This is a genomic window from Streptomyces sp. NPDC001599 (assembly GCF_042893535.1).
GTDB lineage: Bacteria > Actinomycetota > Actinomycetes > Streptomycetales > Streptomycetaceae > Streptomyces.
The window spans coordinates 56,765-284,673 of sequence record NZ_JBIAVA010000011.1 but is presented as its reverse complement, the minus strand read 5'-3'; the positions used below and the strand labels follow the sequence as shown (position 1 = coordinate 284,673).

205 protein-coding genes, 1 tRNA gene, 1 pseudogene and 1 riboswitch (2 of these 208 running past the window's edge) are annotated in these 227,909 nt (G+C 71.7%); of the genes and pseudogenes, 100 read left to right on the top strand and 107 right to left on the bottom strand.

Annotation, left to right across the window (positions count from 1 at the left end; genetic code table 11):
- Both ACFYZ3_RS27295 and glgB read left to right on the top strand, forming a co-directional pair.
- Positions 1-1,013, top strand: partial view of a maltokinase gene (locus ACFYZ3_RS27295; RefSeq protein WP_388522780.1) — the 3' portion only. The gene continues 382 nt to the left of window position 1, outside the view; the window shows 1,013 of its 1,395 coding nt (coding positions 383-1,395); its start codon lies beyond the left edge, outside the window; it ends in the stop codon at positions 1,011-1,013.
- Between the two features lie 40 nt (positions 1,014-1,053).
- Positions 1,054-3,387 carry a 1,4-alpha-glucan branching enzyme gene (gene glgB, locus ACFYZ3_RS27290; RefSeq protein ID WP_388522778.1) on the top strand — a complete coding sequence of 778 codons (2,334 nt, stop codon included), beginning with the start codon at positions 1,054-1,056 and terminating at the stop codon, positions 3,385-3,387.
- 16 nt (positions 3,388-3,403) lie between these two features.
- Here glgB and ACFYZ3_RS27285 read toward each other — a convergent pair whose 3' ends face one another.
- The 4 genes from ACFYZ3_RS27285 to ACFYZ3_RS27270 form a co-directional block, all read right to left on the bottom strand.
- A complete protein-coding gene (locus ACFYZ3_RS27285) occupies positions 3,404-5,671 on the bottom strand; it encodes a HelD family protein (RefSeq protein ID WP_388522775.1) in 2,268 nt (755 codons plus the stop codon).
- A gap of 135 nt (positions 5,672-5,806) precedes the next feature.
- Positions 5,807-6,121 (bottom strand): thioredoxin, encoded by a 315-nt coding sequence (locus ACFYZ3_RS27280; protein WP_388522808.1) that lies wholly within the window; start codon positions 6,119-6,121, stop codon positions 5,807-5,809.
- 11 nt (positions 6,122-6,132) lie between these two features.
- Positions 6,133-6,531: a MerR family transcriptional regulator gene (locus tag ACFYZ3_RS27275; protein ID WP_059301518.1), complete on the bottom strand. Its 399-nt coding sequence runs from the start codon at positions 6,529-6,531 to the stop codon at positions 6,133-6,135.
- Positions 6,532-6,698: 167 nt separating this feature from the next.
- Positions 6,699-8,099: a cation:dicarboxylate symporter family transporter gene (locus tag ACFYZ3_RS27270; protein WP_388522772.1), complete on the bottom strand. Its 1,401-nt coding sequence runs from the start codon at positions 8,097-8,099 to the stop codon at positions 6,699-6,701.
- Positions 8,100-8,254: 155 nt separating this feature from the next.
- Between ACFYZ3_RS27270 and ACFYZ3_RS27265 the strand changes: the two genes are divergently transcribed.
- Both ACFYZ3_RS27265 and ACFYZ3_RS27260 read left to right on the top strand, forming a co-directional pair.
- Positions 8,255-9,928 (top strand): ATP-binding protein, encoded by a 1,674-nt coding sequence (locus ACFYZ3_RS27265; protein WP_388522769.1) that lies wholly within the window; start codon positions 8,255-8,257, stop codon positions 9,926-9,928.
- The gene (locus ACFYZ3_RS27260; protein ID WP_388522767.1) at positions 9,925-10,614 is read left to right on the top strand and encodes a response regulator; all 690 of its coding nucleotides are present in this window, start codon (positions 9,925-9,927) and stop codon (positions 10,612-10,614) included. The genes ACFYZ3_RS27265 and ACFYZ3_RS27260 overlap by 4 nt, the downstream gene beginning before the upstream one ends.
- Before the next feature lie 20 nt (positions 10,615-10,634).
- On the opposite strand, the gene ACFYZ3_RS27255 is transcribed toward ACFYZ3_RS27260, so the two are convergent.
- Both ACFYZ3_RS27255 and ACFYZ3_RS27250 read right to left on the bottom strand, forming a co-directional pair.
- A complete protein-coding gene (locus tag ACFYZ3_RS27255; protein ID WP_388522764.1) occupies positions 10,635-11,174 on the bottom strand; it encodes a hypothetical protein in 540 nt (179 codons plus the stop codon).
- Between the two features lie 31 nt (positions 11,175-11,205).
- Positions 11,206-11,715 carry an ATP-binding protein gene (locus ACFYZ3_RS27250; RefSeq protein ID WP_388522761.1) on the bottom strand — a complete coding sequence of 170 codons (510 nt, stop codon included), beginning with the start codon at positions 11,713-11,715 and terminating at the stop codon, positions 11,206-11,208.
- Positions 11,716-11,998: 283 nt separating this feature from the next.
- Here ACFYZ3_RS27250 and ACFYZ3_RS27245 point away from each other — a divergent pair, with 283 nt between their 5' ends.
- The 6 genes from ACFYZ3_RS27245 (at position 11,999) to ACFYZ3_RS27220 (ending at position 17,178) form a co-directional block, all read left to right on the top strand.
- Positions 11,999-12,850: a helix-turn-helix transcriptional regulator gene (locus tag ACFYZ3_RS27245; protein ID WP_388522758.1), complete on the top strand. Its 852-nt coding sequence runs from the start codon at positions 11,999-12,001 to the stop codon at positions 12,848-12,850.
- Positions 12,851-12,866: 16 nt separating this feature from the next.
- Entirely contained in the window at positions 12,867-13,064 is a 198-nt protein-coding gene (locus tag ACFYZ3_RS27240; RefSeq protein WP_388522755.1) for a hypothetical protein, read from the top strand.
- A gap of 92 nt (positions 13,065-13,156) precedes the next feature.
- On the top strand, positions 13,157-14,533 hold the full coding sequence (locus tag ACFYZ3_RS27235; protein ID WP_388522752.1) for an extracellular solute-binding protein: 1,377 nt from the start codon (positions 13,157-13,159) through the stop codon (positions 14,531-14,533).
- A complete protein-coding gene (locus ACFYZ3_RS27230; RefSeq protein ID WP_388522749.1) occupies positions 14,530-15,471 on the top strand; it encodes a carbohydrate ABC transporter permease in 942 nt (313 codons plus the stop codon). The genes ACFYZ3_RS27235 and ACFYZ3_RS27230 overlap by 4 nt, the downstream gene beginning before the upstream one ends.
- 1 nt (position 15,472) lies before the next feature.
- Complete coding sequence (locus ACFYZ3_RS27225) at positions 15,473-16,354, top strand: carbohydrate ABC transporter permease (RefSeq protein WP_388522747.1); 882 nt, start codon at positions 15,473-15,475, stop codon at positions 16,352-16,354.
- A gap of 110 nt (positions 16,355-16,464) precedes the next feature.
- A complete protein-coding gene (locus tag ACFYZ3_RS27220; RefSeq protein WP_388522744.1) occupies positions 16,465-17,178 on the top strand; it encodes a helix-turn-helix domain-containing protein in 714 nt (237 codons plus the stop codon).
- Between the two features lie 27 nt (positions 17,179-17,205).
- Here ACFYZ3_RS27220 and ACFYZ3_RS27215 read toward each other — a convergent pair whose 3' ends face one another.
- Positions 17,206-18,231, bottom strand: a complete 1,026-nt coding sequence (locus tag ACFYZ3_RS27215) for an ATP-dependent 6-phosphofructokinase (protein ID WP_373902351.1) — start codon at positions 18,229-18,231, stop codon at positions 17,206-17,208.
- A 150-nt stretch (positions 18,232-18,381) separates the two neighbouring features.
- Between ACFYZ3_RS27215 and pta the strand changes: the two genes are divergently transcribed.
- The 3 genes from pta to pyk all read left to right on the top strand — a co-directional run bounded on the left by pta (position 18,382) and on the right by pyk (position 23,200).
- The gene (gene pta, locus ACFYZ3_RS27210) at positions 18,382-20,475 is read left to right on the top strand and encodes a phosphate acetyltransferase (protein WP_388522741.1); all 2,094 of its coding nucleotides are present in this window, start codon (positions 18,382-18,384) and stop codon (positions 20,473-20,475) included.
- Complete coding sequence (locus ACFYZ3_RS27205; protein WP_388522739.1) at positions 20,472-21,695, top strand: acetate kinase; 1,224 nt, start codon at positions 20,472-20,474, stop codon at positions 21,693-21,695. Before pta ends, ACFYZ3_RS27205 begins: the two co-directional genes overlap by 4 nt.
- A 74-nt stretch (positions 21,696-21,769) precedes the next feature.
- Entirely contained in the window at positions 21,770-23,200 is a 1,431-nt protein-coding gene (pyk, locus tag ACFYZ3_RS27200) for a pyruvate kinase (RefSeq protein ID WP_109033482.1), read from the top strand.
- A gap of 83 nt (positions 23,201-23,283) precedes the next feature.
- Here the strand turns inward: pyk and ACFYZ3_RS27195 are convergent, their stop codons facing one another.
- From ACFYZ3_RS27195 to ACFYZ3_RS27180, 4 genes are all read right to left on the bottom strand, one after another.
- Complete coding sequence (locus tag ACFYZ3_RS27195; protein WP_388522736.1) at positions 23,284-24,687, bottom strand: hypothetical protein; 1,404 nt, start codon at positions 24,685-24,687, stop codon at positions 23,284-23,286.
- Positions 24,677-25,330 (bottom strand): DUF6114 domain-containing protein, encoded by a 654-nt coding sequence (locus ACFYZ3_RS27190; protein WP_388522733.1) that lies wholly within the window; start codon positions 25,328-25,330, stop codon positions 24,677-24,679. The genes ACFYZ3_RS27195 and ACFYZ3_RS27190 overlap by 11 nt, the downstream gene beginning before the upstream one ends.
- A 117-nt stretch (positions 25,331-25,447) precedes the next feature.
- Positions 25,448-26,089, bottom strand: coding sequence for a DUF6230 family protein (locus ACFYZ3_RS27185; RefSeq protein WP_388522731.1), 642 nt, complete (start codon positions 26,087-26,089; stop codon positions 25,448-25,450).
- A 653-nt stretch (positions 26,090-26,742) separates the two neighbouring features.
- Complete coding sequence (locus ACFYZ3_RS27180) at positions 26,743-27,720, bottom strand: tetratricopeptide repeat protein (RefSeq protein WP_388522728.1); 978 nt, start codon at positions 27,718-27,720, stop codon at positions 26,743-26,745.
- A gap of 282 nt (positions 27,721-28,002) precedes the next feature.
- Between ACFYZ3_RS27180 and ACFYZ3_RS27175 the strand changes: the two genes are divergently transcribed.
- Positions 28,003-28,689: a TetR/AcrR family transcriptional regulator gene (locus ACFYZ3_RS27175; RefSeq protein WP_388522726.1), complete on the top strand. Its 687-nt coding sequence runs from the start codon at positions 28,003-28,005 to the stop codon at positions 28,687-28,689.
- Here the strand turns inward: ACFYZ3_RS27175 and ACFYZ3_RS27170 are convergent.
- Complete coding sequence (locus ACFYZ3_RS27170; protein ID WP_388522723.1) at positions 28,676-29,659, bottom strand: NADP-dependent oxidoreductase; 984 nt, start codon at positions 29,657-29,659, stop codon at positions 28,676-28,678. The genes ACFYZ3_RS27175 and ACFYZ3_RS27170 overlap by 14 nt on opposite strands.
- 69 nt (positions 29,660-29,728) lie before the next feature.
- Here ACFYZ3_RS27170 and ACFYZ3_RS27165 point away from each other — a divergent pair, with 69 nt between their 5' ends.
- A complete protein-coding gene (locus ACFYZ3_RS27165; protein WP_388522720.1) occupies positions 29,729-30,742 on the top strand; it encodes a GlxA family transcriptional regulator in 1,014 nt (337 codons plus the stop codon).
- Between the two features lie 27 nt (positions 30,743-30,769).
- Here ACFYZ3_RS27165 and ACFYZ3_RS27160 read toward each other — a convergent pair whose 3' ends face one another.
- From ACFYZ3_RS27160 to ACFYZ3_RS27140, 5 genes are all read right to left on the bottom strand, one after another.
- Positions 30,770-32,470 (bottom strand): methylmalonyl-CoA mutase, encoded by a 1,701-nt coding sequence (locus tag ACFYZ3_RS27160; protein WP_388522717.1) that lies wholly within the window; start codon positions 32,468-32,470, stop codon positions 30,770-30,772.
- A gap of 93 nt (positions 32,471-32,563) precedes the next feature.
- A complete protein-coding gene (locus ACFYZ3_RS27155; protein ID WP_387058690.1) occupies positions 32,564-32,905 on the bottom strand; it encodes a DUF3817 domain-containing protein in 342 nt (113 codons plus the stop codon).
- Between the two features lie 78 nt (positions 32,906-32,983).
- Entirely contained in the window at positions 32,984-33,493 is a 510-nt protein-coding gene (locus ACFYZ3_RS27150) for a MarR family winged helix-turn-helix transcriptional regulator (RefSeq protein WP_003973586.1), read from the bottom strand.
- Between the two features lie 78 nt (positions 33,494-33,571).
- Entirely contained in the window at positions 33,572-33,865 is a 294-nt protein-coding gene (locus ACFYZ3_RS27145) for an MTH1187 family thiamine-binding protein (RefSeq protein WP_388522713.1), read from the bottom strand.
- The gene (locus tag ACFYZ3_RS27140) at positions 33,862-34,206 is read right to left on the bottom strand and encodes a DUF3817 domain-containing protein (RefSeq protein WP_104631658.1); all 345 of its coding nucleotides are present in this window, start codon (positions 34,204-34,206) and stop codon (positions 33,862-33,864) included. Before ACFYZ3_RS27140 ends, ACFYZ3_RS27145 begins: the two co-directional genes overlap by 4 nt.
- 185 nt (positions 34,207-34,391) lie before the next feature.
- Here ACFYZ3_RS27140 and ACFYZ3_RS27135 point away from each other — a divergent pair, with 185 nt between their 5' ends.
- The 4 genes from ACFYZ3_RS27135 to ACFYZ3_RS27120 all read left to right on the top strand — a co-directional run bounded on the left by ACFYZ3_RS27135 (position 34,392) and on the right by ACFYZ3_RS27120 (position 37,027).
- Positions 34,392-35,024 carry an AIM24 family protein gene (locus ACFYZ3_RS27135; protein WP_388522805.1) on the top strand — a complete coding sequence of 211 codons (633 nt, stop codon included), beginning with the start codon at positions 34,392-34,394 and terminating at the stop codon, positions 35,022-35,024.
- 1 nt (position 35,025) lies between these two features.
- A complete protein-coding gene (locus ACFYZ3_RS27130) occupies positions 35,026-35,676 on the top strand; it encodes an AIM24 family protein (RefSeq protein ID WP_388522711.1) in 651 nt (216 codons plus the stop codon).
- Positions 35,673-36,449 (top strand): AIM24 family protein, encoded by a 777-nt coding sequence (locus tag ACFYZ3_RS27125; protein WP_361004573.1) that lies wholly within the window; start codon positions 35,673-35,675, stop codon positions 36,447-36,449. Before ACFYZ3_RS27130 ends, ACFYZ3_RS27125 begins: the two co-directional genes overlap by 4 nt.
- Positions 36,450-36,550: 101 nt before the next feature.
- Complete coding sequence (locus tag ACFYZ3_RS27120) at positions 36,551-37,027, top strand: MarR family winged helix-turn-helix transcriptional regulator (protein WP_087807185.1); 477 nt, start codon at positions 36,551-36,553, stop codon at positions 37,025-37,027.
- 8 nt (positions 37,028-37,035) lie between these two features.
- Here the strand turns inward: ACFYZ3_RS27120 and ACFYZ3_RS27115 are convergent, their stop codons facing one another.
- Both ACFYZ3_RS27115 and ACFYZ3_RS27110 read right to left on the bottom strand, forming a co-directional pair.
- Positions 37,036-38,478 (bottom strand): sensor histidine kinase, encoded by a 1,443-nt coding sequence (locus ACFYZ3_RS27115; RefSeq protein ID WP_388522706.1) that lies wholly within the window; start codon positions 38,476-38,478, stop codon positions 37,036-37,038.
- A complete protein-coding gene (locus ACFYZ3_RS27110) occupies positions 38,475-39,143 on the bottom strand; it encodes a response regulator transcription factor (protein ID WP_102932268.1) in 669 nt (222 codons plus the stop codon). Before ACFYZ3_RS27110 ends, ACFYZ3_RS27115 begins: the two co-directional genes overlap by 4 nt.
- A gap of 124 nt (positions 39,144-39,267) precedes the next feature.
- Between ACFYZ3_RS27110 and ACFYZ3_RS27105 the strand changes: the two genes are divergently transcribed.
- Complete coding sequence (locus ACFYZ3_RS27105; protein WP_388522703.1) at positions 39,268-39,993, top strand: PepSY domain-containing protein; 726 nt, start codon at positions 39,268-39,270, stop codon at positions 39,991-39,993.
- A 235-nt stretch (positions 39,994-40,228) separates the two neighbouring features.
- Positions 40,229-41,449: an RNA-guided endonuclease InsQ/TnpB family protein gene (locus ACFYZ3_RS27100; protein ID WP_388522701.1), complete on the top strand. Its 1,221-nt coding sequence runs from the start codon at positions 40,229-40,231 to the stop codon at positions 41,447-41,449.
- A 77-nt stretch (positions 41,450-41,526) separates the two neighbouring features.
- Here ACFYZ3_RS27100 and meaB read toward each other — a convergent pair whose 3' ends face one another.
- Together meaB and ACFYZ3_RS27090 are read right to left on the bottom strand one after the other, a co-directional pair.
- Positions 41,527-42,483, bottom strand: a complete 957-nt coding sequence (gene meaB, locus ACFYZ3_RS27095) for a methylmalonyl Co-A mutase-associated GTPase MeaB (RefSeq protein ID WP_388522698.1) — start codon at positions 42,481-42,483, stop codon at positions 41,527-41,529.
- 37 nt (positions 42,484-42,520) lie between these two features.
- Positions 42,521-43,753: an acetyl-CoA C-acetyltransferase gene (locus ACFYZ3_RS27090; RefSeq protein ID WP_388522695.1), complete on the bottom strand. Its 1,233-nt coding sequence runs from the start codon at positions 43,751-43,753 to the stop codon at positions 42,521-42,523.
- Between the two features lie 149 nt (positions 43,754-43,902).
- Here ACFYZ3_RS27090 and mce point away from each other — a divergent pair, with 149 nt between their 5' ends.
- The 7 genes from mce to ACFYZ3_RS27055 all read left to right on the top strand — a co-directional run bounded on the left by mce (position 43,903) and on the right by ACFYZ3_RS27055 (position 53,872).
- Positions 43,903-44,343, top strand: coding sequence for a methylmalonyl-CoA epimerase (gene mce / locus ACFYZ3_RS27085; RefSeq protein ID WP_115744253.1), 441 nt, complete (start codon positions 43,903-43,905; stop codon positions 44,341-44,343).
- A gap of 233 nt (positions 44,344-44,576) precedes the next feature.
- On the top strand, positions 44,577-48,557 hold the full coding sequence (gene scy / locus ACFYZ3_RS27080; RefSeq protein WP_388522692.1) for a polarized growth protein Scy: 3,981 nt from the start codon (positions 44,577-44,579) through the stop codon (positions 48,555-48,557).
- A 207-nt stretch (positions 48,558-48,764) separates the two neighbouring features.
- Positions 48,765-49,697, top strand: a complete 933-nt coding sequence (locus ACFYZ3_RS27075) for a cellulose-binding protein (protein WP_003973600.1) — start codon at positions 48,765-48,767, stop codon at positions 49,695-49,697.
- 123 nt (positions 49,698-49,820) lie between these two features.
- Positions 49,821-50,813: an ABC transporter ATP-binding protein gene (locus ACFYZ3_RS27070; RefSeq protein WP_388522687.1), complete on the top strand. Its 993-nt coding sequence runs from the start codon at positions 49,821-49,823 to the stop codon at positions 50,811-50,813.
- A complete protein-coding gene (locus tag ACFYZ3_RS27065) occupies positions 50,810-51,586 on the top strand; it encodes an ABC transporter permease (RefSeq protein WP_361004548.1) in 777 nt (258 codons plus the stop codon). The genes ACFYZ3_RS27070 and ACFYZ3_RS27065 overlap by 4 nt, the downstream gene beginning before the upstream one ends.
- Positions 51,587-51,734: 148 nt before the next feature.
- Positions 51,735-53,006, top strand: a complete 1,272-nt coding sequence (locus tag ACFYZ3_RS27060) for an ABC transporter ATP-binding protein (RefSeq protein WP_388522682.1) — start codon at positions 51,735-51,737, stop codon at positions 53,004-53,006.
- A complete protein-coding gene (locus ACFYZ3_RS27055) occupies positions 53,003-53,872 on the top strand; it encodes an ABC transporter permease (protein WP_361004542.1) in 870 nt (289 codons plus the stop codon). Before ACFYZ3_RS27060 ends, ACFYZ3_RS27055 begins: the two co-directional genes overlap by 4 nt.
- A gap of 8 nt (positions 53,873-53,880) precedes the next feature.
- Here the strand turns inward: ACFYZ3_RS27055 and ACFYZ3_RS27050 are convergent, their stop codons facing one another.
- Positions 53,881-54,213: an ATP/GTP-binding protein gene (locus ACFYZ3_RS27050; RefSeq protein WP_388522679.1), complete on the bottom strand. Its 333-nt coding sequence runs from the start codon at positions 54,211-54,213 to the stop codon at positions 53,881-53,883.
- Positions 54,214-54,468: 255 nt separating this feature from the next.
- Between ACFYZ3_RS27050 and ACFYZ3_RS27045 the strand changes: the two genes are divergently transcribed.
- Positions 54,469-55,497, top strand: coding sequence for an LLM class flavin-dependent oxidoreductase (locus ACFYZ3_RS27045; RefSeq protein ID WP_388522676.1), 1,029 nt, complete (start codon positions 54,469-54,471; stop codon positions 55,495-55,497).
- A gap of 82 nt (positions 55,498-55,579) precedes the next feature.
- Here ACFYZ3_RS27045 and ACFYZ3_RS27040 read toward each other — a convergent pair whose 3' ends face one another.
- Positions 55,580-55,972, bottom strand: a complete 393-nt coding sequence (locus tag ACFYZ3_RS27040) for an SCO5389 family protein (RefSeq protein WP_003973607.1) — start codon at positions 55,970-55,972, stop codon at positions 55,580-55,582.
- A gap of 279 nt (positions 55,973-56,251) precedes the next feature.
- On the opposite strand from ACFYZ3_RS27040, the gene nucS reads away from it, so the two are divergent.
- A complete protein-coding gene (nucS, locus tag ACFYZ3_RS27035) occupies positions 56,252-56,923 on the top strand; it encodes an endonuclease NucS (RefSeq protein WP_388522673.1) in 672 nt (223 codons plus the stop codon).
- Positions 56,924-57,005: 82 nt separating this feature from the next.
- Here the strand turns inward: nucS and ACFYZ3_RS27030 are convergent, their stop codons facing one another.
- The 4 genes from ACFYZ3_RS27030 to ACFYZ3_RS27015 all read right to left on the bottom strand — a co-directional run bounded on the left by ACFYZ3_RS27030 (position 57,006) and on the right by ACFYZ3_RS27015 (position 61,998).
- A complete protein-coding gene (locus ACFYZ3_RS27030) occupies positions 57,006-59,624 on the bottom strand; it encodes an ATP-binding protein (RefSeq protein ID WP_388522670.1) in 2,619 nt (872 codons plus the stop codon).
- Positions 59,625-59,857: 233 nt separating this feature from the next.
- Positions 59,858-60,181, bottom strand: coding sequence for an STAS domain-containing protein (locus tag ACFYZ3_RS27025; protein WP_003973611.1), 324 nt, complete (start codon positions 60,179-60,181; stop codon positions 59,858-59,860).
- A gap of 190 nt (positions 60,182-60,371) precedes the next feature.
- Positions 60,372-61,220, bottom strand: coding sequence for a 3-hydroxyacyl-CoA dehydrogenase family protein (locus ACFYZ3_RS27020; RefSeq protein WP_388522666.1), 849 nt, complete (start codon positions 61,218-61,220; stop codon positions 60,372-60,374).
- 136 nt (positions 61,221-61,356) lie between these two features.
- The gene (locus tag ACFYZ3_RS27015; protein WP_388522663.1) at positions 61,357-61,998 is read right to left on the bottom strand and encodes a TetR/AcrR family transcriptional regulator; all 642 of its coding nucleotides are present in this window, start codon (positions 61,996-61,998) and stop codon (positions 61,357-61,359) included.
- Between the two features lie 93 nt (positions 61,999-62,091).
- Here ACFYZ3_RS27015 and ACFYZ3_RS27010 point away from each other — a divergent pair, with 93 nt between their 5' ends.
- The 3 genes from ACFYZ3_RS27010 to ACFYZ3_RS27000 are packed head-to-tail and all read left to right on the top strand — an operon-like array spanning position 62,092 to position 64,227.
- Positions 62,092-62,874, top strand: a complete 783-nt coding sequence (locus ACFYZ3_RS27010) for an ABC transporter ATP-binding protein (RefSeq protein ID WP_388522660.1) — start codon at positions 62,092-62,094, stop codon at positions 62,872-62,874.
- Between the two features lie 17 nt (positions 62,875-62,891).
- Complete coding sequence (locus ACFYZ3_RS27005) at positions 62,892-63,641, top strand: ABC transporter permease (protein ID WP_361004521.1); 750 nt, start codon at positions 62,892-62,894, stop codon at positions 63,639-63,641.
- Between the two features lie 13 nt (positions 63,642-63,654).
- A complete protein-coding gene (locus ACFYZ3_RS27000; protein WP_388522657.1) occupies positions 63,655-64,227 on the top strand; it encodes a cob(I)yrinic acid a,c-diamide adenosyltransferase in 573 nt (190 codons plus the stop codon).
- Between the two features lie 40 nt (positions 64,228-64,267).
- Here the strand turns inward: ACFYZ3_RS27000 and ACFYZ3_RS26995 are convergent, their stop codons facing one another.
- The gene (locus ACFYZ3_RS26995; RefSeq protein WP_388522654.1) at positions 64,268-64,453 is read right to left on the bottom strand and encodes a hypothetical protein; all 186 of its coding nucleotides are present in this window, start codon (positions 64,451-64,453) and stop codon (positions 64,268-64,270) included.
- Positions 64,454-64,682: 229 nt separating this feature from the next.
- On the opposite strand from ACFYZ3_RS26995, the gene ACFYZ3_RS26990 reads away from it, so the two are divergent.
- Together ACFYZ3_RS26990 and ACFYZ3_RS26985 are read left to right on the top strand one after the other, a co-directional pair.
- Positions 64,683-68,402 (top strand): LamG domain-containing protein, encoded by a 3,720-nt coding sequence (locus ACFYZ3_RS26990; RefSeq protein ID WP_388522651.1) that lies wholly within the window; start codon positions 64,683-64,685, stop codon positions 68,400-68,402.
- Positions 68,403-68,492: 90 nt separating this feature from the next.
- The gene (locus ACFYZ3_RS26985) at positions 68,493-74,966 is read left to right on the top strand and encodes an RHS repeat domain-containing protein (RefSeq protein WP_388522648.1); all 6,474 of its coding nucleotides are present in this window, start codon (positions 68,493-68,495) and stop codon (positions 74,964-74,966) included.
- An 82-nt stretch (positions 74,967-75,048) separates the two neighbouring features.
- Here ACFYZ3_RS26985 and ACFYZ3_RS26980 read toward each other — a convergent pair whose 3' ends face one another.
- Together ACFYZ3_RS26980 and ACFYZ3_RS26975 are read right to left on the bottom strand one after the other, a co-directional pair.
- Positions 75,049-75,240 (bottom strand): DUF5708 family protein, encoded by a 192-nt coding sequence (locus ACFYZ3_RS26980; RefSeq protein ID WP_388522645.1) that lies wholly within the window; start codon positions 75,238-75,240, stop codon positions 75,049-75,051.
- Positions 75,237-75,827, bottom strand: a complete 591-nt coding sequence (locus ACFYZ3_RS26975; RefSeq protein ID WP_388522642.1) for a hypothetical protein — start codon at positions 75,825-75,827, stop codon at positions 75,237-75,239. Before ACFYZ3_RS26975 ends, ACFYZ3_RS26980 begins: the two co-directional genes overlap by 4 nt.
- Before the next feature lie 152 nt (positions 75,828-75,979).
- Here ACFYZ3_RS26975 and ACFYZ3_RS26970 point away from each other — a divergent pair, with 152 nt between their 5' ends.
- The 3 genes from ACFYZ3_RS26970 to ACFYZ3_RS26960 all read left to right on the top strand — a co-directional run bounded on the left by ACFYZ3_RS26970 (position 75,980) and on the right by ACFYZ3_RS26960 (position 79,791).
- Positions 75,980-77,176 carry a sensor histidine kinase gene (locus ACFYZ3_RS26970; protein WP_388522639.1) on the top strand — a complete coding sequence of 399 codons (1,197 nt, stop codon included), beginning with the start codon at positions 75,980-75,982 and terminating at the stop codon, positions 77,174-77,176.
- Positions 77,173-77,814, top strand: coding sequence for a response regulator (locus ACFYZ3_RS26965; protein WP_388522636.1), 642 nt, complete (start codon positions 77,173-77,175; stop codon positions 77,812-77,814). Before ACFYZ3_RS26970 ends, ACFYZ3_RS26965 begins: the two co-directional genes overlap by 4 nt.
- A 147-nt stretch (positions 77,815-77,961) precedes the next feature.
- Entirely contained in the window at positions 77,962-79,791 is a 1,830-nt protein-coding gene (locus ACFYZ3_RS26960; protein ID WP_388522633.1) for a glycosyl hydrolase family 18 protein, read from the top strand.
- A gap of 63 nt (positions 79,792-79,854) precedes the next feature.
- Here the strand turns inward: ACFYZ3_RS26960 and ACFYZ3_RS26955 are convergent, their stop codons facing one another.
- The 25 genes from ACFYZ3_RS26955 to ACFYZ3_RS26835 form a co-directional block, all read right to left on the bottom strand.
- Positions 79,855-80,304, bottom strand: coding sequence for a DUF2550 domain-containing protein (locus tag ACFYZ3_RS26955; RefSeq protein WP_003973622.1), 450 nt, complete (start codon positions 80,302-80,304; stop codon positions 79,855-79,857).
- A gap of 142 nt (positions 80,305-80,446) precedes the next feature.
- Positions 80,447-80,821 (bottom strand): F0F1 ATP synthase subunit epsilon, encoded by a 375-nt coding sequence (locus tag ACFYZ3_RS26950; RefSeq protein ID WP_115744235.1) that lies wholly within the window; start codon positions 80,819-80,821, stop codon positions 80,447-80,449.
- Positions 80,822-80,952: 131 nt separating this feature from the next.
- Positions 80,953-82,389 carry a F0F1 ATP synthase subunit beta gene (gene atpD / locus ACFYZ3_RS26945; protein ID WP_388522630.1) on the bottom strand — a complete coding sequence of 479 codons (1,437 nt, stop codon included), beginning with the start codon at positions 82,387-82,389 and terminating at the stop codon, positions 80,953-80,955.
- Positions 82,389-83,306, bottom strand: a complete 918-nt coding sequence (locus tag ACFYZ3_RS26940; RefSeq protein ID WP_361004494.1) for a F0F1 ATP synthase subunit gamma — start codon at positions 83,304-83,306, stop codon at positions 82,389-82,391. Before ACFYZ3_RS26940 ends, atpD begins: the two co-directional genes overlap by 1 nt.
- 21 nt (positions 83,307-83,327) lie before the next feature.
- Entirely contained in the window at positions 83,328-84,917 is a 1,590-nt protein-coding gene (atpA, locus tag ACFYZ3_RS26935) for a F0F1 ATP synthase subunit alpha (protein WP_003973626.1), read from the bottom strand.
- 185 nt (positions 84,918-85,102) lie between these two features.
- A complete protein-coding gene (locus ACFYZ3_RS26930) occupies positions 85,103-85,918 on the bottom strand; it encodes a F0F1 ATP synthase subunit delta (RefSeq protein ID WP_388522802.1) in 816 nt (271 codons plus the stop codon).
- A 5-nt stretch (positions 85,919-85,923) separates the two neighbouring features.
- Positions 85,924-86,478 carry a F0F1 ATP synthase subunit B gene (locus ACFYZ3_RS26925; protein ID WP_385458272.1) on the bottom strand — a complete coding sequence of 185 codons (555 nt, stop codon included), beginning with the start codon at positions 86,476-86,478 and terminating at the stop codon, positions 85,924-85,926.
- Positions 86,479-86,519: 41 nt separating this feature from the next.
- Complete coding sequence (gene atpE / locus ACFYZ3_RS26920) at positions 86,520-86,750, bottom strand: ATP synthase F0 subunit C (RefSeq protein ID WP_009321656.1); 231 nt, start codon at positions 86,748-86,750, stop codon at positions 86,520-86,522.
- Between the two features lie 75 nt (positions 86,751-86,825).
- Positions 86,826-87,647: a F0F1 ATP synthase subunit A gene (atpB, locus tag ACFYZ3_RS26915; protein ID WP_263547487.1), complete on the bottom strand. Its 822-nt coding sequence runs from the start codon at positions 87,645-87,647 to the stop codon at positions 86,826-86,828.
- Positions 87,648-87,872: 225 nt separating this feature from the next.
- Positions 87,873-88,307 (bottom strand): hypothetical protein, encoded by a 435-nt coding sequence (locus tag ACFYZ3_RS26910; protein WP_388522625.1) that lies wholly within the window; start codon positions 88,305-88,307, stop codon positions 87,873-87,875.
- Between the two features lie 261 nt (positions 88,308-88,568).
- Positions 88,569-89,873, bottom strand: a complete 1,305-nt coding sequence (locus ACFYZ3_RS26905; RefSeq protein WP_388522622.1) for an MraY family glycosyltransferase — start codon at positions 89,871-89,873, stop codon at positions 88,569-88,571.
- A gap of 143 nt (positions 89,874-90,016) precedes the next feature.
- On the bottom strand, positions 90,017-91,273 hold the full coding sequence (gene glyA, locus ACFYZ3_RS26900) for a serine hydroxymethyltransferase (protein WP_388522620.1): 1,257 nt from the start codon (positions 91,271-91,273) through the stop codon (positions 90,017-90,019).
- A 207-nt stretch (positions 91,274-91,480) separates the two neighbouring features.
- Entirely contained in the window at positions 91,481-92,161 is a 681-nt protein-coding gene (locus ACFYZ3_RS26895; protein WP_361004482.1) for a protein-tyrosine-phosphatase, read from the bottom strand.
- Positions 92,158-92,805, bottom strand: a complete 648-nt coding sequence (locus tag ACFYZ3_RS26890) for an L-threonylcarbamoyladenylate synthase (RefSeq protein WP_030187245.1) — start codon at positions 92,803-92,805, stop codon at positions 92,158-92,160. Before ACFYZ3_RS26890 ends, ACFYZ3_RS26895 begins: the two co-directional genes overlap by 4 nt.
- 50 nt (positions 92,806-92,855) lie before the next feature.
- Positions 92,856-93,701 carry a peptide chain release factor N(5)-glutamine methyltransferase gene (gene prmC / locus ACFYZ3_RS26885; RefSeq protein WP_356862829.1) on the bottom strand — a complete coding sequence of 282 codons (846 nt, stop codon included), beginning with the start codon at positions 93,699-93,701 and terminating at the stop codon, positions 92,856-92,858.
- Positions 93,702-93,784: 83 nt separating this feature from the next.
- Positions 93,785-94,861 carry a peptide chain release factor 1 gene (gene prfA / locus ACFYZ3_RS26880; RefSeq protein WP_282084365.1) on the bottom strand — a complete coding sequence of 359 codons (1,077 nt, stop codon included), beginning with the start codon at positions 94,859-94,861 and terminating at the stop codon, positions 93,785-93,787.
- A gap of 108 nt (positions 94,862-94,969) precedes the next feature.
- Complete coding sequence (rpmE, locus tag ACFYZ3_RS26875) at positions 94,970-95,194, bottom strand: 50S ribosomal protein L31 (RefSeq protein WP_003973638.1); 225 nt, start codon at positions 95,192-95,194, stop codon at positions 94,970-94,972.
- A 124-nt stretch (positions 95,195-95,318) separates the two neighbouring features.
- Entirely contained in the window at positions 95,319-96,467 is a 1,149-nt protein-coding gene (locus tag ACFYZ3_RS26870) for an LCP family protein (RefSeq protein WP_388522616.1), read from the bottom strand.
- A 406-nt stretch (positions 96,468-96,873) separates the two neighbouring features.
- Positions 96,874-99,018 (bottom strand): transcription termination factor Rho, encoded by a 2,145-nt coding sequence (gene rho, locus ACFYZ3_RS26865; protein ID WP_388522614.1) that lies wholly within the window; start codon positions 99,016-99,018, stop codon positions 96,874-96,876.
- Between the two features lie 429 nt (positions 99,019-99,447).
- Entirely contained in the window at positions 99,448-100,377 is a 930-nt protein-coding gene (gene thrB / locus ACFYZ3_RS26860) for a homoserine kinase (protein ID WP_011030204.1), read from the bottom strand.
- Positions 100,378-100,662: 285 nt separating this feature from the next.
- Positions 100,663-101,721 carry a threonine synthase gene (gene thrC / locus ACFYZ3_RS26855; RefSeq protein ID WP_319707402.1) on the bottom strand — a complete coding sequence of 353 codons (1,059 nt, stop codon included), beginning with the start codon at positions 101,719-101,721 and terminating at the stop codon, positions 100,663-100,665.
- 6 nt (positions 101,722-101,727) lie between these two features.
- Positions 101,728-103,020, bottom strand: coding sequence for a homoserine dehydrogenase (locus ACFYZ3_RS26850; RefSeq protein ID WP_189283905.1), 1,293 nt, complete (start codon positions 103,018-103,020; stop codon positions 101,728-101,730).
- A 158-nt stretch (positions 103,021-103,178) separates the two neighbouring features.
- Positions 103,179-104,570, bottom strand: a complete 1,392-nt coding sequence (lysA, locus tag ACFYZ3_RS26845) for a diaminopimelate decarboxylase (protein ID WP_388522610.1) — start codon at positions 104,568-104,570, stop codon at positions 103,179-103,181.
- 18 nt (positions 104,571-104,588) lie between these two features.
- Complete coding sequence (gene nrtL, locus ACFYZ3_RS26840) at positions 104,589-105,638, bottom strand: ArgS-related anticodon-binding protein NrtL (protein ID WP_388522607.1); 1,050 nt, start codon at positions 105,636-105,638, stop codon at positions 104,589-104,591.
- Positions 105,639-105,758: 120 nt separating this feature from the next.
- Positions 105,759-106,262 (bottom strand): response regulator, encoded by a 504-nt coding sequence (locus ACFYZ3_RS26835; RefSeq protein ID WP_388522605.1) that lies wholly within the window; start codon positions 106,260-106,262, stop codon positions 105,759-105,761.
- A gap of 179 nt (positions 106,263-106,441) precedes the next feature.
- On the opposite strand from ACFYZ3_RS26835, the gene ACFYZ3_RS26830 reads away from it, so the two are divergent.
- From ACFYZ3_RS26830 to ACFYZ3_RS26820, 3 genes are all read left to right on the top strand, one after another.
- Positions 106,442-106,513: transfer RNA gene (locus tag ACFYZ3_RS26830), tRNA-Arg, on the top strand.
- Between the two features lie 153 nt (positions 106,514-106,666).
- A complete protein-coding gene (locus ACFYZ3_RS26825) occupies positions 106,667-106,930 on the top strand; it encodes a CopG family transcriptional regulator (protein ID WP_387062283.1) in 264 nt (87 codons plus the stop codon).
- Positions 106,927-107,340 (top strand): DNA-binding protein, encoded by a 414-nt coding sequence (locus ACFYZ3_RS26820; RefSeq protein ID WP_388522602.1) that lies wholly within the window; start codon positions 106,927-106,929, stop codon positions 107,338-107,340. The genes ACFYZ3_RS26825 and ACFYZ3_RS26820 overlap by 4 nt, the downstream gene beginning before the upstream one ends.
- Here ACFYZ3_RS26820 and ACFYZ3_RS26815 read toward each other — a convergent pair.
- Complete coding sequence (locus ACFYZ3_RS26815) at positions 107,330-107,755, bottom strand: winged helix-turn-helix transcriptional regulator (RefSeq protein ID WP_388522599.1); 426 nt, start codon at positions 107,753-107,755, stop codon at positions 107,330-107,332. The two genes, ACFYZ3_RS26820 and ACFYZ3_RS26815, sit on opposite strands and share 11 nt — an antisense overlap.
- A gap of 84 nt (positions 107,756-107,839) precedes the next feature.
- Here ACFYZ3_RS26815 and ACFYZ3_RS26810 point away from each other — a divergent pair, with 84 nt between their 5' ends.
- Positions 107,840-108,259: a YybH family protein gene (locus tag ACFYZ3_RS26810; RefSeq protein WP_388522596.1), complete on the top strand. Its 420-nt coding sequence runs from the start codon at positions 107,840-107,842 to the stop codon at positions 108,257-108,259.
- A 9-nt stretch (positions 108,260-108,268) separates the two neighbouring features.
- Positions 108,269-108,775, top strand: coding sequence for a DUF523 domain-containing protein (locus ACFYZ3_RS26805; protein ID WP_388522594.1), 507 nt, complete (start codon positions 108,269-108,271; stop codon positions 108,773-108,775).
- Between the two features lie 442 nt (positions 108,776-109,217).
- On the opposite strand, the gene ACFYZ3_RS26800 is transcribed toward ACFYZ3_RS26805, so the two are convergent.
- Complete coding sequence (locus ACFYZ3_RS26800; RefSeq protein WP_388522591.1) at positions 109,218-109,898, bottom strand: nitroreductase family protein; 681 nt, start codon at positions 109,896-109,898, stop codon at positions 109,218-109,220.
- Positions 109,899-110,037: 139 nt separating this feature from the next.
- Between ACFYZ3_RS26800 and ACFYZ3_RS26795 the strand changes: the two genes are divergently transcribed.
- Positions 110,038-110,532: an Lrp/AsnC family transcriptional regulator gene (locus tag ACFYZ3_RS26795; protein WP_388522588.1), complete on the top strand. Its 495-nt coding sequence runs from the start codon at positions 110,038-110,040 to the stop codon at positions 110,530-110,532.
- A gap of 60 nt (positions 110,533-110,592) precedes the next feature.
- Here ACFYZ3_RS26795 and ACFYZ3_RS26790 read toward each other — a convergent pair whose 3' ends face one another.
- Positions 110,593-111,432 (bottom strand): patatin-like phospholipase family protein, encoded by an 840-nt coding sequence (locus tag ACFYZ3_RS26790; protein WP_388522585.1) that lies wholly within the window; start codon positions 111,430-111,432, stop codon positions 110,593-110,595.
- Between the two features lie 121 nt (positions 111,433-111,553).
- Positions 111,554-113,443, bottom strand: coding sequence for an FAD-dependent oxidoreductase (locus ACFYZ3_RS26785; protein WP_388522582.1), 1,890 nt, complete (start codon positions 113,441-113,443; stop codon positions 111,554-111,556).
- A 307-nt stretch (positions 113,444-113,750) separates the two neighbouring features.
- On the opposite strand from ACFYZ3_RS26785, the gene ACFYZ3_RS26780 reads away from it, so the two are divergent.
- The 14 genes from ACFYZ3_RS26780 (at position 113,751) to ACFYZ3_RS26715 (ending at position 124,888) form a co-directional block, all read left to right on the top strand.
- Positions 113,751-114,944 carry a SchA/CurD-like domain-containing protein gene (locus ACFYZ3_RS26780; protein WP_388522579.1) on the top strand — a complete coding sequence of 398 codons (1,194 nt, stop codon included), beginning with the start codon at positions 113,751-113,753 and terminating at the stop codon, positions 114,942-114,944.
- Positions 114,945-115,144: 200 nt separating this feature from the next.
- Positions 115,145-115,624, top strand: coding sequence for a cupin domain-containing protein (locus ACFYZ3_RS26775; RefSeq protein ID WP_388522576.1), 480 nt, complete (start codon positions 115,145-115,147; stop codon positions 115,622-115,624).
- Positions 115,621-116,892: a beta-ketoacyl-[acyl-carrier-protein] synthase family protein gene (locus ACFYZ3_RS26770; RefSeq protein WP_388522574.1), complete on the top strand. Its 1,272-nt coding sequence runs from the start codon at positions 115,621-115,623 to the stop codon at positions 116,890-116,892. The genes ACFYZ3_RS26775 and ACFYZ3_RS26770 overlap by 4 nt, the downstream gene beginning before the upstream one ends.
- Positions 116,889-118,163 (top strand): ketosynthase chain-length factor, encoded by a 1,275-nt coding sequence (locus tag ACFYZ3_RS26765; protein ID WP_388522571.1) that lies wholly within the window; start codon positions 116,889-116,891, stop codon positions 118,161-118,163. Before ACFYZ3_RS26770 ends, ACFYZ3_RS26765 begins: the two co-directional genes overlap by 4 nt.
- 69 nt (positions 118,164-118,232) lie before the next feature.
- Positions 118,233-118,505: an acyl carrier protein gene (locus ACFYZ3_RS26760; protein ID WP_361004350.1), complete on the top strand. Its 273-nt coding sequence runs from the start codon at positions 118,233-118,235 to the stop codon at positions 118,503-118,505.
- 1 nt (position 118,506) lies between these two features.
- On the top strand, positions 118,507-118,986 hold the full coding sequence (locus tag ACFYZ3_RS26755) for an SRPBCC family protein (RefSeq protein WP_003973657.1): 480 nt from the start codon (positions 118,507-118,509) through the stop codon (positions 118,984-118,986).
- A 31-nt stretch (positions 118,987-119,017) separates the two neighbouring features.
- On the top strand, positions 119,018-119,353 hold the full coding sequence (locus ACFYZ3_RS26750) for a TcmI family type II polyketide cyclase (protein WP_011030169.1): 336 nt from the start codon (positions 119,018-119,020) through the stop codon (positions 119,351-119,353).
- A gap of 261 nt (positions 119,354-119,614) precedes the next feature.
- Positions 119,615-120,529 (top strand): DUF3152 domain-containing protein, encoded by a 915-nt coding sequence (locus ACFYZ3_RS26745; RefSeq protein ID WP_388522567.1) that lies wholly within the window; start codon positions 119,615-119,617, stop codon positions 120,527-120,529.
- Between the two features lie 26 nt (positions 120,530-120,555).
- A complete protein-coding gene (locus ACFYZ3_RS26740) occupies positions 120,556-120,990 on the top strand; it encodes a PPOX class F420-dependent oxidoreductase (protein ID WP_388522564.1) in 435 nt (144 codons plus the stop codon).
- 163 nt (positions 120,991-121,153) lie between these two features.
- The gene (locus tag ACFYZ3_RS26735) at positions 121,154-121,900 is read left to right on the top strand and encodes a DUF4142 domain-containing protein (protein ID WP_385964050.1); all 747 of its coding nucleotides are present in this window, start codon (positions 121,154-121,156) and stop codon (positions 121,898-121,900) included.
- 227 nt (positions 121,901-122,127) lie between these two features.
- The gene (locus tag ACFYZ3_RS26730; protein ID WP_388522561.1) at positions 122,128-122,667 is read left to right on the top strand and encodes a hypothetical protein; all 540 of its coding nucleotides are present in this window, start codon (positions 122,128-122,130) and stop codon (positions 122,665-122,667) included.
- A gap of 22 nt (positions 122,668-122,689) precedes the next feature.
- Entirely contained in the window at positions 122,690-123,340 is a 651-nt protein-coding gene (locus ACFYZ3_RS26725) for a TetR/AcrR family transcriptional regulator (RefSeq protein ID WP_388522558.1), read from the top strand.
- A 77-nt stretch (positions 123,341-123,417) separates the two neighbouring features.
- On the top strand, positions 123,418-124,107 hold the full coding sequence (locus ACFYZ3_RS26720) for an ABC transporter ATP-binding protein (protein ID WP_388522555.1): 690 nt from the start codon (positions 123,418-123,420) through the stop codon (positions 124,105-124,107).
- Positions 124,094-124,888 (top strand): ABC transporter permease, encoded by a 795-nt coding sequence (locus ACFYZ3_RS26715; protein ID WP_388522553.1) that lies wholly within the window; start codon positions 124,094-124,096, stop codon positions 124,886-124,888. Before ACFYZ3_RS26720 ends, ACFYZ3_RS26715 begins: the two co-directional genes overlap by 14 nt.
- Before the next feature lie 24 nt (positions 124,889-124,912).
- Here ACFYZ3_RS26715 and ACFYZ3_RS26710 read toward each other — a convergent pair whose 3' ends face one another.
- The gene (locus ACFYZ3_RS26710; RefSeq protein WP_388522550.1) at positions 124,913-125,977 is read right to left on the bottom strand and encodes a Ku protein; all 1,065 of its coding nucleotides are present in this window, start codon (positions 125,975-125,977) and stop codon (positions 124,913-124,915) included.
- 55 nt (positions 125,978-126,032) lie between these two features.
- Between ACFYZ3_RS26710 and ligD the strand changes: the two genes are divergently transcribed.
- Positions 126,033-126,914 (top strand): non-homologous end-joining DNA ligase, encoded by an 882-nt coding sequence (ligD, locus tag ACFYZ3_RS26705; RefSeq protein WP_361004320.1) that lies wholly within the window; start codon positions 126,033-126,035, stop codon positions 126,912-126,914.
- 9 nt (positions 126,915-126,923) lie between these two features.
- Here ligD and ACFYZ3_RS26700 read toward each other — a convergent pair whose 3' ends face one another.
- On the bottom strand, positions 126,924-127,727 hold the full coding sequence (locus ACFYZ3_RS26700; protein WP_388522799.1) for an NERD domain-containing protein: 804 nt from the start codon (positions 127,725-127,727) through the stop codon (positions 126,924-126,926).
- 135 nt (positions 127,728-127,862) lie between these two features.
- On the opposite strand from ACFYZ3_RS26700, the gene ACFYZ3_RS26695 reads away from it, so the two are divergent.
- The 11 genes from ACFYZ3_RS26695 (at position 127,863) to ACFYZ3_RS26645 (ending at position 138,071) form a co-directional block, all read left to right on the top strand.
- Complete coding sequence (locus tag ACFYZ3_RS26695; RefSeq protein ID WP_388522547.1) at positions 127,863-128,342, top strand: dual specificity protein phosphatase family protein; 480 nt, start codon at positions 127,863-127,865, stop codon at positions 128,340-128,342.
- A gap of 126 nt (positions 128,343-128,468) precedes the next feature.
- A complete protein-coding gene (locus tag ACFYZ3_RS26690) occupies positions 128,469-129,227 on the top strand; it encodes a hypothetical protein (protein ID WP_388522544.1) in 759 nt (252 codons plus the stop codon).
- Positions 129,224-130,465 carry an ATP-binding protein gene (locus ACFYZ3_RS26685; protein WP_388522541.1) on the top strand — a complete coding sequence of 414 codons (1,242 nt, stop codon included), beginning with the start codon at positions 129,224-129,226 and terminating at the stop codon, positions 130,463-130,465. Before ACFYZ3_RS26690 ends, ACFYZ3_RS26685 begins: the two co-directional genes overlap by 4 nt.
- Before the next feature lie 107 nt (positions 130,466-130,572).
- The gene (locus ACFYZ3_RS26680; RefSeq protein ID WP_388522538.1) at positions 130,573-131,049 is read left to right on the top strand and encodes an SH3 domain-containing protein; all 477 of its coding nucleotides are present in this window, start codon (positions 130,573-130,575) and stop codon (positions 131,047-131,049) included.
- A 43-nt stretch (positions 131,050-131,092) separates the two neighbouring features.
- Positions 131,093-132,466, top strand: a complete 1,374-nt coding sequence (locus ACFYZ3_RS26675; RefSeq protein ID WP_388522535.1) for an FtsW/RodA/SpoVE family cell cycle protein — start codon at positions 131,093-131,095, stop codon at positions 132,464-132,466.
- A gap of 16 nt (positions 132,467-132,482) precedes the next feature.
- On the top strand, positions 132,483-133,940 hold the full coding sequence (locus ACFYZ3_RS26670; protein ID WP_388522532.1) for a penicillin-binding transpeptidase domain-containing protein: 1,458 nt from the start codon (positions 132,483-132,485) through the stop codon (positions 133,938-133,940).
- Between the two features lie 45 nt (positions 133,941-133,985).
- A complete protein-coding gene (locus ACFYZ3_RS26665; protein ID WP_388522529.1) occupies positions 133,986-134,492 on the top strand; it encodes a DUF3291 domain-containing protein in 507 nt (168 codons plus the stop codon).
- Between the two features lie 147 nt (positions 134,493-134,639).
- Positions 134,640-135,578 (top strand): diiron oxygenase, encoded by a 939-nt coding sequence (locus tag ACFYZ3_RS26660; RefSeq protein ID WP_388522527.1) that lies wholly within the window; start codon positions 134,640-134,642, stop codon positions 135,576-135,578.
- Positions 135,579-135,771: 193 nt separating this feature from the next.
- Entirely contained in the window at positions 135,772-136,425 is a 654-nt protein-coding gene (locus ACFYZ3_RS26655; RefSeq protein ID WP_388522524.1) for a TetR/AcrR family transcriptional regulator, read from the top strand.
- 49 nt (positions 136,426-136,474) lie between these two features.
- The gene (locus tag ACFYZ3_RS26650) at positions 136,475-136,798 is read left to right on the top strand and encodes a hypothetical protein (protein ID WP_388522522.1); all 324 of its coding nucleotides are present in this window, start codon (positions 136,475-136,477) and stop codon (positions 136,796-136,798) included.
- 103 nt (positions 136,799-136,901) lie between these two features.
- A complete protein-coding gene (locus ACFYZ3_RS26645) occupies positions 136,902-138,071 on the top strand; it encodes an NlpC/P60 family protein (protein ID WP_388522519.1) in 1,170 nt (389 codons plus the stop codon).
- Here ACFYZ3_RS26645 and ACFYZ3_RS26640 read toward each other — a convergent pair.
- From ACFYZ3_RS26640 to ACFYZ3_RS26620, 5 genes are read right to left on the bottom strand one after another with little or no spacing between them, the layout of a single operon-like run.
- Positions 138,035-139,297 carry a styrene monooxygenase/indole monooxygenase family protein gene (locus ACFYZ3_RS26640; protein ID WP_388522516.1) on the bottom strand — a complete coding sequence of 421 codons (1,263 nt, stop codon included), beginning with the start codon at positions 139,295-139,297 and terminating at the stop codon, positions 138,035-138,037. The two genes, ACFYZ3_RS26645 and ACFYZ3_RS26640, sit on opposite strands and share 37 nt — an antisense overlap.
- 45 nt (positions 139,298-139,342) lie before the next feature.
- Positions 139,343-139,984 (bottom strand): ATP/GTP-binding protein, encoded by a 642-nt coding sequence (locus ACFYZ3_RS26635; protein ID WP_003973677.1) that lies wholly within the window; start codon positions 139,982-139,984, stop codon positions 139,343-139,345.
- The gene (locus tag ACFYZ3_RS26630; RefSeq protein ID WP_388522513.1) at positions 139,965-140,408 is read right to left on the bottom strand and encodes a DUF742 domain-containing protein; all 444 of its coding nucleotides are present in this window, start codon (positions 140,406-140,408) and stop codon (positions 139,965-139,967) included. Before ACFYZ3_RS26630 ends, ACFYZ3_RS26635 begins: the two co-directional genes overlap by 20 nt.
- Positions 140,405-140,908, bottom strand: coding sequence for a roadblock/LC7 domain-containing protein (locus ACFYZ3_RS26625; RefSeq protein ID WP_388522510.1), 504 nt, complete (start codon positions 140,906-140,908; stop codon positions 140,405-140,407). The genes ACFYZ3_RS26630 and ACFYZ3_RS26625 overlap by 4 nt, the downstream gene beginning before the upstream one ends.
- Complete coding sequence (locus ACFYZ3_RS26620; RefSeq protein WP_388522507.1) at positions 140,905-143,823, bottom strand: nitrate- and nitrite sensing domain-containing protein; 2,919 nt, start codon at positions 143,821-143,823, stop codon at positions 140,905-140,907. The genes ACFYZ3_RS26625 and ACFYZ3_RS26620 overlap by 4 nt, the downstream gene beginning before the upstream one ends.
- Before the next feature lie 453 nt (positions 143,824-144,276).
- Between ACFYZ3_RS26620 and ACFYZ3_RS26615 the strand changes: the two genes are divergently transcribed.
- Complete coding sequence (locus tag ACFYZ3_RS26615) at positions 144,277-145,068, top strand: hypothetical protein (RefSeq protein WP_388522504.1); 792 nt, start codon at positions 144,277-144,279, stop codon at positions 145,066-145,068.
- A 33-nt stretch (positions 145,069-145,101) separates the two neighbouring features.
- Here the strand turns inward: ACFYZ3_RS26615 and ACFYZ3_RS26610 are convergent, their stop codons facing one another.
- Positions 145,102-145,596: a MarR family transcriptional regulator gene (locus tag ACFYZ3_RS26610; RefSeq protein WP_356856768.1), complete on the bottom strand. Its 495-nt coding sequence runs from the start codon at positions 145,594-145,596 to the stop codon at positions 145,102-145,104.
- 248 nt (positions 145,597-145,844) lie between these two features.
- Here ACFYZ3_RS26610 and ACFYZ3_RS26605 point away from each other — a divergent pair, with 248 nt between their 5' ends.
- Positions 145,845-146,672: a lysozyme gene (locus tag ACFYZ3_RS26605; RefSeq protein WP_388522500.1), complete on the top strand. Its 828-nt coding sequence runs from the start codon at positions 145,845-145,847 to the stop codon at positions 146,670-146,672.
- A gap of 59 nt (positions 146,673-146,731) precedes the next feature.
- Here ACFYZ3_RS26605 and lon read toward each other — a convergent pair whose 3' ends face one another.
- Positions 146,732-149,203, bottom strand: coding sequence for an endopeptidase La (lon, locus tag ACFYZ3_RS26600; protein ID WP_388522497.1), 2,472 nt, complete (start codon positions 149,201-149,203; stop codon positions 146,732-146,734).
- A 178-nt stretch (positions 149,204-149,381) separates the two neighbouring features.
- On the opposite strand from lon, the gene ACFYZ3_RS26595 reads away from it, so the two are divergent.
- The 4 genes from ACFYZ3_RS26595 to ACFYZ3_RS26580 all read left to right on the top strand — a co-directional run bounded on the left by ACFYZ3_RS26595 (position 149,382) and on the right by ACFYZ3_RS26580 (position 156,161).
- A complete protein-coding gene (locus ACFYZ3_RS26595) occupies positions 149,382-150,080 on the top strand; it encodes a spermidine synthase (RefSeq protein WP_388522494.1) in 699 nt (232 codons plus the stop codon).
- Positions 150,081-150,193: 113 nt separating this feature from the next.
- Positions 150,194-150,928, top strand: a complete 735-nt coding sequence (locus tag ACFYZ3_RS26590; protein WP_003973686.1) for a response regulator transcription factor — start codon at positions 150,194-150,196, stop codon at positions 150,926-150,928.
- Complete coding sequence (locus ACFYZ3_RS26585; RefSeq protein ID WP_388522490.1) at positions 150,925-152,052, top strand: sensor histidine kinase; 1,128 nt, start codon at positions 150,925-150,927, stop codon at positions 152,050-152,052. The genes ACFYZ3_RS26590 and ACFYZ3_RS26585 overlap by 4 nt, the downstream gene beginning before the upstream one ends.
- Positions 152,053-152,336: 284 nt before the next feature.
- Positions 152,337-156,161 carry a multifunctional oxoglutarate decarboxylase/oxoglutarate dehydrogenase thiamine pyrophosphate-binding subunit/dihydrolipoyllysine-residue succinyltransferase subunit gene (locus ACFYZ3_RS26580; protein WP_388522487.1) on the top strand — a complete coding sequence of 1,275 codons (3,825 nt, stop codon included), beginning with the start codon at positions 152,337-152,339 and terminating at the stop codon, positions 156,159-156,161.
- 98 nt (positions 156,162-156,259) lie between these two features.
- On the opposite strand, the gene fxsT (ACFYZ3_RS26575) is transcribed toward ACFYZ3_RS26580, so the two are convergent.
- From fxsT (ACFYZ3_RS26575) to ACFYZ3_RS26515, 13 genes and pseudogenes are all read right to left on the bottom strand, one after another.
- Positions 156,260-159,709, bottom strand: coding sequence for an FxSxx-COOH system tetratricopeptide repeat protein (gene fxsT / locus ACFYZ3_RS26575; protein WP_388522484.1), 3,450 nt, complete (start codon positions 159,707-159,709; stop codon positions 156,260-156,262).
- A complete protein-coding gene (locus tag ACFYZ3_RS26570) occupies positions 159,706-161,028 on the bottom strand; it encodes a CHAT domain-containing protein (protein ID WP_361004259.1) in 1,323 nt (440 codons plus the stop codon). The genes fxsT (ACFYZ3_RS26575) and ACFYZ3_RS26570 overlap by 4 nt, the downstream gene beginning before the upstream one ends.
- Positions 161,021-162,928, bottom strand: a complete 1,908-nt coding sequence (locus tag ACFYZ3_RS26565; protein WP_388522481.1) for a magnesium chelatase — start codon at positions 162,926-162,928, stop codon at positions 161,021-161,023. Before ACFYZ3_RS26565 ends, ACFYZ3_RS26570 begins: the two co-directional genes overlap by 8 nt.
- A 5-nt stretch (positions 162,929-162,933) precedes the next feature.
- Positions 162,934-163,875, bottom strand: coding sequence for an AAA family ATPase (locus ACFYZ3_RS26560; protein WP_388522478.1), 942 nt, complete (start codon positions 163,873-163,875; stop codon positions 162,934-162,936).
- Positions 163,872-164,297 (bottom strand): CU044_2847 family protein, encoded by a 426-nt coding sequence (locus ACFYZ3_RS26555; RefSeq protein WP_388522796.1) that lies wholly within the window; start codon positions 164,295-164,297, stop codon positions 163,872-163,874. The genes ACFYZ3_RS26560 and ACFYZ3_RS26555 overlap by 4 nt, the downstream gene beginning before the upstream one ends.
- 131 nt (positions 164,298-164,428) lie before the next feature.
- The gene (fxsT, locus tag ACFYZ3_RS26550) at positions 164,429-167,452 is read right to left on the bottom strand and encodes an FxSxx-COOH system tetratricopeptide repeat protein (protein ID WP_388522475.1); all 3,024 of its coding nucleotides are present in this window, start codon (positions 167,450-167,452) and stop codon (positions 164,429-164,431) included.
- A 128-nt stretch (positions 167,453-167,580) separates the two neighbouring features.
- Positions 167,581-169,203 carry an aKG-HExxH-type peptide beta-hydroxylase gene (locus tag ACFYZ3_RS26545; protein WP_388522472.1) on the bottom strand — a complete coding sequence of 541 codons (1,623 nt, stop codon included), beginning with the start codon at positions 169,201-169,203 and terminating at the stop codon, positions 167,581-167,583.
- A gap of 383 nt (positions 169,204-169,586) precedes the next feature.
- Positions 169,587-170,756, bottom strand: a pseudogene (locus tag ACFYZ3_RS26540) (FxsB family cyclophane-forming radical SAM/SPASM peptide maturase); the annotation flags it as partial.
- Positions 170,757-170,939: 183 nt separating this feature from the next.
- Positions 170,940-171,134: an FxSxx-COOH cyclophane-containing RiPP peptide gene (fxsA, locus tag ACFYZ3_RS26535; RefSeq protein WP_388522469.1), complete on the bottom strand. Its 195-nt coding sequence runs from the start codon at positions 171,132-171,134 to the stop codon at positions 170,940-170,942.
- Between the two features lie 88 nt (positions 171,135-171,222).
- Positions 171,223-174,606, bottom strand: coding sequence for an SAV_2336 N-terminal domain-related protein (locus tag ACFYZ3_RS26530; protein ID WP_388522466.1), 3,384 nt, complete (start codon positions 174,604-174,606; stop codon positions 171,223-171,225).
- 4 nt (positions 174,607-174,610) lie between these two features.
- Entirely contained in the window at positions 174,611-175,633 is a 1,023-nt protein-coding gene (locus tag ACFYZ3_RS26525) for an AAA family ATPase (protein ID WP_388522463.1), read from the bottom strand.
- A gap of 170 nt (positions 175,634-175,803) precedes the next feature.
- Positions 175,804-178,041 (bottom strand): trypsin-like peptidase domain-containing protein, encoded by a 2,238-nt coding sequence (locus tag ACFYZ3_RS26520; protein ID WP_388522459.1) that lies wholly within the window; start codon positions 178,039-178,041, stop codon positions 175,804-175,806.
- Positions 178,038-178,508, bottom strand: coding sequence for a CU044_2847 family protein (locus tag ACFYZ3_RS26515; protein WP_388522456.1), 471 nt, complete (start codon positions 178,506-178,508; stop codon positions 178,038-178,040). Before ACFYZ3_RS26515 ends, ACFYZ3_RS26520 begins: the two co-directional genes overlap by 4 nt.
- Positions 178,509-178,686: 178 nt before the next feature.
- Here ACFYZ3_RS26515 and ACFYZ3_RS26510 point away from each other — a divergent pair, with 178 nt between their 5' ends.
- On the top strand, positions 178,687-178,872 hold the full coding sequence (locus ACFYZ3_RS26510; RefSeq protein ID WP_011030139.1) for a DUF6104 family protein: 186 nt from the start codon (positions 178,687-178,689) through the stop codon (positions 178,870-178,872).
- Between the two features lie 262 nt (positions 178,873-179,134).
- On the opposite strand, the gene ACFYZ3_RS26505 is transcribed toward ACFYZ3_RS26510, so the two are convergent.
- The gene (locus ACFYZ3_RS26505) at positions 179,135-179,968 is read right to left on the bottom strand and encodes a hypothetical protein (RefSeq protein WP_388522453.1); all 834 of its coding nucleotides are present in this window, start codon (positions 179,966-179,968) and stop codon (positions 179,135-179,137) included.
- Between the two features lie 137 nt (positions 179,969-180,105).
- On the opposite strand from ACFYZ3_RS26505, the gene ACFYZ3_RS26500 reads away from it, so the two are divergent.
- Together ACFYZ3_RS26500 and ACFYZ3_RS26495 are read left to right on the top strand one after the other, a co-directional pair.
- Positions 180,106-181,056 (top strand): DUF4097 domain-containing protein, encoded by a 951-nt coding sequence (locus tag ACFYZ3_RS26500; RefSeq protein WP_388522793.1) that lies wholly within the window; start codon positions 180,106-180,108, stop codon positions 181,054-181,056.
- A gap of 1 nt (position 181,057) precedes the next feature.
- Positions 181,058-182,140, top strand: coding sequence for a helix-turn-helix transcriptional regulator (locus ACFYZ3_RS26495; protein ID WP_388522450.1), 1,083 nt, complete (start codon positions 181,058-181,060; stop codon positions 182,138-182,140).
- Positions 182,141-182,203: 63 nt separating this feature from the next.
- On the opposite strand, the gene ACFYZ3_RS26490 is transcribed toward ACFYZ3_RS26495, so the two are convergent.
- The 4 genes from ACFYZ3_RS26490 to ACFYZ3_RS26475 form a co-directional block, all read right to left on the bottom strand.
- Entirely contained in the window at positions 182,204-182,770 is a 567-nt protein-coding gene (locus tag ACFYZ3_RS26490) for a Clp protease N-terminal domain-containing protein (RefSeq protein WP_356856738.1), read from the bottom strand.
- Positions 182,770-182,979 carry an HTH domain-containing protein gene (locus ACFYZ3_RS26485; protein WP_087807277.1) on the bottom strand — a complete coding sequence of 70 codons (210 nt, stop codon included), beginning with the start codon at positions 182,977-182,979 and terminating at the stop codon, positions 182,770-182,772. Before ACFYZ3_RS26485 ends, ACFYZ3_RS26490 begins: the two co-directional genes overlap by 1 nt.
- A gap of 128 nt (positions 182,980-183,107) precedes the next feature.
- A complete protein-coding gene (locus tag ACFYZ3_RS26480) occupies positions 183,108-184,073 on the bottom strand; it encodes a zinc-binding dehydrogenase (protein ID WP_356856736.1) in 966 nt (321 codons plus the stop codon).
- A gap of 357 nt (positions 184,074-184,430) precedes the next feature.
- Positions 184,431-185,660 (bottom strand): NADP-dependent malic enzyme, encoded by a 1,230-nt coding sequence (locus tag ACFYZ3_RS26475; protein WP_388522445.1) that lies wholly within the window; start codon positions 185,658-185,660, stop codon positions 184,431-184,433.
- Between the two features lie 640 nt (positions 185,661-186,300).
- Between ACFYZ3_RS26475 and ACFYZ3_RS26470 the strand changes: the two genes are divergently transcribed.
- Genes ACFYZ3_RS26470 through ACFYZ3_RS26460 form a run of 3 tightly spaced genes read left to right on the top strand, consistent with a single transcriptional unit; the run spans position 186,301 to position 189,002 of the window.
- A complete protein-coding gene (locus ACFYZ3_RS26470) occupies positions 186,301-187,263 on the top strand; it encodes an ABC transporter substrate-binding protein (RefSeq protein ID WP_361004218.1) in 963 nt (320 codons plus the stop codon).
- 30 nt (positions 187,264-187,293) lie between these two features.
- Complete coding sequence (locus tag ACFYZ3_RS26465) at positions 187,294-188,244, top strand: amino acid ABC transporter permease (RefSeq protein WP_356856730.1); 951 nt, start codon at positions 187,294-187,296, stop codon at positions 188,242-188,244.
- Positions 188,241-189,002: an amino acid ABC transporter ATP-binding protein gene (locus ACFYZ3_RS26460; protein ID WP_388522441.1), complete on the top strand. Its 762-nt coding sequence runs from the start codon at positions 188,241-188,243 to the stop codon at positions 189,000-189,002. Before ACFYZ3_RS26465 ends, ACFYZ3_RS26460 begins: the two co-directional genes overlap by 4 nt.
- A 62-nt stretch (positions 189,003-189,064) precedes the next feature.
- Here the strand turns inward: ACFYZ3_RS26460 and ACFYZ3_RS26455 are convergent, their stop codons facing one another.
- The gene (locus ACFYZ3_RS26455; protein ID WP_388522439.1) at positions 189,065-189,883 is read right to left on the bottom strand and encodes a class I SAM-dependent methyltransferase; all 819 of its coding nucleotides are present in this window, start codon (positions 189,881-189,883) and stop codon (positions 189,065-189,067) included.
- Between the two features lie 98 nt (positions 189,884-189,981).
- On the opposite strand from ACFYZ3_RS26455, the gene ACFYZ3_RS26450 reads away from it, so the two are divergent.
- The gene (locus tag ACFYZ3_RS26450; protein ID WP_361004209.1) at positions 189,982-190,611 is read left to right on the top strand and encodes a CGNR zinc finger domain-containing protein; all 630 of its coding nucleotides are present in this window, start codon (positions 189,982-189,984) and stop codon (positions 190,609-190,611) included.
- Here ACFYZ3_RS26450 and sodX read toward each other — a convergent pair.
- Entirely contained in the window at positions 190,515-190,952 is a 438-nt protein-coding gene (sodX, locus tag ACFYZ3_RS26445; protein ID WP_162833310.1) for a nickel-type superoxide dismutase maturation protease, read from the bottom strand. The two genes, ACFYZ3_RS26450 and sodX, sit on opposite strands and share 97 nt — an antisense overlap.
- Before the next feature lie 145 nt (positions 190,953-191,097).
- Here sodX and sodN point away from each other — a divergent pair, with 145 nt between their 5' ends.
- A complete protein-coding gene (sodN, locus tag ACFYZ3_RS26440) occupies positions 191,098-191,493 on the top strand; it encodes a superoxide dismutase, Ni (RefSeq protein ID WP_003973716.1) in 396 nt (131 codons plus the stop codon).
- 107 nt (positions 191,494-191,600) lie between these two features.
- On the opposite strand, the gene ACFYZ3_RS26435 is transcribed toward sodN, so the two are convergent.
- The 5 genes from ACFYZ3_RS26435 to ACFYZ3_RS26415 all read right to left on the bottom strand — a co-directional run bounded on the left by ACFYZ3_RS26435 (position 191,601) and on the right by ACFYZ3_RS26415 (position 196,029).
- A complete protein-coding gene (locus ACFYZ3_RS26435) occupies positions 191,601-191,822 on the bottom strand; it encodes a hypothetical protein (protein WP_388522434.1) in 222 nt (73 codons plus the stop codon).
- 26 nt (positions 191,823-191,848) lie between these two features.
- A complete protein-coding gene (locus tag ACFYZ3_RS26430) occupies positions 191,849-192,433 on the bottom strand; it encodes a dihydrofolate reductase family protein (protein WP_388522431.1) in 585 nt (194 codons plus the stop codon).
- Positions 192,434-192,524: 91 nt separating this feature from the next.
- A complete protein-coding gene (locus tag ACFYZ3_RS26425) occupies positions 192,525-193,121 on the bottom strand; it encodes a GNAT family N-acetyltransferase (protein ID WP_388522428.1) in 597 nt (198 codons plus the stop codon).
- A 255-nt stretch (positions 193,122-193,376) separates the two neighbouring features.
- The gene (locus ACFYZ3_RS26420) at positions 193,377-194,537 is read right to left on the bottom strand and encodes a family 2 encapsulin nanocompartment cargo protein polyprenyl transferase (RefSeq protein WP_388522425.1); all 1,161 of its coding nucleotides are present in this window, start codon (positions 194,535-194,537) and stop codon (positions 193,377-193,379) included.
- A gap of 85 nt (positions 194,538-194,622) precedes the next feature.
- Positions 194,623-196,029, bottom strand: a complete 1,407-nt coding sequence (locus ACFYZ3_RS26415; protein ID WP_388522422.1) for a family 2B encapsulin nanocompartment shell protein — start codon at positions 196,027-196,029, stop codon at positions 194,623-194,625.
- 306 nt (positions 196,030-196,335) lie between these two features.
- Here ACFYZ3_RS26415 and ACFYZ3_RS26410 point away from each other — a divergent pair, with 306 nt between their 5' ends.
- Together ACFYZ3_RS26410 and ACFYZ3_RS26405 are read left to right on the top strand one after the other, a co-directional pair.
- The gene (locus tag ACFYZ3_RS26410; RefSeq protein ID WP_361004723.1) at positions 196,336-196,914 is read left to right on the top strand and encodes an N-acetylmuramoyl-L-alanine amidase; all 579 of its coding nucleotides are present in this window, start codon (positions 196,336-196,338) and stop codon (positions 196,912-196,914) included.
- A gap of 297 nt (positions 196,915-197,211) precedes the next feature.
- Positions 197,212-198,120, top strand: a complete 909-nt coding sequence (locus ACFYZ3_RS26405; protein WP_388522419.1) for a 1-aminocyclopropane-1-carboxylate deaminase/D-cysteine desulfhydrase — start codon at positions 197,212-197,214, stop codon at positions 198,118-198,120.
- A gap of 49 nt (positions 198,121-198,169) precedes the next feature.
- Here the strand turns inward: ACFYZ3_RS26405 and ACFYZ3_RS26400 are convergent, their stop codons facing one another.
- Positions 198,170-199,762, bottom strand: coding sequence for a Na+/H+ antiporter (locus ACFYZ3_RS26400; RefSeq protein WP_388522416.1), 1,593 nt, complete (start codon positions 199,760-199,762; stop codon positions 198,170-198,172).
- 62 nt (positions 199,763-199,824) lie between these two features.
- On the opposite strand from ACFYZ3_RS26400, the gene ACFYZ3_RS26395 reads away from it, so the two are divergent.
- From ACFYZ3_RS26395 to ACFYZ3_RS26385, 3 genes are all read left to right on the top strand, one after another.
- Entirely contained in the window at positions 199,825-200,085 is a 261-nt protein-coding gene (locus ACFYZ3_RS26395) for a UBP-type zinc finger domain-containing protein (RefSeq protein WP_356856709.1), read from the top strand.
- A 250-nt stretch (positions 200,086-200,335) separates the two neighbouring features.
- Complete coding sequence (locus ACFYZ3_RS26390) at positions 200,336-200,749, top strand: anti-sigma regulatory factor (protein WP_003973726.1); 414 nt, start codon at positions 200,336-200,338, stop codon at positions 200,747-200,749.
- A gap of 17 nt (positions 200,750-200,766) precedes the next feature.
- Positions 200,767-201,831, top strand: coding sequence for an RNA polymerase sigma factor SigF (locus ACFYZ3_RS26385; protein ID WP_388522413.1), 1,065 nt, complete (start codon positions 200,767-200,769; stop codon positions 201,829-201,831).
- Between the two features lie 18 nt (positions 201,832-201,849).
- On the opposite strand, the gene ACFYZ3_RS26380 is transcribed toward ACFYZ3_RS26385, so the two are convergent.
- Entirely contained in the window at positions 201,850-202,308 is a 459-nt protein-coding gene (locus tag ACFYZ3_RS26380) for a hypothetical protein (RefSeq protein ID WP_388522410.1), read from the bottom strand.
- A 127-nt stretch (positions 202,309-202,435) separates the two neighbouring features.
- Between ACFYZ3_RS26380 and ACFYZ3_RS26375 the strand changes: the two genes are divergently transcribed.
- Both ACFYZ3_RS26375 and ACFYZ3_RS26370 read left to right on the top strand, forming a co-directional pair.
- Positions 202,436-203,404, top strand: a complete 969-nt coding sequence (locus ACFYZ3_RS26375; RefSeq protein WP_361004180.1) for a diacylglycerol kinase family protein — start codon at positions 202,436-202,438, stop codon at positions 203,402-203,404.
- Between the two features lie 320 nt (positions 203,405-203,724).
- Positions 203,725-203,982, top strand: a complete 258-nt coding sequence (locus ACFYZ3_RS26370) for a WhiB family transcriptional regulator (protein WP_003973730.1) — start codon at positions 203,725-203,727, stop codon at positions 203,980-203,982.
- Positions 203,983-204,193: 211 nt separating this feature from the next.
- On the opposite strand, the gene ACFYZ3_RS26365 is transcribed toward ACFYZ3_RS26370, so the two are convergent.
- Both ACFYZ3_RS26365 and ACFYZ3_RS26360 read right to left on the bottom strand, forming a co-directional pair.
- Positions 204,194-205,669, bottom strand: coding sequence for a PAS domain-containing sensor histidine kinase (locus ACFYZ3_RS26365; RefSeq protein ID WP_361004177.1), 1,476 nt, complete (start codon positions 205,667-205,669; stop codon positions 204,194-204,196).
- A gap of 427 nt (positions 205,670-206,096) precedes the next feature.
- Positions 206,097-206,741 carry a TetR/AcrR family transcriptional regulator gene (locus ACFYZ3_RS26360; RefSeq protein ID WP_388522407.1) on the bottom strand — a complete coding sequence of 215 codons (645 nt, stop codon included), beginning with the start codon at positions 206,739-206,741 and terminating at the stop codon, positions 206,097-206,099.
- 96 nt (positions 206,742-206,837) lie between these two features.
- Here ACFYZ3_RS26360 and ACFYZ3_RS26355 point away from each other — a divergent pair, with 96 nt between their 5' ends.
- Entirely contained in the window at positions 206,838-207,590 is a 753-nt protein-coding gene (locus tag ACFYZ3_RS26355) for an SDR family oxidoreductase (protein WP_388522404.1), read from the top strand.
- 134 nt (positions 207,591-207,724) lie between these two features.
- Positions 207,725-208,510, top strand: a complete 786-nt coding sequence (gene nagB / locus ACFYZ3_RS26350; protein WP_388522402.1) for a glucosamine-6-phosphate deaminase — start codon at positions 207,725-207,727, stop codon at positions 208,508-208,510.
- Positions 208,511-208,743: 233 nt separating this feature from the next.
- Here the strand turns inward: nagB and ACFYZ3_RS26345 are convergent, their stop codons facing one another.
- From ACFYZ3_RS26345 to dasA, 4 genes are all read right to left on the bottom strand, one after another.
- Positions 208,744-210,234: a glycoside hydrolase family 3 protein gene (locus tag ACFYZ3_RS26345; protein ID WP_388522399.1), complete on the bottom strand. Its 1,491-nt coding sequence runs from the start codon at positions 210,232-210,234 to the stop codon at positions 208,744-208,746.
- An 8-nt stretch (positions 210,235-210,242) separates the two neighbouring features.
- Complete coding sequence (locus ACFYZ3_RS26340; protein ID WP_388522396.1) at positions 210,243-211,073, bottom strand: carbohydrate ABC transporter permease; 831 nt, start codon at positions 211,071-211,073, stop codon at positions 210,243-210,245.
- Positions 211,070-212,056, bottom strand: coding sequence for a carbohydrate ABC transporter permease (locus ACFYZ3_RS26335; protein ID WP_385967852.1), 987 nt, complete (start codon positions 212,054-212,056; stop codon positions 211,070-211,072). Before ACFYZ3_RS26335 ends, ACFYZ3_RS26340 begins: the two co-directional genes overlap by 4 nt.
- A gap of 88 nt (positions 212,057-212,144) precedes the next feature.
- On the bottom strand, positions 212,145-213,422 hold the full coding sequence (gene dasA / locus ACFYZ3_RS26330) for a N,N'-diacetylchitobiose ABC transporter substrate-binding protein DasA (RefSeq protein ID WP_388522392.1): 1,278 nt from the start codon (positions 213,420-213,422) through the stop codon (positions 212,145-212,147).
- Between the two features lie 455 nt (positions 213,423-213,877).
- Between dasA and ACFYZ3_RS26325 the strand changes: the two genes are divergently transcribed.
- The 6 genes from ACFYZ3_RS26325 (at position 213,878) to ACFYZ3_RS26300 (ending at position 221,023) form a co-directional block, all read left to right on the top strand.
- Positions 213,878-214,642 carry a GntR family transcriptional regulator gene (locus ACFYZ3_RS26325; RefSeq protein ID WP_003973740.1) on the top strand — a complete coding sequence of 255 codons (765 nt, stop codon included), beginning with the start codon at positions 213,878-213,880 and terminating at the stop codon, positions 214,640-214,642.
- 145 nt (positions 214,643-214,787) lie between these two features.
- Positions 214,788-215,081: a DUF3311 domain-containing protein gene (locus ACFYZ3_RS26320; RefSeq protein WP_388522389.1), complete on the top strand. Its 294-nt coding sequence runs from the start codon at positions 214,788-214,790 to the stop codon at positions 215,079-215,081.
- Positions 215,078-216,688: a monocarboxylate uptake permease MctP gene (gene mctP / locus ACFYZ3_RS26315; RefSeq protein WP_361004158.1), complete on the top strand. Its 1,611-nt coding sequence runs from the start codon at positions 215,078-215,080 to the stop codon at positions 216,686-216,688. Before ACFYZ3_RS26320 ends, mctP begins: the two co-directional genes overlap by 4 nt.
- Before the next feature lie 71 nt (positions 216,689-216,759).
- Positions 216,760-217,266, top strand: a complete 507-nt coding sequence (locus ACFYZ3_RS26310; RefSeq protein ID WP_388522386.1) for a GNAT family N-acetyltransferase — start codon at positions 216,760-216,762, stop codon at positions 217,264-217,266.
- A gap of 61 nt (positions 217,267-217,327) precedes the next feature.
- Positions 217,328-217,489, top strand: a riboswitch (cobalamin riboswitch).
- Positions 217,490-217,616: 127 nt separating this feature from the next.
- Positions 217,617-219,992 carry a ribonucleoside-diphosphate reductase subunit alpha gene (locus ACFYZ3_RS26305; RefSeq protein ID WP_388522383.1) on the top strand — a complete coding sequence of 792 codons (2,376 nt, stop codon included), beginning with the start codon at positions 217,617-217,619 and terminating at the stop codon, positions 219,990-219,992.
- Positions 219,992-221,023 (top strand): ribonucleotide-diphosphate reductase subunit beta, encoded by a 1,032-nt coding sequence (locus ACFYZ3_RS26300; RefSeq protein ID WP_388522380.1) that lies wholly within the window; start codon positions 219,992-219,994, stop codon positions 221,021-221,023. Before ACFYZ3_RS26305 ends, ACFYZ3_RS26300 begins: the two co-directional genes overlap by 1 nt.
- Here the strand turns inward: ACFYZ3_RS26300 and ACFYZ3_RS26295 are convergent.
- Positions 220,936-221,202: a hypothetical protein gene (locus tag ACFYZ3_RS26295; RefSeq protein WP_388522377.1), complete on the bottom strand. Its 267-nt coding sequence runs from the start codon at positions 221,200-221,202 to the stop codon at positions 220,936-220,938. The two genes, ACFYZ3_RS26300 and ACFYZ3_RS26295, sit on opposite strands and share 88 nt — an antisense overlap.
- Positions 221,203-221,294: 92 nt before the next feature.
- On the opposite strand from ACFYZ3_RS26295, the gene ACFYZ3_RS26290 reads away from it, so the two are divergent.
- The gene (locus tag ACFYZ3_RS26290) at positions 221,295-222,263 is read left to right on the top strand and encodes a GlxA family transcriptional regulator (protein WP_388522375.1); all 969 of its coding nucleotides are present in this window, start codon (positions 221,295-221,297) and stop codon (positions 222,261-222,263) included.
- A 13-nt stretch (positions 222,264-222,276) separates the two neighbouring features.
- Here ACFYZ3_RS26290 and ACFYZ3_RS26285 read toward each other — a convergent pair whose 3' ends face one another.
- The 5 genes from ACFYZ3_RS26285 to ACFYZ3_RS26265 form a co-directional block, all read right to left on the bottom strand.
- Complete coding sequence (locus ACFYZ3_RS26285) at positions 222,277-223,662, bottom strand: cytochrome P450 (protein WP_388522372.1); 1,386 nt, start codon at positions 223,660-223,662, stop codon at positions 222,277-222,279.
- The gene (gene cyc1 / locus ACFYZ3_RS26280; protein WP_388522789.1) at positions 223,659-224,744 is read right to left on the bottom strand and encodes an epi-isozizaene synthase; all 1,086 of its coding nucleotides are present in this window, start codon (positions 224,742-224,744) and stop codon (positions 223,659-223,661) included. The genes ACFYZ3_RS26285 and cyc1 overlap by 4 nt, the downstream gene beginning before the upstream one ends.
- 270 nt (positions 224,745-225,014) lie before the next feature.
- Positions 225,015-225,665, bottom strand: coding sequence for a peptide deformylase (gene def / locus ACFYZ3_RS26275; RefSeq protein WP_388522370.1), 651 nt, complete (start codon positions 225,663-225,665; stop codon positions 225,015-225,017).
- Between the two features lie 152 nt (positions 225,666-225,817).
- On the bottom strand, positions 225,818-226,798 hold the full coding sequence (locus ACFYZ3_RS26270; protein ID WP_388522368.1) for a tetratricopeptide repeat protein: 981 nt from the start codon (positions 226,796-226,798) through the stop codon (positions 225,818-225,820).
- 114 nt (positions 226,799-226,912) lie between these two features.
- Positions 226,913-227,909: the 3' portion of an HD-GYP domain-containing protein gene (locus tag ACFYZ3_RS26265; protein WP_388522366.1), read on the bottom strand. 269 nt of this gene lie beyond the right edge of the window; 997 of the gene's 1,266 nt are visible here — the last part of the coding sequence; its start codon lies off the right edge, out of view; its stop codon occupies positions 226,913-226,915.

The window sequence follows — 227,909 nt, the reverse complement described above, 5'->3', positions numbered from 1 at the left end:
AGGTGCTCCTCGAGGCGCTGCGCACGCGGGCCCGCATCGGCGGGCTGCGCTTCGAGCGGGCACCGGGCGACGGCATACGCACGGGGCTGGTGCCGCGGCTGACGACCGCCGAGCAGTCGAACTCGTCGGTCGTGTACGGAGATACGTTCATCCTCAAGGTGCTGCGGCGGATCGTGCCCGGCGTCAACCCCGACCTGGAACTGCCGCTGGCCCTGGCCCGCGAGGGCTGCCCCCGGGTACCCGCACCGGCGGGGTGGATGGTGGCGGACCTGGCCGGCCGGACCTGGGTGCTGGGCGTGCTCCAGCCCTACCTGAAGGGCGCGACCGACGGCTGGGAGCTGGCGCTGCGCGAGCTGGCCAAGGGCGAGGACTTCACCGCCGAGGCCAGGGCGCTCGGGCGGGCCACCGCCGAGGTGCACACCGCGCTGGCCCGCGCGCTGCCGACCGTCACCCTCGGCCACGCCCAGGCCCGGCAGCTCGCCGACGGCATGGTCGAACGGCTGGAGGAGGCGGCGCGGGCCGTGCCCCTGCTCCGCTCGTACGCGCCCGGGCTGCGGACGGCGTTCACGGCGTTGGCGGACCTGGCCTCCGAGGGCCGTACCTGGTCGGCGCAGCGCGTCCACGGCGACCTGCACCTCGGCCAGTGTCTGCGCTCCCCCGACGGGGAGTGGTCCCTGATCGACTTCGAAGGGGAACCGGCGAAGCCCCTGGCCGAGCGTCGGCTGCCGCAGCCGGCGGTGCGGGACGTCGCGGGCATGCTGCGCTCCTTCGACTACGCCGCGCACTCGGCCGACGTACGTGTCCCGGGCTGGGCCGAGTCCTGCCGGGCCGCGTACTGCACCGGGTACGCGGAGGCGGGCGGCCACGACCCGCGCACCGACCCGGTGCTGCTGCGCGCCTACGAGACGGACAAAGCGGTCTACGAGGTCCTGTACGAGGCCCGGCACCGTCCCGACTGGCTCGAGGTGCCCCTGGCGGCGGTGCGCCGCCTGTCCGTGCCCGAGCCGGCATGACGTCCCCGTCCGCTCCCACCGTCCCCAGGAGGCCCCACCCGTGACCCCCCGCCCCTCGTCCAGCGGCCCCGACCCGAAGAAGACGACCGGGAAGAAGACGACCGGGAAGAAGACGGCCAAGGCCGCCAAGAAGAAGGCGCCGCGGAAGACCACCGCCACCGCCACCGCCTGCGGGGCAGAGGTCGCCGTCTCCCCCGCCCCGGACGCCGCCGACCGTGAGCGGCTGCTCGCCGGCACGCACCACGATCCGCACGCGGTGCTCGGCGCCCACCGGGTGCCCGGCGGGGTCGCGTTCCGGGTGTTCCGGCCGTACGCCCTGGCGGTGACCGTGCTGTCCGGGGAGCTGCGGGTCGGGCTGCACGACGACGGGGACGGCTTCTTCTCCGGCCTGGTGCCGCTGAAGGACGTCCCGCGCCACCGGCTCCTCGTGGCGTACGAGGGGACGGAACTGGAGGCCGAGGACCCGTACCGCTTCCTGCCCACCCTGGGCGAGCTGGACCTGCACCTGCTCGGCGAGGGGCGGCACGAGCAGCTGTGGCGGGTGCTCGGGGCGCACCCGACGACGCACGACGGGGTGGCCGGCACCCGGTTCGCGGTGTGGGCGCCGAACGCGCGCGGGGTCCGGGTGGCCGGGGGCTTCAACTTCTGGGACGGCACCGGCCACCCGATGCGGTCGCTCGGTTCGACCGGGGTGTGGGAGCTTTTCCTGCCGGGCGTCGGCGCGGGCGAGCTGTACAAGTTCGAGATCACCCGGCCCGACGGCTCGCGCACCTTCCGCGCCGACCCGCTGGCCCGCCGTACGGAGGTGCCCCCGGCCACCTCCTCCGTCGTGCACGCCTCGGACTACACGTGGGGCGACGGGGAGTGGCTGGCCCACCGCGCGGACGCGCCCGCGCACGAGGCGCCGATGTCGGTGTACGAGGTCCACCTGCCGTCCTGGCGGCCGGGCCTGACCTACCGGCAACTGGCCGAGCAGCTCCCCGCCTACGTCGCGGACCTCGGCTTCACCCACGTCGAGCTGATGCCGGTCGCCGAGCACCCCTTCGGCGGCTCCTGGGGCTACCAGGTCACCGGCTTCTACGCGCCCACGGCCCGGCTCGGCGACCCCGACGACTTCAAGTACCTGGTCGACCGGCTGCACCGGGCCGGGATCGGCGTGCTGATGGACTGGGTGCCGGCGCACTTCCCGCGCGACGACTGGGCGCTGGCGGAGTTCGACGGGCGCCCGCTGTACGAGCACTCCGATCCGCTGCGGGCCGCGCATCCGGACTGGGGGACGCTGGAGTTCGACTTCGGGCGCCGGGAGGTGCGCAACTTCCTGGTGGCCAACGCCGTGTACTGGTGCGAGGAGTTCCACATCGACGGCCTGCGCGTGGACGCCGTCGCCTCGATGCTGTACCTGGACTACTCCCGCGAGCCGGGCCAGTGGACGCCGAACGAGCACGGCGGCCGGGAGAACCTGGACGCGGTGGCGTTCCTCCAGGAGATGAACGCGACGCTGTACCGGCGGGTGCCCGGTGTCGTGACGGTGGCGGAGGAGTCGACGGCCTGGGACGGGGTCACGCGGGCCACGCACCACGAGGGGCCGAGCGGCTTCGGCGGGCTCGGTTTCGGGCTGAAGTGGAACATGGGCTGGATGCACGACTCGCTCGACTACATGAGCCACGACCCGGTGCACCGCAAGCACCACCACGGCGAGCTGACCTTCTCCATGGTGTACGCGTACAGCGAGAACTACGTGCTGCCGATATCCCACGACGAGGTGGTGCACGGCAAGAGGTCCCTGGTGTCGAAGATGCCCGGCGACTGGTGGCAGCAGCGCGCCAACGAGCGGGCGTACCTGGGCTTCATGTGGGCGCATCCCGGCAAGCAGCTGCTGTTCATGGGGCAGGAGTTCGCGCAGGGCGCGGAGTGGTCGGAGGCGCACGGCCCCGACTGGTGGCTGCTCGACCCGGAGTACGGGGCGTCGGCGGACCACCGGGGCGTGCGCGACCTGGTGCGGGACCTGAACACCGTCTACCGGGCGACGCCCGCGCTGTGGCGGCGCGACACCCACCCTTCCGGCTTCTCGTGGGTGGTCGGCGACGCGGCCGAGGACAACGTCCTGGCGTTCCTGCGGCTGGACGCCGACGGCACCCCGCTGCTCGCGGTGTCGAACTTCGCCCCGGTGGTCCGCTCCGGCTACCGCGTCGGCGTGCCCGACGAGGTCCCGGCCTGGCACGAGGTGCTCAACACCGACGCGGCGCGGTACGGCGGCGGCGACGTGGTCAACCCGGACCCGGTCAAGCCGGAGGCCCAGGGGTGGCACGGCCGGCCGGCGAGCATCCGGCTGGCCCTGCCGCCCCTGGCGACGGTGTGGCTGCGTCCGGCCTGACCGGCCGGTCCGTCCGTCAGCCCGCGTCCTCCAGGCCCTTGGGCAGCGGCTCGCTGTGCAGGACACCGAGGTGCTGGGTGGCGCGGGTGAGGGCGACGTACAGGTCGCTGGTGCCGTAGCGGCCGGGCTCGACGACCAGGACGGAGTCGAACTCCAGGCCCTTGGACTGGCGCGGGTCGAGCAGGACGACGCGGTGAGTGAGGTCGGGCTCGGCGTCCGCCGTCACGCCGTCCAGGCGGGCCGCGAGGACCCGGTGCAGTTCGCGCGGGGCGATGACGGCGAGGCGGCCCTCCTCGGGGGTCAGCTCCCGGACCGCCTCGGCCACGGCGGCCGGGAGGTCGCCGGTCGCGCGGACCCAGGGGCGTACGCCGGTCGAGCGCACCGAACTCGGCGGCGTGAACTCCGGGTCGCCGGCCCGGACGACGGCCGCGGCCAGGTCCATGACCTCGGCCGGGGTGCGGTAGTTGACGCCGAGGCGGGTGTGCTCCCAGCGGTCCTCGACGTACGGGGCGAGGATCTTCGACCAGGAGCCGACACCGGCCGCCTCGGCGGTCTGCGCCGGGTCGCCGACCAGGGTCATGGAGCGGGTGGGGCAGCGGCGCATCAGCAGCCGCCAGGCCATCGGGGACAGCTCCTGCGCCTCGTCCACGATGATGTGCCCGAACGCCCAGGTGCGGTCGGCCGCGGCACGTTCGGCGGCGCTGCGGTGGTCGTCCTCCTCCTGGCGTTCGGCGAAGCGCTCGGCATCGATGATGTCGTGCGCGGACAGGACCTCGGCGTCCTCCTCGTCCTTGTCCTCGAACTCGTAGGTCCGGGACGCGTACGACACGTCGAGGACGCCCTGCGCGTAGGCGATCTGCTCCTCCCGCTCGCGTTCGGCGCGGGAGCGGGCCACCCGGTCGTCGACGCCGAGCAGTTCGGCGGCCTCGTCCAGCAGGGGCACGTCGGCGACGGTCCAGCGCCGGGTGACCGGGCGGCGGACGGCGGCGGCGTCCTCGGCGGGCAGGAACGCCTCGGGGGCTGCGAGCAGGTCGGCGACCAGGCGGTGCGGGGTGAGCCGGGGCCACAGCTGGTCGACGGCGGCCCAGACCTCGGGGTTCTCGGCGAGTTCGTCGCGGATCTGGGTGATGTCGCTGGGGTCGAGGAGGTTGCTGCCGTCGTAGGGGTCGGTGCCGATGCGCTCGGCGACCATGTCGGTGAGGGTGTTGAGGATGTGGCCCTCGAAGTGCTCGCGGGCCGCGTTGTGCGGCAGCTTGGCGGCGCGGGTGCGCTCCCGGGCGACGTTGACCAGGTCGTCGTCGAGCATGAGGATCTCGCGGTCGTGCTCGATCGCGATCACCGGGTCGGGCAGCGCCTGCCGGTCGCGGACCGCCTCGGCGAGCACGTCGGCCATCTCGGCCCGGCCCTTCACGGCCGCCGCCTCGGGGGTGTCCGTCGCGGTGGCCTTCACGCCGGGGAACAGCTCGCCGACGGTGGCGAGGAGCACGCCGGTCTCGCCCAGCGAGGGCAGCACCTCGCCGATGTAGCCGAGGAAGGCCGGGTTGGGGCCGACGATGAGGACGGCGCGCTTGGCGAGCAGTTCGCGGTGCTCGTAGAGGAGGTAGGCGGCGCGGTGCAGGGCGACGGCGGTCTTGCCGGTGCCGGGTCCGCCCTCGACGACCAGGACGCCGCGGTGCGGGGCGCGGATGATGCGGTCCTGGTCGGCCTGGATGGTCTGGACGATGTCGCCCATGCGGCCGGTGCGCGCGGAGTTCAGCGCGGCGAGCAGCACGGCGTCGCCGGAGGGGTCCTCGTGGCCGGTGCGCCTCTCGTCGCCGAGGTCGAGGATCTCGTCGTGCAGGGCGGTGACCGTGCGGCCCTCGCTGGTGATGTGCCGGCGGCGGCGCAGCCCCATCGGGGTGTGACCGGTGGCCAGGTAGAAGGGGCGGGCGACACCGGCCCGCCAGTCGATGAGGACGGGGGTGCGTTCGGCGTCGTCGGCGCGCAGGCCGATGCGGCCGATGTGGTGGCCCTGCCCGGAGGCGAGGTCGATCCGGCCGAAGCAGAGGGAGCCGTCCACGGCGTTGAGCGCGGCGAGCAGCCCGGAGCGCTCGGCGACCAGGATGTCCCGCTCCAGGCGGGCCTGCTGGGGGGTGTTGCCCTGCGCGAGCGCGTCGGTCACGGAGTCCTCGGCGTCGCCGCGCAGCGCGTCCACGCGCGCGTACAGTCCGTCGATGAATTCCTGCTCGTGCAGCAATTCATCGTCCGGAAATTCGGTGTTTGACAATTCCACTCCCGGCCGCATATACTGTGCCTACTGAACTTCTTCGCGACCTCATTCTCCTGAAGTCACGAATCAACGAATATACGCAAAGAAATCCCCCGAGCGCAATTGCTCGGGGGATTTTTTCTGCACCGGCCAGTGCGTGTGCCGGGCCGGTCAGACCACGTCGGCCAGTTCCTCCAGCAGCCGCCGCTTGGGCCGCGAGCCGACCATCGACTTCACCGGCTCACCGCCGCGGAACACCATGAACGTCGGCATCGACAGCACCTTGTACGCGTTCGTGGTCGCCGGGTTCCGGTCGACGTTCAGCTGCACCACGCGGAGCCGGTCGCCCTCCTCATCGGCGAGGGCGCTGAGCACCGGCGCCATCTGCCGGCACGGCGGGCACCAGTCGGCGGTGAACTCCACCAGCACGGGCAGCTCGGAGCCGATCACCTCCGCCGCGAAGTCCGCGTCCGTCACCTCGGGCACCCCGCTGGTCTTCATCCGTGTCCTCCCAGTTCGCACTTGGGCTCCGGACCCCCCGGAGCCGCCGCCTCGGCCCGCGTCAGCTGCGCGGCGACCTGCGCGCGCACCGACGTGAGCTGCTCGATCAGCGTGTCCAGCTCGGCCAGCTTGCGCCGGTAGACCACCAGGGACGCCGGGCAGGAGTCGCCCTCGGGGTGCCCGGCGCGCAGGCACTCCACGAAGGGGCGGGTCTCCTCCAGGTCGAACCCGAAGTCCTGGAGGGTCCTGATCTGCCGCAGCAGCCTCAGGTCGTCCTCGTCGTAGGTGCGGTAGCCGTTGCCGCCCCGCCGTGCGGGCAGCAGGCCCCGCGACTCGTAGTACCGCAGCGTCCGCGTGGTGGTCCCGGCCCGTGCGGCCAGCTCGCCGATTCGCATGGGAACGAACGTAAGCCTTGACGCGGACGTCAAGGCAAGAAGCCCCGCGCCGGGGGGAGGCGCGGGGCTTCTTCGGGGGACCGGGCGGCTGAGCAACGGGGGGAGCACCTCAGCCGCCCGGCGTGTGCGGGAGCCGCCCCGGAAGGCGGGGGGGCGACGTACGGCCGTCAGGCCTTCGCCAGCTCCTTCTCGCCGCCCTGCCCGGGCAGGTCCGGCGCGCTGTCGCCGTCGTCGGCGGCGGCGCCGTGGCCGTCGTCCAGGAGGGTCTTCTCGTCGAACGGGGCCCGGCCGGCCAGCACCTCGTTGACCCGGTCCTTGTCGATCTCCTTGGTCCAGGTGCCGATGAGGACGGTGGCGACGGCGTTGCCGCCGAAGTTGGTCAGGGCGCGGGCCTCGCTCATGAAGCGGTCGATGCCGACGATCAGACCGATGCCGTCCACCAGGGCGGGCTTGTGCGACTGGAGGCCGCCGGCCAGCGTGGCGAGTCCGGCGCCGGAGACACCGGCGGCGCCCTTGGAGGCCACCAGCAGGAAGAGCAGCAGCGGGATCTGCTCGCCGATCGACATCGGCGTGCCCATGGCGTCCGAGATGAACAGCGAGGCCATGGTCATGTAGATCATGGTGCCGTCGAGGTTGAACGAGTAGCCGGTCGGGACGGTGATGCCGACCACCGGCTTGCTGACGCCCAGGTGCTCCATCTTCGCGATGAGGCGCGGCAGCGCCGACTCGGAGGAGGAGGTGGAAAGGATCAGCAGGAACTCGCGGCCCAGGTACTTGAAGAGCGAGAAGACGTTGATCCCGGCGACGACGCGCAGCACCGTGCCGAGCACCACGAAGAGGAAGAGGACACAGGTCACGTAGAAGCCGAGCATCAGCACGGCCAGGCTCTTGAGGGCGTCGACGCCCGCCGAGCCGGTGACGGCGGCGATGGCGCCGAAGGCACCCACCGGGGCGGCCCACATGATCATGGCCAGGACGCGGAAGACCAGCCGCTGGATGTGCTCGATGCCGCGCAGGACGGGCTGCCCGGCGGAGCCCATGGCCTGCAGGGCGAAGCCGCAGAGCAGGGCGATCAGCAGGGTCTGGAGCACCTCGCCCGCGGTGAAGGCGGAGACGATCGTCGTCGGGATGATGCCCATCAGGAAGTCGACGGTGCCCTTGGCCTCCGCGTCGACCTGCGCCTGACCGGTCTCCTTGACGGCGTCGGTGACCGCGAGGCCCGTGCCCGGGTCCAGGATGTTGCCGACGATCAGGCCGATGGCGAGCGCCACCAGCGACATGACCAGGAAGTAGCCCAGGGCGATACCGCCGACCGCGCCGACCTTGGCGGCCTTGCGGACCGAGCCGATGCCCAGCACGATCGTGCAGAAGATGATCGGCGAGATCATCATCTTGATCAGGTTCACGAAGCCGGTGCCGAGCGGCTTCAGCTCGGTGGCGAAGTCGGGGGCGGCCAGACCGACGGCGATACCGAGGGCGACCGCGATGATCACGGCGATGTAGAGATAGTGCGTGCGGTCGCGCTTGGCTTTGGGTGCGGCAGGTGCCGTAGCGGCGTTGCTGGTCACGGCTGCCCTCCTTGACGGCGTCGTCGGTACTCACCGGCGTGCGGCTCACGTCCGGGGGTTTGTATCGGGGATGCGGTGACTATCTCCCGGCGTGTGAGCGCGGTCACCCTTGCGTTCATTTAGTTCACAATCAAGCCACGAGGGAGACTGGCGGCATGCACCTCCGTGTCCCGAGACCCCGCAGCCTGGCCGGGCAGCTGTTCGCCATGCAGGCCGTACTGATAGCGGTCGTCGTGGTCGGGTACGCGCTGTTCAGCTACATCAGCGACCGGGGGCAGGCGGAGGAGGCGGCCGGGCGCCAGGCCAGGGCGGTGTCGCTGGCGATCGCCGACTCGCCGTCCGTGGCGGAGGCGATCCGCACCCCGGACCCGACGGCGCGCCTCCAGCCGTACGCGGTGCGGGTGATGCGGGACACCGACGTGGACTTCGTGACGATCATGAATCCGGAGGGCATCCGCTGGACCCACCCCGACCCGAAGCAAATCGGCCATCCCTTCCAGGGCCACATCGAGCGGGCGCAGCGGGGGCAGACCTTCACCGAGACCTACACGGGCACGCTCGGCCCCTCGGTGCGGGCGGTCACACCGATCGTGGACGACGGCCGGATCGTCGGCCTGGTCAGTGCCGGGATCAAGGTCGAGGAGATCAGCAAGCGGGCGCAGGAGCAGCTCACGGCCCTGTCGGGGGTGGCGGCGGGAGCGCTGCTGCTCGGCGCGGTCGGGACGTACGTGATCAACGCGCGGCTGCGCCGGCACACGCACGGCATGAACGCCGACGAGCTGAGCCGGATGCACGACTACCATCAGGCGGCGCTGCACGCGGTGCGGGAGGGACTGCTGATGCTGGACGGGCAGTACCGTGTCGCGCTGATCAACGACGGCGGACGGGAGCTGCTCGGCGTGCGCGGTGACGTGGTCGGCGCCTCGGTGGCGGACCTGGGGCTGCCGTCGCCGCTGACGGGGGCGCTGCTGGCCTCGGAGCCGCGGGTGGACGAGGTGCACCTGGCGGCGGAGCGGGTGCTGGTGGTGAACACCTCGCCGGTCTCCGGCGGTGAGCGCCGGGGCACGGTGGTGACACTGCGGGACGTGACGGAACTGCAGTCGCTGACGGGCGAGCTGAACTCGGAGCGCGGTTTCACCCAGGCGCTGCGCTCACAGGCGCACGAGGCGGCGAACCGGCTGCACACGGTCGTCTCGCTGATCGAGCTGGGGCGGGCGGAGGAGGCCGTGGAGTTCGCGACCGCGGAGCTGGAGCTGGCGCAGGCCCTCACCGACCAGGTGGTGGCCGCGGTGAGCGAGCCGGTGCTCGCGGCGCTGCTGCTGGGCAAGACGGCGCAGGCCAACGAGCGGGGAGTGGAGCTGGTGGTGTCGCAGGACAGCCGACTGGACGACGGGCTGCTGCCGCCGTCGCTGCCCGCCCGGGACCTGGTGACGATCCTGGGCAACCTGGTGGACAACGCGGTGGACGCCACCCAGGGGGCGGTGCCGTCGCGGGTGACGGTGGCGGCCTACACGGAGGATGCCGGTTCCGGCGGCTCCGAGCTGGTGCTGCGGGTGTCGGACACCGGCGCCGGGGTCGACCCCGCCCACGCCGACCTGGTCTTCCAGCGGGGCTACTCGACCAAGCCGGCCGGGGAGGGCGGACGCGGCCTGGGCCTCGCCCTGGTCCGGCAGGCGGTGCGGCGGCACGGCGGCACCCTGACCGTGGCGGAGGCGGAGGGCGGCGGCGCCCGCTTCGAGGCACGGCTGCCGCTGGGCGAGGCCGGGGGCGGCGGGACGGCACCGGCCGCGGTGTCGGGCGGCAGACCGGGCGCCGGGGGTGCGGTGTGAGCACCGACTCGCAGCCCATCCGGGTCCTGGTCGTCGAGGACGACCCGGTCGCCGCCGACGCGCACGTGATGTACGTCGGCCGGGTGCCGGGGTTCGTCGCGGTCGGCAAGGCGCACACGGGTGCGGAGGCCCGCCGCATGCTGGACCGCACGCCGGTCGACCTGCTCCTGCTCGACCTGCACCTGCCGGACGTGCACGGACTCCAGCTGGCCCGCTCGCTGCGTGCGGCGGGACACCACACCGACGTGATAGCGGTGACGTCGGCGCGGGACCTGACGATGGTGCGCGAGGGGGTCTCGCTGGGCGTCGTCCAGTACGTCCTGAAGCCCTTCACCTTCGCCACCCTGCGCGACCGCCTGGTGCGGTACGCGGAGTTCCGGGGCACCGCCGGGGAGGCCAGCGGCCAGGACGAGGTGGACCGCGCCCTGGCCACGCTCCGCGCCCCCGGCCCGGCGGCCCTGCCCAAGGGCTTGAGCGGCCCGACGCTGGAGCGGGTGACGGGCGCCCTGCGCGGCTCGTCCGAGGGCCTCACGGCGGCCGGGGTCGCCGAGGCGGTGGGCATCTCCCGCATCACGGCCCGGCGTTACCTGGAGCACCTGGTGGACGCGGGCCGGGCGGGCCGGAGCCCGCAGTACGGTCAGGTGGGGCGGCCGGAGTTGGTCTACCGGTGGGTGCGGGGGCGGTGAGCCGTACGCCGGGGGACGGCTCACGCCGCCTTCGCGTACCAGACGACCTGCCCGGCGAGCCCCGCCACGGCGAGCGCCTCCAGCACCGAGAGCGCGACGAGCAGCCGGGTGGTGTCCCCGTTCACCCAGAAAACGACCAGCGCCGCCAGCGGTACCGCGCAGAACGCCGTCAGGTCGATCACGGTCTGGATCGTCTTCCGGGACCGGCGCCGGGTGTCGCTCCGGTGGTACGCCTCCCAGCCGAAGGTGGCGAACCCGCTGCTGTGCGCCGCGAGTTCGGCCAGCTTCGGCCCCAGATCGTCCCGGACGTAGAGTCCGATCGCCGAGATCTTCTCGTCGTTGACGAGGTAGGTCCACCCGAGGACGAGGCACACGGGCGGCAGCGCGAGCAGCATCGAGGGCTGCCTGGCCTGTGCCGTGGCGGCGATGACGGCGGCCACGACGGCCAGCGTCACGTAGAGGAGGTTGTCCCGGAACCCGATCCTCGCCCTCTGCTCGCTCTTCACGCTCTCGTACTCGGCGAGCAGCAACTGCCCGACGGTTACGTTCTGTTCCGGCACGTGGTTCCCTTCTCCCGGTGATGGCTGCCGACTATGCCCGACACCCCGCGTACCGCCCAGCCCCACCCCGAGGCACCACCGCCCACATCCGCGTCCCGCCGCCGGGCTCCCGCGCCTCCCCGAACCCCCACTCCCCCTCGCAGGCCCGCACCACGCACCCCAGCACCCGCAGCGCCGCCCGCCTGCGCGCATCGCAGGCCGCGACCAGACGGGGGTGCTCGTGCCGCCGGTGACCGTCGTAGAACACCACCCGCAGTGCGCCCTCCCGGTAGCGCAGCAACACGTAGACCTCGTCCCTCGGCGTGAACCGGCAGGCGCAGGACGCGAGTTCCCCGACCGCCTGGACCACAGCGTCCGCCATGTCGTCCAGCCCGTGCCCGTGCAGCACGGCCCGGGTGGTGACGCGCGCGATCCGCGGGCTGGCCGGACCGCCGGGCAGAGTGAAGCTGTACGTCAGCATGTCGGGCGACGGCGGTGCGACGTCCGACTCCTCGGCGAGGACGGGGCAGGCGAAGACGGCTCCGGGCACGAGCGCGGGCATGGGCAACTCCCTTGTTGATTACGAGTGTTCGATAGCGCGTCGGCACTCGACCGGTGGTGGCCTGTCTCCCTGGGGCGGGCCCACCCCTCCCAGGGAAGGAGGACGCGGGCAGGCTCGCGCGATGCACTTCCAACGGCGTCGGACCGTAAGCGGCGCATCACTGAATGTACGGCCTGTAGTGGCACGTGTGCCACCTACTCTCTCGTATTGCCCACTTCACGTTGGACTCGTGCAACGCACCCAGTGCAGACTTGACCCCGTCAGTCACGGAGAAGGGGCATCAATGCCGACACGGCCCGCGCCGACGGAACGTCAGAAGCGCCTCGGTGCCGAGCTGCGCAGCATGCGCCTCGCCGCCGGGCGGACGACGGAGTACGCCGCCGGGCTGCTGGGGCTGGACCGCACGAAGGTGTCCAACATGGAGTCGGGTGTCCGGGCCATCTCACCGGACCGCGTCCGCATACTCGCCAACAACTACGAGTGCGCGGACGAAGGGTACGTCGAGGCTCTGGTCGCCATCGCAGACGTGGGCAAACGGGGCTGGTGGCAGCAGTACCGGGGGACTCTCCCCCAAGGGCTACTGGACGTTGCCGAGCTGGAGTGGTTCGCCACCCGGCTGCGGAGCTACCAGACCGTGCACGTACCGGGGCTGCTGCAACTCGGCGAGTACGCCCGCGCCGTCTTCGCCGCTGCGCTTCCGCCCCTGCCCGACTCGGAGGTCGAGCTACGCGTCGTACAGCGTCTGCGGCGTCAGCAGGTTCTGGAGCGCGACAGTCCCGTCGCGTACGTGGCGTACGTGCACGAGTGGGCTCTGCGGATGCAGTTCGGCGGGCGTCGCGTCATGCGCGAGCAGTTGCACCATCTCTGCCGGGTCTCCGAGCGCGACAACGTCGAATTGCGCGTGCTCCCCGTCGAGGCCGGTGCCTTTCCCGGTGCCGGGCACGCCGTGCTCTACGCGGACGGCCCGGTTTCCCGGCTCGACACCGTTCAGCTGGACTCCGCGCACGGCGGCGAGTTCACCCACTCCGAGGCCCAGCTCGCCAAGTACCGGACGCACATGGGCTGGTGGCAGAGCCACACACTCAGCCCCGAGGACTCGCGCGACCTCATCCATTCCATCGCCCGACAGCTCTGACCCCCGAGAGGCCACCATGCCGGACATCACCTGGGAAGACCCCTTCTGCGCCGAGGGCAACAACTGCTTCCGCATAGGCACCGACCTCCGAGGCAACGCCTACATCGCCGTCGCCGGGCAGGAGGACCGCTACGTCACCGACACCGGCGAAGCCCTCCGCGCCCTCATCCGCGACATCAAGGCCGGCAAGGCCGATCACCTCCTCCAGGGGTAATCCCGCGCACACGCATTGACCTGACTAGACCATTCCTCTTACGTTCGCCACGCAGCCGTCCAGGCCACAGTGTCGTGTGCCCGTAGGAGGTCATGCCCGTGCGTCCCACCGTCCGGTCCACCGCCCTGTTCACCCTCACCGCGCTCGCCGCCACCTCGCTCGCCGCCTGCTCAAGCGGCTCCGGCAGCGATCCGGACACGGTGAAGGTCTCCTTCAAGCAGTCGACGGACAACTCCATCAAGGTGATGGACACCTACCTCGGCGACATCAAGAAGCAGTTCGAGAAGGCCAACCCGGGGAAGAAGGTCGAGCTGGTGCCGATCAAGGCACCGGACTCGGAGTACTACACCAAGCTCCAGCAGATGCTCCGCTCCCCCAAGACCGCCCCCGACCTGGTCTACGAGGACACCTTCCTCATCAACTCCGACATCACCAGCGGGTACCTGAAGCCGATCGACGAGTACCTGGCCAAGTGGCAGGACTGGGACCAGTTCATCGACACGGCGAAGGCGGCGGCGAAGGGCGAGGACGGGAAGACGTACGGCGTGCCGGACGGGACGGACACGCGCGGCCTGTGGTTCAGCAAGGACGTGTTCGCCAAGGCGGGGCTGCCCGCCGACTGGCAGCCGAAGACCTGGGACGAGGTCCTCGACGCCGCCCGCACCATCAAGGAGAAGGTCCCCGGGGTCACTCCGATGAACGTCTACACGGGCAAGCCCGCCGGCGAGGCCGCGACCATGCAGGGCTTCGAAATGCTGCTGTACGGCACGGGGGACGGTGGCGCCGATCCGCTGTACGACAAGGGCGGCAAGAAGTGGATCACGGCGGGGCAGGGGTTCAAGGACTCTCTCGCCTTCGTCGAGACCGTGTACAAGGAGAAGCTCGGTCCGGAGGTCTCCGACGCGCTCGACCCCAACTTCGGCACCAAGGTGCGCGGTGAGCTGCTGCCGCAGGGCAAGCTCGGGATCGCGCTCGACGGCTCCTGGCTGCCGCAGGACTGGCTGGAGGGCAGCGGGCACGAGTGGCCCGAGTGGTCGAAGGAGCTGGGGCTCGCCGCCATGCCGACCCAGAACGGGCAGGCCCCGGGTCGGGTGAGCATGTCGGGCGGCTGGACCTGGGCCATCCCGGCCAAGGCGGGCAACCCCGACCTGGCCTTCGAGTTCATCAAGACGATGCAGACCAAGGCGAACGCCCAGAAGTGGTACGTCGCCAACTCCGGCATCTCCGTCCGCGAGGACGTCGCCGACGACCCCGCCTACGTCGACGCCCAGCCCGGCATCAAGTTCTTCACCGACCTCGTCGCCGACACCCACTACCGGCCCGCCTACCCGGCGTACCCGAAGGTGTCCGTCGCCATCCAGGAGGCCATGGAGGGCGTGACGACCGGTGACAAGTCGGTCGAGGAGGCGGCGCGCGGCTACGACGAGGCGCTCAAGGAGGCGACCGACAACCAGGTGGTGAGCAAGTGACGGCGACCGCGCCGGGGCACGCCGGGCCGAAGGTGCGGAAGGCGCCTGCGTCTTCCGCCTCCGGCACCCGGTCCGGCGGCGTCCGCCGCTCCCTCTTCCGTGCCCTGCCCGTCTCCCCCGCCGTCGTCCTGCTGCTGCTCTTCCTCGCCGGTCCGATCGTCTACTGCGTCGTCATCGCCTTCACCGACCTCCAGCTCACCGGGCAGGCGCAGGAGTCCTTCGTCGGGTTCGACAACTTCACCCGCGCGTTCAAGGACGAGGCGTTCCTCAACGCCGTATGGCTGACCCTGGTCTTCACCGTGCTGTCCTCGCTGATCGGACAGAACACCCTGGGGCTGGCCCTGGCCTCGCTGATGCAGCGGGCCTCGAAGCCGGTCCGCACGCTCACCGGTGGCATCGTTGTCACGGCCTGGGTGCTGCCGGAGGTGGTGGCCGGCTTCCTGCTCTACGCCTTCTTCCGGCGCGAGGGCACCCTCAACGCCATCCTGGACTGGCTCCACCTGCCCTCCCAGAACTGGCTGTTCACGCTGCCGATCCTGGCGGTGTCCTTCGCCAACGTGTGGCGGGGCACGGCGTTCTCGATGCTGGTGTACTCGGCCGCGCTGAACGAGATCCCCAAGGAGGTCACCGAGGCCGCCGAGGTCGACGGCGCGAGCGGCTGGCGCCGCATGTGGCACATCACGCTGCCGATGATCCGGCGCTCCATCGGCACCAACCTGATGCTCAACACGCTCCAGACCCTGTCGGTCTTCGGGCTGATCTGGGTGATGACGCGGGGCGGGCCGAGCGGCAAGAGCCAGACGCTGCCGCTGTTCATGTACGAGCAGGCCTTCCAGAACAGCCTGATCGGGTACGGCACGGCGGTGGCGCTGCTGCTGTTGCTGATCGGCTCGCTGTTCTCGGTCGTGTACCTGCGTCTGCTGCGGACGGAGGTCTGAGATGACGGACACGATCGCGCCCCGCCAGGCGTCCCGGCCATCCCGGCGTACGACCCCCGCCTCCCGGCGCAACCGGCGCCGCACCGCAGCCGATGCCGGGCTGCTGGTGGCGGCCGCGGCCTTCGTACTGCCGCTGGCCTGGGTGGTGCTGTCCGCCCTCGACCCGCACGCGAGCCTGCGGGTCAAGGTCCCCGACGGCGTCACCCTGGACAACTTCGACGCGATCCTCACCCCGGAGATCACCTTCACCCCGCTGCTCAACAGCCTGATCCTGTGCGGCGGGGCGACGCTGCTGACGGTGGTGTGCGCGGTGCTCGCGGCGTATCCGCTCTCCCGCTTCCGGTCGCGGCTGAACCGGCCGTTCCTGCTCACCATCCTGTTCGCGACCAGCCTGCCGATCACGGCGATCATGGTGCCCGTCTACGCCCTGTTCGTGCGGGTCAACATGATCGACACCATGCAGGGGACGATCTTCTTCTTCGCCGCCTCGCAGCTGCCCTTCGCGATCTGGCTGATGAAGAACTTCATGGACGGGGTGCCGAAGGAGCTGGAAGAGGCGGCGTGGACGGACGGGGCGTCGTCCTTCCAGTCGCTGCTGCGGATCGTGCTGCCGCTGATGGGGCCGGGGGTGGCGGTGGTGACGGTGTTCTCGTTCGTGATGATGTGGGGGAACTTCTTCGTCCCCTTCATGCTGCTGCTCTCCCCGGACCAGATGCCCGCCTCGGTCAGCATCAACGACTTCTTCGGCAACCGGGGCATGGTGGCGTACGGACAGCTGGCGGCGTTCTCGATCGTCTATTCCACGCCGGTCGTGCTGCTCTACGTGCTGATCTCCCGGCGGCTGGGCGGCGGCTTCGCGCTGGGCGGGGCGGTGAAGGGGTAGGGGCAGGGGCAGGTGAGGGGGCGCACCCGGGTCCGCGCGCCCCCGTACGTTCCTACAATCCGTATCGCTGGCCGAACAGCCCGTAGTCAGCATCGCCCCGGACCCCTACGGTGTGGCGCGTGCGCCGACCCTCACCCGGCCCGAGCCAGTCGGGCCCTCCGTTCAACGCCCTCGCCGCCCGCCGGCTGCGTGCCGCCCTCAACATGGGGCCCGAGCACGTCGCCCACGGCATACGCGTCTCGTACGGGCTGCCGTACGTCTCCCCCGACCTCGTCGTCGCCTGGGAGCGGGGGACGGCCTTCCCCGAGGGGCCGGAGCTGACCGCGCTCGCCGGGGTGCTGTGGTGCTCGCCCGGTGAGCTGATCGGGCGGCCGCAGTCCCTGCGCGAGCACCGCGTCGCCCGCGGTCTGGCACCCGAGGACGTGGCACGTGCGGTCGGGCTCGGGCTCCCGGCCTACCTCCGGATGGAGGAGGCGGACGACTGGCGCGGCACCGACCGTCAGTCGGCCATGCTCGCCGACGTGCTCGGTCTCACGCTGCCCGACTTCGTGACCGTCACGGGGCGTGAGGAGAAGCTGGCCGACCTGCTGACGAGCGCGGTGACCACGCGCTGGCAGGGCTGTGTGCGCCCGATCGCCAAGCTGGCACCGCTGGACCGGCGCGTCCTGGAGAACGTCCTCCAGGTGCTGCACCAGGACTACCAGGGGCGGATGGCCGCCACCCTCAGCTGGGGCGGCGGCGCCCCCGACTCGAGCGCCGGGGGCCGGGACTTCCTCGACCGGATCGTGGACCACTTCTGGACGGCGGTCGAGAAGCACCCGTAAGCGGGTCCGAGTCCGGAGATCCGGGGTCTAGAAGACCGACTCCGCCTCGTCCATCCGGTCCTTCGGGACCGTCTTCAGCTCGGTGACCGCCTCCGCCAGCGGCACCATCACGACGTCGGTGCCACGCAGCGCCGTCATCCGGCCGAAGTCGCCCCGGTGCGCGGCCTCCACCGCGTGCCAGCCGAAGCGGGTGGCGAGGACACGGTCGTACGCGGTCGGTACGCCGCCGCGCTGGACGTGGCCGAGGATGACCGGCTTGGCCTCCTTGCCGAGCCTGCGCTCCAGCTCGAAGGCGAGTGCGGTGCCGATGCCCTGGAAGCGCTCGTGGCCGAACTTGTCGATGGCGCCCTTGCCGTAGTCCATGGAGCCCTCGGCCGGGTGGGCGCCCTCGGCGACGCAGACGACGGCGAACTTCTTGCCGCGGGAGAAGCGCTCCTCGACCATCTTGACCAGGTCGGCGGGGTCGAAGGGGCGCTCGGGCAGGCAGATGCCGTGGGCACCGGCGGCCATGCCGGACTCCAGGGCGATCCAGCCGGCGTGCCGGCCCATGACCTCGACGACCATCACGCGCTGGTGGGACTCGGCGGTGGTCTTCAGCCGGTCCATCGCCTCGGTCGCGACGCCGACGGCGGTGTCGAAGCCGAAGGTGCGGTCGGTGGAGGAGATGTCGTTGTCGATGGTCTTCGGCACGCCGACCACCGGGAGCCCGGCGTCGGACAGCATCCGGGCGGCGGTGAGCGTGCCCTCGCCGCCGATCGGGATCAGGGCGTCGATGCCGAAGTTCTGGATCATGTCGCCGGCGTTCTCGCAGGCCTCGCGGAGCCGGTCGCGCTCCAGGCGGGAGGAGCCGAGGATGGTGCCGCCGCGGGCGAGGATGCCGCTGACCGCGTTGAGGTCGAGGGTGCGGTAACGGCCGTCCAGCAGCCCCGCGTAGCCGTCCTCGAAGCCGATGACCTCGTCGCCGTAGTTGTCCACCGCTCGGTGCACGACCGACCGGATCACTGCGTTCAGGCCGGGGCAGTCGCCGCCTGCGGTGAGAACTCCGATACGCATCGTGCTGTGTCTCCTGCTCGCTGTTGACACCGGTGAGCCGAATCAATTGTTTCACGGCCCGGGCGGCGGCGGACGCTGACGGGCGCCCTAACCATCGCCGGAGGTACTGTCAAGAGGATTCCGCTCCCCCCTACGAAACGGAGAGCACGCGTGACGCGCAGCGTGTACGTGACCGGTATCGACCGCGGCGACGGCCGCCAGGTCGTCGAGCTGGGGGTGATGGAACTCCTGACCCGGCAGGTCGACCGGGTCGGTGTCTTCCGTCCCCTGGTGCACGACGGGCCCGACCGGCTCTTCGAACTGCTGCGCGCCCGCTACCGGCTCTCGCAGGACCCCGCGACGGTCTACGGCATGGACTACCAGGAGGCCTCCCTCCTCCAGGCCGAACAGGGCGTGGACGAGCTGGTGTCCGCGCTGGTCGACCGCTTCCACCTGGTCGCGCGGGACTACGACGTCGTCCTCGTCCTCGGCACCGACTACGCCGACACCCAGTTCCCGGACGAGCTGTCGCTGAACGCGCGGCTCGCCAACGAGTTCGGCGCCTCGGTCCTTCCCGTGGTCGGGGGCCGCAAGCAGAGTGCCGACTCGGTGCTGGCCGAGACCCACAACGCCTTCCGCGCCTACGACGGCCTCGGCTGCGACGTCCTCGCCATGGTGACCAACCGGGTCGCGCGCGAGGACCGGGACGAGATCGCCGAGCGGCTCGCGCACCGGCTGCCGGTGCCGTGCTGGGTGGTGCCGGACGAGCCCGCACTGTCCGCGCCGACCGTCTCCCAGATCGCGCACGCCCTGGGCGCCGAGATCGTCCTCGGCGACGACTCCGGGCTCGCCCGCGACGCGCTGGACTTCGTCTTCGGCGGGGCCATGCTGCCCAACCTGCTGGCCGCGCTGACTCCGGGCTGCCTGGTCATCACGCCCGGCGACCGCGCCGACCTGGTGATCGGCACGCTGGCCGCGCACAGCGCCGGCACCCCGCCGATAGCCGGCGTCCTGCTGACCCTGAACGAGGTGCCCGGCGAGGGCATCCTCACCCTGGCCGCCCGGCTGGCCCCCGGCACCCCGGTGCTCTCGGTGCCGGGCACCAGCTTTCCCACCGCCGAGCAGCTCTTCTCCCTGGAGGGCAAGCTGGGCGCTGCCACCCCGCGCAAGGCGGAGACCGCCCTCGGCCTCTTCGAGCGGTACGTCGACACCGCCGAGCTGAACCGGCGGGTCTCCGCGCCCAGCAGCGACCGCGTCACGCCGATGATGTTCGAGCACAAGCTCCTGGAGCAGGCCCGCTCCGACCTGCGCCGGGTGGTCCTGCCGGAGGGCACCGAGGAGCGGGTGCTGCACGCGGCGGAGGTGCTGCTGCGCCGGGGCGTGTGCGAGCTGACGCTGCTCGGTCCGGTCGAGCAGATCCGCAAGAAGGCCGCCGACCTGGGCATCGACCTGGCCGGCGCCGAGCTGATCGACCCGGCCGCCAGCGAGCTGCGCGACTCCTTCGCCGAGAAGTACGCCGCCCTGCGCGCCCACAAGGGCGTGACCGTGGAGCTGGCGTACGACGTGGTCTCGGACGTGAACTACTTCGGCACGCTGATGGTGCAGGAAGGGTTCGCCGACGGCATGGTGTCGGGGTCCGTGCACTCGACGGCGGCGACCATCCGGCCCGCCTTCGAGATCATCAAGACCAAGCCGGACGCCGCCATCGTCTCCTCCGTCTTCTTCATGTGCCTGGCCGACAAGGTGCTGGTCTACGGCGACTGCGCGGTCAATCCCGACCCGAACGCCGAGCAGCTCGCCGACATCGCCACGCAGTCGGCGTCGACGGCGGCGCGGTTCGGGGTGGAGCCGCGGATCGCGATGCTGTCGTACTCGACCGGCACGTCCGGTTCCGGCGCGGACGTCGACAAGGTGCGCGAGGCCACCGAGCTGGTCCGCTCGCGCCGCCCGGACCTGAGCATCGAGGGGCCGATCCAGTACGACGCGGCGGTCGAGCCGTCGGTGGCCGCGACCAAGCTGCCCGGGTCGGCGGTCGCCGGGCAGGCCAGCGTGCTGATCTTCCCCGACCTGAACACCGGCAACAACACGTACAAGGCGGTGCAGCGCTCGGCCGGTGCCATCGCGGTCGGCCCGGTCCTCCAGGGCCTGCGCAAGCCGGTCAACGACCTGTCCCGGGGCGCGCTCGTGCAGGACATCGTCAACACCGTCGCCATCACGGCGATCCAGGCCCAGCAGTCCCCGACCGAGAAGGCGTCCGCCCAGTGAGCTCCACGCGTGTCCTCGTCCTCAACTCCGGCTCCTCGTCGGTGAAGTACCAGCTGATCGACATGCGCGACGGGGAGCGGCTGGCGGCCGGGCTGGTCGAGCGCATCGGCGAGCGGACGTCGCGGCTGATCCACACCCACGTGGCCGCCGGCGACACCCGGGAGCAGGAGGGCCCGATCGCCGACCACGAGGCCGCCCTGAAGGCGGTCGCCGCCGAGCTGGGCCGGGACGGTCTGGGCCTGGACTCCCCGGAGCTGGCCGCGATCGGGCACCGGGTGGTGCACGGCGGCGAGTTCTTCAGCGAGCCCACTCTCGTCGACGAGAACGTGCTCACGGAGATCGAGCGGCTGATCCCGGTCGCGCCGCTGCACAACCCGGCCAACCTCACCGGCATCCGCACCGCGCAGGCGCTCCGTCCCGACCTGCCGCAGGTGGCGGTCTTCGACACCGCGTTCCACACGACGATGCCCGAGTCCGCGGCGCGCTACGCGATCGACCCGAAGATCGCCGACCGGTACCGCATCCGCCGCTACGGCTTCCACGGCACCTCGCACGCGTACGTCTCCCGCGAGACCGCGCGGCTGCTGGGCAGGGCGCCGGGGGACGTGAACGTGATCGTGCTGCACCTGGGCAACGGGGCGTCCGCCTCGGCCGTGCGGGGCGGCCGGTGCGTGGACACCTCCATGGGGCTGACGCCTTTGGAGGGTCTCGTGATGGGTACGCGCTCGGGAGACATGGACCCGGCCGTCATCTTCCATTTGATGCGTGTTGGCAAAATGTCCGCCGACGAGATCGACACTCTTCTCAACAAGAGGAGCGGTCTGTTCGGTCTGTGCGGTGACAACGACATGCGGGAGATCCGCCGCCGGGTGGACGAGGGCGACGAGCAGGCGGGGCTGGCCTTCGACATCTACATTCACCGGCTCAAGAAGTACATCGGCGCCTATTACGCCGTTCTCGGGCGCGTGGACGCCGTGGCGTTCACGGCGGGGGTCGGGGAGAACTCGGCGCCGGTGCGCGAGGCGGCCGTGGCCGGCCTTGAGGGGCTCGGCCTGGCGGTCGACGGCGGACTGAACGCCGTACGCGGCGACGGAGCCCGGCTGATCTCGCCCGCGGGGGCGCGGGTGGCGGTGGCGGTGGTACCGACGGACGAGGAAATGGAGATCGCGACACAGACCTACGCGCTGGTAAATGAATCGGGAAATCCCCGTCTCACCTGAGCGGCATCCCGCCCTTTTGTATTTTCCGCCAGACGGAATATTCCGCGCCGAAACAAACCGATAGGATGGCACCCATGCGCCGTTCGAAAATCGTCTGTACTCTCGGCCCCGCGGTCGACTCCCACGAGCAGCTCGTCACGCTGATCGAAGCCGGCATGAACGTGGCCCGCTTCAACTTCAGCCACGGCACCCACGCCGAGCACCAGGGCCGCTACGACCGGGTCCGGGCCGCCGCCAAGGAGACCGGCAGGGCCATCGGTGTCCTCGCCGACCTGCAGGGCCCGAAGATCCGCCTGGAGACCTTCGCGGAGGGTCCCGTCGAGCTGGTGCGCGGTGACGAGTTCACCATCACCGCCGAGGACGTCCCGGGCGACAGGACGATCTGCGGCACGACGTACAAGGGCCTGCCCGGTGACGTCACCAAGGGCGACCAGGTGCTCATCAACGACGGCAACGTCGAGCTGAAGGTCACCGAGGTCGAGGGCCCCCGGGTGAAGACGATCGTCATCGAGGGCGGCGTCATCTCCGACCACAAGGGCATCAACCTGCCCGGCGCGGCGGTCAACGTCCCCGCGCTGAGCGAGAAGGACGTCGAGGACCTCCGCTTCGCGCTGCGCATGGGCTGCGACCTGGTCGCCCTCTCCTTCGTCCGGGACGCCAAGGACGTCGCCGACGTGCACCGCGTCATGGACGAGGAGGGCCGCCGGGTCCCGGTGATCGCCAAGGTGGAGAAGCCCCAGGCGGTCGACAACATGGAGGACGTCGTGATGGCGTTCGACGGCGTGATGGTCGCGCGTGGCGACCTGGCCGTCGAGTACCCGCTCGAGAAGGTCCCCATGGTGCAGAAGCGCCTGATCGAGCTGTGCCGGCGCAACGCCAAGCCGGTGATCGTGGCGACCCAGATGATGGAGTCGATGATCACCAACTCCCGTCCGACCCGCGCCGAGGCCTCCGACGTGGCCAACGCGATCCTGGACGGCGCCGACGCGGTCATGCTGTCCGCCGAGTCGAGCGTGGGCGCGTACCCGATCGAGACCGTCAAGACGATGTCGAAGATCGTCACCGCCGCCGAGCAGGAGCTGCTCTCCAAGGGCCTCCAGCCGCTGGTGCCGGGCAAGAAGCCGCGCACACAGGGCGGTTCGGTGGCCCGTGCGGCCGCCGAGATCGCCGACTTCCTGGGCGGCAAGGGCCTGGTGGCCTTCACCCAGTCCGGCGACACCGCCCGCCGGCTCTCCCGCTACCGCGCGGCCCAGCCGATCCTCGCCTTCACCACCGACGAGTCCACCCGCAACCAGCTGGCGCTCAGCTGGGGCGTGGAGCCGCACGTGGTGCCGTTCGTGAACACCACGGACGAGATGGTGGACCTGGTGGACCAGGAGACGGCCCGCCTCGGCCGGTTCAGCGACGGCGACATCGTCGTGATCACCGCCGGTTCGCCCCCCGGCGTGCCCGGCACCACCAACATGGTGCGGGTCCTCCACCTGGGCGAGACGCGCCGCGGCTGACCGCCCCCGCCCCGCCTCTCCGTCGTACGCACCGAGGGCGCCCCCTGTCGCAGGGGGCGCCCTCGGGCGTGGTGCGGGCGTGCTCAGTCGGTCGTGTACTGGTGCAGTCCCGGGATGTGGAGCGTGCCGCCGAACTGGCCGGCCTGGACGACCGTCACCTTGGTGAAGTAGATCAGCGGGATGTCCAGGGGCGGCGGGTGCTCCGGGTCGAAGGTGATCGGGATCAGCCCGAGCAGGTTGCCCGAGATGCTCTCGGTGTACATCACCGTGTCGCCGTCGCGGATCGTGGACGTCGAGCCCTTGGCCGCCTGTACGTGGTAGGTCTTGCCGGCCTGCTTGTCCTTCACGGTCTGGTGCAGGTCGCCGATGTCGGTGCCGTCGGAGATGACGTACTTCAGCACCTTCTTGGTGGTGCCGTTGGCCGTCTTCACCTGGACGACCCCCTCGTAGGAGGCGCCCTTCAGCAGCAGCGAGCTGGCGTTGAGGTACCACGGGTCGTCGGGCAGCGGCACCTTGTTGTCGACGCCGCCCTCCTCGTCGGTGGCGACCGGGCAGTCTTCGGCGTCGGTGCCTGAGGCGCTCTCGGAGGCGCTGGGGCTGGGCGTGGCGGTGGCGTCCTCCTCGGCCTTCGCCGCGTCCTCCTTCGCCTTCTCCGCCGCCTCCTTGGCCGCCTCGGCCGCCTTGTCCACCGTGTCCTTGGTGTCCTCGGCCGCCTTCGACGCCGTGTCGGTGGCGCCCTCGACGGTGTCCTTCACCGTGCCGGTGACCTCGTCGGTCGTGTCCTTCAACGCGCCGGACGCGTCCGACGCGTCGCCCGCGCTCTCGGACGCCGAGGGGGTCGGCGTGGGGCTCGGGGTCTCCTCGGCCTTCTTGCCGCCGGTGAAGATGCCCTCGATGGCGTCGCCGAGGCCCTCCAGCAGACCGCCCTTGTCCTCCGACTCGGACGGCGAGGGCTCCGTGGCACTCTGGCCGGACGCCTCCTGGCTCTGCGACGCGGAGGGGCTCGGGGCGGGGTCGGCCTTGTCGTCCCCGGCGCCCTTGTCGTCCTCGTCGTCGGAACCTGAATCCGGCGAAGAGGAGTCGCCCTTGTCCGTGCCGGAGTCCTTGTCCCCGGTGGAGGCCGAGGGGTCGGGCTCCTTCGCGTCGTCCTTGCCGTCCTCGGCCCCGTCACTCGCCGAGGGCGAGGGGGTGGGCGACTCGGACGGGTCCTTCTCGGCGTCCTCGAGGGCCGCCACGCAGTCCTTGTACTCGTCGGCCGTCAGGCTGTTGGAGGGCGGCGCCGCGTCGTTGCCGTCGGCGAGGGCGAGCGTCGGCGTGAACCCCATCCCCATGAGGACGGCCGTGGGCATCGCCGCGATGGCTATCGCCTTGCCGGCCGGCATGTGGAACCTGGTGAACAACGGCTTCTTGGGTGCCGCGTGGCGCGGCCCGGTTCTCACACGGGACGACTCCACGTCAGTCCCGCGGGTCACCTCGTCAGCCGGCACTGTGCCTCCCGTTCGCCCCGTTGGCCGGGCTCGTTCCTGACAGATCGTGCGCCCCCGGTGCCGTGAAGGCCTGGGAGGGCTCCCCGTCGTCCATGCCGCCCCTCGGCCCCGGCACCGCGGGGCCGGACGCCCGGGTCCCGGGCTCCGGGAAGCCGGGGAACGCGCTGTCGTCGGCCGCGGTTCCGGGGACCACGCCCTCGGGCGCGTCGTCCGTGCCCTTGCCCTCCAGCGGCGGCTCGGCCCGCGGCGGTTCGCCCGGCACCCACGACACGGCCATGGCCCCGCCGATGAGCGAGAACAGGAAACCGATGACGAATCCACCGAAGTTGGACACCGGGATGGAGACCAGCCCCAGGAGGATCGCCGCGACGCCGGCAAAAACCCGGATGTGCTTCTGGAACCAGAGGCTGACACCCAGGACGACCAGCAGCACACCGATGATCAACGATCCGGCACCCGCGGTCGTGGACATCGCGAGCGTCAGGTGCCCGATCTGGAGGTTCGCGTACGGGAAGTACATGATCGGGAAGCCGCCGAGGGCAACGAACAGGCCGGCCCAGAACGGCCGTGTGCCCCGCCAGGCACGGAACTGCAGCCTTCGGCGAGTGAACTGGCCGTCGGCGGCAGGAGTCTCGGCGCTCATGGAAAACAGCTCCCTGGTACGGCTTTGCTGTGGTGGAGAGGGGCCGCGCGCAGACGGGCGCGGCGCGAGAGTCGACGGGCGGGGGTGCCGTCAGCGCCCCCGCCCGTCAGCGAGTGCTTAGTAGCACTCCTTGACGCCCTTGGACAGCGACATCTTCAGTCCGCTGAGCTTGAAGGTTCCGGCAGTGGTCGCCCACGCCGTCTGCTTCACGTCGGTGAGGACGGCCGACTCGGCCTGCTGGCCGAACCCGTACTTGTTGGCCGTCTCCTTCCCGCCCTTCATACCGGGACCGGGGCCGTCCTTCATGTCCCCGGCAGCCACGCCGATGTCGATGTTCTTGAACGTGGCGTCGGCCTGAAGGTCCTCGACGTCGATGAAGAGGTTCTCCGCGTGGACCGGCGTACCCTTGCCACCGGCCTTCAGAGTGAGGCTCACCGAGCCGATGAACGGCAGATCCGGGGTGACCACGGACTGGCACATGTTCGTGATGTCCGCCGACGAGAACGCCGAGACCGCGACGGGGTGAGCCGTCTTCTCGCCCTTCAGCGTGTAACCCGAGTCGATCGCTCCGTACTGCGAGAAGCCCGTGCCTTCGAGCTTGTCCGCCGTCACCTTGAACGACTGGCCCGACACGCTGAACGACGCGGCGAGAGCGCCCTGCGCGAGGGCGACACCTATCGCAGCCGTGGCGGCCACGCTGGGCACCATCACCACGGCGAACCGCTTCCATCTGGTCCCGCCACGCACCTGGGACTCCATATTTCCTCCTTCTCGGACGTACATCTCCTGGCCTCGGCCCCGTCGCCAGTCGGCGACTCGGCCCGGCAGGGATGGGAGAAGTGCTACGTCCTCGGGAAGGAGAGCGCCTGTCCTCGGCGGCACGTACCACGCGCCCGAACAACCGGCGATCACCCCCGAGCGACAACCACTGGTCGCGCCTGACACGCATCACGCACAACCCTGCTGGACAGGCTTCGCCGGATGAGCGAAGACCCCCCTGCCCAAGGGCCGGCATCACTGCCGCCGACCCTGCTCGGTGGGGACCCAGGAACCCCCGCGACCCGACCGGCTGTCGGGGTACGGGAATGGACCGAGCGTCGCCGATCGTGGTGCATTCTCGCCGTCGGCACAAGGGGGTTCGTTACTGGCTAGTAGCGGCCGTGTGACCGCGGGACGACGCACCGGGCCCGAACGGCGACGCTGGGTGTGTCATGGGGGCGGAACAAAACTATTGATCGATGGACAGAGTCCGACAGATCGACGCCCTCGACTTACTGGCAGTAACAGCGGCCGCGATTACCAAGTTTTGGTAAAGCGCGGCCGCAGTGACGCCTCTTCGACAGCTCCTTCACATACGCAACACGCCGACGGTGTTTAGAACGCCGATCCCGGAGCGCCGACCGGAAGCCGTCCTAGAACAGGGCCCGCGCGAGCGCCCGGCGCGCAGCGGCCACCCGCGGATCGTCGGCACCGACCACCTCGAACAGCTCCAGCAGCCGCAGCCGGACGGCGTCCCGGTCCTCGCCCGCCGTGACGCGCACCGTGTCGATGAGGCGCCCGAAGGCGTCCTCCACGTGACCGCCCACCAGGTCCAGGTCGGCGGCGGCGATCTGCGCCTGGGCGTCGCCCGGCTTGTCGGCCGCTTCCTGACGGACCTTCTGCGGATCGGCGTTCTGCACCCGCTGGAGCAACTCGGCCTGGGCCAGGCCCAGTTTGGCCTCCGTGTTGCCCGGCTCCTCGGCCAGCACGTTCTTGTAGGCCTGGACGGCACCGCCCAGGTCGCCCGCGTCCATCGCCTGGACGGCGGCGTCGAGGGCCGCGTCGTGCGGCCCGGCGGGGCGCTCGGGGGCGGCGGGCCGCTCGGCGCCCGGCTCCGCCTCGGGGTCGACGACGAGACCGGTCAGGCCGAAGCGCTCCTCGCCGACCTGCACCAGCTGGTCCAGGGTCTGACGGATCTGCTGCTCGCCCGCGGCCCCCTGGAAGAGCGGCAGCGCCTGTCCGGCGACGACCGCGAACACGGCCGGGATGCCCTGGACGCCGAACTGCTGCATCAGCATCTGGTTGGCGTCGACGTCGATCTTTGCGAGGAGGAAGCGCCCGTTGTACTCGACGGCGAGCCGCTCCAGGACCGGGCTCAACTGCTTGCAGGGCTCGCACCACTCGGCCCAGAAGTCGATGACGACCGGGACCTCGGTGGACCGCTGCAGGACATCGCTCTCGAAGCCGGCCTCGTCGACGTCGATGACGAGGTCGGCCGGGGAGACGGCGCCCGCGCCGCCGGTCCGGGCCGCCTCGGCGCGCGCCTGCTCCGCCTTCGCCCTGGCCTCCTGGGCCTGCTTCACCGCGGCGAGGTCGACGACCCCGCTCATGGACATGTTCCGTGGCTGCATGGGTCTATCCTCCCCCGTACGGCGCGCGCGTGTGAAAACCGGGTCGAAAGCCCGCCCGGATGTGTGCTGTTCGGCGTGTGTACTGCCCGACATGCGTACTGCTCGGCGCCGGGTCCCCACCCCACGCCCGTGGTCGTCGCTGGGGCGCGGGCGGACCCGCGCTTTCGCTACGAGTCGTAGCGTAATGCCAGGACGGCCCGTCGGAACACCCCACCGCCAGACCCCGTCGCGGTGATCTGTCTCACCACCGGCCGCGTGTTACCCGCCGGTTAAGGTCGGGGGATGCAGAGCAGCACCCCAGCCGGCCGTGCCGGGCGCCCGCGCAGTGCCGCGGCGGACACCGCGATCCTGGCCGCGACGCGGGCCGCCCTGGTCGACCTCGGCTGGTCGAAGCTCACCCTGGGAGACGTCGCCACGCGGGCCGGGGTTGCCAAGACGACGCTCTACCGTCGCTGGGCGGGCAAGAACGAACTGGTCGTGGACGCGGTGGCGGAGCTCTTCGACGAGCTCGAACTGCCCGACCGCGGCTCCCTCGCCGCCGACATCGAGGGCGTGGTGCTCCAGTTCGCGGCGATCCTGGCCCGACCGGAGGCCAGGAGCGGCCTGATGGCGGTGGTCGCGGAGTCCACCCGCGACGACGCGCTGCGCGAACGCATCCGCACGTCGATCGTCGAGCGGCAGAAGCGCCTGGTACTGGAGGGCAGGGCCCGCGCCCAGGCCCGCGGCGAGCTGCCGCCCGAGACGGATGCGGCCGAGGCCGCCCGCACGGCGGACCTCATCTTCGACCTGGTGGCGGGCGCGGTGGTGCACCGCACGCTGGTCAGTGCCCGGGCCGCGGACGAGGAGTGGGTACGCGGCCTGACGCAGGTACTGCTGTGGGGCCTGGCCGGCGCGGACGGCGGGGCCGACGCCGAACCGGCCGCATCCCGGTGGGACGGGGCCGGTTCGGGCCCGCTCAGCGCACCGTGAGGACCAGCTTGCCCGTGGTGCGGCCGGTCTCCCCCTGGGCGTGCGCCCGGGCGCCCTCGGCGAACGGGAAGGTGCCGGACACGTGGGCGCGCAGGCTCCCCCGTTCGACGAGTTCGGCGACGGCGCGCATCCCGGCGTGGTCGTGCTCGACCAGCAGGGCGACGGCGCGGACCCCGGCCCGCTCGGCCGCGGCCGCGGTGTGCTCGTCCCCCGGCAGCAGGGAGACGACGATGCCGCCGGGGCGGAGCACGCCCACGGAACGGGTGGCGGTCTCCCCGCCGAGTGTGTCGAGGACGACGTCGTAGCGCTCCTCGGTGTCGGTGAAGTCCGCGGAGCGGTAGTCGACGCAGGCGTCCGCACCGAGTTCACGCAGGAACGCGTGCTTGGGCGCGCTCGCGGTGCCGGTGACGTGCGCGCCCCGCTCCTTGGCGATCTGCACGGCGAGATGGCCCACGCCGCCGGCGGCCGCGTGGATCAGCACCCGCTGCCCGGCCCGGAGGCCGGCGGTGTCGACCAGGGCCTGCCAGGCGGTGAGCGCGGCCAGCGGGAGGGCGGCGGCCTGGACGTGGTCGGTCCCGGCGGGCTTGGCGGCGAAGGCGCGGGCCGGTCCGGTCACGTACTCGGCGTGCGAGCCGTGCCCGTACGGATAGGGCAGCATGCCGAAGACCTCGTCGCCGGGCCGGAAGAGGGTGACGCCGAAGCCGGTCTCCACCACGGTGCCGGAGACGTCCCAGCCGAGGGTCAGCGGCGGGGGCGGCAGGAAGATCTTCAGGGCGCGGTGCTTGAAGTCCGTCGGGTTGAGCCCGGCCGCGTGCACGGCGACGAGGATCTCGCCCGGTCCCGGTTCGGGCCGCGGCAGTTCGGTGGGCCGCAGCACCTCGGGGCCGCCGAGGGCCGTCTGGTGCAGGGCGAGCATCGTCGGGGCGCCGTGCGGGGAAGCGCCGTTCGCAGGAGTGTCCGTCGAGGTCATGCCCCCATGCTGGCCGTCGGCCCGGGCCCGGACCATGGCAAGAAGGTCAGCCTCCGATACATTTCTGCCATGCTCACCGACGCCGCCGCCCGCGCGGCCGAACTGGACCGCCTGATGCGCCCGGCGCCCCGGCCCGGCGCCCACAAGGTCGCCGTCCTCGCCCTGGACGGCGTCTACCCCTTCGAACTCGGCATCCCGCACCGGGTCCTGGGTTCCGCCGACGGCCGCTACGACGTGCTGTCCGCGAGCGTCGACGGACGGCCCGTGCGCACCGACTCGGACCTGACCGTCACCCCGGCGCACGGCCCCGAAGTGCTGGCCGAGGCGGACACCGTGATCGTGCCGCCGTACGCCGTGACGGCCGCGTCCGCCACCGTGCCGGATCCGTCGGCGCTCGCCGCGCTGGCCCGGGTCCGCCCCGGGACCCGCCTGGTGTCGATCTGCACCGGCGCCTTCCTGCTGGCCGCCGCCGGTCTGCTGGACGGGCGCCGGGCCACCACCCACTGGGCGCTCACCGACCACTTCCGGGAGCTGTTCCCCCGGGTCGAGCTGGACGCCGACGTGCTCTTCGTCGACCACGGCGACCTGCTGACCTCCGCGGGCGCGGCGAGCGGCGTCGACGTCTGCCTGCACCTGGTGCGCCGGGACCACGGCAGCGAGGTGGCCAACCAGGTGGCTCGCCGCTGCGTCGTACCGCCGTACCGGGACGGCGGCCAGGCGCAGTACATCGAGCGGCCGGTGCCCCCGGCGAGCGGGACGGGCACCGGCCCGACCCGCGACTGGGCGCTGCGCCGGCTGGACCGGCCCCTGTCCCTGGACGAGCTGTCCGCGCACGCGGCGATGAGCACCCGCACCTTCGCCCGGCGCTTCCGGGAGGAGACCGGTCTGAGTCCCGGTCGCTGGCTGACCCAGCAGCGGCTGCGGCGGGCCCGGCACCTGCTGGAGTCCAGCGACCTGTCGGTGGAACGGGTCGCCCACGAGGTCGGCTTCGCCACCGCCACCTCACTGCGCCGGCACCTGGCCGCCGAGGCGGGGGTCGCCCCGTCGGCGTACCGGCGCACGTTCCGCGCCTCGGTGCCGTAGGGGGCGCCGAACGGGTGTCGGCCTCGCTCAGAACCCCGCCGGTTCCGTGTACACCCCCCACTCGTCGCGCAGCACACCGCAGATCTCGCCCAGCGTCGCCTCCGCGCGCACCGCGTCCAGCATCGGCTCGATCATGTTGCCGCCGGAGCGGGCCGCGGCCAGCATGGCGTCCAGGGCGCCGCGCACGGCGGCGTCGTCGCGGGCGTCCTTGCGCTCGCCCAGGACCCGCACCTGCTCGCGCTCGACCTCGTGGCTGACCCGCAGGATCTCCAGGTCGCCGGTGACGGAGCCGGTGTGGACGTTGACGCCGACCACCTTCTTGTCGTCCTTCTCCAAAGACTGCTGGTAGCGGAAGGCCGACTCGGCGATCTCGCCGGTGAACCAGCCGTCCTCGATGCCGCGCAGCAGGCCGGAGGTGATCGGCCCGACGGGGTGCTGCCCGTCGGGGTGGGCGCGCAGCCCCCGCTCCTTGATCTGCTCGAAGATCTTCTCGGCGTCGGCCTCGATGCGGTCGGTCAGCTGCTCGATGAACCAGGAACCGCCCAGCGGGTCGGCGACGTTGGCGACGCCGGTCTCCTCCATCAGCACCTGCTGGGTGCGCAGGGCGATCTCGGCGGCCTGCTCGCTGGGCAGGGCGAGGGTCTCGTCGAGCGCGTTGGTGTGCAGGGAGTTGGTGCCGCCGAGTACGGCCGCCAGCGCCTCCACGGCGGTGCGTACGACGTTGTTGTACGGCTGCTGCGCGGTGAGCGAGACACCGGCGGTCTGGGTGTGGAACCGCAGCCACTGGGCCTTGTCGGTCTGCGCCCCGTACACGTCGCGCATCCAGCGGGCCCAGATCCTGCGGGCCGCGCGGAACTTGGCGATCTCCTCGAAGAAGTCGAGGTGCGCGTCGAAGAAGAAGGAGAGGCCGGGCGCGAAGACGTCCACGTCGAGTCCGCGGCTGAGGCCCAGCTCCACGTAGCCGAAGCCGTCGGCGAGCGTGTACGCCAGCTCCTGCGCGGCCGTCGCCCCGGCCTCGCGGATGTGGTACCCGGAGACGGAGAGCGGCTTGTAGGCGGGGATGCCGGCCGCGCAGTACTCCATGAGGTCGCCGATGAGCCGGAGGTGGGGCTCGGGCTGGAAGAGCCACTCCTTCTGGGCGATGTACTCCTTGAAGATGTCGGTCTGCAGCGTGCCGTTGAGCACGGAGGCGTCGACGCCCTGGCGCTCGGCGGCGACCAGGTACATGCAGAACACGGGCACGGCGGGCCCGCTGATCGTCATGGAGGTCGTCACGTCCCCGAGCGGGATGTCCTTGAACAGCACTTCCATGTCGGCGGCCGAGTCGATGGCCACCCCGCAGTGCCCGACCTCGCCCAGCGAGCGCGGGTCGTCGGAGTCGCGGCCCATCAGCGTCGGCATGTCGAAGGCGACCGAGAGCCCGCCGCCGCCGTTGCGGAGGATCATCTTGTAGCGCTCGTTGGTCTGCTCGGCGTTGCCGAACCCGGCGAACTGCCGGATGGTCCACGTACGCCCCCGGTATCCGGTCGGATACAGGCCGCGGGTGAAGGGGTACTCGCCCGGCCAGCCGATCCGCTCGAAGCCCTCGTACTCGTCCCCCGGGCGGGGCCCGTACACCGGCTCCACGGGGTCTCCGGAGAGCGTGGTGAAGTCCGCGTCGCGCTTGCGCGCCGCGTCGTACCGGGCCTGCCAGCGAAGGCGGCCCTCTTCTATGGCGTGAGCGTCCATACCTCCAAATTTACTAGGACGTCCAAGTAAATGTCGATGGGGTACCGCCGTACGGGTGTCCGTACGGCGGTGGGACGGCTCGTGAGGGGCCGGTTACGCCTTGACGGGGGCCGGCGTCTCGGCGGCGGCGACCTTCGCGTCCAGCTCCTGGGTGACCCTGCGCTCCACGAAGAACGCCGCGGTCGGCACGGTCCCGGCGAGCAGCACCCAGAGCTGCTTCTTCACCGGCCACTTGGCCTTGGAGCCCAGGTCGAAGGCGAAGACCAGGTAGATCACGTACAGCCAGCCGTGGGCGATGCTGACGACCTGGGTGAAGTCCGCGGCGCCGCCCAGGTCCAGCACGTACTTTGCGATCATGCCGAGGCACAGCGCGATCAGCAGCACACCGGTGACGTACGCCATGACCCGGTAGCGGGTCAGCACGCTCTTTTTCATGGCTCCGAGCGTAACCGTCCGTTTCGCGCGATCTTCGACCGGGTCGGGCGACTCGCCGGGCCCGCCAGGCCCGCGCGCTCAGTCCTCGTCGAAGTCCCCCGCGGCGACCCGCAGCGGCCGGAGCATCGCGAAGATCTCGCCGCACTCCTCGGCGTCGTACGCGCCCAGGCCGAAGTCCATCGCCATCAGGTCGCGGGTGGCCGCCTCGACGACCTCGCGGCCCTTGTCGGTGATGGTGGCCAGCGTGCCGCGGCCGTCGTTGGGGTTGGGGCGCTTGGCCACCAGGCCGGAGCGCACCAGGCGGTCGACGGTGTTCGTCACCGAGGTGGGGTGCACCATCAGGCGCTCGCCGATCTTGGACATCGGCAGTTCGCCCGACTTGGAGAAGGTGAGCAGCACCAGCGCCTCGTAGCGCGCGAAGGTCAGCCCGTACGGCTTGACCACGGCGTCGACCTCGCCCAGCAGGATCTGCTGGGCCCGCATGATCGAGGTGATCGCCGCCATGGAGGGCACACCGCCCCAGCGCTGAGCCCAGAGTTCGTCGGCTCGGGCGATGGGATCGAAGGAGAGACTGAGGGGCTTCGGCACGGCAAGAGACCTTACCGGCCGGTCATATGCCGGTCAGCCCCGTCTCGCCTTTCGATACCACCGACCGTGCCGGGGCGCTCATTCGGCGAGGTGACGCTCGACCGTCTCGACCTTCGACGTGAGGCCGTCCGTCACGCCGGGGCGGATGTCCGCCTTGAGGACCAGGGAGACCCGCGGTGCGCGCGCCTCGACGGCGGTGACGGCCCGCCGGACGACGTCCATGACCTCGCCCCACTCGCCCTCGATCGAGGTGAACATCGCGTCGGTGCGGTTCGGCAGCCCGGACTCGCGGACCACCCGGACGGCGTCGGCGACGTACTCCCCCACGTCCTCGCCGACGCCGAGCGGCGTCACGGAGAAGGCGACGATCATGCGTTGACGATCCCTTCCTGGCGGGCGCGGGAGGCGATGACCGCGGTCTCGGCCTCGCGCTTGAGCTTGCGCTCGGCGAAGAAGCCGCCGGTCGGCAGGACGGAGAGGACGAAGTAGAGGGCGGCGGTCTTCAGCGGCCACTTGGCGCGGTTCCAGGCGTCGGCCCAGAAGATCACGTACAGCACGAAGAGGACACCGTGGATCATGCCCATCGCCGGCACCGCGTTGAAGTCGGTGGTCCGCTTCAGGACGGAGCAGACGAGCAGGAGGAGGAACGAGATCGCCTCGGGGGCCGAGACCAGGCGGAGGCGGCGGAGGGCGGTGGCGGTCTTGAGGTCCACGGGTCACCTTCGGAAGGGAGGGATGCGCCGTCGGCGCGGGCCGGTGTGCGGTCCGCCTTGTGAACGGAAGCACAATCGTTCGCCCATTGTGGCAAACAATGCCCCAAGGGATGGACTCAGGGTCGTTCTCCACCCGTGGGCCCTGTTCTGTCCACCCGTGGCGGGGCTACTTTCGCAGCGTGGCGATGTTCCGACTTCAAAGCAGCAAGGTCCTCGCCGTCGACATGACCTCGGACGCCGTGAAGGCGAAGAACGGCTCGATGGTCGCGTACGACGGGGAGATGGCCTTCAAGAAGCTGAGCGGCGGCGGTGAGGGCATCCGGGGGATGGTGACCCGGCGGATCACCGGCGAGCAGATGACGGTGATGGAGGTGAGGGGGCAGGGGACCTGCTGGTTCGCGGACCGGGCCTCGGAGATCACGCTGGTGACCCTCCAGGGCGACAAGCTGTACGTCGAGTCGAGCAACTTCCTGGCGGCCGACGCCGGGCTGCGCACCGGCACCAGTTTCACCGGCACGCGCGGCGCCTCCCAGGGCAACGGCCTGTTCACCACGACGATCGAGGGGCACGGGCAGGCGGCGATCATGTCCGACGGTCCCGCGGTGGTGCTGCGGGTCAGCGCCCAGTACCCGCTGACCGTCGACCCGGGGGCGTACGTCGCGCACCAGGGGAACCTGCGGCAGTCCTTCCAGTCGGGTGTGACCTTCCGCACGCTGTTCGGGGAGGGCGGCGGGGAGGCCTTCCAGATCCGCTTCGAGGGCGACGGACTGGTGTACGTGCAGCCGAGCGAGCGGAACACGATCGCGGGGGATGTGTGAGATGGCCTTCGAGGAGATCAACTCCAAGATGGTCCGGGCGACCGTCGCGCCGGGGCAGCGGCTGTTCAGTCAGCGCGGGGCCATGCTCGCCTACCAGGGCGAGGTGTCCTTCACCCCCAATCTGCGGGGCGGCCAGGGCGGCGTCATGTCGATGATCGGCCGCCGGGTGGCGAACGAGGACACGCCGCTGATGACCGTCGAGGGCAGCGGCACCGTGTTCTTCGGGCACGGCGGCCACCACGTCCAGGTGATCAACCTCGCGGGCGACACCCTGTACGTGGAGGCGGACCGCCTCCTCGCCTTCGAGGGCACCCTGGAGCAGGGCACGGTGTTCCTCGGCTCGCAGGGCGGCGTCATGGGCATGGTGCGGGGCCAGGTGAGCGGGCAAGGGCTGTTCACCACGTCCCTCAAGGGCCACGGCTCGGTGGCGGTGATGGCCCACGGGGGCGTCTTCGAGGTGCCCATCACCCCGCAGCGCCCGGTGCGCGTGGACCCGCAGGCCTACGTCGCCCACCACGGCGACGTGCGCAACAAGCTCTCCACGGCCCTGGGCTGGCGGGACATGGTGGGACGCGGCTCCGGCGAGGCGTTCCAGCTGGAGCTGAGCGGCAGCGGCACGGTGTTCGTCCAGGCGTCCGAGGAGAAGCTGTGAGCACGGTCCACCACGACCCGGCGACGCTGCCGGCCGACGACAACGTCAACGCGTACACCTTCTGCGTGGAGCTGAAGGGGAGCCAGTGGTTCCTGCAGAAGGGGAAGATGATCGCCTACTACGGGACGATCGATTTCAACGGGATCGGGCACGGCCGGCTGGACCGTCTGGTGCGCACTTCGTTTCATTCGCCTCTGCACGCGAGCGACTGGGTCGTGGCGGAGGGCTCGGGCAAGATGCTCCTCGCCGACCGGGCCTTCGACGTGAATTCCTTCGACCTGGAGGACGGCAATCTGACCATTCGCTCGGGCAACCTGCTCGCTTTTCAGCCAAGCCTCGCGCTCAAGCAGTCGATCGTGCCGGGCTTCCTGACGCTGATCGGAACCGGGAAGTTCGTGGCCGCGTCCAACGGTCCGGTGGTGTTCATGGAACCGCCGATCCGGGTGGACCCGCAGGCCCTGGTCGGCTGGGCCGACTGCCCGTCCCCGTGCCACCACTACGACCACGGGTACATGACCGGCCTACTGGGCGGTCTACGTGCGATGACGGGGCTCGGCGGGGCCTCCGGGGAGGAGCACCAGTTCGAGTTCGTGGGCGCGGGGACGGTGCTGCTCCAGTCGAGCGAGGCGCTGATGGCGGAGCAGGCCGTGGGGACTCCTCCGCAGCAGGCGGGGGTGCCCGGCGGCGGGGCTTCCGGAGCGCCGGGAGGCCGGTCGGGGGTACCGGGACTTCCCGGACAGCTGGGGGACCTCCAGCGCCGCTTCGGGCTGTGAGCGGTAATCTGCGGAGTGTGACATCGAACGCGTGCGCACCGTCACCGTCACGGAAAACCCCTCACTAGTTCGCCTTTCAACCTTTTAGGTAGACTTCATTCATGGAGACCGAGACGGCCACTCGCTGGCTGACCGATACGGAGCAGTGTGCTTGGCGCACCCACCTGGAGGTCAACAGGCTGTTGACGCACCAGCTCGAGAAGGACCTGCAGCCGTTCGGCCTGACAATGAACGACTACGAGATCCTGGTGAATCTCTCCGAGTCGGAGGGCGACAGAATGCGGATGAGCGACCTGGCCACCGCCACGATGCAGTCCAAGAGCCGCCTCTCCCACCAGATCACCCGCATGGAGAACGCCAACCTGGTCCGGCGGGAGAACTGCGAGTCCGACCGGCGCGGGCTCTTCGCCGTCCTCACCGAGCACGGCATGGAGACGATGCGGAAGGTCGCGCCGCACCACGTGGCCTCCGTCCGCAGGCACTTCATCGACCTGCTGGCCCCGGAGGACCTGACGGAGCTGGACAAGGCGCTCAAGCCCATCGCCGAACACCTGCGCGGGCAGCGGGGACGACCCTGAGTCCCTGATCACATGTCCCGGGCCGTTGCGGCCCGGTCACCCGGCAGGCGGAGCTCGAACAGGGCGCCGCCTGCCGGTGCGTCGTGCACCGTGAGCGTCCCGCCGTGCCGCATGGCGACGTCGCGGGCGATGGCCAGTCCGAGACCGGCCCCGCCGTCGTCGCGGCTGCGGGCGTCGTCGAGCCGTACGAACCGCTCGAAGATCCGCTCCCGGTCGGTCGCCGGTACGCCTTCGCCGTCGTCGGCCACGGCGACCACCGCCGTGTCCCCGTCCCACCGCACGGACACCTCCACCACCGAGCGGGCGTGCCGCTCGGCGTTGTCCAGCAGATTGGCCAGCACCCGCCCCAGCTGCCCGCGCGATCCAGCCACACTCACCGCGCCCTCGTCCCCCCGCACCCGCACCCCGGTCCGCCCCTCGGCCGCCTCGCGCGCGAGCGCCGCGAGGTCGACCCGGGCGTCGGCGGGCCGCTCCCCCGCGTCCAGCCTGGCCAGCAGCAGCAGATCGGCGGCGAGCCGCTGGAGCCGTACGGTGTCCGCCACGGCGCCGTCCAGATCCAGCAGCTCGGGATGCGCGGCGGCCACTTCCAGCTGGGTGCGCAGCGACGCGATCGGGCTGCGCAGCTCGTGCGAGGCGTCGGCGACGAAGCCGCGCTGCCGCTCCACCGAGGACTCCAGGGCGGCCAGCGTCTCGTTGGTGGTGGTGGCGAGCCTGGCCACCTCGTCGTGGGTGCCCGGCACCGGGACCCGGCGGGCCAGGTCCTCACTGGCGGTGATCGCGGCCATCTCCCGCCGGATGCCCTCCACCGGGCGCAGTGCGCGCCGGGTGACGAGCCAGGTCACCCACGCCACGACCGCGAGCAGCAGCGGGAAACCGATCAGCATCACCGTCAGCGCGGTGTTCACGGCACCGTGTTCGGCGGAGAGCGGGGCACCGGCGTAGACGGTGAGCGTGCCCCGGTCGTCGGTCTTCACCGGGACGGCGGCGAAACGGTAGTCCTCCGTGTCCCCGTCGATGGTCGCCGAGCCGTCGCTGACGGTGATCCGGCCGCCGATCTCGCCGGGTTCGAGGGACTCGCCGGAGTCGTCATCGTCGTCGGCATCGTCGTCCTCCCCACCCGGGGAGGCGGCGGGCTGCGGTTTCACCGCGTCGACGCCGGTGCCGCTGATCCGCTCCAGGTCCTCGCTGGCGGCTACCAGCCTGCCCCGGTCGTCGACGACCTGCACCGGTCGGTCGTCCACGTCCAGCGACAGGTCGCCGTACGCCGTCCCGAAGGCCAGCTCCGTCGCGACGTCGCGGGCGGACCGCTCCGCCTGGGTTCCGGCCTCGCCGAGCAGGTTGGAGCGCAGGGAGAGCAGGACGGCGGTACCGGCCGCGACGAGGGCGACGGCGACCACGAGGGTGGCGGCGAGCGTGGCACGGGCCCGCACCGAGGCGAAGAGGCGGCTCACCGCCCGGTCTCCAGCCGGTAGCCGGCGCCGCGCACGGTCCGGATGAGCCCGGCGCGCAGCTTGCGCCTGAGCGCGCTGACGTACACCTCGACGATGTTGGGATCGCCGTCGTAGGCGAAGTCCCAGACGTGCTCCAGGATCTCGGCCTTGGAGACCACCTGCCCGGCCCGCACCACGAGCTGCTCCAGGACGGCGAACTCCTTGGCGGTGAGGGTGACCTCGTCCTCGCCGAGGAAGACCCGGCGGGCGGCGGTGTCGACCCTGAGGTCGCCGTGGACGTGCACGGGAGAGGCACCGGCACCCTGTCCCCGCCGCCGCAGCAGGGCCTTCACGCGGGCGACGAGGACCACGTAGGAGAAGGGCTTGGTGAGGTAGTCGTCCGCGCCCGTGTCCAGGCCCTCGGCCTCGTCGTACTCGCCGTCCTTGGCGGTGAGCATCAGGATCGGCACGTCGTGCCCGGCGGCGCGCAGGGCGGCGCAGACCCGGTAGCCGTTGAGGCCGGGCAGCATGATGTCGAGGATGACGAGGTCGTACACGCCCTCGCCCGCCCGGTGCAGTCCCTCCAGGCCGTCGTGGACGACGTCCACGGCGTATCCCTCCGCGGTGAGGCCCTTGGCGAGCGACACGGCGAGGCGCTTCTCGTCCTCCACGATCAACAGGCGCATGGGTAGAGGGTCCCAAAGCCGAGCTGAAGATCCCTTCAGGTGGCTTCAGCCTGGCCTCAGCGTCGGTCCGCGACAGTGAAGTCACCGAAAACCGCTGGACTCTGGACGACTCGGAGGAAACCGCATGAAGCGCAACATCGTGATCGCCGCCGTCACCGCCGCCGCACTGATCGGAGGCGGTACGGCGACGGCGCTGGCGACGACGGGGGACGACGACCGGGGCACGGCGCCCCGCGCGGACGTGAGCGTGTCGGACGACGGCGGCGTACGGGACGAGGCCGACGACGCTGACGACGACCGGCGCGACGACTCCGGCGCCGCCTCCGCGAAGGTCACGGCTGCCGACGCCGTCGCCGCCGCGCTGGCGGACACCCCGGGCACGGCCGTCTCCGCCGAGCTGGACGACGAGGACGACGACGGGGACGACTACGGGAACGACCGCCGTGAGCGTGCGGCCTGGGAGGTCGACGTCCTCTCCGGCGACGGCACCTGGCACAGCATCCGGATCGATGCGGCCACCGGCAAGGTGCTGGGCTCGGAGCGGGACGACGACGAGGACGACACCGCCGAGGTGCGCGCGGCCCTGAAGGGCACCTCGGTGGACGCCGCCGAGGCGGCGAAGGCGGCGGCCGGACACGGCACCGTCACCTCCGTCGAGCTGGACGACGACGGCGACCACGGCGACGGCAAGCCCGCCTGGGAGGTCGAGACGCACGCCTCCGGCAAGGGTGAGCAGGACTGGCGGGTCGACCCGAAGACCGGCAAGGTCACGGCCGACCGCTCACACGACTCCCATGACTCGGGAAACGCTGACGGCTCGGACGACTCGCAGGACTCCGACGACGACTGATCGGCTCCGCGCGCATGGCGCCCGGAGCCGTGGCGGCGCCCCGGAACCGACCGGGGCGCAGAGCGCCTGTATTGCTCTTGACACAGCCCAAGGTGACGCGAACACATGTGCCCACGGTCGCTGGTGAGGGTGGCGATTTCCGGATCAACGGGTGTGTGTGCGGCTTTCGTACGTATGGTCCTTCGCAGGGTCGGGGACGGCGCGGTGTCGTGGCCGTGGCTGTGAAGGGGGCGAGATGGCACAGGTGGGGGCGGATGAGAAGGTCGGGCATGCCCGGTACACGTACCGGTTGCGGGTGTCGTCCGCGGCTCGTGCCCTGCTGGCGGCGGAGTGGGGCCGGTGCCGCTGGGTGTGGAACGAGTGCGTCGCCAAGTCCAGGGCCGTGCACCTGCACAACAGAGCGACCGGCAAGAAGGCCACGTGCGGTCCTGCCCAACTCGACAGGATACTGACCGGGGCCCGCGCCTCTACGCCGTGGCTGCGGGACGGCTCGTGCGTTCCCCAGCAGCAGATCATCCGTGACTTCGGCCGCTCCCGCACCAAGGGCCAGCAGGACATCTCGGCGGGCTTGCCCCTGATGCGCCGGGCCGGGATGCCGACGTGGAAGACCAGGCGGGAGTCGTCGGCGACTCTGAACTACACGCGGCGCGGGTTCCGGCTGAAGGACGGGCGGCTGCACCTGGCGGGTGGCATCGTCCTGAGGGTGGTGTGGTCGCGGGAGTTGCCCGCCGAGCCGTCCTCGGTACGCGTGTACCAGGACAGCCTTGGACACTGGTACGCCTCTTTCGTCGTCCCCGCCCAGGTCCAGCCCCTGCCCCCGACCGGCCGCGTCCTCGGCGTCGACTGGGGTGTGCGGGAGACGGCGACGACCACGTCCGACGCGCACGACCTGCCGCACCCCGAGTATGGCGGGAAGGCGAAGGAGAAACTCACCCGGTACGACCGGATGATGGCCCGCCGCAGGCCCAAGAAGGGCCGGCCCGGGTCGAGGGGCTACCGTGCGGCGAGGAAGCTGCGGGCGAAGGCGCACAAGAAGGTCGCCAGGCAGCGTGCGGATACCGGCCGCAAGTGGGCCAAGAAGGTCGTCCGTGACCATGACGCCGTGGCGGTGGAGGACTTCCGGCCGAAGTTCCTGGCCCGGTCGACGATGGCCCGCAAGGCCGCGGACGCCGCCATCGGCGCCACCAAGGCCGCTCTGATCGAGATGGGGCGCAAGCACGGGCGGGACATCCGTCTGGTCCACCCCGCGTACACCACGATGGACTGCGCGCAGTGCGGAGCGAGAGCCAAGCACGCCCTGCCGCTGGGTGAACGCACCCACACTTGCACCGCCTGCGGAACCACAGCCCCACGGGACAAGAACTCCGCACGCGTCATGCTCGTCCGGGCTGGTCTCAACCCGGCTGGTGCCGATGGTGGAAGACCTCCTGGAGCGCCGCTCCAGGAGGCAGCCTGAGCCAGGAATCCCCTCCCCCAGGGAGGGGAGGATTCAAGGCGGTGTTGCACCAGGCGGCCGCCCCCGCCGGTGCCCGCTCACCCCTCCGTCAGCCCCGCTACCAGTTCGTCCGCCGCCCGGTACGGATCCAGTTCCCCGGCGACGATCCGCTCCGCCAGGGCGCCGAGGCGCCGGTCCCCGTGCAGGTCGCCGATGCGTTCCCGCAGCGTCGTGACGGCGATCGTCTCGACCTCGCGCGCCGCCCGGGCCCGGCGCCGCTCGGTGAGGACGTCCCGTTCCTCCATCCACGCGCGGTGCTTCTCCAGCGCCTCGACCACCTCGTCGACACCCTCGCCGCGCGCGGCGACCGTCTTGACGATGGGCGGCCGCCAGTCACCGGCGGCGCGCGCCTCGCCGAGGCCCAGCATGTGGTTCAGCTCGCGGGCGGTGGCGTCGGCGCCTTCCCGGTCGGCCTTGTTGACCACGTAGACGTCGCCGATCTCCAGGATTCCGGCCTTGGCCGCCTGGATGCCGTCGCCCATGCCGGGGGCCAGCAGGACGACGGAGGTGTCGGCCTGGGAGGCGATCTCGACCTCCGACTGGCCGACACCCACCGTCTCCACCAGAACCACGTCGCAGCCGGCCGCGTCCAGCACGCGGATCGCCTGCGGCGCGGCCCAGGCGAGCCCGCCGAGGTGGCCGCGGGTCGCCATCGAGCGGATGTAGACGCCCGGGTCGGAGGCGTGCTCCGACATCCGGACGCGGTCGCCGAGCAGGGCGCCGCCGGAGAAGGGGGAGGACGGGTCGACGGCGAGGACGCCGACCCGCTTGCCCTGCTTGCGGTACGCCGTGACCAGCGCCGAGGTGGACGTCGACTTGCCGACGCCCGGGGAGCCGGTCAGACCGACGACGTACGCGTTGCCGGTGAGCGGCGCGAGCGCCTCCATGACCTCCCTGAGCTGCGGGGACGCCCCCTCCACCAGGGAGATCAGCCGGGCCACGGCCCGCGGCCGGCCTTCTCGGGCCTGGGCCACCAGTGAGGAGACGTCCTGCATCACAGCTCCGTTCAGTGAGAAGTCGTAACTCGGGGGGTCAGGCCCCGGGCACCCGCACGATCAGCGCGTCGCCCTGACCGCCGCCGCCGCACAGCGCCGCCGCGCCGACGCCGCCGCCGCGCCGCTTCAGTTCCAGGGCGAGGTGCAGCACCAGCCGGGCGCCGGACATGCCGATGGGGTGCCCGAGGGCGATGGCACCGCCGTTGACGTTCACCTTTTCGGTGGACACGCCGAGGTCCTTCATTGACTGCACGGCGACGGCCGCGAAGGCCTCGTTGATCTCGATCAGGTCGAGGTCGGCGACCTCCAGGCCCTCCTTCTTCAGGGCGTGCCGGATGGCGTTCGACGGCTGCGACTGCAAAGAGTTGTCGGGGCCCGCGACATTGCCGTGGGCGCCGATCTCCGCGATCCACTCCAGGCCCAGCTCCTCGGCCTTGGCCCGGCTCATGACGACCACGGCCGCCGCGCCGTCGGAGATCTGCGAGGAGGAGCCCGCGGTGATGGTGCCGTCCTTGGCGAAGGCCGGGCGGAGCCTGCCGAGCGATTCGGCGGTGGTGTCCCCGCGGATGCCCTCGTCCTTGCTGAACAGCACCGGGTCGCCCTTGCGCTGCGGGATCTCGACCGGGGTGATCTCGGCCTCGAAGACGCCGTTCTTCTGGGCTGCGGCGGCGCGCTGGTGGGACAGGGCGGCGATCTCGTCCTGGGCGGCGCGCTCGATGCCGAGGCGGGTGTTGTGCTTCTCCGTGGACTCGCCCATGGCGATGTCCTCGAAGGAGTCGGTCAGGCCGTCGTACGCCATGGCGTCGATCATCTGGACCGCGCCGTACTTGTAGCCCTCGCGGGACTTGGGCAGCAGGTGCGGGGCGTTGGTCATGGACTCCTGGCCGCCGGCGACGATCACGTCGAATTCACCCGCGCGAATGAGCTGGTCGGCGAGTGCGATGGCGTCGAGGCCCGAGAGGCAGACCTTGTTGATCGTGAGCGCCGGGACGCTCATGGGGATGCCGGCCTTGACCGCGGCCTGGCGGGCGGGGATCTGCCCGGCACCGGCCTGGAGCACCTGCCCCATGATCACGTACTGGACCTGGTCGCCGCCGATCCCGGCACGGTCGAGGGCGGCCTTGATCGCGAATCCGCCGAGGTCGGCCCCGCTGAAGGACTTCAGGGAGCCGAGCAGCCGGCCCATCGGGGTACGGGCACCCGCGACGACGACGGAGGTCGTGCCGTTCGTTCCAGAGGTTCCAGAGGTTTCAGTGGTTCCAGAAGACATGAGCTGCGGTCCCCTTTTCCGGCCCGCACAGGCCGAGGAGTGAACGAGGGTTTACTCGAATGTACTGAGCGGTATCCCGCCCGTCACCGGGCTGTCGGTGTGATCGCGCGCACGTTGCGTAACCACCTCCGGAGCGCTGCACTGAAACCATGCTGACGCGAATCGACCACATCGGAATCGCCTGCCACGACCTCGACGCGACCGTCGGGTTCTACCGTGCCACCTACGGCTTCGAGGTGTTCCACACCGAGGTCAACGAGGAGCAGGGCGTGCGCGAGGCCATGCTCAAGATCAACGATACGTCGGACGGGGGCGCCTCGTACCTCCAGCTCCTGGAGCCGACCCGCGAGGACTCCGCGGTCGGCAAGTGGCTCGCGAAGAACGGCGAGGGCGTCCACCACATCGCGTTCGGTACGGCGGACGTGGACGCGGACGCCGCGGACATCCGCGACAAGGGCGTACGCGTTCTGTACGACGAGCCGCGGCGCGGTTCCATGGGGTCGCGGATCACCTTCCTGCACCCCAAGGACTGCCATGGCGTACTGACAGAACTGGTCACTTCGGCGGCCGTTGAGTCACCTGAGCACTGACCCTCGTACATATGGGCCGGTAGGGTTGGGTGCGGTCGCCGCTCAGTCCAGGGTGACCCGGTCCTGTCGCCTTGGGTGCCGGGACCGCCGGGGTCGTGTTTCGGGGGGCGGGCGACGGGGCAGCAGCACATGCTCCGCCGTTGATCTGACACCATTCCCCGGGGGCCCCGTTCGGCGGACGGACGGAGCTCGTTCGGGAAGATTTGCGACCAGGGGACGGATGGGACCGCGCAGTGCGGGGCTACGAGAGCCAGGAGCGAGAGCCGGCGGCTGACGTCGACCACCTCTCTCGGTTCGAGGCCGAGATGAAGCGGCTGAAGACCGAGCGGGAAAAGGCGATCCAGCACGCCGAGGACCTCGGCTACCAGGTCGAGGTGCTGCGCGCCAAGCTGCACGAGGCGCGGCGCACCATCATGTCCCGGCCCGCCTTCGACGGCGGCGACATCGGGTACCAGGCCGAGCAGTTGCTGCGCAACGCGCAGACGCAGGCCGACCAGCTGCGCGCGGACGCGGAGCGGGAGCTGAGCCAGGCGCGGGCGCAGACCCAGCGGATCCTCCAGGAGCACGCCGAGCAGGCGGCCCGGCTCCAGGCGGAGCTGCACCAGGAGGCGGTGACCCGACGCCAGCAGCTCGACCAGGAACTGGCCGAGCGCCGGCAGACCGTCGAGTCGCACGTCAACGAGAACGTGGCCTGGGCGGAGCAGCTGCGCGCCCGCACCGAGCAGCAGGCCCGGCGCCTGCTCGACGAGTCCCGCGCGGAGGCCGAGCAGGCCATGAGCGCGGCCCGCGCGGAGGCGGAGCGGCTGACCGCCGAGGCCCGGCAGCGGCTGCGGAGCGACGCGGAGAGCGCCCGCGCCGAGGCCGAGCAGATCCTGCGTCGAGCGCGCACCGACGCGGAGCGGCTGCTGAACGCCGCCTCGACGCAGGCGCAGGAGGCGACCGACCACGCGGAGCAGCTGCGCAGCTCCACCGCCACCGAGTCGGAGTCCACCCGGCGCGAGGTCCAGGAGCTGAGCCGGGCCGCCGAGCAGCGCATGTCGGAGGCCGAGGAGGCGCTGCGCAAGGCGCAGGCCGAGGCCGAGAAGGTGGTCGCCGAGGCCGAGGAGGCCGCGGCCAAGGCCCTGTCGAGCGCCGAGGCGACCAACGAGCAGCGCACCCGCACCGCCAAGGAGCAGGTCGCCCGGCTGGTCGGCGAGGCCACCAAGGACGCCGAGAGCACCAGGTCCGAGGCCGAGCAGGTGGTCGCGGACGCCCGCGCCGAGGCCGAGCGGATCGTCGCCGAGGCCGCCGAGAAGGCCCGCACGATCACCGCCGAGGAGTCGGCCACCCAGCTGTCCAAGGCGGCCAAGACGGCCGAGGACGTGCTGAACAAGGCGTCGGAGGACGCCAAGCGGACCACGAAGGCGGCCACCGAGGAGGCCGAGCGGATCCGCACCGAGGCCGAGACCGAGGCGGACCGGCTGCGCGCCGAGGCGCACGACATCGCCGAGGAGCTCAAGGGCGCGGCGAAGGACGACACCAAGGAGTACCGCGCCAAGACGGTCGAGCTTCAGGAGGAGGCGCGCCGGCTGCGCGGCGAGGCCGAGCAGCTGCGGGCGGACGCGGTCGCCGAGGGCGAGAAGATCCGCACCGAGGCCCGCAAGGAGGCCGTGGCGCAGATCGAGGAGGCGGCGAAGACCGCCGAGGAGCTGCTCGCCAAGGCCAAGGCGGACGCGGACGAGCTGCGCCAGAGCGCGACGGCGGACGGCGAGAAGGTCCGCGCCGAGGCCATCGAGCGGGCGACCACCCTGCGCCGGCAGGCCGAGGAGACGCTGGAGCGCACCCGCGCGGAGGCCGAGCGGCACCGCGCGGAGGCCGCCGAGCGCGTGGAGGAGCTCCAGGCGGAGGCCGAGCGGGCCGCCCGCGAGCTGCGCGAGGAGACCGAGCGCGCCGTCGAGGCCCGGCGGGAGGAGGCCGCCGAGGAGCTGACGCGGCTGCACACCGAGGCCGAGGAGCGCCGCACCGCCGCCGAGGAGGCGCTGAGCGGGGCCCGCGAGGAGGGCGAGCGGATCCGCCGCGAGGCCGCCGAGGAGAGCGAGCGGCTGCGCACCGAGGCCGCGGAGCGGGTCCGTACGCTCCAGCAGCAGGCCGAGACGGAGGCCGAGCGGCTGCGCACCGAGGCCGCCGCGGACGCGTCCGCCTCCCGCGCGGAGGGCGAGGCCGTCGCCGTACGGCTGCGCTCGGAGGCTTCCAACGAGGCGGAGCGGCTGAAGTCGGAGGCGCAGGAGAGCGCCGACCGGGTACGGGCGGAGGCGCAGACCGCCGCCGAGCGCATCGCGGCGGAGGCGTCCGAGGCGCTGGCCGCCGCCCAGGAGGAGGCCGCCCGACGCCGCCGCGAGGCGGAGGAACTCCTCGGTTCGGCCCGGCAGGAGGCCGACCAGGAGCGCGAGCGGGCCCGCGAGCAGAGCGAGGAGCTGCTGGCCTCGGCGCGCAACCGCGTGGAGGAGGCCCAGGCCGAGGCGGTCCGGCTGGTCGAGGAGGCCGACCGGCGCGCCACCGAGATGGTGTCGGCCGCCGAGCAGCACGCGGCGCAGGTACGGGAGTCGGTCGCCGGGCTGCACGAGCAGGCCCAGGAGGAGATCACCGGGCTGCGCAGCGCCGCCGAGCACGCCGCCGAGCGCACCCGGACCGAGGCGCAGGAGGAGGCGGACCGGGTCCGCGCCGACGCCTACGCGGAGCGGGAGCGGGCGAGCGAGGACGCCGGACGCCTCAGGCGCGAGGCGCAGGAGGAGGCCGAGGCCGCCAAGACACTGGCCGAGCGGACCGTGTCCGAGGCCATCACGGAGGCCGACCGGATCCGCGCGGACGTCTCCGAGCACGCCCAGCGGGTGCGCACGGAGGCCTCCGACGCCATCGCCGAGGCCGAGCAGTCCGCGTCCCGCACCCGGGCGGACGCCCGCGAGGACGCCAACCGCATCCGGTCCGACGCGGCGACGCAGGCGGACACCCTGATCACCGAGGCGCGTTCCGAGGCGGAGCGGCTCACCACCGAGACGGCGGCCGAGACCGACCGGCTGCGGACCCGGACGCTCGCGGAGGCGGAGCGCGTCACCGCCGAGGCGGCGAGCGAGTCCGAGCGGGTCAGGACCGAGGCGGCCACCGAGGCGGAGCGGCTGCGCACCGAGACGATCGCCGAGGCCGACCGGGTACGGGCCGAGGCGAGCGCCCGGGCCGAGCAGCTGGTCTCGGACGCCACCGGGGAGGCGGAGCGGCTGCGGGCCGAGGCCGCCGACACCGTCGGCTCCGCGCAGCAGCACGCCGAGCGGCTCCGCGCCGAGGCGGACCGGGTCCGCCGCGAGGCGGCCGCGGAGGCCGAGCGGGTCACCACGGCCGCCCGGGAGGAGGCCGAGCGCACCCTCGACGAGGCCCGCAAGGACGCGAACAAGCGGCGCTCGGAGGCCGCCGAGCAGGTCGACACGCTCATCACGGAGACCACCGCCGAGGCCGACAAGCTGCTCACCGAGGCGCAGCAGCAGGCCCAGAAGACCACCGCGGACGCCGAGTCGCAGGCCGACACGATGGTCGGCGCGGCCCGCTCGGAGGCCGACCGGATCGTCCAGGAGGCGACGGTCGAGGGCAACACCCGGGTGGAGAAGGCCCGTACGGACGCGGACGAGCTGCTGGTCGGCGCCCGCCGGGACGCGACCGCCATAAGGGAGCGCGCGGAGGAGCTGCGCGAGCGGCTCACCTCGGAGATCGAGGAGCTGCACGAGCGGGCCCGCCGCGAGGCCGCCGAGACGATGAAGTCGGCCGGAGACCGCTGCGACGCGCTCATCAAGGCCGCCGAGGAGCAGCTCGCCAAGGCGGAGGCGAAGGCGAAGGAGCTGGTGTCGGAGGCCAACTCCGAGGCCGGCAAGGTGCGCATCGCCGCCGTCAAGAAGGCCGAGGGGCTGCTCAAGGAGGCCGAGCAGAAGAAGGCCACCCTGGTCCGCGAGGCCGAGGAGCTGAAGGCCGAGGCGGTCCGCGAGGCCCGGCGCACGGTCGACGAGGGCAAGCGCGAGCTGGAGGTGCTGGTCCGGCGCCGCGAGGACATCAACGCGGAGATCTCCCGGGTGCAGGACGTGCTGGAGGCGCTGGAGTCGTTCGAGGCGCCCGGGGGCGCGAAGGACAACGGGGTGAAGGCCGGAGCGACGGTGGGCGCCCCACGTTCGGGTGGCAAGTCGTCAGACGGCTAGCGTCCGGGGCGGTTTCGGTGTCTGCTGGAGATCTTTGGCCGAGTCCCGACGGGACCGTTCACCAGAACTTTGGCAAGCCATCCGCGGGTCAGCCACTCAAAAGAGGTGTCATTCTCCGTATCAAACGTGCATCCGCTCGATGACACACCGCATTGGCGCCTAGGATTCCCTCTATCACCTCACCCGGTCTCTTTCGACAGGAACCCCATGAGCGACACTTCCCCCTACGGCTTCGAGCTTGTGCGGCGTGGGTACGACCGCGCTCAGGTGGACGAACGTATCTCCAAGCTCGTCTCCGACCGTGACAGCGCTCTCGCCCGCATCACCGCTCTGGAAAAGCGCATCGAGGAGCTCCACCTCGAGACTCAGAACGCCCAGGCCCAGGTCAACGACGCCGAGCCGTCGTACGCCGGTCTCGGCGCCCGGGTCGAGAAGATCCTGCGGCTCGCCGAGGAAGAGGCGAAGGACCTGCGCGAGGAGGCCCGGCGCGCGGCCGAGCAGCACCGCGAGCTGGCCGAGTCCTCGGCCCAGCAGGTGCGCAACGACGCGGAGTCGTACGCCGCGGAGCGCAAGGCCAAGGCCGAGGACGAGGGCGTCCGGATCGTCGAGAAGGCCAAGGGCGACGCCTCGCAGCTGCGTTCCGAGGCGCAGAAGGACGCGCAGTCGAAGCGCGACGAGGCCGACGCGCTCTTCGAGGAGACCCGCGCGAAGGCCGCGCAGGCCGCCGCCGACTTCGAGACGAACCTCGCCAAGCGCCGCGAGCAGTCCGAGCGCGACCTGGCCTCCCGTCAGGCCAAGGCCGAGAAGCGGCTCGCGGAGATCGAGCACCGCGCGGAGCAGCTGCGCCTTGAGGCGGAGAAGCTGCGCACGGACGCCGAGCGCCGGGCCCGCCAGACCGTGGAGACGGCGCAGCGCCAGTCCGAGGACATCGTGGCCGACGCCAACGCCAAGGCCGACCGGATCCGTTCGGAATCGGAGCGCGAGCTGGCCGCCCTCACCAACCGCCGCGACTCCATCAACGCGCAGCTGACCAACGTGCGCGAGATGCTGGCGTCGCTCACGGGCGCCGCGGTGGCGGCCGCTCCGTCGGTCGAGGACGAGTCGGTCTCCCGCGGGGTCCCGGCCCAGCAGTCCCGCTGACGCCCTTTCGCCCGGGCGGTTCCGGCCGCGCGGGGGGTGCGCCTGCTGAATCCGTACGAACCTGGGCGAGGCCTGCTGTCACTGGGGTGGCAGCGGGCCTCGTCCCGTTCTAGCGTGGTCGCCATGATCGAGCTCGAGGGGCTGACCAAGCGGTACGGCGAGAAGGTAGCGGTCAACAATCTCTCCTTCACCGTCAGACCCGGCATCATCACGGGCTTCCTCGGCCCCAACGGCGCGGGCAAGTCGACGACCATGCGGATGGTGCTGGGCCTGGACCGGCCGACCGCCGGGGACGTGCGGATCGACGGCAAGCACTACGACCAGCTGAAGGACCCGCTGACGTACATCGGCGCGCTCCTGGAGGCCAAGGCGTGGCACGGCGGGCGCAGCGCCTACAACCACCTGCTGTGCCTCGCGCAGAGCAACGGCATTCCCGCGAGCAGGGTGCGCGAGGTCCTGGACACGGTCGGGCTGTCGGCGGTCGCCCGGAAGAAGACCAAGGGCTTCTCCCTCGGCATGGGGCAGCGGCTCGGCATCGCGGGCGCGCTGCTGGGCGATCCGCGGATCCTGATGTTCGACGAGCCGGTCAACGGGCTCGACCCCGAGGGCATCCACTGGATCCGCAATCTGATGAAGACCCTGGCCTCCCAGGGCCGTACGGTCTTCGTCTCCTCCCATCTGATGAGCGAGATGGCGCTGACCGCCGACCATCTGGTGGTCATCGGCCAGGGCAGGCTGCTGGCGGACACCTCGATGGCCGAGTTCATCGCGGAGAACTCCCGCAGCTACGTCCGGATCCGCACCCCGCAGCGCGAGCAGCTGCTCGACGCGCTGCACGCGGCCGGGGTCGCGGTCGTCGAGTCGGGTGAGGGGGTCCTGGAGGTGGACGGCGACAAGTCGGAGACGGTCGGCGAGCTGGCGGCGCGCCACCAGGTCGTGCTGTACGAGCTGAGCCCGCAGCGCGCCTCCCTGGAGGAGGCGTTCATGCAGCTGACCGCGGAGTCCGTGGAGTACCACGCGCACGACGGGCAGCCGCCCGGCGCGGTGCCGCAGCAGCAACAGCCACCGGGACAGCCCCCGCAGCAGCCGTGGGGCAGCGACTGGAAGAGGGGATGAGCATGGCGGCGACACAGGTCGTCCGGTCCGAGTGGACCAAGATCCGGTCGGTCGCGTCCACGGTGTGGACGCTGGGCCTCGCCGTGGTCGTCACCATCGCCCTCGGCATGCTGATCTCGGCCCTGTCGAAGAACGAGTTCGGCGACATGAGCCGGCGGGACCAGCTCTCCTTCGACCCGACCTTCATCAGCTTCGCCGGCACGAGCCTCGGCCAGCTGGCGATGATCGTGTTCGGGGTGCTGGTCGTGGGCAACGAGTACAGCTCCGGCATGATCCGCACCTCGCTGGCCGCCGTGCCGAAGCGCGGCACCTTCCTGTTCAGCAAGATCGCGGTGGCCACCCTCCTCGCGCTGGTCGTGGCCATGGTCACCAGTTTCGCCACGTTCTTCCTCGGGCAGGCGATGCTCGGCGACCTGAAGGCGTCGATCGGCGACCCGGGCGTGCTGCGCGCGGTGTTCGGCGGCGGCCTCTACATGACGCTGATCGCGATGTTCTCGATGGGCGTGGCCGCGATGCTGCGCTCCCCGATGCTGTCGCTGGGCATCCTGATGCCGTTCTTCTTCCTGATCTCCAACATCCTGGGCAACGTCCCGGCGACGGAGAAGGTCGGCCGGTTCCTGCCCGACCAGGCCGGCAGCAAGATCATGCAGGTGGTCACGCCGATCGACGACGACGTGCCGTACGGGCCGTGGGGCGGCCTGGGGATCATGGCACTGTGGGTGATCGCGGCGCTCGTCGGCGGGTATGCGGTGCTGAAGCGGCGGGACGCCTGAGACGCTGGGAGCAGAACCCCGGCGGGCGCCTCCGTACGGTGTCGGATTTTGCCCGCGCTTGAACGGAACCGTCAGCGCGTGGATATCCTCCTAACCCTTACGGGGGCGTGTGCCCTGCTGTCCCTGAACCTTCCGATGGGTGCGGAGCATGATCGAGGCTGTCGGCCTGACCAAGCGATACGGCGACAAGACCGCTGTGTACAACCTCTCCTTCCAGGTGCGGCCCGGTGCCGTCACCGGCTTCCTGGGGCCCAACGGCTCGGGCAAGTCGACGACGATGCGGATGATCCTGGGCCTGGACAACCCCACGGCGGGGCACGTGACCATCGGCGGTCACCCGTACCGCAGGCTGCCGAACGCCGCGCGCCATGTCGGGGCACTGCTGGACGCCAAGGCGGTGCACGGCGGGCGGGCCGCCCGCAACCACCTGCTGAGCCTCGCCCAGCTGTCCGGGATCCCGGCCCGCCGGGTGGACGAGGTGCTGGGCGTGGTGGGCCTCCAGGACGTCGCCAAGCGGCGCTCCAAGGGCTTCTCCCTCGGCATGGGCCAGCGGCTCGGCATCGCCGCCGCGCTGCTCGGCGACCCCCAGGTGCTGCTCTTCGACGAGCCGGTCAACGGCCTCGACCCGGAGGGCATCCACTGGGTGCGCAACCTGATGAAGGCGCTCGCCGCGGAGGGCCGCACCGTCTTCGTCTCCTCACACCTGATGAGCGAGATGGCGCTCACCGCCGACCACCTGATCGTCATCGGGCGCGGCCAGCTGCTCGCCGACATGAGCGTGACGGACTTCATCTCGGCCAACTCCGCCGACTTCGCGCGCGTACGGACCCCGGACACCGATCCGCAGCTGCGCGAGAAGCTGACCTCCGCGCTGACCGAGGCGGGCGGCCACGTGCTGCCCGAGCAGGACGGCGCGCTGCGGGTGACCGGGCTCGCCCTCCCCCGCATCAGCGACATCGCGCACGACACCGACGTACGGCTGTGGGAGCTGTCGCCGCACCAGGCCTCGCTGGAGGAGGCGTACATGCGGATGACGCAGGGCGCCGTGGACTACCGGTCGACCGCCGACCAGAAGGCGGGGCTCCAGCAGCCCCTGCCGCCCGGCGCGCAGCCGCCGATGCCGGTGCCCGGTCAGGGCCAGCCCGGGTGGTACGCGCCGCCGCCGCCCCAGCAGGGCGGTCAGCCCTTCGCCGCGCCGCAGGGCGCGCCTGGCCAGGCGCCGGCGGGCCCGTACGGTGCCCCGGTGGCGCCCGGTGCCGTGCCGGGCGGTCAGCCGGCCAACCCGTACGCGGCCCAGCAGGCCCCCCAGGCACCGCCGATGCCCCAGGCTCCCGCCGGCGCGCCGACGCCGCCCGCGGCGGGCCCCGCGCCCGCCTCCGCGCCCGTCACCGACCCGACCAAGCCCGAGGACGCCCGATGAGCACGCCCCAGCCCCCGACGCAGCAGGCCGCGCCCGACTGGCACGCGGCGCCCGGTTCGCCGTTCCCGACGTACACGTCGCCGATCCCGGTGGTGCGCACGACCCTCGTGCACGCGCTGGCCTCCGAGTGGACGAAGATCAAGTCGGTGCGCTCGACGATGTGGACGCTGGGCGTGTTCGTCCTGCTGGTCCTCGGCATCGGGCTGCTGACCGGCGCGGTCGTGGCGAGCTCGGACTCCGACCTGGCCGGCGAGAGCGCGCTGAGCCTCGGCTTCTTCGGCCTGCTGCTGGGCAGCATGTGCGTGATCACGCTGGGCGTCCTGACCACCGCCTCGGAGTACGGCACGGGGATGATCCGCACGACGATGACCGCCTGCCCCAGCCGCGGCCGGGTGCTGGCCGCCAAGGGCATCGTGTTCTTCCTGGTGGCGTTCGTGGTGACCCTGGTCTGCGCGACGCTGGTCGGGCTGGCCCACGTGTCCATGCTGGAGGGCAACGGCGCCGAGAACCCGACCGGCGCGGAGTGGCTGAAGGGCACCGTCGGCGTCTCGCTCTACGTCGCGCTGCTCGGGCTGCTCTCGCTGGCCATGGGCTCGATCATCCGGCACTCGGCGGGCGCCATCACCATCATGATCGGCGTCCTGCTCGCCCCGCTGGTGATCGCGCTGTTCATGTTCTCGGAGTCGCTCAAGGACGTGCAGCAGGCGCTGTTCGAGTACTCGATCCCGAACCAGATGAGCATCTTCTACGCCAACTCGCTCTCCGAGTCCGGGCCCTCGGGCTGGGACCCGCTGTGGATCGTGCTCGGCGTGACCGCGGCCGCGTTCGCCGGCGCCTTCGCCCTGCTGGAGAAGCGGGACGTGTAGGCGGGCCTTCAGAACCTCGGCGCGTTACGGGACCGCTGCACCCGCGTGGTGCGGCGGTCCTTCGCGTTCCAGCAGGCCTTGTGCCAGTGCCGGCGGTCGTCGACGCCCGAGTGGGCCGGCCAGGCCACGACGTGCGGGACACCGTCCGGAATGAGCTGGTCGCAGCCCGGGCAGCGGTACGCCTTGCCCTGCGCACTCGAGCCCGCCACGTGCCGTACGCTCCACTCCTCGCCCTGCCAGTCCTCCGAGGACTGCCAGCCGCCGTAGCGGCCGGAGCCGTCCTCCTCGGCGCTCCGGCCGGAGAAACCGGCTCCCTTGGGTCGGTTGCGACGCGGGGACACAGGACACCTCACGGAGCTATACAGGAAGCAGGGCGGCATCCAGCCTACGCGGCACGGACCCGGGTACGCGTACGGCGCCAACCACCGCAACTCCCCCGACCGGTGTTGTCCGACCGGGCCCACGCACCGTCCCACAACGGCCGATTCTGCAGACAATCCGCAAAGTCCTTCGTCCGGCCGTGTCCTCGGCACGTGTCAGGCGGTTATGCCGTGTGGGGGAGCTCCACGTCGGGGCCGAGGAAGCAGGAAAAGGCAATGCGCGTAGGAAGTTTCGTGTTGGGGGCCCAGTTCCCGGGCCAGGGCCAGGGGGAGGCGCTGCACCGCGCCGTCCGCTCGGCCGAGGTCGCCGAGGAGGCCGGGCTGGACACGGTCTGGCTGGCCGAACACCACTTCGTGCCGTACGGCACGTGTCCGTCGGCCGTGACCCTGGCCGCGCTGCTGCTGGGCCGCACCCGGCGCATCCGGGTCGGCACCGCGGTCAGTGTGCTGCCCACCGTCCACCCCGTGGCGCTCGGCGAGCAGGCCGCGCTGCTGCACGTCACCAGCGGCGGCCGCTTCTCGCTGGGCGTGGGCCGCGGCGGCCCGTGGGTGGACCTGGAGGTGTTCGGCGCGGGTCTTCAGGCGTACGAGAAGGGGTTTCCGGACTCGCTCGACCTGCTGCTGCGCTGGCTGCGCGAGCCGGCCGTCGGCGCCTCGGGAGACCGCTACCGCTTCCGCGAGGTGCCCGTCGTGCCGCGTCCGTCGGAGTCCCTGTCGGAGGAGCCCGGCCCGGAGGTCGTCGTCGCCTGCACCTCGCCGTCGAGCGTGCGGCTGGCGGCCGAGCGGGGGCTGCCGATGCTCCTCGGGATGCACGTCGGCGACGAGGAGAAGGCGGAGATGGTCGCCCTGTGGCGGCGCCACGCGCGTGCGGCCGGACGTCCGGCGGCACAGATCCACGGCGCCGGACACGTGTCGGCCGGAGTCTGCCAGATCGCGGACCGGCGCTCGGACGCGGCCGAGACCCTGCTCAAGGCGATGCCGGGCTGGCTGCGGCAGGGACTTGGCGCCCATGTCACGGTGGACGGCCGGGCCCGGCAGATGCGCGACCCGCACGCCTACACGGAACTGCTCTGCGGGCTGCACCCGGTGGGCACGCCCCGGCTGTGCGCGGACCGGCTCGCGGCGACCGGCGAGCGGACCGGTATCTCCCGCTTCGCCCTGCTCGTCGAGGGCTCGGGAGACCTGGCGGCGACCGAGGAGAACGTGCGGCGGCTCGGGGCCGAGGTGCTCCCCCAGCTCCGCTGACCCGGCGGGCGGGGAGCTTGCCGCTCCGGTACAGAACTGCACCTCCCGCGTACGGAGCGGCAAGCGGGCGCTCTAGGGGCCGTCAGCAGTCGCGCAGTTCCGGCGACTGGTTCAGCAACTGGCTGCGCACCGAGGTGAACTTGGTCAGCGTCTCGTCGACAGAGGAGTCCAACGGGAACACCGCCACCCGGTGGCAGTTCTGGAAGGCCAGCCGCACCCCGAAGTGCCGCTGCAGTGCACCGCGTATGGCGTCACTCGCGAGCGCACGCAGGAGCTGACCGCGCGCCTGCTCGTCCGGCGGGGGCGTCTGGTTGTCGGCGAAGGCTCCGCCGTCGACCTTCAGCTGTGCCACCAGGGAGCTGACCATCTCCCATGCGTAGGGCAGGGAGGTCCGGACGCAGTCGACGAAGTCTGCTTCGTCGACCTCGCCTCGCTCGGCCTGTTCGAGTAGGGCCGGTGAGACGTCGAGCGACATGGGTTCTCCTCTCGCACCCCCGACCAGCAGGGGTTGCCGGACAGTTAAGGGAGTGCGCGATTCCGAACACGCTGCGTACACAGTTCGCGACCTCCCGTTCAATACCGTAAGCAACCGATCGTGACGGCACCAGGAGAATGCCCAGATGGACACCATCCCGTAGGCCCACAATCGGCCAGTGCGCACAACGGGGCCAATGGGAGAAGTGGGACAGTGCGCGCGGTGCCCGGGTCCGGGCGAATCGCGTCGGGCCGGGCCGGTCGAGTAGCGTTGCCGACCATGCGTCTCGTCATTGCCCGCTGCTCCGTCGACTACGCCGGACGGCTCACCGCCCACCTGCCCTCGGCCCCCCGGCTGATCCTGGTCAAGGCGGACGGCAGCGTCTCGATCCACGCCGACGACCGGGCCTACAAGCCCCTCAACTGGATGTCGCCGCCCTGCACCCTGAAGGAGGGCACGGGCGGGGAGGAGGGCGTCTGGACCGTCGTCAACAAGGCGGGCGAGAAGCTCATCATCACGATGGAGGAGATCCTCCACGACTCCTCGCACGAACTGGGCGTCGATCCGGGCCTGATCAAGGACGGCGTGGAAGCACACCTCCAGGAGCTGCTCGCCGACCGCATCGACACCCTGGGCGAGGGGTACACCCTCATCCGCCGCGAGTACATGACCGCCATCGGCCCGGTGGACATCCTGTGCCGGGACGCCCAGGGCGGGACCGTCGCGGTCGAGATCAAGCGGCGCGGCGAGATCGACGGCGTGGAGCAGCTCACGCGCTACCTGGAGCTGTTGAACCGCGATCCGCATCTCGCGCCGGTGCGCGGCGTCTTCGCCGCCCAGGAGATCAAGCCGCAGGCCCGCGTGCTGGCCACGGACCGCGGCATCGGCTGCCAGGTCCTGGACTACGACGCGCTGCGGGGCATCGAGGACGACAAGCTGCGGCTGTTCTGAGGGCGCGTCACGTACGAGGTGCGGAGGGCCGGGTCCGTGTGGCGGACCCGGCCCTCCTGTGCTGTCGCCTTCCCCGGTGGGGTCAGATGATCTGACCGGTCTCCGGATCCGAGTCGGCCGGCGTTCCGGTGCCGGTGCTCCCGGTGCTCCCGGTGCTCTCGGTGCTGCTCTGCGAAACGGTGGCCGGGGGCGTGTCGGCGCCGCTGACGGTGTCGGACGTCTCGGGGGTGGACGGCGAGGTCGTCTCGGTCTCCGTGGGCGTCGGTGACGTGTCGTCGGACTCGGTGGGCGTCCCGGGGTCCGTCGGCTCGGTGTCCGTCGGCTTCGGCGACGTCGGCTTCGTCGTCGGTGAACTCGGCGACTTGCTCGGCTCGTCCGGCGAGCCGGGGTCGTCGGGGCTCTCGTCGTCACCGGGGTCGGTGCTGCCCGTGTTGCTCGGCCCCTGCGAAGGCTGCCCCGACTCCGTGGCCGTCGGCGACTCGGACGTGCCGGGGGTGGTGGAGTCGGTCGGGCCGGGCGTCTCCTGGCCCTGACCGTCGTCGGAGGGCCGGTCCGCGCCCAGGCTGCCGTCGTCGACGCCCTGGCTGGCCGACGGGTTGACGCCGACCTCGTTGGAGGGATCGCCGCCGTCGTTCTCGGACGTGGCCCCCAGGGTCACCACCGTGCCGAGCACGGCGACGAGCAGCGCGCCCGCTCCGGCGGCCACCAGGTTGCGCCGCGCGAAGCCCTTGATGCCGCCGGCGACCGTGCGGGACGGCTCCTCGTCGGGCTCGCGACGGGTGACGAGAGTGGGGGACTGCGGGGGCGGCTGGAGCGGCGGGAAGGGCGCGGGAACGCCCGCGGACGGCGACGCCGACTCCTCGGTGCGGGCGTCGGGCACCTCCTCCCCCACCGTCGGACCGAGTCCGGCGCCGACGGCACCGAGTCCTGCGGCGGGCGCCGCCGCGGCAAACCCGCCCGCGCCGCTGCCCAGGCCCGGCGTGTCGCCGGTGCGGTCGGCGACCAGCGCGAGGGCGCGGCGGCCGGCCACGGCACCGCGCTTGTCGGAGAGCGCGCCGCGCAGCCCGATGGAGGCCTCCAGCTCGGCCCGGGCCCGGTCCAGCTGGCCCTCGCACAGCGCGAGGACGCCCAGCTCGTGGTGGAAGTAGGCCTGTTCGGCGACGTCACCGGCGAGCCGGGAGGCCGCGGTGCCGGAACGCAGCGCCCGTTCCCAGGCGCTCCAGTGCAGCCCGGCGGCGAACGCGGGCGCCGCGGTGCGGGCCAGCTGGACGGCCGGGCTCTCCTCGTCCTGGGCGGTCGGGGTGGTCGCGGGCACCAGCGCGGCGAGGGCGGCCAGTACGGCGTCGGCCTCCGCGCAGACCCGCTCCGGGGTGACCGAGGGGTGCCCGGCCCACCAGGCGTAGTGCTGGGCGGCGGCCGTCGCCCGCTCCCCTACGGCGTCCGCGTAACCGGCGCTGTCCAGCTGGGTGAGCACGCCGGCGGCCAGCCGGTAGCGGGAGCCGACCGGGGAGACCAGTCCGCAGTCCATCAGCTCGCCGAGGGCGGCGTCCGCGTGGGTGTCGCCGACCAGGGCGGGCAGATGCGCCTGGTGCGGCACCTCGCCGCCGAGCGCGACGGCGAACTCCAGGGTGGCGCGGGCGGAGGCGCTCAGCCGGGAGGCGAGCAGCGGTGCGGGCGCGGCGGCCTCGCCGAGGGACGGCAGGGGTACGTCGTCGGCCTCGGCGGCGTCGTAGGGGGTGTCGTCGCCGGGGCGGGCGTCGGCGAAGACGCCGAACTCGTCGACGGCGTCGGCACCGGCCCGTTCCCGGTCCCGCCGGCGCAGCAGGGCACCGGCCTGGACGAAGCGCAGCGGCAGGCCCTCGGACTCGAACCAGAGGTCTCCGGCCCAGTTGGCCTCCTCCTCGGTGAGGGTCCGCCCGGCGGCGCGCTCCAGCAGCTCCACGCCGTCGGAGCGGTCCAGGCCGGTGAGGAAGACCTCCTCGACGGCCGAGTCGGCGGAGGGTGCGGCCACTTCCGGGGTGGCGCCGATGACGAAGGCGCACTCGGGGGTGGCGTCGAGGAGTTCGTCGAGGGCGGTGCCGCCGAACTCGACGTCGTCCAGGACGACGACCGCGCCCACCTCGCGCAGGTGTCCGAGGAGTTCCGTCCGGCCGGGACGGTGCAGGGGCGCGCGGTGGACGGCGTAGAAGAGGTCGTGGAGCAGGTCGTCGGCGGTGCGGTGGTGGCCGCTCAGGCGGACGACGCCGTCGGGCGCGAGGCCCGCGCAGTCCTCGGCGACGACGTCGAGGAGACTGGTGCGGCCGGAGCCGGCGGGGCCGGTGAGGCGGACGGAGCGGCCGCGGGCGAGGAGTCGCACCAGGCGTTCGCGTTCGTCCTCGCGGGCCAGCAGGCCGAGGACCGTGCGGACCGGTCCCGGTGGGACGGGCGGCCGCGCGGCGCGCTCCGCCTCCGCTCGTTCGGCCGCGGTGAGCTTGTCGGGCCGGGCGGGCCGTTCCGTGGGCGGACAGACCTCGATCTCGCTGCCGTCGACGGGGTTGACGGTGAGCAGGAAGTCGCCGGACACCAGCTGCACCGTGCGGGCGAGCGCGGGCGCGTGCTGTCCGAAGTCGGAGGTGATGGGGTCCCTGTGCGGGCGCGGGCGCGGCGCCTGGTGGTCGCCGTCCTGGCCGTACTCCTCAGGGCCCCGGTTGTTCGGGTCCATTGGTTCAAGCCCCCCAAAAGCGTCGTGTGCAGGGCCCCGGCAGGGACCACCCTCCCGGCCTTGCCGCACACCGCGCTGTCGCTTCTGGTCCGGGCCCGCCGGCGGGTTTGCAAAGGCAGCGGGCAGCCAGACCCTAAACCTTCGCCCAGTATCTCCGACAGCCCGGGGTGCCGGACGGCCCGAGAGGTCACGGTCTCGTGAGGATTGCGTGTGTCGGAGGTGTGAACCTTCACTTACACGCGGGGCAGGGTCTCCACACCGATGCCGCCCTCGATGGCGAGGATCCGGTGCAGCCGGGTGGCCACCAGCAGGCGCTGCATCTGCGGCGGCACGCCGCGCAGCACCAGCCGCCGCCCGCAGCGGCCGGCCCGCCGGTGGGCTCCCATGATCACGCCGAGTCCGGTGGCGTCCCAGGAGTCCAGCTCTGACAGGTCGAGCACCAGGTCGCCGACTCCGTCGTCGACGGCCGAGTGCAGGACCGTACGGGCGTCCGCCGCGCTGCGGACGTCGAGGCGGCCCCCGACGACCAGCTCGACGTGGTCGCCCCTGATGTGCATATGCGCTCCCCGGCGTGCGTCTTCTTCGTCGTCTTCTTCGTCTTGGCGTTGCGTTGCGCGCGTTGTGGTCTCTCGGCGATATCAGGCACTGCACCCTCTGACTGGCCGAAACGACCGGAGGTTGCCGTCTGTAAGCGAACCGATACCGAATTCACTCCGGCGTGTGACGTTTGCCGGGGCTGATGCGACCTCAGTGCTTGTAGAAGCCCTGCCCGCTCTTGCGGCCGATGTCACCGGCGTCCACCATCCGGCGCATCAGCTCCGGCGGGGCGAACTTCTCGTCCTGGGACTCGGTGTAGATGTTGCCGGTGGCGTGCAGCAGGATGTCGACGCCCGTCAGGTCGGCGGTGGCCAGGGGTCCCATGGCGTGGCCGAAGCCCAGCTTGCAGGCGAGGTCGATGTCCTCGGCGGTGGCGACGCCCGACTCGTACAGCTTCGCGGCCTCGACGACGAGGGCGGAGATGAGCCGGGTGGTCACGAATCCGGCGACGTCGCGGTTGACGACGATGCAGGTCTTGCCGGTGGACTCGGCGAACTCGCGTGCGGCGGCGAGCGTTTCGTCGCTGGTCTTGTAGCCGCGCACCAGCTCGCACAGCTGCATCATCGGGACCGGCGAGAAGAAGTGGGTGCCGACGACCCGCTCGGGGCGCTCGGTCACCGCCGCGATCTTGGTGATCGGGATGGCGGAGGTGTTGGACGCGAGGATCGCCCCGTCCTTCACCAGCTTGTCCAGGGTACGGAAGATCTCGTGCTTGACCTCGAGCTTCTCGAAGACGGCCTCGACGACGACGTCCGCGTCGGCGGCGGCGTCCAGGTCGGTGGTCGCGGTGATGCGCCCGAGCGCGGCCTCGGCGTCGTCGGCGGCGAGCTTCCCCTTGGCGACGAACTTGTCGTAGGAGGCCCTGATGCCGTCGGTGCCGCGCCGCAACGCCTCGTCGGTGACGTCGCGCAGGACGACCTCCCAGCCCGCCTGGGCGGAGACCTGGGCGATGCCGGACCCCATGAGACCGGCTCCGATGACGGCGAGCTTCCGTGCCACTGTGCGACTCCCCTGATACGCGCTGATTCTCGTCTCTCGGCCGGAGATTAGCGGGCGTGAGGCGCTGTGTGACCGGTTAGTAACGCGCGTCACGTCTCAAATGACGGACGTCACACCGAGGGGTGCCGTCCGGGTGTCACAGAGCGCCTCGTGCGGCGTAGTTGAGCACCTTCTCGCTCAGCAGGCCCTCCATCTCGTCCAGCAGCACAAGGATGTCGCGGGACACTTCGGCGGGTTTCCCGCCGGCCATCAGGCGGCGGCCGATGGTCGCCATCACCGTGCCGTGCAGCCAGTTGATCTGACCGGCCATCAGCGAGGGGACGGGGTCGTCGTCCGGGGCGCCGGTCTCCTCGCGCAGGGTGTGCTCGAGGTTGTCCTGCACCTCCTGGCCGATCGCCCAGAGCCGGGAACGCAGCGCGGGCGAGGAGTGGATGACCCCCATGAAGCGCGCATATCCCTCCATGAGACCGATCCGGGGTGAAACCGACTCGACCTCCTCGCGCAGTTCCCGCAGCACGGCCTGAGCCGCCGACTCCCCCTCCCGCCGCCCGCGCACCCAGCGCGAGAGCCGGTCGACCACGCCCTTGGAGCGGTCGAGAAAGAGGTCCTCCTTGGCCGGGAAGTAGTTGTAGACGGTGTTGACGGAGACGTTCGCGGCGTCCGCGACCTCCGCCACCGTCACGGCCTCGAAGCCGCGCTCCAGGAACAGCCCCGTGGCGACATCCGAGATGTACTGCCGGGTCTGCCGCTTCTTCCGTTCCCTGAGTCCCTCGGCCATGCCCGCATCCTAGCTGCGCCGACGACACAGTCTGGGGCCAGTGAAAACTTGGAGGCATTGCAAAATTACAGTGCCTCTGTTTTTCTGGAGCGCATGGCAATCATCAGTACGGCCGGGCTGGCCCGTACCTTCGCGACCAGGCGCGGTCCGGTCGAGGCGGTGCGCGGCATCGACCTCACCGTCCGCGAGGGCGAGATCCTTGGCTTCCTCGGCCCCAACGGCGCCGGCAAGACCACCACCCTGCGCATGCTCACCACCCTGCTCGCCCCCACCGGCGGCGCGGCCACCGTCGCCGGGCACGACCTGGCGACCGACCCGGCCGGGGTGCGCGCGGCGTGCGGGTACGTGGCGCAGTCGGGCGGGGTGGACACCCAGATCACCGTGCGGGAGGAGCTGGTCACCCAGGGGCGCCTGTACCGGCTGACCCGGGCGCGGGCCGCCGAGCGCGCCGCCGAACTGGCCCGCGACCTGGACCTGACCGGGCTGCTCGACCGCAAGTGCGGCGCGCTCTCCGGCGGGCAGCGGCGCCGGCTGGACATCGCGATGGCGCTCACGCACCGCCCGAAGGTGCTCTTCCTGGACGAGCCGACGACCGGTCTGGACCCGGGCAGCCGCGCCGACCTGTGGGACCTGGTCCGCCGGCTGCGCGCCGAGCACGGCACCACGGTCTTCCTGACCACCCACTACCTCGACGAGGCCGACGCCCTCTCCGACCGCCTGGTCGTCGTGGACGGCGGCGTGGTGGTCGCCGAGGGCACACCTGACGCCCTGAAGCGGGAGTACGGCGGCTCGCCGGACGCCTCGCTCCAGGACACCTTCCTGGCCGTCACCGGCCGCAGCGCGGCTCCGGCCGACGCCGCCCCCGTCGCCGTCTGACCTTCCGAGGATTCCCGATGCTGCTCCACGACACCGGCCTGATCTACGGCCGCTATCTGCGCCAGTCGCTGCGCTCCCGCTTCGCGCTGCTGTTCGGCGTGCTGATGCCGCTGCTGTACCTGCTCTTCTTCGGCCCGCTGCTGACCGACCTGCCGCTCGGCGGGCGGGGCAGCTCCTGGCAGGTGCTGGTCCCCGGCCTGCTGCTGCAACTGGGCCTGTTCGGCGCCTCCTTCGCCGGGTTCTCGATCATCATCGAGAACAGCCAGGGAGTGGTCGAGCGGATGCGGGTCACGCCCGTCAGCCGCCTGGCGCTGCTGCTCGGACGGGTACTGCGGGACGCCACCGTCTTCGCCTTCCAGGCGGTACTGCTGGTGCTGGCGGCCCTGGTGATGGGCCTGCGCGCGCCGCTGCCCGGCGTGCTGATCGGCTTCGCCTTCGTCGCCCTGCTCACGGTCTCGCTGGCCTCGCTGTCGTACGCGCTGGCGATGAAGGTGCGCACCCCGCAGGAGTTCGGGCCCACGATCAACGCGCTGACCATGCCGTCGATGCTGCTGTCCGGCCTGATGCTCCCGATGACCCTGGGCCCGGACTGGCTGGACGTGCTCTCGCACCTGATGCCGTTCCGCTATCTGGTGGACGCGGTGCGGGACGCCTACGTCGGCTCCTACGCGACGGCGCACATGCTGTACGGCACCCTGGTCGCCCTGGCCTTCACCGCGCTGGCCGTGACGGTGGGCACACGCGTGTTCCGGACGGCGGGCGCGTAACTACGCTGGCCCCATGGTCAACCTGACGCGCATCTACACCCGGACCGGCGACCAGGGCACCACCGCCCTCGGCGACATGAGCCGGGTCCCCAAGACCGACCTCAGGATCTCCGCGTACGCCGACGCCAACGAGGCGAACGCGGTGATCGGCACCGCCATCGCGCTCGGCGGCCTGTCCGAGGAGGTCGTCAAGGTCCTCGTCCGCGTCCAGAACGACCTGTTCGACGTGGGCGCGGACCTGTCGACGCCGGTGGTGGAGAACCCGGAGTACCCGCCCCTGCGGGTCGAGCAGTTCTACGTCGACAAGCTGGAGGCGGACTGCGACCGCTACCTGACCGAGGTGGAGAAGCTCCGCTCCTTCATCCTCCCCGGCGGCACCCCCGGTGCGGCCCTGCTGCACCAGGCGTGCACGGTGGTCCGCCGGGCCGAGCGCTCCACGTGGGCGGCGCTTCAGGCCCACGGCGACACGATGAACCCGCTCACCGCGACCTACCTCAACCGCCTCTCGGACCTGCTCTTCATCCTGGCCCGGGTGGCCAACAAGGAGGTCGGGGACGTGCTGTGGGTGCCGGGCGGGGAGCGCTAGGCAGCCCGTCGTCCCACCACAAGGTCATCCCGCCACGACGTCATCCCACCACCATGTAGAGACATGCGATCACCGCGAGGGCGACGAGCACCGCACCAACGACTAGGGCGCAGCCGAGCGCCCCGGTGACCCCGGCGATCGCCGCCCACCCGGCGCGTGCCGCCCGGTCTGCGCGCCGGGCGGCGTCCTGCGCGTCGGTGTCGTCGTACCAGCCGCGATCAGTCATGTCGCCCCCCACTTCCTGACCCTGGAGCTTACGTGACCATCCGCGCCGTTCCCAGTTTCCCCTGGCATGGACGAAACATTGCCCGATCGTGATCTGGATGTTTACAACCCTCGGTAAACGTCGACTTCTTCACAATCCCGGTCGCTCTCCACAGGTTGACCTGCAACCTTGCTACCGCGTTAGTTACTGACGGCCATGAGATGGATCTTTTGGGTGGGGTGTGGCGAGAATGTGGAACCGATTGCGGGGCGGGTCGTCGGGCCTGGTCGCGGTGGTATGTGCGGCGGTGATCGCCGCGGTGGTCCCGGGATCGGTGGCGTACGCGGCCGACGAGGAGGCGCCGGCTGCGTCGTCGTCGGAGGGGCAGAAGGCTCTTGACGCGGCGCGGGAGTCCGGTGAGCGGGTAGAGGTGCCAGGACAGCGGACGGAGCGGACGACGGTCTTCGCCAATCCGGACGGCGCCACGTTCACTTTGGAGGAGTCGGCGGTCCCGGTCCGGGTGCGGGCGTCGGGAGGTGGCTGGCAGACGCCGGACGCGACGCTGGTGCAGCGGGCGGACGGGTCGGTCGGTCCAAAGGGCGCAGCGGTGGGGATGGCGTTCTCGGGCGGTGGGGACGACGCTCCGCTGGCCCGGATCGAGGACGAGGGCCGTTCGCTGGCCCTGGACTGGCCGGGCGGACTGCCTGCTCCGCGGCTCGAGGGTTCGAGTGCGGTGTATGGGGAGGTGCTGCCGGGTGTCGACCTGAAGGTGACGGCGACGCCGGAGAGTTTCCAGCATGTGCTGGTGGTCAAGACGCCCGAGGCGGCGGCGAGTGAGGAGCTGAAGAAGCTCACGTTCGGGCTGGAGACGGAAGGGCTGGCGGTGCGTGAGGGCGCGTCGGGTGCGCTCGCGGCGGTCGACGGCAACGGTGCCACGGTGTTCCGGGCGCCTCCGGCGCGGATGTGGGACTCGGCGGGCCGGACGGCGGATGCCGACGAGGCCTCGCAGCAGTCGAAGTCGTCGCCGACCGAGTCGTCGCTGTCGACGTCGCAGGCACGGGTGCCGCAGACGGTGGGCGAGGACGGTCCAACGGGTGAGCCGGCGGATCCGGCGGAGGCCGCGCCGTCCGGCTCCGGTCTAGAGCCGGGGCAGGGCGACACCGTGGTCCGGATGGACGTCGAGGTGGGCCAGGGCAGGCTGTCGGTCGTCCCGGACGCGGACATGCTCGCCGGTACCGACGCGGACGCCTTCCCGGTGTTCATCGACCCGACGGTGACGTGGGGCGAGTCGGAGCGGACCCTGCTGCGCAGTGACGGCTACGAGTCCTACGGCTGGGGCAACGGGGACGACGACCGGGGCAAGGGCGCGGGCAAGTGCGGTTCCTGGAGCGGCTACTACTGCGGTCCGGGCTATGTGCAGAAGCTGTACTTCGAGTTCTCGCCGTCGAGTCTGCGGGGCAAGAAGGTGCTGGACGCCACGTTCCGGGTGACGGAACCGTGGGCGTTCCAGTGTGATCCGCGCTGGGTGGATCTGGTGCGTACGAACAACATCTCCTCGTCCACGACGTGGTCGTCGCGGCCCAAGGAGCTGGACTGGATGGTCGACCGGTATGTGTCGGCCGGGCGGGGATCGCTGTGCGACCCCGACTCGCCGGACGCACCGATCGAGTTCAACGACAATCCGGAGGAGAGCAACGAGAACCTGACCCCGACCGTGGCGAGCTTCGCGGCGGGCAAGTTCTCCCGGCTGACCCTGGAGGTCCGGGCGCACGATGAGAGCGACACCTCGGCGTGGAAGCGGTTCAAGAACGACGCGGTCCTGGCCGTGAAGTACGTGGGTCTGCCGGACAAGCCGTCCGCCGTCGGCATTCAGGGCGGCGGGAGCAGTACCGCCCCGGTGTGCGACAAGCGTGAGGCCGACGCGTCGATCGTCTCGTACCCGGCGCCCACGCTGAAGGCGACCGCGCAGACCAAGGCGGGCGGCAATGACGACACCGCCCAACTGCGGGTGTACTTCGACCTCGACGTGAAGAACGCCGACGGCTCCTGGACGGACGTCAACCCGGGCAACGGCTCCCTCGGCCCGTCGACCGGGTACGTCGACGACGACAGGGCGGTGTCCCTGAAGTGGTCGCCCCTGACTGACGGCAAGCTGTACCGGTACCACGCCTGGACCTGGTCGTACTACGGCTCCAGCCACCTCAGCAGCGCCGCCTCCGACGGCTACTGCTACTTCCGCATCGACTCCACCCGGCCCAAGGCCCCGCAGGTGACGCTCTCCTCGCCGTACACGGAGTGCACGACCAACGCCTGCGCCGCCGCAGGCAGTCCGGGCGAAGTGGCGACGCTGTCGTTCAAGCCGGCGTCCGGTGACACGAACGTGTCCTACCAGTACAAGGTGTCCTCGCAGGCGGCGTGGTCGGCCGAGCTGAAGGGTGCCACCGCCACGGCGAAGGTCACACCCACCCGCGGGGGCCTGCAGCGCGTGTACGTACGGGCGAAGGACACTCTGGGCTGGGGCGAGCAGTCCGTGACCGACTTCCTGGTGGACTCCGGTGCGGGTCCGGTCGGCCGATACCACTTCGACGAGGCGACGGGCGCGGCGGTCGACTCCGCCACCGTGGACGGCCGTGACGATGCGGCCCTGTACGGTGCGGCACGGGACGACCGCGGCCGCCGCGGCCTGATCACCCATGACGCCGAGGGCAACGCCCTCGGGACGCCCGTCACCGACCAGGGCCTGGCTCTGAACGGCACCACCGACTACGCGGCCACCAGCACATCGGTGGTGGACACCCGCGCCTCCTACACCGTCTCCGCCTGGGCCATGCTCAAGCCGGGCGTGGCACGCAACCAGACGGTGCTGGGACAGGACGGCGGCTTCTACAGCGGCTTCTACCTCACATATCGCGAGGCTGAGGGGGCCTGGACGCTGAGCACGTCACCCAAGGACGCCACCGACGGCAACATCGCGGAGCAGAAGGTGACGGCCACGCAGCCGGCCGCAAAGGGCGTGTGGACGCATCTCGCGGCCGTGTACGACGCGGACAAGAAGCAGATCCGGCTGTATGTGAACGGCCGGCTGCAGGGCAGCGACACCGTGTCCGCGGCGTGGGCGGCAGAGGGCGGTCTGCAGATCGGCCGCGTACTGTGGCGGGACGCCTACACCGACTACTTCGCCGGCTCGATCGACGAGGTCACCGTCTGGCAGCAGGCCCTGACCGACGAACTGGTCGCCGACGATGCCCGGCTCATGAACTCGCCGAACCACGCGGCGGTGGAACTGGTCGCGGACTGGTCGCCGGAGCGGGGCAGCGGCACCACGGTGCCCGACGCCCAGTCGGGCTACGGCAGGTCACTGACCCTGGGCGGCGGGGCCGCGCTGGACGGCGGGGCGATCGTCCTCGACGGCGTGGACGACGCGGCCACGGCCGCGGGACCGGTGGTGGACGACACAGGTTCGTTCACCGTGACGGCGCTGGCAGCCCTGGACGCCGACAAGGTACTCGCCAAGCCCGTCGGCTACACCGGCCAGGTCGTGGGACAGCGCACGGCGGACGGCTCGGCGTGGGGCCTGTGGTACAAGCGGACCGGCAGCGCCACGGTCCTGGACGAGGACACGTTGGAGGAGAAGACCGTCCCGGAGGGCTTCTGGTACTTCGGCCGGTTCGACGCCGACGGCACGTTCAGCGGGGTGGCCTCCGAGGAGAGCGCCTCGGTGGACGGCATGGTCCGGTTGACGGGTGTCTACGACACCGGGGACGGCACGGTTCGTCTGTACCTCGGCAGTGTCGTCAACGGTGACGCGCAGACGTTCACCGCGAAGACCGGCTCGGGCGACCTCGCTGTCGGCAAGGGCAGCACGGACGGGACGTGGCAGCACTACCTGCCCGCCCGTATCGCCGACGTACGGCTGTGGACCGGCGCGATGGCGACCGCACAGCAGATCGACGAGGCCGTCGCCGACTGACAACCGGTGAGCCGGGGGTGAGGGCAGACGTCGCGGCGGCCGCCCTCACCCCGTAAGGGACCGCGTACGGGACTGGGTGGGGAAGAGACCATGAGTTTTGGCATAGGCACATCAAGACGGCAACGGGACGAGAGACGACACCGACGCGGGACGAATCGGCTCGTGGTGCAGTCACTGGTCCTCGCACTGGTGGTGCCGGCGGGATTGGCGCAGGTGGCGCAGGCGGTGGAGCAGGACGGGCTGGGCCGTCCGGAGCTGCCCGAGTCCCTGGTGACCAAGGTGAAGCCGTTCGACGCGGACGCGGCGAAGAAGGCGCGGGCGAAGGTCGCCGAGGAACGGAAGGCCAACGCGGAGCAGGCGAAGCGGGCGACGGCCGAACGCGAGGCGGACTGGCCGGGCGCGGGCACGGCGAAGGTGCCGCTGAACCTGAAGGCGGACGGCACGGGCAAGCCGGCCGGTGTCCCGGTCACGCTGAGCCCGGTGGCCGGATCGAAGGCGTCGGATGCGGCGTCGGGCGAGGCCCGGGTCACGGTCCTGGACCAGAAGGCGGCCCGCAAAGCAGGCGTTACGGGCGTGCTGCTGACGGCCGAGGCGGAAGGCGCCGGCACGGCGAACGTGCGCGTGGACTACGGCGGCTTCGCCTCGGCGGTCGGCGGCGGCTGGTCGCAGCGGCTGCGCCTGGTGCGGCTGCCGGCGTGTGCGCTGACGACTCCGGAGAAGGAGGAGTGCCGCAAGCAGACTCCGCTGGCCTCCTCGGCCAACGACCTCAGCGACCAGACGGTCTCGGCGAAGGTCCCCCTGGAGGAGGCCTCGGGCGGTCCCTCGACCCAGTTGTCCGGGAAAGCGGGCAGTGCCGCGTCCTCCGGGGCGACGGTGCTGGCGGTCACGGCCGCGTCCGCGGGTTCGGGTCAGTCGCCCAAGGGCGCCGGTGACTACTCGGCGACGAAGCTCGCGGAGTCCTCGTCCTGGCAGGCCGGGGGCAGTTCGGGCTCGTTCACCTGGTCCTACGACTTCACGATGCCGCCGGCCGCGGCGGGACCCGTGCCGCCGCTGTCCCTGTCCTACGACTCGGGCAACGTGGACGGCCGCACGGCGACGACGAACAATCAGACCACGTCGGTGGGAGAGGGCTTCTCCCTCACTGAGTCCTACATCACCCGCGCCTACGGCTCGTGCGACAAGGACGGTCACGACGAGGTCTACGACCAGTGCTGGAAGTACGACAACGCGACGCTGGTCCTGAACGGCAAGTCGACCCGCCTGGTCAAGGACGACGACACCGGCGCGTGGCAGCTGGCCGACGACGACGCCTCGAAGGTGACGCGCTCGACCGGGGCGGACAACGGGGACGACAACGGCGAGTACTGGACCGTCGTCACGGGTGACGGCACCAAGTACGTGTTCGGGAAGAACAAGCTCGACGGCGCCGGTGACCAGCGCACCAACTCCACCTGGACCGCCCCGGTCTTCGGCGACGACTCCGGCGAGCCCGGCTACGGCGGCGGCGACTCCTTCGCCGACCGCGACCTGACGCAGGCCTGGCGCTGGAACCTCGACCACGTCGAGGACACCCACGGCAACGCGGCGACGTACTGGTACACCAAGGAGTCCAACTACTACGAGAAGAACAAGGCGGACAAGGCCAGTACCGGCTACACCCGGGGCGGTTATCTGAACCGCATCGAGTACGGTCTGCGCAAGGGCGCCCTGTTCACCGACAAGCCGGACGCCAAGGTCACCTTCACCTACGCCGAGCGCTGCACCCTGTCGGACTGCGGCAGCCTGACCGAGGACACCGCCGAGAACTGGCCGGACGTGCCGTTCGACGCGATCTGTGCCAAGGACGACGACGAGTGCGACGCGGCCGGCCCGTCCTTCTTCACCCGCAAGCGTCTGACCGGCATCGACACGTTCTCCTACAACGCCACCAGCAGCGCCTTCGACCCGGTGGACTCCTGGGACCTGACCCAGAAGTACCTGGACGGCGGTGACATCGGCGACAGCTCCGACCAGGTGCTGACCCTGACCTCGCTCAAGCGCGTGGCGAAGGCGGGCGACACGGCCATCACGGTCGACCCGGTCTCGTTCACCTACCAGATGCGGCCCAACCGGGTCGACGCCACCGACGACATCCTGCCGCTCACCCGCCCACGCATCTCCACCATCACCTCGGAGACCGGCGCGATCACCGAAGTGACCCTGACGTCACCGGAATGCGTCCGCAGCGAGGTCCTGAACGCGGCGCCGGACACCAACACCCGCTCCTGCTTCCCGCAGTTCTGGCACATCAACGGCGCCGAGGACGCGGCGATCGACTGGTTCCACAAGTACCGGGTGACCGCGGTCGGGGTGCACGACGCGCAGGCCGTCAACCCGGCAGTGGAGTACGCGTACGCCTACAGCGGTGCGGCCTGGCACTACAACGACGACCCGCTGACGCCGAAGGACGAGCGGACCTGGTCGGACTGGCGCGGCTACCGCCAGGTCATCGCCTACACCGGCAGGGTCGGCGAGACCCGGTCCAAAACCGTCTCGCTCTACATGCAGGGCATGCACGGCGACAAGAAGAAGGACGGCACCACCAAGTCCGTCACCGTGCCCCCGCTGCTCGACACTGACGTGAACCTGCCCGACGCCACCGACAGCGACCAGTGGAAGGGTCTGCTGCGCCAACAGGTCACCTACGATGGCAGCCTGCCCGTCAGCAGCGTCTTCAACAACTACACCCGGGGCGTCACCGCCACCCAGACGGTGCCAGACGCGGCCGACCACGTCGCGCAGTGGGTCCACGACACGACGGCCTACACCAGCACCTACCTCACGGGGCCCGAAAGATGGCGGACGCACACCGTCACAAAGCGGTACGACGGCCTCGGCATGGTAAGGGAGGTCGACGACTACGGTCAGACGGGCCTGGGCGGCGACGAAACCTGCACCCGCACCTGGTACGCCCGCAACGCGGACCTCGGCATCACGAACCTGGTCTCCCGCACCCGCACGGTGGCCAAGCAGTGCTCGGTCACGGACTCGGCCCTGAGCCTGCCCGCGACCAGCGCCACCGCCGGTGACGTCCTGGCCGACACCGCCACCGTCTACGACAAGGCCGACGCCACCACCTGGACCGCGACGCAGAAGCCCACCAAGGGCGAGCCCACCTGGACAGGCCGCGCCACCGGCTACGCCGCGACGGCCGGGAGCGACGGCCAGCGCCCGCCGTCCGGCTGGCAGACCGGCACCACGACCACCTACGACACCCTGGGCCGCCCCCTCACCGTCACCGACACCGCGGGCCGCGGCACCACTACCGCCTACACGCCCGCCGACGCGGGACCGCTGACCAGGAAGACCACGACGGACCCGAAGGGCTACCGCGCGATCACCTACCTGGAACCGCGACGCGGCCTCACCCTGCGCAGCTACGACATCAACGCCAAGAAGACCGAGCAGCGCTACGACGCGCTCGGCCGGCTCACCGAGGTGTGGCTGCCCAACCGCTCCAGCGGCAGTCAGCTCCCGAACTTCAAGTTCTCCTACCACCTCAACCGCTCCAAGCCGTCGTACGTGTCGACGGGCACGCTGACGAACAAGGACACCTACACCACCAGCTACGAGTTGTACGACTCCCTGTTGCGGCCCCTCCAGAAGCAGGCGCCGACACCGCAGGGCGGCCGGCTACTGACGGACACGCACTACGACACCCGCGGTCTGGCCTACGAGACGTTCGCCGACATGTTCGACAGCTCCAGTGCACCCAACGGCAGCTACACGCGTGCCGAGTACGGCCGCGCCCCCGCCCAGACGGAGGTGACCTTCGACGGCGCCGAGCGCCCGACCACCAGCACGCTGTACGTCGGCGGCGTGAGGAAGTGGACCACCACCACGACCTACACCGGTGACTCCACGGCCACCACCGCCCTGGACGGCGGCTCGGCGCAGCGCACGATCACCGACGTCCGGGGCCGTACGGTCGAGACCCGCGACTACGCCGGTGAGAGCCCGGCCGACGCGGACTTCGGTACCGGCCCCGGCGCCTCCTACACCTCGACGAAGTTCACCTACACCCTCGGCGACAAGCAGAGGACCATCACCGGTCCCGACGGCGCCGAGTGGTCCTACGGCTACGACCTGTTCGGCCGCCGGACCAGCGCCGACGACCCGGACAAGGGCCGGACGACCACCGAGTACAACGCCCTCGACCAGGCCGTCAGGGCCACCGACTCCCGCGGGAAGTCGGTCCTGAGCGCCTACGACGAGCTGGACCGCCTCACCGGCACCTGGGCGGGCTCGAAGACGGACGCCAACCAGCTCACCGGCTACACCTACGACACCCTCCTCAAGGGCAGCCCGACCTCCTCCACCCGCTACGTCGGCGGCAGGAACGGCGCCGCCTACACCCAGGCGATCACGGCCTACGACAGCATGGGGCGCGCGAACGGCACCGAACTGCGGCTGCCGGACAGCGACCCGTTCGTCAAGGCGGGGCAACCGGCCACGCTGGCGTTCGAGTCCCACTTCAACATCGACGGCACGCTGAAGCAGACCACCGCCCCCGCGCTCGGCGGCCTGCCCGCCGAAACCGTCGGCTACGACCACGACGAGCTGGGCAACCTCACCGACATCGGCACCTACCTCACCGACGTCGACTACTCGGCCCTGGCCGAACCGCAGATGCTCACCCTGGGCACCGGCGAGGACAGCGTCTACGTGGCCAACACCTTCGAGGCGGGCACGCGTCGTCTGACACGCAGCTACACCCAGGACAACACCCACCCCTACCAGTTGCAGGACCTGCGCTACGGCTACGACCAGGCCGGCAACATCACCTCCATCGCCGACCCCACCACCCTCGGCGGCACCAGCAGCGCCGAGACCCAGTGCTTCACCTACGACGCCCATCAGCGCCTGACCGAGGCCTGGACGCCCGCCTCCCAGAAGTGCGCCGACGCCCCCAGCGCCGACTCGCTGTCGGGACCGGCGCCGTACTGGACCGGCTACACCTACAACACCGCGGGCCAGCGGGCCACGGAGACCGAGCACACCGCCACCGCGACGACCCGGACCACCTACTGCTACACCGACGCGGACCAGCCCCACACCCTGACCGGCACCAGCACGACCGACTGCGCGGCCCCGCACAGCACCTACGCGTACGACAACGCCGGCAACACCACCGGGCGTCCCGGCGTCGGCGACGAGGGCAGTCAAGACCTCGCCTGGTCGGAGGAGGGGAAGCTCAGCCGCCTCACCGAGGACGACCGCTCCACCGACTACCTCTACGGCACCGACGGCACCCTGCTCGTCCGCGCCACCGAGAACGGCGAACGCGTCCTGTACGCCGGAGCCACCGAACTGCACCTCCGGGCCAACGGCACCACCTGGGCCCAGCGCCAGTACAGCGCGGACGGTGTCACCGCCGCCACGCGCTCCAACGAAAGCGGCACGGAGAAGGTCGCCTACCAGGTCAGCGATCACCACGGGACGTCCAACCTGTCCGTCGACCGTACGGACCAGGCGTTCGTCAAGCGCCGCACCACGCCCTTCGGTGAGGACCGCGGCACGCCGCTGAACGGGGCCTGGCCCGGTGACAAAGGCTTCCTCGGCAAGACCAGGGATGCCACGACCGGACTCACCCACATCGGCGCACGCGAGTACGACCCAAGCATCGGCCAGTTCATCAGCGTCGACCCCGTGCTGGAGGCCGACGAGTCGCAGACGTACAACGGGTACAGCTACGCCGCGAACAACCCGGTGACCGTCTCCGACCCCACGGGCACCCGGCTCGCCGACTGCGACGGTGGCTGGAACGAGTGCGGGCCCGGCCCCGGTACCCGCGGTGGCGGTGGCGGCAAGAAGAGCCAGACGAAGGACACCGGCGGCGGCACGCACAGCTCCGGGGGCAGCCGCAAGGACGAGCTGGGCCGGCGTGCCGCGGCGGCCTACCGTATGGGCCTTGCCGCCCTCAACGCCGACATCGTCCTCAACCCGAACGCGACCCAGCTCGTGTCCATGTGGTTCATGGGCGCCACTCCGTCGGCCTACTTCTTCGACGAGAGCGACAAGATGACGCAGGACGTCAAGCGGCACATCTGGCTGAACATCGTCCGCAGGTACCTGTCGCACCGGAAGGGGACCAAGATCGGTGAGCCCATCAAGGGGCTCGACTACAAGACCCAGTACGGCGCGGCCATGAACGACCTGCCGCTGAAGGGGATGATGGCAGGGGAGATGTCCGACGCGATCATGCAGCTCCTCGGGGACGACGATCCGGACACGGCGGAGGGAGCCACCCGCGCGGCACTCGGGTCGTTCAACCTCCAGGCGAAGGTGACCGACTACAACAGGCTGAACAGGCGCGGAAAGGTCCAGTTCCAGATCAAGCAGTCGATGACCGTCGAATCGCTGACCCGGGGCGTGTCGAAGGAGGGTTACAGCGGTGGCGCTAAGGACCCGAACGCCATGGCCATCTCGAACACGGCCCACATGCTCTTCCCCAACGGGCAGAAGGACCTGCAAATGACCTTCACCTGGACGGAGTACATCCCGATGCCCGCGCCCGTCGAGTGAGGGCCGCCGCCCGCTGAGAAACCTGGGAAGCCGTCGGCCTCCGAGCTTCGGAGGCCGACGGCCGCGCGCCCGCACAAGCGCGTCAGGCCGACCGGCGCGCCGACCGGACGATGCCCCACCCGGTCTGCGCGCCGCCGACGCACATCATCACGATGCCGACCTTCGCCAGGTCGACGACGGGGACGTCCACGTCCCCGGTGAACAGCCACAGGGCGAGGCCGACCACGAAGGTGGCCGCGCCCTCCCACACGTTCCGCTCAGGCAGGTAGCTCATCGGCGCGCCGCCTCCTTCTCCGTCTGCTTTTCCACGGGGAGCCCGGGCGTCCCGGCCGGCGCCTTCTTCGGCCAGATCAGGTACGCGAGGGCCACCGCGCCGTGGATACCGAGGACCCGGATCGCCGCCCACTGGAAGGCGCGCAGGGACGAGACGTCGCCCTCGTCGCCGACGTACCAGACCGCGCCCTGGAGCAGCGCGCAGGCCACGGCCGCGCCCAGCAGGGTGCGCAGCCACAGCCGGCCCTCGTGGGCCGCCCGTGCCCTGCCGTAGCGCGGGGGCTTGACCGGCGGCGGGCCACCGGCCAGGCGGTGGGCGGCGTGCCCGTCGAGCCAGCGGATCGTGTAGTGGCCGTAGGCGACGGTGTAGCCGATGTACAGCGCGGCCAGGCCGTGCTCCCAGCCGGGCTCGGCGCCGTTCTTCAGGTCCCACGCCGTCACGGCGAACAGCACCAGTTCCAGCACCGGCTCGCACAGCAGCAGGACGACGCTGGTGCGCCGCCACTTCAGCAGGTAGCGGGCGCCCAGGCCCAGGGCCAGCAGCACCCAGAAGCCGACCTCGCAGGCGATGATCAACGCGACGACCACGACGCACTCCTCTCGTTCGCCCTTCCAGGCTCCCGTCGGAATCCGCCGGGATCGTCGTCGGCGGTGACGAACCTCCGGTACATCGAAAGATGCAGTGCGGGACCCTTCCCCGGGATCAGGCGGGCGGGGCGCGGGCCGTGTTGGATGGTGGCATGGCCGCACGACTCCCCCGCCCGCGCCGCTTCGACGTGTACGCCGCGTCGGCCGGGCTGCTGGGCGGGCTGCTGCTGTGGGGCATCGGCCTCGGCGTACGGCCCGCCGACGAGCCGGTCGTGCTGTTCGACGGCCGCTGGCCGCTGTTGGCCCCGCTCGCCGTCATGGCGGGCTGCGAGCTGCTGCGCCGGGCCGCGCCGCGCACCGGTCTGCTGATCGGCACCGTCGCGCTGGTCGCGGACACGCTCACCCAGGGCAGCCTGGTCACGGTGATCATGTACACCGACCTGATGTACGCCGCCGTGCTGTACGGCCCGCCCGCCTCGGCCCGCCGCATCCCGTGGATCACCGGGCTGCTCACCGTCGCCTCGACGCTGGTGCCGTTCGCCGTGTGGCGGGTGCCCGAGACCCTGCTCATCGGTGTCGCAGTCGGCGTCGTGTCCTTCGCGCCCGCCTCCACGGGGCTCATCGTCCGCAACCACCGCGAGGCCGCCGACGCCGCCCTGCTGCGGGCCGAGCAGACCGCGCTGCTCGCCGAGATGGACCGGGTCCAGGCGGTGACGGCGGAGCGCTCCCGGATGGCCCGCGAGCTGCACGACATGGTCGCCAACCACCTGTCCGCGATCGCCATCCACTCCACGGCCGCGCTCTCCCTGGACGACGCGGCGACCACCCGGCAGGCGCTCGGCGTGATCCGCGAGAACAGCGTGGCGGGACTGGCCGAGATGCGACGCCTCATCGGCATCCTGCGGGACCAGGGCGGGGACACCGGGCCGGCCGCCGCCCCCACCCTCGACGGGCTCGGCGCGCTGGTCGAGGGCGCCCGCGCCAACGGCCTCGACGTCACCCTGGACACGGCACCCGGCGAGAACCTGCCCGCACCGGTCGAGCTGGCCGCGTACCGGATCGTGCAGGAGTCGCTCACCAACGCCCTCAAGCACGCCTCCAAGGGCACCGTCCTGGTCCGGCTGGACCGGCACGAGGGCGCCCTGCGGGTCGAGGTGACCAGCCCGTACGGCGACCGGGACACCCCGCGCGCGCCCGGTTCCGGCGCCGGTCTGGTCGGGATGCGGGAGCGGGCCGCGCTGCTGCACGGCACGTTCGAGGCCGGGGCGGTGGCGGACCCCGGCCCGGCGGGCGGCAAGATCTGGGCCGTGCGCGCCACGCTGCCCCTCACCGAAGGAGACCTCGCATGATCCGCGTCCTCGTCGCCGAGGACCAGTCCGCCGTCCGCGCGGGGCTGGTGCTGATCCTGGGCAGCGCACCGGACATCGAGGTGGTCGGGGAGGCCGCGGACGGCGAGCAGGCGGTGGCGCTGGCCCGGGAGCTGCGTCCCGACCTGGTGCTGATGGACGTGCAGATGCCGCGCCTGGACGGCGTGTCGGCGACCCGGATCGTGGTCGGGGAGCAGCTCGCCGACGTCCTGGTGCTGACCACCTTCGACCTGGACGAGTACGTCTTCGGGGCGCTGCGGGCGGGAGCCGCCGGGTTCCTGCTGAAGAACACCGACGCCAAGGACCTGATCGCGGCCGTGCGCACGGTGGCGGGCGGCGAGGGCATCGTGGCGCCGGCCGTCACCCGGCGGCTGATCACCGAGTTCGCCGCGCACCCGGTGCGCGAGCCGGCCGCGGACCCGGCCGGGCTGCGGGACCTGACCCGGCGTGAGCGCGAGGTGCTCTCCTGTCTCGGCGAGGGGCTGTCCAACGCGGCGGTCGCCGAGCGTCTCGACATGGCGGAGGCCACGGTGAAGACGCACGTCAGCCGGCTGCTGGGGAAGCTGGGGCTGCGCAGCCGGGTGCAAGCGGCGGTGCTGGCCCAGGAGTTGGGGATCTAGTTTTCCCTGTCAATCACAGGTTCAACCACTGGCCGCCACATTGGTCCAGACCTATTGACCTGTGGTCCAGACCTTTCTATTCTCGCCGCACTGCGGGCATGAGGCTCAGTCATGCCCTCGACAACATCCCCATATAAGGAGGCGCACATGCGCTTCAGACACAAAGCCGCGGCACTCGCAGCGACCCTGGCGCTTCCCCTCGCCGGCCTGGTCGGCCTCGCGAGCCCGGCCCAGGCCGCCGCGAGCGCGACGGCCACCTTCGAGAAGACCTCGGACTGGGGCACGGGCTTCGGCGGCAAGTGGACGGTGAAGAACACCGGCACCACCTCTCTCAGCTCCTGGACCGTCGAGTGGGACTTCCCCTCCGGCACCAAGGTCACCTCGGCCTGGGACGCCACCGTCACCAACTCCGCCGACCACTGGACCGCCAAGAACGTCGGCTGGAACGGGACGCTCGCCCCCGGCGCCTCGGTCTCCTTCGGCTTCAACGGCAGCGGGCCCGGCTCCCCGTCCAACTGCAAGCTCAACGGCGGCAGCTGCGACGGCACCTCGGTCCCCGGCGACGAGGCCCCCTCCGCGCCCGGCACGCCCACCGCCTCCAACATCACCGACACCTCGGTGAAGCTGTCCTGGTCGGCGGCGACCGACGACAAGGGCGTCAAGAACTACGACGTCCTGCGGGACGGCGCGAAGGTCGCCACCGTCACCGGCACCACCTACACGGACAGCGGCCTCACCAAGGGCACCGCCTACTCGTACAGCGTCAAGGCCCGTGACACCGCCGACCAGACCGGCCCGGCCAGCGGCTCGGTGAAGGTCACGACCACCGGCGGCGGGGACGGCGGCAACCCCGGCACCGGTGACGAGGTCAAGATGGGCTACTTCACCAACTGGGGCGTCTACGGGCGCAACTACCACGTGAAGAACCTGGTCACCTCCGGCTCCGCCGACAAGATCACGCACATCAACTACGCCTTCGGCAACGTCCAGGGCGGCAAGTGCACCATCGGCGACGCGTACGCCGACTACGACAAGGCGTACACCGCCGACCAGTCCGTCGACGGCGTCGCGGACACCTGGGACCAGCCGCTGCGCGGCAACTTCAACCAGCTGCGCAAGCTGAAGGCCAAGTACCCGAACATCAAGATCCTCTACTCCTTCGGCGGCTGGACCTGGTCCGGCGGCTTCCCCGACGCCGTGAAGAACCCGGCCGCGTTCGCGAAGTCCTGCCACGACCTGGTCGAGGACCCGCGCTGGGCCGACGTCTTCGACGGCATCGACCTGGACTGGGAGTACCCGAACGCCTGCGGTCTCAGCTGTGACGAGACCAGCGCCCCGAACGCCTTCAGCAGCATGATGAAGGCCATGCGCGCCGAGTTCGGCCAGGACTACCTGATCACCGCGGCCGTCACCGCCGACGGCTCGGACGGCGGCAAGATCGACGCAGCCGACTACGGCGAGGCCTCGAAGTACCTCGACTGGTACAACGTGATGACGTACGACTTCTTCGGTGCCTGGGCGAAGAACGGTCCGACCGCTCCGCACTCGCCGCTGACCGCGTACGACGGCATCCCGCAGCAGGGCTTCACCACCGCCGACGCGATGGCGAAGTTCAAGTCCAAGGGCGTCCCGGCCGACAAGCTGCTGATCGGCATCGGCTTCTACGGCCGCGGCTGGACCGGCGTCACGCAGTCCGCGCCCGGCGGCACCGCCACCGGCCCGGCGACCGGCACCTACGAGGCGGGCATCGAGGACTACAAGGTCCTCAAGAACAGCTGCCCGGCCACCGGCACCGTCGCCGGCACCGCGTACGCCCACTGCGGCTCCAACTGGTGGTCCTACGACACCCCGGCCACCATCAAGTCCAAGATGGACTGGGCCGAGCAGCAGGGCCTCGGCGGCGCCTTCTTCTGGGAGTTCAGCGGCGACACCACCAACGGCGAACTGGTGAGCGCCATCGACGGCGGCCTGAAGTAACAACCACTCCGTAGGCGCATTCGCTCTCCCCTCAGGCTTCGTCCAGGGGGAGAGTGAATGTGGCTACGCCACATTCACTCGCTGACCGGGCGGGGCTGCCTCCAGCCACGCGAGGAATCCGGTCAGCGCGTCTTCGCTCATCGCCAGCTCCAGCCGGGTGCCCCGGTGGAGACAGGCCAGGATCACGGCGTCGGAGAGCAACGCCAGCTCCTCCTCGCCGTCCGGCAGCCGGCGGCCGGCCACTTCGATCGCGGAGCGCTCCAGCACGCGGCGGGGGCGCGGGGAGTACGAGAAGACGCGGTACCACTCGACCCGGTCGCCGTTGTAGCGGGCCACGCCGTAGGCCCAGCCCTTGCCGTCGGTGGTGTCGCCCTCCTTGGGGGCGTCCCAGCGCAGGGAGCAGTCGAAGGTGCCGCCCGAGCGCTGGATCAGCCGGCGGCGCAGGCCGAAGACGAAGAGGCCGATCACCACCACGGCCACCACGATTCCGCACACAGTCAGAGCGAGGGCCATCGACACCGACCTCCTCGTCTCCTAGGTAACGGAACGGAAAAAACACCCGGATCTGCCTCAGCCGCGGCCGGGTCCGGATGGCTCCGGTCCCAGCCGCGGCTGAGTGACGTCATGGCACGACGCTATCGCACTGTGCTGTGGATCAGCGTCCCGCCGCCGCGCGCAGTCGGACGTCCGCGCGACGCTCGGCGTGGGCGTCGCCCTCCGCCTTCGCGCGCTCGAGCTTGCGCTCGGCGCGGTGGACGTCGATCTCGTCCGACAGCTCGGCGACCTCGGCCAGCAGCGACAGCTTGTTGTCGGCGAACGAGATGAAACCGCCGTGCACCGCGGCGACGACCGTCCCGCCGTCACTCGTACGAATGGTCACCGGGCCCGACTCCAGCACACCGAGCAGCGGCTGGTGACCGGGCATGACGCCGATGTCGCCGGACGTGGTGCGCGCGACGACCAGGGTGGCCTCGCCGGACCAGACCTCTCGGTCGGCCGCGACCAGCGCGACGTGCAGCTCAGCAGCCAAGGTGGCTCCTCGGGTCACCACCCGGCGGGAGAGCCGGGTGTTGGTTACAAGTCTAAGGGGCGTGCCGGAGGGGACGGGACGCGCCCGCCCCCTCCGGGTGGTGAGCCGTGCGGCTCACCGTGAGCCGAGGCTCAGGAGACGCCCAGCTCCTTGGCGTTGTTCTTCAGGTCCTCGATGCCACCGCACATGAAGAACGCCTGCTCCGGGAAGTGGTCGTACTCGCCGTCGCAGATCGCGTTGAAGGCCGCGATCGACTCGTCCAGCGGGACGTCCGACCCGTCGACGCCGGTGAACTGCTTGGCGACGTGGGTGTTCTGGGACAGGAAGCGCTCCACGCGACGGGCGCGGTGGACGACGAGCTTGTCCTCTTCGCCCAGCTCGTCGATACCGAGGATCGCGATGATGTCCTGCAGGTCCTTGTACTTCTGCAGGATGTTCTTCACGCGCATCGCGGCCTGGTAGTGGTCCGCCGCGATGTACCGCGGGTCGAGGATGCGGGACGTCGAGTCCAGCGGGTCCACGGCCGGGTAGATGCCCTTCTCGGAGATCGGACGGGAGAGCACTGTCGTCGCGTCGAGGTGGGCGAAGGTGGTGGCCGGGGCCGGGTCGGTCAGGTCGTCCGCGGGGACGTAGATCGCCTGCATCGAGGTGATCGAGTGACCACGGGTCGAGGTGATGCGCTCCTGGAGGAGACCCATCTCGTCGGCCAGGTTCGGCTGGTAGCCCACCGCGGAGGGCATGCGGCCGAGCAGGGTCGACACCTCGGAGCCCGCCTGGGTGAAGCGGAAGATGTTGTCGATGAAGAACAGCACGTCCTGCTTCTGGACGTCGCGGAAGTACTCGGCCATGGTCAGGCCGGCCAGCGCGACGCGCAGACGGGTGCCCGGCGGCTCGTCCATCTGACCGAAGACCAGCGCGGTCTTGTCGATGACGCCCGACTCGCTCATCTCGTCGATGAGGTCGTTGCCCTCACGAGTGCGCTCACCGACACCGGCGAACACGGAGACACCGTCGTGGTTGTTGGCGACGCGGTAGATCATCTCCTGGATGAGCACCGTCTTGCCGACGCCGGCACCGCCGAACAGACCGATCTTGCCGCCCTTGACGTACGGGGTCAGCAGGTCGATGACCTTGACGCCGGTCTCGAACATCTCGGTCTTCGACTCGAGCTCGTCGAAGTTCGGCGCCTTGCGGTGGATCGGCCAGCGCTCACCGGTGTACTGCTCGTCGACGTTCAGCACCTCACCGAGGGTGTTGAACACCTTGCCCTTGGTGAAGTCGCCGACGGGGACGGAGATGGCCGCGCCCGTGTCGGTCACCGGGGCCTGGCGGATGAGACCGTCGGTGGGCTGCATGGAGATGGTGCGGACCAGGCCGTCACCGAGGTGCTGGGCGACCTCGAGGGTCAGCGTCTTGAGCTCACCCTCCTTGGCCGGGTCGGCGACCTCGACGTGGAGGGCGTTGTAGATCTCCGGCATCGCGTCGACGGGGAACTCCACGTCGACGACCGGGCCGATGACCCGGGCGACGCGGCCCGTGGCCGTCGCGGTCTCAACAGTGGTGGTCATTAGTTGTCACTCCCCGCGTTCGCGTCGGCCAGGGCACTGGCGCCACCGACGATCTCGCTGATTTCCTGGGTGATTTCGGCCTGGCGGGCCGCGTTGGCAAGACGGGAGAGCGTGTTGATCAGCTCGCCCGCGTTGTCGGTGGCCGACTTCATCGCGCGCCGGGTGGCGGCGTGCTTGGAGGCAGCCGACTGGAGCAGCGCGTTGTAGATGCGGCTTTCGACGTAGCGCGGCAGCAGGGCGTCGAGGACGTCCTCCGCCGACGGCTCGAAGTCGTACAGCGGAAGGATTTCGTCCTTCGCGCCGGACTCCTCCGCGACCTCGTCGAGGCTCAGCGGCAGCAGCCGGGAGTCGACCGCCGTCTGCGTCATCATCGAGACGAACTCGGTGTAGACGATGTGGAGCTCGTCCACGCCGCCCTCGGCCGTGTCCTTCTCGATGGCCTCGATCAGCGGCGCCGCGACCTTCTTGGCGTCCGCGTACGTCGGCTCGTCGGTGAAGCCCGCGAACGACTCCACGACCTTGCGCTCGCGGAAGTTGTAGTGGGCCAGACCGCGCCGGCCGACGATGTACGTGTCGACCTGGCGGCCCTCACGCTCGAGGCGCTCGGTCAGCTGCTCCGCCGCCTTGATGGCGTTGGAGTTGAAGGCGCCGGCCAGACCGCGGTCGCTCGTGAGGAGCAGGACCGCGGCACGGCTCGGGCTGTCCGCCTCCGTGGTGAGCGGGTGCTTCGTGTTCGACCCGGTACCGACCGCCGTGACCGCGCGGGTGAGCTCCCGCGCGTACGGCGTGGAGGCCGCCACCTTGCGCTGCGCCTTGACGACGCGCGAGGCGGCGATCATCTCCATCGCCTTGGTGATCTTCTTGGTCGCGGTGACGGATCGGATGCGACGCTTGTAGACCCGGAGCTGGGCTCCCATGAGTCAGGTCCCTTCCTTACGTCACTTGGCGGCGGACGGGGCGTCCTCGCCGAGCAGCTTGCCGTCGCTCGTCTCGAACTGCTTCTTGAACGCCGCGATGGCCTCGGCGACGGCCTGCAGGGTGTCGTCGGACATCTTGCCGCCCTCGCGGATGGAGGTCATGAGGCCCTGCTCCTGGCGGTGCAGGTACTCGAGCAGCTCCTTCTCGAAGCGGCGGATGTCGGCGACGGGCACCTCGTCCATCTTGCCGGTGGTGCCGGCCCAGACGGAGACGACCTGGTCCTCGGTGGACATCGGCTGGTACTGGTTCTGCTTCAGCAGCTCGACCATGCGCTGACCGCGCTCCAGCTGCGACTTCGACGCGGCGTCCAGGTCGGAACCGAAGGCGGCGAACGCCTCCAGCTCACGGAACTGGGCGAGGTCGACGCGGAGGCGGCCGGAGACCTGCTTCATGGCCTTGTGCTGGGCGGAGCCACCGACGCGGGAGACCGAGATACCGACGTTCAGGGCCGGACGCTGACCGGCGTTGAACAGGTCGGACTCCAGGAAGCACTGGCCGTCGGTGATGGAGATGACGTTGGTCGGGATGAACGCCGACACGTCGTTGGCCTTGGTCTCGACGATCGGCAGACCGGTCATCGAGCCGGCGCCCTCGGCGTCGGAGAGCTTCGCGCAGCGCTCCAGCAGACGGGAGTGCAGGTAGAAGACGTCACCCGGGTAGGCCTCGCGGCCCGGCGGGCGGCGCAGCAGCAGCGACACGGCGCGGTAGGCGTCGGCCTGCTTCGACAGGTCGTCGAAGATGATCAGGACGTGCTTGCCCTCGTACATCCACTGCTGGCCGATGGCCGAGCCGGTGTACGGCGCCAGGTACTTGAAGCCGGCCGGGTCGGACGCCGGGGCGGCCACGATGGTCGTGTACTCCAGCGCGCCGTTCTCCTCCAGCGCGCCGCGCACGGACGCGATGGTGGAGCCCTTCTGGCCGATGGCGACGTAGATGCAGCGGACCTGCTTGTTCGGGTCGCCGGTGCGCCAGTTGTCGCGCTGGTTGATGATCGTGTCGACGGCCAGGGCGGTCTTGCCGGTCTGGCGGTCGCCGATGATCAGCTGACGCTGACCGCGGCCGATCGGGGTCATGGCGTCGACGGCCTTGTAGCCGGTCTCCATCGGCTCGTGCACCGACTTGCGCTGCATGACCGTGGGGGCCTGCAGTTCGAGGGCGCGGCGACCGGAGGTCTCGATCTCGCCGAGGCCGTCGATCGGGTTGCCGAGGGGGTCGACGACGCGGCCGAGGTAGCCCTCGCCGACGGCCACGGAGAGGACCTCGCCGGTACGCGAGACCGGCTGTCCCTCCTCGATGCCGCTGAACTCACCGAGGACGACGCAACCGATCTCGCGCTCCTCGAGGTTGAGGGCGAGGCCGAGGGTGCCGTCCTCGAACTTCAGCAGTTCGTTGGCCATGGCCGAGGGCAGGCCCTCGACCTTCGCGATGCCGTCGCCGGCAAGGGTGACCGTACCGACCTCCTCGCGCGAGGCCGCGTCCGGCTTGTACGACTGGACGAAGTTCTCCAGTGCGTCCCGGATCTCCTCCGGCCGGATCGTGAGCTCCGCCATCTGAGTTCCCTGCTCTCCTTGTTGGGCCCGAAGTTTCACTTGGGGGTATTCCACGAGTCGGGACTCCCCCCAATGAGAGGTGAATCCTCTGCACGGCCCAACCAGGGCCGTCGTAAGTACGTACTGCTACTGCTCTGTTACTGCTTCTGCTCTGTTACTGCTTCTGCTGTTGTCGCGCGTGGGCGTCAGCTCGCCAGCCGGCGGCCGGCGTCCTCCAGACGGTCCGCGATGGAGCCGTTGATGACCTCGTCACCGACCTGCACCCGGATTCCGCCGAGGACCTCGGGGTCCACGTCGAGGTTCAGGTGCATCGGACGGCCGTAGACCTTCGCGAGGGCCGCGCCGAGGCGCTGCTTCTGCGTGTCGCTCAGCGGCACCGCCGAGGTGACCACGGCGACCATCCGGTCCCGCCGGTCGGCGGCGAGCTTGGACAGGGACTCGAGTCCCGACTCCAGGCTACGTCCCCGCGGCGCGGTGACAAGGCGCGTCACCAGACGCTCGGTGGTCCGCTCCGCCCGGCCGCCGAGCAGGTCGCGCAGCAGCTCGCCCTTGGCCGCGGTGGTGGCCGACCGGTTGGTGAGCGCGGCGCGCAGCTCGGTGTTGGAGGAGATGATCCGGCCGAACCGGAACAGCTCGTCCTCGACGTTGTCGAGCCGGCCCCGCTTCTGGGCGGCGGTGAGGTCGGCGGTGTCCGCCAGCTCCTCCAGCGCGTCCACCAGGTCGCGGGACTGCGACCAGCGGGAGCGCACCATGCCGGCCACCAGGTCGACGGCGGTGCCGGTGACCTGGGTGCCGAGGAGACGCTGGGCGAGCTCGGCCTTGGCCTCGCCCGACTGCGCCGGGTCGGTGAGGACCCGACGCAGCGACACCTCGCGGTGGAGCAGCGCGGTGACGGCGGCCAGCTCGTCGGCGAGCGAGCCGGCGTCCACGGACGTGGAGTCCGTCAGCGCGTCGAGACGCTCGCGTGCGGCGGCCAGGGTCTCGCGGCTCGCTCCGTGCATCCCACTCATCGGGTTGCCTCTGCCGTCGTCGCCTTGTCGTCCAGCTCGTCCAGGAAGCGGTCGATCACACGGCTCTGGCGGGCGTGGTCCTCGAGGGACTCGCCGACCAGCTTGCCGGCCAGCTCGGTGGCCAGCTTGCCGACGTCCTGGCGCAGCGCGGACGCGGCGGCCTTGCGGTCGGCCTGGATCTGGGCGTGACCGGCGGCGATGATCTCCTCACGCTGCCGCTGGCCTTCCGCGCGCATCTCGGCGATGAGCGTGGCGCCCTGCTCCTGCGCCTCCTGGCGCAGTCGCGCGGCCTCGTGCCGGGCCTCGGCGAGCTGGGCCTTGTACTGCTCGAGGACGCTCTGGGCCTCGGTCTGCGCGGCCTCGGCCTTCTCGATACCGCCCTCGATGGCCTCGCGACGCTCTTCCAGAACCTTGTTGATGTTCGGGAGGAGCTTCTTGGCGAGGAAGCCGAAGACGATGACGAAGGCGATCAGGCCGATGACGAGCTCGGGGATCGGCGGGACGAGGGGATTCTCCATCTCCTCTGCCGCGATCTGGAGCATCGGGCTCATGGGTTTGCCTTTCGTCTAGTCGGCTGGTCTGGGATCAGCGATCAGTAGCCGTAGACGAACGGCATGACCAGACCGATCAGGGCGAGCGCCTCACAGAAGGCGAAGCCCAGGATCTGGTTGGCGCGGATCAGGCCGGCCGCCTCGGGCTGACGGGCCAGGGCCTGGGTGCCGTTGCCGAAGATGATGCCGACGCCGACGCCGGGGCCGATGGCAGCGAGGCCGTAACCGATGGAACCGAGGGAACCTTCGACGGCAGCAAGGGTCTGGGACATGCCAGTTCTTCCTTTTCTTTACGGACCGGTGGGGGTTGGCCACCGGACGACTGTGAGAGGTCTGGGCGCGCTTGCTCAGTGGTGCTCGGCCATGGCGCCCTGGATGTAGGTGCACGTCAGCAGGACGAACACGTAAGCCTGCAGAGCCTGGATGAACAGCTCGAAGGCGGTCATCACCACGGTCATGATGAACGAGACGCCCGCGTAGGCGATGCCGATGCCGTTCAGCAGGTACCAGCTGGCGATCGTGAACAGGAGCAGCAGGGTGTGACCCGCGAACATGTTCGCGAAGAGTCGCACGGCGTGGGTGAAGGGCCGGATCAGGATGTTCGAGAAGAACTCGATCAGCATGGCCAGCGGCAGCACCGGGCCGAGCGACTTGTCGTAGCCGGTGACGTTCTTGAAGAACCCGACGAACCCCTGGCGCTTGAAGGTCAGCGAGATCCAGGTGACGTAGACGATCAGGGCGAGCACCGCCGGGTAGGCGATGATCGAGGTGACCGGGAACTGGGCGACCGGAATGATCGACCAGAGGTTCATCATCCAGACGAAGAAGAAGAGCGAGACGACGAGCGGGACGTACTTCTCGCCTTCCTTCTTGCCGATGGTCTCGTAGACGACTCCGCGCCGGATGAAGTCGTAACCCGCCTCGGCGACCATCTGGAGCTTGCCGGGGACGACCTTCGGCTTGCGGAAGGCCGCCCAGAAGAACCCGACGATGACGATCGACCCCAGCAGCGCCAGCAGCATCGGCTTGTTGAAGTACAAGTTGCTGTCGTGGTCGCCCCACAGGGGCTCGAACAGGAACGAGTGCAGGCCGGGAGAAGGGAAGCCACAACCGTCGAAGATGTGGCAGTCGGTCTCGAAGGCGAGCACCTGCGTCGGGTCAGCACTCACCGCGGGCTCCTTCAGCGTGGCGCATGGATACGGCAACCTCGTTGTGTCGGCGCGGCGCGGGGCCGCTGTTCGGCACGGGACTGGTGTTACGGGTGTGGGGGCGGCTGTGGGGCATCTCGCCTCGCGATTCAGCAGGCGTCAGCCGAGATGCCCGCGCCCGCGATGCCGCAGTTGGCACCGGACGATAGCAGGACTTCACATGCCTCTTTATCCCGGCCCTACCCCTCACGACGAGTGGCCCGTCTTTTCGGACTTTTCGCTCGATGAATCGGGCTCGACGTAGAGAACCTTGGCCTTCATGTGCGCCCGGGTCTGCGCACCGATCCACGCGAGCGTGACGACGAGCAGACTGATGGCGAAGGACCGGGGGTTGAACAGCGTCGTGTTCTTGAACGCGGCGAGGAAGACGAACAGCAGCAGGATCTGCGCCGCGTAGAGCAGCAGGCCCATCCCCTGGAAAAGGTGCGGAAGCGATTTGGCAGTGCGCTGCAGGACGTAGAGGCCGATCCCCATGAAGAGCATGGCGAGCACGGTCGCGACGACGGCTCCGACCGCACCCTTGCCACCGGCGACCGCGGCGCTGACGACGACGGCGACAGCGCCGACGCCGGCCGCGGGCACGGCAGACTGAAGCAGGATCCGGACGTCATTGGACGGCATGGCGGCAACTCCGCTTTCAACACACAGGGGGCAGGTGTCGTCATGGACGAGCGTAGCCCCGAGCCGGACGAGGTCCTCACTTACAAGAGACCGTCGCACTACGGTCCTTGGGCTCTACCCGGGGGATACTCGTGAACCGTATCACAAACTATTTGATGAGGTCTTTACCTCTGGGTGTGCTTGCTGTCACACATGAGAGTGACAGTGCGCGTTTGTGCAACTACGGCGCCAACTTGTCTGGTAATGCGGCATTTTCCGGTCCTACCTGGCCCGAGTACGGGGTCCGACGGCGGTCGCCCCGTTGACGCCCGAGACGCCCACGGTGACCGGAACCCTCTCCTCGTCCGCGACCGCCTCGTTCCCGGACTCGGACTCGGTGGCGGCGGACGCCGCCGCCCTGCGACGCCGGTAGCGCGGCGGCACCAGGCCCTCCGCCCAGCGCGGGGCGCGCGGGGTGAACCGCGGCAGCAGGAGCAGGACCAGGCCGATCGCGCTGAGGAAGACGACGCTCAGCACGATCCACATCGACGCCGCGTTCACGGAGTAGGCGAGCGCGCCGAACGCGATCAGCGCCGAGAAGAAGTACATGATCAGCACCGCCCGGCTGTGCGAGTGGCCGATCTCCAGCAGACGGTGGTGCAGGTGCCCCCGGTCCGCGGCGAACGGCGACTGGCCGCGCCAGGTGCGGCGCACGATGGCCAGGATCAGGTCGGCGGCCGGGATGGCGATGATGGTCAGCGGCATCACCAGCGGGATGTAGACCGGCACCATCTGGTGCACCGAGTTGCGCTCCGACCCGGAGAACAGGTTCATCAGGTCGGGGTCGACCTGTCCGGTGACCGAGATCGCGCCGGCCGCCAGCACCAGCCCGATCAGCATGGAGCCGGAGTCGCCCATGAAGATCCGGGCGGGGTGCATGTTGTGCGGCAGGAAGCCGAGGCACATGCCCATGAGGATGACCGCGAACAGCGAGGCGGGCGCCGCGGCCTCGATGCCGTACGAGTACCAGATCCGGTAGGCGTACATGAAGAACGCCGCCGCCGCGATGCACACCATGCCGGCCGCGAGACCGTCCAGGCCGTCCACGAAGTTGACCGCGTTGATGGTGATGACGACCAGCGCCACCGTCAGCAGGGTGCCCTGCCACTGGGTCAGCGCGACCGTGCCGACGCCCGGCACCGGGATCCACAGGATGGTCAGACCCTGCACCACCATCACGCCGGCGGCGATCATCTGGCCGCCGAGCTTGATCAGGGCGTCGATCTCGAACTTGTCGTCCAGGACACCGATCAGCCAGATCAGGGCGGCCCCGGAGAGCAGGGCGCGCGGCTCGTTGGACTTCTCGAAGACCTCGCTGAGGTTGGTGAGGTGGTCGGCGACCAGCAGGCCGGCGCACAGCCCGAAGAACATCGCGATCCCGCCGAGCCGCGGAGTGGGTTCCCGGTGCACGTCACGTGCCCGGATCTCCGGCATCGCCCCCGCCACGATCGCGAACTTCCGTACCGGCCCTGTCAGCAGATACGTCACCGCGGCCGTGATGCAGAGCGTCAGCAGGTATTCACGCACGGGCTTCCCCACAGGTCTCGCTGGCCATCCTCAACCCCACACCCTAGCGATGCGCACGGCGATGCGACGCATACGGTTGAGGACTTCCGGGTATCGACGATGGTTGCACGTGTGGCTGTGTACGCCTGTACGCCTACCCGCCCTCAGTCCGGGTACGGGGGGAATTCCGCGGTCAGGTCCCTTACGTCCGCCCGGGCCGCGGCCGGGTCCGTCGTCCCGCGCAGCACCCCGGCGACCAGCGTGGCCACCGCCCGCATCTCCCGCTCCCCCATGCCCTGGGTGGTGACCGCCGCCGTGCCCAGGCGCAGCCCGCGGGCGTCCGCGTGCGGCAGCGCGCAGCAGTCCAGGACGATCCCGGCCGCCGCGAGCAGCCCCCGTGCGGCCTTCCCGTCGACGCCGAGCGGGGCGGGGTCGGCGGTGAGCAGGTGGGTGTCGGTGCCGCCGGTGGTGACGACCAGGCCCTCGGCGTCCAGGTGGGCCGCGAGCGCCCGGGCGTTGGCGACCACCTGGTGGGCGTAGGCGGCGAAGGCGGGGGTCGCCGCCTCCCCGAAGGCGACGGCCTTGGCGGCGATGGTGTGCATCTGGGCCCCGCCCTGGGTGAACGGGAAGACGGCCCGGTCGACCCGTTCCGCCAGTTCGCTTCCGCACAGGATCATGCCGCCGCGGGGTCCGCGCAGCACCTTGTGCGTGGTGGCGCACACGATGTCGGCGTACGGCACCGGACTGGGCGCCGCTCCCCCGGCGACGAGTCCGATCGGGTGGGCGGCGTCGGCGATGAGGTAGGCGCCCACCTCGTCGGCGATGTCGCGGAAGGCGGCGTAGTCGAGGTGTCGGGGGTAGGCGATGGAGCCGCAGACGATCGCCTTGGGCCGGCGGGCGCGGGCCAGGGTGCGCACCTGGTCGTGGTCGATCAGCCCGGTCTCCGCGTCCACGCCGTAGCCGACGAAGTCGAACCAGCGGCCGGAGAAGTTGGCGGGCGAGCCGTGGGTGAGGTGGCCGCCGTAGGGCAGGCCGAGGGCGAGGACGGTGTCGCCGGGGCGCAACAGGGCGGCGTAGGCGGCCAGTACGGCGGAGGAGCCGGAGTGGGACTGCACGTTGGCGTGTTCGGCGCCGAAGAGTGCCTGGGCCCGCTGGGCGGCCAGCCGCTCGGCCACGTCGACGATCTCGCAGCCGCCGTGGTGGCGGGCGCCCGGGTAGCCCTCGGCGTACTTGTTGGCCAGCGGGGAGCCGAGGGCGGCGAGCACGGCGGGCGACGTGAAGTTCTCGGCGGCGATCAGCTGGAGGGTCGTCGACTGGCGGCGGCCTTCGGCGAACAGGATCTCGGCCAGCTCGGGATCCTGGCGCAGCAGGACTCCGACCGAACTGTCATCGGCCTCGATGATCTCGTGGGTGACCGACATGGTGCGCTCCGGGCATGCGTCGACGGTGACGTAGCACCAATGTAGGCCCGCCACGACGAAGACGCCCGGTGTGCGCGGATCGGGGCCCGCATCCGCGCGGGAGCCCTCGTCGACGCCATCACCACGGGAGCCCCGCCCCGGCCGGCCTCAAGCCCGCGTCAGGAGCACCGCGACGCCATCACCACGGGGACCCCGCCCCGGCCCGCCTCAGGCCCGTGCCGGGACCCCGGTCAGCGCCGTCACCACGGGGTCCAGGGCCTGGTGTATCTCGTCGCCGATGGAGCGGAAGAAGGTCAGCGGGGCGCCGTACGGGTCGTACACCTCGTCCGCCTCGACCGTGGGGGCGAGGAGCCACCCGCGTAGAGCTGCCGCGGCGCGGACCAGGGCGCGGGCGCGGGTGACCACGCCGTCCTCCAGGGGAGGGAGCGTCGCCGGGTCGATGGCGTTCACCAGGCGGGTGAACTCCTTCAGGGTGAAGGTGCGCAGGCCCGCGGAGTGGCCCATGGAGATGACCTGGGCCCGGTGGTCCCGGGTCGCGGTGAGGACCAGGTCGGCGCGGATCACGTGCTCGTCGAGCAGCTCTCGGCCGGTGAAGCCGGCGGCGTCGGCGCCGAAGTCCGTGAGGACCGTCTCGGCGTTCGCCTCCATGGGCGCGCCCTCGTGGCCCCAGGTGCCCGCGCTCTCCACGATCAGGCCGCCGCCCAGCACACCGAGCCGCTCCTTCACCGCGTGCCGGGTCAGCCGCTCGGTGATCGGCGAGCGGCAGACGTTTCCGGTGCTGACGTGGAGGATGCGGAAGCTGTCGCGCGGGAGACCCACGAACGTGGTCGTGATCTCCGCGGCGCGTTCCCCGTTGCCTATGCCACGCCCCGTCTCAGGGGCCGTCAATTCGCCACCTCGAGGTCGGGTACCACCTTGCGCAGTTCCTCCGCCGACAGCGCGCCCGCGCGCAGCAGGACCGGCACCTCACGGGTGACGTCGACGATGGACGACGGGACGATGCCGGGCGTGGGCCCGCCGTCGAGGTAGACGGAGACGGAGTCGCCGAGCATCTGCTGGGCGGCGTCGCAGTCCTCGGGCGCCGGGTGGCCGGTCAGGTTGGCGGAGGAGACGGCCATGGGGCCGACCTCGGTGAGCAGCTCGATGGCGACCGGGTGCAGCGGCATGCGGACGGCGACCGTGCCCCGGGTCTCCCCCAGGTCCCACTGGAGCGACGGCTGGTGCTTGGCCACCAGGGTCAGCGCGCCGGGCCAGAAGGCGTCGACCAGCTCCCATGCCATCTCGGAGAAGTCGGTGACCAGGCCGTGCAGGGTGTTCGGCGAGCCGATGAGGACCGGGGAGGGCATGTTGCGGCCGCGCCCCTTGGCCTCCAGCAGGTCGCCGACGGCCTCCGCGGTGAAGGCGTCGGCGCCGATGCCGTACACGGTGTCCGTCGGCAGCACCACGAGCTCGCCACGGCGGACGGCGGACGCGGCCTCACGCAGACCGGTCACTCGGTCGGTCGCGTCGTTGGTGTCGTAACGCCGTGCCATTTAGCGGGCCTCCTCGTACACGTACTGCGGGGTGGGAGTCGTCGGGGTGTTCACGGCAGTGCCTTGCGGGCCGTCGCGAAACGAGGTCGGTTGTTGAGGTCGGGGTGGTCGGCCGCGTCGGCCCAGCCCCGCTCCTCGGTGAAGATCCACGGCACCTGGCCGCCCTGGGTGTCGGCGTGCTCGACGACGACCACGCCGCCGGGGCGCAGCAGGCGGTGCGCGGTGCGTTCCAGGCCGCGGATCAGGTCGAGGCCGTCCTCGCCGGAGAACAGGGCCAGCTCCGGATCGTGGTCGCGGGCCTCGGGGGCGACGTACTCCCACTCGGTGAGCGGGATGTACGGCGGGTTGGAGACCACCAGGTCGACCTGGCCGTCGAGGTCCGGGAAGGCCGTCAGGGCGTCTCCCTGGCGCAGGTCGACCCTGGACCCCTCCATGTTCCTGCGCGTCCACTTGAGGGCGTCCTCGGACAGCTCCACGGCGTGCACGCGCGAGCGCGGCACCTCCTGGGCGAGCGCGAGCGCGATGGCGCCCGAGCCGGTGCACAGGTCGACGATGCAGGGCTCGACGACGTCCATCGCGCGTACCGCGTCTATGGCCCAGCCGACGACCGACTCGGTCTCGGGGCGGGGCACGAAGACGCCGGGGCCGACCTGGAGCTCCAGGTAGCGGAAGTAGGCGCGGCCGGTGATGTGCTGGAGCGGCTCGCGCGCCTCACGGCGGGCGACGACCTCCCAGTACCGGGCGTCGAAGTCCGCGTCCGGCACGGCGTGCAGCTCGCCCCGCTTGACACCGTGCAGATACGCGGCGAGCTCCTCCGCGTCGGTGCGCGGCGAGGGCACGCCGGCGTCGGCCAGCCGCTGGGTGGCCTGGGCCACCTCCGCGAGCAGCAGGTTCACGCTGGTCCTCCGGGGCTGAGCTGGTCGTCCGGTACGGGGTGCGGGTACGGATGCGGTGCGGGGCGGTGCGGGGTGGGCAGGGCTCAGGCCGCGGCGAGCTTGGCCGCCGAGTCCGCGTCGACGCAGGCCTGGATCACCGAGTCGAGGTCGCCGTCCAGGACCTGGTCCAGGTTGTACGCCTTGAAGCCGACGCGGTGGTCCGAGATGCGGTTCTCCGGGAAGTTGTACGTGCGGATCTTCTCGGAGCGGTCGACGGTGCGGACCTGGCTGCGCCGGGCGTCCGCGGCCTCCTTCTCCGCCTCCTCCTGCGCCGCCGCGAGCAGCCTGGAGCGCAGGATACGCATCGCCTGCTCCTTGTTCTGCAGCTGGCTCTTCTCGTTCTGGCAGGAGGCGACGACTCCGGTCGGGATGTGCGTGATGCGCACGGCGGAGTCGGTGGTGTTGACGGACTGGCCGCCGGGCCCGGAGGAGCGGTAGACGTCGATGCGGAGGTCGTTGGGGTTGATCTCGACGTCGATCTCCTCGGCCTCCGGGGTCACGAGGACGCCCGCCGCGGAGGTGTGGATCCGGCCCTGGGACTCGGTCGCGGGGACGCGCTGCACGCGGTGCACGCCGCCCTCGTACTTCAGGCGCGCCCACACGCCCTGGCCGGGCTCGGTGGCGCCCTGGCCGCCCTTGGTCTTCACGGCGACCTGGACGTCCTTGTAGCCGCCCAGCTCGGACTCGGTGGAGTCGATGATCTCGGTCTTCCAGCCGATCCGCTCGGCGTAGCGCAGGTACATGCGCAGCAGGTCGCCGGCGAAGAGCGCAGACTCGTCGCCGCCGGCGCCGGCCTTGATCTCGAGGATGACGTCCTTGTCGTCGCTGGGGTCGCGCGGGACGAGCAGCAGGCGCAGCTTCTCGGTGAGCTCCTCGCGCTGCTTGTCCAGCTCCTTGACCTCGGCGGCGAAGTCGGGGTCGTCGGCCGCGAACTCGCGCGCGGTCTCCATGTCGTCGCCGGTCTGCTTCCAGGAGCGGAACGTGGCGACGATCGGGGTCAGCTCGGCGTACCGCTTGTTCAGCTTGCGCGCGTTCGCCTGGTCGGAGTGGACCGACGGGTCGGCGAGCTTCTTCTCCAGGTCGGCGTGCTCGGCGACGAGTTCCTCGACGGCCTCGAACATCTTGGGCTCCTGCTACTGCGTGGGAAAGGGAAGGCGGGCGACCAAAAACGCCGGTCCCGGCGCTCCCCGGGGTGGGGATGCGGCCGTGGACCGGCGGTTGGAGGCTCGCTACTTCTTGGAGCCGGCGGAAGCCTTGCCGAAGCGGGCCTCGAAGCGGGCCACGCGGCCACCGGTGTCGAGGATCTTCTGCTTGCCCGTGTAGAACGGGTGGCACTCGGAGCAGACCTCGGCGCGGATGGTGCCGCTCTCGATCGTGCTGCGGGTGGTGAACGACGCGCCACAGGTGCAGCTGACCTGCGTCTCGACGTACTCGGGGTGGATGTCGCGCTTCAAGGTGTCTCCTACTGTTCCGGGAGGGCGCCGGGTCGCAGCCGCGGGATGCGGGAGCGTGAACCGGAGCCGACGTACCAGTCTGCCAGGACTGGCGCCATCCCCCAAAACCGGGGGGCGGGGTGATCTATTCCCCGGCGTTGACGACGCCCTTCGCCTCACCGGTCGCCGTGCCCTCCGTGGCCGACTCCGGGATCGGGCGGTCGTTCTTCAGGGCCGTCCAGACCTGCTGGGCCTTGGCCTTCTCGACCAGGACGCGGTTGGCGTCGGCGGGGTCGTAGACCACCGGCATGGTGACCATGTGCATCTTGTCCGGGCTGATGCCCTTCAGGCCGCTCGCGAAGGACATCAGGGAGTTCACCGAGCCCAGGTCGGAGTCGGTGGTGACGGTCTTGGTGGCGGTGTCGGCGATGTCGTACAGCTTCTTGGGGTTGCCGAGCAGGCCGATGTCCTTGACCTGGTCGACCAGGGCCTTGACGAAGGCCTGCTGGAGCTGGATGCGGCCGAGGTCGGAGCCGTCGCCGACGCCGTGCCGGGTGCGGACCAGGCCGAGGGCCTGCTCGCCGTCGAGCCGGTGGGTGCCGGCCTGGAGGTCGAGGTGGCTGTCGGGGTCCTTGATGTCCTCGGTGGTGGTGACCTGTACGCCGCCGAGGTCGTCGATGAGGTTCTGGAAGCCGCTGAAGTCGACCTCCAGGTAGTGGTCCATGCGCAGGCCGCTGATCGACTCGACGGTCTTCACGGCGCAGGCGGCGCCGCCGGTGGAGTAGGCGGAGTTGAACATCACGCCGTCGGCGGCGGGGTGCTCGTCGCCGTCGGTGTCGGTGCAGTCGGGGCGGTCGATGAGGGTGTCGCGCGGGATGGAGACCACGCTGGCCTTCTTGTGGCCCTTGTAGACGTGCACGATCATCGCCGTGTCCGAGCGGGCGGTGCCGTCGTCGGTGCCGCCGCCGAGCTTCCTGTTGCCGCCGGAGCGGGTGTCGGAGCCGAGGACCAGGATGTTCTCGGAGCCGTTGTCGGCCTTCTCGGGCCGGTCGGCGCCGAGCGCCTGGTCGATGTCGACGCTCGTGAGGTTGCCGTTGAGCTTGAAGTACAGGACTCCGGCTCCGGTACCGCCGAGGACCACGATGCCCGCGGCGCTCCAGGCCGCGACGAGCAGGGCCTTGCGCCGCTTGGCCGTGGGCTTGCGGCGGCGGCCCTTGCCCCGGCGGCCGGGGCCGGGGGTGCGGGACTGGCCGGGGCCGGGTATCGCGGGATCCGGCGTGCTCTCGGCGGACATGGGCTCCTCGGTGTTCGTCCGGTCGGTTACCCCCTGCGCTCAGGGTCGGGTCGGTCGGCTCCGGTGGTCGGCGCCGGTACCTCACCATGGTCCCTCCGTAGCTCAGACGGCGGAACTCGGGACAGGGTTGCACAACGGTCTGTGGCGACCCGGTGGGGAATCGGTGACGGAGCGTGTTCGGCGTGCGCTGCTCCGCCTCGCTGACCTGGGCATCCGCGAGCACCGGCCCGGACCCGCCGGAACCCCGCCCGGGCCGGTCCGTGTGGCGAAGGTCGCAGGTGGAGGCCGTGGGTGGGGGGCCGTGGGGTGGGGGCCGGAGGCAGGCACAGGCACCGGTCCGGCGGCTGTCCATGACGAAGGGGCCGCCCCCGAAGCGGAGGCGGCCCCTGAGATGCGCGGCGGTGACTCAGTCGCCGTTGCCGGGCGTCGGGGTCGTCTTCTGGATCTGCATCAGGAACTCGGCGTTCGACTTCGTCTGCTTCATCTTGTCGAGGAGCAGTTCGATCGCCTGCTGCTGGTCGAGCGCGTGCAGCACGCGGCGCAGCTTCCAGGTGATGGCGAGCTCGTCGCTGCCGAGCAGGATCTCTTCCTTGCGGGTGCCGGACGCGTCCACGTCCACCGCCGGGAAGATGCGCTTGTCGGCGAGCTTCCGGTCGAGCTTGAGCTCGGCGTTGCCGGTGCCCTTGAACTCCTCGAAGATGACCTCGTCCATGCGGGACCCGGTGTCCACCAGGGCGGTGGCGAGGATGGTCAGCGAGCCGCCGTCCTCGATGTTGCGGGCCGCACCGAAGAAGCGCTTCGGCGGGTACAGGGCGGTCGAGTCGACACCACCGGACAGGATGCGGCCGGAGGCCGGGGCGGCGAGGTTGTACGCACGGCCCAGACGTGTGATCGAGTCGAGCAGCACGACGACGTCGTGACCCAGCTCCACCAGGCGCTTGGCGCGCTCGATGGCCAGCTCGGCGACCGTGGTGTGGTCCTCGGCCGGGCGGTCGAAGGTCGAGGAGATGACCTCGCCCTTCACCGACCGCTGCATGTCGGTGACCTCTTCCGGACGCTCGTCGACCAGGACGACCATCAGGTGGCACTCGGGGTTGTTGTGCGTGATCGCGTTGGCGATCGCCTGCATGATCATGGTCTTGCCGGTCTTCGGCGGGGCCACGATCAGACCGCGCTGCCCCTTACCGATCGGCGCGACCAGGTCGATGATGCGGGTGGTGAGAACGCCCGGGTCCGTCTCCAGACGGAGGCGGTCCTGCGGGTACAGCGGCGTCAGCTTGTTGAACTCCGGCCGACCGCGGCCGTGTTCGGGCGCCATGCCGTTGACCGAGTCCAGGCGCACCAGCGCGTTGAACTTCTCGCGCCGCTCGCCCTCCTTGGGCTGGCGCACGGCACCGGTGAGGTGGTCACCCTTGCGCAGGCCGTTCTTGCGGACCTGGGCGAGGGAGACGTACACGTCGTTGGGGCCGGGCAGGTAGCCGGAGGTCCGGATGAACGCGTAGTTGTCGAGGATGTCGAGGATGCCGGCGACCGGGATGAGGACGTCGTCCTCGTTGATCTGCGGCTCCTGGATCTCGTCGCGCCCGCGACGGCCCCGGCGGTCCCGGTAGCGGCCGCGGCGGCCCCGACGGCCGCTGCCGTCGTCGTCGTAACCGTCGTCGTGCTGCTGACGGTCCTGGCGTCCGCCGCCCTGCTGCTGACGGTCCTGGCGACCGCCGCCCTGGTTCTGCTGGTCGTCGCCCTTGTTGCGCCGGTCGCGGCCGCGGTCACCGCGCTCGCCACGGTCACCGCGCTCGCCACGGTCACCGCGGTCGCCACGGTCACCGCGGTCGCCGCGCTCGCCGCGGTCACGGCGGTCGCGGCGGCGGCCGTCGCCGCCCTCACCGTCGGAACGGGCGTCGCCCTGACCCTGCTGGTGGCCCTGCGTCTGCTGCTGCGACTGCTGCGGGGCCGACGTGTCGGCCTTCGGCTCGGCACGGGTCTCGACGGCCACCGTCGTGTCGGTGGCGGACGGGCTGCCCGCGTCGGAGGTGGCCCGGCGACGACGGCGCTCGGAGGGGGCGTCGTCGGCGGCCTGCTCGGCCGAGGCGTTGACCTTGGGGGACGGCTGACCGGGGATGTCGATCTGCTGCTGGGCGGCCTTGTCGGCGGCCGCCTTGTCCGCCTTCTTGTCGGCCTTGCCGGCCTTCTCCGCCCGCTCCGCCTTCTCGGCGGGTGCCTCGTCGCCCGTACGGGTCCGGGAGGTGCTGCGGCGCTTCGGCTTGGTCTCGCCGGCGGTGTCCGCGGCGGCGGGCGCGGCCTTGGCGGGGGCTCCCCCCGCGGCCTGCGCCTCCTTGATGACCTCGATCAGCTGGCTCTTGCGCATACGCGCGGTGCCCCTGATGCCGAGGCCGGATGCGACCTGCTGCAGCTCGGCCAGCACCATGCCCTCGAGGCCGGTACCGCGGCGCCGCCGGGAGCCGGCACCGGTGGCAGGCGCGGAGGCGTCCGTGGCGGGCGCGGCAGCGGTCTCCTCGACACGTGCGCCCATCAGATCGGTGGTGTCGCTCACGAAGGGTCCTTCCCTGGAGCGGACGTCGGCCTGTCTGGCTCGGCGACCGGTTGTGCTGTCCGGCTTCGGTCCTTGCTGTGTGAACCGTGCCGGGGCGGTGGTCCGCCTGAACGGCGGAAGAGATATCTGGTGATGGCGCTTCCCCTAGCCGTGGCACCCGGTGTCTGTGTCATGCGGCGTGGTCGCACCGGTTCCGAAACTCCCCCAGCGGGGGTAACCCCCACCGGTGGGCCGCTCAATGCCCGTGTCGGCCGTACTGATCACGTACGACATCCACTGCAGAATGCGGCTTGGGGGGCTCCCGGAAGAATGTCTGTCCCGGACGGGGACACGAGGCACCTCGCCATGGTGGGGTCGGGTGCAGACTTGAGGTTAACACTACCGGATCCAACAAACATTCCCCCTCTCGAAATCCGGCAACCGTCCGCGTCAGGTGTCGCTGGCGGTCGCCAGAGGCAGGACGGTCGCGCCCTGCTGGTCCAGGCCGAGCCGGTTGGCCGCCCAGTCCGTTCCGGCCAGCGCCTCGACCTTGTCGGCCGTGTCGGCGTCGGCCAGTGCCATCACCGTGGGTCCGGCACCCGAGATCACCGCGGGGATGCCGTCGCCACGCAGCCGTTCCACCAGCGCCGTGCTCTCCGGCATGGCCGGCGCGCGGTACTCCTGGTGCAGGCGGTCCTCGGTGGCCGGCAGCAGCAGCTCGGGGCGCCGGGTGAGGGCCTCGACGAGCAGCGCGGCGCGGCCGGCGTTGGCGGCGGCGTCGACGTGCGGGACGCTGCGCGGGAGCAGTCCGCGCGCGGTCTGGGTCAGTACCGGCTTTCCGGGCACGAAAACCACCGGAACGATGGAATCGGAGGGCTCCATCCTGATCGCCCGGGCGGCGCCGGACTCCATCCAGGAGAGGGTGAATCCGCCCAGGAGACAGGCCGCCACGTTGTCGGGGTGGCCCTCGATCTCGGTGGCGAGGTCGAGCAGCGCGGCGTCGTCGAGGCGGGCCTCGCCGCCTATGGTCACCGCGCGCGCGGCGACGATGCCCGCGCAGATGGCGGCGGAGGAGGAGCCGAGGCCGCGGCCGTGCGGAATGCGGTTGGCGCAGACGATCTCCAGGCCGCGCGGCTGTCCGCCGAGCAGGTCGAAGGCGGTGCGCAGGGAACGGACGAGGAGGTGCTTCTCGTCGCGCGGGAGGGTCTCGCTGCCCTCACCCGCGATGTCGATGTGCAGCCCGGAGTCGGCCACCCGGACGACCACGTCGTCGTACAGACCCAGCGCGAGGCCCAGGGCGTCGAAGCCCGGACCGAGATTGGCGCTGGTGGCGGGGACGCGCACCCTGACGGCGGCGGCGCGGAACGCTGGACCGGCCATCGCTCGATGACTCTCCTTGAGCTGCGTGATTGTCGAATGACATTCGATGACGACGACGATGACGTACAGAACCCTGGGCGCGACCGCGGAGACGGCGCGGTACCGCGGCATATGCGGCAGGCGGGTTAGGTACAGCCTATCGAAGGAAGGTTCTGTGGCGACATAGGGCGCACAGGAGGCGCACGATGCGTGTCGTAAGCCCCCTGTGCACCCCCCATAAGTGACTTTCCCGGCCGGACGTCGCCTACGCCCTCCTGCGCCGGGCGCCTTTCACCGGCGCGGCGCTCAGACCAGCCCGAGCCGCTCGGCCGCCGTCGCCGCGTCGACCGGGACGGTGACCGGCTGCGGGGCGCCGGCGACGGCCCAGTCCGGGTCCTTGAGCCCGTTGCCGGTGACGGTGCACACGATGCGCTGCCCCGGGTCGACCTTGCCCTGCTCGGCGGCCTTCAGCAGACCGGCCACCGACGCGGCGGACGCGGGCTCCACGAAGACGCCCTCCTGCGAGGCCAACAGCCGGTAGGCGCGCAGGATCTCACGGTCCGTCACCTCGTCGATGGCACCGCCCGACTCGTCCCGCGCGGCGAGCGCGAAGTCCCACGAGGCGGGGTTGCCGATCCGGATGGCGGTGGCGATGGTCGACGGGTCCTTGACGACCTCGCCGCGCACGATCGGGGCGGAGCCGGAGGCCTGGAACCCCCACATGCGGGGCTTGCGGGTGCTGACCCCGTCGGCGGCGTACTCCTGGTACCCCTTCCAGTACGCGGTGATGTTGCCCGCGTTGCCCACCGGGAGCACGTGTATGTCGGGCGCGTCGCCGAGCATGTCCACGATCTCGAAGGCGGCCGTCTTCTGCCCCTCGATACGGACGGGGTTGACCGAATTGACCAGTGCCACGGGGTAGTTGTCGCTGAGCGCGCGGGCCAGCGTGAGGCAGTCGTCGAAGTTGCCGTCGACCTGGAGGATCTTCGCGCCGTGCACGAGGGCCTGGCCCATCTTGCCGAGCGCGATCTTGCCCTGCGGCACGAGCACGGCGGAGACCATGCCCGCGCGCACGCCGTAGGCGGCGGCGGAGGCGGAGGTGTTCCCGGTGGACGCGCAGATGACGGCCTGCGCGCCCTCCTCCTTCGCCTTGCTGATGGCCATGGTCATGCCGCGGTCCTTGAAGGACCCGGTCGGGTTCGCCCCCTCGACCTTGAGGTGGACCTCGCAGCCCGTGCGCTCGGAGAGCACCTGCGCGGGCACGAGCGGGGTGCCGCCCTCGCGGAGCGTCACGACGGGCGTGCTGTCGGAGACGGGCAGCCGGTCCCGGTACTCCTCGATGATTCCGCGCCACTGGTGGGTCATTGCTCGTTACTCTCCTTCAACCCGCATGATGCTGGCGACACCCCGCACGGTGTCGAGCTTGCGCAGCGCCTCGACCGTACCGCCGAGGGCGGCGTCGGACGCGCGATGGGTGACGACGACGAGGGATGCCTCGCCGTCCTTGCCGGACTGCCGCACGGTGTCGATGGAGACACCGTGCTCCGCGAACACGGTCGCGACCTGGGCGAGCACGCCCGGTTTGTCGGCCACGTCGAGGCTGATGTGATAGCGCGTGACGACGTCGCCCATCGGGGAGACGGGCAGCGCGGCGTACGCGGACTCACCGGGTCCGGTCGCTCCGCCCAGCCGGTTGCGGCACACGGCCACCAGGTCGCCGAGCACGGCGGACGCGGTCGGCGAACCGCCGGCGCCGGGCCCGTAGAACATGAGCTGTCCGGCGGCGTCGGACTCGACGAAGACCGCGTTGTACGCCTCGCGGACATTGGCCAGCGGGTGGCTGAGCGGGATCATCGCGGGGTGCACGCGCGCGGTGACCGATCCTCCGTCCGCCGCCCGCTCACAGATGGCGAGCAGCTTGATGGTGCAGCCCATCTCCTTGGCGGAGGCGAAGTCGGCGGAGGTGACCTCGGTCATGCCCTCGCGGTAGACGTCGTCGAGGCGCACGCGCGTGTGGAAGGCGATCCCGGCGAGGATGGCGGCCTTGGCGGCGGCGTCGAAGCCCTCGACGTCGGCGGTCGGGTCGGCCTCGGCGTACCCGAGGGCCGTCGCCTCGTCGAGCGCCTCCTGATACCCGGCCCCGGTCGAGTCCATGGCGTCGAGGATGAAGTTGGTCGTGCCGTTGACGATGCCGAGCACCCGGTTGACCTTGTCGCCGGCCAGCGACTCGCGCAGCGGCCGGATCAGCGGGATGGCACCGGCGACGGCGGCCTCGTAGTACAGGTCCTTGCCGTGCTCGTCGGCGGCGGCGTGCAGGGCGGCGCCGTCCTGGGCGATGAGCGCCTTGTTGGCGGAGACCACGGAGGCGCCGTGCGCGAAGGCGGTGGTGATGAGCGTCCGCGCGGGCTCGATCCCCCCGATCACCTCCACCACGACGTCGATGTCCCCGCGCTTGACCAGCGCGGTGGCGTCGGTGGTGACGAGGGCCGGGTCGATCCCCTCCCGCACCTTGTCGGGCCGCCGTACGGCGACGCCCGCGAGCTCCACCGGGGCCCCGATCCGGGCGGCGAGGTCGGCGGCGTGCGTCGTCATGATGCGCGCCACCTCTGAGCCGACCACTCCACAGCCCAGCAGCGCCACCTTCAGCGGACGCGTACGCATCATCCGACCTCGTTTCCTCATACCGTCTACGGTTGGACCAGTCTCACGCACCGGACGGGATTTTCTGCCTTTCGTCCGGATCGTGAGACGTTTATTTCATTTTCGGATGGGGTGCGGACCGAAAGATCTTCACCCGCCCCCTCCTCTGCCTCCCTCGGGCGTCACCCGACGTCGAGACGCAGCAGATCCTCCTCGGTCTCCCGCCGCACCACGACCCGCGCCGCACCGTCCCGCACCGCGACGACCGGCGGCCGCAGCGCGTGGTTGTAGTTGCTGGCCATGGAGCGGCAGTACGCCCCCGTCGCCGGTACGGCGATCAGGTCACCGGGTGCCAGGTCCTGCGGCAGGAAGGCGTCCTTGACCACGATGTCCCCGCTCTCGCAGTGCTTGCCGACGACGCGCACGAGCATCGGCTCGGCGTCGGAGGTGCGGGAGGCGAGGGCGACGCTGTACTCGGCGTCGTACAGCGCGGTCCGGATGTTGTCCGACATCCCGCCGTCGACGGAGACGTAGGTCCGCAGCCCGTCGAGGGGCTTCACGGTGCCGACCTCGTACAGCGTGAAGGCGGTCGGCCCCACGATGGCCCGCCCGGGCTCGACGGAGATGCGGGGGGTGGCGAGCCGGGCGGCCTCGCACTCCCGCGTCACGATCTCGGTCAGCGCCTTGGCGATCTCGTGCGGCTCGCGGGGATCGTCGTCACTGGTGTACGCGATGCCGAGCCCGCCCCCGAGGTCGATCTCGGGCAGCTCGACACCGTGCTCGTCCCGGATGTCCTTGAGCAGCCCCACGACCCGGTGCGCGGCGACCTCGAACCCCGACATGTCGAAGATCTGCGACCCGATGTGCGAGTGGATCCCGATGACCTCGAGCCCGTCCAGCTGAAGCGCCCGCCGCACCGCTTCGGCGGCCTGCCCGCCGGCCAGCGGAATCCCGAACTTCTGGTCCTCGTGGGCGGTGGCGATGAACTCGTGCGTGTGCGCCTCGACCCCGACGGTGATCCGGATCTGCACCCGCTGCCGCCTGCCGAGCGACTGGGCGACGTGCGCGACCCGCACGATCTCCTGGAAGGAGTCGAGCACGATCCGCCCGACCCCGGCCCGGACGGCCCGCTCGATCTCCTCCGGCGACTTGTTGTTGCCGTGGAAGGCGATCCGCTCGGCGGGCATCCCGGCGGAGAGGGCGGTGGCGAGCTCGCCCCCCGAACACACGTCGAGGTTGAGCCCTTCCTCGTCCAGCCACCGCACGACGGCGCGCGACAGGAAGGCCTTCCCGGCGTAGAAGACGTCGGCGTCGTCGCCGAACGCGGTGCGCCACGCCCGCGCCCGCTCCCGGAAGTCGGCCTCGTCGAGGACGTAGGCGGGGGTGCCGTACTCCTCGGCGAGCTGTGTGACGGCGATCCCGCCGACGGTGACGACCCCGTCGGCGTCCCGCCCCACGGTGCGGGCCCAGACCTTGGGATCGAGGGCGTTGAGGTCCTCGGCCGGGGCGGTGTAGTGCCCCTCGGGCAGGACATCGGCGTGACGGGGCCCGGCGGGGTGTGCGGAACGGCTCATGGCGTCTTCCGTGCTCTCTCAGAGGTGTTCGGGTGCGTCGATGCCGAGCAGGGACAGGCCGCCGGCCAGCACCGCCCCGACGGCTTCGGCGAGGGCCAGCCGGGCGCGGTGGACGGCCGAGGGTTTCTCCCCGCCGCGGGGCAGCACGGTGGGCAGGAACGGCAGCGCGGCGTCGGCGAGGGTGACGAGGTGCCGGGCCAGCCGGTCGGGGGCGCGGTGGTCGGCGGCGGCGGCAAGGACGCGGGGGTGGTCGGCGAGGGCGGCGAGGAGGTCGCGCTCGGTGACGGGGCCGGGAGCTGCGGCGAACCCGAGGTCGGCGGCGTTCCGAGCGGCGGCACGGGCACGGGCACGGGCGTACCGCACCCGGAAGAGGGGGTTGCTCTCCCGCTGGACGAGGTGCTGGTCGCCGACGCTGGGCCGGTCGTGGGCCGCGGGGTGGAGCAGGGCCCAGCGTCCGGCGTCGCGCCCGAGGGCGAGGAGACCGGCGGAGGTGGACGCGGGTACGGGAGCGGGCCGGACGTTGACGGGCAGCTCGGCGGGCGCGGTCCCGACGGCGTCGACCATGACCCCGAGGACGGCCGTCCAGTCGGGCTCGACCCGCTCGGCGCTGAGCCGCACCAACGCCCCTTGCGCTCGCAGGAGCCGCGCCGAGACCTCGCCGACGACGACGGCACGCACCTCGTACGGACAGTGCAACTGCACGACACGCCCGTCGGGCCCGTCGGCATAGCCGTACCGCTCCCCGCGGCTCAGGATCTCGCCGACGACTCCGGCGGCGGAGGCGGCGCGGTCGAGGCTGATGTTGAGAAACCCCGGCCCGGTGAGTACGACGTCGGTGATGCCGTCCGTGCCCATGAGATAGGGCCGCAGCACCTCGGCGACCTCCAGGGGCGGCTGCCCGGCCGGGCGGGCCAGCTGGAGGGCGATGCCGGTGGCGTAGTCCCCGCACCCGCCGGGTCCCGGCGGCGCGACCACGGCACGCGTCGGCACGGCCACGCTCAGCTCCCCCGCGTCGACGGCGCGACGCACCGCGTGCAGCACGGTGCGGGAGAGCTCTACGGGTGTCACGGGACAAGCGTATGGGAGGAAGGGGGTGGGGAGGCGAACCGATTTGCACCGGTCCCGGGATATGGACGAGCCGGCAGCCCGAGGGGACGGGACCGGACCCGAACACGGCCGGGCCCCCGATCACGCCTGCGCGGACGCCCCACTCTCCCCGGCGAGCCCACGCACCCGCGGCGGCGATTCCCCAGCCCCGGCAGACGACGGCCCAGAACCGGGTCCGGGCGCCCCGTTGAGAACGGTGGACCCACTGCTCTTCCGCTCCACCAACTGCCGCACCAGACCGACCAGCTCGGCGGGCTCGAAGGGCTTGGACAGAAAGGCGTCGGCCCCGGCGGCGAACCCCGCGTCGACCTCGTACTGCGTACAGGCGCTGACGATCGCGATCGGAAGGTCCCGGGTCCGCGGATCGGCACGCAGCCTGGCGGCGGTCCTGAGCCCGTCCAGCCGAGGCATGACCACGTCCAGCGTCACGGCGTCGGGCCGCACCTGATGGACGACTTCCAGACACTCGGCACCATCGCCCGCGGTCACGACCTCGAAGCCCTCCAGCTCGAGGTTGACCCTGATCAGCTGCCGGATGACCTTGTTGTCGTCCACAACAAGAATCCGGCCGGACGCCCTAGGCACAACTCGAGAGTAGGTCCGGACCGGCCACCGCGTCCGGGTTTTCCCGACTTCCGCCCCCTGCGGGTGACAACGCCCTGCACGGACCCCGTCACGACCCGCGAAAACCCGTTCATGACCACCCCGGACGAGCTGGTAGTGTTCTACCCGTCGCCGCGAGCAACACCGAACGCGACGGACACGCCCCCGTAGCTCAGGGGATAGAGCAACGGCCTCCGGAGCCGTGTGCGCAGGTTCGAATCCTGCCGGGGGCACTTCCGGAATAGGGTCCTGGCCTGCATATGCACAGGTGAGGGCCCTATTTGCATGGGGCAACGCAGCAACCGCCGGTATGCCTCCTTTTGCGACATCGCTCCGACCTCGTTCCATACCGTCCGCTTGGGAGGATGAAAGGTAGGATAGATGGCATGAGTGAGCCTACCGGCAAGTACTCGATCACCATGCCGCGTGACATCGCGGAAGCCGCCAAGGCCCGCAGTGGGCCCTCTGGGCTGTCCGCCTACGTGGCCGCGGCCGTGGCCCGTCAGATCGAACGGGACAACCTCAACGAACTGATCACCGTCGCCGAGGCCGAGCACGGCCCCGTCTCGGACGAGGAAGTCCAGGCCCTGCGCGATCAGCTCGCCCAGGCACGACGCGAGCAGGCACAGCACGGGTCGAGCGCGGCGTGAGCCGGTCCCCCGCGGTTCCCGGCGGCACCCTCGTCCTCGACAGCGAAGGACCGGCCAGGGCCGTACTGCGCGACCGCGCGGTCACCGGCTGGCTCGCTCTTGCTCGCGCCGACGACCTCCGAGTGATCACGTCGGCGGCCACCCTGGTCGAAGTGGTCCACCCGCGCATCAACCGCCCGGCGATGGCTTGGACTCTCTCCCGCTTGGTCGTCGAACCGATCACCGAGCCGATCGCCCGCCACGCCGCCGCCCTCCTCGCCGACGCCGGCCTTCACGGCCACAAGTACGCCATCGACGCCATGCTCACCGCCACCGCCCTGGCCTCGCCAGGTCCGGTCACGATCCTCACCTCCGATCCAGAGGACCTCACTGTCCTTTGCGGCGGACGCGCGACCGTAATCAAGATCTGACCGCTCCGGCGGTCCGGCCCTGCTGGCTGGGTGGAGTGCCGTTGGCCGGGAGTGGGGTCTGCGTTCCCCAGTCCCACAGGGCCTGGAGGACGGGGCCCAGGCGGCGGCCGGTTGGGGTGAGGGTGTAGTGGACGCGTGGGGGCCAGGCGGGGTGGCGGTGGCGGTCGACGACTCCGGTGCGGGTGAGCTGGGCCAGGCGGTCGGACAGCACCTTGTCGGAGAGTGCGGGCAGGGCGGCGCGCAGTTCGCTGTACGAGCGGTCGCCGCGCAGCAGTTCGCGGATCACCAGCGTCGTCCAGCGGCCTTGGAGGGCAGCCAGGGTGATCTCCACCGGGCACTCGGGAGTGGGTGTGGTGACGTGGGCGCGCGGGTCGTCGGGGAGTCCCGCCGGGTGACCAACCGTTCGGTGAGTCACGAGATCGCCTCCTAGCGTGGGATCGCCTCCTGGCGTTGGGGGCGATGGCTCGATTGTCCCGGTGCGGAAGGAAGTCTGTCGATCATGCGAGAGTTGGCCGATCGGCCCGAAGACGTGCCCGCGGTGTTCGCCGAGCGGTTCAACAGCGGTGACGCCGCCGCGTTGGCGCAGGTCTACGAGGATGCTGCCCTGCTGGTGCCGCAGCCGGGGACGGCGGTGACCGGTGCGGAGTTGCACGTCGCGAACGGCCGGTTGCAGGGGCTTGGCGTGCCTATATCGGTTCGTGTGCGGCATGTGTATCGCCGTGGGGGTCTGGCGCTGCTGATCGTCGACTGGGTCATCGACGGGGTCGGCCGGGAGGGGGAGGTCGTGCACGTGGAAGGTACTGCCACCGATGTCGCGCGGCGGGGGCCGGACGGTCGTTGGCGGTATGTCATCGACAATCCCTTCGGGACCCTGGTGCTCCGGGAGGAGCCATGTCCGCCGGGTGGGTCCGGGTCGTAGCCTGGAGCGGTGGAACGGATTCTTGTCAGTGCCTGTCTGCTGGGCAGGCGGGTTCGGTATGACGGGGGTGCCAAGCCGGTCGGTGACGAGGTCGTCGTGCGGTGGCGGAGCGAGGGGCGGGTGGTCGTCTTCTGTCCGGAGGTGTCCGGCGGGTTGCCCGTGCCGCGCCCGGCGGCGGAGATCGTGGGCGGTGACGGTGACGGTGTTCTGGACGGAGTCGCCCGGGTGCTCACCGGGTCGGGCGAGGACGTCAGCCGGCAGTTCGTTCGCGGTGCCCGGCTTGCGCTGGACGCGGCTCGTGCGGCCGGGGTCCGCGTGGCGTTGTTGAAGGAGTCCAGCCCCTCCTGCGGCTCTCTCCGCGTCTATGACGGGCGGTTCGCGGGGACACGGGTACCGGGTCACGGCGTGACCACGGCGCTGCTGAGGCGGGCGGGGGTGCGGGTGTTCGGCGAGGGGCAGGTTGCCGAGGCGGCGGACTGCCTGCGTGAACTCAAAAGCACCGGCGCCTTGCGCTGACCGGGGCCTCGCTGACCAACACCACTCGCTGGCGGGGCCTCAAGATCAGTCCCACTCCCACGCCAGGCCCACGATGCCCGGGCTGGAATTCTGCTCCCGTCGGGTGGGCGCTGTGTTGACTTGTTCCTCGGGCTGAAGCCCGAGGATTCTGGCCTTCCCGGCCGAGCTCAGTGCCGCTACGCGGCACGGGGGTCGGTCGGGAGTCCGTGGCTTCCTGTTTCTTCGCGCTGTGCCGGGATCGCTCCTGGTCTCACCGGCGCTCCGCAGGCCGATGCCGCCAGTCCGGCGGCCTGTTTGACGTTGATCGCGGCGTTGTGGTCCCGGTCGTGGATGCTGCCGCCGCTGGGCTGTTGGTCCGCCGGCGGCGGCTCGCCGGGAGGTGAGCCGGGCCTGAGCCGACGGGCCGACGGCCCCCGACGGCGGCCACGGGGGTCGGGGGCCGTCAGCGCGGGAGCTCGGTGAGCGCTTCCGCCAGGGGCTTGCGGGTCAGGTCCGGGACCTCGCAGTCGGGCGCCGCGTAGCCGACGGGGAAGAGGATGTAGGGGCGTTCGTTGCCGGGGCGTTCGCAGATCCTGGTGAGGAAGGCCATCGGGTTGGGCGTGTGGGTGAGGGTGCTCAGGCCCATCGCGTGCAGGGCGGTGATGAAGAGGCCGCAGGCGATGCCCACGCTCTCGTTCACGTAGTAGTTCTTGCGCAGTGAACCGTCCGGCAGCGCGGTGCTCTTCTCGGCGAAGCAGACCACGATCCACGGGACGACGTCGAGGAAGCCCTTGTCGGAGTCCGTTTCGAGGCGGGCGAGCGCGGCGCGCCACTCGGGCGGGATGCGCCCGCCCTCGTAGTTGACCCGTTCCTCCTCCTCGGCGGCGACCCGGATGCGGTGCTTGGTCGCGGCGTCGCCGATCACGGCGAACTTCCACGGCTGGAAGTGGGCGCCGGAGGGTGCGGTGTTGGCCGCGGCGACGGCGAGGTCGACGCACTCGCGCGGGACCGGCTCGTCGCTGAAGAACCGCACGCTGCGCCTGCGGTCGACGAACGACACGAAGTCCCGCCCTCGCCGGATCATTTCGGCCTCGTCGTACCGGTCGGGGCGGTAGGGGACGAACGGGTGCGTGTGCTGCCTCACGGAACGGGTCTCCTCCTGGACGGGAGCACATAGGGTGGGACGGGGAGTGCCCAATGGGCAACAGAGGCATCCGTAGGCTGTCGATTTGGCAGCTGAAATGGGATCGGGCTGCCCTTCGGGTAGCAGATCGGCAGGTACGGTGGCACGACAGGGGCTGGACCAGCTCGACGGCCGGATGCTGCGGCTGCTGCGGGAGCGTCCGCGTGAGGGCCTGCTGGAGATCGCCCGTCAACTCGGGGTGGCTCGCGGCACTTTGCAGGCGCGGCTCGACCGGTTGACCGGATCCGGGGTGGTGACCGGCTACGGGCCGGACATGGACGTCGCCGCCCTCGGGCACGTGGTCCAGGCGTTCACGACGTTCGAGGTGGACCAGCCGGCCCGGGAGGCCATCGCCGCGCGGTTGCGAGCCGTGCCGCAGATCCTGGAGGCGCACGTCGTGACGGGCCCCGGCGACATCTGGTGCCGTATCGCGGGCACGAGCAACCAGCATGTGCAGCAGGTGATCGACCAGGTGCTGGAGGTGCCGGGGGTGCGGCGCAGTGCGACGGTCATCGCCCTCGGCGCCGTCGTTCCCTACCGTGTCCAGCCCCTGGTCGACGAGGTGTCCAGCCTGTCGGAGCCACGCCGGGGCTGACGGCGCAGTTCCGCGGGCCAGCCCTCGGGCCTCTCGGGACGCCGGCCGGACTAGCGGCGTTCAGCCCTGCCAGATCTCCCCGATGCGTCCCGCGTGGGCCGCGCCCTGGCGCCGGCCCTCCCGTGCCGCCCCGGGGATGCGGGAGGCGTCCAGGGCGTTGCGGCCGAAGGCGCGGCGGGCTTCCCGGTCGGGGGTCAGCAGGGCGACCCGGGTTCCGTGCGAGGCGAGGGTCTCGGCCTGGGTCCGCGCGCTCGGGCTCGCTCCCGCGCCCTTGGGGATCGGGGCCAGCACGACGACGCGCGCGCAGTCGTCGACCAGGTCGGCGTTGGTCGTGGAGCGGACGCCGCCGTCCATCCAGCGGCCCGGACCGATGCCGATCGGCGGGAAGAGGGGCGGCAGTGCGCAGGTCGCCGACATGGCGTGCAGCAGGTCGACCCCGCTGTCGGCGTCGAAGGCGGTCGGTTCACCGGTGAGCGCGTCGACGGCGAACATCCGGACGGTCCTGTCGGGCCAGTCCCGGACGGGGAGTTGGGCGCCGATGGCGTCGAAGACCGCGGTCTGCGGCACGTCGCGCACGGAGAGCGCCAGCCTGCCGATGCGCCTGACCACCGTGTCCGGGTCGCGCGAGCCCAGCGCGGCCCACAGGTACCTGACCGTCATGCCCAACGTGAAGTCCACGTCCAGCATGGCGCGTTCGCGGTTGAGCTGCTCCTTGTAGAGGTCGGCCGGGGCCGAACCCCTGGCCAGGTCGAGCGCCAGCAGCGAACCGGCCGACGTGCCCGCGAGGACGTCGGCGTCCGTGAGATCCACCCCCGCGTCGGCCAGTCCCGCCAGGACGCCGATCTGCCATCCGTACGCGGTCAGGCCGCCCCCGCCCAGCACCAGCGCCGTATCCGCCATGTCCGCCACCCCTCCCGCACTGGGGACCCATATACTGGGGACCACTCCCCGTTTCACTGCCGAGCGCGACGCTAGCAGGTAAACGGGGAGTGGTCCACGTTTGGGGTCGTCCGTGCCGCACTCAGCCGCGGGCCAGTACCGTCCCCACCACCTGGCGCAGCATCGACTCCGGGTCGGGGGCGGGGCCCGGGGAGCGCCAGGCCACGAAGCCGTCGGGGCGGACCAGGACCGCGCCGCCGCGGGTCACCCCGTGGGCGCGCGCCCAGTCGGTCTCCTCGTCGTCCGGGACCAGGTCGGCCCCGGGCGTCCCGCCCACGCGGTACGACTTCAGCGGCACCCGCATCGAGGCGGCCACCCCGGCGGCCGCCTCGTGCCAGCCGGTGGGCTGGGCGGCGTCGCTGAGCAGGACGAGGGAGTCCTCGTAGAGGTCCAGGGTGGACAGGCGGTCCTGGCCCCGGCGCACCCAGAGGTGGGGGGCCCGGCTGCCGGGCGCTCCGGTGAGGTCGAGGCCCTCCGGGACCACCGGGGTCGCCGGGTCGGCGCCGACCACCGCGCCCCGGGGGTAGCGGTAGCCGAGGGCGACGTTGAGGATGCCGCGCTGCGGGCCGCCACCGGGACCGCCACCGGGACCGCCACCAGGCGCACCGCCCGCACCACGAGGACCACCGGGACCACCAGGACCACCGGGGCCGCCGAGTCCGCCAGGACCACCGGCGCCGCCAGAGCCGCCAGGGCCGCCAGAGCCGCCAGGGCCGCCAGGGCCGCCAGGCCCACCGGGCCCACCGACCGCACCCTCGGGAGCACCGGCGCCCGGACCACCGCCCCCCACGACCGGCGGCGGCGCGAAGCCCGGGTGGCTGTGCTCGACCGAGCGGTGAGCGGCGCGGGCGCTGGTGGCCTCCGCGACCGGGCGCCGTTCCGTGTCGTAGGTGTCCAGCAGGGCCTCGCCCGCCCAGCCCTCGAGCACCGCGGCCAGCTTCCAGGCGAGGTTGTGGGCGTCCTGGATGCCGGTGTTGGAGCCGAAGGCGCCGGTGGGGGACATCTCGTGGGCCGAGTCGCCGGCCAGCAGCACGCGGCCGGAGCGGTAGCTGCGGGCGACGCGCTGGGCGGCGTGCCAGGGGGCCTTGCCGGTGATCTCGACGTCCAGGTCCGGGTCGCCGATCGCGCGGCGGATGTGGGCGGCGCAGCGCTCGTCGGTGAAGTCCTCGACGGTTTCGCCCTGTTCGGGGTGCCAGGGGGCGTGGAAGACCCAGTTCTCGCGGTTGTCGACGGGCAGGAGGGCGCCGTCGGCGTTCTCGTCCGTCAGGTAGCAGACGATGAAGCGGCGGTCGCCCACGACGTCGGCGAGGCGACGGGAGCGGAAGGTGATGCTGACGTTGTGGAAGAGGTCGCCGGGTCCGCTCTGGCCGATGCCGAGCTGTTCGCGGACGGGGCTGCGGGGGCCGTCGGCGGCGACCAGGTAGTCCGCGCGGATGGTGGTGTGCTCGCCGGTCTCCCGGCTCTTCACGATCGCCGTGACGCCTTCGGTGTCGGCCTCGAAGGAGAGCAGTTCGGTGCCGAAGCGCAGGTCGCCGCCGAGGTTCGTGGCGTGCGTGAGGAGTTCGGGCTCCAGGTCGTTCTGGCTGCACAGGCACCACGAGCTGGGGCTGAAGCGGGCCAGTCCGCCACCCGGGTCGATCTGCTTGAACAGCCACTCCCCCGCGTCGCCGGCCAGGGTCGGCGCCTGGAGGATGCCGTGGTTGTCGGCCAGCGTGGCGGCGGCCCGGCGGATGTCCGGCTCGGTGCCGGCCACCCGGAAGATCTCCATCGTGCGGACGTTGTTGCCGCGCCCGCGGGGGTGGATGGAGGTGCCGGCGTGCCGTTCCACCAGGGTGTGCCGGACGCCCAGCCGGCCCAGGAACACCGACGTCGACAGGCCCACCAGGGACCCGCCGACGACCAGGACCGGGACGCGGTGGGTCCGGTCGCCCCCGGGTGCGGCGCCGCCGGACCGGTCGGCTCTTTCGTTCATGGTTCGTCCTCCGTTGTACGACAGGTATGCGTCAGGTGTTCGTCAGGGATGCGTCAGGGATGCGTCGGGGACGCGTCGGGGATGCGAGAGGGGTCCGACTGGCGTGCGCCGGGGTCTTCATGCATGCCCCGTACGGCCCGTCGAGGCCCGCGGCGGCGCAGGCTTCACCCGCTTAACCCTCCTGGTTCGCGGACCCCGCGGGCACGGCCCACGATCGTGCTTACGCGACCGTCGCACCCCGCCGGCCTGGCGGGCGCCGCCGACGATCGCCCAGTCCACGAGGAAGACCGGAGAAGAGGTGGGCCGGATGACGGTCTCTCCCGTCGTAGCGACGGATGCCCCGACCACGGACGCGACGCAGGCCACGGCGACGTCGGCGACGTCGCCCGCCGTGGCGACGGACGCCGGTGGCGTGTCGATATCCGCGTTCGACGGTTCCCGCGTGCGGGTCGTCCTGATGCTGGACGTCCACGACGGAATGCAGCAGGAGTTCCTGGACGCCTACGAGCGCATCCGCGACCGGGTCGCCGCCGTTCCCGGACACGTCAGCGACCAGCTGTGCCAGTCCCTGGAGAACCCGACCCAGTGGCTCCTCACCAGCGAGTGGGAGAGCGCCGCACCCTTCCTGGCCTGGGTCAACAGCGACGAGCATCTGGACACCGTGGAGCCGCTGGCGACCTGCGTCCGTGACACCCACTCGCTGCGCTACAGCGTCCTGCGGGAGACCGACGGCGGGCGGCCGGCGCCCGGTGAGCCGCGTTCGGCGCCCCGGATCGGGGACAACGTCGTACGCCACGCCCTGACCTTCACCGTACGGCCCGGTACCGAGGCCGAGACCGCCCGGCTGCTGTCCGAGTACGTGTCGCCCGAGGCCCACGTGGACGGCTCCACGCGGCTGCTGCGCACCTCGCTCTTCATGTCCGGCAACCGGATCGTGCGGGCCGTGGAGGTGCGCGGCGACCTGCAGACCGCGTTGCGCCACGTCGCCCGGCAGCCCGGGGTGCGGGCCGTCGAGGAGGCGCTCAACCCGTACCTGGAGCAGGACCGGGACCTCGGTGACCCGCAGTCCGCCCGGCGGTTCTTCACCCGGGCCGCCATGCCGGCCGTCCACCACACGACGTCGCCCGACCGGGCGGGCGCGCGCCGGCAACGGCTCGCGCTGCTCTACCCGGTACGCGACGGCGCCGGTCCGGAACTGGCCCGGCTGCTGGCCCGTCAGGACGCGTCGGCCGCGCGGAACCCGGACGGCCCGGAGCTGGCGGCCACCGTCTTCCACCGCGACGACCTCGTCGTACGGCTCGTCGACGTGGACGGCGACCCCGAGGACGCGCCCGCCGAGGTGCTCGGCCTGCACGGCCAGGGCGCCGCGGATGCCGAGCGGCTGCTGGACGCCGCCGCGGTCGGCGTCGACGGGTCGCCGGCCGAGGCCGCGACGCTGTCCCGGCTGCTGCGCCGGATCCGTATGACGCCGCTGACCGACCGGCGTTCGGCCGGTTCCTGAAGCACGCCTCCCGACCGCGCGGCCGGCCGGGCCCGACGGCGTGCCCGCCGGGCCGCGCGACCATCCCCGCCGACCCCGCTCCCCGGCTCCCCCGCCGACCCCGCTCCCCGGCTCCCCCCTCCCCCGCTCCAGCTTCTCCCGCTCCCCCGTTTCTCCTGCTTCTCCCCCTTCCTTCCTCCCGTCACCCCGGAGTGAACGTCATGACAGACCAGCAGGTACGCATCGTCTCCCTCGGCGACATCGCCCCGAACCGCCGCCGCGGCGGAGACCTCCGCGCCCTCCTCACGCCCACCACCGCCGGGTCGACCAGCGGCTTCATGGGCGTGGCCATCGTGCAGCCCGGCGACCGCATCGCCGAGCACTACCACCCGTACTCCGAGGAGTTCGTGTACGTCACGGAGGGCGCCCTCGAGGTGGACCTGGACGGGGTACCGCACTCGCTCGGCACCGGGCAGGGGCTGCTGATCCCGCAGGACATGCGCCACCGCTTCCGCAACGCGGGGGACGTCGAGGCGCGGCTCGTGTTCCACCTGGGGCCGCTGGCCCCGCGTCCGGAGCTGGGTCACGTCGACACGGAGGACGCCGAGGGCAACGCGCTCCCCTGCGACGGGGCGCACGCGGGCCACCCGGGCCAGGCCGGGCACGAGCGGCCCGCCCCCGCGGCCGAGGTGGTGTCATGACCCGGCGCCGGGTCGCCGTCACGGGCATAGGCGTCGTCGCCCCGGGCGGGATCGGCGTGCCCCAGTTCTGGGGGCTGCTGTCCGAAGGCCGTACGGCGACGCGCCGCATCTCCCTGTTCGACCCGTCCGGGCTGCGGTCGCAGATCGCCGCCGAGTGCGACTTCGAGCCGTCCGACCACGGGCTCGGCCTCGCCACCGCCCAGCGCTGTGACAGGTACGTGCAGTTCGCGCTGGTGGCAGCCTCGGAGGCGGTCCGGGACGCGAACCTCGACATGAACCGCGAGGACCCCTGGCGGGCCGGTGCCACCCTCGGCACGGCGGTCGGCGGCACCACCCGGCTGGAGCACGACTACGTCCTGGTCAGCGAGCGCGGCTCGCGCTGGGACGTCGACGACCGGCGCTCCCAGCCGCACCTGGAGCGCGCGTTCACCCCGGCCACCCTCTCCTCCGCGGTCGCCGAGGAGTTCGGGGTGCGCGGGCCGGTGCAGACCGTCTCCACCGGGTGCACGTCCGGCCTCGACGCGGTCGGGTACGCCTACCACGCGGTCGCCGAGGGCCGCGTCGACGTGTGCCTGGCGGGCGCGGCGGACTCGCCGATATCGCCGATCACCATGGCCTGCTTCGACGCCATCAAGGCGACCTCGCCGAACAACGACGACCCCGCGCACGCCTCCCGCCCCTTCGACGCCGACCGCAACGGCTTCGTGATGGGCGAGGGCGCGGCGGTGCTGGTCCTGGAGGACCTGGAGCACGCCCGGGCCCGGGGCGCGGACGTGTACTGCGAGATCTCCGGCTACGCCACCTTCGGCAACGCCTACCACATGACCGGGCTCACCAAGGAGGGCCTGGAGATGGCGCGGGCCATCGACACGGCGCTGGACATGGCCCGTATCGACGGCTCCGCGATCGACTACGTCAACGCGCACGGCTCCGGCACCCAGCAGAACGACCGGCACGAGACCGCGGCCGTCAAACGCTCGCTGGGCGAGCACGCCTACACGACGCCGATGAGCTCCATCAAGTCCATGGTGGGCCACTCGCTCGGCGCGATCGGCTCCATCGAACTGGCCGCGTGCGTGCTGGCGATGGCCCACCAGGTGGTGCCGCCCACGGCCAACTACACGACCCCCGACCCCGAGTGCGACCTGGACTACGTGCCGCGCGAGGCACGGGAGCGGACGCTGCGGCACGTGCTGTCGGTGGGCAGCGGCTTCGGCGGCTTCCAGTCCGCGGTCGTACTGAGCGGCAGTGAAGGAGGGCTGCGATGAGCGGACCACAGCGGACCGGCACCGGCGGTGGGAGCCGGCGTGCGGTCGTCACCGGACTCGGCGTGGTGTCGCCGCACGGCACCGGCGTGGAGGCGCACTGGAAGGCGGTCGCCGACGGCACCAGCAGTCTCGGTCCCGTCACCCGGGAGGGCTGCGCGCACCTGCCGCTGCGGGTCGCGGGCGAGGTGCACGGCTTCGACGCGGCCGAGACGGTCGAGGACCGCTTCCTCGTCCAGACCGACCGGTTCACGCACTTCGCGCTGTCCGCGACCCAGCACGCGCTGGCCGACGCCCGGTTCGGCCGGGCCGACGCCGACTCGCCGTACTCGGTCGGCGTGGTCACCGCGGCGGGTTCGGGCGGCGGCGAGTTCGGGCAGCGGGAGTTGCAGAACCTGTGGGGGCACGGCTCCCGCCACGTCGGCCCGTACCAGTCGATCGCCTGGTTCTACGCGGCCAGCACCGGCCAGGTCTCCATACGCAACGACTTCAAGGGCCCCTGCGGGGTCGTGGCCGCCGACGAGGCGGGCGGCCTGGACGCCCTCGCGCACGCGGCGCTGGCCGTGCGGAACGGCACCGACACGGTGGTCTGCGGCGCGACGGAGGCGCCGCTGGCCCCGTACTCGATCGTCTGCCAGCTGGGCTACCCCGAACTGAGCAGGGCCGCCGAACCCGACCGCGCCTACCGCCCGTTCACCGAGGCGGCCTGCGGTTTCGCACCGGCCGAGGGCGGTGCCGTGCTCGTCGTGGAGGAGGAGGCGGCGGCCCGGGAGCGCGGGGCGGACGTGCGGGCGACGGTGGCCGGGCACGCGGCGACCTTCACCGGGGCCGGCCGCTGGGCCGAGTCCCGGGAGGGGCTGGCCCGCGCGATCGCGGGCGCCCTGGCCGAGGCGGGCTGCCGGCCCGAGGACGTCGACGTGGTCTTCGCCGACGCCCTCGGGGTCCCGGAGGCCGACCGGGCGGAGGCGCTGGCCCTGGCCGACGCGCTGGGCCCGCACGCCGCGCGGGTGCCGGTCACCGCGCCCAAGACCGGGACCGGGCGGGCGTACTGCGCCGCGCCGGTCCTTGACGTGGCGACGGCGGTGCTCGCCATGGAGCACGGGCTGATCCCGCCGACCCCGCACGTGCTGGACGTGTGCCACGACCTGGACCTGGTGACCGGCCGGGCCCGCCCCGCCGAGCCGCGCACGGCCCTGGTCCTGGCGCGCGGCCTCATGGGGTCCAACTCGGCGCTCGTCCTGCGCCGGGGCGCGGTACCGCCCGAGGGCCGCTGACGGCCGAACGACGACCAACGGTCACGGGCGACGCCCGTGGCCGGCCAACCCGAGTCAAGGAGGACACCCATGACCGACCAGCAGCTGGACTACCAGGTGACCGTCGAGGAGCTGTCGGCGCTGATGAAGCGCACCGCCGGCGTGCACGTCGACCCGGTCACCCTCCGGCAGCAGGCCGACGACGGTTTCGACACCTTCGGCCTGGACTCCCTCGGCCTGCTGGGCATCGTGGCCGAGCTGGAGAAGCGGTACGGCCTGGGCCTGCCCGAGCAGGCCGAGCGCTGCAAGACGCCCGCGGATTTCCTCGCGCTGATCAACGGCGCCCTCAAGACGGGAGTGTGACATGGCAGGGCACACCGACAACGAGATCACCATCGCCGCCCCGATGGAGCTGGTCTGGAACATGACCAACGACATCGAGAAGTGGCCCGGGCTGTTCAGCGAGTACGCCTCCGTGGAGGTGCTCGGCCGCGACGACGACAAGGTCACCTTCCGGCTCACCATGCACCCGGACGCCGACGGCAAGGTGTGGAGCTGGGTCTCCGAGCGGGTCGCCGACCCCGTCACCCGCACGGTCCGGGCCCAGCGGGTCGAGACCGGGCCCTTCCAGTACATGAACATCGTCTGGGAGTACGCGGAGACCGCCGAGGGCACCGTCATGCGCTGGACGCAGGACTTCGCGATGAAGCCGGACGCGCCCGTGGACGACGCGTGGATGACGGACAACATCAACCGCAACTCGCGTACGCAGATGGCGCTGATCCGGGACCGGATCGAGCAGGCGGCGGGCGAGCGGCGGACCGCGTCGGTGCTCGCCGACTGACACCGACGGACCTCGGCGAAGGGCAGCACCCATGCACCACACACTGATCGTCGCCCGGATGGCACCCGGCGCGGCACCGGACATCGCGAAGGTGTTCGCGGAGTCCGACAGCGGCGAGCTGCCGCACCTGGTGGGCGTCAACCGGCGCAGCCTGTTCGAGTTCGGTGACGGCGTGTACCTGCACCTCATCGAGAGCGACGAGGACCCGGCCCCCACCATCGGCAGGCTGACCGGGCACCCGGAGTTCCGCCAGGTCAGCGAGCGGCTCGAGCCGTACGTCTCGGCGTACGACCCGGCGACGTGGCGCGGTCCGAAGGACGCGATGGCGCGCTGCTTCTACCGCTGGGAGCGGACCCCCGCCGGCTGACGGCGCTCCGTCCCCGCATGCGTCGGGGTCGCCCGGATTTTCTCCGGGTGACCCCGACGCAGACGTTCCGGGCGAAGACGTTCCGTGGCATCGAACGGTTGCACTCTCGGACCGAATGTCCGCGTGAGAAGGGACACTTCGGAAACGGTGACGTTTTCGCACGTCCGTCCGCTTGGATCTTCGGGGCACGACAGCACCGCAGTCCGCTGTGCCAGGCCGACCGGGCCTGGCCCCCGCCGACCAGCAGAGAGGACGCACACCGTGGGCCGATCCACCGCCCGCCGGGCCGGCCGAAGAACCGGGCCGGACGGTGCCGGACACAGATCCCGCGCCCGCAGGCGCAGACGTCGCGGACCCGCCCGAGCGGTCCTGGCCTGCCTCGCCCTCGGGGTGGTCCTGCTCACCGCGGGGGCGGCCGTCGCGTACTGGCGGGACACCCGGCCGCCGGTGACGGACGACCAGGTGGCCGACGTCACGGACGCGCTGGACGCCTCGACCCGGACGCCTTCGGCTTCCTCCTCCTCCCCCTCGGCGTCACCGTCGCCGAAGGTCTCCCCGTCGCCGTCGGCCTCACCTTCGGCCTCGCCCTCCGCCACCACCATCGCCATTCCGGCGACCGGTCCCGGCACCTTCGTCACCGCCCAGGCCGACGGCACGACCGTGGGCACCGGCAGCCGCGTGCGCCGCTACAAGGTCCTGGTCGAGGAGGGCCTCGACATCCGGCCGAGCGCCGCCGCCGACGAGATATCCGAGGTGCTCGCCGACCGCCGCGGCTGGACCCAGGACGGGACCAACTCCTTCCGGCTGGTCAGCAGCGGCTCCTACGACTTCGTGGTGAAGATCGCCACGCCGGGCACCGTCGACAAAATCTGCGGCGCGGCAGGCCTGCTGACCCGGGGCGAGGTCAACTGCAGCGTCGGCACGGACGTCGTGGTGAACCTCAAGCGCTGGGTGCTGGGCTCCCCGCAGTTCGACGGGCCGATCCACGAGTACCGGGCGCTGATCGTCAACCACGAGGTCGGTCACCGCATCGGCCACGGCCACGAGACGTGCCCCGGGGCGGGCCGTCCCGCCCCGGCGATGATGCAGCAGATCAAGGGTCTCAAGGGGTGTGTGGCCAACGCCTGGCCCTACGACGAGGCGGGCGACTACCTGGGCGGCCCGGCGGTGCCCTGAGCCCGTTTCCGGGTGATGATCGGTCCATGACCACCACACCGCGCTTCGATCCCCGCGCCCTGCTGGCCGGGAGCCGCCTCGGCGTACTGGCGACGATCAAGTCGGACGGCCGCCCGCAGCTCTCGCCCGTCATGCCCGCCTACGACCCCGCCGCGGGCGTCATCCGGGTCTCCACCCGCGAGGGCCTCGCCAAGACGGCGAACCTGCGCCGGGACCCGCGGGCCACGCTGGAGGTGACCGCCCCGGACGGCAGGTCCTGGGCGACCGCCGAGGGCGTCGCCACCCTCACCGGTCCGGGCACCGACCCGCACGGACCGGAGGTCGAGGCGCTGGTGGAGTACTACCGCGCCGCGGCCGGGGAGCACCCGGACTGGGACGAGTACCGGTCGACGATGGTGTCCGACCGCCGGGTGCTGCTCACCATCACGGTCGAGCGCGTGTACGGCGCCGACCTCGGCTGACCGGCCCGGCGGCGGCGCGGGAGCGGGACCCTCACCGGCTCCGCAAGTTCTGTGCCGGAGCGGTGAAGGATCCGCCCGCCGCTTACGTACCTCCTGGCGTACCGGTACGCGCACGAGCACCCGTGCGCGTACCTCGCGTCCCCGCGTCGCCCCTGGAGGCACCATGCGCCTGTCCCGCAGCAGGATCGGAGTCGTCGTCCTGTTCGGTGCGATGACCCTGACCCTCACCGCGCTGGCCTTCCCGGCCGTGCTCGGTCTGGACAAGGCCGACGGCAACCAGAACCGAGTGGTGGCCAGTACGAAGTTCGGCCCGCTCACCGAGGCCGACCGCGACTTCGTGGTGAAGGTCCGCGCCGCCGGGCTGTGGGAGTACCCGCTGGGCGAGATGGTGATGGAGCGCGGTACGACGAAGGCGATGAAGACCGCCGGTGAGCACCTGGTCGTCGGGCACGCCGGGCTCGACGCGATGTGCCGCGAGATCTCCCCCGAGCTGGGCATCACGCTGCCCAACCGGGCCTCCCCGCAGCAGGAGGGCTTCGTGGCCACCGTGGACGCCAAGAGCGGCAAGGAGTTCGACTCCTCGGCGGTCAACATCATGCGGGTGACCCACGGTCAGATCTTCCCGGCCATCGCCAAGATCCGGGCCTCCACCAAGAACACCCTCGTGCGGCAGCTGGCCGACCTGGCCAACGACACCGTCCTGGACCACATCACGGTGCTGGAGAAGACCGGGCTGGTCGAGTACGACGACGTCACCTTCAAGCAGACGGGCCCGGCGAAGCTGCCGAGGGAGAAGGTCACCCCGCCCCCGCCGCAGCCGGGCGAGCGGGTGCTGGTGCTCAAGCCGCGCCCCGACCTGAACGTGAACACCGCCTCCCCGACGCCCACTCCGTCCCCGGCGGCTCCCTGAGGACCCGGGGGGCGGGGCCCGGCGCGAGAACCCGGCGCGGGCACGATTACGACCCAGTCACGACCGGCGGCACGGGGAACGGGCCGCCGGTCGCACACGTTCTCAGCAGGTGGCGGCCGACGGAGTCCGCCGGGCCATGACCATCCGGCGCCGGAGCCGGTGGCGGGCGGCCGTTCCCCTCCTCCCGCCCGCGTCCGTCCGGGGCCGACGACAGGAGGAGCGGGACCATGACCGCTTCCGGACCGGGCGGCGACGACACCCCGGATGGACCGGACGACGCCCCGGCCGTGCCCGAGTACGTCTGGCGGCTGTTCCTGGAGGACGACGAGCGGGCCATCCACGCCTCCGCCCCCCGGGAACCCGCCGCGCGGGACCGGGTCCCCGGCAGGCAGCCGGAGCCTCCCGCCGGCCGTCCCGGCCGCGCCGGCGACACGGTCGGCGAGACGTGGCGCCGGGAGGACGCGTGGGCCGGACCGGCCTGGCGCGAGCTGGACGGTCGGGCCCGGCTGCGGCGGACGGGCCGCGTGCTCGGCACGGCGGCCGCGGTCGCCCTCGCCGTGACCGCGTGGTCGCAGCTGACCACCGGCCCGGCCACCCCGGGCGGCGGCCCCGCCGAAACGATCGGTCAGCGCCTGCAGGAAAGCCCCGCCCTGCCCACGGCGGACTCCCTCGCACCGACGAAGTCCGCCGCCGCGAGCCCCGCCGTCTTCCAGCCCGCCCCGTCCGCGATACCCCGGTCCTCCGCCTTCCCCTGGACAATCGACTGAACGTCTGTTTAATCTGCTGTACATGCGTTCAATCCCGGAGGACCGGACCACCCGGGCCCTCATCCGCGACGAGGCCCTCGCCCTGTTCGCCGCCCACGGCCCGGACTCGGTGACCGTACGGCGGATCGCGACGGCGGCCGGTGTGTCACCCGGCCTCGTGGTGCACCACTTCGGTTCGAAGGACGGCCTGCGCCAGGAGGTCGACCAGTACGTCGTGGCCGTCTTCGAGGCCATGCTGGGCGAGCTGACCGGTGGCGACGGCGGCGCGGAGGCCCTGGACTCCGGCGCCGGGGCGGCGTCCCTGAGCGCGGCCTTCACCCGCCACCTCCCGGACGGCTCCCCCCTGCCCGGCTATCTGCGCCGCCTGCTGCTGAGCGACACGGACGCCGGACGGCTGCTGTTCGGCCGTCTCTACGAGGTCAGCCGCGCCGCCCTGGACGGGCTGACGGCGGCGGGCCTCGCCGTACCGGGCCGGGACCCGGCGGTCCGGGCCGCCCTGCTGCTCGCCAACGACCTGGCCGTGTTCCTGCTGCGCGACCGCATCGGCGAGGCCCTCGGCACCGACCCCCTGTCGGCCGACGGCATGGCCCGCTGGGCCCCCGAGGTGCTCGACATCTACGCGGGCGGGCTGAACGCGTCACCTCCCCCGGAGTCCACCCCCGACGGGACGTGACCGGCCGGAATCCCCGCCGGCCCGAATCCCCACCAGTCAAGGAGTGCCGGAAGCACAGGAAGGCCCAGGTGACCCACATGCCGACCGACCCCGCACCCGAACCGCCCGCACCACCCGCACAGCACGCCCCGGCCCCCGTCCTGCGCGCCCGTGACCTGCACAAGGCGTACGGCGGCAATCGCGTCCTGCGCGGCGCCGACCTCACGGTCGCCCCCGGGCAGCTGGTCGCCGTCGTCGGCGAGAACGGCGCCGGGAAGTCGACCCTGCTCAAGGCGCTGGCCGGCACCCTGGCCCCGGACCGCGGCGAGGTCTCCCTGTCCGGGACGCTCGGCTACTGCCCCCAGGACCCGGTGCTGAGCGGCAGCCTCACCGTCGAGCAGCACCTGCGCTACTTCGCCGCCGCGCACCGCCTGCCCGCCCTGGACCGCGGCCGGGAGCTGGTCCGGGCCCTGGGCTACGAGCGGTACGAGCACGCCCCGGCCGGCGAGCTGTCCGGCGGGACCCGGCAGAAGCTCAACCTCACCCTGGCCCTGCTGCACGACCCCGAGGTGCTGCTCCTCGACGAGCCGTACCAGGGCTTCGACTGGGAGACGTATCTGCGCTTCTGGGACCTGGTCGAGGAGCTGCGCGTCCGTGGCAAGGCGGTCGTGGTCATCACCCATCTCGTCTTCGAACAGGACCGGTTCGACCTGCTGGCCGACCTGTCCGACGGCCGCCTCACCGCACGCGCGGCGGCCGGGAGGGAGCAGCGTCGTGTCGACGCCTGAGCAGGCCGCCAACCGGGGGCCGCGGTACGGGCAGTTCCCCACCGCGCTGCGCTTCTCGGTGCGCGACCAGACCCGCAACCGGCTCGCCGGGCTGCTGCTCGTGCTGTTCGTGCCCGTCTGGTACCTGGTGATGGACGCGATGGCGGGCGGGGAGCCGCTGGACTTCAAGCTGTACGCCACCGGCGAGGTGCTGCACGTCGACGGCGGCCACCTCACCCTGATCACCGCCGGGCTCAACTGCGTCACGATGATCGCCGGGTTCGTGGTCTTCGACGCGGTGCGCAGGTCGCTCGCGTTCGACCGGCGGCTGGTCTTCGCCGGGTACCGGCAGTCCACCCTCATCGGCGCCAAGACCCTCGCCGTCGCCGCGGTCGCCACCGGCATCGCCCTCTACACCGCGCTGGCGGTGCTGTTCTTCTGGCGTCCGGCGGCAGGGGCCTGGTTCGCCGTGCTGGCCGCGTTCACCGTCATCGCGCTCGCCTACGGCGGTCTCGGGCTGCTCCTCGGGGTGCTGGTCAAGCGGGATCTGGAGGGCTTCTTCCTGATCATCATGGGCGGGCTGATGGACACGTTCCTCCAGAACCCCCTGGGCAACCCGCTCGCCAACGAGCCGGTCCTGCAGTGGTTCCCGTCCTTCGGCCCCATGCAGTTCGCGGCGGGCGACGCGTTCGCGGACAGCGCGCTGTGGGGGCACCTCGGCCTGGGACTGGCCTGGGCGGCCGGGTTCAGCATGGTGGGGCTGGTCATCTTCAGGTTCCGGACGCGCGACCGCACCGGCTGACCGGCGTGAGCGCCTTCGCGCCGGTCAGGCGCTGCGCCTGCGGGGCGCCGCCTTCTTGGCGGTGCTCCTGGCGGTGCTCTTGGCGGCCGGCTTCTTCGCGGGTGCGGCGGACTTCGCCGTCTTCGCCGTCTTCGCCGTCGACTTCTTCGGTTCCGTCACCTTGCCGGCCGCCGTCTTCTTCGCCGCCGTCTTCTTCGCGGCCGTCGACGTCGACTTCTTGCCGCCGGTCTCCTTCGGGGCCCGCCGGGACGAGGTCTTGCGCTGCGGCAGGGACCTGACCCGCGCCTCCTCGGCCGGTCCGGCCTCCTCGCCGTCCCGGGACTCCCGCGCCGCCCGCACGCTGCTCTCCAGTGCCGCCATCAGGTCGAGCACCTTCCCGGGCGCCGCCTCCTCGCGGGCCTCCGGGGGCTTCTCGCCGGAGGCCTTGGCGGCGACGACCTCCTCGACGGCCTCCCGGTACTCGTCGTGCAGGTCGTCCAGGTCGATCTCGCCCAGGGTGTCCATGAGGGCGTCGGCGAGGTCCAGTTCCTGGTCGCGTACGGTGACGCCGCCCTCCGGGGCGACGCCCTCGGGAGCGCGGACCTCGTCCGGCCACAGCAGGCCGTGCATCGCGATGGCGTCGCCGACGACCCGGAGCATGCCCAGGCGCTCCCGGCCGCGCAGCGCGAACTTGGCGATCGCCACCCGGTTGCTGCGCTTGAGCGCCTCGCGCAGCAGCGTGTACGGCTTGGCGGCCGGGGCGCCGCTCGCGGCGAGGTAGTAGGCGGAGCCCATCTGGAGCGGATCGATGCGGTCCTCGGGCACGAAGGCGACGATCTCGATCGTGCGGGCCGTCGGGATCGGCAGCTGGGACAGGTCCTCGTCGGTGATCGGGATCATCGAACCGTCGGCGTCCTCGTAGGCCTTGCCGATCTCGGCCTGGGTGACCTCGCGGTCCTCCAGTTCGCACACCTTGCGGTAGCGGATCCGGCCGCCGTCCTCCGTGTGGATCTGCCGGAAGGAGACCGAGTGGCTCTCGGTGGCGTTCACCAGCTTGATCGGGATGGTGACCAGTCCGAAGGAGATGGCGCCGTTCCAGATGGATCGCACGTGCAGCACCGTTCCTTTCGGGCGTTTTGTGACTCTTTTATGAGATTCTCATGGTATGGCGCCGATGACGGAAGTGGAGGGGCGGCGGGTGGCCCTCAGCAACCTGGACAAGGTGCTGTATCCCGCGGCCGGCCTCACCAAGGGCGAGCTGCTGCACTACTACGCGACGACCGCCGAGGTGCTGCTGCCGCACCTGCGGGACCGCGCGGTCTCCTTCCTGCGGTATCCGGACGGCCCGGACGGCCAGGTGTTCTTCGCCAAGAACGTGCCGCCGGGTACGCCCGACTGGGTCACCACGGCCGAGGTGCCCCGCTCGGAGGGCCCGGCCCGGATGGTGCTGGTGCAGGACCTGGCGAGCCTGATGTGGGCGGCGAACCTGGTGACCGAGTTCCACACCCACCAGTGGACCGTGGACGACCCCGGCGAGGCCGACCGGCTGGTGTTCGACCTGGACCCGGGTCCGCCCGCGACCGTGGTGCAGTGCTGCGAGGTCGCCCTGTGGCTGCGGGAGCGGCTGGCGGCGGACGGGGTCGAGGCGTACGCCAAGACCTCCGGGGCCAAGGGGCTGCACCTGCTGGCGGGGGTGCGGGGCGCGTCCTCGGAGCGGGTGTCGGAGTACGCGAAGGGGCTCGCCGTGGAGGCGGAGCGGGCGCTGCCGAAGCTGGTGGTGCACCGGATGACGCGCAGCCTGCGGCCGGGGAAGGTGTTCGTGGACTGGAGTCAGAACGCCGCCCGCAAGACCACGGCCGCCCCGTACACCGTGCGCGCCCGCGACGTGCCCGCGGTCTCCACGCCGGTGACGTGGGACGAGGTCGCCGGGTGCGGGCGGGCGGAGCAGTTCGTCTTCCTGACGCCGGACGTCGGGCCGCGGGTGCGGGACCACGGCGACCTGCTGGCACCGCTGTTCGAGCGGCGGCGGGCGGCGGCGCTGCCCTGAGCCGGGCCCTCAGACGCGCTGCCAGGTGGCCCGGTCCCGGGCCATGGCGTGCAGGGCCTCCACGTCCGCCGGTTTCAGCACCCCGCCCGTCCGGGCCAGGTCCGGCAGCTCCCGGTCCGTGAGGACGCGCACCGAGCGGGGCGGGGCGCTGACGGTCACGTGCGCCGGCTCGACGAGGACGAGCACCGGGTGGACCTCCGCCGTCAGGGCGTAGGAGGCCCGGTCGGCGTCCGCGCGGACCCGGTGCAGCAGGGGGCGGGGAGTCCGGCGGCCCAGCGCCACCAGCGGGTCGGTGACCCGCACCCGCTGTCTGCGGGCGGGCAGCACGTGGAGGGCGAAGAGACCACCGGGTCCGATCAGCAGGTGGTGGACGCGGTCGCCGCCGGGCAGCGGGAGGGAGTGCAGGGTGTGCAGGCCGGCGCCGTCGAGACGGTCGAGGGCGGCCCCGGTCGTCTGCTCGGCGGCCAGCGCCCGGCGGCGCGGGTCGGGACGCAGCCGGTGTGCCGGTCCCGGCTCGCGTTCCAGGGCGACCAGGAGGGCCTCGCCGGGCCGGTTGGGGGCGAGGTCGTCGTCCGGGTGGAGGGTGAGCCGGGCCAGCTCGGCCGGGGTCGGGACCGGCGGCGGGCCGACCGTGACCGGGCCGGTGACGAAGGGGCCCAGGGCCTGGAGGACCTCGGCCCTGCGGTCGTCGCTCAGCAGGTTGACGCGGGCCTCCTCGCGGTCGTACCAGGCGACGTTCCCGCCGTCCGTAAGGCAGACGTAGAGCCGTTCCCGGCCATGGCGCCGGGTCGGCACGACGCGCAGTCCGTCCATGCCCATCACCCCCCCCTCCATGGGACCAGGCGGGGTGCCGCCGGGGCAAGAAGCCGGTTGCTTTCGGGACGAGTTGGGCAGACCCTGGGCGGGACCGGGGAGGTGGCTGTGCGTACCCGTGGGAAAGGTCCGGCCGTGCCGGCCCCGGACCGGCCGTGGGACGAGATCGTGCCGGGCCTCTGGATGGGCGGGCACGAGTTCCGGCGGACGGCGGGGCGGCTGGAGTTCGCCGTGGTGCGGGACGAGTTCGACCTCGTGCAGACGCTGCTGCGGCTGCCCGGACACGGGCCGGACGAGGGTGTCGAGCACCATGTGTGGCCGATCCCGGACGGGCCCCTGGACGGCACGCAGATCGCCGGGGTGATCCGGCTGGCCCGGGCCGCGGACGAGGCGCTCGACGAGGGCCGGAAGGTCCTCGTCCGCTGCTACCACGGGTACAACCGCTCCGGTCTCGTCGTCGCGCACACCCTGATGCGCCGGGGCGGCGGCGCCGAGGAGGCGATCCGGCTGATCCGGGCCCGGCGCTCGCCGTGGGCGCTGCACAACGACCTGTTCGTGGCCTGTCTCCGGACCGGCCTGGCCACCGTGCGGCTGCTGGAGGAACCGGCCGAGTAGCCCGGCGGGCTCGTGGACACGCAAAATGGCCTTCCGTACGGCGTCGCGTGCGGTGCCGCGATGCCCGCGGTGCCGCCCGCGGCCCCGCGGGACCGCCGACGCCGATCACCGAACCCCAGGAGTGCAGTGCTCCCGAGCCGCCGCGGGCACCCCGCCCGCGTCCCCGCCGCCCTCGCGCTGCTCCTGGCGACCGCCGCGACCGGTGCGCTGGCGGCCTGCGGGGACACCGGCGGCCTCGAGGGTGCCGGGGCAACGCCCGCCGCGCGTAATCCGGCCCGGCTGTGGCCCGGCCTGACCCCGGCGTCCAGTCCTGCGTACGACATCGGCGAGGTGGAGCACGCGCCGGTGAAGGGCGTCGCCGTGCCCGGTGGCGACATCCGCGGGGCGGACCCGGTGGCCGCGGTGCGGGCCGAGATCGCCGCGCACCCGGACGACTACGCGGGCGCGAAGGCGCGGTACCACGAGACGTCCGTGCGGATGGCGGACTGCGGCACGGACGGCGCCGGTGACGAGCCCGGCGGCTGCCCGGTGCTGCGGCCGTACTACCGCGACCTGACCGGTGACGGGCGTCCCGAGATGACGCTGGGTTTCCGGCTGCTGCCGGACCGGCTGACCGCCGTGCGGGTCTACACCGTCGAGAAGGACCGGCTCGTACGGGTCATGTCCTACGAGGACGCCGTGAGCGCGGTCGAGCTGGCCGGGCGGACGGTGATCGTCCGCTCGCCCTCGGAGGTCGCCGGGTACGAGTACCGCCTGCAGTGGACCTGGGACGCCGACCAGCGGGCCATGCTGCTGACCAGCGACGAGATGCTGCGCACCGACGACGGCGGACAGCACACGAAGCGTCCGTCCGCCTCGCCGTCGCCCTCGGCGAGCGCCCGGTGAGGCTCACCCTCCCCCGGTGGGCCGGGCCGCTGGCGGTGAAGGCGGCCGTCTTCATCGCCGTGATGTGCTGCGGGCTCGCCGCGCTGCTCGGCGTCCTGGTGCACGTCTCGGTGACCAACCGGACCGTCGGCCAGGCGCGGGACGCGGCCCTGTCCCGGCTGGGCGAGGCGACGGAGTCCTACGAGGCGGGGGACCCGCTGCGGCGCGGGGCCGGCATCGACCCGGAGGGGCTGCCGCGGCCGCTGCGCGAGCTGGCCCTCTCGGGCCGGCGCGGCACGATGCTCGCCGAGTACGCGGGGCGCCCCACGATGTGGGCGGCGGGACCCGCCGACGGCGGCCGGACGCTGGCGGTGCGGGTCGACCACTCCCGGGGCCAGGCCACCATCGACGGCCTGGACGGCACGCTCGTGTGGTCGTCGGCGCTGGCGATCGGGGCGACGCTGCTGGTCGGCGCGATCGCGGTGACGCGGGTGACGCGGCGGCTGCACACGACGGCGCGGGTGGCGCGGCGGATCAGCGCGGGCGACCTCGACGCGCGGGTCGGCGATCCGCGCGCCCAGGATCCGACGCGCCCGCAGGACGAGGTGGCCTCCGTCGCCGCCGCGCTGGACTCCATGGCGTCGTCGCTGCAGGGCAAGCTGCTCGCCGAGCAGCGGTTCACGGCGGACGTGGCGCACGAGCTGCGCACCCCGCTCACCGGCCTGCACGCGGCGGCCGAGCTGCTGCCGCCGGGCCGCCCCACCGAGCTGGTGCGGGACCGGGTGGCGGCGCTGCGCACCCTCACCGAGGACCTGCTGGAGATCTCCCGGCTGGAGAGCGGGCGGGAGCGGCCCGCGACGGAACCGGAGGAGCTGGGCGCGCTGGTCCGGCGGGTGCTGCGGGGCTCGGGCACCGGCACGCGCGTCGTCGTACGGGACGCGCGGGTGGAGACCGACCGGCGGCGTCTGGAGCGGGTGCTGGGCAACCTGGTCGCGAACGCGCACCGGCACGGGCGGGCGCCGGTGGTGCTGACCGTGGACGGCGCGGTGATCACCGTGCGGGACCACGGGGACGGCTATCCGGAGTACCTGCTCGCGCACGGGCCGCAGCGCTTTCGCACCGAGGGCGGGACCAAGGGGCACGGCCTGGGGCTGACGATCGCGCTGGGGCAGGCCGAGGTGCTCGGGGCGCGGCTGGAGTTCACCAACCCGCCGGACGGCGGCGCACTGGCCCGGCTGACGCTGCCTCAGCAGCCCTGACCACGGCGTCTTCCCCGATGGCTCAGCGCGGCGGGCGGCGCTTGCGGGGCGCTCCTAATGTGGCGGTTAGTCACCTGAAGACCCGTTCGCTCCCGGGAGGTACTCCCATGTCGCCACTGTCCGCACCGGCCTCGCGTTCGCCCCTGGTCCGCGGCCTCGCCACCGCCCTCGCGGCCGGCGCGCTCGCCACCGCCGTCGCCGTCACGCCCGCCGCCGCGAACGACGGGTGGGGCGGCGACGCCGGCTCCACGTCCGCCGTCGCCGGCGGCGGAAACGGCGGAGGAAGCAGCGCAGCGAACGGGGGAAACGGCGGCGACGCGTGGGGCGGGGGCGACGGCCGCCAGGAGCAGGGCCGCTACCGGGGGGTCGTGACGGCCGACCGGCTCGCCCTGCGCACCTCGCCGAGCCGCGGTGCGGACGTCATCCGGTACGCCCGCCGGGGCGAGGTCGTCTCCATCTACTGCAAGACGCCCGGCTCCAAGGTGGGAGGCAACCCGCTGTGGTACCTCCTCACGGACGGCACCTGGGCCTGGGGCGCGGCCCGGTACATCGACAACATCGGCCCCGCGCCGCGCTGGTGCTGAGCCGGACGCCGCGCACACCGCATCATTTGGGTAAGTTCCGGACATGACCAAGGCCGGAACCGGAACCGGGATCACCGTGGCACAGGCGGACACCCCCGCTCCCGTCGCCCGGCTCCCCCGGCGCCGGGGCATCGAACTCGCGCTCATCCTCATGGCCGTCCTGCTGTCGGTCTTCGGCTACTGCAACGTCGGCCTCGCCCAGCACGACGCCCTTCCCCCCGGCGCCGCCGGTTACGGCGCCGGGCTCGGGGTGCTCGCGCTCCTCGCCCATCTGGCGGTCCGGCTGCGCGCCCCGTACGCCGATCCGCTGCTGCTGCCCATCGGGGTGCTGCTCAACGGCCTCGGCCTGGTGCTGATCTACCGGCTCGACCTGGAGACGCCGGACGACCGGGCGGCCCCGACCCAGCTGGTGTGGTCGACGCTGGGTGTCGCGCTGTTCATCGTGGTCGTCCTGCTCCTGCGCGACCACCGGGTGCTGCAGCGCTACGCCTACGTGTGCGTCGCGGCGGCGCTCGCCCTGCTCACCGTGCCGATCTTCTTCCCGGCGGTGAACGGCGCCCGCATCTGGATCCGGATCGAGGGCTTCTCCATCCAGCCCGGCGAGTTCGCGAAGGTGCTGCTCGCGGTGTTCTTCGCCGCCTATCTGGCCGCCAACCGCAGCGCGCTGGCCTACGCGGGCCGCCGGGTGTGGCGGCTGCAACTGCCCACCGGCCGGGTGCTCGGCCCGATCCTGGCGGTGTGGCTGGTCAGCGTCGGCGTCCTGGTCCTGGAGCGGGACCTGGGCACCTCGCTCCTCTTCTTCGGCCTGTTCGTGGTCCTGCTCTACGTCGCCACCGGCCGCACCGGCTGGATCGCCGTCGGGCTGCTGCTGGCCTCGCTGGGGGCGGTCGCCGTGGGCTGGCTGGAGCCGCACGTGCACACCAGGGTGGAGGACTGGCTGCACCCCTTCGCGTCCATCGAGGCGGGCCACGGGCCGAACCAGCTGGCCCAGTCCCTCTTCGCGTTCGCGGCGGGCGGGGTGACCGGCACCGGTCTCGGACTCGGGCACTCCATCCTGATCGGCTTCGCCGTCAAGTCGGACTTCATCCTGGCGACGGCCGGTGAGGAGCTGGGCTTCCTCGGCCTGAGTGCCGTCTTCCTGCTGTACGGGCTGCTGGTGGAGCGCGGCTACCGGGCGGGGCTCGGCGCCCGCGACCCCTTCGGCCGACTGCTCGCGGTCGGGCTCTCCTCGATCGTCGCGCTCCAGGTGTTCGTCATCGCGGGCGGGGTGACGGGGCTGATCCCGCTGACCGGCATGGCGATGCCGTTCCTGGCGCAGGGCGGGTCGTCGGTCGTCACCAACTGGGCGATCGTGGCGCTGCTGATCCGGGTCAGCCACGCGGCCCGCAGCCAGGCCGGCGGGCGGGCGGAGCCGTGAGCGGGGAGCGGCGGAGGTGACCCGGAACATCCGGCACGCCGCCGTATTCTGCGCCCTGCTGCTGGTCGCCCTGGTGGTCAACGCGGCCCGGGTGCAGATCGTGCAGAAGCCGGAGTACGACGACAACCCGGCCAACCGCCGCCCCGACATCGCCCGCTACCAGCAGCCGCGCGGCGACATCCTGGTCGGCGGCAGGGCGGTCACCGGCTCCCGGGACACCGGTGAGCACCTGCGCTTCGAGCGGACCTACGCGAACGGGCCGATGTACGCGCCGATCACCGGCTTCGCCTCCCAGGCTTACGGGACGACGCTCCTGGAGCACGCCGAGGACGGCCTGCTGTCCGGCGCCGACCCGGTGCTCGCGCCGCTGCCGCTGTGGAACGACGTCACGGGGGCCCACAACCCGGGCGGCGACGTGGTGACGACGATCGACGGGGCCGCGCAGCGGGCGGCGTACGAGGGGCTGGGCGGGCGCAAGGGGGCGGTGGCCGCGATCGAGCCGGCCACGGGCCGCGTCCTGGCCCTGGTCTCCACCCCCTCCTACGACCCGCAGCTGCTGTCCGGCAACAGCGCGGCCGCCACCCGCGTCTGGAACCGGCTGAACGCCGACCCGGACAAGCCGATGCTCAACCGGGCGGTGAGCCGGACCTATCCGCCGGGTTCGACGTTCAAGGTGGTCACCGCGGCGGCGGCGCTGGACGCGGGCGTGATCCGCGACCTGGACGCGCCGACCCGCTCCCCCGACCCGTACACCCTGCCCGGGACCCGGACCAAGCTCACGAACGAGGCCGACGGGTGCCGGAACGCCTCGCTGCGGGAGGCGTTCGAGTGGTCCTGCAACACGGTGTTCGCCAAGCTCGGCGTGGACGTGGGGGTGACGGACATGACGGCGATGGCGGAGGCCTTCGGCTTCAACGACGACGGGCTGCGGGTCCCCTTCCCTGTCGCACGGAGCACCTTCGACACCTCCGTGGACCGGGCACAGCTGGGCCTGTCGTCGATCGGCCAGTACAACACCCGGGCGACGCCGCTCCAGATGGCGATGGTGGCGGCGGCGGTGGCCGGCGGTGGCCAGGTGCGCTCGCCGTACCTGGTGGAACGGACGCTGCGGGCGGGCGGCAGCCTGGTGGCGGCGGCCGGGTCACGCCCCTCCCGCGAGGTGATGCGCCCCTCGACGGCGGCCCTGCTCAAGGAGCTGATGACCGGCGTGGTGGACAAGGGCACCGGCGCGAAGGCGGCGATCCCGGGTGCCACGGTGGGCGGCAAGACCGGCACCGCCCAGCACGGCGTCGGCAACTCGGGCACACCGTACGCCTGGTTCGTCTCCTGGGCACGGGGCGACGGGGACGTGGAGCCGAAGGTCGCGGTCGCGGTGGTGGTCGAGGGCTCGGCGGCGGACCGGGAGGGCATCAGCGGGGGCGGGCTGGCGGCGCCGATCGCCCGGGGGGTGATGGAGGCGGTGCTCGCTGGATGAGACGGGGGTACCGCCTCCCGAGCGGCCCGACCTAACGTTCGGTCCATGACTGACGACGTCGTGTACGAACTCGCCCAGGTCAACATCGCCCGCCTCAAGGCCCCGCTGGATTCACCGCAGTTGAAGGACTTCGTGGACGCGCTCGACCCGGTGAACGCGTCCGCCGACGCGGCGGACGGTTTCGTCTGGCGCCTGCAGAGCGAGGGCGGCGACGCGACCGACATCCCGGTCTTCGGCGACTCCTGGCTGATCGTCAACCTGACGGTCTGGCGGGACGCGAACGCGCTGACGGCATTCATGTACCAGGGGCAGCACCGGGAGATGCTGGCACGGCGACGCGAGTGGTTCGAGCGGCTGGCGGAGGCCGTCACGACCCTGTGGTGGGTGCCGGCGGGACACCGCCCGACGGTCGCGGAGGCGGAGTCCCGGCTGCTCCACCTGCGCACCCACGGCCCGACGCCCTACGCCTTCACCCTGCGGACGTCCTACCCGGCGGGGGCGTCGGCGCCCGTACTCGGCGAGGTGCCGGAGGGGCTGGGCTGCTCTCGCTAGGAACCTGAGCACGTCTCACTTCTTTACTCGCAGTCAACAACTTCCGCGCAGGGGATTGACGAGCTTGCTGACACGCAGTCTCATAAGACGCAGCACGCTGGAGTGACCGCGGGTAACACGATCCGTTCGACGAGGTGGGACACAGCCATGACGACCCTGACGGAAGCCGACGCGCTCGAGGGCCTGCGCGACGCGCTCGGCCTGCTCAAGGACCGGGAGCAGGTGGCCGAACGGCTGCTCGACTCGTCCGCCAAGCACTCCTTCGACCCGGACAAGGAGCTGGACTGGGACGCGCCGTTCGAGGACGGCAAGTGGTTCTGGCCGCCGGAGCTGGTGTCGCTGTACGACACGCCGATGTGGCAGCGGATGAGCGAGGAGCAGCGCATCGCGCTCTCCCAGCACGAGGCCGCCGCGCTGGCCTCGCTCGGCATCTGGTTCGAGCTGATCCTGATGCAGCTCCTGGTCCGGCACATCTACGACAAGGCGGCGACGAGCGCCCACGTGCGCTACGCGCTCACCGAGATCGAGGACGAGTGCCGGCACTCGAAGATGTTCGCCCGGCTGATATCCCGCGGCGAGACCCCGTGGTACCCGGTGAGCCCGGTCCACCAGCACCTGGGGCGCCTGTTCAAGACGATCTCCACCACCCCCGGTTCCTTCACCGCCACCCTCCTCGGCGAGGAGGTCCTGGACTGGATGCAGCGCCTGACCTTCCCGGACGAGCGGGTCCAGCCGCTGATCCGGGGCGTCACGCGCATCCACGTCGTGGAGGAGGCCCGGCACGTGCGGTATGCCCGCGAGGAGCTGCGCCGGCAGATGGTGACGGCCCCGAAGTGGTCGCAGGAGTTCACCCGGGTCACCTCCGGCGAGTTCGCCCGCGTCTTCTCCAAGGCCTTCATCAACCCCGAGGTCTACACGAACGTCGGCCTGGACAAGGGGGAGGCCCTGGCCCAGGTCCAGGCCAGCGGCCACCGCAGGGAGATCATGCAGACCGGCGCGAAGCGCCTCACGGACTTCCTGGACGACATCGGCGTCCTGCGCGGCGTCGGCCGGAAGCTGTGGCGGTCCTCGGGGCTGCTGGCCTGACACCCCAACCACAGCCCCGAGCGCCTGACCGCCGCGCGGCGGAGCCGCACATCGAACACAGCCTGGACGACATCGGGGTACTGCGCGACGCCGGCCGCAGGCTGTGGCGGTCGTCGGGACTGCTGGCGTAGTCCGGCCGGTTCGCCTCGCCGACGTGGGTGGGTGCCCGGTGGTGCGGGTTACGCTGCGGTTCATGACCCCGCAGGCCCCCACCCCCGCCTACCGCCGCCTCAGCGTGGAGGAGCGCCGCGTCCAGTTGCTGGACGCGGCGCTCGCCCTCTTCGCGCACCGGCCCCCGGAGGAGGTCTCCCTGGACGACGTCGCCGAGCGGGCAGGGGTCTCGCGGCCACTGGTGTACCGGTACTTCCCCGGCGGCAAGCAGCAGCTGTACGAGGCCGCGCTCAGCTCGGCCGCCGACGAGCTGCGGCTCTGCTTCGACGAGCCCCGCGAGGGCCCGCTGCTGGCCCGGCTCTCCCGGGCCCTGGACCGCTACCTCACCTTCGTCGACGAGCACGACACCGGCTTCAGCGCCTTGCTGCGCGGCGGCAGCGTGGTCGAGACCTCGCAGACCTCGGGCATCGTGGACGGCGTGCGCCGGGCCGCCGCCGACCACATCATGCGCCACCTGGACGTCACCGAGCCCGGCCCCCGGCTGCGGATGACCGTCCGGATGTGGATCACGGCCGTGGAGGCGGCCTCGCTGATCTGGCTGGACGAGGACAAGCAGCCGCCCTTCGACGAGTTGCGGGACTGGCTGGTGGAGCAGTTCCTCGCCGTACTGACGGTCACCGCCCGCCGCGACCCGCAGACCGCGACGCTGGTCGAGGCGCTGGCGGCGGACCTCTGACCCGGGCGCGGCCTCCGGCACCGGGGCGCCGATCACCGACACTGGAGCCGTGAAGAGCGAAGACACCCCCTTCGAGGGCGGCCCCATGGACGGACGTGTGCTGCCCGTCCTGGTCGGCATGACCGGGCACCCGCCGAAGACGTACCGCATCCCCGTCCCGGACCCGGACGGCGGCCCGCCCACGGTGCTCGTCTACCGGCGCGTGCCGCGGGACTCCCGGGGCGGGCTGCGGTTCGCCCGCTGGAAGTACGCGTATGCCCCGGAGGGCGAGAGGGGCTCCGGCCGGAAGTGGCCCTGGTCGAAACCGGGGCGTCCGGCGCCCGCCGATCCAGACGCCACGCCGGGTGGCAAGCCGGAGGACGCGGACGGGTGACCCCGTTGCGCCGATCCGCGCACACTCGGCGCGCGGACCCCGCCGACCCGCCACATGCTCACCGTACGGAGCGGACCCGCCGCCCCGCAGCGGAGGTGATGACGTGTCAGCAAGGCTTCTGCGTCTGGTGTGTACGGCGGCGCTCGCGGCCGGGATCGGCTTCGCGCCCGTGCCCGCCGCGGCCGAACCCGGACCCGGCCCCGCCGAGGGGGCGGCCGGCGAGCGCACCGTGGCCGGACTGCTGACGGACCTTCAGCGGCTGTACCGAGAGGCGGAGCGGGCCACCGAGACCTACAACGGCACCGAGGAGCGGCTGAAGCAGCAGCGTGCCCGGGTGCTGCGGCTGAACGCCGAGCTGACCCGGACCCGGCTGTCGCTGCGGGACAGCCGCGGCGCGGCCGGGCGGCTGGCCCGGCAGCAGTACCAGAACAGCAGCGACTTCTCCCCCTATCTGCGGCTGCTGCTCGCCCGCGACCCGCAGCACGCCCTCGACCAGGGGCATGTGATCGGCAGGCTGTCCCAGGAGCGGGCCGAGACGGTGGGGCGGCTGACCGGCGACACGAGGAAGGCCGACGAGCTGGCCGGGCGGGCCCGTGCGGCCCTGGCCCGGCAGGCCGCCCTCGCCGAGCGCCAGGAGAGGGAACGGGACGGCGTGCGCCAACGCCTGCGCGCCGTCGAGGAGCTGCTCGCCTCCCTCACCCCCGAGCAGCTGGCCGCCCTGGCGGAGCTGGAGAAGACCGGGGTCGCCGAGGAACAGGAGCGGTTCCTCGCGTCCGGCGCGCTCGGCGACGACGCCAAGCCGTCCGCCGGGGGCGAGAGCGCGGTGCGCTTCGCGGTGGAGCAGCTCGGCAAGCCGTACGAGTGGGGCGCCGAGGGCCCGGCGTCGTACGACTGCTCGGGGCTGACCTCGGTGGCATGGGAGCGGGCCGGGACGCCGATCCCGCGCACCAGCCAGGAGCAGTGGGCCCGCCTCGACCACGTGCCGCTGGACGAACTGCGCCCCGGCGACCTGGTCGTGTACTTCCCCGAGGCCACCCACGTGGCGCTGTACCTCGGCGACGGCATGGTCGTCCAGGCACCGCGCCCCGGCGCCGACGTCAAGGTGTCGCCGATCGCCGCCAACCCGGTCCTGGGCGCCGTACGCCCCGACCCCGGCGGGGAGCCCGTACGGAGCTACACGCCACCGAGGCTCCCCGCCGGGGCGACGAACGGGTCCGACGAGGGGTACGCGGCCTCCTACGCGCCCGCGGCGCCCGAAACCTCGGCCAGGTAGCCCTCGGTCTTCGCCGGGTCGTAGAAGAAGTTCTCGAAGTCCGACGGGTCGTTGAAGCCGTTGGCGAAACGGTCGGCGATGGGCTGGAGCTGCGTCGCCGCGCCGAACAGGTTGAGGATGTGCTCCGGCGGCGGGGCCAGCATGGTGTTGGTCCACTTGGTGACGTGCTGGGCGGTCTCCCAGTAGCGGTCGAACGTCTGCTGCATCCAGGCCTCGTCGAACTCCTGCTCGCCGTGCTCGATGATCGAGGCGAGGTAGGAGGCGGCGCACTTGGAGGCGGAGTTGGAGCCCTGGCCGGTGATCGGGTCGTTGGCGACGACCACGTCGGCCACACCGAGGACGAGACCGCCGCCGGGGAGGCGGCCGATCGGGTTGCGGACGGTGGGGGCGTAACGCCCGGCGAGGGTGCCGCCGGCGTCGGTCAGTTCGACCTTGGTGGCCCGCGCGTACTCCCAGGGGAGGAACTTCTCCATGAGTTCCAGGGTCAGGGAGAGGTGCTCCGAGGGGTCCTTGACGTCCTTGAAGGCGTCGAGCGGGCCGCCGGGTATGCCCTCCCAGAACAGGATGTCGGCGCGGCCCGAGGTGGTGAACGTCGGCATGATGAACATCTCGCCGACGCCGGGCACCAGGTTGCAGCGCACGGCCTCCGTCTCCGGGTGCTCGGGCCGCGGGCCCATCCCGTGCACGTAGGCGACGGCGAGGGCGCGCTGCGGCTCGCTGTACGGCGACCTCTCCGGGTCCCGGCCGAACATCTGGACCAGCTCGCCCTTGCCCGCCGAGACCAGGACGAGGTCGTAGGCGCGGGAGAAGTAGTCCAGGTCGCCGACGGCCGCGCCGTGGATGACCAGCTGGCCGCCGCGCTGGGCGAAGGTCTCCATCCAGCCGGCCATCTTCACCCGCTGGTCGACCGACTGCGCGAAGCCGTCGAGGTGCCCCAGCCAGTCGATCGCGCGCTGCGAGGGGCCCGGGTCGAAGGAGCCGGGGGCCGCCACCGAGACGCCGAGTCCCTCGATCTTCGGGGCCTGGGACTCCCAGAAGTTCAGCTGGAGATCGCGCTCGTGCTGGAGTGCCGTGTGGAACATGCACTGCGTCGACATGACCCGGCCGGTGCGGATCTCGTCCGCGGTCCGGTTGGACATCAGGGTGACCTCGTAGCCGTGCGACTGAAGGCCGAGGGCGAGCTGGAGGCCGGACTGGCCGGCTCCGACGACGAGTATCTTCCGCATGCGGTTTTCCGTCTCCTGGTCGAGGGCGTCTGGACGAGGGTTCGTCTACTCGGGTGTTTCGTCGAGCGCGTGGCCCACGAGGGACAAGAGGGTCTCGATGGCCGAGATCCGACGGCGCGCGTCCATGATCATGACAGGTATGTGCGCCGGGATCGTCAACGCCTCCCGCACGTCCTCCGCCTCGAACAGCTCGCTGCCGTCGAAGTGGTTGACCGCGACGACGTAGGGCAGTCCGCAGCTCTCGAAGTAGTCCAGCGCGGGCCAGCAGTCCTTCAGGCGCCGGGTGTCGGCCAGCACGACGGCACCGATCGCGCCGCGCACCAGGTCGTCCCACATGAACCAGAACCGCTGCTGGCCCGGGGTGCCGAACAGGTAGAGCACCAGGTCGTCGTCGAGCGTGATGCGGCCGAAGTCCATGGCCACGGTGGTGGTGAGCTTGCCCGGGGTGGCGGTGAGGTCGTCGGTCTCCTCGCTCGCCTCGGTCATCAGCGCCTCGGTCTGCAGGGGCGTGATCTCGGAGACGGCGGTGACCAGCGTGGTCTTGCCGACACCGAACCCTCCCGCGACGACGATCTTCGTGGCGACCGGCGCGCGGGTGGGATCGGTCTGCCAGGGCTGCACGGGCCCGTCGGTGTCGACGAGCGGGGGGACGCCGAACGCGGCGGCGTCAGAGACGACGGAGTCCACTGAGCACCCTTTCGAGCAGAGCGCGGTCCGGGCGGCCCGTGCCGTGGCCGGTCCCGGTGCCGTACACACGGATCTTTCCCTGGTCCGCCAGGTCGCTGAGGAGCACCCGGACCACACCGAGCGGCATCTTCAGCAGCGCGGCGATCTCGGCCACCGTACGCATACGGCGGCACAGTTCGACGATGGCCCGCATCTCCGGCATCACGCGGGAGGTGAGGCCGCCGTTCGTCAGTTCCTTGCGCTCCTCGGCGGCTTCGAGCGCGGCGGTGCCGGCGGTGGCGCCGACGAACGTCTCGACGAGCAGGACGTGACCGAAGCGGGTACGGCCGCCGGTGAGCGAGTAGGGGCGTACCCGGGCCGGTTTGCGGTCGGCGCCGCGGACGGGGAGCTGCCCCCGCCCGTTCTTCGCGGGACTGCTGCTCATCGGGCGCTCCCGGTCGACTCGGACTCCAGGGATTTCCGCAGCTCGCTGCGGAGTTCGGGGGTCAGGACGTGGCCGGCGCGGCCGACGAAGAGGGCCATGTGGTACGCGACCACGCTCATGTCGCACTCCGCGGAGCCGTGCACGCCGAGCAGCGAGCCGTCGCTGATCGACATCACGAACAGGCTGCCCTCGTCCATGGCGACCATCGTGTGCTTCACGGGGCCGAAGTCCATCAGCCGGGCGGCGCCGACGGTCAGGCTGCCCACGCCGGACACGACGGTGGCGAGGTCGGCGGCGGAGCCGCGCGGGCCCGACCGGGGCGTCTCGCGGGCCTGCCGGGCCTCCTCGTTGCGGCCGGGGTCCGAGGACAGGAGCAGGAGCCCGTCGGAGGAGACCACGGCGACCGACCGGATGCCGGGCACCTCCTCGACGAGGTTGGTCAGCAGCCAGTGGAGATTGCGGGCTTCACTGCTCAGTCCGAACGTACTGGGCGCGGTCAACTGCTTGCCTCCTCGACGGTGCCCCCCGTGGCTTCTTCGGTTGTGTCCGCCCCGGCGTCCGGCGCCCGGTTCTGCCCGGTGCGGTCGGCGATCTCCGCCTCGACGTCCCGGCGGCCGGCCTCCGCCCCGCTGCGGAATCCGCCCAGGCGCCGACGGAGCGCGTCGGCGTCGACGGAACCCGAGGTGCGCGGACGCGGCACCGCGGCGGGGGTGGTGAGCTTCGGGGTCCGCTTGGGCAGGCCCTTGTCGGTGACGGGTTCGGCCCGCGTGGCCGGGGCCGGTTCCGGTTGCCTGCCGGTCTCCTCCGCCGTGTCCGGTACGCGGTCGTGGGCGTCGGGGCCGATGGCGTACGGGTCGGGGACGGTCTCCGGCCGGGCCTCCGGTTCCGCGAGGGCCGGGAGGAACAGGGCCATCGTGGCGTCGTCGGGGAGGTCGCTGCCGGGGGCGGGATCGTCCTGGGAGGACACCGCCTCCGCCGCGGGTTCCGGGGCGACCGACCCGGCCGGGTCCTCGTGCTCGTCCGGTTCCGGAGTCTGCGGTGTGTCCGCGGGGGAGGCGTCCGCCTCGGCACGGCGTACGGCTTCCTCCGCCGAGGCGACCAGCGGGTCGGTGCCGGGCTCGGGGTCCGGGCCGGCCTCCGTCCCGGTGCCCTGTTCCGCCCGCTCCGCCTTCTCCGTCCGCCCGTGCAGGACGTTGGAGTTGGCCTCGGCGTCGGCGCCGGGCAGGGAGAAGGTGCCGGTGCCGTCGGACACCGGCACGGTCGGGGCCAGCGCGGCCGGCGGGGCGGCGGCCAGCAGGGGACCCGGCAGGACGACGACGGCCGCGACCCCGCCCTGCTTCTGCTCCCGCAGCCGTACCCGCGCCCCGTGCCGGTGGGCGAGCCGGGCGACGACGTAGAGGCCGAGCCCCAGACCGTCCTCGCCCTCCTGGTCGTACGGCGCGTCCGGGTCGAAGTCGGTGAGGCGGGCGTTGAGCCGCTGGAGGCGTTCGGTGGCCATGCCGATGCCCTCGTCCTGGACGGAGAGCATCACCTCGCCGTTCTCCAGGAGCCAGCCGGAGACCTCGACGGGCAGGTCCGGCGGCGAGAAGGAGGTGGCGTTCTCCATCAGCTCGGCCAGCAGGTGGGAGAGGTCGTCGGCGGCGAACCCGGCCACGTGGGCGTGCGGCGGCAGCGCGGCGATGCGCACCCGCTCGTACCGCTCGATCTCGCTGACCGCGGCCCGGACCACGTCGACCAGCGGCACCGGTGAGGCGCTGTGCTGGACGTGTTCGGTACCGGCGAGGACGAGGAGGTTCTCGCTGTGCCGGCGCATGACCGTGGCGAAGTGGTCGAGCTTGAACAGGGTGGCGAGGCGGTCCGGGTCCTGCTCGCGCTCCTCCAGGCCCTCGATGACGGCGAGTTGCCGCTCGACGAGGCCGAGGGTGCGCAGTGCGAGGTTGACGAAGGTGGAGCCGATGCTCTTGCGCACCGTCTCCAGCTGGGCGGCGGACTCGGCGAGTTCGGCGCGCAGTTCCTCGCGGGCGTCGGCCATCTTCTGCCGCTGGCCGACCAGGTGCTTGCGGTCGGACTCCAGTGTGGCGACCCGTCCGGCGAGCGTCGCGGCGTGCCGGTGCAGGGCGTTGACCGAGCGGACGACCTGCGCGAACTCGTCGTTGCGGCCGGTGAAGGCGATGGCCTCCTCGGTCGTCGGGTCCTCCGCCTCGGCCAGCCGGGCCGAGCCGCGGCGCAGCACCGACAGCGGGCGGGTGAGGGTGCGGGCCAGGGCGGTGGCGACGCCGACGGCGAGCAGGATCAGGGCGCCGAGGACGGCGATCCGGATCTCCAGCGCGGTGACGTCGTCGTCGCGCAGCTGCTCTAGGACCTCGACGCGCTTCTCGTACAGGGCGGACTCGGCACCGCGCATCGCGTCGACGCGGGCGGAGAGCGCCGCGTCCAGCCGCTTGGTGCTGGTACCCAGGTCGCGGTCGGAGAGCGTCGGCTCGTCGGTGAGCCCGGCGAGGTACTTCTCGGCGGAGTTGACCTCGGGCCCGGCGACGGTGGCGTCGAAGCTGCTCCGCGCCTCCTTGGGGGCGCCTTCGCGGAAGTCGGCGAGGGCCGCGTCGGAGCGCACCCGGGCCTGCTGGGCGGCGGCGGCGAGGGCGTCGCGCTGCTCGGCGTCGGCGTCCGAGGAGGTGGTCGTCTCGGTCGGCAGTCCGGTGACCGGGTCGATGACGGTCTCGGTGGTGCTCGGCACGTTCAGGGCCGCCAGCAGCAGGCCGCGGGTGGCGGCGGCCTGCTGGACGGCGGTGTCCAGCTCGGCGAGGGCGTACGCGCCGGAGCCCGCGCGGGGCGGCATCTCCTCGGCCAGTTTCTCGGCCAGGGCGTGGAGTTCGGTGATCGCCTCCGAGTACGCCTGGTGGGCCTGGAGCGCGGTGCTCTTGCCGGTGAGGGCCGCGCGGCGCAGCGCGGCGACGGCGTCGAGGTCCTCGCGCAGGGAGGCGGGCGTGTCCGTGTCGGCGCGCAGCTCCTCCACCTGGCGGTCGACGCGGGCGCTGCGCTGCTCGGAGGGCGCCTTCGACTTGGGGCGGCCGGCCGCGATGTAGGGGGTGACCTCGTCGCGCTCGTCGGCGAGGGAGTGGGCGAGGGTCAGCGCGCCCTGGGTCTGCTCGGCGAGCGTCACCAGTTCCTGGGAGTCGTGCAGTTGCCCGGAGGCGGCCACGGCCGAGGGGGCTCCGGCCCCGGCGACGGCGGCTGCCACGACGGCCACGGCGACGATGAGGCGGTTGCGTACGTGGGTGGCACGGCCCTTGCCGACGGGAGCCTCCGGCGGCTGCGGAGGGGTGGAGGAGGTACCGGGGGCGCGCTCCGCGCTCCCCACGGGGGCCGTCTGCTTGCCTGTGCGACGAGGCCGCGTCTTCTGCACCGGTGCTCGCATTCCTGACTCGTGTACCCGTGGGCCCGGGTGGCGCTCCGTCAACTGGCCGGCCGGGGGCGCGTGCACCCACTGCCGGGCGCTGGGCTGTTCCCCGGCCGCCGGCAGCGCGTCGGGCGGGGAGACCGCGTGAGCGGGGCAGTCCCCCCACCGGTTCCCGACCCTCCCAGTGCCGGTGGGCGGTGAGCGCGCATCATCCGACCCGCCACCCGAAGGAGTGAACCCCGGAGGGGAGTTGGGGAGCAAGTTCCCCTGGCGCGTGCCGCACGGGTGTCCGGTGAGCCGGTTGGACGTCTGCGACGGGCGGTGGCACTATGTGCCGCCACGCGCCGCCGGAGCTTGGAATTCCACCCCAAATCCGGCGTCTGACCTGCGCCGCCGCCTCGATTCCGGGAGAACCCGAGGAAGGTGCCAGCCTTTTGCGGACGCTGTGAAGGGGTCGTGCAGACTGGCCGGATGCGTACGGAACTCGTCTCGGAACCAGGCCTCGCCGACCGGCCCAACGAGGACTTCGCGAGCGTCGGACTACCCGCCTCGGGACAGGGTGGTTCACTCGTCGTGCTTGACGGTGTGACGCCGCCACGGACCGCGACGGGGTGTCTGCATTCCGTGCCCTGGTTCACGGCGCGCCTGGGTGGAGCGCTGACCGAACTGACCGTTTCACTCCCGGATCTTCCCCTCGCCGAGGCCCTGTCCCGCGCCATCGCGCGTACCGCGGCGGCACACGCGGAAACCTGTGACCTTTCTCACCCGCGCACACCGCAGGCAACCGTGGTCCTCGCGCGCTGGTCCGCGGCCGCCGTCGAGTATCTGGTCCTGTCCGACTCCGCCCTCCTGCTGGAGGCTTCCGACGGCACCCTCACCCCCGTCCTGGACGACCGGCTGGCCCGGCTGCCCCGCTCGGCCCTCGCCACGGACGCGATGGTGGACGCCAACCTGCGCAACAAGGAGGGCGGCTTCTTCACGGCCGCGGCCGACCCCGGGGTGGCGGCACGCGCCGTGACGGGGGTGCTGCCGCGCGGTGAGGTGCGGACGCTGGCGGCGCTCACGGACGGGGCCGCGCGGTGGGTGGAGAAGTTCGGGGAGGGCGACTGGGCGGACTGCCTGGCGCTGGTACGCAAACAGGGCGCGCAGGCGCTGGTGGACCGGGTGCGGGAGCTGGAGCGCGCGGACGCGGCGGGCGACCGGGCGTTCCTCGGGCGCAGCAAGACGCACGACGACGCGACGGTGGTCTACGCCGAGCTGTGAACCTGGTGATGGGACGGACCGGCGACGCCGGTACTACTTCTCCATCCCCCGGTTGAGTTCGTGCAGCAGCCGGGCCAGTTCCGTCACCTCGCGCGGGTCCCAGTCGGCGAGCCGCCGGGCGTACCGGGCGCGGCGGGCCTCCCGGACCCGGCCGACGCGTTCCTGGCCCTCCGGGGTCAGGGTGACCAGCCAGGCCCGGCCGTCGGCGGGGTCGGGCTCGCGGGCGACGAGCCCGAGTTCCTCCAGGGCACGCAGCTGGCGGGACATGGTGGCCTTGCCGACGCCGATGAAGGCGGCGAGGTCGGTGGCGCGCTGGCCGCCGCACTCGCCGAGCCGGACGAGCAGGCCGTACGCGGACGACTCCAGGTCGGGGTGGACCTCCCGGGCCATCTCGCCCTGGTTGGCCCGGGCCCGCCGCAGCAGGACGGTCAACTCCCGCTCCAGGGCCAGGAACTCCGGTTGGTTCACACCACTGCCGGACAGGCGGGATTCGCCTCCGCGACCGCCGCCGTTCCCGTCTTCGTGCACGTCAGCCCCTGCCTCGATTTTCCGGTCCTGAAAGTTTCCGCCACGGGCCGCCATCGCCGCAGCTCGCCAAGTATTTCGCAGGCTTAGACCAACGGCGGCTCCCGGTCCTCTTCCACCCAGTGTTTCTACGTGCGTAGAGTCTTCACCGGACCTCCGAATGGCATGCGCACGCCATCCCGATGCCATCCAGGGGTTCTCCCCACTCGCGCATCCCCCACCGAGCACCACCGAGCCATCGGAGGCACGTCATGCTCGTGCACAGATCCGGATCGGCCCGCGGACGGCGGTTCGCCGTCACCGGGATCCTGCTCGCCACGTTCTCCCTCGTGTTCACCCTTCCCGCCGACGCCTCGTCGTCCGCGGACGTCCCACCCCGCGGCTCCGCCCGCATGGGCATGGGCGTCGCGGCCCACGACGGCGAACACGGCACCCCCGTACCCGGCCGCGCGGCCCAGACGGAAGGCGTCGACGTCTCCAGCCACCAGGGCAACGTCGCCTGGTCGACCCTGTGGAACAGCGGCGTCAAGTGGGCCTACGCCAAGGCCACCGAGGGGACGTACTACACCAACCCCTACTTCGCCCAGCAGTACAACGGCTCCTACAACGTCGGCATGATCCGGGGCGCCTACCACTTCGCCACCCCGGACACGACGAGCGGCGCCACCCAGGCCAACTACTTCGTGGACCACGGCGGCGGCTGGTCCAGGGACGGCAAGACGCTGCCGGGCGCGCTCGACATCGAGTGGAACCCGTACGGCGCCACCTGCTACGGCAAGTCGCAGAGCGGGATGGTCTCCTGGATCCGCGACTTCCTGAACACCTACAAGGCCCGCACCGGCCGCGACGCCGTGATCTACACGGCCACCAGCTGGTGGACCCAGTGCACCGGCAACTACGGCGGCTTCGCCGCCAACAACCCGCTGTGGATCGCCCGGTACGCCTCGACGGTGGGCACGCTGCCGGCCGGCTGGGGCTACTACACGATGTGGCAGTACACGTCGTCCGGTCCGACGGTCGGTGACCACAACAAGTTCAACGGCGCCCTGGACCGCGTCCAGGCGCTCGCGAACGGCTGACGCACGACGCGTACGGCGACGGCCCGGACTCCGCACGGAATCCGGGCCGTCCCCTTTCCTCATCCGGCCGCGTCCTCCCCCAGTGCCGAAAGCCTGGGAGGTACCCCCATCGCCGCGACCGGAACCTCCGGCTGCGCACCGTGGGTCGCCGGTGCGAGCGCCAGTTCCAGGACCTGGCGGACGTCGGTGACGGCGTGGACGTCGAGCTTGTCCAGCACCTCCGCGGGGACGTCGTCCAGGTCGGGCTCGTTGCGCTTGGGGATGATCACCGTGGTGACCCCCGCCCGGTGCGCGGCGAGCAGCTTCTGCTTGACGCCGCCGATCGGCAGCACCCGCCCGGTCAGCGAGACCTCGCCGGTCATCGCCACGTCGGTGCGGACCAGCCGGCCCGAGAGCAGCGAGGCGAGGGCCGTGGTCATGGTGACGCCGGCGCTCGGGCCGTCCTTGGGGACCGCTCCCGCCGGGAAGTGGATGTGCGCTCCCCGGTCCTTGAGGTCGCCCACCGGCAGTTCCAGCTCGGCGCCGTGGCTGCGCAGGAAGCTCAGCGCGATCTGCGCCGACTCCTTCATCACGTCGCCCAGCTGACCGGTCAGGGTCAGCCCCGCCGCGCCCGTCTCCGGGTCGGCCAGCGAGGCCTCGACGTAGAGGACGTCGCCGCCCGCGCCGGTGACCGCGAGGCCGGTGGCCACGCCGGGCACCGCGGTGCGCCGCTCGGCCGGGTCCTGGGCGGACTCGGGCACGTGGTGCGGCCGGCCGATCAGCCCGCGCAGGTCGGCCTCGGTGACGGTGAACGGCAGCTCCCGCTCGCCCAGCTCGTGCTGGGCCGCCACCTTGCGCAGCAGCCGCGCGATGGACCGCTCCAGGGTGCGCACGCCCGCCTCGCGGGTGTACTCGCCCGCCAGCTTGCGCAGCGCGCCCTCGTCGACGGTGACCTCGTCGGCGTCCAGTCCGGCCCGCTCCAGCTGGCGCGGGAGCAGGTGGTCACGGGCGATGACGACCTTCTCGTCCTCGGTGTAGCCGTCCAGGCGGACCAGCTCCATGCGGTCGAGCAGGGCCTCCGGGATGGCCTCCAGGACGTTGGCGGTGGCGAGGAAGACCACGTCGGACAGGTCCAGCTCGACCTCCAGGTAGTGGTCCCGGAAGGTGTGGTTCTGGGCCGGGTCGAGGACCTCCAGCAGGGCCGCGGCCGGGTCGCCCCGGAAGTCGGAGCCCACCTTGTCGATCTCGTCGAGCAGGACGACCGGGTTCATGGACCCCGCCTCCTTGATCGCCCGCACGATCCGGCCGGGCAGCGCGCCGACGTACGTACGCCGGTGGCCGCGGATCTCGGCCTCGTCGCGGACGCCGCCGAGGGCGACCCGGACGAACTTGCGGCCCATCGCGTGGGCGACGGACTCGCCGAGGCTGGTCTTGCCGACGCCGGGCGGGCCGACCAGGGCGAGCACGGCACCGCCGCGCCGGCCGCCGACCACGCCGAGGCCCCGGTCGCCGCGCCGCTTGCGCACGGCCAGGTACTCGGTGATGCGCTCCTTCACGTCCTCCAGGCCCGCGTGCTCGGCGTCGAGCACGGCCTGGGCGCCCTGGATGTCGTAGGCGTCCTCGGTGCGCTCGCTCCACGGCATCTCCAGGACCGTGTCGAGCCAGGTGCGGATCCAGGAGCCCTCGGGCGACTGGTCGGAGGACCGCTCCAGCTTGTCGACCTCCTTGAGCGCGGCCTCGCGGACCTTCTCGGGCAGGTCGGCGGCCTCCACGCGGGCGCGGTAGTCGTCGGACTCCTCACCCTCCTGCTCGCCGTTGATCTCGCGCAGCTCCTTGCGGACGGCTTCGAGCTGGCGGCGCAGCAGGAACTCCCGCTGCTGCTTGTCGACGCCCTCCTGGACGTCCTTGGCGATGGTCTCGGCGACGTCCTGCTCGGCGAGGTGGTCGCGCAGCTGCTGGGTGGCGAGCTTCAGGCGGGCCACCGGGTCGGTGGTCTCCAGCAGCTCGACCTTCTGCTCGGTGGTCAGGAACGGCGAGTATCCGGAGTTGTCGGCGAGCGCGGACACGTCGTCGATGGCCTGGACCCGGTCGACGACCTGCCAGGCGCCGCGCTTGCGCAGCCACGCGGTGGCGAGCGCCTTGTACTCCTTCACCAGCTCGGTGACCTGGCCGGGCAGCGGCTCGGGGACGGTCTCGTCGACCCGGGTGCCCTCGACCCAGAGCGCGGCGCCGGGACCGGTCGTACCGGCACCGATGCGCACCCGGCCCCGGCCGCGGATCAGGGCGCCCGGGTCGCCGTCGGCCAGGCGGCCGACCTGTTCGACCGTGCCGAGCACGCCGGTGGCGGCGTGGGTGCCGTCGATGCGCGGAACGAGGAGGACGCGGGGCTTGCCGGGCTCGGACCTGGCGGCGGCCTGGGCGGCCTCCACCGCGGCCCGTACCTCGGCGTCGCTCAGGTCCAGGGGGACGACCATGCCGGGCAGGACCACTTCGTCGTCGAGCGGCAGCACGGGCAGGGTGAGCGGTGTGAAGGCGGCGGACTCAGCAGCCATGATCTCCCCTTCGGCAGTCAAGTTGAGTTACATCGACTCAATGAAAGGGAGCCCGGGATTGTTCCCCAAGGCCTGTTCGCTGTGAGCGATCAAGCGCCGGGGGGCATTTCCCGCCTCTGGGGACAGCACCGTCGTACCGGTCCGCATTCCTCCGGCCGGGCGATGCCAGGATGGGCCGATGCCCCTCACTACCCACGACTCCCCCGACGCGCCCGAGGTGCTGGACCGCCGCGAGGGTCCGTACGGCGAGGTGGTCCTGCGCCGGCACGGGACGTTGCTCCAGATCATCGCGAACGGCTGCTTCCTGATGGACACCTCCGACGGGCGCTCGGAGCGGCGCCTGGTCGACGCGGCGGCCGACGCGCTGGCCGCCTCCGGCGGGCGGACCGCTCCGCACCTGCTCATCGGCGGTCTCGGAGTCGGCTTCTCCCTCGCCCACGCGGCCGCCGACCCCCGCTGGGGCCGGATCGCGGTCGTCGAGCGCGAGGGCGCCGTCATCGACTGGCACCGCTCCGGACCACTGGCCGCGCTCTCCGCCGACGCGCTGGCCGACCCGCGCGCGGAGATCGTCGAGGCGGACCTCGTCGAGTACGTCAATGAGACATCCGACACGTACGACGCCCTGTGCCTGGACATCGACAACGGCCCCGGCTGGACCGTCACCGAGGGCAACGACGGGCTGTACGCGCCGTCCGGACTGGCGGGCTGCGCACGGCTGTTGAGGCCCGGCGGGGTGCTCGCCGTATGGTCCGCGCAGCCCTCTCCGGAATTCGAAGAAACCTTGCGTAATGCCGGTTTCCAACAGGTGCGTACCGAAGAGATCCCCGTTGCCCGGGGCGTTCCGGACGTCGTGCACATCGGCGTCGGGCCTGGATAGCAAAGGCGCGGTGACTCCCCGTACGCTGCTGCCCTGACGCGGATCATTCAAGCGTCAAGCGCAGTCATGGGATCACCCCACGGATTCCGGAAAGCACACCTCAGGGGCGGGCGATGGAGCAGACACAGACCTCCCACAACGGCACGGCCACCCAGGGCGCCCAGCGCCGGGTGCTGGTGGTCGAGGACGATCAGACGATCGTGGACGCCATCGCGACCCGCCTGCGCGCCGAAGGGTTCCTGGTGCAAACGGCGGGCGACGGTCCGTCCGCCGTCGACACGGCCGAGGCTTGGCAGCCCGACCTGCTGATCCTCGACATCATGCTGCCCGGCTTCGACGGCCTGGAGGTCTGCCGGCGCGTGCAGGCCCAGCGGCCGGTGCCGGTGCTGATGCTCACCGCGCGCGACGACGAGACGGACATGCTGGTCGGCCTCGGCGTCGGCGCCGACGACTACATGACCAAGCCGTTCTCGATGCGCGAGCTGGCCGCCCGCGTGCACGTGCTGCTGCGGCGGGTGGAGCGGGCCGTGGTGGCCGCCTCCACCCCGCGCAGCGGCATCCTGCGCCTGGGCGAGCTGGAGATCGACCACGCGCAGCGCCGGGTGCGGGTGCGCAGCGAGGACGTCCACCTCACGCCGACCGAGTTCGACCTGCTGGTCTGCCTGGCGAACACCCCGCGCGCGGTGCTCTCCCGCGAGCAGCTGCTCGCCGAGGTGTGGGACTGGGCCGACGCCTCGGGCACCCGGACCGTGGACAGCCACATCAAGGCGCTGCGCCGGAAGATCGGCGCCGAGCGCATCCGTACCGTGCACGGCGTGGGTTACGCCCTGGAGACACCGACGCCATGAGCAGCGGAGGACGGGAAGCCGCCCGGAAAAGCTCCGGCCCTCGGACCGCCGGGGAGTCCTGGGGCGGCGTGCGCCCGTTCTCGATCAAGACCAAGCTGGGCGCGCTGGTCGTCACGTCGGTGCTGATCACCACCGGCCTGTCGGTGATAGCGGTGCACACCAAGACCGAGCTGCGGTTCATCACGGTCTTCTCGATGATCGCCACGCTGCTGATCACGCAGTTCGTGGCGCACTCGCTGACCGCGCCGCTGGACGAGATGAACGCGGTGGCCCGGTCCATCTCGCACGGCGACTACACCCGCCGGGTGCGCGAGAACCGCCGCGACGAGCTGGGCGCCCTGGCCGTCACGATCAACCGCATGGCCGACGACCTGGAGGCCCAGGACCTCCAGCGCAAGGAGCTGGTGGCGAACGTCTCGCACGAGCTGCGCACCCCGATCGCGGGCCTGCGCGCGGTGCTGGAGAACATCGTCGACGGCATCACCGAGGCCGACCCGGAGACCATGCGCACGGCGCTCGGGCAGACCGAGCGGCTCGGCCGGCTGGTGGAGACGCTCCTCGACCTCTCCCGCCTGGACAACGGCGTCATACCGCTGCGCAAGCGGCGCTTCGAGGTGTGGCCGTACCTGTCGGGCGTGCTGAAGGAGGCCAACATGGTCGCCTCCGCGCGCGCGGGCATCGCCTCGGGGTCCGGCAGCCACACCCGTACCGACGTGCACCTGGCCCTGGACGTCTTCCCGCCGGAGCTGACCGCGCACGCCGACCCCGAGCGCATCCACCAGGTCGTCGCCAACCTGATCGACAACGCCGTCAAGCACAGTCCGCCGCACGGCCGGGTGACGGTCCGGGCGCGCCGCGGTGAGCTGCCGGAATCGCTTGAGCTGGAGGTTCTCGACGAAGGACCCGGCATTCCGCGCTCGGAGTGGCGCCGGGTGTTCGAGCGGTTCAACCGGGGTTCGGTGTCGCGGCCGCACGGTCCGGGCAGCGACGGCGGCACCGGTCTGGGCCTCGCGATCGCGCGCTGGGCGGTGGATCTGCACGGCGGCCGGATCGGGGTGGCCGAATCCGAGCGGGGCTGCCGCATCCTCATCACTCTTCCGGGCCTGCCGTCGACGTCCGGTTGACGTAGGGTTCGAAGCGGAGCGTCAAGATCCACTGCGTCCGCGCCGACGGACACGTGTGATCAGGCACGGGCCCGCGTTTTTCGAGGCGCCGGGTCGCGGCCTTCCGATCCCTCACGCAGCAGAACCTCGGTTGTTTCCCGCCATTTCCAGTGCCGAAACGCGGTCTGCGATGTGACTTACGCGACGATGAACGGGCCCGGTCTGACCTTCCGGGGTCGGTAGGCGTAGCCTTGATTCCCGCTGTCCACCATCTTGTGAAGAAGCGGAAGAGGGCGGTTCTCGCCGTGTCGCCACAGTCCCCCAGTAACTCGAGCATCTCGACCGACACCGACCAAGCGGGCAACGCGGGCAAGAACCCCGCGGCCGCGTTCGGTGCCAATGAGTGGCTCGTCGACGAGATCTATCAGCAGTACCTCCAGGACCCGAACTCCGTGGACCGAGCCTGGTGGGACTTCTTCGCCGACTACAAGCCCGGCGCGGCGGCCACCCCGACCGCCGCCGGCACCGTGACCACGGACGCCGGCAGCACGCCACCGGCCGCCCCTGCCCCGCAGGCGCAGGCCGCCGCCCCGGCGCAGCCGAAGGCTGCCGCCCCGGCGCCCGCTCCCGCGAAGCCCGCCGCTGCCGCCCCCGCGGCTCCGGCCGCTCCGGCCGCCAAGCCCGCCGCCGCGCCGGCCAAGCCCGCCGCCAAGCCGCAGGCGAAGGCCGCCGCGCCCGCCAAGGACGCCGGCGCCGCCCCCGAGGGCCCGGAGCTGGTGACCCTGCGCGGCCCGGCCGCCGCGGTCGCGAAGAACATGAACGCCTCGCTGGAGCTGCCCACGGCCACGTCCGTGCGCGCGGTCCCGGTGAAGCTGCTGTTCGACAACCGCATCGTCATCAACAACCACCTCAAGCGCGCCCGGGGCGGGAAGATCTCCTTCACGCACCTGATCGGCTACGCGATGGTGCAGGCCATCAAGGCCATGCCGTCGATGAACCACTCGTTCGGCGAGAAGGACGGCAAGCCGACCCTGGTCAAGCCGGCCCACATCAACCTCGGCCTCGCCATCGACCTGGTCAAGCCCAACGGCGACCGCCAGCTGGTCGTCGCGGCGATCAAGAAGGCCGAGACGCTGAACTTCTTCGAGTTCTGGCAGGCCTACGAGGACATCGTCCGTCGCGCCCGCGACAACAAGCTGACGATGGACGACTTCACCGGCGTCACGGTCTCCCTGACCAACCCCGGCGGCCTCGGCACCGTCCACTCCGTGCCGCGCCTGATGCCCGGCCAGTCGGTCATCCTGGGCGTCGGCTCCATGGACTACCCGGCGGAGTTCCAGGGCACCAGCCAGGACACCCTGAACAAGCTCGGCATCTCGAAGGTCATGACGCTCACGTCGACCTACGACCACCGGGTCATCCAGGGCGCCGCCTCCGGCGAGTTCCTGCGCCAGGTCGCCAACCTGCTGCTCGGCGAGAACGGCTTCTACGACGAGATCTTCAAGGCGCTGCGCATCCCCTACGAGCCGGTCCGCTGGCTCAAGGACATCGACGCCTCGCACGACGACGACGTCACCAAGGCCGCCCGCGTCTTCGAGCTGATCCACTCCTACCGGGTCCGCGGCCACGTCATGGCCGACACCGACCCGCTGGAGTACCAGCAGCGCAAGCACCCCGACCTGGACATCACCGAGCACGGGCTCACCCTGTGGGACCTGGAGCGCGAGTTCGCGGTCGGCGGCTTCGCCGGCAAGTCCCTGATGAAGCTGCGCGACATCCTCGGCGTGCTGCGCGACTCGTACTGCCGCACCACCGGCATCGAGTTCATGCACATCCAGGACCCGAAGCAGCGCAAGTGGATCCAGGACCGCATCGAGCGCTCGCACACCAAGCCGGAGCGCGAGGAGCAGCTGCGCATCCTGCGCCGCCTGAACGCCGCCGAGGCCTTCGAGACGTTCCTGCAGACCAAGTACGTCGGCCAGAAGCGGTTCTCCCTGGAGGGCGGCGAGTCCGTCATCCCGCTGCTCGACGCGGTCATCGACTCGGCGGCCGAGTCCCGCCTGGACGAGGTCGTCATCGGCATGGCCCACCGCGGCCGGCTGAACGTGCTGGCCAACGTGGTCGGCAAGTCGTACGCGCAGATCTTCCGCGAGTTCGAGGGCAACCTCGACCCGAAGTCGATGCACGGCTCCGGCGACGTGAAGTACCACCTGGGCGCCGAGGGCACCTTCACCGGCCTGGACGGCGAGCAGATCGCGGTCTCGCTGGTCGCCAACCCCTCGCACCTGGAAGCGGTGGACCCGGTCCTGGAGGGCGTCTCGCGCGCCAAGCAGGACATCATCAACAAGGGCGGCACGGACTTCACCGTCCTGCCGGTGGCGATCCACGGCGACGCGGCCTTCGCGGGCCAGGGCGTGGTGGCCGAGACCCTGAACATGTCGCAGCTGCGCGGCTACCGCACCGGCGGCACGGTCCACGTCGTCATCAACAACCAGGTCGGCTTCACCGCCGCCCCGGAGTCCTCGCGCTCCTCGATGTACGCCACCGACGTGGCCCGCATGATCGAGGCCCCGATCTTCCACGTGAACGGCGACGACCCGGAGGCCTGCGTCCGCGTGGCGCGGCTCGCCTTCGAGTTCCGCCAGGCGTTCAACAAGGACGTGGTGATCGACCTCATCTGCTACCGCCGCCGCGGTCACAACGAGACCGACAACCCGGCCTTCACCCAGCCGCTGATGTACGACCTGATCGACAAGAAGCGCTCGGTGCGCAAGCTGTACACCGAGTCCCTCATCGGTCGCGGCGACATCACCCTGGAAGAGGCCGAGCAGGCGCTCCAGGACTACCAGGGCCAGCTGGAGAAGGTCTTCACCGAGGTCCGCGAGGCCGTCTCGCAGCCGGCGTCCGCGGAGCCCTCGGAGCCGCAGGCGGAGTTCCCGGTCGCGGTGAACACCGCGATCAGCGCGGAGACCGTCAAGCGCATCGCCGAGTCCCAGGTCAACATCCCCGACCACATCACCGTGCACCCGCGGCTGCTGCCGCAGCTGCAGCGCCGCGCGGCGATGGTCGAGGACGGCACGATCGACTGGGGCATGGGCGAGACCCTCGCCGTCGGCTCCCTCCTCCTGGACGGCGTGCCGGTCCGGCTCACCGGCCAGGACTCGCAGCGCGGCACCTTCGGCCAGCGCCACGCGGTCGTCATCGACCGTGAGACGGGCGACGAGTTCACCCCGCTGCTGTACCTGTCCGAGGACCAGTCCCGGTACAACGTCTACAACTCGCTGCTCTCCGAGTACGCGGTGATGGGCTTCGAGTACGGCTACTCGCTGGCCCGCCCGGACGCGCTGGTGATGTGGGAGGCGCAGTTCGGCGACTTCGTCAACGGCGCGCAGACGGTCGTGGACGAGTTCATCTCCTCGGCCGAGCAGAAGTGGAACCAGACCAGCGGCGTCACCCTCCTGCTCCCGCACGGCTACGAGGGCCAGGGCCCGGACCACTCCTCGGCCCGCCCCGAGCGCTTCCTCCAGCTGTGCGCGCAGAACAACATGACGGTCGCGATGCCGACCCTGCCGTCGAACTACTTCCACCTCCTGCGGTGGCAGGTGCACAACCCGCACCACAAGCCGCTGGTGGTCTTCACCCCGAAGTCGATGCTGCGCCTCAAGGCGGCGGCCTCGAAGGCGGAGGAGTTCACGACGGGCCAGTTCCGCCCGGTCATCGGCGACGACTCGGTCGACCCGGCCGCCGTCAAGAAGGTCGTCTTCACCGCCGGCAAGGTCTACTACGACCTGGACGCCGAGCGGAAGAAGCGCGGCCTGACGGACACGGCCATCATCCGCATCGAGCGCCTGTACCCGCTGCCGGGTGCCGAGCTCCAGGCGGAGATCGCCAAGTACCCGAACGCCGAGAAGTACCTGTGGGCCCAGGAGGAGCCGGCGAACCAGGGTGCCTGGCCGTTCATCGCGCTCAACCTGATCGACCACCTGGACCTGGCGGTCGGCGCCGACGTCCCGCACGGCGAGCGCCTGCGCCGCATCTCGCGGCCGCACGGCTCGTCCCCGGCCGTCGGCTCCGCCAAGCGGCACCAGGCCGAGCAGGAGCAGCTGGTGCGCGAGGTGTTCGAGGCCTGAGCCTCTGACGCCGCCCACGGCCGCGCCGCGAAGGGCCCGGTTCCGGAGACTTTCCGGAGCCGGGCCCTTCGGCGTTCCCGGCGCACGCGGGTGCCCGGTCAGGTGCGCTGGGGTTCGAAGTCCCAGAACGGAGCGCGCCGGGCACGGGCCGACAGGGTGTGCGGATGCTGCGGGCCGAGGGCGGCGACCAGTCCCTCCAGGGCCTGGCTCTGCACCGCGTCGGCCTGCCCGAGCCTCCCCCGCACGCGCAGTTCGGCCGCGAGGGCCACCCCCGCGAAGAGCGTGAACGGATGGGTGGGGCCGAGGACGCCCGCCGCCGTGCCTGCCGTGTTCCGGCTCAGGGCGAGGGCACGGTCCGCGTCTCCGGCGTCCCCGTGCAGGATCGCCGCGTTGAGCGCGCAGCCCAGCGTCCAGGGGTGGTCGTGCCCCACGGCGGCGTCCATGTCGGCCAGCGCGGCGTCGGCGAGGGCCGGTGCGCGGTCGTGCTCGCCCGCCCGGTGCAGCAGCAGGGCGTGATTGGCGCGGGCCCCCGCGGCGTAGGGGTGTCCCGCGGTGAGCGTCTCCTCGTAGCGGGCGACGACGCGCTCGCTCAGCGCACGGGCCAGGTCGAGGTCGCCGAGCTCCCGGGCTAGGCAGCTCCGGCCGGCGAGGAGCATCAGCACCAGCGGGTCGCTGTCGCCGAGCACCCGCTCCCCCAGCTCCAGTGCCACACCGACGTGGTGTGCCGCCGCGTCCATGTCGCCCACGGCGTAGCGGCACAGGGCGAGGTTGTGCGCGGCGAGAAGGGTCTGCCGGTTGTGGGCGCCCAGTGTCTCGCGCACCAGCCGCCAGTTGGCGTCCTGCCTCGACAGGGCCTCCTCGTGGCGGCCGAGCAGCCGGAGGTCGACGGCGCACGTGGTGTCCGAACCCAGCGTCCACGGGTGCCGGTCCCCGAGCAGCCTGCGGCGTTCCCGGAGGGTGGGCAGGTCGACGCTCAGGGCGTCCTCGTAGCGGCCGAGCAGCCGCAGCGAGACCGCCACGTTGTTCCGTGCGTTCAGGGTGCGGGTGTCCTGGTCGCCGAGGAGTTCGCGGTACGTGCCGTGCACCCGTCGCGAGATCTCCAGTGCCTCCGCGTAGTGCCCGAGGCCGCGCAGGTCCGCGGCGAGTCCGCCCAGGGCCCGCAGCAGGTCGGGGTCGCGTTCCCCCCGCTGCTCACTCAGGTGCCGGACGGCCGCCCGCTCGATCTCCATCGTGCGGTGGAAGTCGCCGGCCGCGCGCAGCAGGTTGGCGTAGTGGTAGGTCAGTTCCCAGACGAGGGGGTGCTGGTCGCCGAGGAGCGAACGCCAGATCCGGGTGGCGTGGCCGCCGAGCCGGACGCCCGCTCCGTACTCGCCCGACAGGTACAGGTAGCGCAGGCAGTCGAGGACCAGTGTCTGCACGGCCTCGTCGGTGGTCGCGAGGACGTCGGCGTACTTGAGGTGCGGCACTATCCCGGCGTACCTGGGCCACTGTTCGGGGGCCGACGGCCGGCCGCGGCCGGCCGCGGCCAGCGCCCGCCGTACGACGTCGACGAGTTCGCGCCGAACCTCGTCCGGCATGGCCTTGTGCGCCATCTGGTGGACGACCCGGTGCACGTACAGGTGCTCGCGCCCCGGTTCCGCCGGGTCCGGTTCCACCCGGACGAGGGAGTGCCTGCGCAGGTGGCCGAGGGCCCGGTCCCAGCGCCGGGGGTCGCTCAGCAGTGAGGCCACGGAGTCGGGCAGCCCGTCGTGCGGCATGCTCCGCAGCAGGTGGACGGGGACGAGGCCCGGGGCGAAGAAGGTGCACAGCCGGAGCAGGACGACGGACTCCGGTGCGGTCTGGCGCAGTTCGGCCAGCAGGATCGACCAGGCCGTCCGGAAGGCCGGCGGGAAGTCCTCCGCCGCGTTGCGCGCCTCGCCCTCGGTACCGTGGCCGTCCGCCAGCAGGGCCAGGTACTCGTCCACCGAACGGTCCGAGTCGTTCAGCCAGCCCACCGTCTGGGCGAGCAGCAGCGGCAGGTCGCCCAGGGCCTCGGCGAGCCGGTCGGCCTCGGCCGGTGTCGGACCGGGCGCGCGGCGGCGGATGAAGGCGATCGACTCGTCACGCGTGTACACCGGCACTTCCAGCAGCCCGCTGCCGTAGCGGCCCCACTCGGGGTTCCGCGAGGTGACGAGGACGTGTCCCGGGCCCGTCGGCACCAGGTTCTCGATCTCCTCGGGCTCGTCGGCACCGTCCAGGACCAGCAGCCACCGCGAGTACGGCTCGCCGCGGCGCAGCGCGTCCCGCACCGCGCGCAGCCGTTCCCCGTACTCCTGGCCGGTCCGCAGGCCCAGTCTGGGGGCGAGTTCGGCCAACTGGCGGCGGCAGTCGGCCCGGTCCTGCGCGTTGACCCACCACACCACGTCGTACTCGGGGGCGAGCCGGTGCGCGTACTCGGCGGCGAGCTGCGTCTTGCCCACCCCGGACATGCCGTGCAGCGTCAGCCTCGCCGTGCCCGGCCCCGCACCGCTCAGCAGGTCGTGGACCTCGTCCAGCAGGGCATCACGGCCGGTGAACCGGGTGTTGCGACGCGGTACGGCGCCCCAGACGCCCGGCGCGTCCGCCGGAAACCGCGGCCCGGTCCCGGCCCCGGCCGCGTCCCCTGTCACCGGCCCGGACGGCAGGCCGAGCCGCTCCAGCAGGCGCCGCTCGGCCTCCTCGGCCCGCAGGCCGTGCAGTGCGGCGGGCGCCAGCAGGGAGACCTCCGAGGGAAGCGTGGCCCCGGTGACCGACACGGCCGCGAACCGGGCCCGGTCGGGGGCGACGACCTCGCGCAGGGCCGCGTTCCACTCCTGGTGCGCGTGCGTGCCGTCGCCGAAGTAGGGGGCGTTCAGGACGAGCAGGGCCCGCCCGGGCGCGAGGGTCAGGTCGCGCAGCAGGGCCGCCGGGGGGACGTCGGCCCCGGCGCCCCGGCGCAGCGGCGCCACCCGCACACCGCGCCGCTCCAGCCGGTCCCCGATCCAGGCCGCCCAGGCCCGGTCGAGACCGGCGAAACTGATCGTGACCGTCTGCCGGTCCGGGTCGGGTCGCACGGGGACCGGGGGCTGGTGCGGCAGGGCCGGCCGCGGGATGTGCGGCGGCGTGGGCCCGCCCGGAACGCGTACCGCCGCGGCGGCGGTGGCCGCGTGGATCTCGCAGCGCAGTTCCGCCTTGCGGACCGGCACGCCCCACTGGTTGCTGACGGTCAGCCACAGCGAGGCGGGGCCGAGGTCCGTGCCCGCGGAGACCCGGAACCGCGCGGGACCGTAGGTGCTGCCGAAGCGGTGCAGGACGACGTTCGGTTCGCCGAGGGCGGAGCAGTCGAGGTGCGGGGCGCCGTCCAGGGTGACGGTGAAGGTGAACTCCTCCTCGGGGTAGGGCCACTGGGCGGGTGTGCCGTCCGGGGCGGGGAGGGGGCCGCGCAGATCGACAGTGACGAGGTAGTCGCCCCCCGCCTCCGCCTGCCGGGGCCACGCGACGACGGGCTCGATCAGCAGCGGTTGCCCGGACGGCCGTCCGGCGGCGCTCACCGGCCGCCTCCCCCCTCGGTGCCGAGCGCGTCCACCGCGGTCAGCCGCAGCGCCGTCCTCGGATGCCCGTAGTAGTGGAACATGAACGCGTACAGGAGCCGCAGCACCCGTTTCTGGCCCACGACGTCGACCTGTCCGTCATCGTTGCGGACCCGGGGCAGCTCCGCCAGGGACCCGAACTCCTCCAGTGCCCGCACCCGGAAGTCCCGCAGCGTCCGCACCACCGGGCGGCGGGGGTGCTCGGCCACCTCGCGCACCAGGCGCCGCGCCATCGCCCGGGCCTCCAGGTCACCGACCTTCCCGGAGCTGACGATGCAGCCGCCCGCGCCCTTGCGCAGGAACAGCTCCGCGAACCCGCGCAGCGCCTCCTCCCCCTGGGCCCGGTTGTCGACGAACCGGCCGGAGTCGCAGGCGTTGAGGCAGACCAGCGAGCCGTCCCGCCGCAGCACCGACATCGGCTCGCCGTTCAGCTCGGCCCAGGTGCGGTCGCCGAGCGTGAGGCGCGGCACGGCCTCACCGTAGGTGCCGTGACAGCCCAGGTAGACCAGTCCGGTGCGGTCGTCCTGGGTGTCGAGGTCGCTGAGGAAGGGCGTCATGAGCCGGTGCAGCCGGTGCGCGTACGACGTGAAGAGGCGGCCGTCGTCCGCCATGTCCCGGTGGAGGTAGCCGAGCACGCGGCCGTGGCAGTCCCCGGTCTCGGCGGGCAGGCCTCCCTGGCTCAGATCACGCACGGTGGTCCAGCGGGCGACGGCGATCAGCGCCCCCAGCGGGCCGCCCGCCAGACCGGCCGCCGCGTCCCCGGGCAGCAGGAGCAGCTCCCAGGGCAGGTCGTATCCGGTGTCGTCCCACACGACCAGGTGCAGGCCGTCGCCGTGCCGGGCGCGGATCCGGTTGATCCAGCCGGCGAGTTCGTACTGGTTGTCCGACCACAGGCGGATGCCCCGCAGCACCTCCGAGGGGTAGTGCCCGTCGCCGTCCTGCCGCAGCCGGGCGAGGCTGACGGCGGGAGCGGGTCGGCGGGTGGGTCCCGCCGCGCAGTTCACCGACAGGTCGCCGCACCAGCCCTGCAGCCGGTAGCCCGGCAGTCCGTCGGCCCCGTCGGCGCGCAGGACGCGCAGCACGGCGAAGCCGTCCTCCAGGCGTGCGCCGGGCCGTGCGTCGGTTCCGCCGAGTCCGGCGGGCGGCTCCGGGGCGCGGCGCAGGTTCAGCACCGAAGTGGCGGGGCGGCGGGCCACGGCCTTCAGTCCCGGCAGGGCAGCCCGCAGTCCTGCGGTGCCGTTGCCCGGGAGCCTGCGGGTCCCACGGCGCGGATCACTCACCGGCGGCCTCCGCCCCGGGCCCTTGGCGCCCGTCGACGACGATCGCCCCGAGCCGGTCGGCGAGGACGTACGGCAGGTCGCCGTACGGTTCCCGGCCCGGGTCGACGACCGCCACGTGCAGCCGCGTCCGGTCCATGGCACCGATCCGGGCCGCGGCCTCCACCGCGTCCTCGACCCCTGCGGCGGCCACCGCGCCGGCGAGCCGTCCGGTGTGGCTGACCCGCAGCGGGACGTTGCCGCGGCCGTCGGTCACGACCACCAGCCACGCTTGCGCCGGCCCGGTGCCGTGGCGGCGCAGCAGCCGGCGCAGCGAGTGCGCCGCGAGTTCGACTCCGTGGGCGAGCGGCGTCGCCCGGCCTGCCCGCCGGTACAGCGCGCCCGGCACCCGGGGGTCCAGGACACTGCGGGCCGTGAAGGACCCCGCGCGCAGCTCGTCGGCCGCGTCCGCCGCGCCGACCTCGATCACCTGGACCGTGGCCCGGCTCGTGTACGCCCACTGCAGGAAGGGGGCGAGGGCCTCCGGCCAGTTCCCGTCCCCGGTCCCGCCCCGGCAGGTGTGGTCCAGGAGCAGTACCAGGACCCGCTCGGGCGCGGCGGCGCGCACGTAGCTGTGCAGGTCGACGGGCGAGACGGTGAACCGTTCGGTGCCCCGGGCCCGTTGGTGCACGGCGGCCTCGCGCACCGTGCGGACGTGGGCGATGTCCCGCAGGTCCGTGGCGCGGCGGGTGCCGATCACGGTGCCCCGGGTGGAGACCGGCCCGGTGGTGCGCCGCCTGGGCCCGCTCAGCGGCACGGTGTCCCGCGCCGCGGCCGGCTCGTCCTCCGGGTAGGGGTTCCCCGCGGCCGGGGAGGGCGCGGCGCCGGGTGCGGTGCCGATTCCCTCGGCGGGCCCGGTGTCCAGCAGCCCCCGGTCGCCGTCGCGCGCCCGGAGCCGTCCGTCCCCGCCGGCAGCGCGCCGTTCCGGGAGGGTGCCGGGCGGGCCCGCCGGTTCCGGCCCCGGACCGGGCGATTCCGGGTCGTTCTCCGGGCGGTCCGGCACGCTCTGGGGCACGGCCACGCCGATGAGCCGGGCCGCGGCGTCGCTGTCGTCGGCCGAGGCCGACGGGCGGCCCTCCAGCGCCGCCAGAGTGCGGGCGAGCCGCAGAAGGGCCAGCTCCCGGCGGACCCCGGCGTCGGGCCCGAGCAGCTCCCGCGCCCGGCCGATCGCGGCGTCGCCGACGGGCACGGGCCGGATGCCTCCTTCGGCCGCCGAACGCCAGCCGGCCGGGAGCCCCGCAAACAGTGCCTCCCGTGCCTCCCCCTCGCCCGCTCCCGTCTCCGCCTCCGGTTCCGGTTCCGCGAGGGCCTCGCCCGTACCGGGCAGCCGCAGCCCCGCCGCCGACAGCCGTACCGCGAACCGGTCCAGCAGGTGCCGGCTGACCCGTCCCACGTCGGCGCTGCGGCAGACGGCCAGCCAGCGGGCCCGGGGCCGGACCGTCCGGCGCGGTCCACCGCGTTCGACGGTCACGACGTCGGCGCCGAGCAGCTGCACCGCGGCGCGCATCCCGGCGACGCTCAGCCGCGCGAGGTCGGGCACCACGACCAGCGGCGGCGCGCCGTCGGCGTCGTCCCCCTCGATCAGGGGGCCGGACTCGGTGCGCACGGTGATGCCGTGCCCGCCGCCGCGGATCCTGGTGCGGGTCCACAGGTCCTCGTCCCGGTCCGCGGCGCCGAGCACGAGCGGCGGGCGCGCCGGTTCGGCGGCCCCGGCGAGGACGGCGCCGAACAGCCGGGTGACCGGCTCGACGAGCCGGGGGTCCAGGTCGAGGAGCAGGACCCCGGACAGGGCGGGGTCGGCCGCCGCGCAGACCAGTGCGGGGCCGAGCCGGTGCGCGGGATCGTCGTACGGGGCGGCCGCCATCCCGGTCAGACCTCGAAGAGGTCCTGGAGACGGGCCTCGTCGTCCGCCTCCCAGTCGAAGGTGTCGCCGTGCACCGCTTCCGGCCGCCGGTGCCGCAGGGCCATCGGCAGCACCCGCCGCAGGTGCCCGGGGGTCACCCGGTCCGCGTCCTCCAGGGCGGCCAGCGCCCGGGCCGCCAGCACGGCCACGATCTCCCCCCGCTGGCCCACCGCCCCGGTCCGTTCCGCGGCCCGTGCGCACAGCTCCAGGACGTGGTCGGGGACGTCGACGTCACGGACCCGGCGCCGGGCGGCCGCCAGCCGGTCCCGGGTGCGCTCGTCGTCCCGCCGGGCGGCGGAGAGCCACGCGGAGTCCTCGCGTTCCAGCTCCAGTTCGAAGTCGAGCACGGTGCGCAGCAGCCGGTGTCGCGCCGTCGCGTCCAGTGTGTCGGCCGTGACCATCAGTCCGAAGCGGTCGAGCAGTTGGGGCCGCAGTCCGCCCTCTTCGGGGTTCATGGTGCCGACCAGCCCGAACGACAGGTACTTGGCGGTGTCCAGTCCCTCGCGCTGCACGGACAGGACGCCGGTGGCGGCGACGTCCAGGATGATGTCCACGAGGTGGTCGTCGAGGAGGTTGACCTCGTCGACGTAGAGCAGTCCCTTGTCCGCCGCGTCCTCCAGCAGCCCGGGCTGCGGCCGGGGCTCGCCCCGGATGAGCGCGTCCAGGTCCCAGCCGCCGACGACGCGGTCGTCGGTGGCGTTGATGGGCAGGGTGACCGGCAGCTCGCCGTGGGCCATCAGCGCGAAGGCCCGCACGAGGGTCGACTTGGCGGTGCCGCGCGGTCCGGCCATCAGGACGCCGCCGATGCGGGGGACGACGTGGTGGAGCTCCAGCGCCAGCTTGAGCTCGTCCTGGGCGACGACACGGGAGTACGGCAGGATGCGCGGACCCGGCACCGCCCCGCTCACGAACCGGCCCCGTCCGCCGGGCCGGTCCCGTGACCGTCGGGAGCGGGGGCGGGGGCGGGAGCGGGAGCGGTCTGCCAGCGGAGCGTGATCTGGAGCTGGGCCTCGGCCCCGCTCTTGACCAGGGTGGCCACCCCGGCGTCGATCTTGATGGCGAGCTGCATCTCGATCTCGTCCGGCCGCAGCCCCTCCTCCAGCTCACCGAAGCGCCGTACGGCCTGGGCGGCGCACCTGCGGGCGAGGTCCAGCCCGTCGGTGTAGACATCCCGGGCCACCCGCACGACCCGCTGTCCGGCGCCGTCCCGGGTCTCCTCGTCGCCGAAGACGAGGTCGAGCCCGTCGGCGGCGAACGGGGCGAAGTGCGCGTCGACCTCGACCGGTATGGGCCCGTCCGCGCCTTCCGGCACGGGTCCCAATAAGATCACCACACGCTCCCCCTGGCCCAACTCGTGTGTGTTACAGGTGTGTTGAGTGGACCCGTGTTCTTCCCCGGGGCGCGGGGGGTTATGCGCCCCGGGACAACGAACGTGACCGACCGGTCTCGTCCTTCGCGATGTCAGGGGGTCTGGGGCTCGAAGTCCCAGTACGGACGGTTGCGGGAACGGGCGGAGACGGTGTGCGTGTGTTTGCTGCCCAGTGTCGCGTCGAGGTCGGACAGTGCCTCCTGCTCGACCTTCTCCGCCTGCCGGCGGTCCCGCAGGCCGCGCAGGTCCGCCGCATACGCGATACGGGTCGACAGCGTGAGCGGGTGCGTCCGCCCGAGTGACTCGATGGCCCTCGCCGCCGTGTCCCGGCTGAGTTCGGCGGCCCCCTCGGTGTCGCCCACCAGATTCCGCAGCGCGGAGGCGTTCAGGGCGCAGCCGACGGTCCAGGGGTGGCTCTCGCCGACGGCCTGCGTCATCTCGGCCAGCGCCTGTTCGACGAGGACGTGGCCGTGCTCGCGTTCACCGACGTTGCGCAGGATCAGTGCCTGGTTGGCGCGGGACCCGGCGATGAACGGGTGTCCCGCGGGAAGCATCATCTCGTAGCGGGCGACGACCGCCTCGCTGAGCTCGCGAGCCTGGTCGATGTCGCCGTGTTCGCGGGCGTAGCAGCTCTGGCCGGTCGCGAAGATCAGCGTGTGCGGATGGGTCTCGCCCAGTACCCGTTCTCCGCGCTCCAGAACACTGCTCAGCATCGTTCCCGGCTCCTCGCCGCGAGGTGCCCGCTCGCCGAGGCGGTACCTGCACAGCGCCAGGTTGTACTCGGCCTTGAGGGTCTGCGGGTTGTCCGGGCCCATCACGATGCGGTTCTCGCGCACGTTCTTCGCCTGGAGGGACTCGGCGTCGGCGTAGCGGCCCAGCAGGCGGAGGTCGGTGGCGTACGAGATCTCGGAGCTGAGCGCCCACGGATGGCGGGCGCGCAGCAGTTGGCGGCGCGCCTCCATGGTGCTCCGGTCGGTCTCCAGCGCCTCCTCGTAGCGGCCGAGATGGCGCAGGGAGACGCCCACATTGTTCTGCGCGCTCAGGGTCCTGGAGTCCTGGTCGCCGAGGAGTTCGCGGTAGGCCACCAGGACCCATTGGGAGAGTTCCAGGGCCTCGTCGTAGCGGGCGAGGCCGCGCAGGTCGCCGCCCAGGCCCGCGGCGGCGCGCAGGTGGTCGAGGTCCTGCGGTCCGCGTTCCTCCCTGAGGTGCTCGACCGCGTCGCGGCTGAGGGCCTCGGTGCGGGCGTAGTCGCCCATGGCGCGCAGCAGGTTGGTGTAGTGGTGGGTCAGCTCCCAGATCCGCGCGTGGGTCGGACCGAGGAGGCGGCGCCAGGCGGTGAGGGCCCGCTCGCCGAGTTTGATGCCGGCCCGGTACTCGCCGGAGAAGTACATGTAGCGCAGGCAGTTCAGGACCATGCGCTGGACCTTCGGGTCCTTGCTCTTGAGGACGTCCGCGTACTTCAGGTGCGGCACGATCTCCGCGTAGCCGGGCCACAGCCGGGTCTCGGTCGGCCGGCCCGGATCGGCCGCGGCGAGGGCCCGCCGTACGACGTCGATGAACTCGCTCCGGTCGGCGTCCGGCATGTCCTTGTGCACGATCTGGTGGACCATGCGGTGCAGGTAGAGCGATTCTCCGGCGGACACCGGTTCGTCGAGGGACGCCTCGTGGGACTCCAGCCGGACCACCGAGTAGGTGCGCAGCTGGTTGATCGCCTTGTTCCACAGCAGCGGGTCGTTGAGCAGTCCGGCGAGCTGCTCGGGCAGCTCGTCGACGGGCATCTCCTTCAGCAGGCGTACGGGGATGAAACCCGGTGCGAAGAAGGTGCACAGGCGCAGGAGGTCGACGGACTCCGGGACGGTCTCGCGGAGTTTGTTCAGCAGTATCGACCAGGCGGTCTGGAAGGCCAGCGGGAAGTCCGCCGACACCTTGACCACGTCGCTGTCGATGCCGCCCTCCAGCAGGGCGATGTACTCGTCGACCGACAGGTCGGAGTCGTTCAGCCAGCCCGCCGTCTGGTCGAGCAGCAGCGGCAGGTCGCCCAGCGCGTCGGCCAGTTGATCGGCGTCCGCCTCCGACAGGCGGGGGGCGCGGCGGCGGATGAACGCGACCGACTCGTCGCGGGGATAGACCCGGACCTCGAGGAGTTTGCTGTTGTGCTCGCTCCACTCGGGGTTGCGCGAGGTGACGATGACGTGTCCGGGGCCGGTCGGCAGCAGGTCCCAGATCTGGTCCGGCTCGTCCGCCCCGTCGAGGACCAGCAACCACCTCGAGTAGGGCTCCCCGCGACGGAGCGCGTCGCGTACGGCGCGCAGCCGCTCGCCGTACTCCTGACCGGTCCGCAGGTTCAGTTTCGGGGCGAGCTCGGCCAGTTGCCGCCGGTAGGTGACGCGCTTCTCCGCGTTCACCCACCAGACCACGTCGTACTCGGACCCGAAACGGTGCGCGTACTCGGCGGCGAACTGGGTCTTGCCCACTCCGGACATGCCGTGCAGGGTCAGCACGCCGGCGCCGGGCTCGGCGCTCTGGAGGAGGTGGTAGGCCTCGTTGAACAGCGGCTCGCGGCCGGTGAAGCGGGTGTTGCGCCGCGGCACCACGCCCCACACGTCCGGCATCGCCGCCGGGAACCGCGGCCCGCGCCGTGACTCCGCCGGGGTCTCGGCGAGCCCCTCGGGCGGCAGGTCGAGCCGGTCCAGCAGGCGGCGTTCCGCCTCCTCGGCGCCCATGTTGGTCAGGGCGACCGGTGCCAGTACGGCTGCGGCGGCCGGGACCGCCGCCGTGGTGACCGACACGGCGGCGAACCGGGACGGGTCTGGGGCGACGATCTCGCGCAGGGCCGCGTTCCACTCCTCGTGGGTGCGCGGTCCGAGCTGGAAGTACCACTCGCTGACGACGATGAGGACCCGGCCCTCGGCGAGCGTCAGGTCGCGCAGCAGCTCCACCAGCGGGACATCGGCCGGGGAGTCCCAGCGCAGCGGCACCACTCGTACGCCACGCCGCTCCAGCCGGTCCCCGATCCAGGCCGCCCAGGCGCGGTTGAAGCCTGCGAAGTGGATCGTGACCGTCTGCCTGGCGGTCCCCCTCTCGGCCGTCTCGACCGGCTTGCGAGCTCCAGACATGCAGTGGCCTCCAGCACGTAGTACCGCAAAATCCTAGGACCCCGGAGCGTCGCGCGTAAGTCCGCCGACCGACGGCAACACCCCCTGTACGGACGATCTTTCCGTACCCGGTCGCCGTGCGTGGGCATTCATCCGTTAGAGGGCGGGAGCGTGGAGGCGTGACGCCGGGTCCACAGGGTGCGCGCGGAGGCCACGTACGCCTGTGCGCGTGCGACGTGGCCCCTGGGCGCGGGGTGTTCCGCCATCCGTTCGTGGGTGGCGGCCATTTCGTCGACGAACCGGCGTCCCCGCACGGTGAGGTCGGGCGAGCCGACGAGGGCGGGCAGGGCGGCTGCGACCTGGGCGCGGTAGCGCGCGTGCTGGGCCCACGCCCAGTCCCGGTCCGGCAGCCCGCCGACGAGCGCTCGGCGCTGGTGGAACGCGGCCAGCGCGAGGTGCGAGTACGTGCCCTGGAGCAACCCGTCGTAGGGCCGGGGATCGGCGCGCCAGGGGGCGAAGTACCGCGCCTCGGGACCTGCTCGGTGCAGGATCACCAGGTCGCTGAGGGCGGCCAGCTTCGCGTGCTGCAGTTCGTGGACGAGGGTGGCGGCGAGGGTCACGGGGTCGGGCGGGGTGCTGCTGAGCAGGGCGCCGAACGCCTCGCGGCGGGTGGCGCTGCAACTGCCGCGGCCGGTGCCGACGTCGGGCGGCGTCTCCAGCGGGACGAGGCAGCGCAGCAGCGCGCCCGCTTCGGCGAGGCGTTGGGCGCCGCCTGCGCGCAGGGCGAGGGCCGTGCCGGACCAGGCCTGGAGCCATCGCTTGCGTTCCGCGTCGTCGAGGGCGAGCGGTGTGCGCAGGTTGCCGTGGCTGGGGCCGTCGGGCAGTTCGCGGTACGGGTCGAGGTCGTCGAGCGGCAGGGGCGGTGCCGTCGGGGTGAGGCCGGGGAGGGCGTGGGCGGGCGTCCAGGCGAGGGCGCCGGACCAGGCGCCGATGCCGCTCTCCAGGTGGACGGTCACGTCGGGGGCGTCGGCCTGGCGCAGGACCAGTCGGCCTTCGGTGCAGGTGACGTCGACGGGTACGTCACCGGACCGGGCCGTGTGCAGGGCGCCGAGCGAGGGGAGGGCGAGGACTCCGGCGCGGGCGGTGAGCCGGGTGCTGAACGGGATGCCGGCACCGGCGGCGACCACCGCGGCGATCGCGCTGAAGTGCGCGAGGTCGCGCCGCAGCCGCCGCTCCCGCTCGCCGCCCGCCGGCCCCGGGGCGGCGTCGAGGCCACGCAGACAGGAGCGTGCCCAGGGACCGGTGAGGGGATGGAACAGCCGGGCACGTGCCGGGTTCGCGAACCGCGCGTCGGCACCGGAGGGGGCCGCACCGGCTCCCGCCCGGCTACGCCACACGCCGGTCGGGGCTTCGCCGACGGCAGGGGGACGGAAAGTACCGGGCGGGGCGTCGGCGGCACGGGTACCCCACGTACCGGGCGGGGCGTCGCGGTCGCTGCGTGTTGCCGCGCGGCCGGGCCGATGCTCCGAGGTCGGCGCAGCCGGCGCCGGGTGCCGGTCCGCCTCGGTCAGCAGCGCCCAGTCCGCGCGCAGCCTCGCCTTCTGCGCGGCGGTGCAGACGGACCGCTCCGCGGCCTCGGCCGCGTCGAGCACCGCACGCAGCAGGAGCAGCCGCCGCGTGTCCTGGTCCCGCACGAGGAGCGTCAGGGTGTCGGATCCTCCCTCGGTCCGGGCGAGTTCGAGAAGGGCCCGCTCGGGAACGACTGGAAACATCACGAAGCCTCCCCTCCGGCCGGGCCCGTCCCGGCAACAGCCGAACCACTGACGCCCGGCCACGCCGAGGCCACCCCCACGGGGGCGGGACCGGCCGGGGCGCCCGAACCAGCCGAAGCCGCCCCAGCGGGCGCCGGCGCGGTCGCGGCCGGTCCGACCGGCGCCGGGCCGACGGCGGAGGGACCGGCCGGTGCTGGGCCGGCGGTCGACGGACCAGCCGATGCCGGGACCGTCGTGGACGGGCCGTTCACAGACGGGCCAGTCACGGGCAGACCGGTCGCGGCCGAACGGCTCGCGGGCAGACCGGTCGCCGACGGACGGCTCTCCGGCAGACCGGTCGCGGCCGCACCGCTCTCCGGCAGGCCGGTCGTCACCAGGCCGCCCGGAGTCGGTGCACCCGTGGCGGCGGTGAGCCTCGAGGACACGTGGCGGATGAAGCGCTGGAGGTCCGCGCAGTACACGGACGGGTTGCGGAAGCCGTGCCCGGCGCGGTAGCGGTGCGCGTAGTGCCCGCCCCCGCAGACCCGCAGCAGGGGGCAGGCCCGGCACTGTCCCGCGAGCGACGCGGTGCCGGCCTGCCGGGCGGCCACGCCCGGATGCCGCAGCGCGTCGTCGAAGGTGTGGCGGAACACGTCGAGGCCGGTGCGCGCGGCGCCGGGGTACGCCGACTTGAGGGAGTCGACCTGCTCGATCGACCCGTCGGTCTCCACCACGACCGCGTCGAACGGCGTGAGCCCCAGCGCCTCGGTGGCCGCGGGCAGGCCCAGCAGGAGCGCCACGCACTCCTCGAAGAGCCGTACCCGGACCTCCCGCCGCCCGGCGGCCCACCAGCGGTCGAAGACGGCGCACAACCAGTCGCCGTACCGGACGCCGGTCCGGCCCGGCGGCGGTGCGGACCAGTTGCCGTGCGGCAGCAGCAGGTCCAGCGCGGGCGGGCGCAGGCCGAGCAGCGACTCGTACGTCTCGACCGGGTCCAGCGTCGGGTCGACAACGGTCAGGAGCCCGGCGTACGACGCTGGGAAGCGCTCGGCGACGAGGCGTGCCCCGCGTGCCGCGGCGGGCCAGGACGGGCGGCCCGCGTGGTCCACCCGCCGTCGGTTGTGGGCGGCGGTGCCTCCGTCGAGGCTGATGCCGACGCGGATGCCGGCGTCGGCCAGGACGGCGAGGCGTTCCTCGGTGAGCAGGGTGGCGTTGGTCTGCACGGTGGCGTGGACCTGACACCCTCGCGGGACGAGCTCCCGCACCCGCCCGGTGAACTCGGCGAGCGGGCCGGCCCCCGCGAGCAGCGGTTCGCCCCCGTGCAGGACCAGGGCGAGGTCACGCAGCGCGTGCCGGTCGGCGTGCTCGGCGATACGGGTGGCGGTGCGGTCCAGGACGGCGGCGGAGGCGGCGGCGGGACGGTCGCGCCAACTGCTGTCGGGGCCTTCGTAGAGGTAGCAGTAGGTGCACGCGAGGTTGCACCGGCCGTGCATCTTGACTATGAACTGCCGGAAGGGAAAGGGTGATTCGGGACCGGTCCGCCGACCGGGTATGCCCGGAGCGGGACCGGTCATGGCTTCTTCCGACACTCCAGCACCCCCCATGCCGTAACGGTCCGCCGGCGTCGCCGCGAGTCCGCGCCACGGCACCGTGCCGCACGAAGCCGCATTCCCGGCGGGGCAGGTGCCCGAAACTCGGCGCCGTGAAAGTTGTCCTATTCACGTGTCTTGATGCGCCCGGACGACCGCGGCCGCCGGTCAGAAGGAGTTGTCGAAGCCCCACAGCATCTCGCTCGGCTCCGCGGCCCGCGCCCTCAGTTCCCCCAGTACCTCGCGCAGCACCGGGTGTTCGATGGTGCCCAGCTGTGCGAGGTCCAGTTCCAGCAGGTCCGGCAGTGGCTCCCCGGCGCCCGCGGGCGCCTGCTCCGCCCCGGCCTCGTCCTGTATGTCCATGCCCCGTTCCTCTCCTCCGCTCCGCTGCTCCGCCGTCCCTTCGGACCAGGCCTCCGGCCTCCCGCGTCCGGCCTCCCGGCGAGCGCCCTCACTCCAGGTCGGCGAGCCGCTGCGCCGTCTGCCGTGCGGTCGGTTCCCCCGAGGCCAGCCGGTCGTCCGGCAACCGGTCCCACTGCGCCCGCGCCGCCGCGTAGGCCTCCCGGGCCGCGCGGGGCCGCACGGCCGCCTCGAAGGACATACCCCGCCAGTGGTGCGCCTGTGCGGCGAGCTCCACGGCTTCTTGGCGCCGACGCTCGGTTTCGGCCTCCTCCTCGGCCCGGCGGGCCGACTCGGCGGCCGCCCGGAAGGCGTCGACCGCCACGTCCAGGCGGGCCGCGCGGCCCAGGCTCTGGAACGCCTCGAACTGGGCCTGCCCGAGCTCCAGTCGGCAGCGCGCCGCCAGCAACGGGTCCTCCGCGTCGGCCGCGGCGAGCCCGAAGAGATGCTCCGCCTCCCGGAGGTCGACCCGGTCGCCGCGCGCCTGGTACCGGAGCATGAGCGCCTGTCCGAGGAGCAGCAGCCGGTGGGCGACCCGCCGGCTGCCCGCCGGGGTCTCCATCCGGCAGTCCCGCAGCACCCGGATCGCGCGGGACAACTGGTCCCGGCTCCGGTCGGCGGGCTCCAGCGTGGCCAGCCTGAGCAGTACGCTCCCCCACTCGGCGAGCACGTCCGCGTGCGCGGGCGCGTCCCGGGACATCCAGTGCGCCGCCTGTGCGAAACGGTCGGCGGCCCCGTGCAGTTCGGGCGGCTCCCCCGACTCGGCGTAGCGCGCGACGGCCACCCGCCCGGCACGGACCAGCAACGCCGCGCGCTGCCCCTGCTCGCGGACCCGGCCGAGGGCCTCGTCCGTCCTGGCCTGGGCCTCCTCCAGCGGGCCGCCCGCCGACAGCAGCGCGTCGACCAGGTCGATGAGCACCCGGACCCGGTCACGGACGGACTCGTTGGTGTCCTGTGCCGGGCCGGACTCCAGTCCCCGGCGCAGCGACCGCGCCGACTGCTCCGCGTACGACCGGACCTGGACCGGGTCCGCCGTCACCTCCGACAGGCGCAGCAGGGTGCGGCCGTGGGCCAGCAGCAACTCGGCGGGGCGGTCGCCGCGGTCGGGCCAGGCGTCGGCGAACGCCTCCAGCATGCCGACGGCACTCTGCAGGAGGGCGCTGTCGCCGCCCAGGCGCCACTGGGTCTCCAGGGAGGCGACCCGTTCCAGGGTGAGCCGGAGCGCCTCCCCCTCGTCCAGGCCGGGTGCCGCGCAGGCGACCGCGTACTCCCGGTCGGCACGGCGCAGCAGGTCGAGCGCGCCGGACCGGTCTCCGCGCCGTCGCGCGTCGGTGGCGGCGGCGTGCAGTACGCGTGCGAGGACGGCGCGTTCGCGCAGGGCGTGCGGCGACGCGGCGGCCCGTTCGGCGGCCCGGGTGGCCTCCCGCAGCAGCTCGGCACCGCCCTGCACCTCCCACAGCCGCAGCGTGCAGCGCGCGTACTCGCCCCACAGCTCCGGGTCGGCGCCGGCCGGCCGTTCCTGCTCGGTGGCGCCGCGCAGCAGCTGCACGGCGTCGATGACGTCCTGGACCATGCCCTCGCCGTCGAACCGGGCGAGCAGGGCCCGCGCCCGGACGACCGCCCGGTGCGTGGGCCGCTCCGCGGTGACCTGCGGGCCGGTGCGGCTGTCGTACGTCGCGAACTGCTCGGGCAACGGCATGAACCGCTCCAGGATCCGGGCCGCGACCTCCGCGAAGGGCTGCGGGACCGGGGCGGTCCCGGCGTCGCCGCCGTTCTCGCCCGGGTACCCGGGTTCGGCGCCGGAGGGGTGCGGGTGCGGGCGTCCGGGGCCGCCGTCGCCGAGCTGGGCCAGCGCGAGCGCCGGGAAGTTGGGGCCGCCCTTGCCGAAGTGCTGTTCGATGTACTCCGAGCAGTGCTTGAGGACCAGCATGGCCTCGTCCCGCCCGAGCCGGGACAGCAGGGCCTCGCGCACCTCGGGGTCGATGTCGTACCACTGGGAACCGTCGCCGCCGTGGTCCGCGCGGGCCCGGGTGACCAGGCCGCCGACCAGGACCTCGGCGAGTTCGGACGGGCCGGACCCGGGCAGCATCGTCCGCTGGACCAGCTGCATCACCGGGAGGCAGAGCGGGGTCGCCGCGAGATAGACGGCCAGGCGCGCGGCGTCCGGAGACGCACCGGCGCTGAACCGGCTGACCCGTTCCAGCGGTGTGCGGCGGCGGTCCGGGCGGGCGGCCGCGGCGGCCGGCTGGTCAGCACGCACCCAGCCCACGGCGCCGGGCACCGGACCGGCACCGGCCAGCAGCCGTGCCCACGACCCGAGGGCCACCGGCTCCGGGGGCAGTACGGGAACGGCCAGCGCGCCCCGGCGGGCCTCGGCGGCGGCGCCGGAGGCCGTGCGCACCCGCAGCACGGCGCCGCCGCCCAGGGTGTCGCCGCGCGACAGGCCACCGAAGGTGACGGGCAGCCGGGTGCGGTTCCACATGCGCTGCGGCAGCGGCTGGAGCACGACGACGGGGCCCTGCCGGGCCAGGTGGTGGAGCAGCCGGTGGGCGTGGCCGCCGTGCCACAGCGGGCCGGCGCAGTCGCTGACCAGGACGACGATCCGGCGTCCGGTCGGATCGCTGAGCCGGTCGGCGGCGTGCAGCGGCGCACCGTACGGGTCGGCGCTGCGGCTGACGGCGGGACCTCCGTCCGGCCCCTGGTGCAGATGGCTGACCTGGACGTCCGAGAAGGCTCCCAACCTGCTGAAGACCTGAGCCAGTTCGGCGAACAGCCGGCCCCACACGCGCATCGAGGAGGAGGCGTCCAGCACCAGTTGCAACCGGGCGTCCCGGCGGGACAGGTACCGGCGGACGGGCAGGATCAGTCCGCCGGCCCGGGCGCTCACCTCCGCGGTCGCGACCTCGTCGAGTTCGGACCGCAGGGGTGTGGCGGGGCTCCGGTACCCCTGCAAGGGGCGCAGGGCTCGCTGGAGTTCGAGTGGTGCGGGCAGCACGGGCGCGGCCGGCACACCCACCGGCAGTGCGCGGGCCGGGCCGGCTCCGTGCGCACCGGACGCGTCGCCGGGGGGCAGCGGGTAGAGGGCCACGCGGCGGGCGGGCGGAGCGGCGGGCGGCTCGGGTGCGGGCGGCCGGGTCCGGTCCGGTGGCAGTGCCAGGGGTCCGGCGGGCGGCCGGACCACCGGGGGCGCCACGCGGGCGTTCGGGGCGGGCGCGGCGTCCGCAGCGTCGGCGGCGCGGGTCCACCGGGCCAGCCAGAGCGCGTCGCAGAGCTGCTCGGCGTCCGGATCCAGGCCGATCTCCCGCAGCCTCAGGACGAGCCGGGCGAGCGGGTCGTCGGCGGGCACGGCGGCGCGCCCTGCCCCGGAACCCTCGCCGCCGGGGTCGCCGGGGGTGCCGTCGTGGCCGGGACCGGGGCGCGCCGTCTCGTCGGGCATCGCGTCACCTCGGACGATCGAGCCGCTGGATGAGCAGGTCGGCCAGGCGGTCGCGGCTGGGCGTGGCGGCGGCGTCGGTGAGGTATATCGCGTTGAGCAACTGGTCCGTGGCCAGCAGCTCGCTGCGGGACCGCTCCAGGAACCGGGTGACGAGGTCGTCGCCCGCGCGTGCCGCCTCGTCGCCCAGGTGGGCCCGTACGAAGGTGGCGAGCCGGTTGTGGTCGGGGCGGCCGAGCTCCAGGTGGATGCAGCGCCGCATCAGCGGGGCCGGGAAGTCGCGTTCGCCGTTGCTGGTGAGGACGACGAACGGGAAGGCGCGGCAGCGCACGCGGCCGTCGCGCACCGGCACCTTCACGCCGTCCGCGGTGAGCACCTCGGCCGTGCGGTCCGGCAGCCGGTCCGCGATGCGTTCCAGCTCGGGGATGGCGAACTCGCCCTCCTCCAGTACGTTCAGGAGGTCGTTGGGCAGGTCGATGTCGCTCTTGTCCAGCTCGTCGATGAGCAGGACGCGCGGCTTGTCGGAGGGCAGCAGCGCGGTGCCGAGGGGGCCGAGCCGGATGTAGCCGCCGATGCCGTCGACCGCGCCCGGCGTCCCGGTCCCCGGGGCGGTGTCCGCCTGTGCGGCGATCTGCACGTCCTGCAGGCGGGCGATGGCGTCGTAGTGGTAGAGGCCGTCCTGGAGTTCGGAGCGGCTGACGATGGACCAGCGCAGCACGTTTCCCAGGCCCAGTTCGTACGCCACCGAGTGGGCCAGGGTGCTCTTGCCCGCGCCGGGGCTGCCGGTGACGAGGAGCGGCCGGCGCAGGTACAGCGCGGCGTTGATCATCTCGAGTTCCTCGGCGCCCGGCCGGTGCAGTTCGGCCAGGTGCCGGTGGGCACCGAGCCTGCGGTCCTCGGACCCGTCGCCGGAACCCGCCGCGTCCCGGCTGGTGAAGTCCCGCCACGGGGGCGGGTCGGGAAGACGGTCGATGCCGTCGTGGGGTTCGCCGGCGCCCCGGTAGATGAGCCACTCACTGGATTCGCTCATGATCCAATCCTCGTCGTCACTCGTCCGGGGGGGCGCGGTCGTCGTGGGGCGTCCATCACGGTATCGATCCTGAACGGGACTGGTAAGAGGCACATCGCTCAAGGGGTGCCTCGTCAAGGGGAGTTGAAACTCCCGGGCGCGCGGTCGACGCGGACCCGCGCGGGCCGCGGTCAAGGTGCCTCCAGCAGGTCGCCCGCGCCGGGCAGGGGCTGGTGCGGGTCGTCGTACAGCAGCGCTATGCCGTGCGCCCAGAAGGTCTCGGGCCGTCCCGAGCGCATTCTGTGGCGCAGGTCGCGCACGGCCTCGGGCAGTCGGTGGGCTCCGGCCGGGCCCGCGATCTGGTCCAGGGTGCCGCGGTGGAACTCGCCGCAGACCGTCTCGGGCAACCCGTACCCACGGCGCCAGAGCGCCACGCCGAAGCCGCCGCGCACGAGCCGGGCGAGCCCCTCCGCGTCGCCCTCGCCGCCGTGGGCGTCGAAGCGGCACAGCACCGGGACCGTGCCGTGCGACAGGCCCCGCAACTCCTCGACGGGCGGCACCGGTTTGCGCAGGCCGTCGTCGCAGTCCAGGACCGCGGCCGTCACCGGGTGGGCGTGCAGCCAGCGCCAGCGGGCTCTGCGTTCCTCGTCGATGTCCAGGCGGTGGTCACCGTCCGGAGCGGCCGCCGACCGCACGCCGCCCCCGCCGGTCTCCCGGCTCCGGCCGATTCCGGCGCCTTCACCGTTCTCGGCGTACGCGCCGTACGCGCCGGACGCGGCGTGTCCCGGGTTCTCGCCGTACCCGGGGTTCTCCCCGTTCTCGGTCAGCTGGTCTCGGTCGGAGCAGCGCAGGACGACCGGGCGCTGTGTGCCCAGTCGCTCGTCCTCGGGGCCGAGCCGCCATTCGTCCACGTCGAGTGCCAGCAGTGAGTGCTCCGTCGCCACCTGGAGGACCGCCGGCCGACCCGGCGTGTCGCACTGCCGGAACGCCTCCTTGAGGGGTGCGGACAGATGGGCGGGGAGGTCGGCCAGCGGCACGCGCTCGACCTCCTTGAGCCGCATCGCCTCTCCGTCGGAGCGCACGACGAAGACCGACCAGTCGCAGCGGTCCGGCTCCCAGCCCCGCCGCACGATCTCCACCAGCACGGACGACTGCCCGGCCGCCGACCGTTCCGGACCACCGGCGGGCGCACCGCGCGGCCCGGCGGCCGGGCCCGGGGCGAGCCGGCGCGCCGTCATCCCGGCCATCCGCCGTTCGACGAGGGCGCTCCGGCGGCCGGGGCCGAGCCGCTGGGCGGCCTGCCAGATCCCGGCCCACAGAGCCTCCTCGGCGGCCGGCGTACTGGGCGCGAGGAACGGGCGGTCCGCGGTCATGGCGTGCACCGCGTAGTCGAGCACCAGGTAGAGGGCGCCGTCGTCGCGCGCGTACTCGTACAGGGCACCGAGTCCGTCGCGCCAGCCGCGCGGGGCGGGCAGCGGAGCCGGTGCCTCGAAGTCCTGCAGGGAGTCGAGGAGGTCCAGCAGGGAACGGGTGCTGGCCGGCGGCGGCAGGTCCGCGAGGCGTCCGAGCAACTGGACGCGCTCGTCGGGGCTCAGTGTCTGACCGGGCCGGGCCCCGAGCTGGCCCTGCACGTCGGCCCAGGTGTGACGGCGCGCGTCCGGGTGGCGCTGCCGGTCGCGGTGGTAGCGGTCGTGGGCGTGCACCACCGCCTGGTACAGGTCGTCGGGTTCGCTCTTCAGCTCTCCGGCAGGCACGGGCAGCGTCCGCAGTTGTTCGAGCCCGGTGGAGGTGCCCCCGCGCGCGTGGGCGGAGCGCGATTTCAGTACGCCGATGACCTCGCCGCGCTCCGGATCGATCACGGGGCCGCCGGAGACGCCGTCCGGGAGGTCGTTGTCCCCCAACCGCATCTGGACGTCCGCGTTCCAGCCGCCGATGGTGCCCTGCACGGTGAGGGTGCCGTCGAGCATCCTCAGTCGCCCGTCGACCACCGTCCAGCCCGCGTACAGGACCTTGCCCTCGCCGAAGTAGGCCGCCGGGCGCTCGGAGAGGTACACGCACTCGTGCTCGACCGGCTCGCTCAGCCGCACCAGCGCGAGGTCGGGGGCGGGCCAGTTGCCGGGCACGGATCCGGCGCCCTCGGGAAGGGCCGCCGCCACGTGGCCCGAGACCGCGGACATGCCGCGGCCCGGTGCGGGCTCGTACACCACCACGACCTCGCCCCCCTCACCGCCGCATGCCACGTGTGCGCAGGTCAGAACCCAGCTCGGCGCGACGAAGTAGCCGCTTCCGAGGAACGTCCCGGGTTCGTCCAGGGCATACCCGGCGTCCGGCCGATGAATGCGAACGGTCGCCGCCATGACGAGGCCACGCAGCGCACGGCGGGCCACGTCCCGGGCCCCCGGTGCGCCGGGGGCGCGTCCGTGCGTCATGCCCCGCTCCCGGAGGCGGCGGCACCGGTCCCGCCGTGCTCCGGGGCGCGGGCGGACGCGTCCGCGGTGGCGTCGGGGGGCTCACCACCCGGGGCGCGCGCGTCGGGCGCGGACGGGTCGGGCGGGCCTCCGTTCCAAGTGAGGGTGACCGAGATGCCCGCCTTGGCCTCGCCGTCGGCGAGGAGGCCCACGACCTTGCCGGCCTTGGCCGTCAGCTCGATGCCGAACTGGACGCTCACCTCGTCCGGCCGCACCGCGCGCAATGGTTCCGCCAGCGAGCGCGCGACACCGGTCACGAGCGCGTTCAGGCTCTCCACGCTCGCCTCGATCCGCTCGGTGAAGCCGGTGTCGCTGAACGACAGCTGCCCGGACGGTGCCGGCAGCTCGGCCGCGCCCGAGATCCGGGCCCAGACCGGTGTCCCGTCCGGCAGCACGATGCGCGTGACGCGCGTCGCTTCCTGTCCCATGCGATTCCCCGTCCCCGCGCCCCCTCGACGGCCCCGGAAGGCACGGCCCTGTGGACGCCTATCCTTGTGCTGTCTTTTCACAACCGACGGAAAGACCCCATCTCTCCACCCCGCAGGCACAGGTTTCTTCCCGCACGGGAGGCTCTCAACCCTGCAAAGACCCGACGGAGCACGATCCATGTACTTCACCGACCGCGGCATCGAGGAGCTGGAGAAGCGGCGCGGCGAGGAGGAGATCACCTTCGAGTGGCTCGCCGAGCAGCTGCGCACGTTCGTCGACCTGAACCCGGACTTCGAAGTACCGGTGGAGCGTCTGGCCACGTGGCTGGCACGGCTGGACGACGACGAGGACGAGGACGAGTAGGGGCGCCGGGACACGGGCGGCCGCGCCGGGGGGGGGGCGGGCAGCGACGCACGGGCGCCGGCCGGCACCGGGTCGCCGGGCAGCACCGGGTCGCCGGGCGGGGTGGGGCGCACGCAGGCCCTCGGCGCCCGCCGGGGCGCGGCAGGGCCCGGCGGTGCGCGGCGGGGTGCGGCGCTGCGCGGCGGGGTGCGGCGGGGCCCAGGGAAGCGTCGAGGCGGACCGGAGGACCGGGACCGTCGGACCGGGCCGTCGCGGCGGACCTTCAGGGGTGCCTGGAGAACCCGTAGGCCGCGCCGAGCGCACCGTGCCCGACGAGCAGCGCCCCCGCCGCGGTCCAGCCGCCGCTGCGGCGCCGCAGACCCCAGACGGTGAGCGGCAGGCCCGTCGCCACCTGGACCAGCGCCAGGGCGCGGGCCCCCGGACCGCCCGTCCAGGGCATCCAGGCGGCCAGGGGGCTCGCGTCGGCGGTCGGGCGGCGTCCGGCGGACTCGGTCCGGCGCACACCGGGCAGGGCACGGGCGGCCGCTCCGAGGCGGTCGGCGCCTTCACCGGGGTCGAGGCCTGCGGGGAGGGTGATTCCCCCGCGTGTGAGCACCGCCAGCAGTCCCCGCAGCCTGGCCCGGGCACCGGCTCCGGCCCCGAATTCACGCTCGGCGTCCGGGTCGGCCCGGGTCAGCCGGTCCAGCGACTGCACGTCCAGGACCGGGTCGAGGCCCAGCCGGGCGGCGAAGGTGCGCATCGCCTCGTCCTCGCCGGCCGGTGTGCCGTTCGCGAGCCACACGTAGCCCACCGGGCGGCGGAATCCGGACGCGAGGACGTATCCGGCCCGGTCGGCGTCCCACCACAGGGCGAGCACGGGCCAGGGGGCGCCGACGGCGAGCGCCGCGGCCCAGCCGGTGACGACCCGGTCGACCGGTTCGCCCCCGTCCCGCCAGGGCCCGCCCTCGGGCACCAGCACGCTCCACTCCGCACCGGCCCGGACCAGCGGCATCCGTTCGCCCAGCAGGGGGGCGACCACGGCGACGGAGTCGGGCTCGGCCCGGCAGAGCAGCAGGGCGCCGGGAGTGAGAGCGGACACGGACTCTTCCGTCGACATAGTGACAAGTTAGGGCACATCGACCCACTCGGCCGATCGTTGATCACCAGAACGGGTGTCTTGACTTTCCCTGCCCGCGATATATCGTGAATTTCGGAGGACGCGATATGGCGCGTTCGGTCGAGGAGGTCTGCACCATGTCCGAGTGGTCCGTCGCGGAGCCCAGGAAGCTCACCTTCGACGAGTCCGTGAGTCGGCTCCACGTACGCATCGTCGGCGGAACAGTGAACGTGGTGGGCACGGACGAAGGTTCCGCCCGTCTGGAGGTCTCCGAGATCGAGGGACCCCCTCTGATCGTGACCCACCGGGACGGCGTGCTCACGGTGGCCTACGAGGACCTTCCCTGGAAGGGCTTCCTGAAGTGGCTGGACCGCAAGGGCTGGCGGCGCAGTGCGGTGGTGTCCCTGGCGGTGCCGACCGGCACCCGCGTGGAGGTCGGCGCCGTCAGCGCCGCGGCCGTGGTCTCCGGCCTGGAGGGCCCCGCCGACGTGAAGGGCGTGTCCGGGGACACCACTCTGGTGAGCCTCGCGGGCCCCGTCCGCGCCGACACCGTCTCGGGGAACGTGGAGGCACAGGCCCTCACCGGCGACCTCCGCTTCAACTCCGTCTCGGGCGACCTGACGGTGGTGGAGGCGGGCTCCTCCGTGCGGGCCGACTCGGTCAGCGGTTCGATGATCGTCGACCTGGACCCGGCCGGAGGCCCCACCGACATCAGCGTGAACAGCGTCTCGGGCGAGATCGCCATCCGGCTGCCCCAGCCGGCCGACGCCCAGGTCGAGGCGAACACGGCCAGCGGCATGGTCAGCAGCGCCTTCGAGGACCTCCGGGTGGGCGGCCAGTGGGGGGCCAAGCGCATCACCGGACGACTCGGCGCGGGCAACGGCCGGCTGAAGGCCACCACGGTCTCCGGCTCGATCGCCCTGCTCCGCCGTCCGGCGTCGGAGGACACCCCGTGGGAGCGGGAGCCGGAGGAATCCGGCCCGACGGGCACCGCACGGGGCGACTCGGGGGACAATTCCGCTTCCGTCCGGGACCAGGGCGCCACCGACGCCCCTTCCGACGGCACGACCGACAAGAAGGTGCTCTGACATGCCCCCCGTCTTCGCCCACGGCCGCCTCCGCCTCTACCTCCTCAAGCTCCTGGACGAGGCCCCGCGCCACGGTTACGAGGTGATCCGGCTCCTGGAGGAACGCTTCCAGGGCCTGTACGCCCCGTCCGCGGGCACGGTGTACCCGCGCCTGGCCAAGCTGGAGGCGGAGGGCCTGGTCACCCACACCACCGAGGGCGGCCGCAAGGTGTACGCCATCACGGACGCCGGTCGCGCCGAGCTGGCCGACCGCAGCGGTGAGCTGGCCGACCTGGAGCTGGAGATCCGCGAGTCGGTGGCCGAGCTGGCCGCCGAGATCCGGGCCGACGTGCGGGGTGCCGCCGGCGATCTGCGGCGGGAGATGCGGGCCGCCGCCAGCGCGGCCCGCCGGGGCACCTCAGGGGCGCACGACGAGGGGGGCGGCTCCGCCGCCGGCGCCGGGGAAGGCGACGAGAAGGAGGCCTGGCGGGCCGCCAAGGAGGAGATGCGGCGGGTCAAGCAGGAGTGGAAGGAGCAGGCCCGACGCGCCAAGGACGAGAGCCGCCGCGCCCGCGACGAGGCCCAGCGGGCCCGGCGCCAGGCCAAGGAGGCCCAGGAGCGGGCCCGGGCCCAGGCGCAGGAGGAGGTCCAGCGCATCGCCCAGCGCGTGCAGGAACAGGTGCAGGACCACTTCTCGCGGGGCGACTGGCCGACGGGGCTGCGTGAGGGCCTGAGCGAACTGGCCAAGGAGGTCGGCGACTTCGGAAAGGACTTCGGAAAGGAGTTCGGCAAGGACTGGGGCTTCGGACGCACCGACACCGGGAGCCCCGCCTCGCGCGCGGAGCGCTCCCCGGACCCCGAGTACTCCGTCACGCCCGAGGACTTCCCCGCCGGATATGCGCCGAGCTGGGCCCACGAGGACGCCGCGGAATCCACCGGCGACCCGGCGCGCGACCTGGACCGGCTGCTCGACCGCTTCCGGGACGACATCCGCGACGCCGCCCGGGACCACGGAGTGACGTCCGACCAGTTGCGCGACACCCGCCGCCGGCTGTCGGAGGCAGCGGCACACATCGGGGCGATCCTGCGTACACCGAAGGCCTGAGCACGGCGTGGCGCCCCCACGCGCTGGGGGCGCCACGCACCGGTGGGCTGCCGGTGCCGCAGGTCAGGCGCAGGCCTCCCCGGCCCCCTCGCCCAGCACCCTGGACAGTGACGCATGGGTCACCCCGTGATCGGCGAGCACCTCGGCGGGCACTCCGGGACGCAGGGCCAGGGCGAGGAGGAGATGCTCGTCCCCGATGTGCCGGTCACGGCGGGCGACGGCGACGCGCAGCGCCTTCTCCAGGACCTCCTTGGCACCCCGGCTGAAGCTCCGGTGTCCCGACCACCGGCGCCCGCGCTTGTGGTCGTCGGCGGACATCGCCCCCACACCGTGGGCCTCCTCCACCCTGGCGACGATCTCCGTGACATCGATCCCCAGCCCGGCGAGGGCTTCCGTCTCGGACTGCGACAGACCCGCACGGCGCCGTGCCTCCCCCAGCTCCTGGCGTACCGCGTCGCGGTGCTCGCCGACGCCGAGGGCCGCCAGTGCGAAGGAGGCACGACTGCCCTCCCGGTCCAGCAGGGCGAGCAGCAGGTGCTCGGGCTCGACGGTCTCCGCCCGTGCCTCCTCGGCGTGTCCGACCGCCCCCTGCACGACCGCGCGGGCGTCCTTGGTGAATCGCTCGAACATCAATGCCTCCCGTACTTCTTGTGCACGGCCTGCCTGCTGACTCCGAGTTCCGTGGCGATCTCCTGCCACGACCATCCCTGCCCGCGGGCGCTGCGCACCTGTACGGCCTCCAGCTGCTCCACCAGCTTCCGCAGGGCGGTGACGGCTCGCAGCCCGATCCGGGGATCGCGGTCACCCGCACGCGTGGCGAGATCCGTTGCTTCGCTCATACAGTCAACCTAGGTTGACATGACGCGCTTGTCAACCCCAGTTGACATGAGGGAGGGGGTTGCCGAACGGCCGGGACACGCGAACGGCGGGCCCGGAGAACCGGACCCGCCGTATGTGGGGGAACGCGTCAGGAGTTGTTGAGCACGATCTTGCCGAACTGCCCGCCGGAGGCCATCCGCTCGAACCCCTCACGGGCCCGGTCCATCGGAAGCACCTCGTCGATGACGGGACGCACACCGGTGGCGGCGCAGAAGGACAGCAGGTCCTCCAGCTCGTCCTTGGAGCCCATCGTGGAGCCGACGACCTTGAGCTCCAGGAAGAAGATCCGGGTCAGCTCGGCGTGGGAGGGCCGGTCACCGCTGGTGGCACCGGAGATGACCAGCGTGCCGCCGGGCCGCAGCGACTTGATGGAGTGCGACCAGGTGGCGGCGCCCACGGTCTCGATCACGGCGTCGACCCGCTGCGGCAGCCGCGCACCGGTCTCCACGGCCTCCACCGCACCGAGCTCCAGGGCCCGCTTGCGCTTGGCCTCGTCCCGGCTGGTGGCGAAGACCCGCAGACCCGCCGCCTTCCCGAGCACGATCGCGGCCGTGGCCACCCCGCCGCCGGCACCCTGCACCAGCACCGAGTCACCGGGACGCACCCCGGCGTTGGTGAACAGCATCCGGTACGCCGTCAGCCAGGCGGTCGGCAGGCAGGCGGCCTCCTCGAAGGAGAGCTCCTTGGGCTTGGGCAGGATGTTCCAGGTCGGCACGGCGACCTGCTCGGCGAAGGTCCCCGGGTAGCGCTCGGTGAGGATGGAGCGGGGCTCCTTGGGGCCGACCCCGTGGCCGGTCTGGCCGATCACGGAGTGCAGGACGACCTCGTTGCCGTCGGCGTCGATCCCGGCGGCGTCGCAGCCGAGGATCATCGGCAGCCGGTCCTCGGGGAGACCGACGCCGCGCAGGGACCACAGGTCGTGGTGGTTGAGGGAGGCGGCCCTGACATCGACGACACTCCAGCCCGGCCGGGCCTCGGGAGCCGGAAGCTCTCCCAACTCCAGGCCGGCCAAGGGCTGGTCGCGGTCGATTCGGGCGGCGTAGACAGCGAACATGACCTTGACGATAGGTTCCCCACCACCCAACGGGAACCACACAGCCATGTGACACACCCCCTCTTGCACCCCGCCCCATCCCAGCCGCAGCCAGCCGCACGCCACCCCAGCCGCGACCAGCCGCACGCCGCCCCAGCCGCACCCCGCCCCAGCTGCGGGCAGTCGTGCCGCTGGGGCGGCACGGGTGGGCGCAGCGGCACCCGGCCAGCGCCGGTCAGCGCCCCCACCCCGCGCCCAGCACCAGCGCACCCGCACCCGCACCCGCACCGCACCGCACCGCACCGCACCGCACCGAAAAGACGAACGGCCCCGTCCGCCAAGGACGAGGCCGCTCACCGCACCGCAGGGATCACACCGTCACCGGCGCGCAACCCCCTCCGCCCGAGCCGCCGCGGCCACCGCCGCCGTCACGGCCGGCGCGACCCGCTCGTCGAACGGCGACGGAATGACGTAGTCCGCGGCAAGGTCGTCCCCCACCACGGAGGCCAGCGCCTCGGCCGCCGCCAGCTTCATGCCCTCGGTGATCCGAGACGCCCGCACCTGGAGAGCGCCCGCGAAGATGCCCGGGAACGCCAGCACGTTGTTGATCTGGTTCGGGAAGTCCGAGCGCCCCGTCGCGACGACCGCCGCGTACTTGTGGGCGACCTCCGGATGCACCTCCGGGTTCGGGTTGGCCATCGCGAAGACGAAGGCACCCTCGGCCATCGAGGCCACCGCCGGCTCGGGCACCGTACCGCCGGAGACGCCGATGAAGACGTCGGCGCCCGCGAGCGCCGCCTCCAGCGGACCGGAGAGCCCGGCCTTGTTGGTGAAGGAGGCCAACTCCTGCTTCACCGGGGTCAGGTCCCCCCGGTCGGCCGAGACGACACCCTTGCGGTCGGCCACCGCGACGTCCCCGATACCGGCCTCCACCAGCATCTTGGCGATGGCGAACCCGGCCGCACCCGCGCCCGAGATCACCGCCCGCAGCTCACCCAGCGTCCGCCCGCTCAGCCGCGCCGCGTTCCGCAGGGCGGCCAGCGTCACGACGGCCGTGCCGTGCTGGTCGTCGTGGAAGACCGGGATGTCCAGGCGCTCCTGGAGCTTGCGCTCGATCTCGAAGCACCGCGGCGCCGAGATGTCCTCCAGGTTCACGCCACCGAAGGAGGGCGCGAGCCGGACCACGGTCTCGACGATCTCGTCGGCGTCCGTGCAGTTCAGGGCGATCGGGACCGCGTCCACGCCGCCGAACTGCTTGAAGAGGATGGCCTTGCCCTCCATCACCGGGAGGGACGCCTCGGGTCCGATGTCACCGAGGCCCAGCACCGCCGTGCCGTCCGTCACGACCGCGACGACCGACGACTTCCAGGTGTAGTCGTGGACGAGGTCGGGCTGCTCGGCGATCGCGCTGCACACTTTCGCGACGCCGGGCGTGTACGCCAGGGACAGGTCTTCCTTGTCGCGGACCGGCACGGTGGCCTGCACGGCCATCTTGCCGCCGCGGTGCAGCGCGAACGCGGGGTCGAAGGAGTCGAGCGGCTCGGCGCCCGCCTCCTGCTCCGCACCGGCTTCGCTGTCGCTGCGAGGATTGACGATCTCCGCTGCCACTTTGTCTTACCCCTTAAGAGTTCATGGTTTGAGGGTTTGTCCACTCCTGGTGAGGAATGGGCGGGCACCGCACAGGGAGATGGCTGTCTGGGCCACGAGGACCCTGCGCGACGGGCGCGCCGCACACGCGCCCTGAGCCCCTGATGAGGGGTGTAAAGAACCTTCTTACCCGACGGACGCCCCCTGCGACGAGTCCGATAAGCGCAAGCTCACATGCCGGACCCCGAACGCCGCATGTCGGTGACATGGCTCATAGCCAGGGTTTTGGACAACCTCCCGAGACCTCTTGACAGATCTGGGATCGAAGCCTTCAGCAGCCCCGGACACCCGCGTTCCATGGCGGGATAACGAGAAATTCCGCAGATCTTCCGGCCGGAAGGGCAGATTCCCGCAAAGGTTCGGTCGTGATGTACCGACCTGGTGCGGTTCGGGGGGTGACCCGTTATCCGATTTTGACATGACGGGCCCCCTGAACGGCCGAGTCCGAATGGCAAGATGCCGTAATCACACGAGGTCGCGGCACTCGAAGGTGTGTGCTCTCGTTCGACCCACGGCACCGGCCGGTCCCCGGCCGGCGCCCCGTCCCACCGGAACCCCACCGTCCCCATCGGCAACTCCCTCATCCGCCGGAGGAACCACCATGACCGCACGCTCCACCCGTCGTACGACCGCCGCGCACTCCCGGCTAGCAGCGGTCGGTGCGATCGCGGTCGCCGGCGCCCTGCTGCTCACCGGATGCGGCGACCAGACCGAGAACGGCGACTCCGGCAGCAGCGACAACCAGTCCGCGAGCGGTGCCCCGCTGGCCGACAAGCTGCCGCAGTCGATCCGCGACAAGGGCACCATCAAGGTCGGCTCGGACATCGCGTACGCGCCCGTCGAGTTCAAGGACGACTCCGGCAAGACGGTCGGTATCGACCCCGACCTCGCGGACGCCCTGGGCAAGCAGCTCGGTGTGAAGTTCGAGTTCGAGAACGGCACCTTCGACACCCTGATCACCGGCCTGCGCTCCAAGCGGTACGACATCGCCATGTCCGCGATGACCGACACCAAGGACCGCCAGGAGGGCATCGACGCCGACACCGGCAAGAAGGTCGGCCAGGGCGTCGACTTCGTCGACTACTTCACCGCCGGTGTCTCGATCTACACCAAGAAGGGCGACGACCAGGGCATCAAGACCTGGTCCGACCTGTGCGGCAAGAAGCTCGTGCTCCAGCGCGGCACGGTCTCCGAGGACCTCGCCAAGGCCGAGAACGAGAAGTGCCCGGCCGGCAAGAAGATCTCCATGGAGGCCTTCGACAACGACCAGCAGGCCCAGACCCGCCTGCGCGCGGGCGGCGCGGACGCCGGTTCCTCCGACTTCCCGGTCGCGGCGTACGCGGTGAAGACCTCCGGCGGCGGCAAGGACTTCGAGCTCGTCGGCGAGCAGGTCGAGGCCGCGCCGTACGGCATCGCGGTCGCCAAGGACAACACGCAGCTGCGTGACGCCCTGAAGGCGGCGCTGGACGCGGTGATCGCGAACGGCGAGTACAAGAAGATCATGGACAAGTGGGGCGTGTCGGAAGGCGCCATCACCGAGGCCACCGTCAACGGCGGCAAGTGACCGCGCGGCGGGCGCTGAAAGGCAACATCCGTGACTGTTGACATCGACAAGACGGCGGGCGGCCCGGCCGGCACCCCGCCGACCCCGCCGGAGGCCATCAAGGCCATCCCGGTCCGGCACTACGGGCGGTACGTCTCCGCGGTCGTCGCGATCGCGCTGCTGGCCGCGGTCGTGTACGCGTTCTCCCAGGGCAAGATCAACTGGGGCGCGATCCCGGACTACTTCTTCGACGACCGTGTCCTGACCGGCATGGGCAAGACGCTCCTGATCACCGTCCTCGCGATGCTGATCGGTGTCGTCGGCGGCATCCTGCTCGCCGTGATGCGGCTGTCGAAGAACCCGGTGACCTCGTCCATCGCGTGGTTCTACATCTGGTTCTTCCGCGGCACGCCGGTCCTGGTGCAGCTGGTCGTCTGGTTCAACCTCGGCCTGGTCTTCGAGTACATCAACCTCGGCCCGTTCTACCGCGACGAGTGGTCGGACTTCATGACGCCGTTCCTGACGGCGCTGCTCGGCCTCGGCCTCAACGAGGCGGCGTACATGGCGGAGATCTGCCGCGCCGGTCTGCTCGCGGTCGACGAGGGCCAGACCGAGGCGGCGCACGCGCTCGGCATGAGCCACACCAAGACGCTGCGCCGGATCGTGGTCCCGCAGGCGATGCGCGTGATCGTGCCGCCGACGGGCAACGAGGTCATCAACATGCTGAAGACGACCTCACTGGTGTCGGTCGTCCAGTACGCCGAGTTGTTCCGGGTCGCCCAGGACATCGGCCAGACCTCGGGCGCCCCGGCCGAGATGCTGTTCCTCGCGGCGGCCTGGTACCTGCTGCTGACCTCGATCTTCAGCATCGGCCAGTACTACCTGGAGCGCTACTACGCCCGCGGCTCCAGCCGCAGTCTGCCGCCGACCCCGATGCAGAAGATCAGGGCGAACCTGTTCTCCCTGTCGAACCGCTCCAGCACGACGGGAGGTGCGGCATGACCGCCATGGTCAAGGCCGAGGGCGTGCACAAGTCCTTCGGTGCCCTCGAGGTCCTCAAGGGCATCGACCTGGAGGTGAAGCAGGGCGAGGTGTTCTGCCTCATCGGCCCCTCCGGCTCCGGCAAGTCCACCTTCCTCAGGTGTATCAACCACCTCGAGAAGATCAACGCCGGGCGTCTGTACGTCGACGGCGAGCTGGTCGGCTACCGCCAGAAGGGTGACAAGCTCTACGAGCTGAAGGACAGCGAGGTCGCCCTCAAGCGCCGGGACATCGGCATGGTCTTCCAGCGCTTCAACCTGTTCCCGCACATGACGGCCGTCGAGAACGTCATGGAGGCGCCGGTCCAGGTCAAGGGCATGAGCCGGGGCCAGGCCAGGGACCGCGCACGGGCCCTCCTGGAGCGCGTGGGCCTGGCCGACAAGGCCGGCAACTACCCCTCGCAGCTCTCCGGCGGCCAGCAGCAGCGCGTCGCCATCGCGCGGGCCCTGGCGATGGACCCGAAGCTGATGCTGTTCGACGAGCCGACCTCGGCGCTCGACCCCGAGCTGGTCGGCGACGTCCTCGACGTCATGCGCGACCTCGCGGAGTCCGGCATGACGATGGTCGTCGTCACCCACGAGATGGGCTTCGCCCGCGAGGTCGGCGACAGCCTGGTCTTCATGGACAACGGCGTGGTGGTCGAGTCGGGCAACCCGCGCGACGTGCTGACCGACCCGCAGCACGACCGGACGAAGGCGTTCCTGTCCAAGGTCCTGTGAGACCGCGCGAACAGTGGCCAGGGGCGGTACGGATCTCCGTACCGCCCCTTCGGCGTGTGGTCCTACTTGACCGCCAGCAGCAGCGTGTCCGACGGCGAGCACCACACCGGCCGGGCCTCGCCGAAGCCCTTCTCGCGCAGCACGCGCGCGTGCCACGCCGCCGAGGGCATCTCGCCGTCGGCGTGCTCGCCGTAGATCTCGAAGCGGCGGGCGGTGGGTCCGGCGAGCACCGGGTCCTTGGCGGCGAGCTGCCACCACTCGGACCAGTCCAGCGCACCCTGCCCCTTGGCGGCGTCCATCCGCGCGTGCCGCTGCGCGCGCTCGGCCGCGTTGATCCGGGGCGTCTCTTCGTCGATCATGTGGTCCGCGTTCATGAAGACACCGCCGTCTCGGACCAGCTCCGCGACCCGGCCGTAGAGATCCGCGAGGGGTTCGGCGTGGAACCAGTGCAGGGCCGTGGCGGTCAGCACGGCGTCGTAAGCCTCGTACGGCAGCTTCGACGGCCAGTCGGGGTCCTTCAGGTCGGCGGCGACGAAGGAGACCCGCTCGTCGCCCGCGAAGGTGCCCTCGGCGATGGCGAGGAGGGCGGGGTCGAGGTCCACACCGGTGCTCGTGGCGTCCGGGAACCGGTCGAGCAGCCGGGCCGAGATGGTGCCGGTGCCGCAGGCCAGGTCCAGCACGCGCGGCGCGGGACCGACGAGCGCCTCGACCATGTCCAGCATGATCCGGAACCGTTCCTCGCGGTCCGGCATGTACCACTCCTGCTGCCGGTCCCAGCTCTGCTGCCAGGCCTGCCAGTCGGCACCCGCCGCGGCGGTCGTGGTGGTGGTCGTGGCCGTGGTGGTGGTCGTGTTGGCCGTGGTCGTGTCCGCGTTCGTCATCGAGCCCCTCCGCATCGCGTCGCGTAATACCCTGGAAGCGCGATCAGCTGTTACCTGACCGCAGGCACGACCCTAGAGCCCCGTCGTAAGGACTACAAGTGGAACTGGCCTATTACTCGGATTACGCCGTGCGTCTCGTCAACACCGAGGAACCGTCGCGGGGACAGGACTCCCTGACCTCGGTCGAGGCCGTCCGTGAGCTCTTCGGCGCCAACCAGTCGGCGGCCCGGCGCGCGTCCGACGCCGACGTGACGCGGTTCCGCTCGGTCCGGGGGCGGCTGCGGTCGGTCTTCGAGGCAGCCGACGGCGGCGACGAGACCCTCGCCGTGGACCTGCTGAACTCACTGCTCCTGGAGTTCCCCGTAAGCCCGCAGATCTCCGGGCACGACCACCGCGCGGAGGACGGCAGCCCGCTGTGGCACATGCACCTGGCGGACCACCCCTCCAACGCGACGGCAGGTTTCGCGGCCATCGCGGCGATGGGCCTGGCCTTCCACCTCACCGAGTACGGCGTGGACCGGCTGGGCCTGTGCGAGGCCGCCCCCTGCCGCAACGCCTATCTGGACACCTCCACCAACCGCTCCCGGCGCTACTGCTCCGACCGCTGCGCCACCCGCGCCAACGTGGCGGCCTACCGCGCCCGCAAGCGCCTGGAGGCGGACCGGTCGGCCAGCACCGGCCTGACCGCCGACAGCGCCCAGCGGACCACGGCGAGCGGCGAACGCTGACCCGCCCTCGGCGGCCGGTACCGGAACCGGACCCGGCCAAGGACGAGATCCTGCGGGACCACCCCGTAGTCGGTGCTGTCCCCGCCCGCGAACGCGTTGTCCCCGAGCACCCACCAGCCGGCCCCGCGCCGTTCGGCCGCCCGCTTGACCACGAGCAGGTCCTGCTGGAAGGGGTGCCGCAGCACGACCACGTCACCCGGCCGGACCCGGGCCCCCCAGTGCACGAGCAGCACGTCCCCGTGGTGCAGCGTGGGCACCATCGACGGCCCGGTCACCTCGGCCGGCCCGAAGGGCAACGCCCCTCTCGAGCGCTCGGTCTCCTGCGACAGTTGCTCCGGCATCACCCGGCACCTCCCCGGTCTTTCCTCCACCAGTCTCAGTCTCACCCCGGACTTTTGTCCTAAGCCCACGGGGGCACCCGCGAAATCGGGCCTCCCAGGGAGTAATGTCCCCCCTGAGAAGACGATCACGAGGAAGGAACGCTTCATGCTTTCCCGCCTGTTTGCCCCCAAGGTCACGGTCAGCGCCCACTGCGACCTGCCCTGCGGCGTGTACGACCCTGCCCAGGCCCGCATCGAGGCGGAGTCGGTGAAGGCCGTCCAGGAGAAGATGGCCGGCAACGACGACCCGCACTTCCAGACGCGCGCCACGGTCATCAAGGAGCAGCGCGCCGAGCTCGCGAAGCACCACGTCTCCGTGCTGTGGAGCGACTACTTCAAGCCCCCGCACTTCGAGAAGTACCCGGAGCTGCACCAGCTGGTCAACGACACCCTCAAGGCCCTGTCGGCCGCCAAGGGCTCGAAGGACCCGGCGACCGGCCAGAAGGCCCTGGACTACATCGCCCAGATCGACAAGATCTTCTGGGAGACCAAGAAGGCCTGACGGACGTCAGCATCCCGGGGCCGGCGATCGGTGCACCATCGCAGGCCGCAGGGCAGCCCGAAGGGGCCCGGCGCCATCCTGGCCGGGCCCCTTCGGCGTTGTCGTGGTCAGGGGTTCTCGGTGACCGATTCCCCGGAGTGCTCCGGCCTCCCGGGCCGTGCCTCGGCTTCGGCGGCCCCGGCGTTCTTCTCGGGGCCCGCCTCGCACCGCGGGTTGCCGCACGGGCCCGGGGCCCATTCCGGTACCCATATGCCCAGCGTCTTGTGGCGCCGGACGACCGCTTCGACTGGCTGTCCGCACACGGGACAGGCGTACGTGTCGCTGTCCATACCCCAAGGTTAGAGCGGGCGGCGGCTCAGCGCTTGCGGTGGTACGTACGCACCACGGCACCGTTGCCGAAGGTCCGCACCGAGTCCGGCACGAACTCGGAGACCCGGAACCCGGCGGCGAACATCGGCATGCCGGCGCCGAGGAGCACCGGGTAGGTCTTGATGACCAGTTCGTCGACCTCGTCGACCAGCTCGCCGGCAACGGCCGATCCGCCGCACAGATAGATGCCGAAGGCACTGTCCTCGGCCTTCAGCTCCCGGACCCTGCCGACCAGATCCGTCGAGATGATCTGGACGTTCGGGTCGGGCGACTCCGTGAGCGTGCGCGAGGCCACGTATTCGCGCAGGTGGGCGTAGGGGCTGGTGACGCCCTCCTTGAGGGCCAGGTCGTAGCTGGCTCGTCCCTGCACGATCGTGTCGAACCGCTTGTTCGGCAGGTCGTCGATGCCCAGCGGACGACGGCCGTGGGTCGGCAGTGTCTCCGGATACTCCGACTTCAGGAACTCGAAGAACTCCTCGTCGACGAACGGGACCATGAACGACGCGTCGCCGTCCGGGCCGCCGATGAAGCCGTCGATCGAGCAGGCGATGAAGTACGTGAGTTTGCGCAAACCGGTCTCCCGTTCGTGTTGACCACTGCGACCACAGTACTCCATGCGTAGTTGTTTGGGGAGTGAATCGGGCGATCAACGGACTGCGCGATCACGGAGTCCGCGGCTCGCGCCACATCGGCCACATGCGGGGGCCGTCCGGCAGATCCAGGGCCCGGCCGGTGAACTCGAAGCCGAGACGTTCGTAGAGCGCCTTCCCGCGGGCACTGCTCGCCTCGAGATAGGCGGGCAGCCCTTCAAGATCGCAGCGGTCCAGGACGGTCTCGATCAGCGCGGTGCCCAGGCCCTCGCCCTGCCGCCCCGGGACCACGCCGATCATCCACAGGTACGCGTGGGCCCGGCCGGAGGGGTGGATCCCCTCCGTGAGCCGGGCTATCAGCTCCACGCGCTCGTTCTCCGGGTCGACGGCCTCTCGGACACGGGCGGGGCCGTCCTCCGCACCCTCGTGCTCCTCCGCCGGGACGGGGAGCCACAGCGCGCAGGCGGCGCCGTCCTCGGTGAGGTCGACACGGCCGTCCGCGAAGACGGCGTCGGCGAACGCGGCCATGAGCCGATGATGTGTCCGACGACGGTACTCAGCGCCGGGAAAGACCCAACTGCTCACCGGATCGTCCTGGAATGCCTCGTCCAGCAGCCGGACGACCAGCTCCCGGTCGCCCTCCCCCGCCGTGCGGATCACCACACCCATGCTTCGCCCCTTCGACTCAACACTGCCTGCCGGTACGGCGGTTGAGCCTAGCCGCTGGGCCTGGGCCCCACTGGGAGAGACAGAGGGGCGGGCCCCGCACACCGTGGGGAAGTGCGGGACCCGCCGGACCGGAGCCGTCGGCGGTGCGGCCGTACGTCGGTCAGGTGCCGTACGGCCCTGCACGGGCTCCGGGGTCTTGCGTGGCCGCCCCGGCGATCCACCACGCCGGGCCGGGCGAGGAGGCCGGGGCGGCGCTCAGGTGCTGCGCCGGGTCACGAACTCGGCCAGCGCGAGCAGGCCGCCCGCCGCCTCCGGCTCGGGCACGGCACGCGCCAGCTCCTGCATGGCCCTCGCCATCCGGTCGGCCGCCTGGGCCTGGGCCCAGTCCCGGCCGCCGGCCCGCTCCACGGCCAGGGCGGTGCGCTCCAGGTCCTCCTTGTCCTCGTCGTACAAGCCGGTGTACAGCTCGGCCAGTTCGGCGGCGGCCGGGGTGCCGGAGGTGAGGGCGGCGACCACCGGCAGTGACTTCTTGCGCGCGGCCAGGTCCGCACCGGCCGGCTTGCCGGTGTGGCGCGGGTCGCCCCATATGCCGATGACGTCGTCGATGAGCTGGAAGGCCAGCCCGGCCTCCCGGCCGAAGGCGTCCAGTGCCTCGACGTCCTCCGTGGCGGCGCCCGCGTACAGCGCGCCGACGGCACAGGCACAGCCCAGCAGGGCACCCGTCTTGGCCTCGGCCATGGCGAGCGTCTCGTCGAGCGTCACCTCGCCCGGCGGGCGCCGCTCCATGGCCGTGTCCGCGTGCTGGCCCTCGCACAGCTCCATGACGCAGTCGGCGAGCCGGGTGGCCGCCGCCGCGGACGCCGGATGCGGGTCGGCGGCGAGCAGCCGCAGGGCGAGCGCCTGAAGCGCGTCCCCGGCGAGGATCGCGTCGGCGTCACCGAACACGGTCCACGCGGTCGGCCGGTGCCGCCGGGTGGCGTCGCGGTCCATCACGTCGTCGTGCAGCAGGGTGAAGTTGTGGACCAGCTCCACCGCCGCCGCCCCCCGGACGGCCGCCGCGCGGGCCGCCGGGCCGCCGAGCGCGGCAGCCGCGGTGAGGACGAGCGCGGGGCGGATCGCCTTGCCCGCGTTGCCCGCCGCGGGCGTGCCGTCCGCGTGCTGCCAGCCGAAGTGGTAGAGCGCGACCCGGCGCATCGACTCGGGCAGCGTCGCGATGGCGGACCCCAGTTCGGGATCGACCGACGCACGTGACTCGCTCAGGAGCACGGCCGCCTCGTGCCCTTCGACCACCGCCTGCCCCTGCCCTTCGGACGACTCCCCCGGCTCCTTCTCACGCTGTGTGCCGATGGGCCCGTACCTTTCCGGCGTCCCGGTGGGACGGCGCGTCGCGGTGGCGCCGCGCCGGGTCTCCGTCATGGACTCACCTTCCCCCTGGGCCCGTCCGTACCCCGGGGGTGTACCCGCCCGGGAGGGCGGGAACACGGCGTTCGGGACAGTGACGTCACCGCCAGCGGCCGATCTCGACGTTCTCCAGCACGCCGAGCGCGTCCGGCACGAGGACCGCGGCCGAGTAGTAGGCCGTGACCAGGTATTTGATGACCGCCTGCTCGTTGATCCCCATGAAGCGCACCGACAGACTCGGCTCGATCTCGTCCGGGATGCCGGTGGCGCGCAGGCCGATGACGCCCTGGTCCTGCTCGCCGGTACGCATCGCGATGATCGAGGAGGTACGGGCCTCGGTGACCGGGATCTTGTTGCACGGGTAGATGGGCACACCACGCCAGGTCGGGATGCGGTTCCCGGCGACGTCGATGGTCTCGGGGACGAGACCGCGCTTGTTGAGCTCGCGGCCGATGGCGGAGATGGCGCGCGGGTGGGCGAGGAGCAGCTTGGTGCCGCGCCGGCGGCTCAGCAGTTCGTCGAGGTCGTCAGGACCGGGCACGCCGTCGTGCGGCTGGATGCGCTGGTCGTACTCGCAGTTGTGCAGCAGCCCGAACTCCCGGTTGTTGATGAGTTCGTGCTCCTGGCGCTCCTTCAGCGCCTCGACCGTCAGGCGGATCTGCTGCTCGGTCTGGTTCATCGGCTGGTTGTACAGGTCGGCCACGCGCGAGTGGATGCGCAGCACGGTCTGGGCGACGCTCAGTTCGTACTCGCGCGGCCGGGCCTCGTAGTCGACGAAGGTGTGCGGGATGTCCGGCTCACCGCTGTGGCCGGCCGCGAGGTCGATCTCCTTCTCACCGTGCCTGTTGGTGCGCTGCTCCGGGATCGAGCGCCGCTGCTCCAGGTGCTCGCGCAGGGAGTCGGCCCGCTCCGCGACCTGGTTCACCTCCTGGCGGGGCAGCACGAGCACCGTGCAGGCGGTGACCGTGCGGGCGGTGTACTCCCAGATGGCGTCCCCGTCGAGTAGCGCCTGGTCGCCGAAGTAGGCGCCGTCGGCGAGGACGCCGAGCACCGCGTCGTCGCCGTAGGGGCCGGTGCCGACCTTCTCGACCTTGCCGTGCGCCAGCAGGTAGACCTCGTCGGTCCGCGCGCCGAACGAGGCGATCACCTCGCCGGGACCGAACTCCCGCTGCTCGCAGCGCTGCGCGAGTTCCGACAGGACCTCGTCGTCCTCGTACGACCGCAGGGCCGGCAGCTCGCCCAGCTCCGCGGGGATGACCTCGACGCGGTCGCCGGTCTTCACGAACGTCACGCGGCCGTCGCCGACGGCGAAGGTCAGACGCCGGTTGACCCGGTACGTGCCGCCCTGGATGTCCACCCAGGGGAGCGAACGCAGCAGCCAGCGCGAGCTGATCTCCTGCATCTGAGGAACGGACTTGGTGGTGGTGGCCAGGTTCCGCGCGGCCGCCGTGCCGAGGCTCTGCTGCGGCCTGGTCTGCTCGGTGCGGACCTCTTCGCCTACCGACATAAGGAATTGCCCTCCCGGTCATGCCGGACGACAGCGCCCGGCATCGATGTGCGTGGACCAGCCTTCCTCACGGAGCGTGCCGGTGCTATTACACGAACGAGCGGGAATGGATCACTCGCGGCCGGGGCAGATATGGGGGCTTGTTTCGACTTCGGCACCCCATGGCCGGGACGAGATTGTCCGAAACGACTCGCACACGGGCCGAACAAGTAATAGGAGTTGCTCCGTTTCGGTACAAGCTCCGTACGAGGCGGTCGCGTCGGGCGGTCGTCGCGCAGCGTGAAGGAGTCGGCCGTGGCCTCACCCATGTCCGCGAGCAGTTTCCTCAAGGCACTGAAGGCGGAGGGCCTCACCGTCGTCCAGGTCGGCGACTGGCGGGACCACAACCGCAACCACAAGGGCCCGTGGGGCCCCGTGCACGGTGTGATGATCCACCACACGGTCACCAAGGGCAGCGCGCGGACGGTGGACATCTGCCGCAAGGGATACGAGGGCCTGCCGGGCCCCCTCTGCCACGGGGTCGTCACCAAGGACGGCAGGGTCCACCTGGTCGGGTACGGCAGGGCCAACCACGCCGGTCTCGGCGACGACGACGTCCTGCGCGCGGTGATCGCGGAGAAGGCGCTGCCCCGGGACAACGAGGCGAACACCGACGGCAACCGGCACTTCTACGGCTTCGAGTGCGAGAACCTGGGCGACGGCGACGACCCCTGGCCGGCGGCGCAGCTGGAGGCGATCGAGCGGGCCGCCGCGGCCGTGTGCCGCCACCACGGCTGGAACGAGCGGTCCGTCATCGGCCACCTGGAGTGGCAGCCGGGCAAGGTGGATCCGCGCGGGTTCACGATGGCGTCGATGCGGACCCGAATCCGAGACCGGCTGAAGTAACCCGAACCGACCGAGATGCCCGGAACCAGCCGACCCCCGCGACCGGCCAACTCGCCCAGGAACGGGACGAGCCAACCCGGGACCGACGGGCCACCCACGACCGACCGGGGCGCCCCGAACCCGCCACCGCGCCCCGGAACCAGCCGAGGTGCCCCGGGGCCGGGCGGGTCGCCCCGGGACCAGCCCAGGCGTCCCGGGACCGGCGGGGCGACCCACGACCGACCGGAGCGGCCCCGGTGAGCCGGGAGCCGGCCCGGGTGAGGTGGCCGGGGGGCGTGGTGGCGGGACAATGGCGGGGTGACCGGCACCGACACCCGTGAGCTCGCCGCGCTGCGGCCCCGTCTGCCCTCTCCGCTGCACGAGGTGACCGACGGACGGTTCGAGCGGCACGGTGTCCGGCTGCTGCTCAAGCGGGACGATCTGATCCACCCCGAGCTGGTCGGCAACAAATGGCGCAAGCTGGCGCCGACCCTCGCCACGGCCGGCGGGCGCACCGTCGTCACGTTCGGCGGCGCCTACTCCAACCACCTGCGGGCCGCGGCCGCCGCCGGCCGGCTGCTCGGGCTGCCCACCGTGGGCGTGGTCCGCGGTCAGGAGCTGGCCGGCCTGCCGCTCAACCCCTCACTGGCCCGGTGCGCCGCCGACGGGATGCGGCTGCACTTCGTCGACCGCTCGACGTACCGGCGCAAGTGCGAACCCGAGACCCTGGCGGCCCTGCTGCGCGCGGCGGGCGCCGAGGGCGCCGTCGTCGTCCCCGAGGGCGGCAGCAACGAGGAGGCCGTCCGCGGCTGCCGCGCCCTGGGCGAGGAGCTGGGCACACACGCCGACGTGGCCGCCGTCGCCTGCGGCACCGGTGGCACGCTCGCGGGCCTCGCCGCCGGGCTCCCCAGGGGGCGGCGAGCCCTCGGCATAGCGGTGCTCAAGGGCGGCTTCCTGGACGGTGACATACGGCGGCTCCAGGAGCGCGCGTTCGGCGGGCCGCGCGGCGACTGGAGCCTGGAGGACCGCTTCCACCACGGCGGCTACGCCCGCACCACGCCCGGCCTGGACGCCTTCGCCGAGGACTTCGAACGCCGCCACGGCCTCCCCGTGGAGCGCGTCTACGTCGCCAAGATGCTGTACGCCCTGCTCACCCTCACCGAGGAGGGCGCCTTCCCGCGCGGGACGGCCCTGGCGGCGGTCGTCACCGGCCGGCCCTTCCCCTGAGCAGGTCGCGGGCCGCTGCCCCGACGCGCCCGCGCACCCCCGCGGCCGCTCACGTCGCCTCCCGGTACGCGGCCGCCTCCTCCAGGTCCAGCCGGCGCAGCAGGGTCCGGAGCATCTCGTCGTCGATGTAGCGGCCGTCCCGCAGCCGGACGAAGACCTCGCGCTCGGCGCTGATCATCTCCCGGGAGAGTCGCCGGTAGGTGTCGTCGACGGTCTCGCCGGTGACGGGATTGACCTGGCCGAGCCGTTCCCAGACGGCGTTGCGGCGGCGCTCCAGGACCATGCGGAGGCGGTCGGCGAGCGGCGCCGGCAGGGCGTTGCGCTCGTCGGCGAGCAGGTCGTCCAGGCGCAGTTCCGCGACCCGCGAGGCCTGTGCCTGGGCGTTGGCCTCCGCCAGCGTCTCCGCCTGCACGTCGTGCGCCGGGAACTTCAGCAGGCGGATCAGCGGCGGCAGGCTGACGCCCTGGACGACCAGCGTGCCGATGACCGTGGTGAAGGTGAGGAACAGGATGAGGTTGCGCTCGGGAAAGGGCTCGCCCCCGTGCACGGTGAGCGGGATGGAGAACGCGATGGCCAGGGAGACCACGCCCCGCATCCCGGCCCAGCCGATCACGAACGGCCCCTTCCAGGAGAGCTCGCCCTCGCGCGCGCGTACCCGTGCCCACAGCCGGGGCAGGAACGTCGCCGGGTACACCCACACGAACCTCGCCACGGCGACCACCAGGAAGACGGCGAGGGCGTACCAGGCGGCGTCGGCACCCTCGTACTCCCCCAAACCCCTGAGGACGACGGGCAGCTGGAGTCCGATGAGTGCGAACACGGCCGACTCCAGGACGAACGCGACCATCTTCCACACCGCCTCCTCCTGGAGCCGGGTGGCGAAGTCGACCTCCCACGCGCGGTGACCGAGGTAGAGCGCGACGACGACCACCGCCAGCACCCCGGAGGCGTGCACCTGCTCGGCGACCGCGTAGGCGACGAACGGGATCAGCAGGGAGAGCGTGTTCTGCAGCAGCGCCTCCGTCAGGTGGGTGCGCAGCCAGTGCAGCGGCACCATCAGGACCAGCCCGACGCCGACGCCGCCCACCGCCGCGATGAGGAACTCGCCGATCCCGCCGGCCCAGGTCGCCCCCTCACCGACGGCCGCGGCGAGCGCCACCTTGAAGGCGGTGATCGCGGTGGCGTCGTTCACCAGGGACTCGCCCTGGAGGATCGTGGTGATCCGGGAGGGCAGCCCCACGCGGCGGGCGACCGCCGTGGCCGCGACGGCGTCCGGGGGCGCCACGACCGCGCCGAGCACCAGGGCCGCGGTCAGCGGCAGGCCCGGCACGATGAGGTACGCCGCGCAGCCGACGACGAAGGTGGCGAACAGGACGTAGCCCACGGACAGCAGCGCCACGGGCCGGGCCTGCGCCCGCAGGTCCAGGTAGGAGCTGTCGGTGGCCGCCGTGTAGAGCAGCGGGGGCAGCAGCAGGGGCAGGACGATGTGCGGGTCGAGGGTGTAGTCGGGCACACCGGGCACGTAGCTCACCGCCAGGCCCGCCGCGACCAGGAGCAGCGGCACCGGCACCGGTACGCGTCGTCCCGCCGCGGCGACCGCGGCGCTGCCGGCCACCAGCAACAGCAGCGGCATCACGTCCATCGTCCTCGCCCGCCCTCGTTCTTCCGCGCGGTCTTCCGCACAGCCGTCGTAACCTGGCAATCATGAAACAGTGCACGCACGCCGACGCGCTGCCGCACCCGGAACCCGAGCCGTGCGGCGAGACCTGTCCGGAGTGCCTGGCCGAGGGAACCGACCCGGTGCAGCTGAGGCTGTGTCTCGTCTGCGGTCATGTCGGCTGCTGCGACTCCTCGCCGAACCGGCACGCGACGGCGCATTACAAGGAGAGCGGCCACCCGGTGATGAGGACCTTCGAGCCCGGGGAGAGCTGGCGCTGGTGCTTCGTCGATCACGTCCTGGTGTGACCTCTGCCCGGGACGGTTCGACCGTCTGACGTCTGGGTACGTCAACCCGGCGCGCGCTCTTCCGATTTGAGCCCGCCGACCCCCTAGCCACTGTGCGTGTTCGTGTGTTTACTATGAGTGACAGCACGGGGTTGGGGTCTCGGGGACAGGAAACTTCGGAGCGCGATAACGTCACCGCTGAACCACGTATCGCGTTATCCCGAGGGGCGTCCCTCGGCCCTGTAACGCTTGTACCACCTTGGAGGTGAGGGTGTCCCAGATCGCAGGCGAGCCCGCGACCCAGGACTTCGTCGAAGTCCGGCTGCCGGCCGCGGGTGCCTACCTGTCGGTGCTGCGTACGGCGACGGCCGGCCTCGCAGCTCGTTTGGACTTCACCCTCGACGAGATCGAGGACCTGCGCATCGCAGTCGACGAGGCCTGCGCGATCCTGCTGCAGCAGGCCGTGCCCGGCTCGGTGCTCAGTTGTGTCTTCCGCCTCGTCGACGACTCGCTCGAGGTCACCGTCTCGGCACCGACCACGGACGGCCACGCGCCTTCCCGGGACACCTTCGCCTGGACGGTGCTCTCCGCCCTCGCGGGCAAGGTCTCCTCCGCCGTGGACGAGGACAAAACCGTTTCGATCAGCCTCTACAAACAGCGCGGCGCGGGACCCGGGCCGACGTGAGGGACGGGGACGGGCCGGTGAGGGACGAAGAGCGCGGTACACGGGAGCTGCCGGCCGAGGGCACACGTTCTCCGAACGAGGCGCGACGCACGGCGGACGGCATCGACGGCATCCCCGAGCAGGCCCGGCCGCATCCGGAGGACGAGACCCCGCCCGGGGCCGTCGTTCCGGGCGACGGGCAGCGGACCGGGGAGACCCCCGTCCGGCCCGTCCGAGCGGAGGCGAGGGCTCGGGAAAGGGCAACGGGCGGGACGATGAGCGAGCACGAGCGACACTCCGAGGGCCACGCGCCGGGTGCACGGGGCACGCAGGGCACACGGCACGACCCGCAGGACCGCAGCGGTGCGCGCCTCCTGTTCGCCGAGCTGCGCACGCTGACGAAGGACAGCCCGGAGTACGCGGAGCTGCGCAATCGTCTGGTCCGCATGCACCTGCCGCTGGTCGAGCACCTCGCGCGCCGCTTCCGCAACCGCGGCGAGCCCCTGGACGACCTCACCCAGGTCGCCACCATCGGCCTGATCAAGTCGGTGGACCGCTTCGACCCGGACCGGGGTGTGGAGTTCTCCACGTACGCGACGCCCACGGTCGTCGGCGAGATCAAGCGCCACTTCCGGGACAAGGGCTGGGCGGTGCGCGTCCCGCGCCGGCTCCAGGAGCTGCGGCTCGCCCTGACGACGGCCACGGCGGAGCTGTCCCAGCTGCACGGCCGCTCCCCCACGGTCCACGAGCTGGCCGAGAAGCTGTCGATCTCGGAGGAGGAGGTCCTGGAGGGCCTGGAGTCGGCCAACGCGTACTCCACGCTGTCCCTGGACGTCCCGGACACCGACGACGAGTCACCGGCGGTCGCCGACACCCTCGGCGCCGAGGACGAGGCCCTGGAGGGCGTCGAGTACCGGGAGTCGCTCAAGCCGCTCCTCGAGGACCTGCCACCGCGGGAGAAGCGCATCCTGCTGCTGCGCTTCTTCGGCAACATGACCCAGTCCCAGATCGCGCAGGAGGTCGGCATCTCCCAGATGCACGTGTCGCGGCTGCTGGCCCGCACGCTGGCACAGCTGCGGGAGAAGCTGCTGGTCGAGGAGTAACCGCCGTCGGCGGGTGGCTTACGGCTGCTTTCCGGCGTTGCCGGGCCCCCGGATGCCGAGGGCCTGGGTGGTCGTCGGATTGACGAGCAGCACCAGCGCGGTGACGGCCACGACACCGAGCACGATGCCCGCCGGAACGGCCAGGCTGTCGGCCCGCACCATGTTGTAGGCGACGGGCAGCGCCATGATCTGCGTGATCACGGCGGGCCCTCGGCTCCAGCCCCGTCGGGCGATCAGTCCACGGGCGGCGAGCAGCGGCAGCAGGGCGAGGACGATCAGCGTGACTCCGCCGGTGACGGCCGAGGTCCGGTCGTCGGGGTGTCCGGTGAGGCCCTCCACGAGCATCCAGCCGCCGCCGACGACGAGCGCCAGCCCCTCCAGTGCGGCGATCGCGGCCACGGCGGTCAGCCGGCCGGGGCGAGGGCCCGCCTCTTCGGCGGTTGCGGAGGCGGGGGTGGGGGTCTGCTCACTGCTCACCCCGAAAGGGTAGCCCTCGGCGCGCCCGCGTCCGCCGCGGTGTCCCACGTATCACGCGTGCCGTCCGCCGGTGACCATCTTCACCTCGGTCTGGGCCGAGTACCACCCAGTAGGTACCCTGCACAGCATGCGTGCACTTCTCGTGGTCAATCCGGCGGCAACCACCACGAGTGCGCGCACGCGCGACGTGCTGATCCACGCGCTCGCGAGCGAGATGAAGCTGGAGGCGGTCACCACCGAGTACCGCGGCCACGCGCGCGACCTCGGCCGGCAGGCGGCACAGAGCGACGACATCGACCTGGTGGTGGCCCTCGGCGGCGACGGCACGGTGAACGAGGTCGTCAACGGTCTGCTGCACGCGGGTCCCGACCCGGACCACCTGCCCGGTCTCGCGGTGGTCCCGGGCGGTTCCACCAACGTCTTCGCCCGCGCCCTCGGTCTGCCCAACCATGCGGTGGAGGCCACCGGAGCCCTGCTGGACGCCCTGCGCGAGGGCAGCGAGCGGACCGTCGGCCTGGGGCTGGCGTCGGGTACCCCCGGCTCGGAGGACGAGGCGGTTCCGGCCCGCTGGTTCACCTTCAACGCCGGGCTGGGGTTCGACGCGGGCGTGGTCGGCCGGGTCGAGCAGCACCGTGAGCGCGGCAAGAAGTCGACGCATGCCCTCTACGTCCGCCAGGTGGTGCGTCAGCTCATCGGCGAGCCGCACCGCCGCAGCGGGACGATCACTCTGGAGCGGGCGGGCGAGGACCCGGTCACCGATCTGGTCCTGTCCATAGTTTCGAACACCTGCCCCTGGACGTTCCTCGGGAATCGCCCGATCTACGCCTCTCCCGAGGCGTCGTTCGACACCGCCCTCGACGTGTTCGGCCTCAGCCGGCTGTCGACGGCCGCGGTTGCCCGGTATGGCACCCAGTTGCTCACTTCGTCCCCCGAGCGCGGACCGCGGGGGCGTCATGCGGTCTCCCTGCACGATCTGACCGAGTTCACCTTGCATTCGAAGGTGCCCCTGCCCCTTCAGATGGACGGTGACCACCTGGGGTTGCGGACCAGCGTGACGTTCACAGGCGTACGCCGTGCACTGCGTGTGATTGTGTGAGCAGAAGGGGCGAAAGTCCTTTCACTCGAACGTTTAGACCAGGATCCACCCCATGGAAGTACGGCTGTGACCTAGTCGACACCGAAGAATCAAAAAAAACTTTCCGGAAGGGGTTGTATCCGCCGCCGAGGTTTGCGAGTCTCTTCTTGGCGATCGGGACAGCCCGCAGGACCGGCATCCACAGATCACCGGAACCCCTCTTCAAACCACAGGACCACGCCAGGGAACCTGGCGGTATGCCCTTCCCTTGTTGAGGGATTCGTGAAAGCGTTCACATTCACAAGCATCCCAGCATGTAATACCAAGGAGAGGTAGCAGCCATGGACTGGCGTCACCGCGCCGTTTGCCGCGAGGAAGACCCCGAGCTCTTCTTCCCCATCGGCAACACCGGTCCCGCGCTGCTGCAGATCGAGGAAGCCAAGGCCGTCTGCCGTCGCTGCCCCGTCATGGAGCAGTGCCTGCAGTGGGCGCTCGAGTCCGGCCAGGACTCCGGCGTCTGGGGTGGTCTCAGCGAGGACGAGCGCCGCGCAATGAAGCGCCGTGCCGCCCGCAACCGGGCTCGTCAGGCCTCCGCCTGACAACCCACCCCTACTGACAGCCTCAGCTTGGCGGCGCGTACAGCGAGTACGCATCCCCCGCTCCCGAGCCGCAGCGCGCAGTACCCCCGATGCGCATCGGACGATGTATCGCACGAGCACTGGCCTCGGACCTTCACCGGTCCGGGGCTTTTTGCTGTGCCCGAGCCCCCGTGTCCCGTGTCCCGTGGTGCTTCGGGCGCCGGGAGCCGCCCTACTTCTCGGCGGGCACCGGGATGTCGAGGATCACCCGGGTGCCGCGCTCCGAGGCGGGGACCATGTCGAAGGCGCCGCCCAGCTCGCCCTCCACCAGGGTGCGGACGATCTGCAGGCCGAGGTTGCCGGAGCGGTGCGGGTCGAAGTCCTCGGGCAGGCCGACGCCGTCGTCCTGGACGGTGACCAGCAGCCGGGCCTCCTTGGTCGTGCCGCCGCGGACCGCGGAGACCTCGACCGTGCCGGTGTCGCCGTCCCGGAAGCCGTGCTCCAGTGCGTTCTGCAGCACCTCGGTCAGCACCATGGACAGCGGGGTGGCGACCTCGGCGTCGAGGATGCCGAAGCGTCCGGTGCGCCGGCCGGCGACCTTGCCCGGCGAGATCTCCGCCACCATCGCCAGCACGCGGTCGGCGATCTCGTCGAACTCCACGCGCTCGTCCAGGTTCTGGGAGAGCGTCTCGTGCACGATCGCGATCGAGCCGACCCGGCGCACGGCCTCCTCCAGCGCCTCGCGCCCCCGGTCGGACTCGATGCGCCGGGCCTGCAGGCGCAGCAGGGCCGCCACCGTCTGGAGGTTGTTCTTCACCCGGTGGTGGATCTCCCGGATGGTGGCGTCCTTGGTGATCAACTCGCGCTCCCGACGGCGCAGTTCCGTCACGTCGCGCAGGAGGACGAGCGAACCGATGCGGGTGCCCTTGGGTTTGAGCGGGATGGCGCGGAACTGGATCACCCCGTCGTGCGCCTCGATCTCGAACTCGCGCGGCGCCCAGCCGCTGGCGACCTTGGCGAGCGCCTCGTCCACCGGCCCGCGGGACGGGGCGAGTTCGGCGGTGGTCCGACCCAGGTGCTGGCCCACCAGGTCGGCGGCCAGCCCCATGCGGTGGTAGGCCGACAGCGCGTTCGGCGAGGCGTACTGGACGATGCCGTCCCCGTCGACCCGGACCAGGCCGTCGCCGACGCGGGGCGAGGCGTCCATGTCGACCTGCTGGTTCTCGAACGGGAAGGCGCCGGCCGCGATCATCTGGGCCAGGTCCGAGGCGCTCTGCAGGTAGGTGAGCTCCAGCCGGCTCGGCGTACGCACCGTGAGCAGGTTGGTGTTGCGGGCGATGACCCCGAGGACGCGTCCCTGGCGGCGTACGGGGATGGACTCGACGCGGACCGGGACCTCCTCGCGCCACTCGGGGTCGCCCTCGCGCACGATGCGGCCCTCGTCCAGGGCGGCGTCCAGCATGGGACGCCGGCCGCGCGGGACGAGGTGGCCGACCATGTCGTCCTGGTACGAGGTGGGGCCGGTGTTGGGCCGCATCTGGGCGACGGAGACGTAGCGCGTGCCGTCGCGGGTGGGGACCCACAGAACGAGGTCGGCGAAGGACAGGTCGGAGAGAAGCTGCCACTCCGAGACCAGCAGATGGAGCCACTCGAGGTCGGAGTCGTCGAGCGCGGTGTGCTGGCGTACGAGTTCGTTCATGGAGGGCACGGGGCTGAGCGTACCTGGCGGTACGGACAGCGCTCGAAACCAGCCGCACTCCACTGCGCCCCCGCCCCCGACGCGGCGGGCAAGCCCCCGGAAACACCCGCGGGCCGCGGCGCCTGAGAGGGACCCTCAGCCCTCTCGGCACCGCAGCCCGGAGCAACATCGGCCGTGGGGTGTGCGGTCCCGGTCGGCCGAAGGATGAGGAGCCGGAGCAGTCAGGGCAGAGAGCGCCGGTTCCTCGGTCCGTCCTCCTGTGCGGGGAGGGCGGAAGCCTGACGATCACTTTGCGTGAGCGACACGGTCAGTTCCTCAGCAACCATTGTGGACTAGACCACTAACCGTGTCCATGCGGTGGACGTTGTTTGTTGTTGGTGACCTGTGCCGACCGCACCACCGTCCGGGCAGCCGTCAGAAGCCTAACCCCGTTGGCTCAACCTCGGGGCCAGACCGCCAGGGCAATTTCCGCGAGCGCCTCCAGCTCCGCCCGGCTCGCGCCGTCACGCGCCTGCTGGGACATGCCCTGGATCATCGCGCCGGTGTACCGGGCGAGGGCGGCGGCATCCGTGTCCGGCGGCAGCACGCCCTCGTCCATGTCGGCACCGATCCGGCTCTCGATGGCGGCGATGTTCGCGTTGCGCCGCTCCCGCAGGGACTCCTCCACCTCGGCGGTCGAGCAGTTGGCGGCCGCGTGGATGACGAGGCAGCCGTGCGGCCGGCCGGGGGCCGTGTACTCGGCGGCGGCCTCGCGCAGCATCCTCGCTATGCCCGCACGCGCGGTCGGCTCCTCGGCGAGGGCGCGCTCGCCGAACGAGCCGTACCGCACCCCGTACTCCTGGACGACCTCCTCGAAGAGCGAGCGCTTGTCGCCGAAGGCGGCGTAGAGGCTCGGGGCTCCGATGTCCATGACCCGCGTCAGGTCGGAGACGGAGGTGGCCTCGTACCCGTGCTCCCAGAACGCCAGCAGGGCCGCCTCAAGCGCCGTCGCCCGGTTGAAGGAGCGCGGGCGGCCGCGGGTCCTGGCCGCGCCGCTCCGGGCAGGCGCCCCGGACCGTTCAGTCTTCTCACCGCTCACCATGGAGTGCATTTTATAGCGGCCGCTAGAAAAAAGCCCCGAGGCCGTTGTAACGTCATTTCTGTAGCGATCACTAGCGAAAGCGAAGGGGGCGCCGGGATGGGCGTGCTTGCGGGCAGGACGGCACTCGTCACGGGGGCGAGCAGGGGTATCGGGCGGGGCATCGCCGAGCGGCTGGGCCGCGACGGCGCTCGGGTCGCGGTGCACTACGGGAGGAACGGGGCGGCGGCGAAGGAGACGGTCGCCGCGATCGAGGCCGGGGGCGGCTCGGCGTTCACGATCAGGGCCGACCTGGGCGCTCCGGGTGCCGCCGAGGCCCTGTGGGAGCAGTTCGACAGACACGCCGAGGGGCTGGACGTGCTGGTGAACAACGCGGGGATCGGCAACACCCGCCCCATCGGAGAGATAGGGGAGGCGGAGTACGACGCGGTCTTCACGGTCAACGTGAAGGCACCGTTCTTCATCCTCAAGCACGGCATGGGGCGGCTGCGCGACGGCGGCCGGGTCATCAACATCTCGTCGGGCCTGGCCCGCACGGCCGCGATGCCGGACAACATGGCGTACGCGATGACGAAGGGCGCGCTGGACGTGTTCTCCCGCGACCTCTCCAAGGTGCTGGGCACCCGCGGCATCACGGTGAACTCGGTGGCGCCCGGCATCATCGACACGGACAACACGGCCGGACTGCTGTACGGGAGCGAGGGCGGCTGGGAGCGGGCGGCGGCGTTCTCCGCGCTGGGCGGGGTGGGGGCACCGGCCGAGGTGGCCGACGTGGTCGCGTTCCTCGCCTCCCACGGGGGCCGGTGGGTCACGGGAAGCTGGGTGGACGCCACGGGAGGTTCGCTGACCTGACACCACGGCCGGAACGGCGCCACCCGCCTGACCGTTTCAGCACGACCGCGCGGCCCCGCTCTGTTAGATTGGTCTAAACCACATAGCCAGTCCCGGGCCCCGGGTGAGTCCTCTCTTCGAAACGGCAGGCCAGCGTGGAAGTTGTCATCGTTCCCGATGCCAAGGCGGGCGGCGAACTCATAGCCGAAGCCATGGCACAGCTGCTCCGGCGCAAGCCCGACGCCCTGCTCGGGGTGGCCACCGGCTCGACGCCGCTGCCCGTGTACGAGGCGCTGGCGGCCAAGGTGCGCTCGGGTGCCGTGGACACCGCGCGGGCGCGGATCGCCCAGCTCGACGAGTACGTGGGGCTGCCCGCGGAGCACCCGGAGTCCTACCGCTCGGTGCTCCGGCGCGAGGTGCTCGAACCGCTGGGCATCGGTATGGACGCGTTCATGGGCCCCGACGGCACGGCCGCGGACGTGCAGGCGGCGTGCGCGGCCTATGACGCGGCGCTGGTCGGGACCGGCGGGGTCGACCTCCAGCTGCTCGGCATCGGCACGGACGGGCACATCGGCTTCAACGAGCCGTGCTCCTCGCTCGCCTCGCGGACGCGGATCAAGACCCTGACCGAGCAGACCCGCGTGGACAACGCGCGCTTCTTCGACGGTGACATCGAGCAGGTGCCGCACCACGTGATCACCCAGGGCATCGGCACCATCCTGGAGGCGCGGCACGTGGTGCTGCTCGCCACCGGCGAGGGGAAGGCCGACGCGGTCGCCGCGAGCGTCGAGGGTCCGGTCGCGGCCGTGTGCCCGGCCTCCGCCCTGCAGCTGCACCCGCACGCCACGGTCGTCGTCGACGAGGCCGCCGCGTCCAAGCTCAAGCTCGCCGACTACTTCCGGCACACCTACGCCCACAAGCCGGACTGGCAGGGCATCTGACGCGTCCCGTCCCGGGCCCGCGGGACGGACACCCACGCGCGAACGGCGCCGGCTTCCCTGCCAGGGGGAATCCGGCGCCGTCGTCGTAACCCGCCCGCACCTGCCCGCGCGCGACAACCACGTATGCCACGCACGCACCGGCCCGCCCGCGCAGCACGTATGCCCACACACGCACGCGAAGGCGCCGGCCCCGTCACGGGACCGGCGCCTTCGGTGGGCGCCGGGGATGTCCGTCAGACGCCCGCGATGGCCTCCGCCGCCGCTCGGCCGCAGACGCGGGCCGCGCCGTGGGTGGCCAGGTGGAGGGCGCCGCGGGGTTCCGCACGCGGGACGCCCATCTCGACGACGACCGTGTCGGGGCGGGCCGCCAGCAGGACGTCGAGGGCCGCCGCCATCCAGGGGTGGCGGTGCTCGTCGCGGACGACGGCGACGATGCGGCGGGAGCCCGCCGCGGCCAGCGCCTCGGAGCCCGCGTCGGCCCCGTTGAAGCTGCCGGTCTCCGTGCCCGGGAGCAGACGGCCCAGCTCGGCGGCCACGCCCCACGGGGTCTCGTCGCCGACCGCGATGTTCGCCACCGGCGTGAGCGCGGCGACGTACGGCGGCTCGGTGAGCGGCGCGGGCTCCCCCGCGACGGTGACGCGCAGCGCGCGGCGGGCCGCACGCAGGCCGACGTCGCCGTCCGCGGTGTCCGAGGCCCCGTCGGCGGGACGGTTCTCCGCGGCCCACCGGGACAGGGACCGGACCCGTTCGGCCGCGTCGGCCAGGCGCTCCTCGGGCAGTTCGCCCGCGCGCACGGCCTCGACCAGCGCGTCGCTCAGCCGCCGTACGGTGCCCTCGTCGTGCAGGCCGCCGCCCACGCAGATCGCGTCGGCACCGGCGGCGATGGCCATGACGGTGCCGCGTTCGATGCCGTAGGTGCCGGCGATGGCCTTCATCTCGATGCCGTCGGTGACGATGAGCCCGTCGTAGCCCAGCTCGCCGCGGAGCAGGTCGGTCAGGATGCGCCGGGACAACGTTGCCGGAAGCTCCGGGTCCAGGGCCGGGACCAGGATGTGGGCGCTCATCACCGCACGGCTGCCCGCGGCGATGGCGGCCCGGAACGGGACCAGGTCGCGTTCGGCCAGCACGTCGGCGCCCACGTCGATGCGCGGCATGGCGTGGTGGGAGTCGATGCCCGTGTCGCCGTGGCCCGGGAAGTGCTTGGCGGAGGTGGCGACGCCCGCGGACTGCATCCCGGTGATGTAGGCGGCGGTGTGCCGGGCGACCAGGTCGGTGTCGGAGCCGAAGGCGCGCACCCCGATCACCGGGTTGTCCGGGTTGGAGTTCACGTCGGCCGACGGCGCCCAGTTGAAGTTGACGCCGGCGGCGGCGAGCCGACGGCCCAGTTCCGCGGCCACCGCCCGGGTGAGCCCGACGTCGTCCACCGCCCCGAGGGCGTGGTTGCCGGGGAAGGAGGAGCCGGTGCGCACCTCGAGCCGGGTGACGTCGCCGCCCTCCTCGTCGATCGCGACCAGCAGGTCCTCGCGCTCGGCGCGCAGTTGTGCGGTCAGGGCGGCCACCTGCTCGGGCGAGGTGACGTTGCGCCCGAACAGGGCGACGGACGCCAGCCCTTCGCCGATGCGGCGCAGCAGCCAGTCGGGGGCGGTGGTGCCGGCGAAGCCGGGCTGGAGAACGGCGAGCGCGTCGCGCGTGAGGGTGTCGGTGGCCCTGGCGAGGGTCGTCATCGGTGGCGCTATCCCTTCACGGCGCCGGCGGTCAGGCCGCTGACGGCCTTGCGCTGGAGGTAGACGAAGAGGATCAGGATCGGGATGGCGAACAGGGAGGACGCGGCCATGGTCGCGCCCCAGTTGTCGCCGAAGACGGTCTGGAAGCTGGTCAGCCACAGCGGCAGGGTCTGGGACTCCGCCTCCTTGTTGACGACCAGGACGAGCGGCAGTTCGTTCCAGGCGGTGATGAAGCCGAACATCGAGGTGGACATCAGGCCCGGGGCGAGCAGCGGCAGGATGACGCGGCGGAAGGCCTGGGGCCGGGTGCAGCCGTCGACCATCGCCGACTCCTCCAGCTCCTTCGGCACTGCGGCGACGAAGCCGCGCAGCGTCAGGATGGTGAAGGGCAGGATCATCATCATGTAGAAGAGCGTGAGCGGCACCAGGCTGTTCAGCATCGACGCGTCGCGCACGATCATGTAGATCGCGATGACCATGACTTCCCAGGGCGCCATCTGGGCGAGCATGAAGCCGATGATGAAGCCGCGCCGCCCCTTGAACCGCATCCGCGCCAGGGCGAAGGATCCGGCCAGCGCGATGACCAGCGAGAAGACGACCGCGCAGACGGTGACGATGAGCGAGTTGCTCACGTACGTCCAGAAGTGGTCGGCCTCGGTCGCGGTCTTGAAGTGCTCGAAGGTGACGTCGGTCGGGAACCAGACCGGGTCCTCCGAGATGATGTCGCCGGTCGGCTTGAAGGCCGTGGCGAACATCCAGTAGACGGGGAAGACGAGGCCGATGAACAGGACGACGGCCGTGACGTTGGGCCACACGCGGCCGAAGAGCGAGCGCTTCACAGCTCGTCCTCCTCTTGCTTGAGCACGATCCTGAGGTAGTACGCGGTCAGGCCGAGCAGGATCAGGATGGTCAGGACCGCGATCGCCGCACCCATGCCGTAGTGCTGGTTGCCGACGCCCTCGATGTAGGCGTAGACGGGCAGGATCTCGGTGAGACGGTCCGGTCCGCCGCCGTTGAACGTGTAGACCTGGACGAAGGCCTTGAAGATCCAGATGACTTCGAGGAACGTCGTCGCGTAGAGGAACGGGCGCAGGAACGGCAGGGTGACCGAGGTGAAGCTGCGCCACATGCCGGCCCCGTCCAAGGCGGCGGCCTCGTACAGCTCGTCGGGGATGGTGGTGGTCGCCGCGTACAGGTTGATCGCGACGAACGGGACGGACATCCAGACGATCAGCACGGTGACGACGAAGAAGGTCGAGAACTGGCTGCCGGTCCAGCTGAAGTCGGCCATGGAATGCCAGCCGAGCTTGTCGAGCACCCAGTTGACGACGCCGAAGCGCTGGGCGAAGAGCCACTGGTAGACGGTGGTCGCGGCGACCACGGGCATGGCCCAGGCAAGGACCAGGCCGATCATCAGCACGAACCGCATCGTCCGGCCGAGGCGGGCGAGCAGCAGGCCGATCAGGCCGCCCACCACCATGGTGAGGACGACGTTGACCGCGGTGAAGATGATGGAACGGACGGTGACGCGCCAGAAGTCCTCGCCGGTGAGGACCTCCTTGTAGTTGTCGAAGCCGGTCCACTCGGTGACGTGCTGGATCAGCTGCGCCATGTTGAGGTTCTGGAAGGACAGCAGGCCGTCCTTCACCAGCGGCCAGCCGAGCAGCAGCACGGTGGCCGCGGCGGCGGGCAGCAGCAGCAGATACGGGGCCAGCGCGCCGGCGCGCGACGCGGCTCTCGCTCTGGGCCCGCCGGTTCCCCCACCGTCCGCCTTGCGGACGTCCGACGGGCCTGAGGGCGGCCGTTCGGTCTGCACGGTCATGCTCGGGGTCTCTCTCTTCTCGACCTGTTCACCTCGACGCCGGGGCGGGGGCCGTCGTGTGTCAGCCCCCGCCCCGGCTCACCCGGTGCTACTGCTGCTGCGCCAGGCGCTTGTTGAACTCGCCCTCGACCTGCTTGGCGGCCTCGGCCGGGGACTTCCCCTTCATGACGGCCGTCAGGTACGTCTTGATCGGGTTCGGGTCGTTCTCGACGGCGGCCCACTCCGGGATCAGCGGCGTGGTGTCACCGGTACCGGCGGCCGGCGCGGCGGCCTCGGCGGCGGCGTTGCCCTTCAGGTTGCTCTGCAGCGCATCCTTGTTCGGGATGACGCCGTTGGCCTTGGCCAGCCCGCCCTCGAACTTGTCGGAGAGCGCGAGCTTCAGGAACTCCTTGGCCAGGTCCTGCTTCTTGCTGCCCGCGGCGACGGCCAGGTTGGAGCCGCCGAGGAAGACGCCCTCGGGCTTGTCCGCCGTGGGGCCGGGGATGGTGAAGTAGCCGAGGTCCTTCTCGATCGCCGGGTTGGTGGCGATCGCGGTGGCGCCCTCCCAGCCCATGCCGATGAAGGAGCCGGTCTTGCCCTTGGCGAAGATCTCACCCTGCTGCGGGGTGGCCTCGTCCTTGTCCTTGGGCGCCTTGGAGAGGGCCTGGAACTTCTTGTAGGTCTCGGTGGCGGCGGCGACCTTCGGGTCGGCCAGGTTGGAGACGTACTTGTCGCCGTCCTTCTTGACCAGCTCGCCGCCCTCGCCGATGACCAGGCCCACGAAGTGGTACCAGTTCTGGCCGGGCAGGTAGATCGGCTCGGCGTCGGTCTTCTCGCCGATCGTCTTGAGGTCGTTGTAGAACTCGTCGCGGGTCTTGGGCAGTTCCTTGATGCCCGCGTCCGCCCAGATCTTCTTGTTGTAGACGACGACGCGGTTGACCACGAACCACGGGGCCGCGTACTGCTTGCCGTCGAACACGGCGGACTTGTTGAGGGACTCGGACCAGTCGGTGCCGATCTCGCTCTTGAGGTCGCTCAGGTCCGCGAGGCCGCCGGTCTTGGCGTAGGCGGGGGTCTGCGTGTTGCCGATCTCGAAGACGTCGGGCGGGTTCTCCTCGGAGAGGGCGGTGGTCAGCTTCTGCTGGATGCCGTTCCACTTCTGGATCTCGAACTTGACCTTGGCCTTGGTCTTCGCCTCGAACTCCTTGGCGAGGTCCGCCTGCCAGTCGTCGGGCGAGGAGCCGTCCATCACCCAGACGGTGAGCGTCTCGCCGGCGTAGCCGTCGGCCCCGGCCTTCTTGCCGTCGTCGTCGCTGTCGCCCCCGCACGCGGCGATCGAGACCATCATGCCCGCGATACCGATCGCGGCTATAAGCTTGCGCTTCACGCCAACCCTCCTCAGGGATGCCACACAACCCCCCTGCCTCCCCGCGGTTGCTCGTCGACGCGGACCGCCCATGGGGCCGGGACCTGGACCAATGGTGTAGACCAGTACGGGGAGCTTGGCCCAGACCAATAGGACTGTCAAGGGTGTTCAAACCCAGTCCTTGCCTCCGTGATGGGACCGAGATATGCAGGGACCTTTCATTGCGCAAGCGACAGATCGGGCGGACCGGGACCGGGTGTACCACCCCCCACCGAATGACGTGCGGGGACGGCTCCGAACGCGCGTACCAGCGACGCCTGACCCCTCTATGGACTAGACCAAGGGTGTTCCCGCGGGTATACAGAAGGGATCACGGAGCGTGCGGGGGCCATCCCGGCACGAAGCCGTGCCACGATGTGAGCCGTGGCCGACAGGGATAGCGGTCGCTTCGGCACCCGGAGCCGGGAAGGCAGAGCATGAGCACCGACGTCAGCAGTGCGGAGAACGAGGGTGGGGCGACCGTCCGTACCGCGCGCGTGCCCAAGTACTACCGTCTGAAGAAGCATCTGCTCGACATGACCCGGACCCAGACGCCGGGCACACCGGTCCCGCCGGAGCGCACCCTGGCCGCCGAGTTCGACACCTCGCGCACGACGGTGCGCCAGGCCCTGCAGGAGCTGGTCGTCGAGGGCCGCCTGGAGCGCATCCAGGGCAAGGGCACCTTCGTCGCCAAGCCCAAGGTGTCGCAGGCGCTGCAACTCACCTCGTACACCGAGGACATGCGGGCCCAGGGTCTCGAACCGACCTCGCAGCTGCTGGACATCGGCTACATCACCGCCGACGACCGGCTCGCCGGGCTGCTGGACATCACGGCCGGCGGCCGGGTGCTGCGCATCGAGCGGCTGCGCATGGCCAACGGCGAGCCGATGGCGATCGAGACGACCCACCTCAGCGCCAAGCGCTTCCCCGCCCTGCGCCGCTCCCTGGTGAAGTACACCTCCCTCTACACCGCGCTCGCCGAGGTGTACGACGTCCACCTCGCCGAGGCCGAGGAGACCATCGAGACCTCCCTGGCCACCCCGCGCGAGGCCGGTCTGCTCGGCACCGACGTGGGCCTGCCCATGCTGATGCTCTCCCGGCACTCGCAGGACCGCACCGGTCAGCCGGTGGAGTGGGTCCGCTCGGTGTACCGGGGCGACCGCTACAAGTTCGTGGCCCGCCTCAAGCGGCCCCAGGACTAGAACATATCCGGCATACCTCCGCGCGCGCAGGCGCAAAGTTGCGGTTGAGGACCGATATACGGACGAGGTCTTCCGCTGTCTTGACACCGTCACCTACATTTCGTGCGCACTGCACGAGGTGATCAGCGAGGGGACGGAGCCGCGCATGTCAGAAGACACAGAAGTGAGCAGAGAGCCGGTGGTGACGCCGGTGCGCGTCGTCATCGGGCTCTGTCTTGTCGCACCGTTCGTCGCCATGCTGTGGGTCGGTTCGTACACCAAGACGGACCCGACCTTCATCGGTGTCCCGTTCTTCTACTGGTACCAGATGGCCTGGGTGCTGATCTCCACTGTGCTGACGGTGACCGCGTACAAGCTGTGGCAGCGCGACCAGCGCGGCCGCGCCGCCACCCGCTCCGCCGCCGCCTCCTCCGCTCCGAAGGGCGGTGAGTCGCGATGAACGACGGCGTGAACGGCGTCGCACTCGCCGTCTTCATCTTCTTCTTCGTCCTCGTCACCGCCATGGGCTTCCTGGCCGCCCGCTGGCGCCGGGCCGAGAACGAGCACAGCCTCGACGAGTGGGGCCTCGGCGGCCGCTCGTTCGGCACCTGGGTCACCTGGTTCCTGCTGGGCGGCGACCTGTACACCGCGTACACCTTCGTGGCCGTCCCGGCGGCGATCTACGCGGCGGGCGCGTCCGGCTTCTTCGCGGTGCCGTACACGATCCTGGTCTACCCGCTGATCTTCACCTTCCTGCCCCGCCTGTGGTCGGTCTCGCACAAGCACGGGTACGTGACGACCTCGGACTTCGTGCGCGGCCGGTTCGGCTCCAAGGGCCTGTCGCTGGCGGTGGCCGTCACCGGCATCCTGGCGACCATGCCGTACATCGCGCTCCAGCTGGTCGGCATCCAGGCCGTCCTGGACGTGATGGGCGTCGGCGGCGGCGAGGACACCAACTGGTTCGTCAAGGACCTGCCGCTGCTGATCGCCTTCGGTGTGCTGGCGGCGTACACGTACTCGTCGGGACTGCGCGCCCCCGCGCTGATCGCGTTCGTGAAGGACACGCTGATCTACATCGTCATCGCGGTGGCGATCATCTACATCCCGATCAAGCTGGGCGGCTTCGACGACATCTTCGCGTCGGCGAGCGACAAGTTCACCGAGGCGGGCAAGGGCGGGGTGGTGCCGGACGCGGGGGGTCAGTGGACCTACGCGACCCTCGCGCTCGGCTCGGCGCTCGCGCTGTTCATGTACCCGCACTCGATCACCGCCACGCTGTCCTCGCGCAGCCGTGAGGTGATCCGCCGCAACACCACGATCCTGCCGCTGTACTCCCTGATGCTGGGCCTGCTCGCCCTCCTCGGCTTCATGGCGATCGCGGCCGGGGTGAAGGTGGACAACGGCCAGCTGGCGATCCCGCAGCTGTTCGAGAACATGTTCCCGGACTGGTTCGCGGGCGTCGCCTTCGCGGCGATCGGCATCGGCGCGCTGGTTCCGGCGGCGATCATGTCGATCGCGGCCGCGAACCTGTTCACCCGCAACATCTACAAGGACTTCATCAAGCCGGACGCCACGCCGCAGCAGGAGACGAAGGTCTCCAAGCTGGTGTCGCTGCTGGTGAAGGTGGGCGCGCTGATCTTCGTCCTGGGCATGGACAAGACCGTCGCGATCAACTTCCAGCTGCTGGGCGGCATCTGGATCCTGCAGACCTTCCCGGCCCTGGTCGGCGGCCTGTTCACCCGCTGGTTCCACCGCTGGGCGCTGCTCGGCGGCTGGGCGGTCGGCATGGTCTACGGCACGGTCGCCGCCTACGGTGTCGCCTCGCCGACGCAGAAGCACTTCGGCGGCTCCTCCGACGAGATCCCCGGCATCGGCGAGATCGGCTACATCGGTCTCACCGCCTTCGTGCTGAACGTCCTGGTCACCGTGGTCCTGACCTTCGTCCTGAGGGCCGTCAAGGCGCCCGACGGCGTCGACGAGACCAAGCCGTCCGACTACACGGCGGACGCCGGCGACCCCGGCGTCCAGGTGGAACTGCCCCCGGCCACGGCGGGCAGCTCGCACTAGCCGCGCTCTTCAGCGGGCCGTCGGAGAAATCCGGCGGCCCGTTGTCGTACCCGTGGGGCACACTCGGCGTCATGGACTTCGTGATCCGGCGGGCGACGGCCGAGGAGTACGACACCCTCGGCGAGATCACCGCGCAGGCCTACCTGCGCGACGGCCTCCTCGACTTCGGGGAGAGCGATTCGTACCTGGACGAGCTGCGCGACGTGGCCAAGCGCGCGGCGGCCGCGGAGGTGCTGGTCGCCGCGGCGGACGGCCGGGTGCTCGGCGGCGTGACCTTCGTGCCGTCCGGCGGCCCCATGGCGGACATCGCGCGACCCGGCGAGGCCGAGATACGCATGCTCGCCGTCGCCCGGGAGGCACGCGGCCGCGGGGCCGGCGAGGCCCTCGTGCGGGCCTGTGTCGACCGCGCCCGGGCCGTGCCGGGGTGCACGGGCGTCGTGCTGTCGACGCAGGCCGCCATGCGCACCGCGCACCGCCTCTACGAGCGCCTGGGCTTCGTCCGCACGCCCGACCGCGACTGGAACCCGCTGCCGGAGCTGGACGACATCATGCTGCTCGCCTACGAACTGACGCTCTGACACGGGCGCGACACTCCGTCACAACACCCCGTCGAGACACAACATCTGGGGGTGCTCGCGTCACCCGGCACAAGATGTATGCTCGTGCTCGCTGTCGCCGCAGGGGAATCCGGTGCGAATCCGGAACTGTCCCGCAACGGTGTACTTGCGTGCATCCGTACGTCTTCGCACGTGCGCGCACGCCTGTCCAGTCCGAGGACCTGCCGACAGTGCGCCCGGCCGCCTTGGCCCGGGTGCCATGACGTCCGGGCCTCGTGGAGTGGGCCGGTGGACGCGACGCCGCGTGCGCTCGTGAGCTGCCCCCTGCCCTCCCTCCGCCAGGCCCCGTGCCGAGCGAGGGAGTGCTCCACGTGACCATCGCGCCAGCCGATCCGGCTTCAGCGACCCCGGTGACGGCGACCGGGGAACCCGACGGACCCGGTGCCGCCCTGCTGCGGACCCTGACCGGACTGACCGCCGACCTCCAGGGCGCCGACCCCGGCCGGGTGGCCGCCGCCGCACTGCGCGGCCGGTCCGCCCGCGCCGACGAGGCCGAGCTGCGCGAGCTGGCCACCGAGGCGGCCGCCGGTCTGATCTCCGAGGACCCGGTCTACTCCCGGCTGGCCGCCCGCCTGCTGACCATCGGCATCCGCGCCGAGGCCGCCTCCCAGGGCGTCGCCGCCTTCACCGACTCGGTCGCCACCGGCCACCGCGAGGGCCTGATCGCCGACCGCACCGCCGCCTTCGTACGGCTGCACGCGGACCGCCTCGACGCGCTGATCGACCCGGCCGCCGACGACCGCTTCGGCTACTTCGGCCTGCGTACGCTCTACAGCCGCTACCTGCTCCGCCACCCGATCACCCGCAAGGCCGTCGAGACGCCCCAGCACTTCCTGCTGCGGGTCGCCGCCGGACTCGCCGAGGACGACACGGCCCGCGCGGTGGACGAGGTCGCCGCCCTGTACGGCCTGATGAGCCGCCTGGACTACCTGCCCTCCTCCCCCACCCTCTTCAACTCCGGCACCCGGCACGCCCAGATGTCGTCCTGCTACCTCCTGGACTCCCCCAAGGACGAGCTGGACTCCCTCTACGACCGCCTCCACCAGGTGGCCCGCCTGTCCAAGCACGCCGGCGGCATCGGCATCGCGTACTCCCGCGTCCGCGCCCGTGGTTCGCTGATCCGCGGCACCAACGGGCACTCCAACGGCATCGTCCCGTTCCTGAAGACGCTGGACGCCTCCGTCGCCGCCGTGAACCAGGGCGGCCGGCGCAAGGGCGCGGCGGCGGTCTACCTGGAGACCTGGCACGCGGACGTCGAGGAGTTCCTGGAGCTGCGCGACAACACCGGCGAGGACGCCCGCCGTACGCACAACCTGAACCTCGCGCACTGGGTGCCGGACGAGTTCATGCGCCGCGTGGACGCCGACGGGACCTGGTCGCTGTTCTCCCCCGCCGACGTGCCGGAGCTGACCGACCTGTGGGGCGAGGAGTTCGACGCGGCCTACCGCCGGGCGGAGGAGGCGGGGCTCGCCCGCAGGACGCTGCCCGCCCGTGAGCTGTACGGCCGCATGATGCGCACCCTGGCGCAGACCGGCAACGGCTGGATGACCTTCAAGGACACCGCCAACCGCACGGCCAACCAGACCGCGACCCCCGGCCACGTCGTCCACTCCTCCAACCTCTGCACGGAGATCCTGGAGGTCACCGACGACGGGGAGACGGCGGTCTGCAACCTGGGCTCGGTCAACCTCGGCGCGTTCGTCGACGAGGCCCGCGGGGACATGGACTGGGAGCGCCTGGACGCCACCGTCCGCACCGCGGTCACCTTCCTGGACCGGGTCGTCGACATCAACTTCTACCCGACCGAGCAGGCGGGCCGCTCCAACGCCCGCTGGCGCCCGGTCGGTCTCGGCGCGATGGGCCTCCAGGACGTCTTCTTCCGGTTGCGCCTGCCCTTCGACTCCCCCGAGGCGAAGGCCCTGTCCACCCGCATCGCCGAGCGGGTCATGCTCGCCGCGTACGAGACCTCCACCGACCTCGCCGAGCGGAGCGGCCCGCTGCCGGCCTGGGAGAAGACCCGTACGGCCAAGGGGGTGCTGCACCCGGACCACTACGGCGTCGAGCACACCTGGCCGGAGCGCTGGGCCGCGCTGCGCGAGCGCATGGCGACCACCGGTCTGCGCAACTCCCTGCTCCTGGCCATCGCCCCGACCGCGACCATCGCCTCCATCGCCGGGGTCTACGAGTGCATCGAGCCGCAGGTGTCCAACCTGTTCAAGCGCGAGACACTGTCGGGCGAGTTCCTCCAGGTCAACTCCTACCTGGTGGACGACCTCAAGCGGCTCGGCGTGTGGGACGCGCGCACCCGTGAGGCGCTGCGCGAGGCCAACGGCTCGGTGCAGGGCTTCACCTGGATCCCCGAGGACGTGCGCGCGCTGTACCGCACGGCCTGGGAGATCCCGCAGCGCGGTCTGATCGACATGGCCGCCGCCCGCACCCCGTACCTCGACCAGGCCCAGTCGCTGAACCTGTTCCTGGAGACGCCGACCATCGGGAAGCTCTCCTCGATGTACGCCTACGCCTGGAAGCAGGGCCTGAAGACCACCTATTACCTGCGTTCCCGCCCGGCGACCCGGATCGCCCGCGCCGCGGCCCGCGCCACCACCGTCCCCGTGCAGGCCGCCCTCGACCCCGAAGCGGTCGCCTGCTCCCTGGAAAACCCCGAGTCCTGCGAGGCCTGCCAGTAATGACCACCGAGATGCCCGCGACCCGCGCCACCAAGAACCTGCTCGACCCGGGCTTCGAGCTGACCCTGCGCCCCATGCGCTACCCGGACTTCTACGAGCGCTACCGGGACGCCATCAAGAACACCTGGCACGTCGAGGAGGTCGACCTCCACTCGGACGTCGCCGACCTGGCGAAGCTGAGCCCCATGGAGCAGCACCTGATCGGCCGCCTTGTGGCCTTCTTCGCCACCGGCGACTCGATCGTCGCGAACAACCTGGTGCTGACCCTCTACAAGCACATCAACTCGCCCGAGGCGCGGCTTTACCTGTCCCGCCAGCTCTTCGAGGAGGCCGTCCACGTCCAGTTCTATCTGACGCTGCTCGACACCTACCTGCCCGACCCGGAGGACCGCGCCGCTGCCTTCGCGGCCGTGGAGAACATCCCGTCCATCCGGGAGAAGGCCGAGTTCTGCTTCAGGTGGATGGACTCGGTCGAGTCGATCGACCGGCTGGAGACCCAGGCGGACCGGCGCCGCTTCCTGCTGAACCTGATCTGCTTCGCGGCCTGCATCGAGGGCCTGTTCTTCTACGGCGCCTTCGCCTACGTCTACTGGTTCCGCAGCCGAGGGCTGCTGCACGGCCTGGCCACCGGCACCAACTGGGTGTTCCGGGACGAGACCATGCACATGTCCTTCGCGTTCGACGTCGTCGACACCGTGCGCAAGGAGGAGCCGGAGCTGTTCGACGACCGGCTCCAGGAGCAGGTCACCGACATGCTGCGGGAGGCCGTCGAGGCCGAGCTGCAGTTCGCGCGCGACCTGTGCGGTGACGGCCTCCCGGGGATGAACACCGACTCGATGCGGCAGTACCTGGAGTGCGTGGCCGACCAGCGTCTGACGCGCCTCGGCTTCGCCCCGGTGTACGGCTCCGAGAACCCCTTCTCCTTCATGGAGTTGCAGGGCGTTCAGGAGTTGACCAACTTCTTCGAGCGGCGCCCCTCGGCGTACCAGGTGGCGGTGGAGGGCACGGTCGACCTGTCCGAGGACTTCTGAGTCTCCTGGGTCTCCTTCCCGTGGTGGGCCCGGGCCTCCCCGCCCTCCTGGGCCTCCCTGATCTGGCGGTCGATGCGCCTGTCGCGCACGATGCCGATCACCGAGGGGAGGACCATGAGGACGAGGAGTCCGAAGGTCGCGAGCATTCCGATGAGGCCTTCAATCTGGTTTCCGGTCATGACACCACTGTCACGCCGGAGACTCCTTACCGTCAGTGGCAGGACTGCCGTAAGGCCTCGATTTCCTGCCATGGGCGAGGCACACTGGCGGCATGCTGAAGAATGTGGCCGCCGTCCTGCTGGACGGTGCGCATCCCTTCGAACTCGGTGTGATCTGCGAGGTCTTCGGTATCGACCGGAGCGACGAGGGCCTGCCGGGGTACGACTTCGCGGTGGTCTCCGCGGAGGGCCCCACGCTGGGCACCCACGTCGGCGGGCTGACCGTCTCCACGCCGTACGGTCTGGAGCGGCTGGAGGAGGCCGACCTGATCGCGGTGCCGGCGGGCAGCGACTTCGTCCGCCGGGAGTACCCGCCCGACCTGCTGGACGCCCTGCGCAGGGCGACGGACCGGGGCACACGCGTGCTGAGCGTGTGCTCCGGCGTCTTCGTGCTGGGCGCCGCCGGTCTGCTGGACGGGCGGCGGTGCGCGGTGCACTGGCACCACGCGGCCGAGCTGAGCCGGCAGTACCCGCGGGCCGAGGTCGCGCCGGACGTGCTCTACGTCGACGAGGACCCGGTGATCACCTCGGCCGGGACAGCCGCCGGCATCGACGCCTGTCTGCACATCGTGCGCAAGGAGCAGGGGACCGAGGTCGCCAACCGGATCGCCCGGCGCATGGTGGTGCCGCCGCACCGGGACGGCGGGCAGGCGCAGTACATCGAACGGCCGCTGCCGCGCTCCTCCTGCGACACCGTCGGCGAGGTGCTGGCCTGGATGGAGCAGCACCTCGACGAGGAGGTCACGGTCGAGCAGCTGGCGGTCCGGGCGCACATGTCCCCGCGCACCTTCGCCCGCCGCTTCCAGCAGGAGACGGGGACGACCCCCTACCGCTGGATCCTGCGCCAGCGCGTACTGCTGGCCCAGCGGCTGCTGGAAGCGACGGACGAGACGATGGACACGATCGCCTGGCGCGCCGGCTTCGGCACGGCGGCGGCCCTGAGGCACCAGTTCACCAGGGCCCTGGGCACCACCCCGCAGGCCTACCGGCGCACCTTCCGGGGCCCGGATGCCGCCGCCTGAGCCGTCGGGGCCGTCACCGCGCCACGGGCCTGACCAGCAGGTCGTGCGGGCGCAGCGTGATGCCGACCCGGACCGCGTCGTTCGATCCCGCCACCTGTTCGAAGCGGTACTTCGTGGCGAGCGCGGCCGTGATCAGCGTGAGCTGGGCCATCGAGAAGTGGTCACTGGGGCACTTCCGCTTGCCCGCGCTGAACGGCTTCATGGCGTATTTCGGCACATTCGCCGCACGTTCCGGGAGCCACCGGTCGGGGTCGAACTCCAGGTTGTCGTCGTACGACTTCGGATCGCGCTGGATTGCGTACGGACTGTAGATGATGTCCGCACCGGCCGGAATGCGATAGCCACCGAGTTCGCTCTCGGCCACCGCGCGCCGCGTCAATACCCATACGGCGGGACGCAAACGCATGGCCTCCACGATGACATTGCCGGTGTGCCTGAGCTTCCGGACGTCCCCGAATGCCACGGGGCGTCCGCCGGTGACCGCTTCGACTTCGTCGCGTATGCGGTCGGCATGTTCCGGATGGTCGGCAAGTGCCTGGAGCAACCACATGATCGTGGACGCGATGGTTTCACTGCCCGGGGTGAGTATCGCGACCACCTGGTCGTGGATCTCCTGTTCCCCGATCGGGTCGCCATTGTCGTCCTTCGCCTCCAGCAATGCCGTGAGCAAATCGTCCGGCTTTTGACCGGATGCGCGGCGTTCGGCGATGATCTCGTCGACCAGCAGGTGCAGATCGGCCAAAGCGTCGTTGAATCGGCGGTTGGCCGGAAGCGGCAGCCGGTACAGCGGTCCGAGCGGGACCACCATGCGCCGGTACATGCCCCGGAAGACGGTGGCGAGCGCGACGCACAGCCGCTCGGCCCGCTCGTCCATGTACTGCCCGCGCAGCAGGCAGCGGGCCGCGACACGCACGGCGACCCGGAAGGACTCGGAGGTGGCGTCGACGGTCTTCCCCGGCTGCCACCGCTCGGTGAGCGCGTGCGCCTCCTCCTCCATGATCGGTCCGTAGGCGGGGATGGCGTCGAGCCGGAACGCCGGCTGGATGGTGCGCCGCTGGCGGCGGTGGAGCGGGCCGTTGGCGGTCGCCACGCCCTCCTTGCCGAGCAGGCCCTCCAGCGACTCCCACAGCGGACCGGCTATGTGGTAGTCGGGATTCAGGGCGAGGGCGCCGGTCAGCTCGGGGTTGGTGACCGCGTAGACGGTCTTCGGGCCGAGCTTGATCCGCACGATGTCGCCGTGGTCGCGCAGTTGGGACATGAAGGCCAGCGGGTCGCGGGCCAGCCGCAAGCCGTGGCCGAGCAGCGGCACGCCGCCGCCCGCGACGGGCGGCTCGCGCAGCTCCGGTGCTCCCGGTGCCGCGGGTGCGCGGGTTTCGGGGTTGACGGACTCGACGGTCATTTCTCACCTGCCGCTTCGTTGTTGACGTACGGGGGCGTGGACCGGTCGTCCCAGCTGTCGACCATGTACCGGCCGGACTCGTGGTGGAACCAGTAGACGGAACTGAACCAGTTCCGCATATTGCCGACGTTGGCCCGTACGGCGCCGCTCAGTTCCTTTCCGCGTACGGTTCCGTCGGCGAGTTCGTCGGCGAACCGTAAGGCGTCCTGCTCCACGGCGAGGAATTCAGTGATGCATTCCTCGACGCGGCGCCGGACTTCTCCAATGGCTTCTTCCAGAGTGAGTGAATGGTGGGTGATGAGACTGATGCCAAGATTATGGACCTCGTCTCCCGCTATTTCCTTGGGCAACGAGCACAGGTCGTTGTACCAGGCGGCGAATTCCTGACTCAGCAGCGCCGCCCGGCGATATGCCGGGTGTTTCCGTACGGCGTCTGGGAGTTCGCAGCACGAGCTCGGCTCCAGCAGGTCGGTCCAGATCCAGTGCGCGAAGGTGAGCCGGCGCAGTTCGAGGTACTCCTCCACGCCGGGCACGATTCCGCGCGTGCGGTTGTGGAATTCACGGTCGTACGCCTCGATCACCGTGTGGAAGTGCCGGGCGAACCGGGCGTTCCACGTGGCCGGCAGGAAGGCGTAGAGCCGCCGCACACTGTCGGCGAACCCCGCCACCAGCGTGTCCTCGTGGTGCAGGTGGTCCCCGGGTGAGTCGAGTGCCGTGTGCAGCCGGCCGCGCAGTCGCCGCCAGGCGCCGGCACGGCCGTGGACGATGTCACGGTCGTGGCGGTCGTCCCAGACGAAGAACCACGCGCTGTAGTCCGCTATCGCCTGCATGACCTCGTCGGGGGCGCCCAGGTAGTACCCCGCCATGAGGTCCGTGTAGCACAGGCCATCGGCATATTCCTCGACCTTGTCCGCCGGCATGAGCCGCTTTTCGAGCAGCCAGGTCCGGGTGGTCTCCTGGAGCTTCGGCCAATACGGGTGCAGTTGCCGGGGAAATGCCGCCTCGATCACCGGGAGACGGAGCGATGGCGGTACTGCGATCGCGGTCGGTGTCGCTGTGGTGCCGTGTGGGAAAGCATGCACGAACAAACCCCTCTCAGCCGCCGGTGGCGCACCCCTCTCGCTGAGCGGGGCGTGCGCCGTTGCGTATCCCCGCACTGCCCATTCAGCACCACAACTGACCGTTCTGGGAACGGATTTGCTTCATTCACTACCCCTCGATACCCCTCGATGCCGGAATTCTCCTGGTGTGTGGCGGCTTTCCACGCACGAGCACAGACGAACGGCGCCCGCTCGGAGGAAGACCCGAACAGGCGCCGTGCGCAAGGGAGATGTGGGGCGGGTGAGGCCGTGTCAGTCGTTCGCGACCACGGGGTAGCGCGGCTCGTTCTCGGCCATCTGCCGCAGCGCGTCCTTGCGTTCGCGCTTGGAGAGCCGGTCGATGTACAGGTACCCGTACAGGTGGTCCGTCTCGTGCTGCAAACACCGAGCGAAGTACCCGGTGCCGCGCACCTTGACCGGGTTGCCCTTCTCGTCCTGCCCGGTCACCTCGGCGTAGTCGGGGCGGGCGAGCGGGGCGTAGGCGGTCGGCACGGACAGGCAGCCCTCGTTGCTGTCGTCCAGGCGGCGGCGGTCGGCCGGCAGCTCGACGAGCCTCGGGTTGCAGACCACGCCGACGTGGCGGACGCCCTCGTCGTCGGGGCAGTCGTAGACGAAGACCTTCTTGGAGACGCCGATCTGGTTGGCGGCCAGGCCCACTCCCTCGGCGGTGCGCTGGCTGGCGAACATGTCGGCCACCAGCTGCTGGAACTCCGCGCCGAAGTCGGTGACGTCCTCGCACTCCTTGTGCAGCACCGGATTGCCGACCACCGTGATCGGACGCGAGGTGCCGCGCCCGCGCCAGTCGGCCTCACGCTCCTCGCAGTCCTGGCTGTCGACGACGAACCCGTCGTCGTCCACGGGGAGCACGCCCGGGTGCTGCTGATCGGTGTCCTGCTGGGCCATGACCGACGTATGCCTTCCTGGATGAAACCGGGGGTGATGCTTGATACAGGGTACGGGGGGAGCGCCCCCGAAAGGGGCGCGGCCAGTGTCGATGTGCGGCTCCGCCGCGTGGGCGCGACCAGCCACGACGCAGCCGCACTCGAAAGAAAACCTCAGCAGACCTCTTCCAGGTCCCGCCAGTCACGCGAGTCCGGACTGTCGGCCACCCACCCGTCCAGCAACCCCTTCACCAGCCCCGCCGGCGCGGCCACCCCGCACTCCCGCTCCGGCACCCACAGCTGCCCGTCGGTGCGGTGCCCCAGGGGCCCGGGGTGTCCCGGTTCGCTGTGGTCGTGCGGATCGAGGTGCTCGCCCTCGCCCTCGTCGGACGGCATCCGGGACTCCGAGCACATCCGGCACAGCAGCCGGACGGAGGACGACCAGTCCTCGGCGGCGAACCCGGCGTCGGCGGCCAGCTGCTCCAGGGCGTCGCGGTCGGACTCGGTGGCGGCCTCCAGGAGGACCACCCAGGTGGGCACCGGTGAGGGAGCCCACAGCTCGATCTCGTCGAAGACGGGGTAGGAGTGCCCGGCCGAGGTCGTCCGCTCCCCGTGCGGTACACCGTCGTGCAGGACGACCTCGCCCCAGCGCCGCCCCGAGGACGGCAGCGGGATGGACAGCACCTCGACGCGGGCGGGGTCGAGCCGCCGCCCCCACACCACCTCGGCCTCGCCCTCCGGGGACAGCCGTACGGCCGCGCTGCCGAGGTCCATGCCGAGCGGCTCACCCGCGTCCGTGGCACCCCCCGGGGTGCGCAGCCCGTAGGCCTGCCAGGCGCGACGGGCCAGCGGCCAGTCCTGCAGGGCGGTCGCGGCGATGCCGACGTTCCACCAGTCGGGGGCGCCGATGTCCCGGTCGAGCAGTGCGACGGCGCGCAGACCGGCGGCCCTCGCCTGCTCCCAGTCGTGCCGGAACTTGTGCAGCAGCGCCAGGTTGAACCAGGACTCCGACAGCCAGGGCTCCAGGTCGGCCGCCCGCGTCAGCAGCGCGCCCGCGTCCTCGTAGCGACCGTCGCCGATCAGCGTGAACGCGCGGTCGGTGGCCTGCCGCCAAGAGGCGGAGGGCCGGTGCCGTGCCTTGCCGAAGATCCTCACGATTCCCGCCTGCCAGTTCCGTTCTGTGGGCTGGCTGTGCCTTTTCGCGCCCCCGGACACCCTCTCCTGGGCATCAAACCACGTACGGCTGTAGAGGCGCTCATTACCCATGGGTTACCCAGCCGCGGGCTCGGTAAGGCTGCCTCGGGAAAGGACCCGGGCCAGGGCTTCCACCACCTCGGGAGAGTAGTCGCCCGCGGTGGCCAGGCGCAGCTCCTCCAGCGCCGTCAAGGCGCCGCCGGGACCCGCGTCCCGCGCCTTCTCCTCGTAGGCGTTCACGACGCGTACGATCCGCGCGGCGACCGGCTGCTCCCGGCAGGGATCGGCCTGCCGCTCCACCACCACCGCGACCGCCGCGTCGACGCCGGTCTGGCGGACGACGGCTCCGCCGAGCAGCGCGATCCGCCGCTGTTCGGTGACGGGCAGGCCGGCGGTGGCACCCGACGGGACCGGATCGACCAGGCTCAGCTGGCCGATGTCGTGCATGAGGGCCGCGTACTCCAGCACGGTCAGCTCGGCCCCCGACAGCCCCAGGTCCCGGCCGACGGCCACCCCGAGTCCGGCGACGCGGCGGGCGTGCCCGGCCGGGGTGTATCCGGCGATCTCGGTGGCGCGGGCCAGGGAGGCGATGGTCTGCCGGTAGGTGGCCCGGACGGCCGCGTACCGACGGTAGGACAGCTGGGCGAGCAGCAGGGGGACCGAGAAGACGGGCAGCGCCCACAGCCCCGCGACGCCGACCGCGAGCGCCATCACCGCGCCGGTCGCGCACACCGCGGAGGTGATCCCGACCATGCCGCGCAGCTCTTCGCGCAGCAGTGGCCCGAAGGGCCAGCCGGTGCGCGCGTGCGCGGGCGCCGCGGCGAGCACCGCGTCGCACAGCGTGGTCAGGGCGAGCAGCCCGAGCAGCAGCAGCGCGTAGGCGGGGCCGCTCCAGTCGTCGAGGACGCCCTGGTTGGACAGCGGCCGGAAGCACACGGCGGCGAAACCGACGGTGAGCACGCGCCGCGCCAGGTGGTCGAGGACGGGTCCGCTGCCGCGCGCGACGTAGGGCACGCTGCCGAGCAGCGAGGCGGCGAGCACGACGGTGACGGTCTGGGCCACACCGTGGTGC

Bases quoted from the DNA above. Each gene is read 5' to 3' on its own strand.
- ACFYZ3_RS27285 (WP_388522775.1), bottom strand. From the start codon at position 5,671: ATGCGGCCGGGAGTGGAATTGTCAAACACCGAATTTCCGGACGATGAA.
- ACFYZ3_RS27275 (WP_059301518.1), bottom strand. From the start codon at position 6,531: ATGCGAATCGGCGAGCTGGCCGCACGGGCCGGGACCACCACGCGGACG.
- ACFYZ3_RS27265 (WP_388522769.1), top strand. From the start codon at position 8,255: ATGCACCTCCGTGTCCCGAGACCCCGCAGCCTGGCCGGGCAGCTGTTC.
- ACFYZ3_RS27250 (WP_388522761.1), bottom strand. From the start codon at position 11,715: ATGCCCGCGCTCGTGCCCGGAGCCGTCTTCGCCTGCCCCGTCCTCGCC.
- ACFYZ3_RS27245 (WP_388522758.1), top strand. From the start codon at position 11,999: ATGCCGACACGGCCCGCGCCGACGGAACGTCAGAAGCGCCTCGGTGCC.
- ACFYZ3_RS27240 (WP_388522755.1), top strand. From the start codon at position 12,867: ATGCCGGACATCACCTGGGAAGACCCCTTCTGCGCCGAGGGCAACAAC.
- ACFYZ3_RS27235 (WP_388522752.1), top strand. From the start codon at position 13,157: ATGCCCGTGCGTCCCACCGTCCGGTCCACCGCCCTGTTCACCCTCACC.
- ACFYZ3_RS27225 (WP_388522747.1), top strand. From the start codon at position 15,473: ATGACGGACACGATCGCGCCCCGCCAGGCGTCCCGGCCATCCCGGCGT.
- ACFYZ3_RS27215 (WP_373902351.1), bottom strand. From the start codon at position 18,231: ATGCGTATCGGAGTTCTCACCGCAGGCGGCGACTGCCCCGGCCTGAAC.
- pyk (WP_109033482.1), top strand. From the start codon at position 21,770: ATGCGCCGTTCGAAAATCGTCTGTACTCTCGGCCCCGCGGTCGACTCC.
- ACFYZ3_RS27190 (WP_388522733.1), bottom strand. From the start codon at position 25,330: ATGAGCGCCGAGACTCCTGCCGCCGACGGCCAGTTCACTCGCCGAAGG.
- ACFYZ3_RS27185 (WP_388522731.1), bottom strand. From the start codon at position 26,089: ATGGAGTCCCAGGTGCGTGGCGGGACCAGATGGAAGCGGTTCGCCGTG.
- ACFYZ3_RS27180 (WP_388522728.1), bottom strand. From the start codon at position 27,720: ATGCAGCCACGGAACATGTCCATGAGCGGGGTCGTCGACCTCGCCGCG.
- ACFYZ3_RS27175 (WP_388522726.1), top strand. From the start codon at position 28,003: ATGCAGAGCAGCACCCCAGCCGGCCGTGCCGGGCGCCCGCGCAGTGCC.
- ACFYZ3_RS27170 (WP_388522723.1), bottom strand. From the start codon at position 29,659: ATGACCTCGACGGACACTCCTGCGAACGGCGCTTCCCCGCACGGCGCC.
- ACFYZ3_RS27165 (WP_388522720.1), top strand. From the start codon at position 29,729: ATGCTCACCGACGCCGCCGCCCGCGCGGCCGAACTGGACCGCCTGATG.
- ACFYZ3_RS27160 (WP_388522717.1), bottom strand. From the start codon at position 32,470: ATGGACGCTCACGCCATAGAAGAGGGCCGCCTTCGCTGGCAGGCCCGG.
- ACFYZ3_RS27155 (WP_387058690.1), bottom strand. From the start codon at position 32,905: ATGAAAAAGAGCGTGCTGACCCGCTACCGGGTCATGGCGTACGTCACC.
- ACFYZ3_RS27145 (WP_388522713.1), bottom strand. From the start codon at position 33,865: ATGATCGTCGCCTTCTCCGTGACGCCGCTCGGCGTCGGCGAGGACGTG.
- ACFYZ3_RS27135 (WP_388522805.1), top strand. From the start codon at position 34,392: ATGTTCCGACTTCAAAGCAGCAAGGTCCTCGCCGTCGACATGACCTCG.
- ACFYZ3_RS27130 (WP_388522711.1), top strand. From the start codon at position 35,026: ATGGCCTTCGAGGAGATCAACTCCAAGATGGTCCGGGCGACCGTCGCG.
- ACFYZ3_RS27120 (WP_087807185.1), top strand. From the start codon at position 36,551: ATGGAGACCGAGACGGCCACTCGCTGGCTGACCGATACGGAGCAGTGT.
- ACFYZ3_RS27110 (WP_102932268.1), bottom strand. From the start codon at position 39,143: ATGCGCCTGTTGATCGTGGAGGACGAGAAGCGCCTCGCCGTGTCGCTC.
- ACFYZ3_RS27105 (WP_388522703.1), top strand. From the start codon at position 39,268: ATGAAGCGCAACATCGTGATCGCCGCCGTCACCGCCGCCGCACTGATC.
- ACFYZ3_RS27100 (WP_388522701.1), top strand. From the start codon at position 40,229: ATGGCACAGGTGGGGGCGGATGAGAAGGTCGGGCATGCCCGGTACACG.
- meaB (WP_388522698.1), bottom strand. From the start codon at position 42,483: ATGCAGGACGTCTCCTCACTGGTGGCCCAGGCCCGAGAAGGCCGGCCG.
- ACFYZ3_RS27090 (WP_388522695.1), bottom strand. From the start codon at position 43,753: ATGTCTTCTGGAACCACTGAAACCTCTGGAACCTCTGGAACGAACGGC.
- mce (WP_115744253.1), top strand. From the start codon at position 43,903: ATGCTGACGCGAATCGACCACATCGGAATCGCCTGCCACGACCTCGAC.
- ACFYZ3_RS27075 (WP_003973600.1), top strand. From the start codon at position 48,765: ATGAGCGACACTTCCCCCTACGGCTTCGAGCTTGTGCGGCGTGGGTAC.
- ACFYZ3_RS27070 (WP_388522687.1), top strand. From the start codon at position 49,821: ATGATCGAGCTCGAGGGGCTGACCAAGCGGTACGGCGAGAAGGTAGCG.
- ACFYZ3_RS27065 (WP_361004548.1), top strand. From the start codon at position 50,810: ATGAGCATGGCGGCGACACAGGTCGTCCGGTCCGAGTGGACCAAGATC.
- ACFYZ3_RS27060 (WP_388522682.1), top strand. From the start codon at position 51,735: ATGATCGAGGCTGTCGGCCTGACCAAGCGATACGGCGACAAGACCGCT.
- ACFYZ3_RS27055 (WP_361004542.1), top strand. From the start codon at position 53,003: ATGAGCACGCCCCAGCCCCCGACGCAGCAGGCCGCGCCCGACTGGCAC.
- ACFYZ3_RS27045 (WP_388522676.1), top strand. From the start codon at position 54,469: ATGCGCGTAGGAAGTTTCGTGTTGGGGGCCCAGTTCCCGGGCCAGGGC.
- ACFYZ3_RS27040 (WP_003973607.1), bottom strand. From the start codon at position 55,972: ATGTCGCTCGACGTCTCACCGGCCCTACTCGAACAGGCCGAGCGAGGC.
- nucS (WP_388522673.1), top strand. From the start codon at position 56,252: ATGCGTCTCGTCATTGCCCGCTGCTCCGTCGACTACGCCGGACGGCTC.
- ACFYZ3_RS27030 (WP_388522670.1), bottom strand. From the start codon at position 59,624: ATGGACCCGAACAACCGGGGCCCTGAGGAGTACGGCCAGGACGGCGAC.
- ACFYZ3_RS27025 (WP_003973611.1), bottom strand. From the start codon at position 60,181: ATGCACATCAGGGGCGACCACGTCGAGCTGGTCGTCGGGGGCCGCCTC.
- ACFYZ3_RS27015 (WP_388522663.1), bottom strand. From the start codon at position 61,998: ATGGCCGAGGGACTCAGGGAACGGAAGAAGCGGCAGACCCGGCAGTAC.
- ACFYZ3_RS27010 (WP_388522660.1), top strand. From the start codon at position 62,092: ATGGCAATCATCAGTACGGCCGGGCTGGCCCGTACCTTCGCGACCAGG.
- ACFYZ3_RS27005 (WP_361004521.1), top strand. From the start codon at position 62,892: ATGCTGCTCCACGACACCGGCCTGATCTACGGCCGCTATCTGCGCCAG.
- ACFYZ3_RS27000 (WP_388522657.1), top strand. From the start codon at position 63,655: ATGGTCAACCTGACGCGCATCTACACCCGGACCGGCGACCAGGGCACC.
- ACFYZ3_RS26995 (WP_388522654.1), bottom strand. From the start codon at position 64,453: ATGACTGATCGCGGCTGGTACGACGACACCGACGCGCAGGACGCCGCC.
- ACFYZ3_RS26990 (WP_388522651.1), top strand. From the start codon at position 64,683: ATGTGGAACCGATTGCGGGGCGGGTCGTCGGGCCTGGTCGCGGTGGTA.
- ACFYZ3_RS26985 (WP_388522648.1), top strand. From the start codon at position 68,493: ATGAGTTTTGGCATAGGCACATCAAGACGGCAACGGGACGAGAGACGA.
- ACFYZ3_RS26980 (WP_388522645.1), bottom strand. From the start codon at position 75,240: ATGAGCTACCTGCCTGAGCGGAACGTGTGGGAGGGCGCGGCCACCTTC.
- ACFYZ3_RS26970 (WP_388522639.1), top strand. From the start codon at position 75,980: ATGGCCGCACGACTCCCCCGCCCGCGCCGCTTCGACGTGTACGCCGCG.
- ACFYZ3_RS26965 (WP_388522636.1), top strand. From the start codon at position 77,173: ATGATCCGCGTCCTCGTCGCCGAGGACCAGTCCGCCGTCCGCGCGGGG.
- ACFYZ3_RS26960 (WP_388522633.1), top strand. From the start codon at position 77,962: ATGCGCTTCAGACACAAAGCCGCGGCACTCGCAGCGACCCTGGCGCTT.
- ACFYZ3_RS26955 (WP_003973622.1), bottom strand. From the start codon at position 80,304: ATGGCCCTCGCTCTGACTGTGTGCGGAATCGTGGTGGCCGTGGTGGTG.
- atpD (WP_388522630.1), bottom strand. From the start codon at position 82,389: ATGACCACCACTGTTGAGACCGCGACGGCCACGGGCCGCGTCGCCCGG.
- ACFYZ3_RS26940 (WP_361004494.1), bottom strand. From the start codon at position 83,306: ATGGGAGCCCAGCTCCGGGTCTACAAGCGTCGCATCCGATCCGTCACC.
- atpA (WP_003973626.1), bottom strand. From the start codon at position 84,917: ATGGCGGAGCTCACGATCCGGCCGGAGGAGATCCGGGACGCACTGGAG.
- ACFYZ3_RS26930 (WP_388522802.1), bottom strand. From the start codon at position 85,918: ATGCACGGAGCGAGCCGCGAGACCCTGGCCGCCGCACGCGAGCGTCTC.
- ACFYZ3_RS26925 (WP_385458272.1), bottom strand. From the start codon at position 86,478: ATGAGCCCGATGCTCCAGATCGCGGCAGAGGAGATGGAGAATCCCCTC.
- atpE (WP_009321656.1), bottom strand. From the start codon at position 86,750: ATGTCCCAGACCCTTGCTGCCGTCGAAGGTTCCCTCGGTTCCATCGGT.
- ACFYZ3_RS26910 (WP_388522625.1), bottom strand. From the start codon at position 88,307: ATGCCGTCCAATGACGTCCGGATCCTGCTTCAGTCTGCCGTGCCCGCG.
- glyA (WP_388522620.1), bottom strand. From the start codon at position 91,273: ATGTCGGTCACCCACGAGATCATCGAGGCCGATGACAGTTCGGTCGGA.
- ACFYZ3_RS26890 (WP_030187245.1), bottom strand. From the start codon at position 92,805: ATGGCACGGCGTTACGACACCAACGACGCGACCGACCGAGTGACCGGT.
- prfA (WP_282084365.1), bottom strand. From the start codon at position 94,861: ATGTTCGAGGCCGTCGAGGAACTCGTCGCCGAGCACGCCGACCTGGAG.
- ACFYZ3_RS26870 (WP_388522616.1), bottom strand. From the start codon at position 96,467: ATGTCCGCCGAGAGCACGCCGGATCCCGCGATACCCGGCCCCGGCCAG.
- thrB (WP_011030204.1), bottom strand. From the start codon at position 100,377: ATGGCCGGTCCAGCGTTCCGCGCCGCCGCCGTCAGGGTGCGCGTCCCC.
- thrC (WP_319707402.1), bottom strand. From the start codon at position 101,721: ATGACCCACCAGTGGCGCGGAATCATCGAGGAGTACCGGGACCGGCTG.
- ACFYZ3_RS26850 (WP_189283905.1), bottom strand. From the start codon at position 103,020: ATGATGCGTACGCGTCCGCTGAAGGTGGCGCTGCTGGGCTGTGGAGTG.
- lysA (WP_388522610.1), bottom strand. From the start codon at position 104,570: ATGAGCCGTTCCGCACACCCCGCCGGGCCCCGTCACGCCGATGTCCTG.
- ACFYZ3_RS26825 (WP_387062283.1), top strand. From the start codon at position 106,667: ATGAGTGAGCCTACCGGCAAGTACTCGATCACCATGCCGCGTGACATC.
- ACFYZ3_RS26810 (WP_388522596.1), top strand. From the start codon at position 107,840: ATGCGAGAGTTGGCCGATCGGCCCGAAGACGTGCCCGCGGTGTTCGCC.
- ACFYZ3_RS26790 (WP_388522585.1), bottom strand. From the start codon at position 111,432: ATGGCGGATACGGCGCTGGTGCTGGGCGGGGGCGGCCTGACCGCGTAC.
- ACFYZ3_RS26785 (WP_388522582.1), bottom strand. From the start codon at position 113,443: ATGAACGAAAGAGCCGACCGGTCCGGCGGCGCCGCACCCGGGGGCGAC.
- ACFYZ3_RS26780 (WP_388522579.1), top strand. From the start codon at position 113,751: ATGACGGTCTCTCCCGTCGTAGCGACGGATGCCCCGACCACGGACGCG.
- ACFYZ3_RS26775 (WP_388522576.1), top strand. From the start codon at position 115,145: ATGACAGACCAGCAGGTACGCATCGTCTCCCTCGGCGACATCGCCCCG.
- ACFYZ3_RS26770 (WP_388522574.1), top strand. From the start codon at position 115,621: ATGACCCGGCGCCGGGTCGCCGTCACGGGCATAGGCGTCGTCGCCCCG.
- ACFYZ3_RS26765 (WP_388522571.1), top strand. From the start codon at position 116,889: ATGAGCGGACCACAGCGGACCGGCACCGGCGGTGGGAGCCGGCGTGCG.
- ACFYZ3_RS26760 (WP_361004350.1), top strand. From the start codon at position 118,233: ATGACCGACCAGCAGCTGGACTACCAGGTGACCGTCGAGGAGCTGTCG.
- ACFYZ3_RS26755 (WP_003973657.1), top strand. From the start codon at position 118,507: ATGGCAGGGCACACCGACAACGAGATCACCATCGCCGCCCCGATGGAG.
- ACFYZ3_RS26750 (WP_011030169.1), top strand. From the start codon at position 119,018: ATGCACCACACACTGATCGTCGCCCGGATGGCACCCGGCGCGGCACCG.
- ACFYZ3_RS26740 (WP_388522564.1), top strand. From the start codon at position 120,556: ATGACCACCACACCGCGCTTCGATCCCCGCGCCCTGCTGGCCGGGAGC.
- ACFYZ3_RS26735 (WP_385964050.1), top strand. From the start codon at position 121,154: ATGCGCCTGTCCCGCAGCAGGATCGGAGTCGTCGTCCTGTTCGGTGCG.
- ACFYZ3_RS26730 (WP_388522561.1), top strand. From the start codon at position 122,128: ATGACCGCTTCCGGACCGGGCGGCGACGACACCCCGGATGGACCGGAC.
- ACFYZ3_RS26725 (WP_388522558.1), top strand. From the start codon at position 122,690: ATGCGTTCAATCCCGGAGGACCGGACCACCCGGGCCCTCATCCGCGAC.
- ACFYZ3_RS26720 (WP_388522555.1), top strand. From the start codon at position 123,418: ATGCCGACCGACCCCGCACCCGAACCGCCCGCACCACCCGCACAGCAC.
- ligD (WP_361004320.1), top strand. From the start codon at position 126,033: ATGGCGCCGATGACGGAAGTGGAGGGGCGGCGGGTGGCCCTCAGCAAC.
- ACFYZ3_RS26700 (WP_388522799.1), bottom strand. From the start codon at position 127,727: ATGGACGGACTGCGCGTCGTGCCGACCCGGCGCCATGGCCGGGAACGG.
- ACFYZ3_RS26680 (WP_388522538.1), top strand. From the start codon at position 130,573: ATGTCGCCACTGTCCGCACCGGCCTCGCGTTCGCCCCTGGTCCGCGGC.
- ACFYZ3_RS26675 (WP_388522535.1), top strand. From the start codon at position 131,093: ATGACCAAGGCCGGAACCGGAACCGGGATCACCGTGGCACAGGCGGAC.
- ACFYZ3_RS26665 (WP_388522529.1), top strand. From the start codon at position 133,986: ATGACTGACGACGTCGTGTACGAACTCGCCCAGGTCAACATCGCCCGC.
- ACFYZ3_RS26660 (WP_388522527.1), top strand. From the start codon at position 134,640: ATGACGACCCTGACGGAAGCCGACGCGCTCGAGGGCCTGCGCGACGCG.
- ACFYZ3_RS26655 (WP_388522524.1), top strand. From the start codon at position 135,772: ATGACCCCGCAGGCCCCCACCCCCGCCTACCGCCGCCTCAGCGTGGAG.
- ACFYZ3_RS26640 (WP_388522516.1), bottom strand. From the start codon at position 139,297: ATGCGGAAGATACTCGTCGTCGGAGCCGGCCAGTCCGGCCTCCAGCTC.
- ACFYZ3_RS26630 (WP_388522513.1), bottom strand. From the start codon at position 140,408: ATGAGCAGCAGTCCCGCGAAGAACGGGCGGGGGCAGCTCCCCGTCCGC.
- ACFYZ3_RS26620 (WP_388522507.1), bottom strand. From the start codon at position 143,823: ATGCGAGCACCGGTGCAGAAGACGCGGCCTCGTCGCACAGGCAAGCAG.
- ACFYZ3_RS26615 (WP_388522504.1), top strand. From the start codon at position 144,277: ATGCGTACGGAACTCGTCTCGGAACCAGGCCTCGCCGACCGGCCCAAC.
- ACFYZ3_RS26605 (WP_388522500.1), top strand. From the start codon at position 145,845: ATGCTCGTGCACAGATCCGGATCGGCCCGCGGACGGCGGTTCGCCGTC.
- lon (WP_388522497.1), bottom strand. From the start codon at position 149,203: ATGGCTGCTGAGTCCGCCGCCTTCACACCGCTCACCCTGCCCGTGCTG.
- ACFYZ3_RS26595 (WP_388522494.1), top strand. From the start codon at position 149,382: ATGCCCCTCACTACCCACGACTCCCCCGACGCGCCCGAGGTGCTGGAC.
- ACFYZ3_RS26590 (WP_003973686.1), top strand. From the start codon at position 150,194: ATGGAGCAGACACAGACCTCCCACAACGGCACGGCCACCCAGGGCGCC.
- ACFYZ3_RS26585 (WP_388522490.1), top strand. From the start codon at position 150,925: ATGAGCAGCGGAGGACGGGAAGCCGCCCGGAAAAGCTCCGGCCCTCGG.
- ACFYZ3_RS26565 (WP_388522481.1), bottom strand. From the start codon at position 162,928: ATGGCGGCCGCCCCGTACGACGATCCCGCGCACCGGCTCGGCCCCGCA.
- fxsT (WP_388522475.1), bottom strand. From the start codon at position 167,452: ATGTCTGGAGCTCGCAAGCCGGTCGAGACGGCCGAGAGGGGGACCGCC.
- ACFYZ3_RS26545 (WP_388522472.1), bottom strand. From the start codon at position 169,203: ATGTTTCCAGTCGTTCCCGAGCGGGCCCTTCTCGAACTCGCCCGGACC.
- fxsA (WP_388522469.1), bottom strand. From the start codon at position 171,134: ATGGACATACAGGACGAGGCCGGGGCGGAGCAGGCGCCCGCGGGCGCC.
- ACFYZ3_RS26530 (WP_388522466.1), bottom strand. From the start codon at position 174,606: ATGCCCGACGAGACGGCGCGCCCCGGTCCCGGCCACGACGGCACCCCC.
- ACFYZ3_RS26525 (WP_388522463.1), bottom strand. From the start codon at position 175,633: ATGAGCGAATCCAGTGAGTGGCTCATCTACCGGGGCGCCGGCGAACCC.
- ACFYZ3_RS26520 (WP_388522459.1), bottom strand. From the start codon at position 178,041: ATGACGCACGGACGCGCCCCCGGCGCACCGGGGGCCCGGGACGTGGCC.
- ACFYZ3_RS26515 (WP_388522456.1), bottom strand. From the start codon at position 178,508: ATGGGACAGGAAGCGACGCGCGTCACGCGCATCGTGCTGCCGGACGGG.
- ACFYZ3_RS26510 (WP_011030139.1), top strand. From the start codon at position 178,687: ATGTACTTCACCGACCGCGGCATCGAGGAGCTGGAGAAGCGGCGCGGC.
- ACFYZ3_RS26505 (WP_388522453.1), bottom strand. From the start codon at position 179,968: ATGTCGACGGAAGAGTCCGTGTCCGCTCTCACTCCCGGCGCCCTGCTG.
- ACFYZ3_RS26500 (WP_388522793.1), top strand. From the start codon at position 180,106: ATGTCCGAGTGGTCCGTCGCGGAGCCCAGGAAGCTCACCTTCGACGAG.
- ACFYZ3_RS26495 (WP_388522450.1), top strand. From the start codon at position 181,058: ATGCCCCCCGTCTTCGCCCACGGCCGCCTCCGCCTCTACCTCCTCAAG.
- ACFYZ3_RS26490 (WP_356856738.1), bottom strand. From the start codon at position 182,770: ATGTTCGAGCGATTCACCAAGGACGCCCGCGCGGTCGTGCAGGGGGCG.
- ACFYZ3_RS26485 (WP_087807277.1), bottom strand. From the start codon at position 182,979: ATGAGCGAAGCAACGGATCTCGCCACGCGTGCGGGTGACCGCGATCCC.
- ACFYZ3_RS26480 (WP_356856736.1), bottom strand. From the start codon at position 184,073: ATGTTCGCTGTCTACGCCGCCCGAATCGACCGCGACCAGCCCTTGGCC.
- ACFYZ3_RS26470 (WP_361004218.1), top strand. From the start codon at position 186,301: ATGACCGCACGCTCCACCCGTCGTACGACCGCCGCGCACTCCCGGCTA.
- ACFYZ3_RS26460 (WP_388522441.1), top strand. From the start codon at position 188,241: ATGACCGCCATGGTCAAGGCCGAGGGCGTGCACAAGTCCTTCGGTGCC.
- ACFYZ3_RS26455 (WP_388522439.1), bottom strand. From the start codon at position 189,883: ATGACGAACGCGGACACGACCACGGCCAACACGACCACCACCACGGCC.
- sodX (WP_162833310.1), bottom strand. From the start codon at position 190,952: ATGCCGGAGCAACTGTCGCAGGAGACCGAGCGCTCGAGAGGGGCGTTG.
- sodN (WP_003973716.1), top strand. From the start codon at position 191,098: ATGCTTTCCCGCCTGTTTGCCCCCAAGGTCACGGTCAGCGCCCACTGC.
- ACFYZ3_RS26435 (WP_388522434.1), bottom strand. From the start codon at position 191,822: ATGGACAGCGACACGTACGCCTGTCCCGTGTGCGGACAGCCAGTCGAA.
- ACFYZ3_RS26425 (WP_388522428.1), bottom strand. From the start codon at position 193,121: ATGGGTGTGGTGATCCGCACGGCGGGGGAGGGCGACCGGGAGCTGGTC.
- ACFYZ3_RS26420 (WP_388522425.1), bottom strand. From the start codon at position 194,537: ATGACGGAGACCCGGCGCGGCGCCACCGCGACGCGCCGTCCCACCGGG.
- ACFYZ3_RS26415 (WP_388522422.1), bottom strand. From the start codon at position 196,029: ATGTCGGTAGGCGAAGAGGTCCGCACCGAGCAGACCAGGCCGCAGCAG.
- ACFYZ3_RS26410 (WP_361004723.1), top strand. From the start codon at position 196,336: ATGTCCGCGAGCAGTTTCCTCAAGGCACTGAAGGCGGAGGGCCTCACC.
- ACFYZ3_RS26400 (WP_388522416.1), bottom strand. From the start codon at position 199,762: ATGGACGTGATGCCGCTGCTGTTGCTGGTGGCCGGCAGCGCCGCGGTC.
- ACFYZ3_RS26395 (WP_356856709.1), top strand. From the start codon at position 199,825: ATGAAACAGTGCACGCACGCCGACGCGCTGCCGCACCCGGAACCCGAG.
- ACFYZ3_RS26375 (WP_361004180.1), top strand. From the start codon at position 202,436: ATGCGTGCACTTCTCGTGGTCAATCCGGCGGCAACCACCACGAGTGCG.
- ACFYZ3_RS26370 (WP_003973730.1), top strand. From the start codon at position 203,725: ATGGACTGGCGTCACCGCGCCGTTTGCCGCGAGGAAGACCCCGAGCTC.
- ACFYZ3_RS26360 (WP_388522407.1), bottom strand. From the start codon at position 206,741: ATGGTGAGCGGTGAGAAGACTGAACGGTCCGGGGCGCCTGCCCGGAGC.
- ACFYZ3_RS26355 (WP_388522404.1), top strand. From the start codon at position 206,838: ATGGGCGTGCTTGCGGGCAGGACGGCACTCGTCACGGGGGCGAGCAGG.
- ACFYZ3_RS26345 (WP_388522399.1), bottom strand. From the start codon at position 210,234: ATGACGACCCTCGCCAGGGCCACCGACACCCTCACGCGCGACGCGCTC.
- ACFYZ3_RS26335 (WP_385967852.1), bottom strand. From the start codon at position 212,056: ATGACCGTGCAGACCGAACGGCCGCCCTCAGGCCCGTCGGACGTCCGC.
- ACFYZ3_RS26325 (WP_003973740.1), top strand. From the start codon at position 213,878: ATGAGCACCGACGTCAGCAGTGCGGAGAACGAGGGTGGGGCGACCGTC.
- ACFYZ3_RS26320 (WP_388522389.1), top strand. From the start codon at position 214,788: ATGTCAGAAGACACAGAAGTGAGCAGAGAGCCGGTGGTGACGCCGGTG.
- mctP (WP_361004158.1), top strand. From the start codon at position 215,078: ATGAACGACGGCGTGAACGGCGTCGCACTCGCCGTCTTCATCTTCTTC.
- ACFYZ3_RS26310 (WP_388522386.1), top strand. From the start codon at position 216,760: ATGGACTTCGTGATCCGGCGGGCGACGGCCGAGGAGTACGACACCCTC.
- ACFYZ3_RS26300 (WP_388522380.1), top strand. From the start codon at position 219,992: ATGACCACCGAGATGCCCGCGACCCGCGCCACCAAGAACCTGCTCGAC.
- ACFYZ3_RS26295 (WP_388522377.1), bottom strand. From the start codon at position 221,202: ATGACCGGAAACCAGATTGAAGGCCTCATCGGAATGCTCGCGACCTTC.
- ACFYZ3_RS26290 (WP_388522375.1), top strand. From the start codon at position 221,295: ATGCTGAAGAATGTGGCCGCCGTCCTGCTGGACGGTGCGCATCCCTTC.
- ACFYZ3_RS26285 (WP_388522372.1), bottom strand. From the start codon at position 223,662: ATGACCGTCGAGTCCGTCAACCCCGAAACCCGCGCACCCGCGGCACCG.
- def (WP_388522370.1), bottom strand. From the start codon at position 225,665: ATGGCCCAGCAGGACACCGATCAGCAGCACCCGGGCGTGCTCCCCGTG.